Below are 163,930 nucleotides of genomic sequence, written 5' to 3'. Positions count from 1 at the left end.
ACAGGGTATAAAGTGTTGAAGAGATTAAACCTGTGAGCAATTCTTTTTTGAGGTTATGTTCTTGAGGTTCATTTTGAAAAATGTCCTTAGAACCAAATTGCATCAAGAGAATTCCTACAATGTTAGAGAGCCAATATCCGATAATTGAACAAGGTAGAAGCAATTTTGGAGAAAGAAAACTACATACATACCCAAAAGCATAAGCTATTGGCAGATTGAATAGTAGGTCATTCCACCAGCATAGCGGTGATAATAAATATCCTAGTACTACAAAAAATCCACCTCTAAGTTTTTTAAAAATGTTTTTTTTGAACTCTGCTGGAGTAGACTTTTGTAATTGCTCTAGTGCTGTGTCTCTTGTTCCATTCAACTCTTGACTAACGCTTTGGACGCTTTCCATAAAAACCCACTATTCCTATAGTCTTAAGGTAGTTTAATATATAAACTAAATCAACGTCTAGTACAGGAGTTATGATATTTTGGTTTTTTGATGCTGAAAGTTTTACCACTGCATAGTTTCAGCAAAATCGTCAAGAGCAAAATTGAGTTTAAATAAACTGCCACTTCACGATATCTGAATTTCTGCTAGAGACACATCAGGTAGTTCGCTTCTTGCAGAATCTAGGTTTTTCCTTGAATATCTGAGTAAGATAGAAAAATTGATACACAATTGAGGCAATCAACTTTATTTATTGCTCAATAAGTTTTTAAATCAAAATATATCTTTATAGATTATAGCACACCATAAGTTCCAATACCAATACTGCAATAGCCAGAGGCTTATTAGGTTGGTGTGAATGTTGAGTTGCAAAATTTTTATATTTTTGCATATAGCAGAAGCAGAAATTTTGACTAATAATAGCTACAATAAAAATGCTGAGATATTTTAATCGAAAAATGACAGATTTCACTCCAAACAGCACTTTTTTAATAGTAGGAATTGTTTTTATAACGATTGCTGTAATAGGTCAATCTAAATTAGCTTTTATTGAAATAAATCCTGGTTGTTTTGGGAGAATATTAGCTTTATTTATTGGTATTTCAAGCCTATTATATTCTTGGGGACTACTCAATTTTTCAACAGTAAATTTGGAATTATTAAGAACTTCTATGACAGACTTAATAAAACAGAGTATAAGTTCAATAAATGACATTTTACAAGGTTCGTAATAATTCAAAAAAATTAATTCATTTCTAACTCGATCTTAGAGGATGTTTTAAAAGTGGGAGGCTATTGATAAGAAAGCTCACAAAGTTGATGCTGAAATTTATCGATAACAGTACCTTGTGAGCGAATGACTAAAGCATACCGTAGCAATTTGATATGATGTCGATTATATAATAGCTAACTAGCTGTTTCCTTGTCTTTGCCAAAACTGTTGTAAAATCTCTCTTGGCTTTCTATCCCAGGTATCGATATGCTCGTATATCAAATTATCTTGATTGAGTTTATACGTTGAATAGCCATTAAAAAGCAACCCTGCTTTCCAGGGAACGCGCAACACTCCCCGCACCGTCCACTTTGCTAAAATCGTGTTTTCGGCTGACTGATAAACTTCATGTACATCAAAGTAAATATGAGTAAAAAATAGCCGCGCGTGAAATCGTAAAGTCCAAAATATAATGCGATAGTTAAATTTGTATTTGAATGTATTTACAGGGTCTTTAAAATAGATATCCTGTGTATAAATGTCATAGGAAATATCTTTTTCAAAAAGTGTCGGTAAATCTTCTTTTAAAGTATTAATTACCTTTTCCACTGGCAATTTATATTCCACGCGCCTTTTCCCTTAAAAAATCTTTTTTAACAAATTTTCCACTCCTAACCAAATAGAAGATGTCCTCTTGTGACTCACACCACCTGCACTCAAATCTGACAGAGTAGGAAATGATGCAGACTTAGCATAAGGCCCATTTCGCAAAACTTTAGCAAGGGCATTGTTATTCTCGCGCAAACCTTCGTAAAAAAAGAATACCTCTCCTTGAATGCCAAGTTGACGATTGTATTCAATTGTCTGCACCATATATTCTGCACTAATACAGTAAGAGCCAAGCTTCATCAGTATTCCCGGTGCTAACTTGGGCAGTGTTGTATCTGTAAACTGCTGGTTTACTAGTTTATCAACGATCGCACAGTAACTCCTAAAGTCACGGCGGTAAATCTGCGGCTGAATCATATCGACTATTCCCCGGTTCAGCCATGCGGGTGAGTCTTGCAGATATTCCTGGAATGCCCAATCATGGATATTAGGTGCGATCGCTACTAATAAATTAGGATTCACCACTTTCACTTCCCGGTAGAGACGCGCCAAAAATTCAGTGAGAATATCTGCACGCCACTGTAACCATTGCCTATCCTTGGGGTTCTCTGGCGGATTGCGATCAAATTCCTGGCGATAGCGGCTGACAGTTAACTCATCATAGCCACCTTCACACGGGAATGCAGGGAAGCGATCGTCTCCTTGAACCCCATCTACATCATAATTCTTTACAACTTCCAATACCAAGTTCAAGAAGAATTCCTGCACCTGTGAGTCGAGGGCATTCAACCACTCAAAGCCGTTTTTCTTCAATAAGTTGCCATTAAAATCACGCGCAGCCCATTCTGGTTTTTTCTGTAAAAGTACGCCACCATTTAAATTGTAAGAACTGGCAAAACCGTATTCAAACCAAGGAATGACTTTCAATCCGACTCGCCGCGCCTCAACTATCACCTCTTCTAAAGGGGTCGCGGCCTACAGACATCGGGTCAATTTCGACTCCAAATGTCTGCTGCATTATTTGACTGGGATACAGAGTTACCGCCTTATTCCAAACAACAGGAAACACCACATTAAATCCTGTCTCAGCCAGAAAATCCATCGCTTCAGCAATGCTTTCCTTTGACCTGAGAACTTGACTATCAGTAGTAGTCAACCAAATACCACGAGTTTCTATTATTGCCATTTCTTTGAAGAAGAATTCAGGAGTCACAATTCAGGAGTCAGAAGCAATTAGTGGGCCAAATTTTATTGTTTTGTAGGGGTTTTAAACCAGATTATTCGTCTGCCAATCGTACAGAATTAATTCTTAATTCTGACTCCTGACTTCTGAATTCTGTTTGATTGAAATTCTTGGCACTGCACCATCTAAACATTGACTAGCCGACGATACCGCGCCTGTATTATTGTGTAAATCCCATAGGCAACCAAACCTAGTGCCACAATACCTAAAAGCCATGCTCCATAAGGCTGTTGAGCTAGCGTCTGTAATACTTCATCTAAACCTTCGGCGGTAGCGGCGTTCGATTGCCTTGCAGCTTCAATTAAAAACCAACCAATAATGCAAAACACTATACCCCGTGCCGCTAAACCAAATCTGGAAATTCTCATTACCCATTGGGCTTGTGTGTTGCTTAACTCAGTTAAATTGAGTTCTTTACAAAATTTACCACTAAAAGCTTGATAAAACTGATAAAAACCTAGAGCAATTACAAACACTCCCACAGTTCCAACTAACCATTCACCAAAGGGTTGAGAAAGCAAACGTGCTGTCGAATCTTCAGTAGAATCACTACTATTTTTAGCGCTGCCTGTACCCATAACAATTTTCACCGCACTTAAGGCTAAACTTGCATAAATCAAGCCATTAACTGCGTAACCAATTCGCACTGCCAAACCTTTGGCATCGTTACCTTTATTTTCTGGGTCTTTAATTGCCTGTACAAAACGCCAGATTACGTATCCAATTAGCCCAATTGCAACTAAAGCCAGCAAAAACTTACCAAATGGCTGGTTGACGATTGTTTGGAGAGCGCCTTGGGTATCAGTTGTTTTACCACCCCTGCCAAAAGCCGCCTGTGCTGCCAGTAATCCAACTATACCGTAAACTACTCCCTTGGAAACATAGCCAAATCGTCCCAGTCGCTCAACCCACAATGAAGCATGGTTTGTCAACTGTTGTGTCATGGTAGTTGGAGATAATTATATCTACCTTTTACCAAGATTTACCCATGATTCACATCTATCCCAAGGCAAATTGTCTAATATTTTTGCAAAAAATCACTATCTTAATACTGTCTTTTAATAGATGTGAGACTGCTCAAAATAATATTACAGTCATGAAGTACAGTATTATTATTTAGTGTTTTTTAATGCTTAATTTGGATTAATTATGCCTTTAATAGAAACTTCTTGGACACACGAATATATAACTACCAATGGGGTAAAACTACACTACGTTACCCAAGGTGAAGGGCCCTTAATGTTGATGTTGCATGGGTTTCCTGAGTTTTGGTACTCTTGGCGGCATCAAATACCAGAATTTGCCCAAAATTTTAAAGTTGTCGCCGTTGACTTGCGTGGCTACAACGATAGTGATAAGCCAAATGAGCAATCAGCTTATGTCATGGATGAATTTATCAAAGATGTTGAGGGAGTAATTAGAGGATTAGGATACGAAAAGTGTGTATTAGTTGGGCATGATTGGGGTGGTGCGATCGCTTGGAATTTCGCATACACTCACCCCGAAATGTTAGAACAATTAATTATTCTTAACCTGCCTCATCCTGCCAAATTTGCTCAAGGGTTACGCACTCCCCAACAGTTGCTACGTAGCAACTACGTATTTTTCTTTCAACTACCGTGGATACCAGAATTACTTTTACAGTCTTCAGACTACCAAGCTATTGAAACAGCTTTTAAAAGTATGGCAGTTAACAAGAGTGCTTTCACCAAAGCGGATATTGACACTTATAAAAATGCTGCTGCAAAACGCGGTGCCCTCACAGCAATGTTGAACTACTACCGCAATATTTTTCAACAGAAAATGGTAAATCCAAATAGGAGCGTTCTGGAAGTGCCAACACTGATGATTTGGGGAGAAAATGACCCTGCACTTGGCAAGGAACTAACCTATGACACCACAGCTTATGTCAGGGATTTTCAAATCAAGTACATTCCTAATTGTGGCCATTGGGTGCAGCAAGAACAGCCAAAATTGGTTAATCAGTATATGCGAGAATTTCTGAAGACTTAAGCTAAACTATCAATTGATAAATAAAGTATAAATACTCATAAAATTAGCTATAGGGATAGCGCCAGCTTTTCATTTTTCAAGATTTAATAGTAATTTAAGAGGGGGCGTTTTTGAGGAATTATTCGGTAAAAATTGCCAAAAATTCCGAATTAATGGCATTTTTGACATTACTTTTATCTGGGTTTCAGATCGCAACTAACTTGTCAGGAGATAGATTGTCACAAGAGACATTGACCTCACGAAGTTTAGTGAGATAATAGAGTTGTGAGGGACAGAACGGACGCAACTTGATTATTAAGGGGGAAAATTTATGAAACTCCAGCTATTAGCGGCCATGGCCTTAGCAACACCCCTATTTTTCGCTAGCTCGGTTAGAGCCGAGAATCCACAAGATTTACAAAAGCTGCTTTCAACTGGGGAATGTGTTAAGTGCGAACTATCAGGAGCTAACCTCAGTGGCGCTCATTTAATTGGTGCTGACTTAAGAGGCTCGAAGCTTCAAGGAGCTAACCTTGTAGGAGCTAACCTCGAAGGTGCTGACTTAACTGGTGCAAACTTAGCAGGTGCTAACCTAACATCTGCTTATGTAACCAATGTGAATTTAAAGCAAGTTAATCTCAACGGAGTAAATTTTACTCGGGCTACGATTCACGATTCTAATGTGTATCAAGCATCAATGAACGATCTAAATCTTACTGATGCAGAAATATTTAACACTGGAATCGGGATTGGTGGTGAAGACGCTGAAATTCCTGATTGGAAATAGACTCAACTGAGTACACAAGTAGAAATCAATACAATATAGGTTTTGGCGGGTTTTAAATCAAATAAACTAGTTTTTTGCCAGAATTATCCTTAAAACCTGCCTCTACAAAAATATTAATCAAAATGAAATCCCCTTTGCGTTGTAATAACTTTACTATGGCAAAAGCAGAGGGGGTTTCTTTTTGCGATCGCACTGATATCCACACAAAAAAGTGCAATCAAAATCTGAAAATCTTTGTGATTTCCCATCAGATGCACAAAGAAGGTTTTCTCCCCAGATGCCCATTGATTTGGCTGACTTTTCACGGGATATGGAAAACCCCTCTCCCAACCTCTCCCCTACAAGGAGAGAGGCTTTGATTTCTCCCCCTTCCCTTGTAGGGAAGGGGGCTGGGGGGTTAGGTTTTCCGTTGGCTTTTCTACATGACGTGAAAACTCAGATTGATTTGGCACGGTTTTTGCACAAGAGTATTTTGACCTCTCCGTTGCTCACAAAATACCACTAAAGACTTATGCAAAAAGAGCGAAGACCGAGTAAGAAGAGTTTGCGATCGCTTGATTACTTAAATGTGTTTCTCGCAGATGTGCGCGATGGGGTTGGGCCATATCTGAGTATTTACCTGAAAGCCTCAGCAAATTGGAACCCGGCTCAAATTGGATTGGCGATGTCAGTTTCGACAATTGCCACAGTTATTGCTCAAACACCAGCTGGTGCATTGGTTGACAGGCTACGTCAAAAACGGATGTTGATTGTACTGGCGGCTGTGTTTGTTTCTATCGGCTCTATTGCTATGGGCTTGTTCCCCAATTTGCCTGTTGTCATCGGCTCTCAGATTATGATTGGGATTGCTGCGGCAATTTTCCCACCTGCGATTACTGCTATTACTCTGGGACTCGTAGGACATGAGAGATTAGATAGGCGGGTAGGTCGTAATGAAACATTTAACCATGCAGGAAATCTGCTAGCTGCTACTCTTGCTGGTTTAGCAGGTTACTTTATTGCACGCAAGGCAATATTTTTCTTGGTTGCAGCTATGGCTGTGGGCAGTATTATTTCAGTGAGGATGATTCGTGAAAGAGAGATCGATCACGAATTAGCGCGTGGAGATGGAGAAGAGGGTAAGGAGGAAGATAAAGAAGAACATCAACAGCACCATGAAGGCATATTGCAATTATTGAGCGCTCGCCAAATCTTATTCTTTAGTATTGCAGTAGTTTTGTTTCACTTTGCCAATGCTGCTATGTTACCGCTAGTTGGTCAAGAATTGGCACAGGGTAAAGGCACAAGTGACACAGTTTATATGTCTGCTTGTATCATTGTGGCTCAATTAGTAATGATTCCAGTGTCTAACTTGGCTGGGCGTTTTGCACATACAGCCCGAAAACCCATATTTTTGCTGGGCTTTGCCGTCTTACCGATTCGAGGAGTGCTGTATACGTTTTCAGGCAATCCCTATTTTCTCGTTTCTGTGCAAATTCTGGATGGTATTGCAGGCGGGATTTTTGGTGTGCTTTCGGTGTTAATGGTAGCTGATTTGACTAAAGGCACGGGACGCTTTAATGTTACCCAAGGAATGCTCAACACTGCTATTGGAATTGGTGCGGGTTTGAGCAACGTGCTGGCTGGATTTGTGGTTAAAAGTGCTGGTTACAATGTTGGTTTTTTGATTTTAGCAGCGATTGCAGTTGTAGCTTTGGCAGTTTTTTGGTTCTGTGTACCTGAAACAAAAACAGGAGTTAATAGAAAAGCATCACATCAAACCGCTTAGGGCAGTCATTAGTTATTGTCATTAGTCCAATAGAAACCACGCCCACTCTTTAACACAGCTTGAATTAGCCCCATGAAAGACAAAGTTTTTCCACCCACAAGGGGCGAGGTATGCACTAAAATCCAATGACTAATGACTAATGACCAATGACTACTTAATCAAAAGAATATAGCGAAATCATGATTGTTTTCAGATACATTATCATTGGACTGACTTATATCGGTTTGGGTTTAGGATATCTCCCTGGTTTGCGGATGAACCGAGCCAGTATTGCTTTAGTTGGTGCATCTTTGCTGATGGCATTTGGGGTATTAGACCTCAAAGAAGCATGGCAAGCGATCGACTATAAAACGCTGATTTTTTTGTTTGGCATGATGGTAATCAGCACAAACTTAGCTTACGCTGGTTTTTTCCAATTAATCCTTGATACAGTTACACACTTCACCCGCAGCCCTTTAGGTTTGCTAATTGTTTTAACTTTCGGCAGTGGAATTCTCTCCGCTTTTTTTCTGAATGATACTATTGCCCTAATTCTGACTCCTTTGGTTCTTGGTTTAACCCAAACTTTGAACCTCAATCCGATTCCTTACTTACTTGCTTTGGCGGGAGCAACTAATCTGGGTTCAGTAGCTACCTTAAGTGGCAATCCACAAAATATTCTGATTGGTTCCTTCTCTGGTATCAGCTATCTCGATTTTGCAAAAGCATTGACTCCCATCGCATTAGTAAGTTTGTTAATCCAAATTGGGTTACTGTGGTGGCTTTATCCTGATGTGCGTTCTACTAAGTCTTGTGCGAGTGCAACCCCCGTGCGTTACCGCATATTTAAACCGTTGCTTACTAAAAGCCTATTGATAACTGGAGGACTATTAATTGCATTCTTAATTGGGATACCCCCAGCCCAAGCAACACTTATAGCTGCTGGTTTACTGTTCATTACTAGGCGAATCAAACCGCAACGAGTTTTAAATAAAGTAGATTGGGATTTACTGGTGATGTTTTCTGGACTATTTGTTGTGACTGCTGGAGTAGAAAAATTAGGAATATTGAATTTATTTAGCGGTTTAGTTTATAATCCCTTGAGCATATTAGGAATTACTGCTTTGCTTTCAAATTTAGTTTCTAATGTTCCAGCAGTATTATTACTACAACATTTAATTCCCCATCCAGACACGAAAACCTGGTTACTATTAGCAGCAGGATCTACTTTAGCTGGTAATTTAACTTTGTTAGGTTCAGTTGCCAATTTAATTGTTGCTGAGGCTGTTGCAAAACTTGGTTATCAGTTGTCATTCTGGGAACATTTGCGTTTTGGTCTACCGTTAACTGTCGTGACTCTTATCTTGGCTTATTTTTGGATTTAGTCATTTGTCATTTGTCATTTGTCATTTGTCATTTGTCATTTGTCAACAATCAAACTTAAAATTTCAGGTTCAAAGGTGCAACTTCCAGACTCAAAGGTGCAACGTTCAGGCTCAAAGGTGCAACTTCCAGGTTCAAAGCCGCAACGTTTAGGTTCAAAGCCGCAATGTTCACCTTCAAAGCCGCAACGTTCCGGTTCAAAGCCGCAACGTTCCGGTTCAAAGCCGCAATGTTCACCTTCAAAGCCGCAATGTTCCGGTTTAAAGCCGCAATGTTCACCTTCAAAGCCGCAATGTTCCGGTTTAAAGCCGCAACGTTCACCTTCAAAGGCTCAACGTTTAGGTTTAAAGCCGCAATGTTCAGGTTCAAAGGCTCAACTTTGATATTTCAAGAGACTTCCTTGCTTCTTGCTCTTGCTTCCCATCTTTTTATCAGTACAACTTGCGCTGATGTGATGACTTTATTCCGGCAATTTTACGGTATTTTGTGACTGTTCTGCGAGTGATTGGCAGACAAAATTGAATTTTCAAAAGCTGGGCTAATTGCTCATCAGTATAAGGATTGGCGGATGATTCTTCTGCAATTAACTGTAATAGCATCTGTTGAATTTGTTGAGGAGTACGTCCGCCTACTCCTACAGGAACACATAATGAATGCAACGGAATTATCTGGCTGTGTTGATTGCAAACTAATATATACCGTCCCCGCACAATCCGGCTGACTGTAGAGTTACTAAGTCCTACCGATTGAGCTACTAATTGCTGAGGGGTAGACACTAAGTCTAATTTATCCCGACTCTGCAAAAAAGCTTGCTGACGCTCAACTAAAAATTTCCCAACTTTGAGCAGATTTTCCTGCCATTGTTGCAAAGCTGTGAGTAAATTTCTAGCTTTTTGTAATAATGCTTCTAATTGTTGGGTATCTCGCCTTGATTTTGGTGATTCCTGCAAAAGCTTAATGGCTTCGGAATTCAGACAAAAACGTTGTTTGACTTCATAAGCTAAAGAAATTTGCCAACTTCCAGCTATTAGCTCAACTTTTAAATCGGGGGTGACGATGGGAGCGTCGCAACAGCCGAAGTTTCTGGCGGGACGGGGTTCTAATTCTTGAATGTCATGAATAGCATTGGTGATTTTCTCGATGTCAACATTAATCTTTTGGTTCAGTTTTTGTAATAGTATTTGATAATTTTGCTTTGACTCGGAAGTATTGCCAATACAGTTTGCTATGTCTTCTAAATAATTTTTAACTAGTAAAAAAGCTAGGCTTTCAGGCTGGTCTTTAAGTTGTACTAACAGACATTCTTGTAGGGTTCGCGTACCAATTCCAGGTGGATCTAAACTTTGGAGAATAGGCACTACAGCCTCTAGTTCTTTTGCACTCCAGATACTACCATCTGCCCAAACTTCTGGAGTTTCTTGTAAGTAACCGGAGTTTGATAACCACCGAGTTAGATAGGTTAAGGCTTTACGTTGTCTTGATGGGATTGATAAAACTGATATTTGTCCGAGAAGATGCTCACTTAGGCTTAATTCCTGGGCGATGGGACTGTACCAATTAGGTTTAATATCGTCTAAAAGTACTTCGCTGTTATGGAAATCAGAATTTTCTATTATAAATGGATTGTGTTTACATTCTTCTCGAAGATGGTCGAATACTCGTTTACCATTCCACGGCAAAAAGCGAACTAAATACTGTAGAGTTGGGTAAATAACAGTTTGAGTTTCTAAGTGTGTTTCTAGTGTAGATGCTGAGTTTAAGGAATTCATTGGTTAGGAGTTAGGAGTTAGGAGTTAGGAGTTTTATCTCGTTCCGATGCTCTGCATGGGAATGCCCATCTATAGGCTCTGCCTATAGTCCAAGGAGGCGGAGCCTCGCCAAAGCCATTCCTTGGCTCTGCTAAGGAACGAGAAGTTGAAAGTTTTTGCTATAAATTCCATTGTTTCTTTTTTTGTTCAAAGCTTTCGACAGAAATTCCTAATGCTTTGTGGGGTTCTTGGGGATAAAGTGCTAAAGCATGGCGGATAAAGTTTATTTCTAACTGAGCGATCGCTTGTTCTAAGTTCAAATTCATCTGATATTTTTGATTAAAAATGAGATGCTCTGAAAGAATGGTTCTTCCTCCAGAAAAAACTGCTGCTCTCTCTAAAGTATTTTGGAGTTCTCGCACATTTCCTGGCCAAGCGTAATCTCTGAGCTTTTCTAGGGCGGTTGAGGTAATTGCTAAATTTTTAATTCCATTTCTGAGGGCAATAGAACTTAAAAAATGTTGGGTAAGTTGTTCTAAATCTTCGGGGCGATCGCGCAAAGGTGGCAGTTCAATTCGGACTACATTGAAGCGATAGTAAAGGTCTTCTCGAAACTGATTCAGGCGTACCAATTGTTCTAAATTTCGATTGGTGGCAGCTAAAATGCGGACATCTACAGTTTTGGTTTGGTTACTACCCAAGCGCTCGAAGGATTTATCTTGTAATACTCGCAACAATTTCCCTTGAATTATCTGGCTCAATTCTCCGACTTCATCCAGAAAAATTGTGCCGCCATTGGCTTGTTCAAAGCGACCAATTCGCAAGTGATTCGCTCCAGTGAAGGCTCCTTTTTCGTGACCAAATAATTCTGCTTCTAACAAGTGTTCTGGAAGGGCTGCACAGTTAACTTTTACCAAAGGGCCGCGACTGCGAGGGCTAGCATTATGCAGTGTGGAAGCGACCAACTCTTTGCCTGTACCTGATTCGCCGACAATCAAAACTGTGGTGTTTCCTTGGGCAAGTCTACCAATAAGTTTAAAAACTTCTGCCATTTTAGGCGATCGCCCCAACAGTTCTTCTGGTTGTCCGAGATTTTGAATATTTGCTTCACCAATTTGCTCGGCGGCTGCTTGGGAATGAGCTAAAGCTTTTTGCGCCAAGTTGACTAAATCTTCTAAATCGAAGGGTTTAGTTAAATAATCATAAGCTCCCAACTGCATAGCTTCAATGGCTGTACGACTTGTTCCATAAGCTGTCATTACAATTACTGGCAGTTCAAATAACGTTTTGCTACCTAAAGTTTTCAGAACAGCATTACCCTGAGTTTTGGGCATTTTCAAATCTAGAAATACCAAGTCAGGACGAGATGTGGTATTTTGTTGAATTATCTTCAGTCCTTGCTCTCCGTCTCCCGCTTCTATTACGTCGTGGCCTTCATCTTTTAAAATCTGTGCCATCGCTTGACGCAAGGCTTTTTCATCATCAATAATCAAAATTTTAGCCATCGTTATGATTCTTCGGTAAGTAAACGCTAAAAACGGTGCAACCCGGTTGAGATTTAAAATCAATATGCCCTCCGTGTCGGGTGACAATCTCGTGGCTAATTGCTAAACCTAAACCTGTTCCTTGGGGTTTTGTAGAATAAAAAGGATCGAAAATGCGATCGCGTTCTTCTGGTGCTAAACCTGCACCAGTGTCTTTTACCCAAGTCACTAAGTAGTTTTGCTCTTGGCTGACACCAACCTCAACTTCGCTTGCTGGTGGACTTGCTTGGATGGCATTTAAGATTAAGTTAACCATCACCTGTCCTAACTCCCGGTGGCGTAGTGGTACTTGGGGCAAAGGTTCAGCAGCAGAGCGATAAAAAAGTGTTACTCCCTGTTCTTCGGCTTTGAGACGTAATAGAGAAACTGATTCAAAAGCGATCGCTTCTAGGGAAGTTGTTACCATTTCTTCTTGCTGATTTTGGTCAAAATACAATAGCCGTCGCACCAACATCTCTAAACGGTCTACTTGTTCTAGTAAACTAGCGATCGGTAAAGTCGTAATTCCCTGCTTTTTTAATTGCCGCTCTGTATATTGCAAATTGAGGCGCATACTAGCTAAGGGATTGCGGACTTCATGAGCTACCCCCGCTACTAGTTGTCCCAGAGAAGCCAAGCGCTCAACTCGGTGCAAGCGCTGCTCTAACTCTTGGCGATGGTATTGCATACTATTAATTGCAGTTCCCAACAGTCCCATTTCTGCGGGTAGCGGCGGAATTAGCGAAGCTTTATCCTCTTCCATTGCTTTAATACTTTGCTGGAGTCGCTGCACTCCCCACTGAAGTTGTAAGGCAATATAAAAAGTCCAAACTCCTACAACTAAAATTCCTAAAACAACGAAAAGACTTAAAACTTTTTGATTGCTATCTTCTAGATGAGGCATACGTTTCATCGTCCACACCGCTCCCCACAGAGGTAGAGGGGTCAGCACGCAGTATCAAGATATCCAGACCGGGGTGCAATACTAATTCCTGGGGTAAACCTTGGCTTGTGGCTCTCCGAGTCAATTGCAAAATTGTGTCTCGCTCAACAGGAGGAATATCTTTTTTGGGGACAGGGCCCCCGTGGGTAGGATAGGCATAGCCTAAAAGCTGGTCTTGTTGCAGCAGATAAAATCCGCCTTCTACCCTTGGGAAAACAGTTAGGGCATCGTTTGAAAGTTCCGCCAACGGCTTACCTGGCTTTGGTGTTTGCCCAAGATTTGATTCCCAAAACAGCTTAATTAGTCTGGTGTTGGCAAAAGCTAATTCTCTCTGATTTCTGGCAACAACAGCACCTTCCAGACTTTCAAATAGTTGTACCACTAACCATAAAGCAGCTCCACTTAAACCTAAAAAAAGGATGCTGAGGATTGTTAGCTGTCGCCGGAGTGTCCAACGTTGAGATAACACAATAGGTTGCATGGAATAAGGGTTAGAACTTCTAGAAGTGCAAAAACTATGCCAAATTCCAGTTGCTCATTTAAGAAGGGAATAGGGAATAGGCAATAGGCAATAGGGAACAGGGAATAGTTTTTCCTATTTTCTGTCCGTGGAGGGAGTAAGAGACCCCTACAACTATCAAGTAGCTAGTTATGTGTTGGTTTTAAATCCCCATACATTACATTTTGTTCCCTGTTGCCCGTTCCCTGTTCGCTCTTTAATTTTCATCCTGCCTTACTAGCTAACGAGTGTCTTGTATCTATGGCACGAGTTTTGCACTCTTACAGTTCTAGTTAGGGATTAAATTGAATTAAAGTAGATGAATAACTCTAAAGTTCGCATTCCGAAAGAAATTGCTCCCGATGTTTTCGCTCTAGCGGCTCAGTTGTATGCCCAAGAAAATCAGGATTATTCTTTAGAAGAAATTATGCAGGCTGGAGCAGAAGTACAAATTCCTCCAGAGATGATTCAACAAGCAATACAGCAGATTCAAGCCAAGCAAATCCGAGAGCGCGATCGCCAACGCAAGTTAAAGTTAATTTTAACTAGTGGCGGCATTGGAGCCGCGATCGCACTTTTCGGTTTTTGGACATACAATACTTTTGCTAGTAATGCTACACCAAGCGGGCGATCGCTAGAAGCTAATTTCCCAAGTGCCAATTTAGCCAATCCTAATCCTCTAGATATTCCCCCAGCACCCCCGACACAATTACCCCCCACAGCCGGAACCACTTTCACTGGAGAGGTAAAACAGTATCTTCTCAACCCTGAAGGTAAGGTGGATGGGCTATTACTCAATAACGGGCTACAGGTGAAATTTCCTCCCCAGATGGCGGACAGTTTAGTGCGGATAATTACCCCAAACACGAAAGTGAGCATTTTTGGCGATCCTGGCTTTTCCACTCGCTTTGGACAGGAAGTGAGAGCCAAAAGCATCACCAATTCTCAAACTGGACAGACTTTAGTCGAACAACCTCCCACAACCGCCCCCCAACCACCCAGCTTGAGCAACTACAGTACCTTATCTGCACAGGGAACTCCTCAGAATTGGTTGGTGGGACATCGAGGAGAAATTAACGGAGTCATTATCTCTAATGGCACTATTGTCAAGTTCCCGCCCCATGTAGGCGAACAGCTAACCAGTATGGCGAACATCAAAAACACAATTCAAGCCAAAGGATTCGGCACTCGCAATCGTTACGGCCAGATTTTAGAAGCTACAGCATTGTCAGTTAATGGGCAATCTGTATCTTTGCAACCAAAAACCATCATCGATCCGTAATCAGCTAAAAAACATCTAATTTGCATAAGGGTAAAGGATGTATTCAAAACCTTTCCCCTTTACCCTTTCCCCTTTAACCGAACCGTATTGGTAGTAGTTTTGCTTGTGGATATTCAGGTGGCTAGCAAAAAAATGAGGGTATTGCTAACTTGTTAAGTTGCCAATACCCTCACGTAGATAAACTAAGTTTTTGTAGTAGCCTATAAGTTTAAGTTACTGCCTGAGCAACTGCTGCCGAAAGTGACTCATTTGCTGCTTGCTTCAACAATTCGGCTTTATCGGTCTGTTCCCAAGGCAAGTCTAAATCAGCCCGCCCAAAATGACCGTAAGCCGCGACGTCCTGATAAAAACGTCCGCCTCGTTCACTTGGTAAGTTCCGTAAGTTGAAGGTATGAATAATCCCTGCTGGACGGAGTTCAAAGTGCTTGTTGATTAATTCCAGTAAGGTTTCTTCATCCACTTTGCCAGTGCCAAAGGTATCTACTAGGATACTTGTAGGCCGCGCTACACCTATGGCATAAGATAGCTGGATTTCAACTTTTTCTGCCAACCCAGCGGCGACAATATTTTTCGCTACATAGCGAGCCGCATAAGCAGCAGAACGGTCTACTTTCGTGGGGTCTTTGCCAGAAAATGCGCCGCCACCATGTCGTGAATAGCCACCGTAGGTATCAACGATTATTTTTCGTCCTGTAAGACCAGAGTCTCCTTGAGGACCACCAACGACAAATTTGCCAGTGGGGTTGACTAAAAAACGTGTTTCCTGATTGGGTTTAACGTCAATGTCGCCAAAAACAGGTTCAACCACTGCTGACCAGAGGTCTTGTTTAATTTTGGCTTGTACCGCCGCCTCATCCGTAATTTCCCCAATACTGGCTGTATGCTGAGTGGAAATTAGAATCGTATCAATACCTACTGGGCGTCCATCTTCGTAAACCACAGTTACTTGGGTTTTACCGTCAGGACGCAGGTATGACAGTTCACCTGTTTTACGGACTGCTGCCAATCGGCGAGCAATACGGTGGGCGAGACTGATGGGCAATGGTGTCAGTTCTGGTGTTTCATTGCTGGCAAAACCGAACATTATACCTTGATCGCCCGCACCAATTTTATCGAATTGTTCATCACTATCTTGTTCGCGGGTTTCTTGGGCGGTGTTAACGCCTTGGGCAATATCGGGTGATTGTTCGTCTAAAGCCAGCAGAACGCTGGTACTGTTAGCAGAAAAGCCATTATCAGCGTTGGTATAACCAATTTCGGCAATTTTTTTCCGGGCGAGATTGACGAAATTTACATTGGCTTTGGTGGTTATTTCACCAGTGATTAGCACCAAACCAGTATTAACTACGACTTCAGCCGCGACACGACTGCTCGGATCTTGTGTCAATAGGGCATCTAGAATAGTATCAGAAATCTGATCGCAGATTTTATCTGGATGACCTTCGGTGACTGACTCAGAGGTAAATAAATATCGACGAGACAAAAGAAATTCCTCCATCAAGAGTTTTTTCGTTGACTAAATGTGGGTATTTAGTTCAACTACTAATTTCTGAAATCATAACAATATTTATACTTCAGTCGTTAGTATCTTCTTGATATTGATAAAAACCACTAACTATAAGGTAAATATCCGTAAGTAAGATAAATGTATGCTAATTACTTTTTATTTTAAATGTATTTAATAACACAAAAAAAGGAGCACCCGGAAGCGCCCCCACAAGCTTTGACACAAACACTGCTGCTTTAAACCTGAATCGCTAACTTTGCTTCCGTAGCTGTCAACCGCTCATAAGCAGCACGCATTTTCAAACCTGTAAGCACTTGGAAGAAACCAGTACCATTATTGGAACCTGGATACTCGCGGTGCTGGAGTAACAAGTGAGTCAATTCACCCTGATATTTGGTGGATGTATTGCTGAGATGGGTTTCGATATAAATGACTTCTTCCAAGTTGTCAAATTGACCATCCACCTCTAGTACTGAGACATAGCGACCGTAGTAAACATCTGAACCGTAGTATAGTTGCATACCAGGATAAGAACAGGTTAGCTTGCGTCCACAGGGAGTCCAATTGATTGTTGACCCTTCATCAAATAAGTAAGTTGGATCGAAGCCTTCCTTACCTTCCCGCTGGAGCATACGTACCCGCAAGACTCTACGTTCTGTATCATTTTTGATCAAGTTTGTGGGCAATACCTGGAGAACCACATCAGCAAATTCTCTTTGTGGTTCGATAAATTTATCAAAGTCAGGTTTGCGGGAATTGATTTGTGCTAACACATCTTCGTAGCGATGACCGCGTTCAGCCATATCTCGCTGGATTTTCCAGGCAATTTTGACCTCATCGCTAATGTCAAAATAAACACTGAAGTCGATTAGCGATCGCACCCGCTCATCATATAAAGGATGCAGCCCTTCAACAACTATAATATGATTCGGCTCTATCCGCTCTGGCGGATCGATCAAGCCGGTTTCGTGGTTGTAAATCGGCTTATCAATCGCTTGACCACTTTTGAGCGCTTTAATTTGCTCATACATCAGGTCAAAATTGTTTGCTCTGGGGTCTAGTGCCGTTATCCCCGTTTCTTTGCGCTGTTTGCGGTCCAGCGAGTGATAGTCATCCAAGCAGATGACTGTCATTAACTCTTCACCAAACAAATCGCTCAAACGACGCAAAAACGTAGATTTACCGCAACCAGAGTCTCCGGCTACTCCAATCAGTACCACGCGTTCCGGCTTACTTGTCATAAATCTCCTCTAAAATACTAAAGTTGTGTCAATAATTTTTCACACAGCAGATTTTGAAGCCAGGAGTTTACCCCTTTGGTTTATCCTGCGTTCTTGCTACCTAGCACATCTATAAGACACCAAGCAAGTAGACAACAAAGTAATTAAGTTGCTACTCGTCGGACTAGCCTGAATGTTGGTGCCGGTAAGTATTTAATCCTAGTGATATATTTGATTTTAACAGAAGGGGGTATCCCATACAAGCTTGCTCTCAAGAAGAATTAACGTGGTTACTCAATCATTTTTTTGTTAATTTAGTTGTTAATTTAAAAATGGGGATCGTTACTACCCATCAGTGTTGCACCTTTATCAGTCTGCTACTTGTGACTCTATAGAATCAAGAGTATAAGGTATAATTTATTATTGCCGCAAATTTTCTAATGTTCCTAAATTGTAATTATTACTCGACAATACTTAATCTACTCAAAGCAAAAATCTATCCAACGAATGAGGAAATAACTTGCATTACCCAAATTATTGGCTGTAAATTTATGAATATGCTCATATAGAAGCGTTGACGTTATGGCAAAGTACTGATGCAAGGTTGACAGATTTTTCACATCAAGTGAAACTAATTACAGTTGCTGAAATTATGATTGTCTATCTCGTGATATTTGTGGCTGGAGTTGTCCTAGTTATGTAATTGTCCATAGATAGGTAATGAAGATAGCTAACAACATTCCAGAAGAGTAGTAGATTTGGAGAAGTAAAACCAATCGGAAGAAAACCTTCCTTTCTTGACATTCTCCGATTTCAACCCCTGGAGTAAGCAAGCACAAGGGAAGCTTGTGGAGGGTTACTTCAAGCGGTAGCTTCTAGCGATCGAAGTAACCCTCCGAGAATATATACTATTGTCAGATTGTGAGTCGATCGTAGGGTACTAAGGTAAAAAGCTATCTCCCTAATGGGGGTGGTAGTTAACGAAAAAAAGATTAAATTGATTCATTATTAACATTCTCCACAAGACTTATCCTTTACCTTAGAAGGTGAACAGGTGTGTTTTTTGCTATGCCTGCATGTCTTTGGTGAGTGTACTTAGCAAGGCATTAATTTAATGATGCCGTTTTTCCTTCTTTCTCCAGTTTTGTGAAACGAAAATCCGGTAAACTAAAGCTGGCAAGGTAGGGGAATAGTTTTTTTTGAAAAACGGTTAAGTAAATTATCGGAGTGGTAGAACGAATGTACAATCAAGGTGCTGTTGAGGGTGCTGCCAACACAGAATTAGGTAGCCGCATCTTCCTTTATGAAGTAGTGGGTTTGCGTCAGAGTGAAGAAACCGACCAAACTAACTACCCAATTCGGAAAAGTGGCAGTGTGTTCATCAGAGTGCCTTACAACCGCATGAATCAAGAAATGCGACGTATCACTCGTCTAGGCGGCACAATTGTTAGCATCCAACCCGTAACTGCTCTAGAGCCAGTTAATGGTAAAGCCTCACTTGGGAATGCTACAAGCGTTGTCAGCGAGTTAGCAACATCTGGGGAAACTGCTGACAGTGAAGGGAATGGTAAAGCCACACCTGTAAATGCTGGTAGTGAAGCCAAAGGCCTCGCTAAATCATCAGCTGAAGAACAGCTCAAGAACAAGGACAAGAAAGGCAACACCATGACTCAAGCGAAAGCCAAAAAAGACCACGGTGACGTTCCTGTTAACACTTACCGTCCCAATGCTCCGTTTATTGGCAAAGTAATATCTAATGAACCCCTAGTCAAAGAAGGTGGTATTGGTATTGTTCAACACCTCAAATTTGACATTTCCGCCGGGGATTTGAAGTATATAGAAGGTCAAAGTATTGGGATTATTCCACCAGGATTAGACAAGAACGGCAAGCCAGAAAAACTTAGACTCTATTCCATCGCCTCAACTCGTCATGGCGATGATGTGGATGATAAGACAGTATCACTGTGCGTCCGCCAATTAGAATATAAGCACCCAGAAACTGGCGAAACAGTTTACGGTGTTTGTTCTACACACCTGTGTTTCCTAGAACCAGGAGCAGATGTAAAAATTACCGGGCCCGTGGGTAAGGAAATGTTGTTACCCGATGACCCTGATGCTAATGTCATCATGATGGCAACCGGAACAGGTATTGCCCCCATGCGAGCTTATCTGTGGCGTCAGTTTAAAGATGCGGAAAGAGCAGCTAACCCAGAATACCAATTTAAAGGATTCTCTTGGCTAATATTTGGTGTGCCGACAACTCCAAACCTTTTATATAAGGAAGAACTGGAAGAAATCGAACAAAAATATCCTGATAACTTCCGCCTGACTCCTGCCATTAGCCGCGAACAAAAAAATCCTCAAGGCGGTAGAATGTACATCCAAGACCGCGTAGCAGAACATGCTGATGAATTGTGGCAGTTGATTAAAAACGAAAAAACCCACACCTACATCTGCGGTTTGCGAGGTATGGAAGAAGGTATTGATGCAGCCTTAACTACTGCTGCTGCCAAAGAAGGCGTAACCTGGAGTGATTACCAGAAGCAACTTAAGAAAGCTCATCGCTGGCACGTAGAAACATACTAAATTAGTCATTAGTCATTTGTCATTAGCAAAGGACAAAGGACAAATGACAAAGGAAGCAGGATAATCAGTAGGTAGGGCAAACGCTCTACCTACAATTGTTATTGGTGAAATCGGGTGCAAAAATTGTGGGTGTGAAACTAGGAATACTGGGATTAGGCACTGTGGGAACGGGAACAGTGCAGTTGTTGCAAGATAGTGCTGGGCGTCACCCATTGTTGCAAGAGATAGAAATTTATCGGGTGGGAGTTCGATCGCTAGAGAAACCCCGTACAGTAGAATTGTCTACAGAAGTTTTAACTACAGATTTAGAATCAATTGTCAACGATCCGGCGGTAGATATAGTTGTCGAGGTGATGGGTGGGCTGGAGCCGGCGCGATCGCTCATTCTCAAAGCTTTAAGTAATGGCAAGCATGTAGTCACAGCCAATAAAGCAGCGATCGCCCGCTTCGGAGCAGAAATTTTCACAACTGCCAATCAAGCTGGCGTATACGTCATGCTAGAAGCTGCTGTGGGTGGTGGTATTCCAGTGATTCAACCTCTAAAGCAATCTTTAAGTGTTAACCGAATTCATACTGTAACGGGTATCGTTAACGGTACAACAAACTACATCCTGACGCGGATGCAAACAGAAGGCAGTAACTTTAATGATGTTTTAGCTGATGCCCAACGTTTGGGTTATGCTGAGGCTGACCCCACAGCCGATGTAGATGGCTTAGACGCAGCTGATAAAATTGCCATCCTGGCATCATTAGGTTTCGGAGGACGCATCAACCTCCAAGATGTTTATACTGAGGGGATTCGGCAAGTGAGCAAAACAGATATTGCCTACGCCGAAAAATTGGGATTTGTGATTAAATTGTTAGCGATCGCTAAACGTGATACTCACTCGTCCTCCCTCTCTGTCAGAGTTCATCCTACTTTAGTACCGCAAGCCCATCCTTTGGCTAGCATCAACGGCGTTTATAATGCGATTCTTGTCGAAGGAGAACCTATTGGGCAAGTAATGTTTTTTGGTCCCGGCGCTGGTGCTGGTGCAACCGCCAGTGCTGTCACGTCGGATATTTTGAATTTAGTTGCTGTCCTCAAAACTAATACAGCAGTTACAAATCCATTATTAACTTGTGGGCATCAGGAATACTGCCAAATTGCACCGATGGCAGAGTTGATAACTCGATTTTACGCCCGTTTCCTCACCAATGACCAACCCGGAGTTATCGGTAAATTGGGTACTTGCTTTGGCAACTATGGCGTTAGCTTAGAGTCAGTTGTCCAAACTGGCTTTCAAGGGGAACTAGCAGAGATTGTGGTTGTCACCCATGATGTGCCAGAAGGCAATTTTAGGCAAGCTTTGGCAGAAATTCAGAATTTATCAGCGATTGAAAGCATTCCTAGCTTACTGCGTGTACTTTGAGATTATTTGGGAGTGAAGCTAGTCAACTTGCTTTGCTCCAATTTTTAATTACCTTAAATGTCTCATTATGAATGGGATATTGGTGGTTGCTGTACTCCCATATTGCAATCAAGCGAGAAGCGCAATATTAAATTCGGGCAATTGTTTATTGAATTCGGGCGCCCTTGCAATTGATTGCCTGCTATCCAAGCTACATTTGTAGCCCCAAAATACTTATATTAATTTTCACATAAGAAAGCTTAAAGAACCGGAGCCTAGCTTTACAGAAATATTGTGATGTCTCAAGACAAGCTGCTTTGCGTCTACACTTGCTAAACTAATTTTAAATCTTGAATAAAAGTAGAGAAAAAACAACCATAGAATTATGGCTCAAATCTTAGTTGAAAATTTAGATCCTATTATTCTAGAAAAGCTAGAAACTCTTGCCAAACAACACGGTAGGGTCTTTGCAAGAAGAACTAAAGCAGATCCTACAACAAGCGACTGAAAAAGCGACACACTACCACACTGGCGGCGACATGGAAAGAACCAGAGAAGCTGTAGCACGCGCTCAAGTTAGATATACAGGAAAAATTTTTAGTGATAGTACTGAACTTATCCGCGAGGATAGAGAACGGTGAGTCAGTATGTTTTAGATGCTAGCATTGCTATCAAGTGGTTCATTCCTGAAGTCTACTCTGGTGCAGCTAGGCGTTTAGTAGGAAGTAATCATACTTTCTTAGTTCCAGATTTTTTCTTCCCAGAAGTGGGTAAACGTCTTGTGGAAACGAGTCCGTCGTGGTGAAGACACGGCTGAAAATGCAAGACAAATATTAGCAGATTTAAATGCAGTTCCTGTAGAGGTGTACATATCTCAACCTTTAATGCCACTTGCTTTAGATATTGCCCTTCAGACAGATCGTGCAGTGTATGACAGTTTATACTTAGCCCTTGCTATTACTCAACAATGCCAGATGGTAACAGCAGACGAAAAATTTTATAACGCACTGAAAACTAGTAGCTACGCAAGTAATCTTTTATGGGTGGAGAATATTTAAAAAGCTTTGATGTAGACTACCGCAGGCATCTCCCCTTCCACTGCTAAACTAAAAAACAACCCTTACTCCTGCAAAGGTAGCCTTAATTCATTTAGGCAAGGGGTTTTTTCTGAAAGGCTGGAAGTAGTGGGTGACGAGGGATTTGAACCCGCAACCAATAGATTAAGAGTCTACTGCTCTACCGTTGAGCTAGTCACCCGCACGAATAACCATCATAGCAAACTTCTAACAGATTTGCCAGTGCCGCACCCAAAAAACGAATTAAAGGGGAAATTTGACGGTGAAGGTGGTTTGACCCTGCTGCACTCTCTACATAAATTGAACCGCCTAAATGTCTGACCATTTTCTGCACTAATGCCAACTCCAGCCCCGTACCGCTATGTTTCCAAGGATCGTGTTTGGAAAGGTGATAGAAAGGTTCAAAAATCCGTGAGAGTTCATTGCTGGTAAGCTCTATTCCGGAATTGGTAATCTTAAGCTCGACTGCATCCCCTCTTAAGTGAGCAGACACTGCGATCGCTTCCCCGGCTGGAGTGTATTTGCAGGCATGGTTGAGCAGTTCGGTGACAATCCGCTCCAAATCAGTAATATCTGTCTCCAAAAGTGGCAGCGCCCGATCGACAGTCAGGTTTAACTGCTGTCGCTGGCAGTTGGTGAGGTCTCGAAAAGACTCGATAATGGGGTGAAGCCAACTTTGAAAGTCAATGGCAATCAAGGTTGGCGGATCGGGTTCGGCTTCGAGATATGTGAGTGTGAGTAAGTCGTTAATTAACTTGCTTTCTCGCCCACATTCGTTATGCAGAATTTGCAAGAGTTGCGGCACTATTTCTATTTCTGATATTTCTGCTGGTGTGAGGACACTTTCGAGAGTTTGGACTGCAAGGCTAATGCTGGTTATTGGTGTCCGCAGTTCTTGGGATAGGGTTCTGAGAAATTGGTTTTTGAGCCGATCGCTTTTTTCTAGTTCTTTTACCTGTGCCTGGTTTTGTTTGTAAAGCTGGGCTTGACGAATGGCGATCGCACATTCATTTGCTACCTGCTGCACTAGCTCAATTTCAAATTCGTCAAAAGCCTCTTGTGATGGTCTTGTCAACCAAATATTTCCTAAAATTCCTTGAGGATCGAAAATTGGACAAGCCATCTGGGACATAACTAGCAACTTGGGTTCCCATCCCGGTAAAATTTCCAAAAATTGCAATGGTTGTTTTTGCAACAGCGGCTGATAAACTTCCAGATAATCTGCAATCTGTTTAGTTAATCCTTGACATTGAGGCAAATTAATACTGTATTCGTAAGCAATAGTAACTAGAGTTTGACAAGTACTGTAGAGTTCAATTTGGCAACGTTCAAGGTTTAGTAATTTTGCTAATTCCTGGGTAAGTGTCTGCAATACTTGAGTTTGATCGAGACTGTCGCGGATTTGTTCTGTCATCCGTCGCACCAAGGCTTCAAAGTTTCGCACCTGCTGCAACTGATTGATGTGTTTCTGCTTCTGTAACTCCATCTTGGCTTTGAGATCCTGGAGTTGCTGATGCAGTTCTGCCTGTTGGACTGCAATGCCGATTTGAGTTGCCAACTGCTTGAGTAAATCAGTTTCCGTTTGCTGCCATTGACGCGATTGGTGGCAATGCTGGGCAATCAATAGCCCCCACATATCTTGCTCTTGGAAAATCGGCACGACGAGATTGGCTCCGATCTGCAAAGATGTCAGGAAATCTATATGGCAAGGATGCAAGTCGGCTGCATAAATATCTTCGACAACTTGAATGCAACCTTGTCCGTAGTGTTCTGGATGTTTGCCACTCAAGCAGGGATCGGTGATGTTTTTGCCTAATAGGGGATCGCTGGTAGCTACAGTTGATTCAGCAATGATTACTCCACTACCATCAGCCTCGAAACGATAAATCAACACGCGATCGCAATTCAAAAATTGCCGCAGTTCAATTGCTGTTTGATGCAGAATTGTCTCTAATTCTACTGATTGATGAATCCGTCCAGCGATCGCTTCTAAGAGTTGCTCTCGTTCACCCTGAAGTCCAACTGCTTGTTCTGCTTGCTTGGCAGAAGTAATATTGCTACTAGTACCAATCAATCGATAAACCTTGGAGTTAGCATCCTTTAGTGGCGTGAGAGTCGTACTCCACCAAGTGGGAACTCCCTGGAATTGCAAACATTGTTCGTAAGAAATAGTTGTGCCGAATCGCACGCAGTCCGCATAATGTTGACGCACCTTTGCAGCATCAATAGCAGAGAGAATATCCTCTGGTTTTTTGCCGCGAACATCGTCTGAGCGAATCCCTATCCACCGTTCATGAGTGGGATTAAGAGCCACATATCGAAAATCTCCATCCTCCAAAACATCAACTACAAATATTGATGCCTGTACAGAATCGTACATGCTTAGTAGAAACTGCTCGCTACTACTTTTTTCATCTACTTCTGTGCCAAAAAGAATTTGAGGTGGTGATAATTTTGTCAACTCCATAGTTGATTCCACTGGATTTAGATTCATGCGAGAGTCCCACTCTAGTATTACTGACTCTTCTAGGCGCTCTCTTGTCGTTACGCTTGTAGTAGATGCACTTTAGCGCCTATAGCAAAGTCTTGTCAGCTGTTGCTCATCGAAATTTTGCTCTTTCTCTACTTCTTGTCAGAAATCTAGGAAAGCTAATAAAAGTCAGCTTAACAAAATCCTGCTTTTTGAAGGTGAAAATACATTTGCAGGTGAGGGCAAACTTACTGCAATTTATTTTTAACAGTTTTTTAAGATTTTCGCATATATCTAAGTGTAAACCTAAGTATATATCAATTAAGTTGATAATTCTTAATAAAGATGCAAGCGATCGCGTCTGTGGCAACTTACAATCGCAATTTATGAGCATTCATTCCTGTGAGGACACCAACTAGCAGCCAAGTGATACCTAAGCCGATGACTTCGCCTAAAAATAACTGGCTTAAGTAGCGCCAGACGATCCCCACAGCAGAACCCACAGGGGACAGCAACCGCCCAACTTGCCGCAGAGACAAATATCCATCGCCAAGCTACAGGCTGGGGAATTGCTAACCATTGTGCCAATCCGATCCCCAAGCCGCCAAGGGCACCATAAACCGCCCCAGACAGGATTCTCAGGGGAAGAATCTGAGTGCTAGGTACAATCCAACCCACCGCACCAATACCGATCGCAGTGATAATACTCCAACCCAGCAGACTTGACAAAATCCACCTGATACAAAATATAGGTTGTTTAAGAAGACAACCTTGAGGAAGTGCGATCGCAAATCCGCCGATAGCAGCCTCTACCACCCCAACATCTGGCTTTTCGCCGACTTCAATTAAGAGTAAACTCAATAAAAATCCGCCAAAAGTAGCTAAAGTCCACAGCAATGTAAAGCCAAATCTAGTATTATTAGGCGCGAATGGCATCAAAGTTGCTTTGTTTGTAATAGTCTGACAGTTTTTGCATTAAACATCTCAAAAAAACCTTTGCGTCGCTGTTGGGGTGATTCCGGTACGATGTAACCCCACAGACTCTCCCAGTAGAAAAAGGAGATACCATCAAAATTGCGATCGCGTACTACCTGAACCTGTTCTCTAACTTGTGCCATTTTCACCGGATTACCTACCGTTCCTGTTGATATCCCAATACCTACAGGAATTAGACTTTGAGCCAATTTGATCGATGGAAGTTCTAGTTGAGCGATAAAAGACTTTTTGTCATTTCGATACACCTGCAAAATTAACTCATTAACTAAACCTTTTTTTACCCAATTTTCCCAATCTTGCAAATAGTATTTATAAGCAAAAGCTTGATAGTTAGGAGACAGAGATATTTTGAGTTTGGGCTTAACTGCCTTCACAGCTTGATAGATTTCTGCCATGAAATCAGTAATTTTATCTGCCCGCCACCGCATCCATTCTGGGTTAAAAGGGTCATTAGGGGGACTTTTGCCTTGATGTTCTTGCTGGTAGAGTTCAATAGTGAAGCGATCGTAACCGAACTGTACAGGCATCCCAAAATGATCGTCAAGTTGAATACCATCCACATCATAATCCCTGACTACTTCTAAAATTAACCCTTGGATAAACTCTTGTACTTGTGGATGTAAGGGATTCAGCCAAGCTTGTTTAGTGATTAAAAGATTGTCGATTTCTTCTGGTGGAACATCTTGAATAGAGTTTATACCTTCTTGTCCAATTGTCAACCAGTCAGGATAACGCCTTGCTAATTGTGAATAATGCGGCGTCATGAACCCGTATTCAAACCAAGGAATGACTCTCAAATCTTTATTTTTGGCAAGTGTGATTATTTTTGCTAAAACATCCTGTCCACCGTGCATGAAGTTAAGCAAAGGTTGAGTTTCTGAACCTGTAGTTATTTTGGCTACAGCACTTTTATAAAAAGTATGTCCTCGGTTCCAAACTACAGGATAAATCGTATTAAAGTTGAGAGTCGATAATTGATTTATAGCACGGTTAATACCCCAAGGGACAAATAGTACACCACTAGCAACATTAGTCAGCCAAACGCCGCGGATTTCTGTAGTTAAAGGACTGTTTTTTTGGGAATAAACTGGCAGTGAAGAGGGTAAAAAAACTGTTAAAGTGACTACTAATCCCAAACACAGCAAGTAAGCAACACAACGGCGAGCAACCCGATTCATTTGTAAGCGTGACCTAGTGCGATCGGAATATATATAACTACAAAATAAAGTTGTAATCCTCCGGATGATGTAAAGAAATGATGATTCAGAACTCAGAATTCAGAAGTCAGGAGTCAGGATAGTTGAAATAATACGGAGCCAGTTTTAGTTATGAATATACTTGACGATACCAAAACCTAATAAATTCTGACTCCCAACTTTTAACTCAATACGGTTCAAACCGCTACTTGTACAAAATCGTAGGTTTTTGAGACGCGATAAATCGCCGTCTCTACAAGTGTTTTGGTTTTATCTGAACTGTATTGACTCCTGACTCCTGTTAGCGGATAGCTAAGGTTTAGCCCATTCTGACTCCTTAATTCTTTCTTATTAAAATCTTTCCACACCTTCAAATTGTTTTAGTGTCGATGTATTTGCTGCTTCCCCACAAGTTCGTGGTGTGGGGAATATCTTTTCAGGATTTGCTAACCCTTTAGGATTAAAAACTTGCCGTACCCATTGCATGGTTTCTAAATCAACTTGGCTAAACATCTGTGGCATATAGCACCTTTTCTCTGCGCCGATGCCATGTTCGCCAGAAATACTACCACCAACTTGGACGCAAAGTTTGAGAATTTTTCCACCCATTTCTTCTACTTGTTCCAATGCACCAGACACAGAATTATCATAAAGAATTAGCGGATGAAGATTGCCATCGCCAGCATGAAATACATTAGCAACAGGATAACCGTATTGTTCACTTAATGTCTTAATTTCGTGCAGAACATAAGGCAACTGAGTTCGAGGAATAACACCATCTTGAACATAATAATCTGGGCTTAAATGTCCAGCTGCAGCAAAAGCAGCTTTGCGTCCTTTCCATAATTTCAACCGAGTTTCTGGGTCAGTAGCAGAAGTGACATTCCGCGCCCCATTCTTTTGACAAATTTCGGTAACTCGCTGTTTATTCCCTGCAACTTCAACTTCTAAACCGTCAATTTCTATTAGCAAAATAGCTGTAGCATCGCGGGGATAACAATTAGTTGCGACAACATCTTCAACTGCATTGATGCTGAAGTTATCCATCATTTCCATACCACCAGGAATAATGCCGGCGCTGATGATGTCAGAAACAGTTGCCCCGGCAGCTTCAATACTAGTAAAATCTGCCAACAGCACACAAATTGATTCTGCACTTTTGAGAATTCGCAAAGTAATTTCTGTGGCAATTCCTAAAGTACCTTCAGAACCAACAAAAATACCTGTTAAATCATAACCAGGCATTTCAGGAATTTGCCCGCCTAAATCGATAATTTCCCCCTCTGGCGTGACAATTTTTAATCCTAAAACGTGGTTAGTAGTAACACCGTATTTGAGACAATGTACGCCACCAGAATTTTCGGCAATATTGCCCCCAATAGAGCAAATAATTTGACTGGAAGGGTCAGGAGCATAGTAAAATCCAGCACCACTAACAGCTTGTGTTACCCAACTATTAATCACCCCAGGTTGTACAACAGTCCGTTGATTTTCTAAATCAATGCTGAGGATTTGCCGCATTAAAGAAGTGACAATTAAAACAGAATCTTCTAATGGTAAAGCACCACCAGATAGACCAGTGCCAGAGCCGCGTGCTATGAAGGGGATAGAGTATTGATTGCATATCTTCACAATTTGGGCAATTTGTTCTGTAGTTCTGGGTAAAACCACCACAGCCGGACGTTGGCGATAACCAGTTAAACCATCGCATTCATAGGTAATGAGTTCTTCGCGGCGTTGCACCACACCATTTTTGCCAAGGACAGCCTCGAATGCTTTGAGAATAGGTTTCCAGTTGCGTTGTTTTTTATCTTGGGTAAGCATAGTTTTTTCAAATTCAAGGTAGATATTGCAGGCTGGTTAGTATAGCTGTAATTACTATTGTTGCAAGAATAGCAGTCAAATGTGAGTAAAAGCGATCGCATAATTTAAGTACGGAAGGCGCGATGTCTTCTAAGGAGTACGTTGAATGATGGTAGAATTCAGATATTCTGTTAATTGTGGGGCTAGATTAACATAGAGTCAGACATTTAACAGGAGAGTGTGAAATGACTTACCAAGTTTTAGATTCCACCTCAAAATTAATTGCAAAGCTGCAAACCCTAGCACCAGAACAGCAGCAAGAGGTGCTAGATTTTGTCGAATTTCTCGCACAAAAATATGCTCAACCCCAACAAACAGACCAAAAGCGGGTACTAGGTTTAAACCAAGGTAAGATTTGGATAAGTGATGATTTTAATGAACCTTTACCTGATAAATTTTGGTTAGGTGAAAGTGAGGGATGAGACTATTATTAGACGCTCACGTAATTATTTGGTCAGCAGGAAACCCAGACAAACTATCGCAGAGAGTTAGAAATTTATTAATTGATACTAACAATTTTTGGGTAGTTAGTATGGCTAGTGTTTGGGAATTACAAATAAAATCTCAGCTTGGTAAGCTAAATTTAAGCTCGTCGCTTCTGAATTTCATCGAAACTCAACAGCGAGTGAATAATCTACAAATATTACCTATTGAATTGACTCATATCTATGCTTTGGAAGCTTTGCCAAGTCATCACCGCGATCCTTTCGACCGAATTTTAATCGCTCAGACAATAGTTGAAAAGATGCCTTTGTTAAGTATAGATGCTGTCTTTGATATATACCCAGTTCAAAGGATATGGGAGTAAAAACACAGATTCGATAGGCTGAGATTGCGATTGCACTCATCTTCAGTAATAATTTCAATAGATGAATGAATAAAAAAATTCTCACTAACTTGCGCGAATTATAAACTCATTTATCCGATGCCAAACCTTCTCTAATAAATTAGGATCGTCTGCATCAAACCATTCAATTTTTGGATATGCTCGAAACCAAGTACGTTGTCGCTTGGCAAATTGTCGCGTATGCAAAATTGTTAATTCTTTCGCTTGAAATAAGGAAATATCCCCAGCCAAATATTGCTTGATTTCTTGATAACCCAAAGTATTCAACAAAGACAAATCAGCGCCATATTTTTGACAAAGATACTCCACCTCAGCAACCAAACCATTTGCTATCATTTGCTCAGTACGCTGTTGAATACGAGCAAGCAACTTTTCAACATCGCAATCTAAACCAATTTGCAAAATCGGATAATTGGGCGGATTCTCCCCTTGCTGTTCTGAAATCGGATATCCAGTAACATAATATACTTCTAATGCTCTTAAAGTTCGTACTGAATCATTGCCATGAATTTTTTGTGCTGCAACTGGATCGACTTGTTGTAAAATTGCGTGGAGTTGTGGTTGTCCGAGAGATTCAAGCTGCGATCGCAATTCCATCTGTGGTGCAACTCTCGGAATTTTCATTCCTTGGACAATCGAACGTATATATAAACCAGTGCCACCAACTAGAAACAGTGGTGTAACACCAACAGAAGCAATTAAAGCTTGTGCTTGCTGCTGATAGTCTGATACTGTCATCATATCTGCTGGATTGCAGATATCTATTAAATAGTGCGGCACCAATTTTTGTTCAGCTACAGTCGGTTTAGCTGTCCCAATATCAAACTCACGGTAAACTTGACGAGAATCAGCACTCAGAATTACAGAACCCAAACGCATCGCCAAAGCCAAAGCTAAACCCGATTTACCCGTTGCCGTCGCTCCACAAATCACAATTAATTTAGTCATTTGTCATTTGTCATTTGTCATTTGTTATGGGGCATTAGGCATTGGGTATGGGGAAAGGGAAAGGGGTAAGGGGAAAAGGGGAAAGATTAAATTTATTCCTTTTCCCTTTAACCTTTAACCTTTTCCCCAGCCCCCCTGCCTCCCCTGCTCCCCCGGTTACTGAGCGCAGTCGTTGGCGTAGCCTCTCGTAGAGAAGTATGCCCCCCTGCCTCCCTTGGCTTTTTCCACGGTACTACAACCCCAGTATAAACTTCTCTTGAAAATGCCCTACAGACGCCAGCAAGGCTTTTGTGTTACAATTTTGGAGTGTTTTTCCTTTTATTTGCCTTTCGGCGATTTTAAACCCACACATCAGGAGAGTTTACATGACGAGCAGTTACAGTGCCGATCAGATTCAAGTTCTGGAAGGTCTGGAAGCCGTCCGCAAAAGACCAGGAATGTACATCGGTACCACTGGACCGCGAGGACTCCACCATTTAGTTTACGAGGTGGTGGACAATTCAATCGATGAGGCTTTGGCGGGTCATTGCACTCATATAGAAGTGGATATCAACGCTGATGGTTCGGTGACTGTAACAGATGATGGTCGCGGTATTCCCGTAGATACTCACTCGCGTACTGGGAAATCGGCATTGGAAACCGTAATGACGGTACTGCACGCCGGTGGTAAGTTTGGCGGTGGTGGTTACAAAGTTTCTGGAGGATTGCACGGGGTTGGTATTTCTGTTGTTAATGCCCTATCTGAAGTTGTAGAAGTTACGGTTTGGCGAGATAAAAAGGTTCATCTTCAGCGCTATGAACGTGGTGTCCCAGTTAGCGAGCTGCAAGTCAAGCCTTACAAAGAAGCTAGAACTGGAACTTCTGTTACTTTTAAGCCAGATATCCAAATATTCACTACGAGCATTGAGTTTGATTACATCACTTTATCAGGTCGCCTACGGGAATTGGCGTATCTGAATGCAGGTGTCAAAATTACTTTTACTGACCATCGTTTAGAACTACTAAAAAGCGATACAGCTAAGGTAGAAACCTACGAGTACAAGGGTGGCATTAAAGAGTACATTGCGTACATGAACCGCGAAAAGCAACCGCTGCATGAAGAAATTATCTATGTGCAGGGAGAACGCAACAACGTACAAGTAGAAGTTTCATTGCAATGGTGTACTGATGCTTATACGGATAATGTACTAGGTTTTGCTAACAATATTCGCACGGTAGATGGTGGTACGCACTTAGAAGGGTTAAAAGCAGTTCTGACTCGGACATTAAATGCGATCGCCCGCAAACGAAATAAAATTAAAGAAAATGAACCCAACCTCAGTGGCGAACACGTCCGCGAAGGTTTGACTGCGGTAATTTCGGTTAAAGTCCCCGATCCCGAATTTGAAGGACAAACTAAGACTAAACTCGGTAACACCGAAGTCCGGGGAATTGTCGATTCTTTGGTAGGAGAAGTCCTTACCGAGTATCTAGAATTTCATCCCAGCGTTGCTGATGCGATTTTAGATAAAGCTATCCAAGCTTTTAAAGCCGCAGAAGCCGCACGTCATGCACGGGAATTAGTCAGACGCAAATCTGTACTGGAATCTTCGCCATTACCCGGTAAATTGGCAGATTGTAGTTCTCGTGACCCTGGCGAATCTGAGATATTCATCGTAGAAGGGGACTCAGCCGGCGGGAGTGCAAAACAAGGACGCGATCGCCGTACTCAAGCTATCTTGCCTCTACGTGGTAAAATTCTCAACATTGAAAAAACCGACGACGCTAAAATTTATAAAAATAACGAAGTTCAAGCGTTAATTACAGCCCTCGGTTTAGGTGTCAAAGGTGATGAATTCGATTCCACCCAACTGCGCTATCACCGGATAGTCATCATGACTGATGCTGACGTAGATGGAGCGCACATTCGGACTTTGTTGTTAACATTTTTCTATCGATATCAACGATCGCTCATCGAACAAGGCTTTATTTATATTGCTTGTCCCCCACTGTATAAAGTAGAACGGGGACGTAATCATGAGTACTGCTATAGCGATCGCGAAAAAAATCAAGCGATCGCCAAATTTCCGGCTAACGCCAACTACACCATCCAACGCTTCAAAGGTTTGGGTGAAATGATGCCACAACAACTCTGGGACACCACCATGAACCCAGAAACTCGTAAAATGAAGCAAGTCGAAATTGAGGATGCCGCCGAAGCCGATCGCATCTTCACAATTTTAATGGGCGATCGGGTCGCACCCAGACGAGAATTTATCGAAACCTATGGCTCTAAACTCAACTTCACCGATCTAGATATCTAAGTACCAACAGTCCTAAATCATTCGTAAAAAACAAGATCCCCGATTTATTCGAGAAATCGGGGATCTTTAACTTTGAAATATTACTTGATATTCCTGCAACAGATTTTGCTAAAGACTTTATAGCCAAAATTATATAAAAACTACATCTTTTGGAGGATGACAAATTATGTAATTTATAAACTTGTTGTATTAATATTTTTACTACAAATTATGTCGTTAGATGAGTGACTATATCCACAAATTCATTAACTATTGTTAATAATTCCTTATTTAACTGGATTCTACACAAAGCTATGAGAGTGAGCAAAGGCATAGTAGGAACATTGTTCAATTTTATTGGCATCGGTAGCTTAGTTGCTCTATCTGCCTGCGCTCAACCTGTTGTAGAAACTCCTACAGCAACTGTCCCTTCAACAACTGTCTTGCCCGTCACGCCAACTCCTACTCCCACTATTGCCACCCAAAATTTAGCAGAATTAGCAAAGTCAGCAGCTAATCAAGGACAGTTTAAAACTCTCATTCAAGCAGTGCAAGCTGCCGGATTAACTGAACAATTGGTTACACCAGGCCCTTATACAGTATTTGCACCTACTGACGCTGCTTTCTCTGCTTTACCAAAAGCTACTCTAGACCAACTCTTACAACCAGCAAACAAACAACAATTAGTCAAGCTTCTGTCCTACCACGTCATACCTGGAGGAATTACCTCGCAGCAATTGACATCTGGAGAAGTTAAAACAGTTGAGGGTAGTCCGGTTAAAATCGCAGTCGATCGTGCCAGCAACTCAATCACAGTCAACAACGCTAAGGTGACTCAGCCAGACATCCCAGCTAGCAATGGCATCGTTCATATAGTCGATCGGGTACTTGTGCCACCTAATTTTCCTACAAGTCTAAATACTACCCCAACACTACGCTAGTTCTGCAAAGTTCATAGTCTCCAGTTTTCAATTTTGAAAGCCACTGTGATTTTAAATTAATCTCTAATAATCAATAAAAAAATTAAGTTGACTTGTCATACAAGCGATCGCTTTGCACTACAAAAAACTACAAATACTTCAATTTTTCGTTTGCAAAACCATATAATTTACCAATTGTCAATATTGTCGAAACAATCAATGCTCGATTGTTAGCAAAACTACCAACTTTATTGGAAAGTTAGTCCAGATAATACTCTTTGCTCTGACTCGCTGATTAATTTGAACCACTAGCTAGAAACACATTTGTTATGCTTTAAGGAAATAACTAAATATCATCTATCCAACAGCAATTAATAAGTATTTTGAGGATTTCTCATCATTAGATGACAGTAAATTACCGAAGCTAAAGTATTTAAAATTACATTTACTTTACGCAAAAAAATTTTTGTAACTAAATCATCAGGTAATCTGCTGGATTCTCTGTGTTCGAGGTAATAGCTGTTGGAAGTACACACCAGAAGGCTGAAAACTTGTTAATATCTTCATGTAGTGCTGTGGCGATCGCGATCTTCTTATATGTATCTAATGTACTTTTGCCTAAAAGTAAGATGAGATTGGCAAGTTCGCAGGACAAATTGTTTTTGAATTGATTAAAATATCCTTGTATACAATAAAAAAAGTTTGTCAAGTTTCATAGGGCTGAAATCACCACAGTGCGCTAACGTGTGAATAAGACCGAATTAGTAAACCTAAATCGATCTTCGATCGGGTCGATTTTGCCACCGCCTCAACTCCTCAGTTAAGGTAGGTAGTACGTAAAAGGTTAACTGCTTTCAGGCAAGCACCACCACGGTTGTTGTATTTACCCAAGGACAATACCCGTTTTAGTCTAAGGGATGCTTAATTTATGAAGGAAATGTAAAAATGGGTAGTTAAGACGAATAGTCTGAGTTAACGTATATTGCACTCTTTCTCAGTAATTAATGTTGTGTAAAATACATGAAATTCGGCATAAGCAAGCGTACTTACTTCGTAATGTAATAAGAGCGTCACTGCAATTCCGAAAAGTGGAGAAAAAATTCCAGGGTATAAATCCCGTTTTCAATGTCTTTTTGGTAAAAGTAGCTAAAAGTTGCTTAATGAATTCATGATTAATACACAAAAAGAGTGCAAATTCTGTGAAACAGGCTACAATCGGAAGAGTCTTTATACAAAAATCTGCCAACAGTATGAACTCATTTGTATAGAGTGGTAAATTTTTTGATAAAGGCGAGTCTTTCTTTTGACCAGTTAGTTGAAAGCAATATGTGATAGCAACACATATAACATTTACTAAAGTGAGCAAGTCACCTTTAGTAGTTGCTTAAACTAAAGTAAAAACCCTCCTACCGGAGGTCTAAAACCTCTGAAAATATCTCTGGCAAATCTGCCAAAAAGTTTATTTTCGGTTGGCAATTGGCTCGTTTAAAAGAGCAGTAAACACATCTTGAGTAATTGATTCTGCAAGGAGCATGAGGAACGCGGCATGAACCAGGCTAACAACGTACTCGAAAGCATATATCAGCCTGACCTAGAAATAATGAATCAGCCTGAGCTCGAGTTAGAAGAACTCTTAATAGACGATGAAGAGGACTTGCTGATCGTAGATGAAGGTGACGAGGAATTTTTAGAGCCTCAGTCTGATGAGGACGACGCAAAGTCTGGAAAAGCCGCTAAATCGCGTCGTCGGACACAAAGCAAGAAAAAGCATTACACAGAAGATTCAATTCGGCTTTACTTGCAAGAAATTGGTAGAATTCGTCTGTTGCGGGCAGATGAAGAAATTGAATTGGCGCGGAAAATAGCCGATTTGCTGGAATTAGAGAGAGTACGCGAAAGACTCTCGGAGCAATTAGATCGCGATCCTCGAGATAGTGAATGGGCAGAAGCAGTACAACTGCCACTACCAGCCTTTCGTTATCGCCTCCATGTTGGTCGTCGGGCGAAAGACAAGATGGTGCAATCTAACCTCCGTCTTGTAGTTTCAATTGCTAAGAAATACATGAATCGTGGTTTGTCGTTCCAGGACTTAATTCAGGAAGGCAGTCTCGGTTTGATTCGTGCCGCTGAAAAGTTTGACCACGAAAAAGGTTATAAGTTTTCTACATACGCTACATGGTGGATTCGTCAAGCAATTACCCGCGCGATCGCAGATCAATCCCGCACAATTCGGCTTCCAGTTCACCTTTACGAAACCATTTCTCGGATTAAGAAAACTACCAAGTTACTATCTCAAGAAATGGGTCGCAAACCCACTGAGGAAGAAATCGCTACTCGCATGGAAATGACCATTGAAAAGTTGCGGTTTATTGCGAAATCTGCCCAGTTACCAATTTCATTAGAAACGCCAATTGGTAAAGAAGAAGATTCTCGATTGGGCGATTTTATTGAATCCGATGGTGAGACACCAGAAGACCAAGTTTCCAAAAATCTTCTGCGCGAAGACCTTGAAAAAGTCCTCGACAGTCTTAGTCCCCGCGAACGTGATGTCCTCAGACTGCGTTATGGCTTGGATGATGGTCGGATGAAAACCCTTGAGGAAATCGGTCAGATTTTCAACGTCACCCGCGAACGGATTCGTCAAATTGAGGCGAAGGCACTCCGCAAGTTACGCCATCCAAATCGTAACAGCGTTCTCAAGGAATATATTCGGTAGTCAACTAGTCATTAGTCATTGGTCATTAGTGAATAAACAAATGACAAATGACAACTAACAAATGACAAAAAAATAAAAGCCTGGTAGTGAATTAGCACTCCAGGTTTTTTTATTTATAGGTCATCTTAAATATTAAAACTTATTATAGGATGCCCCAAAAATGTAGAAAGCCTTGACCAGAAAAAAGCTCAACCAAAACGGCTGCTAAAAAGCCAATCATTGCCAAGCGACCGTTCCAAATTTCTGCTTGTGGGGTAAAGCCCCAACGCCAAGCGTTGCGATCTTCAATTACGGGAGTAGTGACTTTTGTTGTGGTTGCATTTGTCATGGTTAGAACTCCAAATTCAATTTTTAATGTTTATTGCCTTATGTAAACTAATATAACAAATATTTTCATAAAGACAACATTTTTTATACTTTTGTTTCCATAGCTTGACATAAATAGAAATAGCTATTTATACAGACTAAAACATCAGCCTTCAGTAAGAGTTTCTGAGGTAAAAGAAATGTGATTCAGACTTTTAGCTTTATAAATAATTTTATACTGTTGAGATTATTTATCAATTAATTTAATTGAATCGCTTGATCTTAAATATATTTTGCCTTTTAAAATAGAAAAATTATTGATAATTTAAGTGACTACCAGACAATTTCCATTTCTTTTGCAGTCGAGACAAAACCAAGCTTCTCGTAGATATGTTTACCATCCTCAGTGGCGTGAAGCCAGAGGCGTTTTGCCTCAGTTGCTCTCACAAAGTTAATAACTTCTTTTAATAATGCTGTTGCAATTCCCTGTCCTCGCCACATCGGAATTGTATAAACGTTCAGAATGTAGCCTTCTAAGCCTGAGAAATTGCCGTTGTAAGGGGGGGTCGTTGAAAAAATACCAAGCCGCTAGTGGCGACAATTTGGTTATTCACTTCAGCTACCCAAGCTAAAAACTCACCCGTCGGTATTTTTTCGCCAAGATATTTTCGAGTTGCTTCTGCTAGGTTTGTGGTGTCATCACCTTTAATATCGCCAGCTTCCCGCAGGAGTTCGAGACGCAGTTGGATTAGTGCCTCTAAATCCTGCAAGTTGGCTTGTCGCAAGTTGAACATCACCCTAATTTACGATCGCACTTCCGCCACGGTGATGATTTTTTCATCGCGGTTGAGTTGGAGGATGCTTTCACCTTTGACATCCCTACCTAAGAGCGGCACTGTTTCTACAGGTATCCGCACGACCCGCTCCTTATTCGTTACTAAAGCTATTTCGCCAGATGCGTTGGCGTAGCCCGCCGAAGGCATCGCCATGACCATACCAGCTAAGTTGTCAGTTTTGCTAGCAAATTTCAGCGCTTGCGTGCCTAAATCACCGCGATTAGCCGCTCTTAACTGACTCGCAGCCATCCGCTTGGCATATCCTTCTTGAGTAACTAGCAGCAGTTGGTCATCTTTACCGACAGTGACACAGCCAACCATTTGCTGATTTCTCAATAGTCGAAATGCTTGTAAACCCATTGCTGTGCGTCCCATGACCGGCAATTGTTCATCATTAACTGCAAAGCGCAACATTCGCCCACCGGAACTAGCTAAAATCAGATGATCCCCTGGTTTTGCGAACTGGGTAAATGACAATTCATCATCGTCTTTTAGCTTCAAAATCGTGATGCCGCGCCGAGTCAGGTTAGTGAATTCTCCCAGAGACAGACGCTTAATTCTTCCCTGTTTCGTTAAGAGAATCATCTGTCTAGTTTCGAGATTTTCCGGCAGCAAAAAGCGGCTGACAACAGCTTCTTGAGTGCCTTGAGCAGTACTACTGAGCATAGTGATCAAAGGTTTTCCCCGTGGAGAACGCCCAGTAGTTAGAGGAATTTCTCCCACATTCACCGGATACACTTTGCCGCCACCAGTTAGTATTAGCAAGTCTTTCCCTGTGTCAGTCAACACAGTTTGGATAATGAAGTCATTATCGTGCAGACCATTTTCAGCTTTTGACTTTCTCGCAGATGGTTGGGTGCGGCGGACATAACCCCGTTGGGTAAATTCTAAAATCGCTTCCTCTACTGGTTCTGAAGATTTAAGTTCTTCCTCCTCTACCCCTTTGCTTCTGTGCCCCTCTGCCCCTCTGCCTTTCTGCTCCTCTACCTTATACTTTTGCTCCTCTGCAATTTTCGTTCGCCGGGGATCGCTGTACTTGCGCTTAAGCGATCGCAAATCTTTTTTCAGCGCCTTCAATAATTCGCGGCGATCGCTCAGTAATAGCTCCAATAAGCTAATTTGTTCGCTGATCTGCTCAAATTCCTGCTGCAAATTTTGCTGTTCTAAACTAGTGAGGCGACGCAACGGCATAGCGAGAATTGCATCTCCTTGTACCTCACTCAAATCCAGTCGGCTACAAAGGTTAATTTTTGCCGTACTCCCATCGGGAGCTTGGCGCAAAATTTGAATTACTTCATCTAAATTAGACAGCGCTTTCAGCAAACCTTCTACCAAATGCACGCGATTTTGGGCCTTACCCAACTCGTAATTGTAACGACGGTTCAGCGTCTCTTCTCGGAATCTCAAAAACTCCTGCAACAGTTGACGCAAACTTAACTGGCGGGGTTGTCCATCGACTATTGCCAGCAGAATCGCCCCAAAAGTCATTTGTAAAGCAGTTTGCTGATATAAATGCTGGAGAACTTCTTGGGGATTGGTATCGCGTTTGAGTTCAATTACCACCCGCATCCCTTCGCGATCGCTCTCATCCCGAAGATCGGAAATTCCTTGCAAGCGTCCTTGATTGACTAAGTCCGCTACCTTCTCAATCCAGGCAGCCTTATTCACTTGATAAGGCAATTCTGTAATGATAATTGCCGTCCGGCGCTTGCTTCCCCTAGCGGCGGGAATTTCCTCTACAGTTGCGACTCCCCGCAGCAGAATTCCACCTTTACCTGTGGTATATGCTTCCCGAATTCCCGTTTCACCAACTATTTCCCCACCAGTGGGAAAATCTGGCCCTGGAATTAGCTCAAATAATTTTTCATCTGGCAAATCTGGGTTGTCGATTAAAGCAATTAACCCATCAACAACTTCCCCCAAATTGTGGGGTGGTACATTTGTCGCCATTCCCACAGCAATACCAGAACAGCCATTAAGTAACAGAAACGGCAACTGAGCAGGTAACACTGTTGGTTCTTGCTGGGAATTATCAAAGTTACCGACAAATTCCACAGTTTCTTCACCAATTTCTGTCAGCATTCCCTCATGGCTGATCGGTGCGAGGCGCGTTTCTGTGTAGCGCATTGCTGCTGGCGGGTCATTATCGACGCTGCCAAAGTTACCATGTCCTGCCAGCAAGGGATAGCGGCTAGAAAAATCCTGCACCAGTCTGACTAAGGCATCGTAAACTGATTGGTCGCCGTGGGGATGGTATTTACCCAACACATCACCCACTACACGAGCACATTTTCGATAAGGTCTATCTGGTACCAAACCGAGTTCGTGCATTGCATACAAAATGCGCCGATGCACTGGTTTTAAGCCATCACGCACGTCTGGTAGCGCTCGCCCGACAATCACGCTCATGGCATATTCTAGATAAGACCGTTGCATCTCGGTATGCAGGGCTGTTGGAATTACCTGTCCCGTTGAGAGAAGGTTTAACTGTTTTGCCATGAGTTTTTTCCCTGAAATTTAACTACACAAAAGCCGATGGAACTCAACACTGCGGCAACCACAGCATAACGGATGAAATGAGATTCATAACAAAATTTTGATAGTCACAGAAGAAAAAGCAGTAGTATCATCCTTATGACGAAGATGCACATTGACTATTAAAAAGGATGCACACGAGTATAATCTACATAAACTTAGTAGCCATGATACTTACCGAAGAAAAATTTATAATTCGGGAGACAGAATTCAAAATGGATTTTGTGGGACTGGATAGAAAATTCAGGTTTAGAGCAAGCGATTTTAAACGCGCGTAAAGAAAAAATTCTTTCCATGACTCTTACCCCTGACTTGAGTGTTAGGGTATTCTGTATTTTGAATTCTGTCTTCTGACTTCTTTTCATCATGATTGCAAATCTTTAATTTTGTATTCTGGAATTCTTGAATCTCTTCACCTCTATAACTAAAATTCTCATGAAAACTGTTTTAATTGTCGAAGACGATCTAATTAATGCTCGTGTTTTTTCCAAAATTTTGTCCAAGCGTGGTGGCTTGGGCGTAAAACACACTGAGAATGTCGAAGAAGTCATCAAAATTGCCCAATTAGGAGAAGCCGACCTGATTTTGATGGATGTTTCTCTCTCCAGAAGTGTTTACCAAGGCAAGTCTGTTGATGGAATTAAGATTACACAAATGTTAAAATCCGATCCAAAAACAGCAAACTTACCTGTGATTCTGGTGACAGCACATGCTATGGAAGGCGATCGCGAGAACTTTCTCAAGCAAAGCGGTGCTGATGGCTACATTTCTAAGCCAGTTGTTGACCATCAACAGTTCGTTGACCAAATCATCGCACTTCTACCCACAGACTAACACTGAGAATTAACGACTTATTTTCAGGAATACTTGCTTGCCAATGTTTTTGGGCAACTAATTCCTGTATTTATCTAGTATAGATGTACTACGAAAAGGTACTGTTAGGCAAGTGGCAATAGGAGAGTTAAGAGTTATCAGTGAGGAGTGAGGAGTTGAAATATTTAACTTTTAACTCCTAACTCCTAACTTCTAACTCCTATTGAGTCGGCTGTTTTCTAGGCGTAGGCGCTGATGATGAGTTTTCTCGTTGCTGTATGGCTGCTTGAATACGTGGTAATTCTAGGAATTTTTTCGTATCAGACAGTAGACGATCGCCCCAGAGATTTTCTTTGAGGAAATTCAAATTAGCATAGCGCGAATCGATACGGAGTGCAGCTTCTCCCAAGGTTAGTCCTTGTTGGCGATCGCCTTTAGTATACAGTGCCACGGCTAAGGCCAATAAAGGTTCTGCGGCTTGTTTTTCAAGGGTTACAGCAGATTGCCATCGCTTAATCGCTTCGGAGATATTACCCTGTTCGTAGTTGATTAAGCCAATATTGTTGAGCGCGGGCCAGAATTTTTTATCTTGGGAGACGGCTTTATCGTACTGGGCGATCGCATCTGGCAATTTACCCAGCAAATAGTAAGCATTACCCAAATCAAATAAACCCTCTGGATCGTTGGGTTTTAACTTCAAACCATCTTGATAATTGACAACAGCAGCCTGGTAATTTTTCTGCTGAAAATTCGCTGAACCCAAAGCAAACAAAATATCACCATTTTTGGGGTTGAGAGATTGCGCTTTTTTCAGACTAGCGATCGCCCCATCAAATTCTTTGGATTGCAACTGCAATCCACCTAAGAGCAACCACACTTTATCATTCCCAGGAGCGAGTTGACTAGCCAGCCGCGCTCGTGGCAAAGCTAAATCAACCTGTTGAAACTGAGCTAGTTGAGCCGCCTCTTGTGCCAAGCTCAATCCCTGTTTTTCTAACTTTGTCGCATCTAGTTGCAGTGTATGGGGTATTAATGCCTGCGCGTTAGCGGCTTTTGGCATACTCCATAAACTACATACCATTAGAAAAGAAATCAAACGAACATGTTTAGGCACATTACCGCCTTTAAGCCACTAATCAAAGAATCTTTCAGCTAGCTTAAACGATCTGCGCTGTTGACGGTAGCAAAATCTTACAAAGAAAGGCAGAAGGCAGGAGGCAGGGGGAGCAGGGGAGCAGGGAGACAAGGGAGACAAGGGAGACAAGGAGATAAACAAAACTCCTAACTCCTAACTCCTAACTCCTAACTCAGCACTCAGCACTCAGCACTCCTAACGCCCCATACTCAATAATTGATGACTTTGGTCATACATCAGTCTGGAATTACTAATGACTTTGGTCATACATCAATTTTGATGTTTTGAATGATAATTATTATGTATGAATTTATACGATGAGGTAAATATTAAACACTTTGATATCAAAAAAAGCAACTGTCTAAGATTGCTTAATCCATAGATCGACAGAATAGAACTTTAATGTAAATAAGGAGTCAATTCTATGTTGAAACCAAACCGGATATCGATTGTATTAGCTGCTGCTGCCCTGATCGTTGTTCCTACTCTCTTGACTGCGCCTGCAAGTGCCCAGACGAAAGTCTACGTTGGTGGCGATCGCGATCGAGATTGGAACCGCGACGGCAGATCCAATTCTAGGGAAGTCAGAAACTCTAGAGACAGGGATAATTGGAACCGCGATCGCAGATCCTATCCTGTAGAAGTCAGAAACCCTAGAGATCGGGATAATTGGAATCGTGACAACCAATCCTATAGCAGAGTAGTCAGACTTGGTAATGGTGATATCAGATATCCCAATGGGCAAATTATTCCTGCTAGATCCGTAGTCAGACTGCGCGATCGAGGTTACTTCAGACTTCCTAACGGAGATATTCTGCTTCCCAATCAGGAAATTGTTCCTGCTGGGAGATTAGTAAGAGTGCATGATGATTACTTCAGACTTCCTAGTGGATTGGTACTGCAAATAAACCTTTAAAACCCTAAAAACTCCAAATCATTGTCAGTATTAGGCTACCAGGCTATAGTTTTAGCCGTGAATAAATAGCTCGGTAGCCGTTCCTTATAGACAAAATGATATGAAAATTGATACACCAAATACCGTAGATTCATCAGTTTTAGTTCCAGAGATAAAGAAAAAAAAGGTCAGACGTAATTGGCTCTCTTGGCTAATTGCTCTTTGCCTTTTGGGTGGAATTGGCTATGCCGTTTATTACCAAGTAACGGTTGCTCCTCGTCAAGAAGCCAGACGCAGAGTGCTGACAAGACCTGTAGAAAGGCAGAGTTTAACAATTACAGTTTCAGCGAACGGAACGGTGAAGCCTGAGCGGTCAATCAATCTCAGCCCGAAAAATTCTGGCATCTTGAAAAGCCTATTGGTAAAAGAAGGAGATATCGTCAAACAAGGACAGATTGTCGCTTACATGGATGATTCCAACCTTCGGGGACAACTTACCTCTGCACAAGGACAATTGGCACAAGCCGAGGCGAATTTGCAAAAAGCGATCGCAGGTAATCGTCCTCAAGATATTGCCCAATCACAGGGAGCATTAGACGAAGCCCAAGCGAATTTGCAAAAAGCGATCGCAGGTAATCGCTCTCAAGATATTGCCCAAGCACAGGCACGCTTGCAAAGCGCTCAAGCTGCCCTTCGCCAAGCCGAAGATGATTTTGCTCGCAATCAGCAACTTTACAATGCAGGCGGTATTTCCCTTCAGACTCTTAACCAAAACCGTGCCACTCGCGACAGTGCTCAAGCCAGTGTAAATGAAGCACAGCAAGCACTGGCTCTGCAAAAAGCCGGGTCGCGTCCAGAAGACATTGAGCAAGCACGAGCTGTGGTGAAGCAGAGACAGCAAGCTTTAGCACTCCTGAAAGCCGGAACGCGCCAAGAAGATATTAATGCCGCTCGTGCCCAGGTAACATCGGCTCGTGGTTCGCTGCAAAACATCCAAGCCGAAATCAATGACACGATTATTCGCGCACCCTTTGATGGTGTGGTGACAAAGAAATATGCCGATCCCGGTGCTTTCGTAACACCCACAACTGCCAGTAGTGAAGTAGCTTCTTCTTCTTCTTCTTCAATCTTGTCTCTAGCTTCCACAAATGAAGTTGTCGCCAATTTAGCGGAAACAAATATTTCCAAAATCAGCCTTGGTCAAAAAGTCTCGATTAAAGCAGATGCCTACCCAGGAAAAACCTTTGAAGGTAAAGTCAGCCAAATTGCTGCCCAAGCAATAGTAGAGCAAAACGTCACCAGTTTTGAAGTGAGAGTATCACTTTTAGACCCTCAAAGACTATTGCGGTCTGGGATGAATGCAGAAGTAGATTTTCAAGTCGGTCAAGTTCAAAATGTTTTAGTAGTGCCAACAGCCTCGGTGGTACGTCAAGAAAATGCTACAGGCGTGTTTGTGCAAGGAAAAAATAACAGACCTGTGTTCACTCGCATTGAGACTGGCGTCACTGCGAATAACTTTACCGAAGTTAAGTCTGGATTGACAGGAGACGAAAGAGTATTGCTCAGTTTCCCACCAGGATCGCGTCCGCAATCAACACCAAGAGGAGGAGTTTTCCCAGGTCTAGGTGGAGGTGGAGCCGGTGGTGGCGGCGGAAGAGGAGCAGGCGGCGGAAGTCGTTCAGGCGGCGGTTCTGGGGGTGGTCGTTCTCAAAGCGGTGGTTCCCCTTAAAGTTAGTTTTAAATAAAACATTATGTTTAAGATATTTAAGGGCTTTTATAAAGCGAAGAATACCCGCACAGTACCATTGCTGGAAATATTGACAATGGCGGCAGAGACTCTGTGGAGTAACAAATTACGCACAGGTCTAACTATGTTGGGCGTGATTATTGGGATTTCTTCAGTTATTGCCATTACTTCTGTCGGTCAGGGAGTGCAAAAAGGGGTTGAGCAACAGATACAAGCATTGGGTACAGATGTCATCCAAATTTTAGCTGGTGCGGCAAGAAGCGGAAATGTCCGTCAAGGAGTAGGTTCTAGCAGTACCTTAACCTGGGAAGATGCAAAGGCGATCGCTACACAAGCACCATCAGCACAGCTGGTTTCTGCTTATCTCCAACGGACTGCTCAAGTTGTCTATGCAGGACAGAACACCTCAACAACCATTTATGGCACTGATTTGAACTACCCAGAAGTCAGAAATACTCACCCCCAACAAGGGAGATATTTTACCCAAGAAGAACTAGATATTGCCGCACAGCTGGCGATTCTTGGCCCGACAGTTCAAAAAACACTCTTTGCACAAGGTGTAAATCCGATCGGTGAGAGAATTCGGATTCAGGGAGAGGCTTATGAAGTAATTGGGGTGATGGAACCTAAAGGCGCTCAGGGGCCGATGGATCGAGATGACCAGATTTTTATTCCTCTAACTAGTATGTCCAAGAGACTAGTTGGGAATAATGCCCTAGTAGGCGTTTCTGTAAGTGGAATTTTAGTTAAAGGCGCGAATCAGGAACAGTTAGAAGCCGCTCAGTTTCAAGTCACCAATCTTTTACGGCTGCGTCATAACATTTATCCGCCACAAGCTGATGATTTTCGGCTGACCAATCAAGCTGATATTGTTAGTACCTTCACTAGTATTGTGGGTTTATTTACAGTCATGGTGGTAGCGATCGCTGGAATTTCTCTAGTGGTTGGTGGTATTGGTATTGCTAACATTATGCTAGTTTCTGTAGTCGAGCGAACGCGAGAAATCGGAATTCGCAAAGCTGTAGGAGCAACCAATTCGGCAATACTTAATCAATTTTTAGCGGAAGCGATCGTGATTTCCATTGTCGGCGGAGGTATTGGGATGGCGACTGGCGTTTTATTAGCCTTTGTAGCTGCAAACAGTTTCAAATTTCCCTTTGTAATTTCTTTATTGTCGATCGTTGCTGGCTTTGCACTCTCGTTAACTGTTGGCTTAATCGCTGGGGTAATTCCAGCACGTAACGCCGCAAAATTAGATCCAATTACTGCTTTAAGAAGCGACTAAATAATTCGTAATTCGTAATTCCTAACTCCTAACTCCTAACTCCTAACTCCTAACTCTTATGCCAACAATGATTTGGATGGAATCCATTACTAAAACTTACCACTTGGGAGAAGTTAGCGTTCCCATACTCAAGGGAATTCAACTCTCTATTGAGGAAGGGGAATATGTCTCAATTATGGGTGCATCAGGTTCGGGTAAATCGACGCTGATGAATATTTTGGGATGTCTGGATCGTCCCACAACTGGAAATTATATTTTTGAAGGCAGAAACCTAACGACTTTTGATGATGATGAATTAGCCTATATCCGCAACCAAAGGATAGGTTTTGTGTTTCAACAATTTAACCTATTGGCGCGGGCGACAGCGTTAGAAAACGTGATGTTGCCAATGGTTTACGCTAACTTGCCCAAGCCAAAACGCCGAGAAAGGGCATTAGAAGCCTTAGAAAGGGTAGGATTAGGGGGACGTATAGCTAACCGTCCTAGTCAACTCTCTGGCGGACAACAACAACGAGTAGCGATCGCTCGTGCTTTGGTCAACCGACCCTGCATTAGTTTTGGCAGATGAGCCAACAGGAGCTTTAGATACTGAAACTTCCCATGAGGTGATGAATTTACTGACTGAACTTAATGACCAAGGGATCACAATTGTGATTGTCACTCATGAACCTGATATCGCTGCTCAAACCAGAAAGATTATTCGAGTTCAGGATGGTTTGATTGTCGGCTAATTTGTTAAGATTAACCTTCTGAGGAGGAATTTAAGATTTAAATCTCTTAGGTCAATCAGGATGAAAACTTTTAATTATATCCTCAAAAAACCTAATTAATGACTATTCTAGATTATGAATTTCAGCTTATTCTTCGTGCATTCTGCCTGGGTTGCTGTGGCGTTGGCGATTCTTCTTCCAAATGCAGTAAGTGCAGCAACTGAGCTAAAAGCACAGAATTCTTCAAGCTCTGTACAAGTTCCCGATCGCCTCAACCCCAATCCCAACCCTCTGCAATTTCCAACTAAACCGGAGGAAGTAAGGATTCAGGGAACTGTGCCAATCAGTTTGGCACAAGCTTTGGAACTCGCAAAACGCAATAATCGAGACTTACAGGTAGCTATATTACAGCTAGAACGCAGTCGTTCAGCGCTACGCGAGTCTCAAGCTGCTTTGTTTCCTACTCTTGGTATTAACAGTAGTGTGACTAATAATGGTAATGGTTTTAAGAGCAATTCGTCTCAAGCCAGCACTTCTTTTAATGGTTCAGCACAACTGAATTATAATCTCTATACTTCTGGGAACACACAAGCGGCTATCCGAGCCGCCGAAGAACAGCTACGGGTAGATGAATTAAATGTTGAAAGTCAGTCTTTGACAATTAGCTTGAATGCGACCACTCAATACTACGATTTGCAACAAGCAGATCAACTAGTCAGAATTAATCAGTCTGCTGTGATCAATGCCCAGGCAAGTTTGCGGGATACTCTAGCTAGAGAACAGGCTGGAGTGGGTACGCGGTTCGATGTGCTGCAAGCTCAGGTGAATTTAGCAAACGCCCAACAACAACTGACTAATGCGATCTCACAGCAGCAAATTGCCCGTCGTCAGCTTGCTACGTTGTTAAGTTTGTCGCAGTCAGTTGATATCACTGCCTCAGATCCCGTACAATTAGCGGGTCTTTGGTCGCAGACGGTAGAGCAAAGTATTGTCCAAGCGTTTCAAAATCGTCCAGAGTTGCAACAGTTTTTGGCACAACGTAATATTTCTGAGCAACAGCGACGACAGGCACTTTCACAGCTAGGGCCGCAAGTTAGTTTGGTAGGCAACTACAATCTGCTAGATCGGTATAATGATGGCGCGAGCATTACTGATGGCTATTCAGTAGGACTTCAAGGCAATCTAACTTTATTTGAAGGAGGAGCAGCAAGAGCAAGAGCGGCTCAGTCGAGAGCTAATATTGCGATCGCAGAGACTCAATTTGCTAGTCAGCGCGACCTAATTCGCTTTGATGTAGAACAGTACTATGCTCAATTGCAATCCAATTTAAATAATGTGCAGACTTCTAGTGTGGCTTTAAATCAAGCTAGGGAAGCTCTGAATTTAGCAAGGTTGAGGTTTCAAGCTGGTGTGGGTACTCAAACAGAGGTAATTGATGCTGAAAATGACCTGACAAGAGCAGAAGGTAATCGAGTTACAGCTATTTTGGATTACAATCGCGCTTTAGCTAATTTACAAAGATCGGTAACATCCAGAGCTTCGCGCTAAGACCAAATCATTAGATATCTGGTGAAATTAAATATGCGTTATCTAGAACCTTTGTAGAGACATGGCATAGCTACGTCTCTACATTCTTTTTTGCAATGTTTATGAAATAAATAGTCCTCTTGCAAAAGTAACTTTTGCACTCTTGGGGGAAAGGGACTCATGTTAAAGAGGAAAGGTTTAGGGAGCCTTTTCCCCTTACCCCTTACCCTTTCCCCGACTTCTGCAAGAAGTCTAATGTATAGCTGTAGTCAGATATGTTATACCAATTCAATTAATGATTGGAACATATTCTTGGGTAAAGACGCGATGAATCGCGTCTCTACAAATGGTCTATTTGTCGCATTCTTTTTTCCAATTGGTATTAGGACAGTGTTGATTGCTCAAAGCTTTAAACCAACTGGGTTTATACTCAGGACGAGCTAAACGCCGAGCTACCGCTAACAGCACTCAGCACTCTTAAGGTACAGTAATTACCGCTACTGGACAATGGGCTTTACTCAGAATTGCATCGACTCTATGACCGAAGAAAACGCGACCCGTAACCATGCGGATACTACTCCCTAAAATAATTAAGTCAACTTCCTCGGTTTGGGCAAACTTGAGGATTTCCTTTTCTGGACTGCTTCCTTGAAGAATATAAGTTTTGACATCAGCACCCAGATTGCGGCCCATTTCTGCTTGCTGTTCGAGCATATCGTGAGCAATTTCCTTGACTGGAGCTAGCGATCGCTGTTCGTAAAGAATATACTCAACCTGTGGCAAATTAATTACGTTAACGATCGTCACTAATGCCCCGGTTTGAGCCGCGATCGTACTTGCGATCTCTACAGCATTTTTACTATATTCTGTCCCCACCGTTGGCACCAAAATCTTTTTGAGCTGTTGTTGAGGAATTTTGCATATCTCGCCTTTCGGTTGGGGTAGATGCGACTTTACCACCATCGTTGCACAAGGTGCTTCTTGGACAACCCGATCGACAAGCAAATTGAACAATGCTTTCTGGGGGCGGATCTGTTCTGAAGCTCCCAATACAATCAAGTCATAGTTTTTGTTTGCTTCATTCAAAATTACCTCCGCTTTATTACGCCCCGACTCCGTTTTTGTTTGCAGGGTGGTATCAGCAGGTAGCTGCATTTCCTCAGTAACGGCAGTCAGAGCGAGGTCTGCGGCAGTATCTTTAACCTGGGTTGCCTCCATCCGGCGTGCTTTGCTTTGAGGTTGCTTATCACTCAGAGCATATAGAGATGTAACTTCTATCGAGTTTTGGTGAGCCATGTAACCGACTAGTTGTGCCGCCAGTTGGATGTTGGGGCCACCACTAGTCGGTATTAAAATACGGTGAATCTGCTTGATAAAGCTGCGGCTATCCTGTTCTTCTCGTTGCAAACGTCGAGCTTCCTCTTCACCCATAACCACCTTTGACAAACACCAGCGCAGCAGGGGTGGAGCCATTAGGGAAGTGACGATCGCTACCATGACAATAATCGAGTACATCTGTGGGTTCAGCACTCCCAAAGATAAACCAATGGTGGCAACAACAATTTCCATCGCCCCGCGAGCATTCATCCCGGAACCCATTGCCAAACCTTCCCAATGACTCAAGCCGCCCGCACGAGAACCAAGGTAAGCACCTGTAAATTTGCCAACACAGGCAACAACGAGAACAATCAAACCAAATAGCAACGTCTGTGGGACTAACAGAGCGAGCAAATTAACTTTCAAGCCAGCTGAAGCAAAGAAAATTGGTGCTAGAAAGCTTGCTGTGAAGACTTCTAACATGTGTCCAGCTTCATTGCTAAAGCGGCGGGATTGACCTGCTAGAATCCCCAGTACGAAAGCACCTAATGCTGCTTCTAGACCTAATGCGTGGGTAAGTGCTGCTGCCGAGAGCGAAAGAATCAGCACAACCGACATACTCGCGGCAATTCCACCAACATAGTCATCAACCCACCGCAATATCTGGTCTATGATGGTACGCCCAATTGTAAAGGCGATCGCTAAAAATAATATGGCCGCACTCACAGAATGGAATATTGTCCCAAAGTCAAATTTGCCGCTACTAGCTAAACCTGAAACCACAGAAAGTAAAATCCAGCCGATGGTGTCGTCAGTCATCCCAGCAGCTAAGGTGACTTGACCAATGTCACGGCGAATCAGGTTTAAGTCCATCAGCACCTTCGCAATCACTGGTACTGCTGAAATACTCATTGCTGTGGCGATAAATAGACTAAATACCAATCGCTTTTCTGGGTCGGCTAAAAAACTATCTGGCAATAGCCACCCTAATCCAAATCCGGTGATAAACGGGACAATAATTCCGCCCAGTGAAATCAACAGAGCCGTTTTACCTTTACGAAGAATCAGCTTGAGATCCGTCTCCAACCCAGTCACAATCAGCAAAAATAACACACCCAACCAAGAAATCACCGAAAGTAAATTAGACTGTTCTTGACTTTTGGGAAAGATGTCTGCCTGTAAATCTGGAAGGAGCAAACCAAATAGAGAAGGGCCCAGCAGCACACCCGCCAGTAATTCTCCAACAACAGGCGGGAGGTTAATCCGGCGCATCAACTCACCTAATCCCCGCGCTACGAGAAGCAATAGTGACAGTTGCACTAGCACCAACAGCAGCTCGTGATGACCAAGAGGTTTAATTAAACCGTCACCGGCTGCTTTCTGGGCAGCGAGTACAGGCACTAACATTAGGGACAGGTTTTGCATATAAGCGTCCACAGGTTGGATTACAAATTTTTAAAGAGGCTGTTCAAGTAAATCCTGAAAATGTTTACTTACACACCGGTCTAGAAGCTTAAACTGTGATTGTTATTATTAACCGCAAGATTATCATGTGCGATCGCCCTCATGTGTCAGTTCAGCAGCAAAGCTCATCAACTTATTTTCGAGCGCGAACAAAGAACTTTGTAGTGTCTATCCAAAGACCTCGATCGGTTGCTAGTTTCTCAATTTCTGTAGTGTATTCAACTTCCAACTGATTTAATTTTTCTGGTGATAATTTTGACAATAACGGATGACCTTTAAAATTTATATTAATTGCTGTCCAAGATAATTTGTTATCCCTAAGAGGGCGGTAACGTCCTGAGGGTTCAATCTTAATTTCAATATCTCTAAAACCTGCCTGATTGAGCAAACTTCGACATTTTTCTGGAGTCCCCAGTGGTTCAAGAATATGTGGTAATGATTCGCCCAAAACTCTAGCGCAGATCCTCTGCTGAAGAGATGCCATATAAGCAGTTTCCGGAGGACAGGTAAATGCTACATACCCTCCTGTTTTTAAGAAGCGATACCACTTTTGCAAAGTAGCAAGGATATCGGGAAAAAGTACAATCGCCTCACAGCAAAAGACAGCATCAAAACTGCGATCGCTAAAGTTTAAATATTCTGCATCCGCCTCAATCAACTCGATATTTTGTAATTTTGCTGCTGCAATTTTAAGTCTTGCTTGATGCAACATTCCAGGGGTCATGTCAATCCCAATCACGTAGCCCTCTGAACCAACTTTTTGGGCTGCGGGTATCGCAACTAAACCCGTTCCAGTCGCCACATCAAGGATTTTCTGTTCCGAATGTAGTGGAACAAATTCAAGTAAAATTTTGGCTTCTAAAGGATGGCGAGTACCTTCCTCATAGTCATAAGTCGTTCTACTACCATAAAATTCTTTTAATTGCTGCTTATAGCTATCCCGATCGGTCATAACCAAATGTCAAATTTTCTCCACTTTATAGTAACCCTTATTGCGATCTTGAGTTGCTCGCTGCTGAACCCAACCCTGACAGCACAAGCTGCGTCTTCATCTACCACTGTTTACGAACAGCGTTTTATCCATAGTCCAGATGGTATCGGCAAATACTACATGGGGCGCGAAATTGCCCAAGTTATGGGATACACTGGCGCTGGCTGGCTAGAACGTCCCAGCCGAGAGCGAGAAGAACAGCCAAGTAAGGTAGTCAGCCTCCTCAATCTCAAACCTAATGATGTGGTGGCGGATATTGGCGCTGGTACAGGTTACTTAAGCTTTCGCATCGCGCCGTTATTAACAACAGGTAAGGTGTTGGCTGTAGATGTGCAACCAGAAATGTTGGAAATTATTGAGTTATTCAAAAAAGAGAAAAATATCACCAATATTGAGCCTGTTTTAGCCACTTTTACTGACCCTAATTTACCATCTGAAAGCATCGATTTAGCCTTGATAGTGGATGCTTATCATGAACTTGAGTATCCCCAAGAAGTGATGCAAGGAATTGTGAAAGCACTTAAACCAGGTGGGAGGGTAGTGCTGGTTGAGTATCGCGGTGAAAATCCTTTTATTATGATTAAACGTCTGCACAAAATGACTCAAAAGCAAGTCCGTAAAGAAATGCAAGCTGTTGGTTTGGTTTGGCGGGAAACTAAAAACTTGTTACCTCAACAGCATTTAATGGTGTTTGAGAAACCCAACACTAATTCGTAATTCGTAATACTCGCCAAAGGCGAGAAGCAAGCTACGTAATTCGTAATTAAGGTTTCAAGCCATAATAAAGTAAAACTCCTTGCCAGAGCAGAAAATCATGGTCAATCTATCATTCAAGCAGCGAATTCCTCATTTAGAAAATGGCGATCGCCTCACTCGCTACGAATTTGAACGACGCTATCAAGCAATGCCCCGTCATCAAAAGGCAGAATTAATTGAAGGAGTTGTATACTTGGCTTCCCCATTACGCTTTGAAAGTCATGCCGAACCACATGGTCATCTTATCGGTTGGTTGTGGACTTACCAAATTGCCACTCTTGGTGTGAGATTGGGAATTGAGCCAACAGTCCGCTTAGATCGAGACAATGAACCGCAACCAGATGGAGTGTTATTAATCACACCAACATCCCAAGGACAATCTCGTTTGAGCGATGATGATTACATCGAAGGTGCACCAGAACTGGTAATAGAGATAGCAGCTAGCAGTGTTGCTATTGATTTACATGACAAGAAAAAAGTTTATGGTCGTAATGGAGTCAAAGAATATATTGTTTGGCAAATATTTGAAAACAAATTAGATTGGTTTAGCCTGCAACAAGGAGAGTATGTATCTTTAGAAGTGGATGCAGATGGAATTATCAAAAGTCAAGTATTTCCTGGTTTGTGGTTGTCAATGTCCGATTTAATTGCTGGCAATATGCAGCAAGTATTGGCTGTATTGCAGTTGGGATTAAATTCAGTAGAACATCAAATATTTGTGCAGCAGTTGTCTGATGAAGGAAGATAGTTAGTGAAAATACATCCATCTGAATAGTTAAAGAATCAGGGAAGCATTTGATGACTGTTTTGGCATCAGTCTATTTTTTGAGGAATGAGACTGGCGCTTTTAGTTGCACTATCCCAAACAATCCAGTTAAGAGAATTATCTAAATCATCGGGGCTATTTGAAACTTTGAAATATAGCTTTTCTTCACGTTTTCTTTCAATGGCAAAGTCGGCATTTTGAGCATAAGCGACTATAAAACCTTTGTCTCGCAAACAATACATCGCCCAGGCTTTCAATGATTGCTTGTATGGTTCGTGTGGAATTGGTGGTTTTACGATCGCATCTTCAATTACTTTAAATATTTCCGTGAGTTTCGCGGTCATAGTAGATACTTTTGTTATTACCCTTAAGTTAACTAGCTTCTGGATCGCAACGAATTTCAATCATAAAGCCATCTGGATCGTAAAAATACACTCCTCTACCAGTAGGGCGGGTGACAGGGCCATGTGCGATCGCTATTTTATTTTCCCCGATTACTGTCACCGCGCGATCGAATAACTGGGGATCGATGTCAAAGGCGAGATGGTATGCTCTGGTGAATGTCTTCTCTGGATTGGAATCTGGTGGTGATAACTCTGGTTCCCCAAATAAATCGAGAATCGTACCATCCGGGGTGATAAAGTTGGCTACTTTCCCAGATGCAACAAGTTCCACCAGGGTTGCGGGTACTTCGTCGCCTGTGAGTTCGTGCAAACCCAGGATTGTGCCATAAAAGTGGCGGGAAGCTTGCATATCCTGGACGTTGAGGGCAATGTGATGCACTTTACGCAGATTTCCTGGCCCAAGGACACTGTTCGCGGATTGGGTGCTAGATAGCATAGTAGAACCAAATCTCAATACTTTGATAGAAGCTGAACTTTTTACTTAAAGTTTAGTATTCATAATAAAAATCTATCATGGCATTTGATTATTCTTTAGACTTTAAAAATATTGATTTTCGCCAACATCCTGAACTCTATCGTGTTGGCAAGGGTGAGCAGGGTGTACTTTTGGTTGAACCATACAAATCAGAAATTCTTCCTTACTGGCGGTTCAAAACTCCTGATATTGCTAGAGAGTCGAGTGAAAAAATTTATGAGATGTTTCTTGATTATCTAGAACAAGATGATTTTGTTGGTGCGGATATGGCACGAAAGTTTATCCAAATGGGTTATACTCGCTCTCGCCGTTATGCTAATCATAAAAGCGGCAGAAAATATAAACAGAATTCGGATACTTCAGGTGATAAAAAAGAAATTCTTCCTTATGAAGTAGACGCAGTGAAAGCGGAATCAGCAGCTATATTTAAAGCTAAGTGGGTAGAAGCGAAGACAAATGAGAAATATCAAGAGCTTTTAGCCAAGCATAAACAGATGTATGAAAAAATCTGACCTTTGCAAATAAATATACTTGGTGAATGGATATCGCCGCTACATAAACAAAGTCCGTCTGCACGGACTCAGGAACTTGAAACCCAGGATCGGTAGCTTTTGTCTGTATAGCCGCGAATCCCATTCGCCAGGGCGAGTCTTTGAACTCCGTTAATGAGGCTTTGAACTCCTTTAATGAGTCTTTGAGGTTCTTTAATGAGTCTTTGAGGTTCTTTAATGAGTCTTTGAGGTTCTTTAATGAGGCTTTGAACTCCTTTAATGAGGCTTTGAACTCCTTTAATAAGGCTTTGAGCTTCATTAATGAGTCTTTGATACTCGTGAACGTGGTATTGTCGCTAATTAATTTAAGATTAACGCGATCGCATCTCAATACTACTCGGTTAAGGCTAAAAAATAGCAATGTGTAGGTTGGGTTGAGGAACGAAACCCAACATTTTCAGGGGTTTGTTGGGTTGAGCCAAGCGAAACCCAACCTACGAATATTCATTAACCGAGCAGTATTGGATCGTTTTTGTGGAGGTAAATAACCACGTTGGCTGAGGAATTCTTCAAGGGAATTTTCTACTATAGCGTTAGCAGATAAGGAAACTTCTTGATCGCCAATGTAAGCACTGAGAGCATTTGCGATCGCATCTGGCAGAGTAATATTGAAGGACTGCATAAGCTGGTTACATTGTTAGCGATTAATTTAAGATTAATGCGATCGCATCTCCCTTATCTTCATCGCATCTCCTCTCTAGGCAAGCCAACAAAAATCATTAAGATTAACGCGATCGCATTTCTCCTTATTCCTCCACCTCAAATTGACTACGGTCAAACAACCACCCTTCGCCGACAATCTCCTCTAGACGTTGATTGAGTCGGGGGAAAAAATATTCTGGCTCATTTAGCCTTTGTTGGACAAGCCAAGTATCAAAAGCTTCTTGCGTCTCAATTCCTTGGACACCTGCCGCACCTAATATCATCTTGAAACTACGTTCTTGGAGTTCCTCTAATTGGGGATAATCTCTACCTTGTTGCTTGCAAAATAAAATCGCCGTTGTTCCTAGCAAAGCTTCTAGTTCATCGCCTTGAAGTACTGCATTATATAAAGCACGAATTAACTCAATGGTATCTCCTAAAGGTGCTTGAATTCTCAGTATCAGCCAGATTGCTTGAGCTAAGTAAACCAAACCGTTACTTTCATCAGTTAAGCCTAAATAGCGCAGAACTGTAGCCATCTGCCCATAAGCCTTAACCTGTGCAAACAATTTAATTGCTTGCAGATTTAACTCTATTTGTCTAGGTATATTTCCAGTTTTACCAGCAACACAAGCTATATTCGCTAGATTCTCAGCTTGACCTAAAATATTGCCAACTTCCTTATTTATATTTAAAGATTGATTCAATAAAGATAGCCCTTGCTCAATATCTCCTTGATTGACAATTGCATTTGCCATATTGTTGAGTATAGTAGCTTTAAACTCGCCAATATGTTCTAAAATTTTCAAAGATTCCTGCCAAAAAGAAAGCGCTTGTTCTATATTTCCTTGACGAGCTATTACTTCCGCCATGTTATTAAGAGTAGCGGCTTTGCCAATGACATTACCAATGCGCTCATCTATTTTCAAGGATTCCTGCCAATAAGAAACTGCTGTTTTTGTGTCTCCCTGTTGGGCAATTAACCATGCCATGTTGCTTAGAATTATGGATTTTTCTTTCAAGTCATCCGTAGGGCAAAGGTCTAAAGCTTGCTGATAATTAGCAAAAGCGTCTTCTACTAAACCTAAATTGTATTTAGCACGGGCTATACTTCCCAATATGCGGTAGTCCCAAACAACTGCTAAGATTTGCTGGCATAGTTCTAGAGCTTCTAAAAAGCGAGAATTGTTGTCCCAATCAACAGCGACGATATCACCAACACGGATGGCAATCTCCCATTGTTCTGCCATCAGTCCTAATCGTATAATCTCAATTGCTTCGTCATCCGCGCAGGACTTATTTGTCTCCTCCCACCAAACTTGATAGACTTCCCTTACCGCTTTCTGTCGGGTTTTTTGCCACTCTTTCTCACTCAATACGTTTTCCAGCAAAGGTTCTAAAATTGTCGTTACCCGGTAATTAGCCGACTGGGTGGGGTGAGTGGTGGCAGATTCGACTAAGCTGAGGCTGGTTAGCTTTTGCAGAAAAGAGGTAGAGGGGGAAATGGCATTGATGATTTTAACAGTAACGGGCAAGTGAAACACACTCAACCGTGCGAGAAACTTTCGTTCTTCCAATTCCAAGCCATCCAGCAAAGTTTGTGCCAAGATATTTTCGCGGAATTTCTGCTCAGTCTCCTCCAAACGATTCAATAATTCATCCGTCGCTAATCCCGGCTGCTGAATCACCTCTAATAGCCACTTCAGCAACCGGGGATTACCATCAGCAATGTGAATAATTCGCTGAGTTCTTAACTGCTGCCTAACTTCTTTATCTAAGGGAAAGCAAATTTTATCAATATCACTGCTGCTCATCTGTTCCAGGCGTTCCAGGTGCAGGCGATGAGGTGGCAAGGTGTCTGATTTCAAATAGCGACAGGTGACAATCAGCCGACTTTCTCCCCCGTTTTCCTCCAACGCCGCACAAATCGCCCCTAAAATTTCGTAAGCATCTGCCGTCATCCGCAGCGAACCATCTTCAATATTAGCTGTGGGGATATTCTGCTCAAAATCATCCAGCACCAGCAGCAAAGGTTGGTTGTGTTCCTTTTCAATTGCCTCAAAAAAGTTTTGCAACCGCCCTTTCAGAGACACCTTTGGTTCATTCAAAAGTGCAGGCACATCTGCAAACCGCTCAAACTTATTAGAAAGCTTGTTCAGCAAACCCCATTCATCCAGAGGGCCAATCAACACAACTCGCGCAAAATTATCACGCTGCGTCTGCACCCGCGTACATAACCGCGCCGCCAGAGTACTTTTACCCAGTCCACCCATCCCGGCAATAAACACCCCGATTTGGTCGCTGGTTTCCCGTAATGCCCTGAGACACCGTTGCAAAGGTCGTCTGCGTCCGACAAACTCAAACCGACTGGCAACTTTAACTAGATTATTCTCATCGAGAAATTCTTGCTCTGGCGCTGTAAACGTCAGCTTTTCACGATTTCTTGTTCTCAGAGGTGTTACCAGTTCGGCAATAGGGCGCGTATCTCGATACATCCGCAACAGATGCCAGTCGGTGCATTCTTTCTCAATCATCTCTTGCTGCGCCGCTTTCACCGCTTCTTCAACAGTTGCCCCCGTCGCCAAAGCTTGAGAAAGTGCCTGTGCTGCTACAATACCCGTGCGGTCATACACCGGACGCGCCCAGCCTAAAACTATACCCGCCCCCGCCTTCACCAATGCCTGCGCCATCGAGGGTACTGTCCCCTTATTAGGAACCTGTCCCGTATGACAGCCAGAGAGAAAAGTTACCCGCGGCCAGCGTCCCCGAAAAGCTCTAGCTAAATCATTGACGGTAGTCAGTTGCATATTTCCCACCTCATCTTCAGTGATGAAGCAGGGGGTATTGTCTGCCAGCGTTACACCTTTTGGCAGCAAAGAGCCGTAATCTTTTTTGGTATAAATTATCCCGTGTCCCGTGAGGTGAAAGACATCAAAATAGTCTTCGGGGTAGGATTTTACCAAATTGGCTAACTCTGCAACCGAGCCACTTTCCTCAACAATCAACGCCAAAGGCTGATCTTTAGTTGCTTGCAAAATGTTCGCTTCTTCCTGCTCAAATCCTAGTGGCGGAACTCTGGGATCTTCAGGAGAAGTCGCCATAAACAGCAAGCGCAAGGGGCGATTTTGCACGCCAATGATTTGGGTTTGACGCTGCTGCACAGAACGCACTGGTAAAACGGAGATATTTTGACGTTGCAGTAAAAACCCAATACCATCATGCAGCAATTCCCAAGGCAGATGTGCCAATCCCAACGCCACCCGTTCTGTTTCTGGGTTCAACCCCTGCGCTTCGCTGGTTTTAATCAAATCTAGAAGAATCGTCTGCTCATCTGCCTCATCCAGCGCCCTTCTCAGCCATCCTTCTTTACCATCCAGTCATTGATAAAGTTGCCGTCCCAACTGGGTGAGATAGGGTATGCGATCTTGTTGTTGAGCATAGTAATTTTGCTCACACAAATCAATCAGCGTTGCCAATTCCGTTTTATCCAAGCGGCGTGAACCATAATCACAGTGCAGTTCAAAAGTTTGCTGTTGACTGAGGGCGAAGGTGAATAGGGGCATGGCTGACAGCAGTAGTTTGCACAGTAACCTTCACCGTATTATCACCTTTTTCCTGAAATTATCGCCGATATTCGTCGCCGCAATCGCCGATTAGCTGGTACAAATCGCGTGATTGGCGAGATACTGCATTGATGCGATCGCGATCGTCTTCATCTAAACTAAAACTAAATACTTTGGCGTTATCTTCTATATGTTCAGATACACCAAGTCTGGCACCAACTATCACACCGCCTACTGTTGGCCGATCTAAAATGTAACGCACTGCGATGTTAGAAATGCTTACCCCATGCTTATTAGCAATTTCCTTTAAGATAGCCAGCAACTCTTGAAATAATTGCCAACCACCCCAAGCATCGATCGTATTTTTATATTTTTTCAAACTAGCAGTGGACAAATCAAATCCTCGCGGTTCTGGTTTCCCCAAATAGTTTTCTGATAACAAACCGCCGCACAGTGTACCGTAAGTAAAAAGCTTTATATCATGCTGTTGACAAAACTGCACCATCTTAACTTCAGGACGGCGGTCAACTAGGGAAAATTGCACTTGGTTAGAAACAATTTTGATACCCGCTTCAGTAATAATCTTTAAGTTTTCTGTGTCAAAATTAGTTAAACCTAAATGCTTAATTTTACCCTCAGCCTGAAGCTCTGCCATGTATTTGAGGGCATCCAGGTAATTTTTATCCTGATATTCCCACCAATGAAATTGCATCAAATCTAACGATTGCACATTCATCCTTCTTAGGGAGATATCAATATTTTCCTCGACGAGTTTCTTGGTCATTTTCCCAGGACGAGGAACCCATTTTGTAAAAGCTTGTACCTGAGATAAAGCGTCTTTCCCACGAGTATCAATTAGTTGGCAACGAAACTCACCAATAAAGTCTTCCGCAGGGCCATAATGATCTGCTAAATCCCAAGTAGTAAAGCCTGCATCTACATATTTGAACATAGTCTCAATAGCGGCTTGGGGATTTATCTGTCCGTGTGCGCCGGAGACTTGCCACATCCCATTTAATATCCGGCAGATATTCAAATCGGGAGTAAATTGGAGACGACTAGCTGTGGGTAAGTTCATTTTCAAGTTTAGGAGGAGTGATAAGTGAGGAGTTAGGAGTTAGGAGTGAGGAGTTAGAAGTGAGGAGTGAGAGGAATGAAGAATTAGTGAGTTTGGAAGCATCTTATTACAACATTCTTAGCTTTTATGCCTTCTTAAGAACCATTTATAACAGCGATAATCAATAACTCTTAAATCTTAACTCTTAACTCCTAACTTTTGTACAGACGCGATTAATCGCGTCTCTACTTTCTAACGCCAGCCTTTTTCCGCTTGTTCGAGAACGTAAGCAGCAACGTCTTGAATTTGCTGTTCGCTGAGACGATCTTTGTAGGCTGACATATTATTTTTACCATTGGTAACTATAGATGTAACTGCCTCTATTGAATCCATACCATACTTTTTTAGGGCTGGCTTTTTGAGATTTTTACCACGCCTGATGATGTTGCTACCATTGATATGACAACCAGCACAATGAACGCTAAATATTTGTTCGCCGTTAACTGTGTCTGCTGCTTTAACAGGCAAAGTAAAAGTACTGATTAATAACAAAAATGTTACTAATATCAATGTAAGTATTTTCTTCAATTAATTTCTCCAGTGAACATATTAGTTGTAGGCAGAAGTATCAAAACCAATACTAGAGGGATTCAAAGTCAGTTGTAAATCCAGCAAAATTTGCACAATCTTCTTGAAAAGCTTCAGCATCGCTAACATCCTCAATTTTATAAGACATGATGCGCGTACCATTTGGCATTTTTTTGGAACCAATCAATTCACCTTGATATTTCGCTGCGATCGCTTTTAATTCAGTACCATAAATTTTCCAGGCATCATCCGAACAAGTAATATTTACTTGCCACATATTCTACTTCCAATTACTACCACTAAATACTCATCATCTCACAAATAGGCAATATCTTACACATCACCTCTTTAGGATTGCAATTTTATATCTAAAGGAAGTACCAAGCTAGTTTGGGTTACGCCATAATATGGATGTAGGAACATTTCTAGAAAATATTATCCCAATTAGTTAAATACTACGAGTTGAAAATGCCTAACAATATCAAACAACAAATTCAAGCCGACCTGCAACAAGCAAAAGAAACTGGACAATTAAGAACTGAGCGGATTCGAGAAATAGTAAAATCCGCAGTTTCTCAAGTAGCTTCTGAGTTTAAACAAGGTTCTACTGAAGTTCGTAGCATTGTGAAAGATGCTGTTTCTGCTGTAATTGAAAACTTCCAAGAAAAAGGCAGCGAACTCAAAGATGAAGTGACAGCTTCCATTGAAGGAGCGCTGGAAGGAATTAATAGCAAAAGACACGAAGACATTGCTAAAACTCAAACAGATATTAAGCGGCTACAGGCTCAATTGGATGGTGAAGAAGAACAACTCCAACAAGAGGTTGATGTAATTCTGGCAGAAATTGAAGAGACGGGTAAGGAAAAACCTGCAAGTACCAAAACTGCAATTGATTCTGCTATCAATGCGATTAAAGATAGTGAAGAAGTCGGGTTGTTAAAGAAACGTTACGCGCAACTGCAAGCGCAGCTAGCCATTGTCCGAGCTAATATGGCTGCACGCTATGGTGGGCGGAATATGGAAGTTCAAGATTATCTAGACGAGGCGAAACACTGGTATGATAAAGCTCGTCCCCAAGCAGAATCGATGGCTGTACAGGTAGAACAGAAGCGATCGCAACTAGAAGATAAACTAGGTGAAGCTGGTACATCTCTAGCCAGAAAAGAGCGGCAAATCAAACAAACTTTGAGAGAGTTACTTTTAACGGCGGCTGACTTATTCAAAGATAAGGAACCTGCTGCTAAAGAACGCGAGACTATTCATAAATAAGCTGTTTTAACGTTTAATTGACTTCTAAAAGCAGGGTAAGAAATTCTTACCCTACTTTTGTTGAAAAATTAAAATCCCTCACTTAAAATCCCTCTCCCAAGCTTGGGAGAGGGACTTGAAAAACTTTGAAATTACCTCTCCTTCTCCCAATTTGGGAGAAGGGGTTGGGAGAAGGGCTTTAATATTGCGTATTAGTAAATACGCCCTTCTCGATTAAGTTGTTCGTCATGCTTGGCTATAACCCAAATTGCATGAATACTACCGGGAAGCCAACCTAAAACTGTGAGCAAAATATTAATAATCAGTGTCGGGCCAACTCCAACTGTCAAGAAAACACCTAAAGGGGGAACTAACAAACCTAAAAGGAAACGAACTAATTTCATGATGTTACAACTGTGTGATTTTGTTTAATTACATTTGAGATGCCGAATTAGGAAATCCACCTTCGGAGATTTTATGTAGGTGAGAAACGTGATTTAACTGGCGTTTCTATTCGTTCTAAACTTATCTAGAAGAAGGTAATTCAGCTTGATTCTTTACATCACCACTGCTGGTTAAAAGGTTTCTTTCAACAAAGTAGTTGTTAATAAAGGTGTTAGCAAAAGTTAAAATTACTGGACCAAGCAGGAAACCAATAATTCCGCGAACTGCGAATCCAGGAACTAGCACTGCTGCTAACCAAAAACATAAACCGTTGACAACGAGCGAAAATGCTCCAAATGAGAGAAAGTTAAGTGGTAAAGAAAGAGCAGACAAAACTGGTTTAACCGAACCGTTAATTAGACCAATTACTACAGCAGCAATCAAAGCTGCGGGGAAATTAGCAATATTAACGCCTGGAACAACGATATCAACAATCAACAGGCTCAAAGCCGTAGCTAGCGCGGTTAAAAATGGAGTCAACATTGTTTTTACCTAATAACTAGAGATTTTTTTGCGACTTCTTATATCATCTTTGACTATTTGCTAGGGTTTCACCTCCCTTGCAAGATAGAATTTCTTTCTACCATTAGGCCTATCGTTGAGAAAAATATAGCGGTTTTAAATACATTTTATGGGCGCATCTGTACGCCTATACATTAGACTTCTTGGCATTTGTAGGGAATTGGGTTTGGGGGAAAGGGAAAAGGAATAAAAAAACCTTTCCCCTTTAACCTTTCCCCTTTTACCGCCTCTTGCAAAATTTACTTTTGCAAGAGGTCTATTAGACATAGGAGTAAAGACATAGCAGTACTACCTCTCTATAAGGATTGTGGATAACACATATTAATTTCTGAAGATGTCTAACATATCGCAATGTTTTGAAGGGTGCGTTAAACAAACTTAACACACCCTAGAAATTTAAGATTAATTTAATGTCACAAGGCAAAAATCACTCAGGTTTTCCCAACTCAGGCTTATAGTAAAGGGCTGATTTATATAAGACTTGTTCTTGATGGGTTTCTAAAGTGCAATCAGACAAAGGGTAAGTTACACAAGTAACAACATAACCAGCCTGTATTTCACTTGGACGCAGAAATTTTTGCTCGCTTTGATCGATTTCACCACTAATAAGTTTAGCAATACACGCAGAACATTCGCCTTGTTTACACCCAGATGGTAAGCGGATACCAGCTTCTTCCGCCATATCTAGAATATATTGATCGTCTGGTACTGGAATGGTGCGATCTAATCCAAGTGTAGGATTGATAAATCGAACTTGATAAACTGCCATCTGCTGTTTCTAATTATTGTTTAACTGCTTTCATCGACAAACTAATCCGCTTGAGTTTCTCGTTGATTTCTAATACCTGCACTTTCACTACTTGTCCAACTTTGACAATTTTGTTGGGATCGTCTACAAATCTATCAGCAAGTTGGGATATATGCACCAAGCCATCTTGATGTACGCCGATATCGACAAAAGCACCGAAATTGGCGACGTTGGTCACGATTCCCTCTAGTTCCATTCCCACCTTCAAGTCCCTGATTTCGTTAATCCCTTCTTTGAAGGTGGCATACTTAAACTCAGCACGAGGATCTCTACCTGGTTTTTCGAGTTCGTTGAGAATGTCGCGCAGTGTGGGTTCGCCGACGCTATCGGTAACGTATTTCTTCAGGTTGGTCTTTTTGAGTTTTTCGGCAATTTGTGTTACTTGATTTAATGGCACATTTAGATCGGATGCGATCGCTTCTACTACAGAATAACTCTCTGGATGCACTGCTGTATTATCCAAAGGGTTATCACCGCCGCGAATCCGCAGAAAACCCGCTGCTTGTTCAAAAGCTTTTGGTCCCAACTTCGGAACTTTCAACAGTTGTCGGCGATTTTTAAATGCTCCATGCTGGTTGCGATAGGCGACAATATTATTGGCTACTGTTGCCGTAATTCCAGAGACGGATGTCAGAAGTTCTTTGGAAGCGGTATTCAAGTCTACGCCGACGTAGTTGACGCAGCTTTCTACAGTGTCATCCAATTTCTTTTTCAACAACTTCTGATCGACATCGTGCTGATATTGTCCCACACCAATGGATTTGGGATCGATTTTCACTAGTTCTGCTAAGGGGTCTTGCAAACGCCGGCCGATGCTAATTGCGCCGCGCACGGTAACATCTAAATCGGGAAACTCTTCTAGCGCTACAGTACTTGCAGAATATATAGATGCGCCAGATTCATTCACCATCACCTTAACTGGTTTGCGTTCTATATTTTGCAATACTTGCGTGACAAACTCCTCTGTCTCGCGGGACGCTGTACCGTTACCGATGGCGATTAATTCAATCTTGTACTTTTCAATTAGATTTTTGACAGCTTGTGCTGCTTTAGCGCGTTGTTCAGCCGCTTGGTGGGGAAAAACCGCTTGGTACTCCAAAAATTTTCCCGTTTGGTCGAGGACAGCAACCTTACACCCAGTTCTAAATCCGGGGGTCTATCGCCAGGGTTGGTTTCATCCCTGCTGGTGCAGACAGCAGCAACTCCCGCAGATTAGTTTCAAATGTCTTAATTGATTCTATGTCTGCATAAACTTTTTTCTCAGCAATAACCTCTCCCATAAGAGAGACTTTCATCAAACGATTGAATGCATCCTTCAGCATCGCCTGATAAAAATCTCGAATTGTCCGGACTTTGGTTTTAATTTCTTTCGACTCAAGATAGTAAAGTACCGCATCCTCATCGAAAGCAATTTCAAAGCTTAATATTTTTTCAGTTTCACCCCGACACAACGCCAGCATATTGTGTGGTGCAATATTTTTTACCTTAATTTGATAGTTACGGTACATCTCAAATTTGGTTGTACCTTCAGGATAATCGTCTTTGATGCGGGAGACAAATACCCCTTCCTCTAAAAGATAATCGCGGATATATGCGCGTAACTCAGCTTTTTCAGCTACTTCTTCCGCCAAAATATCAGCAGCACCTTTGAGTGCTTCTTCTGCTGTTTTTACTCCCTGCGTTTGTGAAATATACTTAGCCGCTTCTGATTCTAAGGATGCAATTGCAGCATTTTTGATATTTAGCGACTTGATGAACTCTGCTAGTGGTTCGAGTCCTTTTTCTCTGGCGATAGTGGCGCGGGTGCGGCGCTTTGGGCGATAGGGTAGATATAAATCCTCAAGTTCGGTTTTTTGTAAGCAGGATGAGATTTTGGCTTTGAGTTCATCTGTAAGTTTACCTTGTTGGGCGATCGCACTTAAAATAACCGATTTTCGTTCTTCCAGTTCTGTTAAATAAGTATAGCGATCGGCCAGTTCGCGTAGTTGCACTTCATTCATCTCATCAGTGCGTTCTTTGCGGTAACGTGCAATAAAGGGAATTGTTGCACCCTCCGCCAAAAGTTCCAGCGCGTTTTGCACCTGATGGGATTTGAGGTTGATTTCAGTTGCCAGTATTTGAGGAATGTTCAGCATTAGGTGTCTAAAATGAAAATGCTACTTCTAAAGGTAATATGCTAGATCCTTATCCTGGCGCAAGTCCAAAGTTTTAAGCTAATTTACCAGATGATTCCTCGCAAAAGTGTAATTGGCGAAATAAACAAAACCCATACGCAAGTTTTATAACCCTTTCAATTTAGCTTGGCTGAGTCAGGAGAAGGACAAAAATAGCATCACCCACAGGAATTGTCTGTTACTAAACACCACGCAATTTCACGTAGCATCTTGTACCACATTTTAAATCTTGCTACGCACACACTCAAACACATAAAAAATAGTTGTCAAGCTTTTGGCGCTTCATCTATTGCAATAATTATTCCAATTGGCATAAAATCCAACCTTGCATAATCTTGATTTTCTATAATATTTATTTCGCTCGACTGTTGTAGCCAAAACCTGATTGGATGTAAGATTAACCACACTTCCAAAAAATTTGTTCTAAAAACACTACAACCTTTAGTTCAGAGGTTAGGAAAATGCTTTTGTTTTTCTTGATACCACTATGTACTGCTTTAGCTACAGGCTACTTGTTCAAAAACAGTACTGATGAAATAGCATATCTTGCAGGTGTATTCGCAGCGATTAGCTTGATCTTAAGTTTAATATTAGCACCTTGGCAGATTCAGTTTGGATTATTAATCATTGTCTTCGTCATTACCAACAGACTTTTGCAAAATAATGAGTCCAAACAATAGGAAAACAACCTAGAGAAACCTCTATCCAACCAAAAGAACTTAGCGTTGTTTTTCTTTATACCACTATGTCCTGTTTGAGCTACTACCTGCTTGTTCAAAAAGGGTACCAATGAAATTGCCTACTTTGCAGCGATTAGCTTGATTTTACTCAAGCATTAATATCTTGGCAGATTCAGTTTGGATTGTTAATCATAATTACCAACAGACTTTGATGAGGATAATCAGTCCAAATAATAAAAAAACCTCTACCCAGCACAGGAAAATTGGCAAACTACTAACTCTATTTGAAATATGTAAATTTAGATGAATATTTTCTGAATAGATAAAAAATAATTCAAACTCTCGATTATCATCTAAAAATTCAGCTTGTAGCTAGTGTAACTTATGTCACACTGTCAATGCCAGTAGTCTTGTTCGAGTTTCAATTTTCCTTGGGTCAACTCTTAGCTTTGCATTATCGAGTCTAATACTAACTCTTTACTTATACAATTTTAGTACCATAAATTACTTCATAAATGTACAAATTTCCCTGGCAAAAATTAAGAATAGCGGAAGATTTTTATTTTATGAAGTTTTTGTTTAATTGTATTTGTCAGTAGATAAATTTTTGATAAAGTATCACGATAAATTTGCAACATACCTTTCTCATGGTATTCTAGTAAGTAATTACATGTAACAATAAATTTGGAGGAAAAAGCCTATTTAAAAAATTACGCGGAAAAGTCAAGCAAAAATAATACTAGATGATGTAGAAATATCTCAAATTCAATGCAAACAATTTCAATTTCAAGTTAATTAGCCAACTCTAGTTTGCATTAGTTGTTTTGTAAAAAAGCTCCATTTGGACATCCAGTAAAATTCCCCATAAATCTGTAAAGCGTATTACTGTAGTGTAGATTGATTTATCTCTCTATTGATTTACGCAGCCAGTCAGACTTATATTACTTCTTGTGTTCCCATGCCCAAAAAGAGCACGTATACATACTCGATTTGAGTAAAAACCATTACTTTTATAAATCGGCTTAATTGCCAGCCGAGATTGCAGATATGTCTGTGAGCCGGGAGAAGTTTTATGATATGTCAGTACATTAATCCACTTTTTTGGAGCAAATAGAGAATATTTCTCAATCCAGCTAGGTTTTATAGCTTGAGAATATCAATAGTATCTTCAAAAGATTTCTACAGCAGGATACAACTGATAGAAAGTTAATGAATGGATTAATCAAAAATTATGGTAATCCATTTTGATTTAGGTGCATCTGTTGAATATGTGGGTGGAATCAAAGTTCAACATCAACGATGTCTACGATGGTCACTGAGCGACTTGCCTTGAGCGTTCGCGTAGCGTCTCGTAGAGAAGTCGAAAGGAGCCGAAGTGCTAGCTACACCTACGGCACACTGCAAATGTGTATGTATAGAGAAGTTGTGACAAACTTCTCAGATTTCTCTATGTCTGTATCCACTATTAGATTATCGCGATCGCGCTAAAAATAGTGTTAGAGCAAACCTGGGTAGCACAGAAAATATCTGTAATTTACAGTTAGGCAAACTCTAAATTGATTGTGCAAATTGTCAAGCAATAAACTGGTTTGGTTGGGAGTATAATCCAGTCAAACAATTAAGCGTGCTTTACTACCAATCATATCGAACGCTGCCATGATAGAGCAACTATCCTGGAATACTACATAATATTTAGTTTTTAATAGGGCATAAGCTTCAAGGATCGTTTTAATATCAGTCACTTCAACATAGCTTTCCTAATTTGTTGTCTATTTACTGAAGTGGAAATCGAATTGTAGAGAAGTGTTGCCGAGATATGAAACATTTAAAAAGACTGGTTTTTTACTATTTGGTTCATACCTACCATCTTGATGAAGGCAAAGTACTATGAAATCGATGTCTCAAAATTCAAACTTTAAAATAACCCCTTATATTATTTTATTTGTAAGTATTTTACTTAGTATTTCTGGACAATTGCTCATGAAAAATGCCATGATTTATACAAATGAGGGAGTATTTACTTGGGATTTTCTTCAAAAATTATCATTAGCTATTACTGTCTACTGTTTAGGAATAGTAAATTGGATATTGGCTCTGCGATCTGTAAAATTAAGTATTGCCTATCCACTGACGAGTTTAAATTATGTTGGGATACTTTTCGGCTCATATTACTTTTTTAATGAGGTGATTACGCTAACTCGAATAGTAGGAGTCATTACTATCTTCTTGGGTGTTCTTTTAGTAGTTAACCCCATAAAAAAACTCAAATTTAGATAATTACTTGAACAATTAAAAATGAGTATTTTTACTTGGCTAAATTTAATGCTTGTTGTTTTGTTTGGAACAACTGCTCAACTCTCACTCAAGTATGGACTTTACATCTCTAACTCTAATAAAGGAGAAAGCGGCTCTCTCAAAAATCTTTTATTATCTCGTTATTTTTTAATTTGGTTTATCTGCTATACATTTATGACTATATTGTGGCTTTATGTATTGCGGACAATTCCTTTAAGTCAAGCCTTTCCAGTTTTAGGATTAATGTATGCATTTGTACCCATTGCTTCTCACTATCTCTTAAAAGAAGAGGTTGTTTTTAGTCAATGGTTAGGGATTTCCGTTATTATAACTGGCGTAATTCTAGTTGTACATTAATCTTTTATGATTCAAATTATTAATATTAACAGTTTCCGAACATCATCTTCTAAAACATTTTCACAAAATCTAAATTTAATTTATGAATATAGGTATCGTTGGCGGAGGTATCACTGGGCTAGTATTAGCTCAACGTCTTTCACATCAAGGACATAAAGTCACTGTCTTTGATAGTAATAAGCAGCTTGGTGGACTTACTACCTATCATGATTACGGATTATTTACTTGGGATCGCTTTTATCACGTCATCCTACCTTCTGATACTCACTTAATAAATTTTATCAGAGATATTGGTCTTGGAGATAAACTGCGTTGGCATAGAAGTTTAACCGGCTTTTATGACAATAGAAAGTTTTATTCTATTAGTAACACTATAGAATTTCTGCGTTTTCCTCTATTTGGACTTATAGGTAAAATCAGATTAGCTTTTACTCTTCTATATGGTTCGCGCCTGAATAACTGGCGGCGCTTAGAGAAGATTTTAGTTGAAGATTGGCTATTGAAACTTGGTGGTAAAAACACATACGAAAAACTCTGGAAACCCTTGCTTTTATCCAAATTAGGAGAAAACTATAAGCGAATCTCAGCAGTTTTTATTTGGGCTTATATCAAACGACTATTTTCAGCGCGCGATTCTTCATTAAATAAAGAACAACTTGGTTATGTCTCCGGCGGTTATAAAACTGTTTTTGACCATATAGAAAAATTAATTTATGCGGCTGGAGGTCATATCCACAAAGGTGTTGCGGTTGAATATATCGCACCTCATCCCGGAGGTGGAATGTGGGTAGAATATCAGGGTAAAAAAGAGCATTTTGATAAAGTCATCTTTACTGGGCCAGTTAATATCTTGCAACAGGTTGCTGCGAGGGAACTGGTGAAAGTTGCAGACACTACTGAAACAGTAGAATACCTGGGTGTAATCTGCATGGTACTCATTACTCGTAAACCTCTAATTCCTTATTACGTAGTGAACATTGCCGATAAAAATATTCCTTTTACTGGAGTTATCGGTATGAGTAACTTAGTTTCTTTACAAGAAACAGCAGGGTATCACATGACATTCCTACCAAAATATATCCTTTCCACCGACCCGTTGTTAAAACAACCAGATGACGAATTACGTCCAATATTTTTCCAAGGTATACGTTTAATGTTCCCCGAACTCAAAGCAGATGACATTGTAGCGGCACATATTAATCGAGCGATTAAAGTACAGCCACTACAAGTTTTAAATTATTCCAGCCTTGTTCCCAAAGTGAGTACTGAAAACGATGATTTTTTCGTTGTCAATACCTCACAGCTGGTCAATGATAGCGTCAATAACAACGCAGTAGTTCGACAAGTCGATGAATTTCTCAAAAAATCACCATTACTCAATTATTGAAATTTGAGTAATCACATTTGAATTGAAAAATCACACGAGGTTTTTATGAGTCTTTTTGTTCTTTTACCCGCATATAACGAACAAGAATCAATTCGACCCTTGTTCAAAAAGTTTCAAACATTGCAGCAAATCTTTAATATAGAGATAGAACTGATTCTTGTCGATGATGGCAGTAGCGATCAAACTGCTCAGACTGCAATAGATGAATCTCAATCACTAGGTATATTACTAAAATTAGTCCAACATCCCAAAAATGCTGGTTTAGGTCAAGCAATTAAAACAGGTTTTACAACTTTCTTGGAAATTTCTAAAGAAGGTGATTTCTTAGCGGCGATGGATTGTGATAATACTCAACCACCAGAGCTATTAATAAAAATGTATGACACTATGATAGCTGGTAGCTATGATATTGCGATCGCATCTAGATATCGCAAAGGTTCTAAAGTCATAGGCTTATCAAAATTTAGAGAGTTGATGAGTTACGGAGCCAGCTGGCTTTTCAGAATCGCCGCCCGTGTACCAGGCGTAAAAGACTACACTTGTGGTTACAGACTGTATAACCGTACTTTCCTCAATAAACTGGATATGTATTATGGGGACAATCTATTCACTGAAAGTGGATTTGCTTGTATGATAGATTTACTGCTGAAAGCCAAAGCCCTCAAACCAAAAATCGTAGAAATTCCAATGGTTTTGAGATACGATGAAAAGCCGACTGCTAGCAAAATGAAAATTCTTAAAACTATTACTCGAACACTAAAACTCTTGTTTAAGAACCTAGCATCAACACAGCCAACTTCTAATTTAGGTCAGACTTTCAAACAGCAAGAAACAGTTAAAATTCCACTAAGAATGGCAAACCGTAAATAAACCTGAGAAGAAAAGTCTGGATTCTTTAGTTGAGAAAAGTGCCAGTAAATATATAAATAGAACTGTATTTTATCCTACGCTGATACAAAAGCGGAGCTTTCCTTGCTCCGCTTTTGTATTTTGATTTCTGAATTCTTCGTCAAATAGCTCCAAATTTCTAGTCTGTGAGCGGATTTGCCAAAGCGTTGTTAAAGGGGAGGGAAATCCACACGTTTTTCTAGCAACTGTGGCTTTTGCTCATTTGTTAGACTGAACACACCAGGATTTTTCAGTCAAATCTCTGAACTACACCAGCAGACGAGGCTACCCATGCTTACAAGTACGCTACTTCTCTCGAATCAACTTCCCACTCTCCAATATTCTTCCACACCAGAGCGTTTCGATGAAACCTGGGAAGCCCCCCTGGCTACCCTTCTGGGACTAGGACGCGCCGCTGGTGCTGACTTCATCGAATTATTTTTAGAGCGTCGCAACTATATTAGTTCTCTTGCAGAAGATGACGCTATCACGAGTATTTCACCCAGTCTGTCTACAGGCGCGGGAGTCAGAGTATTTCGCGGCAAAGCCGACTGCTACGTTAGCACTAATGACCTTTCGTTTTCCGGTTTGAAAGCAGCCTTAGAAAAAGGTCTTTCTATCTTGGGATTACAACTACCCACTGCTAAAGCTTTCATCCCCGAAATCAACCTAGAATTACTTAGAGATTACGCTACCAAAAGAGGTAAAGATGCATGGCTACCGATGTGTAGCTCCATCCGAGAAATGGGAGAAATCCTCCTAGATGGTACAGCCCACCTGAAGCAAAAAGCTAGCCACGTCCAATCGCGCCGTGCTAGCTATTTCCGGGATTGGCAAGAAGTTTTAATCGCCGCTAGTGACGGGACTTTTGCCCGTGATATTCGCCTTACCCAGTCAGTAGGATTTAACTTATTGTGTGCTGATGGTGCTAATCGTACCTCAATTGGCGATCGCGCGGGTAATACTAGTGATGCCAACTTCTTGAGAACTTGGGATTCTCAACAAGCCGCCGAGAAAATAGCAGAATCGGCTGGAAAAATGCTCTACGCAGATTACGTGGAGTCGGGTACTTATCCCATCATTATGGCCAATCACTTTGGCGGCGTCATCTTCCACGAAGCTTGCGGACACCTACTAGAAACCACTCAAATAGAACGCAATACCTCTCCCTTTGCTGACAAAAAAGGCGAAAAAATTGCCCACGAAAGTTTGACAGCTTGGGATGAAGGGCGCTCTGAAAATGCCTTCGGGACAATTGACATGGATGACGAAGGTATGCCGGCTCAAAGAACCCTCTTAATTGAAAAAGGCGTTCTGAAAAACTTCTTAGCAGATAGAACAGGTTCCTCGCGCACCGGACACCCCAGAACTGGAAGTGGACGCCGCCAAAATTATACCTATGCTGCTGCTAGCCGGATGCGTAATACTTATATTGATTCTGGCGAATATAGCATTGATGAATTATTTGCCTCTGTTGATAAAGGTATTTACTGTAAAAAGATGGGTGGTGGTAGCGTTGGTGCTACAGGTCAATTTAACTTTAGTGTTGATGAAGCTTATTTAATTGAAAATGGCAAAATCACCAAACCACTCAAAGGAGCAATTCTCATCGGTGAAGCTAAGGAAATTATGAATAAAATTTCCATGTGTTCTCAAGATTTGGAAATTGCACCAGGCTTTTGTGGCTCGGTCAGTGGCAGTATTTACACCACGGTAGGACAACCCCACATCAAGGTTGATTCTATTACTGTAGGGGGACGATAAGAATTTTAGATTTTAGATTTTGGATTTTGGATTGTGAATGAGCAGGTGTTTCAGGCTAGAACAAAGCAGTTGGCATTACGAGTTATTTGTCTAAAAATATAAGTCATAACATCCAAAATCCAAACTTTAATATCAAAAATGGAATCGTTTCCAATCCAAAATCAAAAATCAAAAATCCAAAATTGACTATGCCGAATATCAATGAGATTGCAAATTCTGCTAAGGATAATGCTGATAAACTTGGCATTAAAAAATTTGACATTTATGGCTCAACAGTAGATGACACTAGCGTGCAAGTAGATCAAGGTGAGCCAAAACAGGTCAAAGCTTCAAACCGCTCTGGTGTTACTGTTCGTGTTTGGAATGAAGATAATACAATGGGTGTGACCAGCACCACAGATGTAGACCCCAAGGGACTGGAATTAGCTTTGAAAACTGCCTACGAAGCCAGTTTCTTTGGTGTTAAAGAGAACGTTCCTGATTTTAGTCCAGAGGCTACTGTTCCGATTCCAAGTAAACCCCCGCATAAAGCACCTCAAGCACCTGTTGCTGAACTTATAGAAAAATTGTTGGTAGCTGAAAAAGAATTACTAGCAGCTCATCCAGCGATTAAAGGTGTACCTTATAATGGTTTGTCTCAAAGAGATATTGACAGATTTTATCTCAATAGCGACGGTGCAGTAAGAACTGAATCTCACTCTTTGGCATCTGTTTATCTTTATAGCAAAACTGAGGAAGATGGCAAAAAACCGCGCAGTGCAGGCGCTTTTAGAATCAACCAAAGTTTAGATAAACTAGATATTAATGGTTGTATAAAAGAAACTGCCGATAAAACTATCAGTCACTTGAATTATGAAAAAATCAAAACTGGTAAATATCGAGTTGTGTTTTCAGCGGAAGCTTTCTTAAGTCTGTTGGGCGCTTTTTCTAACTTATTCAATGCCCAAAGTATTTTAGACAATCAAAGTCTATCTACTCCTGATGATTTAGGTAAGGAAATTGCTTCTCCTCTACTTTCAGTTTATGATGATGCACTGCACCCAGCTAACGTAGGTGCCGAAACTTTTGATGGCGAAGGAACACCTACTCGTCAAATTTCGTTGATTGAAAATGGTATTTTCACAGGATTTCTCCATAGTGCTGGCACCGCTAAAAGGTTAAATGCCCAACCAACGGGTAATGCTAGCATTGGTGCAAAAGTCAGCGTTAGCCCCAATTTTTATCACGTATTTTCAACAGCAACTCCTGAGCAGGAGTTTAGCTTAGACACTGCTGAAAATGTGATTTTTATTGATGATTTACAAGCTCTCCATGCTGGAGTTAAATCCTTGCAAGGTTCCTTTTCTTTACCGTTTGATGGTTGGCTAGTTAATAAGGGTGTAAAAACGAGTATTGAGTCAGCAACTGTTGCTGGCGATTTCTTAGAACTCTTGAAGTCAATTATTTATGTAGAAAAAGAGCCAGAGTTAACGCCAGGGGGAGTTTGCCCGAAAATCTGGGTTAATGAACTATCGATTACTGGTGAGTAAAATTTAAAAAGTAGAGAGTTAAGAGTTTAACTCTTAACTCATCACTTTGAAATCATGACTCAGCATTAGTATTCACCACCAATGCTAATGGCAGTATTAAATACATCAGCACCGCTTAAATCAATACCAGCTAAAACAGCGCCATCTACGTCACTATTATATAAACGGGAATTACTCAAATTCACGTTGGTAAGATTGGCATTATTTAAGATGGTATCGCTGACAAATGCTTCTGTGAGATTAGCAGACTTTAAATTAGCTCCAGTTAAATCGGCACCTTCTAAGTTAGCACCTTCGAGATTAGCTCCTTTTAAATTTGCATTTCTCAAGTCAACACCTATTAGATGAGCACCTTTGAGGTTAGCTCCTACTAGATTGCATCCAGAACATTCTCTAGTTTCTAACAAGCGGCGGGGACAGGGGCGGAATTTTCTGCTTTGACGGGAATGGGAGCAGCTAAAGATAGCGTGCTGAGTAAGGCTGCTGCCGTCAAAAAAATTCGTTTCATAATTTACCTCGGACACTTCTAGAAGTCATTAAATCCCGATCTTCTACGATACCAGTGTGCCAAGATTAGAGAATTTTGTCCTCATACGAGCGGAGGAATACATGATTTCTATAAGATTATGTATTTTTCTGTAAGGTAGTCCAATAGGATTAAAATTTAAGGATTTTAAGTCATAACTTAGGCGTATAACATTGGTAACAAGTTAAAAACGAGCAAATTTTGTCAATATGCCCAAGTACAGAAATTAAACAAATCTAATAATGATAACCAAAAAAACTTGAGTTTATCCTGTTATTAGGACTTGCCGCTGCCTAATAAATACAACAGTGCCATCCGAACAGCGACACCGCTGGTAACTTGTGATTGAATGAGACTAAATTCTGGGTCATCCATCAATTCAGAACTAATTTCAACACCACGGTTGACTGGGCCTGGATGCAAAACTTTGACGTTTGGTTTACAAAGTTGCAGTTTTGTGCTTGTAATGCCAAACAGTTGGTGATATTCTCGCAAACTTGGCAGCAAATGAGCCGTCATCCGTTCCTTTTGCAGACGTAAAGTCATGACAAAATCTGCATTCTGTAAAGCTGGTTCTAGCTGCCAATGTAGAAATAGTTGGGGATTGGGGGAATAATTTCTGTCTTCTACTTCCTCCAAGATAAACTCGGCAAAGAATTTAGGTAAGAGGGTTGGCGGTGCTGCCAGATGTACTTCGGCACCACTAGCAATTAAACTCCAAATATTCGATCGCGCCACACGAGAATGGAGAATATCCCCAACAATCGCAATCTTTTTCCCCTTTAAAAGTTCCAGTCGGGGGCGGTCTGGGTCAATTAGAGTAGTTATGGTAAATAAATCTAGCAGTGCTTGGGAAGGATGTTCGTGTTGACCATCACCAGCATTGAGGACGCTAACTCGGACACCGAGACGATCCATTTCAGCCGCGATCGCATTTGGTACTCCTGCCTCTCGATGGCGGACTACCATAATATCAGTTCCCATCGCCAAATAGGTTTTTGCCGTGTCGAGAATTGTTTCTCCCTTGGTCATAGAAGATGTGGCGGCGGCGAAGTTCAGCGTATCCGCACTTAAGCGTTTCGCTGCAAGTTCAAAACTGCTGCGAGTCCGGGTAGACGATTCAAAAAATAAATTCGCCACCACCTGTCCCTGCAAAGTTGGCACTTTCTTTGTCCGCCGTGATAGCACTTCTTGAAAACTGGCAGCAGTTTGCAAAACTGTATCGTATTCGGTAGTAGTAAAGTCAGCCAGGGAAAGAATGTGATGACGATTCCAGGTTGTAGTAGGCATAGGATTTGGGGAGAAGGAGGGCAGGGGGGCAGGTGAGCAGGGGGGCAGAGGGGCAGGGGAGATGAGGGAGATAGAGGGACAAGGGGACAAGGGGGTAAACAAAACTCCTAAGTCTTAACTCCTAATACCAATTCAATTAATGATTGCGACACATCCTTGGGTAAAGACGCGACGCCAGTCGCTACAACGGGGGGAACCCCCGCAACGCGCTGGCTCATGAATCGCGTCTCTACAAAGGGTTTATTTGTCTCATTCTTTTTTCAAATTGGTATAACTCTTAACTCCTAACTCCTAACTCCTAACTCTTAACTCAGCACGGGCTAAACGCCCCGCTTCCGCTAACAGCACTCCTAATCCCCAATGCCCAATCCCTTCAAGTTGGTAAATGGAAAACGTTTAAAGCTAAAGAAATTAGGCTGAGGAATGTTAAAAATCCAATTGTATCTAGCATTGTAGTCACTAATGGCCCACTAACCAAGGCAGGATCGAGCTTCAGTCGTTTCAAAGCCATTGGTAGTAAAGTGCCGAGTGTAACAGCCACAATTGTATTAGTTGCCATTACCATTCCGGCAATAAAAGCCACCCATCGTTCTTGGGGTTGCGCCCAAATTAAAGAAAGCAGGATCATTGTTGTGGCTAAAGCAAGAGCTGTACCTAAACCAGCTAGAAGTTCCTTGCGAAGAATTTTTAAGGTATCTTTGGGTGTTACTTCTCCCACTCCCAAGCCACGAATTGTTACCGTTAATGATTGAATACCAACAGTACCACCAGTGTTAGAAAATATCGGCATGATCACTGCTAGAACTGGCACTGCGGCAATTACAGATTGAAAAGGGGCGATCGCACTGGCTGCACCAATATACAGAGCCATGATCCCCAATAGCCAAGGTAAGCGGTTGCGAATGGTGAGTAAGGGAGAAGATAAAGCAGCTTCATCACCACTCACACCCGCCAGTTTTTGGATATCTTCTGTGGCTTCTTCTTCCAAAATATCCATGACATCATCAATGGTGACAATGCCCACCAATCGGTCTTCTCGGTCAACCACGGGGATCGCGATTAAGTCGTAGCGCTGCATAATTCGCGCCACTTCTTCTTGGGGAGTTTCAGTTCTCACTTTGATGACGCGATCGCTAGCAATATCTTTAATGAAAACATCGGGAAAAGTAAACAGCAATTGCCGTAGAGAAACTACTCTCACCAGCGTCCGGTTGTCATCTGTGACGTAGGCGTAGTAAATCGTCTCCTTGTCTTCATCCTGACGGCGGATTTTGCTCAAGGCTTCACCTACAGTCAATCCTTGCCGCAACCGGACATATTCGGTTGTCATCACCCGCCCAGCCGTACCTTCTGGATAGCCGAGAATCGTTGCTGTTGCTTGCCTTTCTTCTGGACTGAGTTGTTGTAATAGCCGTTTGATTACCCCAGCCGGTAGTTCATCAAACAATTCTGCCCGTTCGTCGGGACTCATCGCTTCTACAAGTTGCACTACCTGGACATCATGCAGAGAATTAATTAGTTCTTCCTGCACCTCTGTGGGCAGATACTCAAATACATCAATTGCCTGAGCTTTGTTGAGTAAACGGAATGCGATCGCCCGTTGTTGTTCGGGCAATTGTGTAATGTAGTCTCCCACATCCACAGGTTGCAAGCGATTTAAATCCCATTTCAACTGGTTTAAATCGGTAGTATCAGTCAACAAATCACGAATATCTTCTGTGAGCATGATATATATCTCCTAAGTCTCCCCCGCGCTGGGAGACTTCCTCGCCACAGCTCAGAGGAGGTTGATACTGCCATCTTGTGGACTATGGTCCATAAAATTTCAACAAATCAATATCGATAGCTAAATTAAAGCATTGCTAGTCATCATCCTAACCCGGAACAGCGCTCTCCGGTAGATACAGAGAAAATTTTATATCTTTAGTAGCTTTATGTGCATTTTTGAGCTTGCTACCCTGATTTTTGAGGAATTATTCTCTAATCAGAGTAAGTTTTTCCACCGATCTAATCTGTGAAAACTGGCGATCGCGAATAAATAACCATACGGATGGCTAAAAAAAGGGGAGTTGTCTCTAAACAAGTCATCAGAAAACTTCTGCTCATTAACAAATGCTTGAGGTTCAGCGATCTAAATTGAGATACTCTTACTTGAGTGTCGTTAACTGATTACTAAATCATAAATAGCTTCTAGCTTGGCAGTTTGCTTGCGAATATCAAAATTTTCGCAAATAAACTCTCGTCCTTTTTTACCCATACTTTTAGCTAAAGCCCGATCGGACAAAAGAATATCTAATTTTTCCGCGAGAGAGCGATCGTCTTTTTCATCAACTAAAAAGCCAGTTTCTCCATCTAAAATAGCATCAGGGATAGCGCTATGCCAGGTAGAAGCTATTGGTAAACCAGAAGCGGCGGCTTCCAATATTGAAAGGGGTAAACCTTCGCTATCACCGTTTTTTGCTGTTTGACTGGGTAAAGAAAATATTTCTGCATTTCTCATAGTTTTTTGAATCACTTCATAAGGTTTTGCCCCCATAAAATTGACTCTATTACTAATACCAAGCTCCTCTGCTAAACTTTTAAAGTTTTCAGTCATTGTGCCACTTCCAATTTGAATAACTGACACATCTGGATGCTTATTGGCAATCCGGGCAAAGGCTTTTAATAGGGTATCAATTCCTTTTTTTTCAGTATGTCTGCCTACACATAAAATATATCTTTCACCTTTTGATTCACTGGCTGGGGCAAATTTTTCTAAATCTATCCCACTATTTAGTTTAATAATTTTATCTTCAGGATAACCATATTCAATCATCTTTTTATACAAAAAACTAGAAAAAGCGATAAATTTAGATGCTTTTTGTTTTAATTCTTCTTCATGCAAAAGAAATTGATAGAATGCTGGATTACCTGACAGCCACATAGATTGACGCGAAACGGTGATATCAAAACCGTAAAATGTAACGAGGAAAGGAATATTTAATTTTTCTGCCAATCGCATTGCGTAAATCCCATCTGGCCCAAAATGTCCGTGAATTAATTTTAGATTTTTTAGTTCAGCTTCTTTTCCAAACATATTTGGTGAAGCAGAAATTATATGAAATAATTGCTTAATCTTCCATTGGTCATTATTACTAATAGCAATATTGTCAAAAGGAATATCTGCTAATAGTTTACAAGTCAGAAATAACGGTTTGTATGTTTGTAAATTATGTGCTTGTTCTCCGATAAAAGTTTCTGATACTCTCGGATAAGCTCGACGATACATCCCAACTGTTTTCATTGTGTTACTCCTATTTAAGATTAAAATTTCTCTTTCTCAAAAACGATCAAAATGTTGGATAAAAAACTTTTAATTTATTTATATATTTACGCCCTTGATTCTATCTTCTGCTATTTTTGATAAAATATTAATTACCTAATTCATTCACAGCAATAACAAGTATTGCTTTTTCAACAAGTTAATATTAGTCTAAATCAGAGCTTCAATTATTTATGTTAATAAGTGAAATAATAAGTTTTTATGAAACTATTTTTTAGTAAATATCTTAAGGTTTAATAAAGCAAACTAGGATATTTATTTATGTCAAAAAACTGATTAATTTTTTATGACTTAAGCATTGACAAGGAAGGCACAATAGCAACTATGCTTTTCAAGGCTTCTAGGTAGATTTTTGCGATGCCTGCGGTAAATGCTGTCTACGCAACTAATAAAATATGCTTTGTAAAAGGCTGAAGTCTTGATGTACATGCACAAAATGATTTATTTGTAAAGTGCATAAACCCTATTTTTATCAAACTTGATTGAGTTGAGGATAGCCTCCCTTTCGTAGCTGCAATTATTTGCTGAATATTTAACACAAACACATCAATCTTAAAACATATCTACATTAAAATTATATTTATTTAAATAAATATTTTTGTTAAAAAATGATTTACTTTATACCAGCATAAGCATAACCTCAAAGTAGTGATTTAGTTTAGACTACCATAAGCTCATCCTTCGGAGTTAAGCGCTCTTGATTTTTTAACCTCATCCTAGTACTGAATAACTCTTGAGAGTTCCTCTTTCTAAGGACTTCTTGGGAGGAATTTTTCCACCCACGCAGAGATCGAGATTTCTACAGAAGATTTACGTTTCCCTATGCTCTACAGCATAGAATCCCATCTCAATGTCCCATTCTCCATAGCCCAAGTGCAAGAAACCCGCTCCTTTAAGGCGTCAAATTTTGCAAGTATTTCTAAACCCAACCATGAAAACATCTACCAAATTTCGAGTTAGTCTGGAGTCTTACCACATCTATACAAGTAGTATTTGACATCAAGCAACTTCATGCATAGTCACCTGGACTACGAATAATCAGAAATGGGTTAGCAGGTTTCACTTCATAGTCGCGGTAAGGTGTTTGAGCTTTAGCGATCGCTCTTGGGTGTGTCTAGTTTTCTCTATACTTAGATATATAAACAAAAATTTTATAAATGCTCTCTTAGGCAGTAAATTGCCAAAGTTTAACATTTCCATCACGATCTCCAGATATCAAATACTTATTACTGATAGCTAATGAACCGATCTCTGATTCGTGTTCACTTGGAAATTCTTGCAAAAGTTCTTTGCTTTCAGTAGTAGTGCTGTAAAAGATATCGTAATAAATTCTTTCCGCTTCATAACATCCTAAACGTTCGGCGATCGCGCGCTGAAATTAGCACTCGTTTATCTAATTTAAACTATCAACAAAAATAATTGATTATGCCTTAAAAAAATTATAATCTAAGTATAAAATATTACAGATACCAGGAAGAGTTTGAGTAAGTATCATATTTTAGTTCGGAATCACTAAAATTAAGTACCTAGAAACCTATTAACAGGAGATAATAATAAACTTACTACCCTCCGCTGTTCTTCCATCAACCATTACAGAGCTTGTTCTGACTTGGTTTAGGTAATTCAGTTCACAGTCATAGGGTCGAATTTTGCAAGTTGTTCTGAACCAAACCATGAAAACATCTACCAAATTGCTAACTCGCCTAGACTATTACTACCAGCAAATCAAAACAATCATCCTGACTCGGCAAAATCCGATTACGGGTTTACTACCTGCAAGCACAGCGATTACAGCCCACGGCGATTATACAGATGCCTGGGTGCGAGACAATGTTTACAGCATTTTGGCAGTTTGGGGTTTAGGGACTTGCATACCGCAAAATTGACGACGACAAAGGACGCACCTATGAACTAGAACACAGTGTCATCAAACTGATGCGTGGGTTGTTATTTGCGATGATGCGACAGGCTCATAAAGTAGAGACATTTAAACATACTCAGTCGCTACTAGATGGACTGCACGCCAAATACAATACCGCGACGGGTGACATTGTTGTTGGTGATGACGAATGGGGACATTTGCAACTTGATGCCACATCTATATTTTTGCTGATGTTGGCACAAATGACGGCTGCGGGATTGCCAATAATTTATACGATTGATGAAGTAAATTTCGTCCAAAATTTGGTTTACTACATTGGACGAGCTTACCGCACGCCAGATTACGGTATTTGGGAACGAGGGAATAAAATTAATCGGGGAAATGCTGAATTAAATGCCAGTTCTGTAGGTATGGCAAAAGCTGCTTTAGAAGCTATCAACGGACTGGATTTGTTTGGTGTGCGTGGTAGTCAAGCATCGGTAATTCATGTGCTACCAGATGAAATCGCCCGTGCCCGAATTACTCTAGAATCGCTATTACCCAGAGAATCTGGTTCCAAAGAAATTGATGCGGCGCTGTTAAGTATTATTAGTTATCCTGCCTTTGCAGTAGAAGATTTGGAGTTACGCGATCGCACCTTAAACGATATTATCAACAAACTTGCAGGTAAATACGGCTGCAAACGCTTTTTGCGCGATGGACACCAAACGGTTTTAGAAGATAATCAACGTTTGCACTACGAACCGTGGGAACTCAAGCAATTTGAGCATATTGAATGCGAATGGCCGTTATTTTTCACTTATTTAGTTCTAGACGGATTATTTCGCGGCGATCGAGAACAAGTTAAAAAATACCAAAATCTTTTAGAATCATTACTTATAGAACAAAATGCTTTGCGTTTATTGCCAGAACTTTATTATGTTTTGGCAGAAAACATAGAGGCAGAAAAATTAACACCTCAAACGCAACCACGTTTGCCCAATGAAAATATTCCCTTGGTGTGGGCGCAGAGTTTATATTTTCTTGGTGAAATGTTGAGTGAAGGTTTAATCGCAGTTGGTGATATCGATCCTTTAGGAAGACATTTGTGTGTGGGCAAACAGCGCGAAGCATTGGTACAAATTGCCTTGTTAGCAGAAGATGAAGATTTACAAACGAAACTAGAAGTTCACGGAATTGAAGCGCAAACGCCTACCCAAGTAGAACCAATTCAGGTGAGAAAAGCTGAAGAATTTTCAGCTATTTATACCCAAATTGGACGTAACGACAAACTTGGTTTAACTGGACGGCCAGTGCGGCGGCTGCGAAGTTTAACAACATCTAGAATCTTTCGGATTCGTGGTGAAACAATTGTATTTTTGCCTTCCTTTTCTGACTCTCAACAATTTTACTTAACTCTTGATTACCATTTTTTGCTGGATCAAATTAGAAGCGAACTAGCTTACATTCAAAAATATTGGAGCGATTTAGGGCGTCCGACTCTGACTTTAATGTTGACGCACACCATGTTAGAAGCAGGTTCGGAAGCATTACTAGAATTGATGCAAGAACTTAAAGATGGTATTTGTAACGGCGTGCGGGTGAAATTAGGGCGGCTAAATCAGCTAATGTTAACAGCCGGAATCCAAAGAATTGATTTTCTACCAAATGCAGAATTCTCGCGATCGCCAGTAAAAAATGCTAGCCCACATTGCTATTATTTAGCTTATCATCCTGAAAAAAACTGGCGCTTAGGACATACCCAAGAATTTCAAATGGAATACGAAACTAACTTGGGGTCATTGCTTTCTTATTTGCGTTCATCAGAGAATATCTACGAGCAAATCGAGTTATTGCAAACATTAACTCGCTTGCAGGGAATGAAATTTGATACAGGATATGGTGGCCCAGGATATCCTGTCACCGTAGGCGATTTACTAGATGAAGTTTACACCAAAGCTGGAGATTTAGGCATTTGGGCAGTAGTGCGTCGGGCTGCGGGATTACGGCAAATGGTTGATATCAGCCTATCAGATGCAGTAACGAGTATTTTGGTGCGGGGTAAGCAAATTGCTGTGGGTAAAGCTTACAGCGAAGCCTCCTTGATTAGCGTACCCATGTCTCACGATGAAATTGCCGATAAAATTAATCATTTTTGTCGTGAGGATATCCGCGATCGCGTCCTCACACAAGAAATTTTAATCTATGTTGGTATTTTAATTCGCTCAGAACCCGAACTATTCCAAGGACTACTAACCTTGAGAGTCGGCTATCTGATCTTATTAATCACCAGCGAACTAGCGCGGGAATTGCATGTCACTCAAGATGAAGCTTACGATCGCTTAATGCAACTTTCACCCTTTGAAGTTAAAGTACGCTTGCGTCAGGTATTAACTGGATATACTGGTATGAGTAACCTGTTGCGCCAGCAAGAATCGCTGCACGTCAAACAAAAAGAAAGTGATATTGCTTGGGTAGTGTCACCAGGAATCGCCGAAGGGATAGAAGTTCCGCCCGGTGGTTGGCGGCGGTTTCGCCAAGCCGAGGGTGCGACGGGGCGCGTACCAAAAGAATTTTTTAAACAAGTTTGGCTATTAATGCAACATTGCAAGGGTCTAGTAATTGGCGATAAACTAGAGCGCCGCAATCGTTTAGATAGTGAGATAATGCTGTCGGAAATGACAGCCGGGGAAAGGAATTTTGCGCTGTTAGTTGAGCATTTGCTGAATAAAATCGAAGCTCCAGAATACCGCCAAGTTAATATTGAAGCATTAATCGAATTAGGAGCGATCGCGGCTAATAATCCCAAGCTGCAAATTGAAGGATATATTGTGTTGGATGTATTAATCGGTCATGCAGTGCGATTGGCGTGGTTAGAGAATCATAGTCAACGTAGCGATCGCTATGATGAGGATAAGGCGAGTGCATGGCGATCGTTTTACAATACTTCTCCTAGAGATTGCGCTAGTTATATTTTGAAGGCGTTCAGGTTCTTGACGGAATTTGTGAAGGATTTTTAAACGCAGAGGAGCGCAAAGGGAAGCGCAGAGGAACGCAGAGGATGAGAGAGAATGAGTTGAGTGGGGTGATTATTGGGTGTGCGATGAGGGTGCATACTGCTTTGGGGCCTGGTTTATTGGAGTCGGCTTATGAGGAGTGCTTGGATTATGAGTTGAAGAAGGCTGGGTTAAGTGTTGGTAAACAAATTCCATTGCCCTTAGTTTATCAAGATGTGCAATTGGAATGTGTTTATCGATTAGATTTGATGGTCGAAAACCAAGTAATTGTAGAGATTAAATCTGTAGAGTCCTTCCACCCAATTCACTCCGTTCAACTCCTAACCTATCTCAAACTAGCAAATTGCAAACTAGGTCTTCTCCTTAACTTTAACGTCCTCCACCTCAAAGAAGGTATTAAACGCGTAGCTAACAACCTCTAACTCTCCCTGTCACTCTATCTCATCCTCTGCGATCCTCCGCGCTTCCCTTCGCGTTCCTTTGCGTTAAAAAAATATCCCCTACTTTAAGACGCCAAAAGCAGGGGTTTATTCAATTTTATTTTGTTGTTAAAACTACTTAACAGAAACAGCATCAACATCAATAGTGCTTCCACTAGAGCTAGAGGTAGAACCCTCAGTAGTATTAGGTACTTCAGTACCCACCTCACCCTTACGAGCTTTCCAGCCTTCAATCACTAGCCCAGACACCTCACCAACTAGCAGAGTCAAGAGGAAAACATCATCAATCTCTCCCACAACGGGTATAAAATCTGGGAGAACATCAAATGGGCTGACCAAATAAACCAACGTTCCTAAAATTACCCACCAACGGTATTTGGGGTTACGAAGTACACTGCGATACCAGGTATAAAGTGATTGGATTGAAAATTTCATATTTTGAACCTCCAGTTATCATTTATTTTGACAAATCATCCTAAAAACTCACGGTGCGAATAACCGTCCTAGTTAGTTGGGAAGATGCTACTAGTAATCTGTCAACAAAGACAAATACAGTATTTGGTGCTGATATCTGCTGCTCTAGCCATAAGAGATATGCCTATATACTGATTTTACTTTGCTAGAGATTTTATAAATTGCTCGGTATAGTCTTGAACTTCTGTGCAGATCCCAAAGAATAATCTTCTAATTTAAAATCAGCAAAAGGCTTCTTTTCTAACCTATTCCGTAGCGCCTCGTCAAGAATGACACTTGATGATTCTCTTTTCACACCAATAATTATCACACTTGTTTGATATGTCGTTAAATCCTGATTTGCCTGACAATCACTCCGTTGGAATTGACCCAAATTCAATAAGCGATCAATTTTGACACTTGGTGTATTAATAAATAATTTTTTAGCCAAAAGTTGTATTTGTTTAGAACGTTCTAAAGCCACACGTTCTTGAATTAATCTATCACCTTTACAAGAAGCTGTACCGACAGAGATAATCTCATTGGGAGCTTGCATTATATTTTCTATACCTTCTTGTTCTAAATTCAACTTTAAAAGGTCAACACTAATAATTTCATCATTGGATTTAATTTGAAAGTTGCTACCTAAAAGCCATTTATATTTTAGTGATAAAACCGCTATATTAAATTCAGCTATTCTTCCCTGACTATCCTTACCTTTTTGATAAGAAAAGTAATCTATATTACCTTTTTTTTCTGGATATTGTCTGTAATAAGATGTGTCAGGCAAATCTGATTTGCGTGTGGCTAAAGTAACTATACTAAGTAACCCTAATATTACTAATAGAACTGCAAAAAATGCTAATAACGGCACTTTTTCCGACTGCTTATTTGGAGATAATGAGTTGTGATTAATATCTACAGTTAAATGCTTAAAATTAGAAGATTCTAGGATATTACTATTTGTCGGAGTCGTGCCTGTTAATTGAGTTTCTATTTCTTCTAGGGAATGCAATATTTCTTGAGTACTGGCAGGACGTTTTTCTATATCTGATGCTGTTAGCCAATCAATTAAATTCAATAGTAAGGGTGAAATATGGGCCGCATGATTTTGCCAGTGCAACAAATTTTGCTGGATATCATACATCTCCAAAGGATGATATCCTGTCAGCAAAAATACAAAAGTGCGTCCCAAAGCAAAGAAATCTGACTGCGGTGCTGCTTGACCATTCATTTGTTCTGGGGCGCTGTAGCCAGATGACATAAGTGCTGTCATCTTGTCGCCATTGCTTAGTTGGTCTTGGTAGGTTTTCTTAATTTCACTGGCGGTGCCAAAATCAATCAGTACTAGATTCCCCCAATCCTTCTCAAGAGAGGGTCTAACCATAATATTAGATGGCTTAATATCTCGATGTAGGTACTGTTTGCTATGTACTACATCTAAAATTTCTATCAATTGTCTTAACCAGTCTATGGCTTGTTCTTGGGATATGGGGTTATTTTGCTGCTGTAGCCACTGTTCTAAGTTGTAGCCATCGATTTTTTCCATTGCAATGCAATGCAACACTAAACCATTTCGGGTTTGATACTGGAAGTAACTATCTTCTTTGGGAATTCCAGGATGCTTGAATTGTCCCAACACCGTTATTTCTTGCTGAAATAGTTCTACTGCTTGGGCGTCGCCTGATAAATCTTCTTTGAGTATTTTGAGAATTTTGGGGGTATCTTGTTCGTATGCCTCATAAACTTTACTAAAACCTGTTTTGTCACTCAACAGGCACGTCACCCGATAACGCCCTAGCAATTCTAGATGGGAACCACAACTTTGACAAAAGCGGTTTTGCTGATTATTCGGGTGATTTGGTTTAGGGCAAACGGGATTGATACAAAGGCTCATGACAGAAGAGTGGGGAGTAGGGAGTGGGGAAGCAGGGGAGCATACTTCGACTCATTTCGGCTACGCTCAATGACCAACGCTCAGTAACCGGGGGAGCAGGGAGATGAGGGAGTGAGGGAATGAGGGAGTTAGAGGACAAAGGGACAAGGAGATAAACAAAACTCCTAACTCCTAACTCTTAACTCTTAACTCCTAACTCCTAATTCAGCACTCCTAACGCCCTGTTTGTCCAATTCCCAATGCCTAATCCCCCTAGACATCGCTCCTATTAATTCTTCTGTTGCTGTATGACTAATCCCGTCTAATAATCATGAGATTTTTGATCTGTGTTCTGCCAAGAAAGCTGCCACAGTTTGGTTAAATGCCTCTGGTTGTGTCAAAAACGGCCAATGATTGCCGGGAACTTGGCAGATACGTAAGTTTTGAAGATAGGTTTTGTAGGGTTGAATTTGCCAATTTTGGCGGTTTAATCCTTGTTTTGGCTGAATGAATAGGGCAGGGATGTCAAGGGGAATTGTAAAACCGGGCACTTGCATGACTGCCTCAAAAATTCCGTCGCGGGCGGCTATAGTAAATTTGCTGCCCCAACTTCCATCGGGTTTTTGTTCTATTCCTGCTTGGAAGACTTGCTTTTGTAAAGAAGTCCATCCTTGATATTGCTTTAATTGCCGTGCTTGTTGTTCGGCTTCTTCTTGACTGGCAAAAGGCCCCATACTTTTAAGAAAAGGCAAGAAGCGATATAACATCGGGAAAGTTACCCTGAAAAGACTGGGCATTTTCCAGATAAAAATCGGATCGACGAGAATTATACTCCGTAAACGCTTTGGGTTTTGTCTTGCCCAGATGACGGCTAATTTACCTGTCCAAGAGTGACTTACAATATGGGCAAAAGTCCATCCAAGACTATCCATAAGCGCTTCAAGGTCTGCGATCGCACTTTCAAAGCTATAATCTATCTCTGGTTTACTACTTTGGCCATGTCCCCGCATATCTGGCGCAACTATGTGGTAATCCGCCGCCAAGTAATCTCCTAAACTAGACCACACCAAAGCATGATCGCCTAAGCCATGTAACAGCAGTAAAGGTTCTTGACCTTGATTCCATTCTAAATAAGAAAGTTGGATATCAGGCTTTGATAAAGTTTGACGTACAGGCATCATTGCACATCCAGGCTTAGATAGTTTTGCGTTTATATGGTACTGCGAAAGAAGATGGGGAGCAGGGGGGTAGAGGGGCAGAGGGGCAGCACTTCGACTACGCTCAGTGACCGAGGGGCAGGTGGTCACTGAGCGTAGCCGAAGTGGGAGCAGGGGAGCAGAGGAGCAGAGGAGGATAGATAATTAATGACAAATGACAAATGACCAATACCCAATGCCCCATGCCCAATTCAATTGTTATCATCTACCACTTTATGACTCTGAAGATTGTACCAATTGACACGAAATAATGAGGCTAATGAATGCCAAGATCGAGAAAAGGATGCCTCAAGGATATTAAAAGTACTATGCCAGAATTACACCAATCGATTGCCCAGCATTATCACGAACGGACTAAATACAACCCTGATACTCTCGCCTCTAAAAGCCAGCGGTTAGACTGGACTAAACAGCCAGTACCCTTTAAAGAGTACAAAATTGGCTCTACTTTTGATCTCAAACCCTATATCCAAGAAAAAGCAGAGGCTTATGCTAATAATCCAGATGCTAAATGGTGGCAAAGACTTTCACGGCTATTGTTTCGCAGTTATGGATTGACAGCGAGAATGCCTTCTATGGGTAGTGCAGTGTATTTACGCGCTGCTCCTAGTGCAGGTGGATTATACCCTGCTGAGGTGTATGTGGTTTCCCGTGGTACATCGTTTTTGCCGTCTGGTCTATATAATTACCAGTGTCGATCTCATTCTCTCATGCATTATTGGGAAAGTGATGTTTGGCAAACTCTGCAAGCAGCTTGTTTTTGGCATCCTTCTTTAGAAAATACCCAATTGGCAATTATTGTGACTGCGGTATTCTATCGTTCTGCGTGGCGCTATGAAGATCGGGCTTACCGTCGGATTTTTCTGGATACGGGACATCTGTTGGGTAATATCGAGTTAGCTGGTGCGGTTACTGATTATCGCCCCCATTTAATCGGCGGCTTTGTCGATGAATCGGTTAACGATCTGCTTTATATCGATCCGCAACAAGAAGGTGCGATCGCTGTCTTACCTCTGGCAGACTTGTTAGATATTAATCAAAATTTACCATTGGGATGTACTGCTTTACCTTCCGCTACTGAAACCAGTTATCCTCAAATCCCTGATGGCGAACTACTAACATATTTCCATCAACATACCCAGATCCAATCAGGTGTAACTGGTAATCTTAATCTACCAACTATTAAACAAGAAAAATCTTTAGAGGATAAATACAATTTTCCTTTCTGTTTAAAAATTCCCACCACCACCGCACCGATAAACTGGGGACAAAAACTATCAGAACTGGAAACCACTATGTATAAGCGACGCTCTACCCGCGCTTACAATGGTGATGATTTAAGCTTCGATGAATTGAAAAGTTTACTCGATTTCACTTACCAACCGCAAAATTACATCGACCAAAGCTTAGATATTTCTCCAGACTACTTCGATCTAAATTTAATCGAAACATTCATTGCTGTTTGCGGAGTCAAAGGACTGGAGGCGGGTTGTTACTATTACGCCCCCAAAGCCCAAGAATTACGCCAAATCCGGTTTAAAAACTTTCGGCGAGAGTTACATTTTCTCTGTTTGGGACAAGAATTAGGACGGGATGCGGCAGCGGTATTATTTCACACAGCCGATTTGAAAGCTGCGATCGCACAATATGGCGATCGCGTTTACCGTTACTTACACATGGATGCCGGTCATTTGGGACAACGCCTGAATTTAGCAGCAATGCACCTGAATGTAGGCGTCAGTGGTATCGGTGGATTCTTTGACGACCAAGTAAATGAAGTTTTAGGCATTCCTACTGGTGAAGCTGTTTTATATATCACTACATTGGGACGCCCAAGATAAAAATAATCCCAGAGACGCTAAGAATCTAGAAAGTTTCTTTCTCTGTCCTTTACGTCTCTGTGCAAGCTTACGGGGCTACAACTTGGGCTAGGATGCAAGATAAAAGAAGCCTCATCGCCCTTTGTCCTTGTTGGTAGTACTGGTGCTTGTTAGGACTTAGTATAAATAATTCGGCAACTAATTCGTAGGAATCTTTTATATCCATCCATATAATCCAATATAAAAACTGCTATGACGGCGAATAGTCCGTCCAGATTCTTTAATTCGACCGATATATTTTTGGATACCCATACATTTAATTTATGGTTGGGGTCTAAATACTCATCCATAACGTAATTCAGAATTGCGTCAGCGCCGGCGGCAAGCGAGTCTGCGTACCCCTACGGGGAAGCAAGCTACGCTTTTAGCGTCTCGTAGAGAGCGTCATTGTGAATGAGGATTTTGGTAAATCCGGGTAATTTAGATTTTAGTCAGTTTTTCCTGAATGAATGTCCTGTTTTGCCTCTCGACTAGCTGTAGATGTGATCAGAAACGGATTATTAGGGAGAATTCTTTGAGCATCGAAAACGACGGTCGCGGCAGTGGCAGGTAATGTTATGGCTTTTGTATTAGTTATAGATAGCGTCGGCGCAGCCCAACCTAGTCATCGCTATAGACTGGTGAAGCTCCGATATTAAGCTGGTGTTATGTTGAATGGGGCAAGAGTGATAAAAAAGGGTTAATGTCTCTTACCTGCTCCCAGATATAGCTCACCCACTTTCGGGTCATTCAACAATTCTTCACCAGGGCCGGAGATCGCATCACGTCCCGATTCTAATACATATCCACGATTAGCCATCTCTAAAGCTTTACGGGCATTTTGTTCTACTAATACGATCGCAGTACCTGCCTGATTAATGTGTTTAATCTGCTCAAACACTTGTGTCACCAAAATCGGCGACAAAGCAGCAGATGGCTCATCTAAAATCAGCAAACTAGGTTCCAACATCAAAGCCTTACCCATCGCTAGCATCTGGCGTTCTCCTCCAGAGAGAGTACCAGCACGTTGACGACGGCGATCGCTTAATCTCGGAAACATAGTAAATATTTTATCTTTAATTGGTTTCAGGGGAGTGTTAAGCACAAAAGCACCCATCTCCAAATTCTCTTCAACACTTAGAGAAGGGAAAACATTGGCGATTTGCGGTACGTAGCACATTCCTCGTTGGACAATTTGATTGGACTTTAGCCCCACGATATTTTCACCTTTGAAAGTAATTGTGCCTGTGTGGGGGATCAAAAGCCCAAAAATTGCTTTTGCCAAAGTAGATTTACCTGCACCGTTGGGGCCAATCACTGTCACCAATTCTCCTGGTGCAACCTGAAAATTCACACCTTGCAGGATATCTACATCTTTGATGTATCCAGCGCGAACATTTTGAACTTCTAATAAATAGTCATTAGTCATTGGTCACTTGTACTGAGCGAAGCCGAAGTATTTGTCATTGATCAATCGATTTTGGATTTTAAATTTTGGATTTTGGATTGACCCCCGACCACAACTTGTACTGAGCGTAGTCGAAGTAGGGTACGGGGCAAAATGATTTTAAATTTTGGATTTTGGATTTGTTCCGCTTGACTTCTCTACGAGACGCTACGCGAACGGACGGAGCATGAACCGGAATAATCTAAAATCTAAAATCTAAAATCTAAAATCTAAAATCTAAAATCTAAAATTGGCACGGTCAAGTCAAACATCATTATTGACTGTTGACTATGGACTATTACGGAGTTTTTTGCAACTCTGGTCGTTCTTCTGGAAGAATTGCCCCTTCTACAGGGCAAACTTGGAGACAGATACCACAGTCGATGCAAGTGGCAAAGTCAATCCAGTACCAATCTGTTCCCTTGGCATTTTTGCCTGGGCCATCATGAATACAAGCTACTGGACAAGCATCTACGCAGTCTGCAACACCTTCACAGACTTCTGTAACAATTGTATGCGGCATGTTCTCGATTCCCTCTCTTCTGTATCGGCTCTTTCTAGACTAGCAGGGGAGGGGAGAGCAGGGGAGCAGGGGGAGCAGGGGGAGCAGCACTTCTCTGCGAGACGCTCCGCGAACGACTACGCTCAGTGACCGAGGAGCAGGTGGTCACTGAGCGTAGCCGAAGTGGGAGCAGGGGAGACAAGGGGACAGGGGACAAGGGAGACAAGGGGAAATTCTTGAATCTCTCCCAAGTCTCCCCCCTCTTCCTTGTCTACCTTGTCTCTTCTCCATGCCCTGTTTGGCCCATGCCCAATGCCCAACTTAGTTAACGTAATGGTTCTATTTTTGGTGAACCATCAGCTTTGATCCAGGCAATTTGGGCAATGCGGCGATCGCTTGCATATTGGCGAATCGCTTCTGCATCTCTTCCTCCTAAGTCAATTTCTACTCGCACCAAATCAGTAGAATCTCGGAGTTTTTGCGCATAGACAAAGGCGGCGGCGTTAGCACTAGCTGTCTCTGGTGCTACCAACCAGTCAGTCGCTGGAGTTTCTTGTGGTAATTGCTGAGTAGACAACAAAACTTGGTATAAATCTTCGATACTTAGTCCAAAACCAATTCCGGGAATGTTTTCTCCTTGAGGATGATATAGCCCCAAAAGCTGGTCATAGCGACCACCGCGCCCTAAAACTCTGGCTTGGGATTCGGTATCGTTGACAACTTCAAATACAATACCAGTGTAGTAATCTATGGTTTGGATCAGGCTCAGATCGAGGATCAACGGAAATTTTTTCTCTGATTCTAGTAATTCTACTAGGGATTTGAGGTTATTCACTGCCTCTCGCTGTTCTTCATCTAAATCCAGACTACTAACTTTTTGCAACACATCTGTACTTGGCCCGCGCAAATCCATGATGATTTGGGCGCGATCGCGGAGTTTGTCACTTAGGGGTAAATTATCTATGGTGATGCGGTCAAGATGAGCGATCGCACTACGAACTCGATCCTGTAAATTAGCAGGAAAGGCACTCAGGAGCGATCGGGTAATTCCCGCTTCACCCAAAATTAAATGCCATCCCTGCAAACCCAATGCTGCCAAACAATCTGCTACTAACAGCAGGACTTCGGCATTCGCCAACAATCCGCCAGCACCTAACAATTCCACCCCAGCTTGATAAAACTCTTGCTGGCGATTATGCCTACTTTCCCAAGTGCGACGAAACACATTGGCGTTGTAATACAACCGTTGTGGATAAGTGACACCAGCCATCCGAGTGACAACAGTACGAGCAATAGATGCTGTTAATTCTGGACGTAGTCCTAATTCATCATCTTCACCATTTTGTTGTAGTTGAATCACCATCTGACGCTGGATTGCTTCCCCCGCCATCAGGGTATCCATCCGCTCTAAAGTCGAGGTGATAATCCTGTGATATCCCCAACGGTGAAACACCTGCTGTAACCGATCTTCAATCCAGCGTTTTTTCTCCACATCCAAGGGCAATAAATCCCTGGCTCCCGCTGCTGGTTGATACACCATTATTTTTTCTTCCCACCAAACAAACCACCGAACAAACCACTACCAGATTTATCTGGTTGCTTATCTCCATTATTGGGGGATGAAGTCACCTTCTGATCGCTAGGTTGTTGTCCTAAAGCCTTATCTATTTTAGGTTTCCATTGTAGAGCCGTTTCGTCACTGGGATCTAATTTTAGAGCGTTGTCAAAGTGGATTTTGGCCATTTTTAGCTGATTTTGCTTCAAATACACCATTGCAATTAAGCTATGACAGCGACTATTTTTCGGTTCTAGCTTCAGGGCCTCTTGCAACTCTACTTTGGCTGGGGCAAATTGGTTTTTGTCAATCAAAGATTGAGCGCGACGAATATACTGTTCTACAATCAAGTCTTCTTTTGGTGCTGCTGGTGCTGCTGGTGGTGGTGTATTTTTTGCTGTATTTGGTTGAGGTGTACCTGATTGAACTTTGGGTTGAACAGGTGGCGGCGCGGCGGATGCTTTACCCGCACTCCGCATTAAATACACTAAATTCAACTCACTAGCTTGGGCAATGACTTGCAGTGCTTGTTCTAAAGAATCATATTGAGTTTGGGCTAGTTTTGCGATCGCAGTTTTATAAAAATGATCGATATTAGCTGCCTCAACTAACTGTTTAGCCAAGTCGGTATTTAGAGTTACCGCAGTCGATTCTTGTACCAGACGCTTGCCAATTTGCGACAAAATTAGAATATATTCAGTGCGAGTGCGATCGCCAGAGAGTTTTTCGTAAGCCGGGTTAACCAGCTTTGATAACAATTCATTACCGAGATGTTTTTGAGCAGCCGTTTCAGTAAGACTACTGTCTGGGTGCAAACGACGGGCGACTTGGAGATAGCGTTTGCGAATTTCTTTGACATCCGCATCAACAGGAGCGCACAGCACTGCGTGATGATCTATGAAATCATATTTAAATAGTCCACGATCTATTTTGAAAGACATATAGAGTTTTACACCAAGGGAGCAGTTAGATTGCTTTTAGTGTACCCAAAGTCGTAGAGAAAGCCCCCATTTGTTACACCCAAGCTGACAGTGGCGGAACCCGTAAAAGTTCGTTACTGAGAGAGTCGTGAATATAACTATTTGTAGCAAGAATTCTACCTGACTCAATTTTGACAGCAGTACCATCGTAGGCGGTGATTTTGCCCCCGGCTTCTTGTACCAAAATTATCCCAGCAGCAATATCCCAAGGAGAAAGTCCCCGTTCCCAGTAACCATCGACACGTCCACAGGCAACATAAGCCAAATCGAGCGATGCCGAACCGCTACGTCTAACTCCTTGGGTAAGATGGGTAAGATGAGTAAATTCTGCGTAGTTGTTATCAGAGGTTTCGCGGCGATCGTAGGCAAATCCTGTTACTAGTAGGCTTTTACTCAGTTCAGATGTTAATGAAACCTTGATGGGCTGACGGTTACGCGTTGCCCCGAAGCCAGCAGCAGCACGGAATAGCTCGTTGTGGAATGGGTCATAAATTACACCAACTTGGGGAACACCATTAATTAACAGCCCGATGGAAACGGCGAAAAATGGGTATTGATGAGCGTAGTTGGTTGTGCCATCGAGAGGATCTATTGCCCAGAGGTACTCATTCTGTTGATTACCTAATTTCCCTGATTCTTCAGCGAGGATCGAATGCTGGGGAAAGTGGCAACGCAAAATTTCTAAAATTAACTCTTCTGAAGCTTTATCAGCAGCTGTGACTAAATCACCAGAGCGTCCTTTTTCAATAATTGCATCTTCTAACTTACCCAAGTAACCTTGCAAAATAGCACCAGCAGCCAAGGCCGCTTCTGTCGCAATATCTAGAAAAATTTGTAAATTTGTCATTTGTCATTTGTCACTTGTACTGAGCGTTCGCGTAGCGTCTCGAAGAGAAGCCGAAGTATTTGTCATTTGTCATTGGGTATGGGGAAAGGGAAAGGGGTAAGGGGAAAAGGGGAAAGATTAAATTTATTCCTTTTCCCTTTAACCTTTAACCTTTTCCCCAGCCCCCCTGCCTCCCCTGCTTCCCTGCTCCCCTGCTCCTCTGCCCCCTGCTTTCCCTGCTCCCTGCCCCCTGCTCCTCAAAGATTTTGGCGGCGAAACTCGGCGGGAGTGAGGCGCATGGGCTTTTCTGGGTTCCAGATTCCTTGCCCCATGAGTCTAGCCCATTGTTGGGCACGTTCTAAACGCAGGTCATACTTATGGTTAGGCGATCGCCCTACAAACATTGCATTTCCTTGTTTAACTAATTCTTCATTCAATAACACCTTATTTTTCCACACATAAGCTAGAGTTCGCCCGATTTTGTCTTTTGCTTCTAAATCAAACTCCAGCGTTACCGATTGTTCTACACCACCAATTAGATTCTCTAACTGTTCTTTTGCTGCTTCCCCCCAAGGGCGTTGTCGCAAATCTGGTGCATCAACACCCACTAACCGCACTTGGGAAATCAAATTTGGTTGTTCAGCCATGCCCAAAACTTCCAAACTTTGCCCACTAACTACCCGCGCTACTTTCACCTGGGCTTCATTGTTCGGCAGCTGGTTTTTACCTTGACAACTCACCAAGAGCAATAAGCAAGCCAAAATCGCTATTTTTCGCACCCACTCACCAAAATTTACAGGCATCAAAAATTCGGTGATTTTGAATTGTTTATCGAGACAGAATTCTGAATTCTGACTCCTGAATTCTGAATTGTTCTTCATTCCTCATCTAAGGGTAAACCTGCTTTAACTCTTCCCCTAGCAAAATAGCGTCCAAACTGGAGTTCGTAGACTTCATCTTCATCTTGCGTCTCTACTTCCAAGTCAGAACGGGGGTAACTCACACACAACAAGGCATAACCTTGCTTACGTAAATCTGGCGACAAGCCGATCGCTTCTGGTTGGTAAATTTCTCCTGATAACACTCTCACAGCACAAGCAGTGCAAGCCCCGTTGCGACAGGAAAACGGTAGTTCCACCCCTTGTTTTTCGCCAGTGTGCAGGATGTAGCGGTCTTCTGGCACTTGTAGGGTGTATGTTTTGTTAGTGGCGCGATCGCGAACTTTAATTGTGTATGTACGGGACATCTGGATTTGCGTTTTGGGATTAGGACTATCAAATTCAATCTAGAATATCTTTCTTTATCTTTGCATTTTCTGGGATTTTATAGTATGATCGGAACTTGTGACACCTGGAGAGGTGGCCGAGTGGTTTAAGGCGCAGACCTGGAAAGTCTGTTTAGGGAAACTTAACGGGGGTTCGAATCCCCCCCTCTCCGTTCTGAAACCCAGGGTGGTTTTATGTAACGAGAGAAAAACTAAAAATGGGTTTCAAAGCCTCTCTCCGCTTCGGGGAGAGGTTTGGAGAGGGGTCAAAATCTATGATTATACATGAGAAATCAAGACTTATGTATTTTTCTTTTTTCGTATGAAACCACCCTGCCCTCTCCGTTCTGAAACCTAGTCTAAATATATAGTTTGAACATAGCCAAATATATTTAAGACTAAAAAAATTAAATAAATATGATTTTCAAAAATCTTTGTAACATCAATGAATCATCTGTAGAGGCATACAGATGTACGCCCCTAAATATGTATTTCGTGAAATGGTATAACACCAAGAATATTAAATGTTAAGGCACCTCAATGGGAATCAAAGCATTTTCTGGCAAATAGTTGGAAAAACGTCCTTCATCTGCAAGCACCAAAATCAGACGCAGAGGATAATCTGGTGGAACTTGCAAGTCTGCCCACGGTACTGCCAACTCTAAACAACTATTTATTGCTACTTGAGCGCGACTGAAACGGGGATGCCATTGATGATTGTCTCCCGCTTCCCGGAACTGAATCGATTGCGTCAGCAAGTTAACTTCTAAAAGATGGTGGAAAAGGTAATTCAGTGGGGCTGCATCTGGTACATTTGCCAAGGGAACTGGGCTATTGACCATTGTTTTTTCTGGATAGAACCACAACAAATTCAATTCTGTTGGCAAATCCCGTCCTGGTGCAGCACCACTTTTAAAGTCTAGCCGTAAATAGAAATTTAAGTGATCGACCCCATACCAAAGTCGCTGGATGACACTACTATTGTGCATCGTCCCTCGCGCCCCGCCGATTTCTATGCGTCCAGCTTTGTCCCAATCTTGCTCATCACCCCTACCATCAATGACGGGATGAATAAATCCTTGTGGGGTGTGGTTTTTCTGTGCTTCGTGGATTTCTACTGGTTGCTTGAGATAGGGCGGTACAGGTTCATTTAATGCCTTGTAAATGCCAAACAGATGTTCTCGAAACAATCGGTCAAAGATGGCATCTTGATTTGAGGAGTGTCCTGCACCAAACCACCAGAACCAGTCGGAACCCTCTGCGGCATACAATGCTTCCCACGCTTCGGGGTTGTTTTCTTCCGTCGCTTCGGGATGATTTGCAAGCATAATTCTAGCTTCTGTCAAATAATCCCATGCACGATTTTTGGTGGGGTCGCCGATCCAAGTGGTAAAACTGCCATCTACCCAAGAACCGCTATGTAGTTGTCCTCCCGGAATGGTGGCTGTGGCTGGAAATTCTTCGAGAAATTCGGAGACAGTGACGAGTTTGAGGCGAGGTTCATCGCTCAAACTTTGATATAAAGCTTCTAGGAAAGGTTTGCCATCTTGGGGATAAAATTCCCAGCAATTTTCGCCGTCCAAAGCGATGGTAACTAGCCAAGGTTGTTCGCTATGACTATCTCTTTGCATTTTAGCGATCGCTTGCAAATGTCCTACTAAATCGGCGGCTGCCTTTTTTGCAGGCATTGCACCATAAGTAAAACCAATCAAGTCTGATAATCTATGGTCGCGAAATACAATTGATAAATCACCCTCGGCGGTTTGCAGGCGATAGGGTCGATACAACAATTCTGGTTGCTCTACATTCCCCGCTCCATCCCGATGAAAAAAGTGTTTCAGCGTCCACCCTAAGACGGCTTCATCTGAGCATATCCACTTAAACCCTTGGTTAATAATGTGTGGAAGTATCTGTGGACTTACGGACTGCTCCGAAGGCCACAAACCACGAGGTATCTGTCCAAAGCGCTCTTTATAAAAGTTCCAAGCTTTCCGCAAGTGGCGGGGAATATCTTCTTCCCACTGAAAGCGCTGCTTTGGTAGTGTCATATTGGGCACAGCTACCCGACCGGAGTTGGTATCAGCTAGCAAGGGTAAAATCGGGTGGGTGTAAGGCGTGGTGGTAACTTCTAGCTGTCCCGCCTCCTGCATTTTCCGATGTTGGGGGATAATTCGGCTAAGAATTTCTCGCTGTTTAGAATAAATGCGCTGGCGATCGCTTAAAGTAAAATTCCGACCCTTTTTTAACCAAGCAGCAATTTCCGGGTCATCCCAAAACAGCGGATCGATCCAAGTCAAATTGTGCCAAGCTAGCAAATCACCATAATCTGGCAATTCCCAATTTGCTAAACACCAAGCTTGCCCTTTTTCCTGCCTTTGCTGGTACAACTCGGCATAGCGGGGATGAGGATCGATCAGGGTATGGTGATTGGCATCAAAAAAGTGTTGGATAATAAATTCACGCTGTTGCTGGGTGAGTTGCTCATCCGGTGTCAAGCTGGCTGTGAGGTAAGGGTCAAAAGCAGTGCCAGCAATATAATCTTCGAGTTGCAATATCAACGATGGAACTAAATTCACCGTTTGGTGTAACTTAGGATACCGCTCTAAGAGCAATACCAAATCCAAATAATCTTTAGTTCCATGCAAGCGTACCCAAGGGAGACGGTACTGCTGACTGGGAGATAGCGAAACGCCGCTGCCAGGGGACTTGTACAGCGGCTGATGTTGATGCCAGATAAAAGCAATGTAGAGAGGATGGGACATAGAAATAGTTAGGAGTTAAGAATGAGGAGTTAGGAGTTAATTCAAAACTCATAACTCCTAACTCCTAACTCCTAACTTTTACACCACTTGTTCAATTTCTGCAATTTCGGGAATCATTTCCTTAAGGCGGCGCTCAATACCCATTCTCAGGGTCATTGCAGAACTGGGACAAGATCCACAAGCACCTTGCAGCCGCAGTTTGACAACGGGCCCATCAAGTTCTACGAGTTCCACGTTGCCGCCATCAGACATGAGATAAGGGCGCATTTCATCTAAGACTGTTTCAACGTTGTCAATTGTGAGTTCCATAGTTTAGACCTGCTAAGTTAGGGATGGGCATGGGGAATGGGGCATGGGGCATTGAATAATAAAGATCCCTCTAACCAATGCACCCTTACTCATTAACCATTATCCAAAGTTTTATTTTCCAGCTTTGTTAAATCGATCCTAAATCTAATTGCCGCTAGATTGTCAGGCGTCAGTTTTTTATGACTTTTGACTCAACCACTGCTGGTTTTAGCAACTCGATATTAGATTAGCTGAACAATTTCTCGTGCAAGCCCTCCTACTCTACTTTAGCTTTTAAAGTACTGAAGAGAACACAAACAGGTGAGGACAAGGAAGGTTTTTTCCAATACCCCTCAAGAGTGCTGAGTAATAAGTAATCTGACTTTTTCCGTTAAGTCTCTTTTGCAAGCTACCAACCCTCACAGAGGTCGTATTGACATTTGACACTATGTTCGGGTTTTGGTAAAAACTGTACTATTTACTAATGTCGTAAAGAACGATTCCATAACGAAAAGGCTTATGGTTAATAGCAAATACTCAAATGAGAGTAAGTGGATATTTGTAAGACAGGATAATAACGCACCTGACGGTGAAAAGCAAGACTACAATTATGGCACCTTAGAAGATTGTTTATGGCGTATGCGTCTATGTATAGCTGATCGGCTTAATGACGAAGCCATACGAGAACTAGGTTATACATTTGATGAAGTAAGTAGAGCAGAAATATGGTTTGAGGAGCAAAAAGATTTTTGGGCGAATACAGAGGATACTTCAAAAACGAGGCAATATGCGGCTGCAATGACAGAAAAGGCTAAACGAATTTTAGACTCTCTTCAAGCTAGAGTAAACGAGAAACTACAAAGGATCAAAACCCAGTGTCTAACAACAGGAATTGTTAGTAGTACAAATTGGTTTATTAAATATAACAGCAATGACAATGAGGGGTAAAAGTAGTAAGGATGACATGGAGCAGCTACGTAACGTCTGAAAGTCTTGCTGCAATAACCGATTATGACAGTCCTGAGTGCAGAAGGTGGGTTAAATAATAATTACTAAAAAACTTTAAAGTTTAAAACTCAAAACCCACTATTGCCAAGTATCTAAACTCAGTACTTAGCACTCAGCACTACTTGTTGAGTCGCTATCGTTAGACGAAACCATGACTGGTTGTTGATATAGTGGCACGGTGAATGTGACTGTTGAGCCAAGTCCTTCGCCCAGACTATAAAAATGTACCTCGCCGCCCATTGCCTCCACTAGCTTCTGGGATATTGCCAGTCCCAAACCTGTGCCGCCGTACTGGCGAGTGCGGGAGCCATCCACCTGAGAGAATAATTGAAACAATTTATCTTGTTTGTCTAAGGAAACACCAATACCAGTGTCTGCCACACGTACTCTCACCATGCCAGGAAATTGCTGCTCTTGAAAGTTCGCCTTTTTGAGTACTAAATCAGCGCTGACGGTAACGCCACCCTCATGGGTAAATTTGATGGCATTACCTACCAAATTGAGCATGACTTGTAACAACCGTTGGTAATTGCTTTGAACAATGATTTCATCGGAGGTAGCAGGCATTTGCATCTGAAAGCTGAGGTTTCTCATTTCGGCTTGGGGACGCATGAAACCTTCTACATGACTGAATAGCTCATCTAGCTTGACTGGAGCGTAAGCTAGCTCCATTTTCCCAGCTTCGATTTTGGCAATGTCCAAAATATCGTTGATGATATTCAGCAGATGTATCGATAAGTGATGAGCTTCTGCTAAAAACTGATTTTGTTCTTCTGGATCGTCTGCCATCCCTTCTAAAATCAGCTTCAAAAAGCCAATCATACCGTTGAGGGGGGTACGAATTTCATGAGATACATTAGCCAGAAACTCGCTTTTGAGGCGGGAAGCTTCTTCGGCTTTTTGACGCGCTATTTCTAATTCTTCATATAAAGTAGCATGAGCGATCGCAGTTCCCAATTGATCTGCTGCTTCTTTTGCTAGTTCTAATTCTGATTCTGTTAATGTGTAGCATTCATCCTGCCAATTCAAGGCAACCAATCCATTAGCTTGGTCTTGATAGCAAGTCGCAACTACTAAAGTTTTCTGCCGCCCAGACTCTTTGTATCCAGGCACTTCCATCGTAACTGGTTCTAGGGTTGCCAAGGCTTGAGCAAAGGCAGGCTCAGAAGCTATATCTATGTCTAAGCCAAGTATTGATTTGAGTTCTGGCTGGCGATACTCAGCTTTCACCTGCACTTTTGAGCTTGAGGGCTGATAAGGACAAATAATGCAGCGTTCTAGCCGCAGTGCTTTCCCTAAACTGTCAACTGTTTGTTGCCAAATAATATCTAAATCCAATGTCCGGCGAATATTTCTGGTAATGCGATTTACCAATTTTTGGTGCTGCTGCGATCGCAAAGCCAACTCTATTTGTGTGGGCGTTTTTGATGCCACACGCGCTTGTTTTTTGTTGAGTGTGGCTTGTACTAACCTTCCCATCACTAAAACGGTAGTAGCAGTGGTTCCCAAACTCGGCATAATCGGACTGATCGCTAAGTCCAACTCAAATAATTCCTGGTGGTAGCTAAACCAACATTGAAACCTTTCTGGCACCAAACTTGTCAAAATTCGGTGCAATCGTTCCAAATAATTAACCTTATCGACTGGGACAAAGGTTTGAGTCTGGTTCAGCTCGTCAACTATTTTTTCAGTATTTAACCCCAGGAGTTCGCTGTACTGCCAATAAAAGGTCAGATAGCGTCCTGCCCCATCTTGCGTATAAACTAACTCGGCTCCTAGAGTTGATAATGAGCCATCAGTCTTACTGGTAATAGATTCCAGATTTTGGGAAAATACATTTGACAATTGGGAATTGGCAGTAATAGTCATTAATTGAGTTGGATAGACAAAGGGTATCCGACCGTAATTTTACTAAAGCCGCTGAAATTTAAACATAAATTTTTACAGCTTTTTTGGGTTTGATGGGGTATTTTTTGGCGTTCTGAAAACCAGATTGGCAAACTTTACTTTTTTTAACTTGCATTGACAGTTAAATAATGGTAATGGCGTTAATCGTTCCATTCACCGCGAGGAGGAACAGGGGTACGCACAGGTGTACGCGTTAGTTCGTCATCTCTAAGGAGTTCACCCCGTAACCACTGGCGAATCGCCACCTCAATTACTTTACTTGGGTCATTGGTGAGATGCTGAATTTGCTCTAGTAACTCGGAGTCTAGGCGGACAGCAATTTCTACCTTATCGGCTGGTGTATTTTCCGCTTTGGTAGTTTTCTCTCTCATATTCATAGGTTTATATACTCTGAATTCTTTGAATTGGTTTGGTCTAAAGCTTTGTAAAGTAGTTATATTCATTTATTTGGGCTAATTCGCTGAAAAATTTTCAAGGGCACAGTTCAATAGTTCCCTGAAATAGCACCAAAGTAACAGTTTTAAGTTTTAAATCGCATTTTTCATATAACTGACTAGACAATGGCTCTAGAAATTTTGCCGCTCGATCGACAATTACGGGCAATTAGCAGTCGCAATTGCCCACGATCCCGACACGATCCCTAGATGTACTTATTTACATTTATTGTACGCTCCTAACTGTTGAATACTAGCAGCGACAAATAGACCTTCATAATATTCTTAAATGTCCACCTATTTAGATCAAAAGTTCAAGATGGGGTGAAGGGAGTGCTGAGTTAGGAGTGCGGAGTGCTGAGTAATGAGTAATGAGTAATGAGTAATGAGTTAAGGGTTATTTCCCCTCTTGCCCACTCGGCACTCGGAACTCAGCACTAAAAGCTAGCAGCGTCTTGGCTAAGAAAGCATTAAAATACATGAAGTAAATTGCCCTTTTAACTTTGGTTGCTGCTAAGGCAAAGATAGTATATGACTGACGTTCCCGCAGTTCGCATTCGCAATTTTTGTATTATTGCTCACATCGACCACGGGAAATCAACCCTCGCCGATCGCTTGCTACAAGCTACTGGCACTGTTGAAGACCGACAGATGAAGGAACAGTTTCTCGACAATATGGATTTGGAACGGGAGCGCGGCATTACGATTAAGCTGCAAGCTGCCCGGATGAACTACACAGCTAAAGATGGTCAGCAGTATGTGCTGAACTTGATTGATACTCCGGGACACGTGGATTTTTCTTATGAAGTCTCCCGCTCTCTTGTTGCTTGCGAAGGAGCGCTATTGGTAGTAGATGCGTCCCAAGGTGTGGAGGCGCAAACTTTGGCTAATGTATATTTAGCGTTAGAGAATAACCTGGAAATTATCCCGGTTTTGAATAAAATTGATTTGCCGGGGGCTGAACCAGAACGGGTAATTGGCGAAATTGAAGAAATCATCGGTCTAGATTGCAGTGGGGCGATTCTGGCTTCTGCCAAAGAAGGAATTGGGATTGATGAGATTTTAGAAGCAGTTGTTGAGCGGATACCGCCACCGCAAAATACGATAAATGAACGCCTACGAGCGTTAATTTTTGATAGCTATTACGACAGTTACCGAGGAGTAATTGTGTATTTCCGAGTGATGGATGGTACCGTAAAAAAAGGCGATCGCATCCATTTAATGGCATCAGGTAAAGAATTTGAAATTGATGAATTAGGTGTCCTTTCTCCGACGCAAAAGCAAGTTGATGAACTGCACGCTGGGGAAGTCGGCTATTTGGGAGCGGCAATTAAAGCTGTAGCTGATGCACGGGTAGGAGACACGATTACCCTCAGTAAGGCGAAAGCAGAGGCACCCTTACCAGGTTACGCAGAAGCGAACCCGATGGTTTTTTGTGGAATGTTCCCCATTGATGCCGATCAATTTGAAGATTTGCGGGAAGCCTTGGAAAAGCTGGAACTCAACGATGCAGCGCTGCATTACGAACCAGAAACTTCCAGCGCGATGGGGTTTGGTTTCCGTTGCGGGTTCTTGGGTTTGCTGCACATGGAAATTGTCCAAGAACGTCTAGAGCGAGAGTATAACCTGGATTTAATCATTACAGCCCCCTCGGTGGTTTATAAGGTGATTACTATCAAAGGTGAGGAACTGTACATCGATAATCCTAGCCGTTTACCTTCTCCCAACGATCGCGAAAAAATTGAAGAACCTTACGTGCAAGTAGAGATGATTACCCCGGAAACTTATGTTGGCACCTTGATGGAGTTGTCACAAAATCGTCGGGGCATCTTCAAAGATATGAAATATCTTGCCCAAGGACGAACTACACTTACTTATGAGCTACCTTTGGCGGAAGTTGTAACTGACTTTTTTGACCAGATGAAATCGCGATCGCGTGGTTACGCCAGTATGGAATATCACATCATTGGCTACCGTGAAAATCCTTTGGTGAAGTTGGATATCCTGATTAACGGCGATCCCGTCGATTCCTTGGCGATGATTGTGCATCGAGATAAAGCTTACAACGTCGGACGGGCAATGGCAGAAAAACTCAAGGAACTAATTCCCCGCCATCAATTCAAAGTGCCAATTCAGGCATCTATTGGCAGTAAAGTTATTGCCAGCGAACACATCCCGGCTTTGCGCAAAGATGTGTTAGCCAAATGCTACGGTGGTGACATCAGTCGAAAGAAAAAACTTTTGCAGAAGCAAGCAAAAGGTAAAAAACGGATGAAATCTGTAGGTACTGTAGATGTACCCCAGGAAGCCTTTATGGCAGTACTGCGCTTGGATCAAAGCTAATTTAAGAGTGTTTATCCAAAAACAAACGGTTTGGTTAAAGGGTAAAGGGGAAAGGGTAAAGGGGAAAGGTTTTGAATACATCCTTTACCCGCAAACCTATTCCCCAGACCACAAGGAAAGTGAAAAATTCCAGCATCTTTTCAGAAATAGTGGTAATTTGCTGTTGGTATATTTTCTAAGGTAGTGGTAAATATATAGTGATAGCAAAGACTGTAAACCCTTGCTATATAAGGACTGACAAGATAAAAATCACTACTTTTATACCACTACCCAAAATATCATGAGTCGCAAGCAGGCCCAAGAAAAACTCTCTGAGGCAGAGCGAAAATATCGCACTCTGGTAGAACAAATTCCGGGCGTTGTATATATCTCACCGATTAATACCACTGCAAATGAAGCTTATATTAGTCCGCAACTGCAACAATTATTGGGCATTGCTCCCGAAGATTGGAATCCTGGTTTATTCAATAGTTGGTTAGATTACACTCATCCAAACGATCGCGATCGCCTTTGGCAAGCTGTAAATACTACAATCGCTACCGGAGAGCCTTTGAGGATTGAGTATCGGATGATTAGGCGCGATGGCAGAATAATTTGGGTACGAAACCAAGCCAATCTCGTTTTTTGTGCCGATGGACAAACTCAGCTACTTCAGGGTTTAGTATTGGATATTAGCGATGTCTATGACGAGCTTTGTTTACGCAAACAAGCACAAGAGAGCGAAGAACTTTATCGTACCATCCTCGAAGACCAAACAGAATTGATTGCTAGAGGTTTACCAGATGGCACTTTTACCTTTATTAATGAAGCTTACTGTCGATTTTTTGGACTGGAGCGAGACACAATTATCGGTCAGCACTACAAACCTGTTGTGTTTGAGGAAGACCAAGAACGTGTTTTTAGTCTGGTAAATTCCATTAGCTTAGAAAATCCCGTTATCACAATTGAAAATCGCGTTGTAGCTTGCCAAGGAGTGCGGTGGACGCAGTGGATTGTTCGAGGGATATTTGATGATCGAGGTGCGATTGTAGAACTTCAATCTGTTGGACGAGATATTACCGATCGCAAACGGGTAGAACAAGCTTTAAGTGAAAATGAGCAAAAATTCCGGGCGATTTTCAATCAAACCATTCAGTTTATTGGATTGCTTCAGCCGAATGGAATTGTATTAGAAGCCAATCAAACAGCACTAGACTTTGCTGGGATTAATCGGGAAGAAGTAGTTGGCAAGCCTTTTTGGGAAGCAAAGTGGTGGACAATTTCTCTAAATACTCAAGAGCAATTAAAAACTGCGATCGCAGCTGCTGCTAATGGTGAATCGATTCGCTATGAAATTGACATTGTAGGTCGAGATGGTCAAGCGATCGCGATTGATTTCTCACTGCGTCCTATACTTGATGAAACTGGGCGTGTGACACTACTGATCTCAGAAGGACGAGATATTACTGAATATAAAGTCGCGCTTCAGGAACGCCGCAAAGCTGAAGAGGCATTGCGCTCCAGTCAAGACTTTCTGCAAAAGGTTGCTAATACCATACCCCATATTTTGTATTTGTTTGACCTCTTACAAGGAACAAGTATCTATCTTAATCAGAAAAGTCTGGCTATTTTAGGCTACTCTCCAGAGGAATTTTGTAACGCAGATCCGCAGTGGCTAATAAATTGCTTTCATCCAGACGATCGATACCTCTGCCATAACTTACCAACTCGCTTTGTCAACCTTAAAGACAATGAAGTACTTTCCACTGAATACCGATTCCGACACAAAAATGGAGAATGGCGTTGGCTAAATACACGAGAAGTCGTATTTACCAGAGATGCTAACGGTACTCCAACGCAGATTCTTGGCTCGGTAGAAGACATTAGCACTCGTAAAGAAGCCGAAGTGATGTTGCGACAGCAAGCAGAGGGAGAACGGTTAATTACTGAAGTAACTCAACAGATTCGACAATCACTGAATTTGGAAGAGGTTCTGAATACAACAGTAAATAGTATTCGCCAGTGTTTGGGTTCAGATTCCGTAGCTATCTACCAGTTACAATCTGACGGAAGTGGGAATTTTGCCGCAAAATCAGTGGGTGATGACTATCCTCAGAGATTAGAACTGACAATGCACCCATTTTCGCTCAAACGAGATTTTAGCGACTATTACCAGGGATTACCTAAAGTCTTCCATAATATTCAGGAATCTGATTTTTCAGCCGAGGTTTTTGAATTATTACAACTCTATCAAGTTAAAGCGGCTGTAATAGTGCCGATTTTGAATGAAGAGCATCTATGGGGTTTACTCATTGTTCACCAGTGTACCGCACCTCGTTATTGGCAAGCGTTTGAAGTGAATTTGTTGCAGCAATTGGCTAGTCAAGTAGCGATCGCTATTCATCAATCAGTACTTTACCAGCAAGTGCAAGCTGCCAATGAAGAATTACAAAGATTAGCTACCCTAGATGGCTTGACTCAAATAGCCAATCGCCGCCGATTTGATGAGTATCTTGAAGCTGAGTGGCAGCGACTCAAACGCGAGCAACTTTCACTGTCTTTAATTTTGTTAGATGTCGATTTTTTTAAACTCTACAATGATACTTATGGTCATTTAGGAGGGGATGATTGTTTGTGGCAATTAGCAAGTGCCCTCAAAAATATTCTTAAGCGTCCAGCCGATTTAGTTGCTCGTTACGGTGGAGAAGAATTTGCTATCATTCTGCCTAATACAGAGATTCAAGGAGCAATCTATGTAGCTCAAACTATTCGACAAGCAGTCCGCGACTTAGCCATTCCCCATGCTCAATCTCGCGTATGCGATCGTGTTACCGTTAGTCTAGGTGTTGTTAGCATTGTGCCAAATTCCGAAATTTCGCCGCCAGACTTGATTAATGCAGCAGACAAAGCACTTTATGTAGCCAAACAGCAAGGACGGGATCGAGTTCATGCAGTTTCCGTCGTTATCCCTTCTTGACAACTGAGTTGCCAGAGGCTCAATTGTTTTCATTACGAATTATTACTATATCTTGCTTTTTATCCTGAGCTTAAAGTCGATCGCCTTTAACAAAATCACTGTTAAAAAATCTAAAAATTCTAGTAAAAGTACTCACTACATTCGCCAGACTTGTATTTTTAGGTAAATGTAGTTTGTTAGATATTTATAAAGTGTTGGGGAGTCTAGTAGATGAAGATACTGGTACTGAGTTGGGAGTTTCCACCAAGGATTATTGGGGGAATTGCACGACATGTGGCGGAGTTGTACCCGGAACTGGTAAAGCTAGGACATGAAATTCACCTGATTACAGCTGAGTTTGGTCACGCATCGATGTATGAAGTAGTTGAAGGAGTAAAGATACATCGAGTGCCAGTGGCATATAGCAACGACTTTTTCCACTGGATAGTGAATCTCAACTTGAGTATGGGAGATCACGGTGGTAAATTGATTTTAGAAGAAGGGCCCTTTGATTTAATTCATGCCCATGATTGGTTAGTCGGAGATGCTGCGATCGCTCTCAAGCATAATTTTAAAATACCACTAATTGCCACAATTCATGCTACTGAATACGGACGCTATAACGGTATTCACACAGATACTCAAAGTTATATAAATGGCAAAGAAACTTTGCTCGCTTACAACGCTTGGCGGATTATTGTTTGTAGCGACTATATGCGCCAAGAAGTAGAACGAGCGCTACATAGTCCTTGGGACAAAATCGATGTCATTTATAACGGTATCCGAGCCGAAAAGAAACAGCATCATATCGATTTTCATGCTCTGGATTTTCGCCGCCAATTTGCCGCAGACGAAGAGAAAATAGTTTACTACCTCGGTCGTATGACTTACGAAAAAGGTATACCCATATTACTTAATGCCGCACCCAAAATCCTTTCAGAAATGGGAGGTAATGTGAAATTTGTAATCGTTGGTGGCGGCAATACTGACCATCTCAAGCGCCAAGCCTGGGATTTAGGAATTTGGCATCATTGCTATTTTACCGGTTTTCTCTCCGATGAATACTTAGATAAATTTCAAACTGTCGCTGACTGTGCGGTTTTTCCGAGTCTTTACGAACCCTTTGGGATTGTAGCTTTAGAAAGCTTTGCTTCTCGTGTACCTGTAGTAGTTTCTGATACTGGTGGTTTTCCAGAAGTGGTACAACATACCAAAACAGGCATTGTCACTTGGGTGAACAATCCCGATTCTTTAGCTTGGGGAATTTTGGAAGTGTTGAAAAATCCAGGTTATCGCCAATGGCTGGTGGATAACGCTTATGAGGATTTAGAGCGCCGCTTTAGCTGGCCAAAACTAGCCAAGCAAACTGAGCAAGTATATCAGCAAGTTGTGCAAGAGCGATCGCAAATACCGTGGTAAGATAGCTCCCCGATTTCTTCAAGAAGTTGGGGAGCTAAAATTTTATTTGAACTTGCATAAATCCTTAATCAACCTTTGATAAGTTTATAGCTGGTACTGCTGCAATTTCTGAAGTAGTGCAAATTTAATCTGGTTTTAGCTATTACAGCATAGTTCAAGTTGGTAAGGTACACAAGCTAAATCTGTTAGAGACCATTTATAAAGTAAATCTTTAGGAGGTTAGGCGACGCAGCATAATGCGAGTCATGACAGCATATATAGCAGCCTCACTCATTTCAGGAAGATATTCATAATCTTTGCTAAGGCGACGATATTGGTTAAACCAGGCAAATGTTCTTTCTACTACCCAACGCTTGGGTAAAACCTCAAATTGTTTTTCTTTGCGATGTATTACCTTAACTTGGGCTTGGATCATTAACCAAACTGCCAACCCAAATTTGTCACCGTCGTATCCAGAGTCAACCCACATGACTTTAACTTTTTCCAATAATTCTGGACGCTCCTCGACAAGTTCCATTAAGGCATAGGCTGCAAGAACCCTTTCACCGGCATTTCCTTCGCTCACAACGACTTTGACTAATAGTCCCCCCAGACTATCAACTATTGTTTGGCGCTTTCTTCCTTTGACTAGCTTGCCACCATCAAAGCCGTACACATCCCCCTTTTTTCAGTCGTTTTTACCGACTGGCTATCTGCTGCTATTGCACTTGGCTGTGCCAAACGACCCATTTTCTCTCTTAAGCGATCGCGCAATGTATGATTCAATTCTTCCCAAATCCCGCGTTTTTGCCATTTTCGGTAATAGCTGTAAACTGTCGAGCTTGGGGGGAAGTCTCCCGGAAGCATATCCCATTGACAACCCGTTTTTAAGTGATAATAGATGGCATTACATACTTCTCTCATATCAGTTATTCGAGGATGACCACCAGATTTAGCTGGTGGAATCAATGGTGCCAAAATTTCCCATTCTAAGTCACTAAGGTCGGTAGAATAAGCTTTTCGAGCCATCGCTTTATAAGTAGATACACTGTCTTTAAAGTATCCTACCTTTGCAATTATACTTGGCTAACCATCTTTAGATTTACTTTATAAACTTGGTAACAGAAAAGATTTACAGGCTTTAATTGATGCGGCACATCAAAACAACATTGCTGTAATTGTAGATGCCGTTTATGGTCACACTGGTGATAGTTTTCCCTACTCTTATGTTTACAGAAAACTAGGGTATCGTGATAATCCTTTTATGGGAAAATTTGCTAAAGATTTATTTGGCGAAAGTACAGACTATAATCGCAAGTTTACCCAAGACTTTTTCTATACAGTCAACTATCACTGGCTAGATGTTTATCATGTCGATGGTTTTCGCTATGACTGCGTACCCAATTACTGGGATGGTTCTACAGGAGTTGGTTACGCTAACTTAATTTTTAACACCTACAAAACAGTCAAAGAAAAGAGACAAGCTGGCGAGTATTGGCAGAGATTCTTTAACAATGACACAAACGATGACACGATCAATTTGATTCAGTGTGCTGAACAATTAGAAGGGCCAAAGGAAATTCTCGAACAAACTTATACCAACTCTACTTGGCAAAATGAAACTTTTGGTGCAGCTGAAAGTGTAGCTCATGGAAATAAAGGTGATTTAGCTAATCTTGGCTTTAAACTTGGTCTGGATGGCTATCCTTCAGAGATTACAAACAATGGTGACAAAATTGCTAAAACAGCACTGCAATATATAGAAAATCATGACCACCCCCGCTTTGTTTGTAACTTTGGTACGATCGCCCGCGATAATGATTTATTAAAAGAAGGTAATCGTGACTTATGGTATAAAGTCCAGCCTTACCTAATTGGGATTTTCACTGGTAAAGGGATTCCGCTACTGTGGCAAGGTCAGGAATTTGGTGAAAACTATTTCCTGCCAGAACAAGGTTTTGGTAGAGTGATGTTGCTTCGACCTGTACGATGGGATTATTTTTATGACCCCATTGGTAAGAGCGTACTTTCCTTAGTACGTAAGTTGATTAAACTGCGTAGTCAGCAACCGCAGTTTACCGAAGGCGACCATTTCTTTTACAACGATTATGACCGCTATCATTCCAAAAATGTGCTGCTATTCTCGCGTAAACATGGTAACAAGTTTAGCCTAGTAGCACTTAACTTTAGCGATCGCGATCGAGATGTACCCTTCTGGTTCCCAATTGCTGGCAATTATCAGGAAGAACTAAATGGTGAAAACAATTTAATCGGCGTTCCCAGTTATTCAGAATATTGGGTAACTATTCCCAGTAACTACGGAAGGATCTGGACAGTGACAACCAACACCTAATCTATTTTAGGTTTCATCTGGCCAGACTTAAACGCTACAAGCAATGTAGAGATTTTTGCACAGTAACGCAGAGAATTAGCGATCGCTCTGCGTTATTTTGCGTTAACAAACAGTACAAGACCTGTACGCTGGAAATTTTACCCGATCTAGTGCCACAGTTAAGCTAGTGCGCGTCTAAATTGCACATTTTTCGTTAAGACTGTCCTAAGTCAATTGGTTATTCACAACAACTGATAAATGACTAATGACAAAGGACAAATTTCACGAATAAATAAGCAATTAAAATACGTCACAGCCTAGCAATAATTGCAGTTTGCTCTACAAGTTTAGTATGACAAAGGCATTCCCAAGCATAGCAAGGCGCTTGAAAAGTACAGGAATCAAGTTGTTGAAGATGGGAACCTTCCTAATAACCCGTTTTATTGCAAGCTGGAAACGCTTCTTCCTGGGTGATACTGTTGATGTTCGCTCCTCCACTCCCTCCTTTGATGTCCGTCCCTCCTTAGCGGGCCCAGTCCTAAGTTTGGGTGGGGGAGGCCCCGATGTCGATGATGCTATCCAGTGGATGATTAACCAAGTTAGGGGAGGTAGTAACTCCAGCACTAAAGTTAATGTTGTAGTTCTCCGCACTAATGGTAATCACGATTACAATCGGCTAATTTATGCCATGAAGGGCGTAAATTTTGTGGAAACTCTTCTGGTTAGGGATAGACAAGAGGCAAACAAAGCTGAGATTTATGAAAAAATCCGAAATGCTGATGTAGTTTTCTTTGCTGGCGGGGATCAATGTCAATACATCCGCAACTGGAAAGATACCAAGCTTGAGGCTGCCGTTAAGTCAGTTTACCTTAAGGGAGGTGGAATTGGTGGCACTAGTGCAGGTGCAATGATCCAAAGTGATTGTGTCTATGATGCTTGCGCTTCTTCCGAAAAAGGCATTGAAACTAGAGACGCACTCGAAGATCCCTACCGAGACATTACTTTTACTTACAATTTTTTCAATTGGAGTAATTTGAAGGGAACTATCGTAGATACACATTTTGACAGGCGGGAAAGAATGGGTCGAATTATGACTTTCATTGCCCGTCAAATTAAGGATGGTGTATCTAGCAGTGTTTTAGGTATAGCGGTTAGTGAAAGTACATCGGTTCTTGTGGATAAAAACGGTTTGGTGAAAGTTATGGGTAGGGGTGCGGCATACTTTGTACTTGGCAATCATCTGCCAGAAGTATGCGAACCCCGAAAGCCTTTGACCTTTTCCAATTACAAAATTTGGAAAGTCCGCAGTGGCGACACCTTCAACTTAAGAAATAGACCAACTTCTGGATACTATCTCAGGAGTGTCAAAAGGGGACGGATTGATTCAAATCCCTATTGAGTGGGAGAGCTGATTCAGCTATTTCAAACAAGATTTGTGACGATGGTTAGCGAGAAAATTGTAAGTAAGGGTGACGATGAGATGAACATTGAAGCACTTAAATATTAGTAAAATAGTATTAGTAAAATAGTTCATTTTATCATCGGCACGCTGATAACAAAACAATCAATAAAACCTCTTACAAAAGTCTCTAACACCCCACCCTCAATACGGTTCGGATAAGCACTTTTCATATTTGTTGTGGTTTGGGAAAAGGGGAATGGGTTTGCGGGTAAAGGTTTGAATTCATCTTTTTCCTTTTCCCTTTTCTCTTTAACCGAACTGTATTGCCCCAAATCCTCCCCGATGTTTTGGGCAGGGGAGCGTTTTCCTTAGCAAATGCGGGGTAGAGTTCTTTATTTTTGATGCAAGATGTCTAATTTTTAATTGTTATAACCCTTAATTTTTACTATCTTCTAATTTTGAAAATAGCTTTCAGGAGCTTTTAGCTTACTTGGTCAGGAGGGTTAAATAAAAGTAATTTTAGAAAATAATTTGACAGAATCTGAGCTTCGGTTTTGCTCGGCTCAACTTAGCATATATAAGATTGTGAAAGCAATTTCGGGCAATATTAAGCGCTAATAGGTTGTTCAGATTCAATTAACTGATTATTCGGTACATCAAATCTAATAGTACTAGCTGCCCAGTCTTTGAAATCGGGTGCTAGCCAGACTAGCTTACGCAGAATTTCATCATTGACCCACAACACCAAGGGAAACTGAAACTGTTTCCGAAACTCATCTCGCATGATATTGGTACTAGTAATCAGTTGGTTAATTGCCACTACAGATTCTAAGCCTCGCACCATCAAAGCTTCGGGTTGAGTAGTACCAATTTCACTTTTAATAGCTGTGTATAATTTTTCGTCAGTAGGTGAGAGCAAAATTTCGTGGATATCTGCTGATGAAAATTCTGTTAGCAAATTCAGCACTTGCTCCTGCTTTTGAACACTGTTACAACAAGCTAATAACAGTGAAAACTGTCCACCAGAAACCATCATCGCCCTTGCCAGTCTCTTAGTAGCTGCTGTGCTGCTAACTGTGCCGTTTTCTGAATTGGTTAAGCCGATCATTAAAAACACCCTTCTTTTGATTTTCAAGCATATTCAGTAATTCTACCCTATTAATTTTTATTCAAAAGTGTTAATTGGGTAACTTTGATGACTTTTTTCTGTAATATTAAGCATTATATAACGAACAAGCAGATGGTGCATTATCTTATGTTCACAATTTAGAGATAATGTAAAGATAATATCAACACAAGGTCTGCAATAGGGGACATGCGAAGAATTAACAATTGCATTATCACTGGATTTTCATAGATTTTTGCATCTGCTAACAATTAAGTATTTTTTCAATTTATAGTAAAAAAGATACTCAGTAAAAGTCTAACAGTAAATGTTAGCAAGTGGCAAAACTTATAGCAGTTTTCAAATGCACCCCTACTTAAACATTAGGTTTTCCATATTACCCTTGTTTTGCGATCGCCCTATAACTTTGCTTCACGCTAACACCAGTTACCTACAGCAGTAAACCCCCCACAGTGAGAGTTAACCACGTCACAATCTCATTTCAACAAGCCATTTGGGGAAGGATATTGAGTGGGGAATAGTAAAATAGTCTCAACACAAGATGCAGAAATCTTGTGCATTAAAGCTAACTCATCCGTTTGATAGAACTGTAGATTGAAGATGTCGCTCCGTTAGTGGAGGACAGGAAATATTTAGCTTTCTAAGATCGATTTAGAACATCTGAACTATAACAACAAGTTTGGAATTTACTCAATTGCTCGATTTTTTGAAGTTGATAGCCTAATAACAAACGTATTGTAAATATTTATTTATTTTTTTGAAAACCAATTAGGAATATTACATCATGCTATTTAAAAATCGGAGGTTTGCGGGTCAAGTTTTGGCTAAAGAGTTAACTGCTTATGCTAACAACCCCAATGTTCTGGTATTAGGGCTACCAAGGGGTGGTGTACCCGTTGCTTTTGAAGTTGCCAAAACCTTAAATGCTCCTTTAGATGTTTTAGTGGTACGTAAATTGGGTGTGCCCGATCGAGAAGAACTAGCGATGGGAGCGATCGCTTCTGGTGGTGTGCGGATAGTCAATAAATATATTATTAACCTGGTGAAGATATCCGATGAAGTAATTGCCAGGGTAGCGCTACAAGAAGAACGGGAGTTAGAGCGGCGGGAACGCCTTTATCGCCAAAATCGCTCCTTAAAAGATTTGAAAGGACGTACAGTCATCTTGGTAGATGATGGTTTAGCAACGGGTGCAACGATGTGGGCTGCTGTGGTAACTGTGCGAAAACAGCAACCCGCTCAGATTGCGATTGCTGTGCCTGTGGCTGCACCTGAAACTTGCCAAGAGTTAGAAACTGAGGTTGACGAAATCGTTTGCATCTCCAGACCCAACCCTTTCCAGAGCGTTGGTCTTTGGTACGAAAGCTTTCCTCAAACGACCGATGAAGAAGTCTGTGACTTACTCGCAAAAGCGGCAAAGAACGGTGAAGAAAGGGAAAGGGGGAAAGGGGAAAGGGAAAGGGAACCAGTAACTTAAAAGCAGGGGTTTCAAATATGGACGCGGCTTACTTATCGCACTACGTGTCTTAAAAATCTTCTTTTTTTATTCTCCATATTTAAAAATAGGGGCTTCATAACCTGTTGGGGAAAAGAACATTAGTGTATTGCCTTTTCCCCTTCCCCTTTACCCTTTTCCCCAAACCCGATTCCGAGTTAAAAATGCTTTACCTGAGAAGTATTGTGGCGGTTCGGATTAGTGATGTTGGCGATCCAAAAACGTCGATCGAGTATACAAACTAGTTGATATGGTTAAATAATGCTGAGTTCATCTGAAACAGCACCCGATGTTTCACGAGCCATACTCAATAATCCCCAGGAATAAATATGTCTCTGATTGAAAACAAAGTGGTAATCATCACCGGAGCCAGCAGTGGGTTAGGCGAGGCAACTGCCAAGCGACTTGCTGCTAGTGGAGCCAAACTGATGCTGGCTGCCAGACGCGAAGATCGGCTCAAAGAATTGGTTGGAGCGATCGCTAAATCAGGAGGGACTGCAACCTATCAAGTAACGGATGTAGCAGATAGCGCCCAAGTGGAAGCTTTAGCCAAGGAAACTTTGAGTACATACAGCCGGATCGACGTGCTAATCAATAATGCCGGATTGATGCCGCTTTCTGCCCTCGACCAAGTAAAGGTAGAGGAGTGGGAGCGGATGATCGATATCAACATTAAAGGCGTTCTCTATGGAATTGCTGCCGTGTTGCCGATTATGCGTCAGCAAAAGTCTGGTCACGTCATTAACATATCATCAGTGGCCGGACATAAGGTGTTTCCGGGAGCAGCCGTCTACTGTGCCACCAAGTACGCAGTGCGGGCGATTTCTGAGGGGCTGCGGTTAGAGTCAAATGGTGAAATCCGTTCGACTAATATCTCACCAGGAGCCGTTGCCACCGAACTGGGTAACACGATTACTGATAAAGACGCAGCAGCGGGAATTAACCAACTTTATGAAATCGCCATTGATGCAGATGCCATTGCCCGTGCGATCGCATACGCCATTGAGCAACCCAGTGATGTTGATGTGAATGAAATCATCATCCGTCCGACACGTCAAGAACTTTAAATTTAGGCTTACAGAGCAAGCATTCGGCTCAGATAGCCAGATGATATCTTGAACGCGCGAGTGAGTATACAATCTGACTAAAAAAAACTCTGTGTACCTCTGCGCTTTCTTTCTTTAGCGTCGCTTTGCGTTTAAAAACGTAACTAGACTTCTTGGCATTTGTAGGGGAATTGGGTTTGGGGTAAAGGGGAAAGGAATGGAATTTCCTTTTACCCTTTAACATACACCCTTTTTCCAACCGGAAAGCAAAAGTCACTTTTGCAAAAGGTCTACTATTTTAGGCAAAGCTGTATAAATTGTCAGTGTCAGATTAATAAGTCCAGTTTTGCTTAGTCTGTAAACTGTAGTAGCGTGGCAAGCAAAAAAATTGTGCATTAACAAAGTCTTGTGGGATGGGCGTCTCGCCCGTCCGGTGCGGGCAAGATGCCCACACCACAAAAAAATTTATTGCAACAATTTAGCCTTGCCACGCCAGTAAGCTTTATCACTTATGCTTTCTAAATCTGTAATGGGCAAGAGTAGCTGTGCAGAAAACCCAAATCACCCAAGCATGGATTTCACCTCGGCAAAATCGGGGCAGCGCCTTCGATTGTGTCAAATAAACTGGTTCAATGCCACTAAAATCGAGTCCGACTTTTGCTTGCGATCGCACAAGCACATAATAAGGGCTTGAGCCTTTGTCAAAAGCGAGCTTTTTACCCTTTAGGTCGGTCAGCGTCTGAATCGGCGAATCTTCCGCTACTAGAATCTCTTGACCTTTGGAAGCGGTATAGGTCTTCACTATACATATTTATTTTGGTATTAATAAAACGTCGATACATGACAGATATATAATTGTTTCAACTTGGTTTTTGAGTAAATTAATATGAGTAATTTTGACCATTCTCAGCATCGAAAAGATTATCTGATTTTATTAGTAATTTGGGTAATAGCATTAGCTATAGATAGAGCTTGGTTTTTCATAGATGAATCGATTCCAGCCTACGATCAAAGCGCACATTTAGCTACAGCATTACGTCATTATGAAATTTTTCAAAACTTCAATATCTTTTCAGGAGATTGGTGGTTATCTCTGTGGCAATTAACTCCGAGTTATCGCGCTCCTTTTGTATATATTTGCACTGTTCCATTTTTGATGTTGTTTGGCCGTGGATATGACCAAGCAGGTTTGGTCAACTTATTGTATACTGCGATGATTATAGTTTCAGTATATCATTTAGGTAATTTTTTATTTAACAATCGAAAAATTAGCATAACTGCCAGTATATTTTGTGTATTATTTCCTATTTTAGGAATTAATCGGACAGATTATTTATTAGATTATGGTTTGACAGCAATTGTTATTGTAACTTTTACAGTCCTGACAATTTGGAAAGATAGTTATATTGGGTTTTTATCATGGGGGTTAACTATCCTTTTGGGCGTTGGAATAGGTTTACTTTTGTTGGCTAAACCTACAGGTTTTATTTTTATTTTAGTTCCTACTCTTTGGGTATTAATTAGTTTTATTAGAAAACGTAGATTTATCAAACTAATTCAAGCTTGCTTATCTTTGATAATAGCTTGGTTAATTTGTAGTTTTTGGTATGGCTTAAATTGGTTAACAATTATTACATCGGCATTAAATGCTAACCAAGTTGGAAAAAGGGAGGGCGATCCTTCTCCCACAACTATTGCTGGATGGCTATACTATCCACAAATGATTCCAGAAAGCGTTGGTTTACCAATATTATGTGCGAGTATTGGCATTTTATTGGTTTATCTGATTAAATATAAATTTACTACTAATTCAATTTCAACGAATCTCCATAAATCGGCTCGAATTTGGTTATTAGTTACCTTAGTAAGTAGCTATATAATTTGTTCTTTGGGCACAAATAAAGACATTAGATTTATTCTGCCATGCTTTCCAATAATTAGTTTAATATTGGCGGATTTATTTAATTTAATTGAGAATAGATATTTTGATAGGCTGAAATTAGCCACTTTAGTATTAAGTTGCATAGTTTTATTAAACAATTTGTTTCCATTGCCCTTAATTCAAGCATGGGGTGGTAGACATTTACCTAATAATGATGCTAAAGAATATCCTTTAGAAAAACTAATACAAAAAATAACCGAAACTAATTTATATTTAAGGTCGAATTTAGGGGTAATTCCTGTTTCTACACCACAGATAAATGAGTATAGTTTAAATTATTTTGGGGCATTAGCAGATTTTCGCGTATCTGGTAGAAAATTAACAACTAAATTATCTCAAATAGAGCAAGATTTACAATATTTTTGTTGGTATATTACTAGGGATAATGAACCATATAGACCTGGAGAAAGTGGAGAGACTAAAAGGAAATTAAAATCTTTAGTCGAATCTTCTACTGATTTGAAATTACAGGGTGATTGGATATTACCTCATGGAGATAAGATGCGATTATATAGTTGCAAAAATCCTCCTGTAACTGTTGAAAAAATCAATAATAGCGAGTCTGCAATTAGTTTAGAAAAAGTGGCGGTCTCTCAGCAATTAATTTTAGATAAAAACAACCCTGTAAATTATGAAATAACAGGTTCGTGGAATGATTTGCAAAATGGTATATTACTGTTAAAATGGCAAAATGCTCAATCATCCTGGTATCACGATCATGCCATTGGTTTAGGTAATTTATACTGTGGGATCAAATGTCATCCTGAAGGAACTTTCCGAGTGAAAGAAGCTTTAGCTACATTTATTCCGAAAACACTACCACTAGGAAAATATCAGCTATCAGCGCTCTATTTAGATAGAAGAAACAACAAAACCACATCTTTAAATATTCCAGATATTACTGTAAATGTGACAGATATAGGAACAGTAGAAAAATCGCCAGCTTTAGATTTAGTTACCCGAACTTCACAGCTAGCACAAGAGTTACAACAGGGTAAATTAAATAATATCTTTGCGCAGATAGGTCATTTCAATCAATACGATCCCACTCAGGATTATTTAAAACAAATTGATTTTGCTGCTAATTATTATCTGCAAACAGAGCCAAATAATTTAAATTGGCGTTACACTTTAGTCTTATCACAACTTTTACAGCGCCAAGTCCCAGAATTAATCCAAAATTTAAAAGAATTAACTAAATATGATGCTCAAAATCCTTACACATGGATTTATTTAGCTTTTGTTTATTTATATAATTTTCAACCTACACAAGCTGAACCAAAATTAGCGATCGCAGAACAATTAAAACCAGATATACCAGAATTAAAAACTTTAAAAACCGTAACAAATGTTATGAAATTTTTGCCACTACAACGGTTTGCTACCAAGGAATAAAAGAAATTCAGATAAAAAGCATTATTAGGATGCAAGTAGCTGTAGTTAAAAATTGACTATTATCAAGACATATAAATAACTTTAGTTGCTGATTGTAAAAATGTAAATAAATATTTACAATACAATAAAAAAAGTAAAATAATGTCAACGAATTTGATAGAAAAAACATATTAAATCTGTCCAAAAGTAGAGATAATTTTTAGAAGACGAAAACAATACAAACCATTTACTTGGATAAGGTTTGATGTCGAGAAACTGTTCCAACTTCAGGGGAGAATTCAGCACGTGAAGGCTCCGGTGTTATAAACCTGAAGAGTAAATAAAAGGGACTGGGCATGGAAAAGAGGCATCGGGGCAGGGTGCAAAAGGGAAAATTCTCCCTTGCTCCCTGCTCCCTTGCTTCTTCCCCAGTTCCCGATACATAGAGAAAAAGTTAAGCGCGAGGACATAGATTTAGTATGGCTAATAGCAGTGCAATCACCGCAGCACGACACTTGAGTGAAAAGTTACCTTCACCGCTCAAACGTTTAGCAGATTTGGCTTATAACTATTGGTGGAGTTGGAGTGGCGATCGCATCTCCCTATTCCAAAGCATCGATCCCCAAGAATGGGAACGCTGTGGGCATAATCCAGTCGCAATTTTAGAGTCGGCAACTTATGAGCGTTTGACGCAATTAGCAGAAGACCCATTTTATCTAAAGCAGATATCCGCCCTCGCGCGTGAGTTTGACCAATACATTAACCAGCAAGATACCTGGGTTAGTCGAGTTGCACCGCAAGTATCCAAACAGCATCCTATTGCTTACTTTTGCGCCGAATTTGGCATCCATGAATCTCTACCCGTCTACTCTGGTGGCTTAGGAATTCTCGCCGGGGATCACTTGAAATCATCATCAGATTTGGGTGTGCCGTTGGTTGGTGTTGGCTTGTTGTACCGCCAAGGTTATTTTCGGCAACGCTTGAACCGCCAAGGTTGGCAAGAAGATTATTATATTGACAACCCCTTTGGCCACATGCCCCTAGAGTTAATTAAAAATGAGCAAGGGGAATCGCTGACTATCGAGTTACAAGTTCGCCAACGAGTTGTAAAAGTGCAAATCTGGCGAGTGCAAGTTGGGCGAGTCACCTTATATTTATTAGATAGCGATCGCCACGATAACGATCCCATTGACCGTTGGTTGACGGGACACTTATACGGCGGTAACTTGGAAACCCGCATCGCCCAAGAAGTCGTTTTGGGAATTGGTGGTGTTCGCGCCCTACACGCCTTGGGAATTGAACCTTCTGTCTATCACCTCAATGAAGGACACGCTGCATTCTGCACCTTAGAAGTTGCGCGGGTAGAAATTGAGCGGACTGGTAAATCGTTCTACGACATCGAAGCCAAGGTACGGAACAGTTGTGTATTTACCACTCATACCCCCGTTCCTGCTGGTCATGATGTCTTCTCACCCGATTTAATCGATTCCTTCTTTGCCAGCTATTGGCCGCAATTGCGACTTTCTCGCGAACAATTTTTAGCATTGGGTGCAAGGCGATTGGGCGATCCTTGGGAACCCTTTGGGATGACCGTTTTAGCATTGCGGATGTCGCGTGCTTGTAATGGCGTAAGTGAATTGCACGGTCAAGTTTCCCGTAAAATGTGGACAGTTCTCTATCCGCAGCGATCCGAAGATAAAGTACCAATTGGTTACATTACCAATGGCGTTCATGCACCCACTTGGACTGCACCCTTGTTAGGTGACTTATATGAGGAATATTTGGGAGAAGATTGGAAAACTCGCGCCGTCGATCCCAAGATGTGGGCTAAAGTTGACGAGATTCCCGATGAGGAATTGTGGTCGCGGCATCTCATTCTCAAAGAAAGATTGATTGCCTTCACCCGTTATAAGGTAAAGAAATCACGGGAGTTGCGTGGCGAAAATTATGAACTCATTCAAGCAACAGAAAAATTACTCGATCCCAATGTCTTGACCATTGGATTTGCCAGACGCTTCAGCCCTTATAAACGCGGGGATCTGATTTTGCGCGATGCCCAACGCGCACTGAAGATTTTTGGTAATGCTCAACGTCCAGTACAAATTATCTTTGCAGGTAAAGCGCATCCAGCCGATGAAGAAGGTAAGCGGATTATCCAACGCTTGATGGAGTGGTGTCACAATTCTGGGATTATCAACCGAGTTGCCTTTATTGAAGATTACGACATTTACACTGGTCAAAAATTGGTGCAAGGTGTGGACGTTTGGTTAAATAATCCCCGTCGTCCTTTGGAAGCATCTGGTACAAGTGGACAAAAAGTCTGCTTCAACGGCGGTCTTAATTGCAGCGTTTTAGATGGCTGGTGGTGCGAAGGCTACCAAACAGGGCCCGATGGTAAAGGAATTAACGGTTGGGCAATTGGTGAAGATGCTCATACTAGCGATCAAGAATTGCAAGATGGGATTGATTCGCGATCGCTTTATCAGCTATTAGAAGAAGAAATCGTTCCTCTATACTATGACCAAGATGCTCAAGGCATTCCCCATCGTTGGGTGCAAATGATGAAAACGTCCATTAAGACGAATGCGCCGTTATTCAACACCGACAGGATGATTGCCGACTACGTTTCACAGGTGTATGTGCCAGAGATTTCTAAGAGTGTGGAACCGATTTTAGCTAAAGTACTGCTTTAGAGCATTTTTACTTTCCTGGTTAAATAGGGGGCGGGTTTTCTGCCCCTTTTTTTGCTCCTAGTATCGCTTGCGATAAGATCGAGAATAAATTCATGCTGTGTTTATGGCAACCCAACTCAGCCAAGCCAAATCACCAACAGAACTGGTAATCTCTTGGGAAGCCTTGCCCAAAGATTTTCAATTAGAGGATGAACCAGTGGAGAATACCGGTCAGCCACTTCTGGCTGGTGCTTTGCGTGAAAGCCTAGAAATCAGTGGATTCATCCAATCCCAGATGTTGATAGCTTCAAACTTTGGTCTTTGTGCGACAGTCAACGAGCAATTTATTGCCAAAGCACCAGACTGGGTTTATGTGCCATCGGTTAATCAAGTGGTGGCTAACCGCAAAAGTTATACACCCAATTTAGAAGGAGATATTCCGGCGATCGCGATCGAATTTTTATCCGATACTGACGGTGGAGAATATTCGGTCAAGCGAACTTATCCACCAGGAAAATGGTTTTTCTACGAGCAAATTTTGCAAATTCCCATCTACATAATTTTTGAACCTGATGGCGGTTTATTAGAATATTATCAACTGGAAAATAAACGCTATGAGTTAAAGCAACCTGACGAAAATGATCGTCATTGGATTGATGTAATGAGCTTATTTTTGGGAACTTGGCAAGGAACAAAAGAAGCGCGAACTGGTTATTGGTTGCGCTGGTGGGATCGAGATGGTAATTTATTACCGTGGGCTGTAGAACAGATTGAACAAGAACGCCAACGCGCAGAACAAGAACGCCAACGCGCAGAACAAGAACGCCAGCAAAAAGAACGACTAATTGCTTACTTACAATCTCAAGGTATTGACCCGAATAACTTGCCCCCGTTTGAGTAGAGGCAATTTCAAAGTCCCTCTCCCAAGCTTGGGAGAGAGATTTAGGGTCGGAAATCTGCGGCTTATAAATCGAAGAGGATTATTACAGAAATTCTAAATCATTTTATGAATTAATACTCATCACTCTGGAAATATCTTTTTTAGTTCAGAAATAATATCAGAGTGGCTTGTTTTCCATTCTTCCCATGCATTTTGAATAGCTTCTTTTTGTTCTTGAGTTAATTGCCAAGAAAGTGGAGGATTAATTTTACCACGAGGGAATTTAATGGGAATATGCATAATTTGTATTCCTTTTTGGCAAGATTTATCTTTTAAAAATTGCTGCACTTTTTCCGGCTCATCATGCTTGTAGCCGCATTTATACTTGTCTGTCAAAAGTTCTATATTTAATGTATTGCCTTCGTTTTGTGTATCACTACGAACATTTAATAAAGCGAGCAATGAACCAATAACTTCCATCTGCCATCCCGGAGCGCCTTTTTCTTTTTGGGGATTCTCATCATCAGGAAAAGCATTTATTTGGATTAAAACAACTTTTTTAATTTGGGAAGATTGCTCAGATTCTAATAGTTGATTCAGTAAATCTATGGTAGTACCAATACCAAAGTTGTCAAAGTAACCACCATCACCTATATGATAATTCCATCTAGTGTCTTGACTAGGACGACACACAGGAGATACATAAGGAAAAGTGGCAGATAATCTAGCGGCTGTCGTCACATCAATATCATATTCTGGATAAAGGGTATTAAAATCTATAGATTTGCAATCCTTGTGCGGACTAAAAGTCATTGGACTAACTAAAAAACGCCGTCCATCTTCAACTAAAGTTGCATTAAAAATGGGAATAGGAATAATTCCTTGGTCAATTTTGTCACTCCAGCTACCTAAACTTGCATTGGGATTTTTCATTTCCCCTTTCCAATCTATTTCGATAGCAGTACCACGGTCTTGCTCAGTTGTAGTATCTTTCTCTTTTGGTACGACAAAAGGTAAACCAACAAAACGAAGTAAATCTGGATAAGCAAATCCCCAGCCTGTAGCATCCAAACTATCTTCTGTAGCGCTTTGAAAAATCTGTTTTAATTGATTTTCTTCTGGATAACCCCGATCTCCAAATCTATCCAAATAAAACATTGTTCCGACAGAACCACCAGAAACTGAGCTTATCCAACCAATAGCTTTGGTAAATTTAGATCCAAGTTCTTGCTGTAAACCAGTCAAAACTTTAGCTGTCCATCCAGATGCTTGAATACCTCCACCACTAGCACAAACTACTACTAAAGTTTTATCTTCAGTTTGTTGATTTTTTAGACGTTGAGAGATAACATTTATCCACTTTTCTTTTGCTGGTTTTAGCCAGTTATTTTTTGAGTATATTTTGTAAAAATGGTCTACCTGAAAAATAGCATAAGAACCAGATGAAATTGCTAAAAATAATAGCAATGTAGGTATGCGAGACACATCAATAAAGTAAGAAATTCCTCCTATCCACACTACAATAACTGACAAAATGAGAGTAATATAAAAAAGAGCAGGAGCTTCAAACCTATTACTAATTGGGCGAGGTTTCAAGATAAAATAACCTAACCCATAAACAATTAATAGAAAAACTGAAAATACGGTGATTGCAGCAATCCCGTAAGATAAATTACCATCTACATCTACATAACCCCTTTGTATTCTTTCTGGTAAAAAATAAATTATTTTCAATAAAACCTGTTTTAAAAACTGATTATGTTCAAAAAAATACTTGTTAAAGTAATTGGTTATTAACAATAAAGCTCCTGCAATGATGCCAAATATAATTCCCCAACCTTCCCAGCTACGATCTGCTTCTTGTATTTCTTTTTTAGAAAGCTGAGTTGCCTTGATGGCAATTGGAAGACTTAAGATAATAGCGATTAAATATTGGAGAAATACTGGAATTACTTGCTGCTTAGGTACATCAAAACGAAGATGGGAATTATACAAGATGATATCGAAAACTTGGATCGTAGCGAGTCCTGCTAAAACTGCACCTCCAATAACTACAACTAACTGATTATTAGCGCGCAGTACAAATAAGTTTTTTAACATTGCTGATAAACCAGGATTCACTGAAATTGTTGGCAAGAATAACAGCAATAAACCAACAATTATAGGTACTCGCAAAAAGAAAATATATTGCAATACACTGTAAAAGTTTTGTAGCATTAAACTCAGGAATGCTAGTCCCAACCACAAGACAATGCCGTTAAAAACCTGTTGTCTTTTGTTCATAACAAATCTCTGTAAATATACAAAAATTTAATTGTTTTTGTTCATATTGGCTTATATCTTGCACCCAGCTTTCAGATAAATGAGATTGAAGAATTCAGGAGTAACAATTTAGGAGCAAAGCCGGAGACGCTCCGCCTTTGCTCACTCCGCTGAGAATCAAGACGCTTGTAGACTCCCTCTAGAAGCAAGATATAAGCTAATAAAGTTTGATACACAAGAAGATATCAAAATTCCGCAAAAGGGATTATGAAGTTATATTTATACCAATTCTCTAAAATCTGGCAACAGATTCAAACCCCGAAACCCAGATCGTACCTGACTTTCTTAATTACGAATTGGTATTAGTTAAGTATTAAAAAGTGCTAAATATATATTGATACCAGAGTCTAAAAAATATAAAACATAAGCAGATTTTATCACCCAAGGAAATAATACAGGTTGGAGCGATTATACTTTTGGGCTAATCGATAAGTATGAGTTAATTGCCTGGATTCATTCACGAAATATATAGCTTTCCAGGCTATTTACCTGATTTTAATCTTCAAGCATTTCCAACAATTGCGTCTCACTTAACTGCGTAATTCCCAAGGAAATTGCTTTGTCTAACTTGGAACCGGCATCTTCTCCTAACACTAAATAATCGGTTTTTTTACTCACTGAATCAGTTACTTTTCCCCCAGCTTTTTGAATCAAAGCCTTCGCTTCATCTCGCTTCAAGGTTGGCAATGTACCTGTAATTACAAAAGTTTTACCTGCAAATTTTTGATTACCATCCCCAACTATTTTTGTTTCCTCGGTGGCAGTTAATTGCAATCCTTCTGCTTGCAAGCGTTCTATCAACCTTTGGTTAGCATCAATCCGAAACCACTGGTACACAGATTGAGCAATTTCAGCACCAATACCATAAATGCCTTCAATATCTGATTGCTTTGCTGCTGCTAACTGCTCTACAGTAAAATATTTCTGAGTCAACAATTGAGCGTTGACACTGCCAACATGACGGATGCCTAAACCATACAATACCCTTGACCAAGGTTGATTTTTTGACTGAGCGATCGCATCCACTAATTTCTCTGCCGACTTTTTCCCCATCCTTTCCAATGCAGATAACTTCTCTGCTGTCAACTCATATAAATCGGCAACACAATCCACCAAACCTTTATCAACGAGTTGATATACCAGCTTTTCGCCCATGCCTTTAATATCCAAGGCATCACGACTTACCCAATGTTCAATGGAACCTTTAAGAATCGCCGCACAGGAAGCATTGACGCATCGAGTCACCGCCTCACCGGATTCTCGCACCACTAATTGACCGCAGACTGGACAATGGGTGGGCATAACGAAAGGTTCGGTGTCAGCAGGACGGAGTTCTTTGATTACCCTCAGCACTTCTGGAATGATTTCCCCAGCTTTGCGGACAATCACAGTATCGCCAATGCGGATATCTAATTGAGCAATGCGATCGCTATTATGTAAAGTGGCGCGGGAAACTGTTGTTCCCGCCAGTTGCACCGGGCGCATCTCTGCTAATGGCGTTAATGCCCCTGTTCGTCCCACATTTACAGCAATATTTTCTACACGGGTAGGTGCTTCTTCGGCGGGATACTTTAAGGCTACTGCCCATCGGGGAAATTTTTGCGTAAATCCTAGCTGTTCCTGAAGTTTAAAAGAATTCAGCTTTACTACTACCCCATCAGTCATGTAAGGTAAATTCAGCCGTTCCGTATCCCAGTATTCGTAATATTTTGCCACTTCTGCGATCGAAGCACAGAGTTTGTGTTTGGGGTTGACTCGAAAACCCATCTTTTCCAACAACTCCAACGCTTCCCATTGGGTATTAGCAATACTGGTATCATCCCTACCAGGAATGTGCAAGGTGTAGCCAAAGAAATCTAAGCGCCGTTTAGCCACTATGCGGGGATCTAATTGCCTGAGTGTACCAGCTGCGGCATTGCGGGGATTGGCAAATAATTGCTCGCTGGCTTTTTGCCTTTCTTCGTTGATTTGTTTAAATACTTCCAACGGCAAAAACGCCTCGCCTCGCACTTCCACCCTTTCGAGAATTTCTAACCCTTCAAAATTCAAACGTAAAGGAATAGAGCGAATTGTCCGTACATTTTGGGTAATATCTTCACCCGTTACCCCATCACCCCTAGTTGTCCCTCTAACTAGAATGCCATTTTGGTAAGTTAGAGCCAAAGCAGAACCATCAATTTTCAGTTCGCTGACATATTCCACTGAATCTATTTTCGGTACTTGTCGCCGCCAACGCTGATCCCATGCTTGCAACTCATCAATATTGAATGCATTCTCCAGACTATACAAGGGGATATTGTGCCGCACCGAGGTAAACTGTGTTGCCGGTCTCTCACCTACGCGCTGAGTCGGACTATCGGGTGCTGTCAATTCTGGATATTGAGTTTCTAGTTGCTGCAATTCTCGATATAGCTGGTCATAGATTGCATCCTCCATGATTGGAGCATCTAGGACGTAATAAGCATAGCTTGCTTGTTGCAATAACTGGCGCAATTCTTCTGTGCGCTTTACTTCCGGCTTAATCTGTGTCATAAAATTATAAAATATCTAAGACAAGGCTAACAAATCATACATTTGTACTATACAAAATTTTGGCTTTTGAGCCATATCCCCCGCTACCTAATACTTGCATAGGGCGATCGCATCGCAAACTTCAGTACTAAGCTTCCCCTGAGTACTAAGTATAATTTTACGGGTAAAAAATTTAGAGCGATCGCGAGTCAATAAATCGCTATATAAAAGAATGTAGAGACATAGCAATGCTACGGCTCTACAAAGGTAATAACGCATATTTAATTTCACAGAGTCCATTAGAAAACTGGGTTGAGTAGCTGTAAATAGGCGAAATTATCTTTAGGATGGGACATCACCAAACCTCTTGCAAAAGTTACTTTTGCAAGAGGGGGGAAAAGGGTTTTTATGAGCCGCTTTCCCCTGGTTGGTGAGCTTGTCGAACCATACCCCAAACCCAATTCCCCACAAATGCCAAGAAGTCTACCCAATACGGTTCGGATAAGCATTTTTCACAATCGAGTGTGGTCTGGGGAATGGGTTTGGAGGTATTGGGTAAAGGATGTATTCAAAACCAATACCTTTTCCCTTTTCCCTCGCCCCTTATCCCCAGAGGGGACCCCCACCTTCCCCTTTAACCGAAGCGTATTGGGGCAGCACCCACCCCACATTTTTATCCAATTACCTCAGCAGTCTTCTTCTTATCCAACTTGAGAATCAACACACCCAAAGGTGGTAAACACAAATCCAGAGAATAAGGACGACTGTGCAAAGACCAATCATCTGTCCATTTACCACCTAAGTTGCCCATATTGCTGCCGCCATACTGACGCGCATCACTATTGAACAACTCCGTATAAAATCCCTTTTGCGGTACACCGATGCGGTAGTGAGAATGGGGTTGCGGTGTAAAATTGCAAACTACGATCGCAAAATCATCAGAATCCTTGTCACGACGCATGAAGGCAACTACACTATGGCGGTTATCGCTACAGTCAATCCACTCAAACCCCGGTTGGGCAAAATCCTGGGTGTACAATACTGGTTCCGAACGGTAGAGATGGTTCAATTCCCGGAAAAACGTTCTTAACTGTTGGTGGGCTTCATGCTGTAATAAATGCCACTCCAAATCATTCCAATCATTCCACTCACTCCACTGCCCAAACTCCATGCTCATAAACATGGTTTTCTTGCCTGGGTGAGCAAACATATAGCTAAATAAACAACGCACATTAGCTAACTTCTGCCATGTATCTCCTGGCATTTTACCGATGATATTGCTCTTGCCATGCACCACTTCATCGTGGGACAGAGCCAGCATGAAGTTTTCGCTGTGGTTGTACCACATACTAAAGGTGATGTTATTTTGGTGGAACTGGCGGAACCACGGGTCCATGCTGAAGTAATCCAGCATATCGTGCATCCAGCCCATATTCCACTTCAAGTTAAAGCCCAGTCCGCCTGTATAGGTTGGCCAAGATACCATTGGCCAAGAAGTGGATTCTTCCGCAATTGAGAGAATACCGGGAAAATAGCTAAAGATAATGTGATTTACCTGACGCAGAAAATCTGCTGCTTCTAGGTTTTCTCTGCCACCGTACTGGTTGGGCAGCCATTCTCCTGGTTCGCGGCAATAGTCGTTGTAGAGCATTGAGGCAACAGCATCAACACGAATCCCGTCAATGTGGTACTTGTCGAACCAGAAGAGGGCATTTGCGGCGAGGAAATTACTAACTTCATGGCGACCGTAGTTAAACACCAAAGTACCCCATCCTTTATGTTCGCCTTTACGGGGGTCAGCGTGTTCGTACAGGTGGCTACCATCAAAGAAAGCTAAACCATGTCCATCTTTGGGGAAGTGACCGGGAACCCAATCTACAATTACCCCTATATCATTTTCGTGACATTTGTCAATGAAATACATGAAATCTTCGGGTCTGCCAAAACGCGAGGTAGGGGCATAGTACCCAGTTACTTGATAACCCCAAGAACCATCAAAGGGATGCTCCGCAATGGGCAGCATTTCTATGTGGGTGTATCCTAATTCTTTGACATAAGGAATGAGTCGGTCAGCCAGTTCCCGATAGGTAAGAAAACGTGCGCCCGGTTTTAATCCAGAAACGACAACTACTGGTTCAGTTTCACCATTGGGAAGTTTCGCTGGTTCTGCACTCGAAGCGTGTAACCAAGAGCCTAAATGTACTTCGTAGACTGAGATGGGCTGAGTTAGCGGGTCAGTACGACGCCGCTTTTCCATCCAGTTTTCATCACTCCAACTATAAGCATCTAAATCAGTGACAATGGATGCTGTTTTCGGGCGAACTTCTTGCTGGAAACCGTAGGGATCGGATTTTTCGTAAATGTGTCCTTCAAAATTTTTGATTTCATATTTGTAAGACTCTCCTACACCAATTTCAGGAATAAACAATTCCCAAACCCCGGTGGGGCCTTTACGCATCTGGTGTTTACGTCCATCCCAAAGGTTGAAGTCTCCCAACAATGAAACGTTGCGAGCGTTAGGCGCCCAAACTGCAAAATAAACGCCTTTAACGCCGCCTATTTCTGTAGGGTGCGCTCCCAGCTTTTCGTATATCCGGTGATGGTTGCCTTCACTAAACAAATGCAGGTCAAAATCTGTCAAGTTGGGAGAACGGAAAGCGTAAGGGTCATAGGTGACACGCTCATGTTCCCCTTCTTTAATCCGTAACTGGTAGTTTGCCAGTTCTGGAGTGTCAATCGTGCATTCAAAAAAGTGGGGATGATGCACTGGTTGCATTGGGTATTCCTTGCGTTGTTCGGGAAGAACCACCCATGCTGCACTTGCATTTGGTAGGTAGGCCCGTACAGCCCAGACAGTTTTGCCGTCTTGCTGTATAGGATGAGAACCTAGTATTTCAAAGGGATCGTTATGCTGATTCCAAACGATGCTGTTAACCTGCTCAGGGGCGATCGTGGTCATGGACATGAAGCTACCTAAGTGAAATAACGTGATTGACTAAATCTACTTTTTTAATATCTATATATATTCTTTACATTTATTTGCAATTTTGTCGCCACCGTTATCCTACATCAGAATGGAGTATTGAGCATGAGGCGTTGGGTATAGGGCATAGGGTATGGGGGATGAGGAAGCAGGTGGTCACTGAGCGTAGCCGAAGTGGGGGGACAGGATCGGAGGAACGGGGGAGAATAACTCTTGACAAATGACTAATGACTAATGACTAATGACGAATTTATCAAAAATTTAAAAATGGAAAAAACTGCAACAAGGTTTTACGTAAGCGAAGCAAGAAAATCTGTTCTCGAATTTTGGGGTCTAGTTTTGGTGGCGGGACTTGTTGCAGCTGGGCTTGCAATTGGATATACTCAGCAGCTGTTAGGGATTTTCCATCAATAGGCGATCGCGCTTCTATAATAATCTTTGTCCGTAATATTTCTTCTGGTGTATCCTCTGGTGGCGGTAATGCTATTGCTGCCGATCTCCAATAGTTACTTAAAAAAATCAAAGTAGCACTAATTACTATTAAGCTGAGTAATTTTATAGATTTTCTCGTTTTAACTCTCCTCATCTCCTGAACTACGTTCACAACGCAGGATGAAAATCTGTTTTTCTTATACCCAAATTTTCCCAATAAAAATCTGGCAATATCAAGGGAGATTACCAAGTCTTTCCTGATACGGAATAGACTACAGGAATGCTCAAGAGCAATTGCCAGCGATCGCGATAAATTTTTTTACCCTCTCACAACTCAGTAGTATAAGTAATTTAAAATGCCAAATGAGAGAAGTCTTTGCCTAACAAAATAGCTTAGATTAACTCAACTCCCTTGGACTGATAACAAGGTTTGAGCGGGCGGGACTTTCAGAAGGACACTTGGTAAAGGACATAAGCCTCTTTACCATACTGGTGCTGTTAGCGGTAGCAAGGCGTTTAGCCCGTGCTGAGTTTTGAAGTTGAGTACTCAGTACTTTTGCATTATAGCAAAAGCCCCGCCCCTCTCTGCGAGACGCTGCGCGAACGTGGGCGGTCTTTTAACTCAGCACTCGGAACTAGGAACTCAGCACTCTTTACCAGTGTCCTCTACTTCCTGCCCTACTTAGTTGAGATTTGAGCAGACTCTCGGCTTTGATCAACCAGCATAAAAATGAGGTTTTTTCGTCAATCCAATTAATTCGAGCGATATAGTGAGGAATGCTGTCACTAAGTAGTTCTGGGCGCTATTTAAACTAAAGTTTAAGATGCCTTATTTAGGTTTAGCGGGAGTAGTCGCTGCGGGAGTCGCTGCGGGAGTCGCTGCGGGAGTCGTTGCGGGAGTTGCTGCTGGGGTAGCGGCAGGAGTAGTCTTAACAGCAGGTGCATCAGTTGGTTCACCCGTAGCGGCTGGAGTAGCAGTACCAGCACCATCACCACCACCACCTTCACAGGCCCCAAGAATTGCAGCCAGACTTAACATTAAAGCAAAACCAAAGATTTTTGTTTTCATAACTCCTCTTTCACCAATTGTGGCTAGAACAATTTTTCGCCTGTTGAATACGATACCGTATTTATTGCTTTTTTTAAATTCTGCGAGATTACATACTTAAAAAAAACATTCCTTTGGGGTATTGTTTTTGGAATTACGTATCCTGATTAGTTTCTCTTAACTCAGGAGCAAAACGAAAAATACCAACTTATTTAGCAAACGGAGCTATGATAGCAAAAAATTTTATTTTTTTCACAGAGTATTGCATCTGGCTACCTGACGTTGCCATACTTTAGGTGCGATACCTAAAAGGTAAGCTGTCCAGTTTCTAATCGCTGATTGCAATTGCATATCTAAGGGATGCAAACATTGATACAGCTACCTATCAAAAAAGTTAAAAGGTATAGTCTGTTATGTGTGCTGGTTGCACAGAAGGTGATTTAAACCTTAGCAAAAAAGACAATCAATCTAAAAATGCAGTATTTTCCATCTAAAAAATTTAAAAATTTATGGTAGTTGCTCGTAAATCTACTGTTTCTACAAGGGGTAATTGGTTCCGGCGAGATTCTATCCTTTCTTTAGGAAGGCGACGTTCTGCGCCTATGGAGTCAGCAGCAGGGAGTGCTTCTACACCAGTATCGTCTTCAAGACAACAGCGTTCCTCGAAAAATTTAGCGGTTTCTCCCACAAATAAGGCAGTTATAGCTAAATCGGTGAAAGAGTTGGATAGACAACAATTACCACTCAACGAACAGTTGAATGCGAACCAAAAGAGTCCGGAGGAAGGTTTTCTTGGGCTTCCCACAATGCCTAATTCTGGAGCTGCACCTTTGTGGTTGTTGCGCTTGTATACCTTTCATCGTTATTCGTCAGTTGTGGCGTTCTTGTTAGTAGCATCGACACTTGCTGTTTATGGTTGGACAGTCTATTCTCAAGAGCTTTGGGGGTCAGTCATATCGGAGACTGCAAAACCTCCAACGTCACGAACGGCTGCTAACGACAACCAACGCGACGCTGAAAAATAAAATGGCTAATGAAGCAGAACAACCAACAGCAGGGCTGGTATCACCAACTCCTGAAGGGGTGATTTTCTTGCCTCCCGCATCTGGGAGTCCTAAATCAGCATCGCCTAACACAACGCCAAATTCTGAAACCCAAGCGCATACACTCTCGCCACTGGGATATTAATCTCTAAGAGTCATTTGTCATTTGTCATTAGTCATTAGGACTGAGACTTCTGGTTAATCACAAAAGGCAACAGACAAAGCGCAAAGTCGAGCCAGTCACTTGGGCGGGTTCCCCGACTTGTGCGTTAGCGATAGCGAAGCGTAAAGCCTTCTCTACGAGAGGCTGCGCCAACGGCATGGCTTCGCTTAGAGCAAGTCCTCGAGCGTCAGCGGTAGCGACGCAGGAGCGTCACTGTCGTTGAGCGGAGGTTTCCTTCGTTGGCGTAGCCCGCCGCAGGCATCAGACGCCACTTGCTTCAAGCCGGGAGACCCGTCCAACGCAGTGGCTTAACTTTGTAAGAGAGGACAAAGGACGAACCCAATGCAGAAGTCACCAAGCAGAACAAAATTCAGAAAGTTTCAAAATCCAGCATTCACAAGCCAACAAAAGGGTTATAAACGAGGGCTTTTGGGAAAATTAGCCTCTAGTATGCAAGACCAAACATCCAACACTAAGTCCCGACTGTTCATCGTTTGGGGCGTATTAATGGCATCAGGGTTGGGGTTGGCCATTAACTTGTATAATCTCCAAATTGTCAAGGGGCCAAAGTTAACTGAGTATGCACGCAACCAACAAATGGTGAATGTGCGACCTTTTATGCCCCGTCGCCCAGTGGTAGATCGCAATAGCGATCTGTTGGCTATTGACCGCCCTGTATATACTTTGTACGCTCACCCCAAGCTGTTTGATAAATCTAATGAAGAGATGGCAGAGCGACTTGCGCCAATTTTGGCAAAAGATACTGCTGAATTGGTGAAAACTTTTGAAAGCAAAAGAAGCGGAATTATACTTGCGCCAGCCTTACCAGAAGAAATTATCGATCGCGTCATTTCTTTGCGTTTAAATGGCTTGGAGTGGGCTCAAAAATACTCCCGATATTATCCGCCAGATGATTTGGTTGCTGATGTGGTGGGCTACGTGAACATTGACCGCCGCGGTCAAGCTGGTGTGGAATACTCTCAAGAGAAGTTGCTAGAACGTCCTGTGCAAACGGTACGGCTCAGTCGGTCGGGAAATGGGGACTTAATGCCCGATCGCGCGCCCGAAGGTTTTTTGCATTTTGACGATTTGCGATTACAACTGACTATCGATAGCCGTCTGCAACGAATTGCTCGGATTGCGCTTAAACAGCAGATGCAGAAGTTTGCCGCCAAACGTGGAGCGGTAATTGTCATGGATGCATTGGATGGTTCCTTACTGGCCCTAGTTTCTCAGCCTACTTATAATCCTAATGAATATGCTAAATCTGATATTTCACTATTTAAAAACTGGACAGTAGCGGATCTTTATGAACCGGGATCGACTTTTAAGCCTTTGAATGTGGCGATCGCTCTGGAAAATGGCATCATCAAACCAGATGATATGTTTAATGATTCTGGTTCGATTCGAGTCGCTAATTACACCATCAAAAATGCCATGAATAATGGTAATGGGCGAATCAGCATCGCTCAGATTTTGCAATATTCTAGCAATATTGGCATGGTGCAAATTATCCAACGTTTAAAGCCTTCAATTTATTACAACTGGTTAGAACGATTGGGATTAGGACAAAAAGTTGATACAGATTTACCTTTTGAAGTCGGCGGACGGCTCAAAAGTCAAGAAGAATTTATCGCTTCGCCAATTGAACCAGCTACTACTTCCTTTGGACAAGGCTTTTCTATGACACCCTTACAGCTAGTGCAAATGCACGGTGCTTTAGCTAATGGCGGTAAGTTAGTTACACCCCATGTAGTTCGCGGGTTGATTGATAGCAAAGGGCAGATGCATGATTCACCCACTCATACTATCCCCCGGCAAATTTTCTCAACTGCAACAACTCAAAAGGTTGTGGAAATGATGGAAACTGTTGTTACTCAAGGCAGCGGTAAGCCGGCGCAAATTCCGGGATATCGCATTGCTGGTAAAACTGGTACAGCCCAAAAAGCTAGTCCCAATGGCGGATACATCAAAGGGGCGAGAATGACCAGTTTCGTGGCTATTTTACCCGTGGAATCTCCTCGCTATGTAGTGTTTGCACTGGTGGATGAGCCAAAAGGAGAAAGTGCTTATGGTTCTACTGTCGCCGCGCCAATTGTGAAGTCGGTGATCGAAGCACTGATTCCTCTTGAGCAGATTCCGCCTAGTAAAGCGATCGAGCAACAGAAGGGAGTGCCGTAGGGAGTGGCAGGGGGAGCAGGGAGTGAGGGAGTGAGGGAGTTAGGGGACTAGGGGACTAGGGGACTAGGGGACTAGGGGACTAGGGGACTAGGGGGAATTATTGAACAACTCTCTCCCAAGTCTCCCCCCTCTTCCTTGTCTACCTTGTCTCTTCTCCATGCCCAATGCCCCTTACCTCTGAAACTTAATTTTTCTTTATAACCAGGGAAAGAGGTACAGAAAGCTACTGGTGTGGAAACTTAGATATTAGAGGTGAAAGTAATTTCTCACTTTTCCAAAGTACCGAAGATTCCATGCAAAGCAATTTAGTTATATTTCCTAAGACTGAGGCTGCGAAAAATAGCACGCAAACTAAAGAAAGGACAATTACCAAATACGACCGTGCCCAAAAGCAATTTATAGAACTGCTAGCAATGGAGGATTTGGATCGTCAACTGGATGCAAATCCTTCAATAGCTAGTGACTTTGAACAGGCGCTCTCTATGGCAATTGGGGCTGCTTATGGAAACGATCGCTCTGATGAACAGGCTCACCGTTTTCTCCAACGGATACTTTATCGAATTAATCGGCTAAAGCTTTTTTGGTACGACGATTTGCGGCATTATAACAATGAGCGATCGCTATATTTGCACTCTTGTCGCAACCAAATTGAAGCTGCTTGGCAACAGTGGGAACTAGCACAAATCAATGTGGCTGCACTACAACAACTTGATGTCAAACAAGCTTTAATTGAGCGCGCATCTGCTGATTTAAATCCGCCTTTGTCGGAGAATAGCCGCTACATTCGTGAAGAAATGACTGAAGCTGGTTATCGTCATTTGCTAGCGATCGGTTCCTTTGATGGTTTGGTGGAAGGTAGCCGTCTTTGCTACGTATTGGGTGGTGCTGCTAATGAAGTGCAGTGTACGCTGGTGCGAGTACTACTAGAAGAGTACGGCAATGGTCGTTTAGCCCGCAAGCACTCGACATTTTTTGCTCAAATGCTGGCTGAGTTTGGAATGAACACTGAACCAGAAGGATACTTCGATTTAGTGCCTTGGGAAGTCTTAGCTTGCGATAATCATAACTTTTTGACTACCGATCGCAAACGCTATTTTTTACGTTACAGTGGCGCGTTGACATATTTTGAAGTGGCTGGCCCTGCGACTTACAAAAACTATCTGGCGGCGGCGCAACGATTGGAACTATCAGAGGCGGCGATGGGTTATTGGGAACTACACATCAAGGAAGATGAACGCCACGGTCGTTGGATGTTAGATGATGTAGCTTTGCCTTTGGCAGAACGATATCCCAATGATGCGTGGGAACTGCTGCTTGGCTATGACCAAGAAAAACGAATGGGCGATCGCGCTGCTCGTGCTGTTGTGCGATTGATACGCGAAGCAGAATAAGCCGCCTTATTTGTATAAGCAATCTAAAAAATCAAAAATAGCAAGTTATTATTAGCCTTTTAATTTGACATCTTAAATCATTTTATTGCTAATTCACTTGCGCTTAGATTTCTTTAGCAATCCTTTGCTAAAGGAAAAGTTTTTTTGCCTGAATACAAGGTAACAAACAACCACCTATTACATTGATTATACCTTACACCTGGAAATTAAATCAAATGAAAGATATCTTTTTTTGTCCTGAAGAATCTAATTTCTACTCAAATTGTTTAGAAAGCTTTGTGATCAGAAATTGTAAAAATTCTGAATCTATTGTAGAGTTTGGTTCAGGAGATGGCAGCCCTGTAATTAATTCCTTATTGAGAAACAAATTTAATGGAGTCATCCAGGGATTTGAATTAAATACTTCTGCATGGAAAGTCGCAAATTCAACCATCGATGAATACAATCTTACTAATAAATACATTATCCACAACTCTTCTTTGTTTAATTCTTCTCAACCCGATGCTGAGTATCTTGTAGCCAATCCACCCTATCTACCCGCACCAGATAACGACATTTATATGCCGCTTCTGTTTGGGGGTGTAGATGGAGCCACAGTTACCAACGAGCTTTTATCGTTAGGTTATGAAAATGTATTGGTTTTAATATCTAGCTTTTCTAATCCAATCAATACATTGAACATAGCAAAACAAAATGGTTATTATGTTCAAAACTTCATGGTTTTACCTTTAAAGTTCGGCTACTATAGCTCTGACCCCAAAGTGAAGAAGCACATCGAAAAACTCCAAAAAAATCAGATGGCATTTTATTCTGGCGATTATTACTTTTTAGCTGGAGTTTTATTTAAAAAATCCCAGGAGTCTGTAATTGATTTATCTAATCAATTAGCTCAGGTGATGACTAGTTTGTGAAAATAAAGAACAACTTAAGTGATGCTATCCCTTGCTTAAAGTACAGATGTGTCTCGAAGCGTGGCTTAGAGACATATCCTTAAAGATTTTCAACCAGCATTTTTATAAATCCATATTCCCAAGTAATCATTTTGTCTGCCTGAAGTTATTGCATTAACTTCTTTGTTATATAGGACTCGTATTTGATTGCGTGAAAAAACTCAGTACACATTTATTCCTTCTTCCCTATTCCCTATTCCCTATTCCCTATTCCCTATTCCCTGTTCCCTATTCCCTAGCTTAAGTGCTGCAAATAAAATTACACCAGCGCCGAACGACAAAATAGGAACACCTGAAGTTGGTTCAGCTACAGAGACAGATGAGATTGGCGTCAAGAGGAAGGCGTGTAATTCACCATTAACTGCACCACGACCGACAATTTGTCCCTTATTATTAATGGCAGATGCCGCTGTTAAGGTAAAGCCACCCTCTGAGCCAGGAGCAATCAGGTTATTTAAGTCGTACATAGTGTTATCACTATAAAGAAAAGCCCGTAAACCATTGCCGTCTGCGGCAAAAAAGTTATTGTTAGTACCAGAAAACCCGACTACTTGACCTAAATTATTGATCCCCAAACCAGTACTAAACAAATCTGTAGGACGTAACCTACCGAGGTCTTGGAGTCCCGTGCTGGAACTATACAGAAAAGCACGAGTATCATTTACGCTAGTGAGTCCCGAACTACCAACTACTTGTCCTGAGTCATTAACATCGTTCGCTTGACTGTAGCTGTCACCTGGCAAAGTTCCTAAGTTAGTAGTTTGTCCGTTTTCATACAGAAAAGCTCTTCCTGAATTGAGAATACCTACTGCTTGTCCCAAGTTATTTAAACCGTAAGCAACTGTACTAGGAGTTCCTATGCTGGTTGCTATACCATCGCTGTACAAAAAAGGCCCAAGTCCGCTCGCTCCCCCTACTACTTGGGTGCGATTGTTAATTGCATAAGGAATAGCATCTTGAATTGGGAGGGGCTGGGTGAGGCCATTGCTGTACAGGAAAGGGTTATTTCCAGTAAAGCTATTATTATTACCCGAATTACCAACTACTTGCCCCAAGTTATTGATACCAGTCACTCCAAGTTGATTATCACCAGGCAACGGACTAATTGTTTTGAGTGAACCATTGCTGTAAAAAAAAGACCTACCCAAAGTATTAATGGCTACCTCACCTGAGTCATTAATATCTGTAGCGTAACTGTAGGCTTCTCCCGTAAGAGCGCCTAAGTCAGTTACTGAGTATAAAGATATCGCCAATGCCGACTTAGATACAGCAAGACTGATTGTGGTGAAGGTAATTGCTGCTATACAGGATTTCCACTTAAGTAAAACCATGTTACTTTGCCGTGATTTTGTATTACCCTACCAAATTACCACTGAAGAGTAGAGTAGCAAGCTGCCGTATCTGGGTAGTCGCTAAATACGCCATCAACACCTAAGCTGAAAAATAGTTCATATTCAGCTTGGGGATTTCCTTGAAAGTCCAATGGCAAAAAACAGTCTTCATTGCGGAAAGTCCAGACATGAACCAGCAAACCAGCCGCATGAGCATCTATGACTAAAGATGTAGGCGATTGCAATTTACCATTGTTGTCTCTAGGAACCAGTAAATTTTTATGAATTCCAATCCCTTGTGCATATTTGGCAATTTCTTCTAAACTTGATGCAGTAACTAAATCTGCATAAGTGCGAGCGCAACCACTAACGACAAAATCATGAGGTTTACCACTCTCATTCAGCAATTGCACTAGAGGTAAATCAGTCTTTGTGGATAAATCTTGTAAATTACCTACTTCAAAAGACTGAATGAAAATAGGTGCGTTAGCTCCCTGATAACCGTTGGCTGTTAAAGTTGCAAGTAGGGGTGCTTCTAGGGCTAACCCAATAGATTGAAAGTAAGTTGGGTGTTTAGTTTCTGGGTAAATACCAATCGTGCGATTAATTTCGGCACTTTTAACCTTGACTAAATCGATAATTTCTTGCAGTGTGGGGATTTCAAAAAGTCCATCATAGGTGGTATTTTGCGATCGCAGTTGGGGAATTCGCTCTTTAGCTCGTAGTGTTTTCAATTCTTTTAAGGTAAAGTCTTCAGTAAACCAGCCAGTTTTTGATTCGCCATCAATTATTTTAGTGGTTTGCAGGTGAGCAAATTCTGTATGAATTGCAACGTCGGTGGTTTCAGAAATTTCATTTTCGTGACGAGCAATTAAAATACCATCTTTAGTGGAAACTAAATCAGGTTCGATATAATCAGCCCCAAGTGCGATCGCTAATTCATAAGCAGCTAAAGTATGTTCTGGACGATAGCCGCTAGCACCTCGGTGTGCAATAATAATTGGAGATGTATCTTGCATTGTAGTCATTACTTTACCCACCTGAGTAGGACGATGCAAACAATTAAAGGTTTGTAGTGAGGGCTTCACTACTCAACCTACAATTATTTTTCCCTTAATTTTAAATAAGTTAAGACAAATAAAACCCTCTTTAGAGAGTTGTAATTTTTCATTGGTAATAAATAGTTTCAAGAGTCTTTAGATTTAATCATATATAGCAGAATTCAAAAGTAAAATAGCCTTTATGTCTAACTTTGAGACGAATAGTGTGTACTACAGTTAGCCGCAATCTGCTGTAGTTATATTGATTACCACTGAATGATTTCTTGGCTGAGAGTTTAATTATTCAACAAATATTAAATTATTCAAAACCCCAGAATTACTACACTAAATCGATGCAGTTTTAGTACTATTTAAAAAACTAATATTAAATAATAAGTATTGCTATTAAATAATAAATCTGTCATATTTAAGAATCTTATTGATTTCTGCTTAAATCCTATTGTGTTTAACACATCCGATAAGATTAGTATTTTTTTTCAAAAAACTTAGTACATATTGTTTTTTTTCGTATTTTTTACTTATGCAAGTAAATTCAGGAATCAAATTGGAATTATAGATAATTAATTTGTTTCATCGTTCACTAATAGGAATTAGACCATGAATAGTCTACAATCTGCTAAACCTCCAAAACTTGATAGTTGTAATAACCAAGCGATCCTCAATTACTTTGAGAATGCTTGGCAACTGGAAGATATATTATTGAAAAGTCTAGTTGGGGAAGAGACATTTTATCTCAATCCTGACCCTTTGAGAAATCCTCTAATTTTTTATCTGGGACATTCGGCTGTTTTCTACATCAATAAATTAATTCAGGTAGGGTTATTAGAAAAACGCCTCAATCCAGAGTATGAGATTTTGTTTGAAATTGGAGTAGATCCAGAAAAACCAGAAGAGTTGAATGCAGCGATCGCTCATCTGGAATGGCCGCAAGTTGCACAAACTTGGGAGTATCGAGAACAAGCATATTCTGTAATTTCTGAACTAATTAAAACCATCCCAATTACTTTGCCAATTCATCCCAATCATCCTCTTTGGGCTTTAATGATGGGGATTGAACACCAGCGTATTCACATTGAAACTTCTTCGATGTTAATTCGTCAACTACCAATTGAGAGAGTGAAACGTCCTCAAAATTGGCAATATGCTCCTTTTAATGGTTACACTCCTCAGAACGAAACGATCGAAGTTGCTGGTGGGGTAGTAAAACTTGGTAAAGCTTTAGATGATTCAACTTATGGATGGGATATTGATTATGGCGATCGCACTGTTGAAGTTGCACCCTTTTTCGCCAGCAAATATCTGATTACCAATGCCGATTTTATTTATTTTGTAAAAGCTGGTGGCTACAAAAATCAAGAATATTGGGATGAAGAATCTTGGAATTGGAAAACTCGATACGGTATTCAAAGTCCCAAATTTTGGTTACATGAAAATGGTAGCTACAAATATCGAGCTATGTTTGATGAAATCGACTTACCCCTAGATTGGCCTGTGGAAGTCAATCATTATGAAGCAATGGCTTATTGTCGTTGGCAAGGGAAAGATACTCGTTTAATGAGTGAAGCAGAATACCATTTAGCAACTTATGGTAATAGTTTATCAGATGATGTAGAAAATTATAATCTCAATTTCAAATTTGGCTCCCCTAGTCCTGTTGGGATGTTAGAAACAGCCAAAAGTTCTTCAGGATTGTATGATTTACGTGGGAATGTTTGGGAATGGTTAAATAATAACTTAAACCCGCTTCCAGGATATCAACCTCATTTTCTTTATGAAGATAATTCTGCGATCTTTTTTGATGATAAACATCAAATGATGTTAGGAGGATGTTGGATAACTAATGGTACAGAAGCTTTAAAATATTACCGCAACTGGTTCCGTCCCAATTTTTATCAGCACGCTGGTTTTCGGATTGTTCAAGATGTCAAAGATTAACAGAATATGCCTTAGTCAGATACTATAGCGGTTTGCAGTTGAGTCCAATACAGACCTAACCCCCAACCCCTTCCCTACTAGGGAAGGGGAGTAAGATTCAAAACCTCTATCCTCTTAGGAGAGAGGAATGGAAGTAAGGTCAAAACTGCGCTGCTTCTAAGCAATTGTGTATTTAAACTAGTGAAAGCACAACTTAAGTGCTTAAGCTTTTTTCAACCAGCTAAACATAGCCCGTAAATCTTTACCAACTTCCTCAATTTTGTGTTCAGCTTCTTTACGACGCATGGCGGTAAATCCTGGTTTACCAGATTGGTTTTCTAGAACAAATTCCCGTGCAAATTGTCCAGATTGAATTTCGCCCAGAATCTTCTGCATTTCAGCTTTGGTTTGTTCGGTAACAATCCGAGGCCCACGGGTATAATCGCCATATTCAGCCGTATTAGAAATGCTGTCGCGCATTTTAGCTAAACCGCCTTCCACAACCAAGTCAACAATCAGCTTGACTTCATGCAGACATTCAAAATAAGCCAATTCTGGTTGATAACCAGCTTCTACCAAAGTTTCAAATCCGGCTTTGATTAAAGCACTCAAACCACCGCACAATACGGCTTGTTCGCCAAATAAATCTGTTTCGGTTTCTTCACGGAAAGTAGTTTCCAGAACACCAGCACGAGTACCACCGATACCTTTAGCATAAGACATGGCGCGATCGCGTGCCTGACCACTGGCATCTTGATAAACTGCAAACAGCGCTGGTACGCCTTCCCCACCTTCATAAGTCCGCCGTACCAAATGCCCCGGCCCTTTTGGTGCAACCATCACCACATCGACGTTAGCCGGTGGTACAACTTGCCCAAAGTGAATATTGAAGCCGTGGGCAAAAGCTAAGACATTCCCTTCTTCTAGATTGGGTTCAATCTCGTTTTTGTAAATCGTTTTTTGGACTTCATCAGGTAACAAAATCATGATGAAATCAGCAGCATTGGCGGCATCGGCAACATTTTTCACAGTTAACCCAGCTGCTTCAGCTTTTGCAACTGACTTACTACCCGGATATAGTCCCACAATCACATTCAAACCACTATCTTTGAGATTGAGAGCGTGGGCATGACCTTGGGAACCATAGCCAATGATAGCAATAGTTTTTCCAGCCAAAAGGTCTAAATTGGCATCTTCGTCATAATACATCCGGGCCATAGAAGCATCTCCTGTCAGCAAGCATCATCATTTCTTGGCAGGCTTACGATTGTACCCCAAATTGAGTAACACAGATGAACTGTTAACGAGAAAAAGGCCAAGTTGATGAGCGATACTGCAATGGTGGCGATCGCCTGACCGACAAAGAATGGTCGATTATCCTCAACAAAACCATCAACTGTAACGGTGCTGAACTAGCACGAATGGTAGAAAAAGCGGCGCGTGCATATTTCATGTGGGGAAGGAAATTCATATTGGTTTTATTATTTCCTTACCCAAGAGTAGAGCATATACTCTTCACGCTTCAAGCCACCCTGATGTAAGAAAGGGCACTTAAGCAACGGCTCTAAAGTAAAGGCTGGCAATCACTTATGGTAAAAGTTTAGGGCTGCCAATACCTTGCAACTTACTTCTTGCGCGGGAGGAATGCGATTTTGTGTTATGTTTATGTTTATTACTGTTTAATAATATGATTGTTGCATATTGCTTAAACTAAATAGTTACTAATAGTTTAAGTAATTTTGTAAAACTATTAATCAAATAAAATATTACAGATAAAGTTATGATAGATTTTGATTGGAAAAGCTATATCAAGCAATGGAGTCGAAAGCATATTGAAGCACTTGATGAAATACAAAAATTAGAGTTACCACCAGAAGTTATTGAATCTGGTTACTTAGGTTACTCAGGAGCAGCCGATGACCAAATTGCTTCAACAGAAGCTCGATTAGGGGTAAGTTTACCCCCATCTTATCGAGATTTTATCAAAACTAGTAATGGGTTGTGTTCTACTTGGAAGTACGGCATAAAATTTTATTCAACAGAAGAAGTTGATTGGTTTGCTGCCAGAAATCAGGAATGGATAGATATTTGGACATCTGACATTGAAGAAACTCCATCTATACCAAATGAGCAATATTTCGTGTATGGAGAAGAGCAAGACTGTATTAATATTCGCAGTGAATATATGCAAACTGCCTTACAAATTAGTAGTGACTGTGATGGTTATATTTATTTATTAAATCCTCTGGTAATTACGCCCGATGGAGAGTGGGAAGCTTGGGATTTTGGTAATAAACTACCAGGGGCTTTTAGATATCGTTCCTTTCAGTAAATGATGATGTCTATATTAAAATAATTTAGACGTTACTAGAAAGCTATATTAGTTTAAACTAATTTCTTCTAATAAATCTGAAACAAATTGCCGAGTTTCATCATCTTGGCTAAGTTCTAAAATATCTCTTATAGTAGCAATAGCATTTAGATTACCCACACCAATTTTTACTAAAACATTAATTGTTTGCCAGAATACAGTAGGTTTTTTATCAACACTTTCTAAAAGTTCAATTAAAGTATTTATAGCATCTTCGTTTTCTATAGCAATTTGACTAATACTGTTAGTAGCTAAGTACCAGATATCGTCATCATTGTAAGTGCGTAATAAATGGAGTAGAGCGTTTATTGCATCTGAATTACTAATAGCAATTTTTCCTAAATCGCTGGCTATAGAGCGACATTCCTCTAAGTTTTTGCTTGTATATGCCAAGTTAATTAACGTATCAAGTACCTTCGGATTATCAGCACCTACCATTCTTAAACTACCGATAATATAGACGCGGGTTAGCCAGTCTTTTTTTGTATCAAGTAGTTCGATTAAAGCCGTAATAGCATCAGTATTACCTAATCCAACTGTTCTTAAACTATAAATTAATGATCTTAACATTTTTGCGTCTTGAGTATTACGTAATAAGCGAATGAGAGCATTAATAGCTTCTAAATTACCAACACTAACATTACCTAAATTACTAATAGCAGCCCGACGTTCATCTTCAGTTTGTCCATTCTCAGCTATTTGAATAATATTGCTGATACTAAGCTGATTATTAGGATGAATTTTTTCTAAAGTTTGAGCAATTGAATTCTTAATAATTTCATCTAAATTATGATCTTGTAAGATATTACTTAGTACATTAATAGCATCTACATTGCCAATAGCAGCTTTGCTTAAAATCCGAAGTATACGAATTTTTATATCATTGTTTGCTTGTTTTTGTAATAGATTAAGTAAGTCTTTAATAGTTTCTTGAGTACCGCTATCAATTTTACTTAAACTTTCAATAGCTTTCTGACAAGTGTACAAAACTTGACTATTATCTATTAAATAAATTAAAGTTTTACTTGCTTGTTGATTATCTTTACCAATCCGCCCCAGAATATAAGCTATAGCTTGACGAGTCACTTCATCTTTAGAACTTTGTGCCAAATTATCCAAAGCGGCAATAACCTGTTGATTGCTGGCAGCAATTTTCGCTAAACTTTGAGCTGCTATTCTTCGAGTAGGTATGCGTGATGTGCTTAATAGGCTAATCAAAGTTTGAATAACATCATGATTGCCATTGCCAATTTTACCTAAACTCTCAATTGCTATCCAACGTGTTGGTTCATCTGGTGTTGTACACACTAATTGAATTAAGGCAGTTATACTATCTGAATTATTATTACCAGTAAATCCAAGACCTTCAGCAGCTTGTTTAATAACTGTCTTATCCTGACTTGTGTATAATTGTTGAATTAAAAAATGTATATCATTTTGTTCTTGGTCGTTGCTCATTAAGGTTCTCAAATTATTTAAATAAGCGATATTTTAGCCTTTGCTATCAGCTACAGGCAAGTTATTAGCAAAAATAAGTCCTTCATTTTTTAAATCATATCTGAGGGCAAGCTACAAGCACCCTCGTCTTCAAGAATTACTGCTAGTTGATAAGACATAGCTTTCTAACTATCTTTAATACTTAAATTTAGTTTTCCCAATAACGGGTAAAGCACTCCCTTTGAAGTTGGCTTTCATGGCAAAGTAATTTTTATCACAACGGATGCGATCGAAGAAGGTATTCAGGAATATGCCTCAAGTATGTACGATCGCACAGGTGGTATAGAGATTGTGGTTTTGGATTGTATCAGCTTTGTGCGTTACTTTCTGCATTTGTTCCATAGGCTGCGATCGCAATTTTTATCAGCCTATCAACAGCTAGTGCTAACAGAACCAAACAGTGCCGTTAGCCAACCTTTAAAAGAAGCTTTTTTAGCATTGAGACAGGCTGCTGAAAGCGCCAGAGAATTTTGATCGACAAGATACAGTAGGGGATTCTGAATTGGTATAAAGGCAGATTTACAAGCAGCGATCGCAGATCCAACTTGTTTTCAAAATCAAACAATATAAAAATGACAAACTCTGTTACATAAATTGCAACAATACAGGCTTTGAGTTCTTATTCAGTAATACTAGGGTTAACTTCATCTATCTAGAGGTAGATTATGTATACTGCAACGAAATTACCGCGCACATCTGCTTTATTTATAAGTGCGTTATTGGGAGGGATGATTTTCACTAGTTGCGCCTCTTCCCAACAGACAGCAAGTAAGTCTGCACCTCAATCTGCACCTCAAATTGCAGCTAATGACGGAGTAAATCAATTAAGTGCCCGTGAAAACAATATTTCCCAAAAGGCGGAAGCTGCACCAATAGCGCGTTCTCGTCCCCAACTGATCAAAAAGGCAGCAATTTCTTTGACTGTCAACTCTGTAGATAAGACTGTTGATGCTGTTTCGCAAATTATCAATCAACAGCAAGGGGATTTAATCGGGTTGAAACAACAACAACCCAAAAACGACAACCCGCGTTACACAGCAACAATCCAATTGCGGATACCACAGGATCGGCTAGAACCTACTTTAGAGCAACTAGCTAAATTGGGCACTGTTAATAGTCGTAATATCACTGCCGAAGATGTAGGCGATCGCCTCGTAGATTTCCAAGCCAGATTAACTAATTTGCAAAAAACTGAAGCCAATTTGCAAAAAATTATGGATCGGGCTGGTTCTATTAGAGATGTGCTTAGTGTTTCTCAAGAACTGAGTAATGTCCGGCAAACCATAGAACAAATTGATGCCCAACTGAAAAACCTCAAAAATCAAGTTGCTTATTCCACGATTACGCTGAACCTAGAAGCAGCAGTTTCTAGTACCAGCCCTCAACCTGCCTTGGGTTTGCAAGTTAAGGAAACTTGGAATAACTCTACCCATTCTTTGAGTGCATTTTCCGTTGGCTTACTTAAACTGGGTATTTGGTTAATTGTTTACAGCCCCTATTTGTTAATTTTTGTTGCTCTTGTCTATGGCTTTAGGCGTTGGCGGCGAACTCATTCACCACGTTTGACACAAACACCAGAGTCAACTATTTCTGACTAAACTTGCATAAATTCTACATTTACCTGTGATAAATCTACATAGATAAACAAAAATTGAAAGATTTCAAACTCTTATTGTCTGTACCTTTCTCTTAAACAATTTTGTTTATCCTGTAGTCTCGATTACTTTAATACTTTTTCAAATGTAAAGAGCAATACAAAATATATGATGACAATTTTGATACAAATCTGTTAAGAATAGTTACAATAGTCGGCATACACGATAATATTTCTTATGGTAAATTCACTTGACAATAATCCACCCCATAAAGTAGTAATCGTTGGCGGTGGTTTTGGTGGACTTTATGCAGCAAAAACACTCGCCAAAGCGGCAGTAAACGTTACTCTGATTGATAAACGTAACTTTCATCTATTTCAACCCCTTTTATATCAAGTCGCCACAGGTGCGCTATCTCCGGCTGATATCTCCTCACCGTTGCGTTCTGTTCTCAGCAAGAGCAAGAATACAAAAGTGCTGCTGGGAGAGGTGAATAACATCGAGCCAGAAGCGCAAAAAGTGATTGTGGGTGACGAAGCAATACCTTACGATACGTTAATTGTCGCCACAGGTGCGAAGCATTCCTACTTTGGCAAAGACAACTGGGAAGAATTTGCTCCCGGCTTGAAAACTGTAGAAGATGCGATAGAAATGCGTAGCCGGATTTTTTCAGCCTTTGAAGCCGCAGAAAAAGAAACCGATCCAGAAAAACGCCGTGCTTTGTTAACTTTTGTAATTGTGGGTGGTGGCCCAACTGGTGTAGAGTTAGCTGGTGCGATCGCCGAATTAGCAAATCAAACTCTCAAAGATGATTTCCGCAACATCGACACCTCAGAAGCCAAGATTTTACTATTAGAAGGTTTAGAGCGGATTTTGCCACCCTTTGCACCAGAGTTATCACAAGAAGCGGAAGCATCTCTAAGGCGCTTGGGTGTGGTTGTGCAGACAAAAACATTAGTAACAAATATTGAAAATGATATTGTTACCCTCAAACAAGGCGATGAAGTTAAAGAAATTGCCTCAAAAACGGTATTATGGGCAGCAGGTGTAAAAGCTTCCGCAATGGGAAAAGTCCTCGCAGAACGCACGGGTGCAGAATGCGATCGCGCTGGACGGATTATCGTTGAACCTGACTTGAGTATTAAGGGACATCCGAATATTTTTGTAATTGGCGACTTAGCAAATTTTTCTCATCAAAATGGTAAACCGTTACCTGGTGTTGCACCTGTAGCTAAGCAAGAAGGTGAATATGTCGCAACATTAGTGCAACAGCGGCTTGTAGGTAACAATTTGCCACCCTTTGCTTATACCGATTATGGTAGTTTGGCAATGATTGGGCACAATTCTGCTGTGGTCGATTTCGGCTTTATCAAGCTGAAAGGTTTCTTTGCATGGCTGTTTTGGCTATTGATTCACATCTACTTCTTAATTGAATTTAACAACAAATTAGTAGTAATGATTCAGTGGGCATGGAACTATTTTACCCGTAATCGGGGAGCAAGATTGATTACAGGACAAGAATCAATCACGCAGTTCAAAATTGGCGATCGCAACATTTATTACGCATCAGCCGATAATAAACAGCCAGTAAATATCTAATTGGGAAGAGGTGACAGGTGACAGGTAACAGGTGATAGGGAATAATCTGTACCCTGTAACCTTTACCCTATTCCCTTCTTCACTCCCCATAACAAAGTTATCGCCCTCATCAATTAGCAGTAAGCTGTTTGAGGGCGTTTTTTCATAATCTAGATAATGGCAACTATTAACGACAATTACCTGAAGCTGAAAGCGGGTTATCTGTTTCCAGAAATTGCTCGGCGGGTGAATGCCTTTGCAGAAGCGAACAGTAATGCTAAAATCATCCGGCTGGGTATTGGTGATGTTACCGAACCTCTGCCGGAGGCTTGCCGCACAGCGATGATTAAAGCTGTGGAAGAAATGGGCGATCGCAATACTTTTAAAGGCTACGGGCCAGAGCAAGGCTACGCATGGTTGCGGGAGAAAATTGCTACTCATGATTTCCAAGCACGGGGAGCCGACATAGATGCTTCCGAAATCTTTATCTCCGACGGTTCCAAGTGCGATACAGGCAACATTCTAGAAATCTTCGGTCATAACAACACTATAGCCGTTACTGACCCAGTTTACCCTGTGTATGTAGACACTAACGTTATGGTGGGAAATACTGGGGATGCCAACGATAAAGGCGAATTTGAGGGTTTAGTTTATCTACCAATTACAGCTGATAACAACTTCACCGCCGAGATTCCGTCAAAGAAAGTCGATTTAATTTATCTCTGCTTTCCCAATAATCCCACTGGCGCAACTGCTACCAAGGAATATCTCAAAACATGGGTAGACTATGCCAAAGCTAATAACTCGATTATTTTCTTTGATGCAGCCTACGAAGCTTATATTACCGATCCGTCGATTCCGCACTCAATTTATGAAATTGAAGGTGCAAGAGAAGTTGCGATCGAATTTCGGTCTTTTTCCAAGAATGCAGGTTTTACAGGAACCCGTTGCGCGTTAACTGTAGTACCAAAGACACTCACAGCAAAAGCCGCCGATGGTTCCGATGTCGAACTGTGGAAACTGTGGAATCGCCGCCAGTCTACCAAATTTAACGGCGTTTCTTACATCGTCCAACGGGGAGCCGAAGCAGTTTACTCCGAAGAAGGACAGGCACAAATCAAGGGATTGGTGAGTTTCTATCTAGAAAATGCCAAAATTATCCGCGAAAAACTCACAGCCGCCGGATTATCAGTTTATGGTGGCGTGAATGCACCTTACGTTTGGGTAAAAACGCCTAATGGTTTATCCAGTTGGGAATTCTTTGATAAGCTGCTGCAAACTGTCAACGTTGTGGGGACACCTGGTTCTGGCTTTGGTGCTGCGGGTGAGGGTTACTTCCGCATATCGGCGTTTAACAGCCGAGAGAATGTGGAAGAGGCGATGAAGCGAATTGCTCAGAAGTTTAAAGTGTAGAGCGATCGCTTTTGTTAAACTCAATCTATTAATCTAAAGGTTACGGTGGGCTATATTATCCACCGCAACCTGATAAATTTTGAATTTTGAATTTTGAATTTTGAATTGGAGCGTTCGCCCTTGGCGTCTCGAAGAGAAGCGACGTGACTGCTGCTATTCCCGTTTTAAAAGCTGCTAGCCAGATGCAGTTAGCACCTGGTAGCACGGTGACAATTCCAGATGTTAATACCGTACTAATTTGTACTTTGCTATACTTTAATGTGTATAAAAATTAAGGCAATTATGGACAGGATCACAAGTGGATTTTTAAAGGCTTTTAGACAAGAACAGTCTCTTCCTGAAGACTTAGCACAATTTGAGCTTTTTGAACATTTTGTTAATTATTGTATAGTATCTAAAGAATATAATGATACCTTTTCACTTGAAGATATCCATGTTGGAGGTGGTACTGATAAAGCCTTAGATGGTATTGCAATTCTTGTTAATGGTAGTTTAATTAGCTCGAAAGAAGAGCTTGAAGATTTAGAAAAAAGAAATAGATATTTAGATGTTGAATTTATTTTAGTTCAATCAAAGACCAGTAGCACTTTTGATGCTGGTGATATTGCTAAATTTTTATTAGGCTCTCAAGACTTTTTTAGTGAAAATCCAGAACTACCTGAAAATGATAAGGTACGGGATAAATCAGAAATAATAGGACTGATATATAACCAAAGCAATCTTTTTAAAAATAGGAACCCCATATGTAAATTGTACTATGTTACAACTGGTAAATGGTTTGATGATCAGCATCTTAAGGGAACAATTGAGACTTTAAAGAAAAATATTGAAAATATGCAAATGTTTGAAAAAGTTTATTTCTATCCTATTGATGCTGACAATCTTCAAAATTTATATCGTTTAGCAAATAATAAAATATCAAGACAAATTAAGTTTGAAAAGCGTACTGCATTGCCTGAGATAGAAGATGTAAGAGAGGCGTATATTGGAATTTTACCAGCACGCGAGTATTTGAAGTTGATTACTGATGAATCTGATAATATTATCAGAGGGCTATTCTACGATAATGTACGAGATTTTTAGGGAAACAATGATGTCAATCAAGAAATAGAGGCAACGATAAAATCTGATGATCACAAATCGTTTGTACTTTACAACAACGGTATAACTATTGTTGCGGAAGATATCAATGTTGTTGGAGATCGGATTACTATTACAGATTATCAGATTGTTAATGGATGCCAAACTAGCTATGTTCTGTATCATAACCGAGAATCGATTGATGATTCTCTTTGTATACCAATCAAAGTAATTGCTCTAGCTCGTGACAGTAGATTAAAAAACAACATTATTAAAGCTAATAACAGACAGACACCAGTAAAACTTGAAGAGCTTGAATCATTAACTGATTTTCAGAAAAAACTTGAAGAGTATTACAAATCTTTACCAGAAGATAAACAACTACAGCAAATTTGAGGTTCATGAGGTACAGTAGCAGCAATTAGTAAACCAATTTTTTAGATGCTTTGGATCAACTAGTTTCAGCGCAATTTTAATTAAACCATCAACGACAGATGCACTCTTGGGAGAAAATTGTTTCAGAAAAGCTTTTAATTGTGACCACCAATGTTCAATTGGATTGAATTCAGGAGAATAAGGAGATAGATAAAGAACACTTGCTCCCACTCCTTCAATCAAAAGCTTAATCTCTTCGACTTTATGAGCAGGTAGATTATCCATTACAACGACTGCACCAACCCATAATTGCGGAAGTAAAAAATGTTCTACAAAAACTTTATATGCATCTCCATCCATTGAGCCGTTTAAAGTCATCACGGCTAAAACCTTCTTTAAGCTAATTCCTCCGATTACACTTATTTTTGCTCCCCGGTAATATGGTTTAAAATTATACGTTCTAGTACCGCGCTCGCTTCTTTGATGAGTTCTAGTTAAGCCAAGTAAAACACCCATTTCATCTATAAATACAAGGTCTTCTGGGTCTACTTGCTTTACTTTCTCCCAATACTCTATTCTCAGTTTTTGGACTCTTTCTGTTTTTCCTTGGCTGCACTTTCACTTTTTTTTCGCGTTAATTTTTGTTTTTGTAATGCACAACACATCACACTTGCACACACCCAAACGTTGTATTTTTCTCCAAAATATTCGCAATATTCCAATAAAGTTGCGTCTGGGTAAATTTGAACCATTTCGGCTAATTCGCTCACGAAATCATCTAACCTACCCTTCATGGCTCCACCTTGCTTTTTAGGTTCTAGATGTCCTTGCACTCTATGAAGTTGGATTAGCTTTTGCACATAGCTTTTTGCTACACCAAATTGCACAGCAACCTTTCTTATTGAAGTACCACCCTTTTCGTAAGTATTTACTATTTTTTCTCGTAAATCGATTGAGTATGCTTTCATTTTAAGTCTTGATACACCAATATTATGTGTACCTCATTTACCTCGAAAGTGCTGTAATTTATGAAAGAAGACCAAGACAATTTAATGGGATTGAAGGTATTGAAAAAATCAGAATAGTGGATATACCCTCTCAAATGAGATGTTTTGCATCTATGTTTCTTGAACAAGCTCATAATGCAGGTAGATACCATGCAAATTTGCAAGATGAAACTAGACAAAATATATTTTTATCTGATCATCATCCAATAGGGTATTACGTCAGCGCATATGCAAAATTTCGTTTAGATGCACTCTTTAGAAAGAAACACATAGACGCAAAATATAGTCCGTTTAAATACCATATGCTTAATATTCTTAGAATACAGGTATCAGGTAAGGATATGCCTAGCATAATATCGAATAAGTTTATTAAATATTGCGAAATAATGGAAATAACTTTGTCGGAGGACAATAAATGTAAAGAGGCTTTCTTGAATACTACTGCAATCATTGATAGTCAGGTAAATGGAAATTATGATCGTGCCGTTGCAAAAACTGTAACTCTTTCGAGAAATATAAAAAACTTTTTATTTTAAATTAAGTAAGAATTGATACTTTACATATTTCCCGATTAAAAGTGGGATTTTCCAGGTAAAGCGAAGCGCGATCGCCTTCACGTTGTGCTTGTCAACTTAGCATTTTAAGTAAGTTTGGCAGAATGACTTTCTGGCTCTGAATACATAACATTATTCCTGAGAACTATTTCCTCCTTCTTCCCCATCATCAGGTAAATCAATTTTTGGCTCAACTTTTGCTCGTCCATAATTAGCCAAAGTCACACCTTCTTCTAAAGATACAGCAAAGTATTTACTCAACCCAATACGCTGTGCAGAATAAATTCCAGAATGACCTGAAAATAAATAGCTCACTACACAGCCAATACCAATAAATACTCCCGATTCCAGACCAAATAATTCAATTCCCATTAAGGTTGATGCTATCGGTGTATTTGCTGCACCCGCAAATACACCCACAAATCCCATTCCTGCTAACAGTGGTGCAGGTAATGCTAAAAGTAACGACAAAGCATTACCTAAAGTCGCACCAATAAAAAACAAAGGTGTAACTTCCCCTCCTTTAAAACCTGCTCCTAAAGTTAAAGCAGTCAGACCCAATTTTGCTGCAAAATCCCAAGAAGGTAGTTGAGTAAAAAAAGAATCAACGATAGTAGGGATACCAAGCCCAATGTACTTAGTTGTACCACTCAAACCAACAATTGCTGCTATCATCGCACCGCCTATCAAAGGACGCATTGGAGGATAAGATATCTTAGTTTTAAATAAGTGACTAATTTGGTGAGTTAGTTTAGCAAAAAATATCGCGACAATTCCAAAAATTGCACCTGCAATAATAGCAGAAATCAATCCCCAAATTGTGAGCGTTGGTATAGAGGGAGCGTGTCGGTATGCTGTATGATGTAAACCCAATAGTAAGGTTACTTGATTTCCAACGATCGCAGCAATTAAAGAAGGAAAAAGAGCATCGTAATGAATTCTACCAATCGCTAAAACTTCTAGACCAAATACGGTTCCAGCTAAGGGAGTACCGAAAACTGAAGCGAATCCCCCACTGATACCTGCCGTTAACAAAATTCGCCGATTAGCCCCTTGAAAATGCAATATTTTAGTTAATTGGTCTGCCAAAGAAGCACCCATTTGTAATGCTGTACCTTCACGACCGGCTGAACCACCAAAAAAATGTGTCAGGTCTGTTCCTAGTAAAACAAGAGGAGCCATACGAAAAGGAATAATCTTTTTGGGGTTATGAATTTCTTCGAGTAAAAGGTTATTTCCTGCTTCTACAGTCCGACCAAATTGATGATAAATCCAACCACTCAAGAAGCCACCAAGAGGGAGCAAGGCGATAATCCACCGATGTGATTCTCGCCAATCAGTTGCCCATTCTAATGATGCTAAAAGAGCCGCCGAGGCCGTTCCAGCAAGAATGCCAACGACAAAGGAAATAGGCAACCACTTAATTAAGTGGGGTAAGGCAATAAATGGTTCAAACTGACGAAGGTGTTTCATACCATGACTCCTTGAGGTGCGATTTGTAGAGAGATACTTTCTACAGGGGAGTCAGGTAATGCATTTAGCCAAGCCCTACTCTCCCGCAGTTAGCAAGGAAAGTAGGAGCCATCAGCCTTCCAGTGATGAATTTTAGGACTGAAAAGGCGGTTTCGGCGAGCTCCATCGCCATTGATTTGATTTCAAATCAAGGATACCATTTTTGCTTTTCAATATTTGTTTTTTTGAGTAACTAACAATAATACAGCTGCCAATGCAAACAAGCTCCCAGCAATAAATGTCGCCTCTGCTCCTAGTGTTTGCCACAACCCACCAGCTAGCAAACTAGCAGGTAAAAGTGCTAATCCCAGTGCCAAGTTGAAGAATCCAAAAGCAGTGCCGCGCAGATTTGCAGGTATACTATTTGCTACTAGTGCTAACATCAGCCCTTTACTCATACCCAAATGCAGACCGTAAAGGGCAAACAATCCCCAGACTTGCCAAGATGTCTGCACGAAAGCGAAACCCAGATAGACTAAAGCGTATAGGAGAAATCCGCCCACCAGTAACCCAAATTTACCCATGCGATCGGAAAGTATTCCTAATGGGTAAGCGCTGAATGAGTAGGCGATGTTCATCACCATTAATGTCAATGGGATGAGTGAGGCAGAAATGCCTGTTTGTTCAGCTCGCAGTAATAAAAAAGCATTGCTAGAGTTACCTAAATTGAATAGTAATGCCACTATTACAATTACCCAGTATCCTTGACCCAAACTGCGTAAAGCTTCCCATTGCAGAGGGTTGCTTCGATTTCCTTGAGTTTCACTTGTTTGTGGTTCGCGCACTCCCACTGTTAATAAAGCGACTGCGAAGAATCCAGGAATGAGTGCTAGCCAAAAAATCAAGCGGAAGTTGTTTTCGGAAGCAGTCATCAGAGCAAATGCTGCCAAAGGCCCCAAAAATGCTCCGATAGTATCGAGGGATTGACGCAATCCATAAGCTGCACCGCGTACATCTGCATTAGTAGAATCGGCAACTAAGGCATCGCGGGGCGCTACCCGAATACCTTTACCAACGCGATCGCCAAATCGAGCTATTAACACCCCAGTTGGACTGGTAGCTACAGCAAATAGTGGTTTAACAAAGGTGGATAAGCCGTACCCAAACACCGCTAATCCTTTACGATGTCCGAGATAATCACTCAACGCTCCCGAAAAGATTTTTAAAACTGAAGCTGTTGCTTCTGCAATGCCTTCGATGATGCCCACAGTCAAAACATTCGCCCCTAAAACTGATACCAAAAATAAGGGCAATACAGAATTAATCATCTCAGAGCTAATATCTGTCAGCAAACTGACAAATCCCAATACCCAAACAGTGCCGGGAATTGTCTGGACAAATTTATTTTGTAGTTGCATATTTCCTGTTTAACTGACTGGCTTTTACTACATCAACTCTGTAATTCTTGAGAACCAATAAGTAAGCTTCCGACTTGATGATTCAGACTGATCCTTTTTCTGAAATGCAACAGTTGTTTCATAAGTAGACTAACAATAAAATCAATTTAATGCAACACCTGTTACAATCTATCTATGGACAGAAAGTGTTGGAACTTATTGGTGTACAAAGTACCCGCACAGCCTTCAACGCAACGGGTGTATGTTTGGCGTAAACTCAAGGGCTGGGGCGCACTTTATCTACAGCAGTCGGTGTGCGTGCTACCGCATAGAGAAGACTTGCAACAATATTTGGCAGAATTGAAAGCAGACATTACAGCAGGTGGTGGTGAAGCAGATTTATTGACTATTTGGATTGATGAACCCGAGCAAAACGCTATGTTGGTAAATCGTTTTCACCAACAGGCAGATCGAGAATATCAAGAGTTTTTGGGGCAATGTCGGGATTTGCATAGCGAATTGAGCGAGGAACGGAAAATAGGTAATCTCACCTTTGCAGAATTAGAAGAGAACGAGGCGGAATTAAATAAATTGCGTTCTTGGTTGTCAAAAATCCGCGATCGCGATTTGTTTGATGCCCCAAAATACTCACAAGCCACTGAAGCTTTGAAGGCGTGCGAATTAGATTTTCAGCTATTTTCCCAACAGATATATCAAGCACAAGGAATAGACTCAGAATCTTTATAAGTAAATGGATCTTAACTAATAGTTAGGCATAGCTCAATCTAAGCATTACACTCGTAATTCCTGCCTAGATAAGCAATTTATTCCTATAGATAGATGTGTTTTTACTATCTATAGATATTTATTCTATGACTAAAACTTAAGTAGGAAAACCGTACTTATCTGATAGGTTTTCTCTACCATATATCTAAGTTTAGCTGGATAAAATCAAAATGTAGCTGAAGTAATGCTGTTTTCTGAAAAATTTACACAGCATTAGCAGGAGAGCAAAAACATGACAAATCAATTGAAAACGGCTACTTTGCTTGCGGCATTAAGTGGTCTTTTGATTGCAATTAGTTACTGGGTAATTGGCGGTTCTAGTGGCTTGATTATCGGCATTGGCTTGGCAGCAGTCACAAATCTATTTTCTTGGTATCAATCAGATAAAATTGCCCTAGCAGTATACCAAGCGCAACCTGTGAGTGAAAGGGAAGCACCAGGACTTTATCGGATGGTGCAGAGATTGAGCGATCGCGCTAACATTCCCATGCCTAAAGTTTATATCGTTCCTAGCCCTGGTGCTAACGCCTTCGCTACAGGGCGCGATCCAGAACACGCTGCTGTAGCTGTCACTGAAGGTATTTTAAATATATTGCCAGAGGATGAACTCGAAGGTGTTATCGCCCACGAGCTAACCCATATTATTAATCGTGACACTCTCACTCAAGCTGTTGCTGCTACTGTGGCTGGTGCGATCTCATTCTTAGCTCAAATGGTTAGTTACAGCCTATGGTTTGGCGGTGGTTCGCGAGATGACAACAGAGGTGGAAATCCAATAGGAGTTTTATTAACAGTCATGCTTGCGCCACTGGCTGCGACAATTATTCAGCTAGGAATTTCGCGCACACGAGAATTTTCTGCTGATGCAGGTTCTGCTAGATTAACTGGTAATCCCCGTGCCTTAGCTAGGGCATTGCAACGCTTAGAAGCCTCAGCAAAGCAAATGCCTTTAAATGCTAATCCAGCTTATGAGCCGTTATTAATTATTAATTCCATTTCTGGACAGTTTCTAGGTAACTTATTCTCCAGTCATCCAGCTACAGAAATGCGAGTTGCAGCATTGCTGAAATTAGAGCAACAACTGCCAACAAAAGCTTATTAATTTGTCATTAGTCACTTGTACTGAGTTTCGGCTGCGCGGCAATCGAGCGACTTGTACTGAGCGTAGTCGAAGTAAGTCGAGATTCAACTACCGCGTAGTCGTTGGCGCAGCCTCTCGTAGAGAAGTATTAGTCATTAGTCATTTGTAAAATAAATCAATGGCTAATGACTATTAAGATAGGGTGCAATTTTTATTGGAGAGTAAACTTTGCAATTAAGGATCTTTTAAGTATGAATTCTAACAATATCGAATCTACTGAATCCATAGTAATTGTAAAAATAAGTTCTGAAACCGACAAATTAGTGGAAACCGAAATGGCTGGTGAAACTGATGAGGTGAAGCGTGAAACCAAAGCGTTAATTGAGGCGCTAAAAAGACGCGCTCAAGCTGAGGCTGATTCAGCCGCTACTCTCACCCGTGAAACCTATTTGAAAGTTGTGCGCCAAGCACGGGAATTAATTGAAGGAAGGAAACTGATGCAACGCGATCGCTTAGAAAACTCTTGGGCGGTAATTCAAGATGAAGCTGAGAGAAACTGGCACTTATTGATGAAAGACTTAGTAGACTTTAACTTTCGCTTGCAAAAGGCGGCTATTGCTGCTTGGGAAACTTTCAATAATCCTTACTCTCGTTAAAGAGGGTGCGATCGCAGAAAACTGAAGTGACTTATTTGGGTAATTAGAATACTAATTGAGTATTCAAAAATTATCTTTTTTGGGGAGATAAGGGAGAAAATACTACCTCTTCTCCCCTATCTGTTTTAAGCACATCGCAATTCGACGATTTTCTATTTTTTCTGCTTCAAGTGATAAAGTGCTAATAAGGAGTAAAAAGCACAAAATTGTTGTTGGTTAGTGACAAGCCAGGAGATAATTGTGCAAACTGTACCTGAGTATTGACACCTGCACTACCATCCTCATCAAAGAACAATCCACCTGTAGTCGAGTTATATATAAATCGCTGATTACTTGTGGTTGCAGATGCTCCGATTGTAAACTGATTTGTCTTAAGTACACCTAGTGAGAAATCGTGATTAGGAAAACCATAAATTGATATCTTAATTAGTTCATTAGTGGTGTCAAAGTCATATAGGCGCTCGACGCCTTCACTGAAAGTATTGAAAACAAAGGTATCAGTACCAGCGCCACCATAAACGCTATCATTACCACTGCTACCTATGAGGACATCATTACCATTACCACCTTTGAGGGTATCATTGCCACTAATACCGTTGAGGGTATCATTACCATTATTCCCCACAATCAAGTCATTAGAGTAGGAACCTGAAATATTTAATCCTTCAATATTTTGGTAGCTAACTATTCTCCTACCCGCTGTAATTTCTCCCTTGTTAGTAGTAGCATTAAATGTTGTTGTGATTCCTGTAGTAGCATTTCCAAAATCGACGGACAACAAATCGTCACCTTTACCACCATCTATTGTGTCTTTGCCATCATTGCCCGCATCAAGTGTATCGTTTCCATTACTCCCTACAATCAAGTCATTGTATTGTGTACCTTTGATATTTAATTCTTCGATATTCTTGTAGCTAATTAGTCTCGTGTCCTCCGTAATTGAACCAGTGTTAGTAGTAGGATTAAATATTGTTGTGATTCCTGTAGTAGTATTATTGAAATAGATAGTCAAGGAATCGTTACCTGTCCCCCCATCTATTGTGTCATTGCCACCATAGCCCGTATCGAGTGTATCATTTCCATTGCTCCCTACAATCAAGTCATCGTATTGTGTACCTGAGATATTTAATCCTTCGATATTCTTGTAGCTAATTAGCCTCGTGCCTTTTGTAATTGAGCCAATATTAGTAGTAGCATTGAAAGTCGTTGTGATTCCTTCACTAGGATCGTAGTAATTGTAATTGAAGTACAACAAATCGTCACCCTTACCCCCATCTATTGTGTCATTGCCACCAAATCCTGTAGAAAGCGTATCGTTGCCATTGCTTCCCACAATGAAGTCATTGTAGTCTGTACCTAAAATATTTAATCTTTCGATATTGTTGTAGCTAACGCGATTATTGCCCGCCGTAATTGCTCCAATGTTAGTAGTAGGATTAAATGTTGTTGTGATTCCTGTGGTAGCATTGCTGTACTCGACAGACAACAAATCGTCACCTTTACCGCCGTCTATCGTATCTTTGCCACCACTATCTATGGAGAGAGTATCGTTGCCATTGCTCCCCACAATGTTGTCATCGTAGGCTGTATCTAAGATATTTAATCTTTCAATATTCTGATAACTAACTTGATACTTGCCTGCTGTCATTGAGCCAATGTTAGTAGTGGCATTAAATGTTGTTGTGATTCCTCCAGTAGCATTGCTATAATCCACGGAGAGCAAATCGTCAGCCTGACCTCCATCTACCGTTTGAGTCACTAAATAAGAGCCGAAAGTATCTGGGGATGAGGTGCTTAGATACAAGGAATCATTGCCATCGCCACCAGAGAGTAAGTTATTGCCTGTTGAAATCTCAGCACGCAATGTATCATCACCAGTGCCACCGTTGAGGGTATTATTACCTGAGGAGGGATCGTAATTATCTCCACTGCTGGTTCCGAAGACAATGCCAGAGATGGAGAGTAAATCATTGCCATCGCCACCAAACAGTAGGTTGTTACCTGTTGAAATCTCAGCAAGCAAGGTATCATCACCAATGCCACCGTTGAGGGTGTTATTGCCTGAGGATCTAAAAATATATTCCAGTCTATAACCATCAACGCCAGAGGTGGAAAGATAATCATTGCCATCGTCTCCAGAGAGTAAGCTATTACTTTTTGGAGACTCAGCACGCAATGTATCGTCACCAGCGCCACCATTGAGGGTATTATTACCTGAAGAGCCAATAAAGCCGTGTCCCTCAGCAATAGCAAGCTCAGAGGCGTCAAGAAAATCATTGCCATCGCCGCCAGAGAATAAGTTATTGCCTTGTGAACCCCGAGCATACAATGTATCGTCACCAGCGCCACCATCGAGGGTGTTCTTGCCTGTTGAAGAGTCAACATTGAAAGTATCGTCACCAATACCACCAACAAGAAAGTTATTGCCAGTATCCTCAAGGAGGATGTCATTCCCTACGCCACCAATAAGAGTATCATTGCCTGCACCACCCCGCAGTAAATCATTGCCACTTTTGCCATCAATAAGATCGTCACCCCCCTGACCATTGATGACATCATCTGAGTTGTCAAAGCCGCTAACATTATTGTTCAGA

The 163,930-nt window shown here is 41.2% G+C and carries 130 protein-coding genes, 2 tRNA genes, 11 pseudogenes and 1 riboswitch (2 of these 144 cut by a window edge); of the genes and pseudogenes, 68 read left to right on the top strand and 75 right to left on the bottom strand.

Features of this window, described 5'->3' with window-relative positions; all coding sequences use genetic code 11:
* Positions 1–400, bottom strand: the 5' portion of a protein-coding gene (locus tag NSTCB13_RS24315) for a hypothetical protein (protein WP_448274074.1). Its footprint begins 62 nt before the window's first position; the window shows 400 of its 462 coding nt (coding positions 1–400); its start codon is at positions 398–400; its stop codon lies beyond the left edge, outside the window.
* A 497-nt stretch (positions 401–897) separates the two neighbouring features.
* Between NSTCB13_RS24315 and NSTCB13_RS24310 the strand changes: the two genes are divergently transcribed.
* Entirely contained in the window at positions 898–1,170 is a 273-nt protein-coding gene (locus NSTCB13_RS24310; RefSeq protein WP_445630397.1) for a hypothetical protein, read from the top strand.
* 179 nt (positions 1,171–1,349) lie between these two features.
* On the opposite strand, the gene NSTCB13_RS24305 is transcribed toward NSTCB13_RS24310, so the two are convergent.
* The 3 genes and pseudogenes from NSTCB13_RS24305 to NSTCB13_RS24295 all read right to left on the bottom strand — a co-directional run bounded on the left by NSTCB13_RS24305 (position 1,350) and on the right by NSTCB13_RS24295 (position 3,947).
* On the bottom strand, positions 1,350–1,778 hold the full coding sequence (locus NSTCB13_RS24305) for a DUF2358 domain-containing protein (RefSeq protein WP_445630398.1): 429 nt from the start codon (positions 1,776–1,778) through the stop codon (positions 1,350–1,352).
* 12 nt (positions 1,779–1,790) lie between these two features.
* Positions 1,791–2,946 (bottom strand): annotated as a pseudogene (locus NSTCB13_RS24300) (glycoside hydrolase family 10 protein).
* 182 nt (positions 2,947–3,128) lie between these two features.
* A complete protein-coding gene (locus NSTCB13_RS24295) occupies positions 3,129–3,947 on the bottom strand; it encodes a DUF1206 domain-containing protein (protein ID WP_445630400.1) in 819 nt (272 codons plus the stop codon).
* A gap of 205 nt (positions 3,948–4,152) precedes the next feature.
* Here NSTCB13_RS24295 and NSTCB13_RS24290 point away from each other — a divergent pair, with 205 nt between their 5' ends.
* From NSTCB13_RS24290 to NSTCB13_RS24270, 5 genes and pseudogenes are all read left to right on the top strand, one after another.
* Complete coding sequence (locus tag NSTCB13_RS24290) at positions 4,153–5,016, top strand: alpha/beta fold hydrolase (protein ID WP_448274073.1); 864 nt, start codon at positions 4,153–4,155, stop codon at positions 5,014–5,016.
* 310 nt (positions 5,017–5,326) lie between these two features.
* Positions 5,327–5,782: a pentapeptide repeat-containing protein gene (locus NSTCB13_RS24285; protein WP_094353507.1), complete on the top strand. Its 456-nt coding sequence runs from the start codon at positions 5,327–5,329 to the stop codon at positions 5,780–5,782.
* A 211-nt stretch (positions 5,783–5,993) separates the two neighbouring features.
* Positions 5,994–6,197: pseudogene (locus NSTCB13_RS24280) on the top strand (hypothetical protein); the annotation flags it as partial.
* 96 nt (positions 6,198–6,293) lie between these two features.
* Complete coding sequence (locus tag NSTCB13_RS24275) at positions 6,294–7,550, top strand: MFS transporter (protein WP_448274072.1); 1,257 nt, start codon at positions 6,294–6,296, stop codon at positions 7,548–7,550.
* A 179-nt stretch (positions 7,551–7,729) separates the two neighbouring features.
* Entirely contained in the window at positions 7,730–8,914 is a 1,185-nt protein-coding gene (locus tag NSTCB13_RS24270; RefSeq protein ID WP_448274071.1) for an anion transporter, read from the top strand.
* Between the two features lie 55 nt (positions 8,915–8,969).
* Here the strand turns inward: NSTCB13_RS24270 and NSTCB13_RS24265 are convergent, their stop codons facing one another.
* From NSTCB13_RS24265 to NSTCB13_RS24245, 5 genes are all read right to left on the bottom strand, one after another.
* On the bottom strand, positions 8,970–9,197 hold the full coding sequence (locus NSTCB13_RS24265) for a hypothetical protein (RefSeq protein ID WP_448274070.1): 228 nt from the start codon (positions 9,195–9,197) through the stop codon (positions 8,970–8,972).
* Positions 9,198–9,343: 146 nt separating this feature from the next.
* The gene (locus tag NSTCB13_RS24260; RefSeq protein WP_448274069.1) at positions 9,344–10,681 is read right to left on the bottom strand and encodes an RNA polymerase factor sigma-54; all 1,338 of its coding nucleotides are present in this window, start codon (positions 10,679–10,681) and stop codon (positions 9,344–9,346) included.
* Positions 10,682–10,839: 158 nt separating this feature from the next.
* Complete coding sequence (locus NSTCB13_RS24255; protein ID WP_445630408.1) at positions 10,840–12,165, bottom strand: sigma-54-dependent transcriptional regulator; 1,326 nt, start codon at positions 12,163–12,165, stop codon at positions 10,840–10,842.
* On the bottom strand, positions 12,158–13,096 hold the full coding sequence (locus NSTCB13_RS24250; protein WP_448274068.1) for a sensor histidine kinase: 939 nt from the start codon (positions 13,094–13,096) through the stop codon (positions 12,158–12,160). The genes NSTCB13_RS24255 and NSTCB13_RS24250 overlap by 8 nt, the downstream gene beginning before the upstream one ends.
* Positions 13,068–13,607 carry a hypothetical protein gene (locus NSTCB13_RS24245; RefSeq protein WP_448274067.1) on the bottom strand — a complete coding sequence of 180 codons (540 nt, stop codon included), beginning with the start codon at positions 13,605–13,607 and terminating at the stop codon, positions 13,068–13,070. Before NSTCB13_RS24245 ends, NSTCB13_RS24250 begins: the two co-directional genes overlap by 29 nt.
* A 337-nt stretch (positions 13,608–13,944) precedes the next feature.
* On the opposite strand from NSTCB13_RS24245, the gene NSTCB13_RS24240 reads away from it, so the two are divergent.
* Complete coding sequence (locus tag NSTCB13_RS24240) at positions 13,945–14,907, top strand: hypothetical protein (protein WP_445630410.1); 963 nt, start codon at positions 13,945–13,947, stop codon at positions 14,905–14,907.
* Between the two features lie 208 nt (positions 14,908–15,115).
* Here NSTCB13_RS24240 and metK read toward each other — a convergent pair whose 3' ends face one another.
* A complete protein-coding gene (gene metK / locus NSTCB13_RS24235; RefSeq protein WP_322688170.1) occupies positions 15,116–16,390 on the bottom strand; it encodes a methionine adenosyltransferase in 1,275 nt (424 codons plus the stop codon).
* Positions 16,391–16,650: 260 nt separating this feature from the next.
* Complete coding sequence (locus tag NSTCB13_RS24230) at positions 16,651–17,655, bottom strand: phosphoribulokinase (protein WP_445630411.1); 1,005 nt, start codon at positions 17,653–17,655, stop codon at positions 16,651–16,653.
* A 1,218-nt stretch (positions 17,656–18,873) separates the two neighbouring features.
* On the opposite strand from NSTCB13_RS24230, the gene petH reads away from it, so the two are divergent.
* The 5 genes from petH to NSTCB13_RS24205 all read left to right on the top strand — a co-directional run bounded on the left by petH (position 18,874) and on the right by NSTCB13_RS24205 (position 22,669).
* The gene (gene petH / locus NSTCB13_RS24225; RefSeq protein ID WP_445632047.1) at positions 18,874–20,220 is read left to right on the top strand and encodes a ferredoxin--NADP reductase; all 1,347 of its coding nucleotides are present in this window, start codon (positions 18,874–18,876) and stop codon (positions 20,218–20,220) included.
* A gap of 125 nt (positions 20,221–20,345) precedes the next feature.
* The gene (locus NSTCB13_RS24220) at positions 20,346–21,632 is read left to right on the top strand and encodes a homoserine dehydrogenase (protein WP_448268084.1); all 1,287 of its coding nucleotides are present in this window, start codon (positions 20,346–20,348) and stop codon (positions 21,630–21,632) included.
* 422 nt (positions 21,633–22,054) lie between these two features.
* The gene (locus NSTCB13_RS24215; RefSeq protein WP_448274066.1) at positions 22,055–22,252 is read left to right on the top strand and encodes a hypothetical protein; all 198 of its coding nucleotides are present in this window, start codon (positions 22,055–22,057) and stop codon (positions 22,250–22,252) included.
* Complete coding sequence (locus tag NSTCB13_RS24210) at positions 22,249–22,416, top strand: type II toxin-antitoxin system VapC family toxin (RefSeq protein ID WP_448274065.1); 168 nt, start codon at positions 22,249–22,251, stop codon at positions 22,414–22,416. The genes NSTCB13_RS24215 and NSTCB13_RS24210 overlap by 4 nt, the downstream gene beginning before the upstream one ends.
* Positions 22,391–22,669: a type II toxin-antitoxin system VapC family toxin gene (locus NSTCB13_RS24205; protein WP_448274064.1), complete on the top strand. Its 279-nt coding sequence runs from the start codon at positions 22,391–22,393 to the stop codon at positions 22,667–22,669. The genes NSTCB13_RS24210 and NSTCB13_RS24205 overlap by 26 nt, the downstream gene beginning before the upstream one ends.
* 127 nt (positions 22,670–22,796) lie before the next feature.
* Here the strand turns inward: NSTCB13_RS24205 and NSTCB13_RS24200 are convergent.
* The 5 genes and pseudogenes from NSTCB13_RS24200 to glcD all read right to left on the bottom strand — a co-directional run bounded on the left by NSTCB13_RS24200 (position 22,797) and on the right by glcD (position 29,173).
* Positions 22,797–22,868, bottom strand: a tRNA-Lys gene (locus NSTCB13_RS24200).
* A gap of 62 nt (positions 22,869–22,930) precedes the next feature.
* Positions 22,931–25,181, bottom strand: a pseudogene (locus NSTCB13_RS24195) (GAF domain-containing protein).
* Positions 25,182–25,541: 360 nt separating this feature from the next.
* Positions 25,542–26,093, bottom strand: coding sequence for a hypothetical protein (locus NSTCB13_RS24190; protein ID WP_448274063.1), 552 nt, complete (start codon positions 26,091–26,093; stop codon positions 25,542–25,544).
* Positions 26,093–27,331: a glycoside hydrolase family 10 protein gene (locus NSTCB13_RS24185; RefSeq protein WP_445630433.1), complete on the bottom strand. Its 1,239-nt coding sequence runs from the start codon at positions 27,329–27,331 to the stop codon at positions 26,093–26,095. Before NSTCB13_RS24185 ends, NSTCB13_RS24190 begins: the two co-directional genes overlap by 1 nt.
* 369 nt (positions 27,332–27,700) lie before the next feature.
* Complete coding sequence (gene glcD, locus NSTCB13_RS24180) at positions 27,701–29,173, bottom strand: glycolate oxidase subunit GlcD (protein ID WP_445630434.1); 1,473 nt, start codon at positions 29,171–29,173, stop codon at positions 27,701–27,703.
* Between the two features lie 224 nt (positions 29,174–29,397).
* On the opposite strand from glcD, the gene vapB reads away from it, so the two are divergent.
* Complete coding sequence (gene vapB / locus NSTCB13_RS24175; RefSeq protein WP_448268080.1) at positions 29,398–29,634, top strand: type II toxin-antitoxin system VapB family antitoxin; 237 nt, start codon at positions 29,398–29,400, stop codon at positions 29,632–29,634.
* On the top strand, positions 29,631–30,020 hold the full coding sequence (locus NSTCB13_RS24170; RefSeq protein ID WP_448274062.1) for a type II toxin-antitoxin system VapC family toxin: 390 nt from the start codon (positions 29,631–29,633) through the stop codon (positions 30,018–30,020). Before vapB ends, NSTCB13_RS24170 begins: the two co-directional genes overlap by 4 nt.
* Positions 30,021–30,104: 84 nt before the next feature.
* Here the strand turns inward: NSTCB13_RS24170 and miaA are convergent, their stop codons facing one another.
* Positions 30,105–31,007 (bottom strand): tRNA (adenosine(37)-N6)-dimethylallyltransferase MiaA, encoded by a 903-nt coding sequence (gene miaA / locus NSTCB13_RS24165; RefSeq protein WP_448274061.1) that lies wholly within the window; start codon positions 31,005–31,007, stop codon positions 30,105–30,107.
* A gap of 365 nt (positions 31,008–31,372) precedes the next feature.
* Here miaA and gyrB point away from each other — a divergent pair, with 365 nt between their 5' ends.
* Positions 31,373–33,310 carry a DNA topoisomerase (ATP-hydrolyzing) subunit B gene (gene gyrB, locus NSTCB13_RS24160; RefSeq protein WP_448274060.1) on the top strand — a complete coding sequence of 646 codons (1,938 nt, stop codon included), beginning with the start codon at positions 31,373–31,375 and terminating at the stop codon, positions 33,308–33,310.
* 293 nt (positions 33,311–33,603) lie between these two features.
* Positions 33,604–34,230 (top strand): fasciclin domain-containing protein, encoded by a 627-nt coding sequence (locus NSTCB13_RS24155; RefSeq protein WP_448274059.1) that lies wholly within the window; start codon positions 33,604–33,606, stop codon positions 34,228–34,230.
* Positions 34,231–34,681: 451 nt separating this feature from the next.
* On the opposite strand, the gene NSTCB13_RS24150 is transcribed toward NSTCB13_RS24155, so the two are convergent.
* Positions 34,682–34,864 (bottom strand): hypothetical protein, encoded by a 183-nt coding sequence (locus tag NSTCB13_RS24150; protein ID WP_448274058.1) that lies wholly within the window; start codon positions 34,862–34,864, stop codon positions 34,682–34,684.
* An 891-nt stretch (positions 34,865–35,755) separates the two neighbouring features.
* Between NSTCB13_RS24150 and rpoD the strand changes: the two genes are divergently transcribed.
* The gene (gene rpoD, locus NSTCB13_RS24145; RefSeq protein WP_322669476.1) at positions 35,756–36,925 is read left to right on the top strand and encodes an RNA polymerase sigma factor RpoD; all 1,170 of its coding nucleotides are present in this window, start codon (positions 35,756–35,758) and stop codon (positions 36,923–36,925) included.
* A gap of 142 nt (positions 36,926–37,067) precedes the next feature.
* On the opposite strand, the gene NSTCB13_RS24140 is transcribed toward rpoD, so the two are convergent.
* From NSTCB13_RS24140 to gyrA, 4 genes are all read right to left on the bottom strand, one after another.
* Positions 37,068–37,253, bottom strand: coding sequence for a chlorophyll a/b-binding protein (locus NSTCB13_RS24140; RefSeq protein ID WP_109009401.1), 186 nt, complete (start codon positions 37,251–37,253; stop codon positions 37,068–37,070).
* A 311-nt stretch (positions 37,254–37,564) separates the two neighbouring features.
* Positions 37,565–37,753 (bottom strand): GNAT family N-acetyltransferase, encoded by a 189-nt coding sequence (locus NSTCB13_RS24135; protein ID WP_448274213.1) that lies wholly within the window; start codon positions 37,751–37,753, stop codon positions 37,565–37,567.
* Between the two features lie 11 nt (positions 37,754–37,764).
* The gene (locus tag NSTCB13_RS24130; RefSeq protein ID WP_448274057.1) at positions 37,765–38,025 is read right to left on the bottom strand and encodes a hypothetical protein; all 261 of its coding nucleotides are present in this window, start codon (positions 38,023–38,025) and stop codon (positions 37,765–37,767) included.
* 9 nt (positions 38,026–38,034) lie between these two features.
* Positions 38,035–40,566 carry a DNA gyrase subunit A gene (gene gyrA / locus NSTCB13_RS24125; protein ID WP_448274056.1) on the bottom strand — a complete coding sequence of 844 codons (2,532 nt, stop codon included), beginning with the start codon at positions 40,564–40,566 and terminating at the stop codon, positions 38,035–38,037.
* 471 nt (positions 40,567–41,037) lie between these two features.
* Here gyrA and NSTCB13_RS24120 point away from each other — a divergent pair, with 471 nt between their 5' ends.
* Positions 41,038–41,436: a response regulator gene (locus NSTCB13_RS24120; RefSeq protein WP_448268075.1), complete on the top strand. Its 399-nt coding sequence runs from the start codon at positions 41,038–41,040 to the stop codon at positions 41,434–41,436.
* A gap of 199 nt (positions 41,437–41,635) precedes the next feature.
* On the opposite strand, the gene NSTCB13_RS24115 is transcribed toward NSTCB13_RS24120, so the two are convergent.
* On the bottom strand, positions 41,636–42,529 hold the full coding sequence (locus NSTCB13_RS24115) for a tetratricopeptide repeat protein (protein ID WP_448274055.1): 894 nt from the start codon (positions 42,527–42,529) through the stop codon (positions 41,636–41,638).
* Positions 42,530–42,974: 445 nt separating this feature from the next.
* Here NSTCB13_RS24115 and NSTCB13_RS24110 point away from each other — a divergent pair, with 445 nt between their 5' ends.
* From NSTCB13_RS24110 to NSTCB13_RS24090, 5 genes and pseudogenes are all read left to right on the top strand, one after another.
* A complete protein-coding gene (locus NSTCB13_RS24110; RefSeq protein WP_448274054.1) occupies positions 42,975–43,466 on the top strand; it encodes a hypothetical protein in 492 nt (163 codons plus the stop codon).
* A 100-nt stretch (positions 43,467–43,566) separates the two neighbouring features.
* Complete coding sequence (locus NSTCB13_RS24105) at positions 43,567–45,174, top strand: efflux RND transporter periplasmic adaptor subunit (RefSeq protein ID WP_448274053.1); 1,608 nt, start codon at positions 43,567–43,569, stop codon at positions 45,172–45,174.
* A gap of 22 nt (positions 45,175–45,196) precedes the next feature.
* Entirely contained in the window at positions 45,197–46,477 is a 1,281-nt protein-coding gene (locus tag NSTCB13_RS24100; RefSeq protein WP_448268071.1) for an ABC transporter permease, read from the top strand.
* Positions 46,478–46,535: 58 nt separating this feature from the next.
* Positions 46,536–47,208 (top strand): annotated as a pseudogene (locus NSTCB13_RS24095) (ABC transporter ATP-binding protein).
* A gap of 114 nt (positions 47,209–47,322) precedes the next feature.
* Positions 47,323–48,735, top strand: a complete 1,413-nt coding sequence (locus NSTCB13_RS24090; RefSeq protein WP_445630448.1) for a TolC family protein — start codon at positions 47,323–47,325, stop codon at positions 48,733–48,735.
* A gap of 456 nt (positions 48,736–49,191) precedes the next feature.
* On the opposite strand, the gene NSTCB13_RS24085 is transcribed toward NSTCB13_RS24090, so the two are convergent.
* Together NSTCB13_RS24085 and NSTCB13_RS24080 are read right to left on the bottom strand one after the other, a co-directional pair.
* Complete coding sequence (locus NSTCB13_RS24085; RefSeq protein ID WP_448274052.1) at positions 49,192–51,456, bottom strand: cation:proton antiporter domain-containing protein; 2,265 nt, start codon at positions 51,454–51,456, stop codon at positions 49,192–49,194.
* Between the two features lie 172 nt (positions 51,457–51,628).
* Complete coding sequence (locus NSTCB13_RS24080) at positions 51,629–52,447, bottom strand: class I SAM-dependent methyltransferase (RefSeq protein ID WP_448274051.1); 819 nt, start codon at positions 52,445–52,447, stop codon at positions 51,629–51,631.
* A 6-nt stretch (positions 52,448–52,453) separates the two neighbouring features.
* Between NSTCB13_RS24080 and NSTCB13_RS24075 the strand changes: the two genes are divergently transcribed.
* Both NSTCB13_RS24075 and NSTCB13_RS24070 read left to right on the top strand, forming a co-directional pair.
* On the top strand, positions 52,454–53,203 hold the full coding sequence (locus NSTCB13_RS24075; RefSeq protein WP_448274050.1) for a class I SAM-dependent methyltransferase: 750 nt from the start codon (positions 52,454–52,456) through the stop codon (positions 53,201–53,203).
* A gap of 97 nt (positions 53,204–53,300) precedes the next feature.
* Entirely contained in the window at positions 53,301–53,990 is a 690-nt protein-coding gene (locus tag NSTCB13_RS24070) for a Uma2 family endonuclease (RefSeq protein ID WP_448274049.1), read from the top strand.
* A gap of 65 nt (positions 53,991–54,055) precedes the next feature.
* Here the strand turns inward: NSTCB13_RS24070 and NSTCB13_RS24065 are convergent, their stop codons facing one another.
* Together NSTCB13_RS24065 and NSTCB13_RS24060 are read right to left on the bottom strand one after the other, a co-directional pair.
* Positions 54,056–54,352, bottom strand: a complete 297-nt coding sequence (locus NSTCB13_RS24065; protein ID WP_445630453.1) for a hypothetical protein — start codon at positions 54,350–54,352, stop codon at positions 54,056–54,058.
* A 28-nt stretch (positions 54,353–54,380) separates the two neighbouring features.
* Complete coding sequence (locus NSTCB13_RS24060) at positions 54,381–54,848, bottom strand: VOC family protein (RefSeq protein ID WP_448268067.1); 468 nt, start codon at positions 54,846–54,848, stop codon at positions 54,381–54,383.
* A 77-nt stretch (positions 54,849–54,925) separates the two neighbouring features.
* Here NSTCB13_RS24060 and NSTCB13_RS24055 point away from each other — a divergent pair, with 77 nt between their 5' ends.
* The gene (locus tag NSTCB13_RS24055; RefSeq protein ID WP_448274048.1) at positions 54,926–55,399 is read left to right on the top strand and encodes a DUF4385 domain-containing protein; all 474 of its coding nucleotides are present in this window, start codon (positions 54,926–54,928) and stop codon (positions 55,397–55,399) included.
* 436 nt (positions 55,400–55,835) lie between these two features.
* Here the strand turns inward: NSTCB13_RS24055 and NSTCB13_RS24050 are convergent, their stop codons facing one another.
* The 6 genes from NSTCB13_RS24050 to NSTCB13_RS24025 form a co-directional block, all read right to left on the bottom strand.
* The gene (locus NSTCB13_RS24050) at positions 55,836–56,060 is read right to left on the bottom strand and encodes a hypothetical protein (RefSeq protein ID WP_448274047.1); all 225 of its coding nucleotides are present in this window, start codon (positions 56,058–56,060) and stop codon (positions 55,836–55,838) included.
* Between the two features lie 124 nt (positions 56,061–56,184).
* Positions 56,185–59,388 carry a CHAT domain-containing protein gene (locus NSTCB13_RS24045; protein ID WP_448274046.1) on the bottom strand — a complete coding sequence of 1,068 codons (3,204 nt, stop codon included), beginning with the start codon at positions 59,386–59,388 and terminating at the stop codon, positions 56,185–56,187.
* Between the two features lie 69 nt (positions 59,389–59,457).
* Positions 59,458–59,643: a hypothetical protein gene (locus tag NSTCB13_RS24040; protein ID WP_448274045.1), complete on the bottom strand. Its 186-nt coding sequence runs from the start codon at positions 59,641–59,643 to the stop codon at positions 59,458–59,460.
* 58 nt (positions 59,644–59,701) lie between these two features.
* On the bottom strand, positions 59,702–60,721 hold the full coding sequence (locus NSTCB13_RS24035) for an aldo/keto reductase (protein WP_448274044.1): 1,020 nt from the start codon (positions 60,719–60,721) through the stop codon (positions 59,702–59,704).
* 231 nt (positions 60,722–60,952) lie between these two features.
* A complete protein-coding gene (gene petJ, locus NSTCB13_RS24030) occupies positions 60,953–61,288 on the bottom strand; it encodes a cytochrome c6 PetJ (protein WP_448274043.1) in 336 nt (111 codons plus the stop codon).
* 52 nt (positions 61,289–61,340) lie between these two features.
* Positions 61,341–61,565 carry a hypothetical protein gene (locus NSTCB13_RS24025; RefSeq protein ID WP_445630459.1) on the bottom strand — a complete coding sequence of 75 codons (225 nt, stop codon included), beginning with the start codon at positions 61,563–61,565 and terminating at the stop codon, positions 61,341–61,343.
* A 191-nt stretch (positions 61,566–61,756) separates the two neighbouring features.
* Between NSTCB13_RS24025 and NSTCB13_RS24020 the strand changes: the two genes are divergently transcribed.
* A complete protein-coding gene (locus NSTCB13_RS24020; protein WP_445630460.1) occupies positions 61,757–62,557 on the top strand; it encodes a histidine kinase in 801 nt (266 codons plus the stop codon).
* A gap of 191 nt (positions 62,558–62,748) precedes the next feature.
* Here NSTCB13_RS24020 and NSTCB13_RS24015 read toward each other — a convergent pair whose 3' ends face one another.
* From NSTCB13_RS24015 to NSTCB13_RS24000, 4 genes and pseudogenes are all read right to left on the bottom strand, one after another.
* The gene (locus tag NSTCB13_RS24015; protein ID WP_445630461.1) at positions 62,749–62,940 is read right to left on the bottom strand and encodes a YqaE/Pmp3 family membrane protein; all 192 of its coding nucleotides are present in this window, start codon (positions 62,938–62,940) and stop codon (positions 62,749–62,751) included.
* A gap of 121 nt (positions 62,941–63,061) precedes the next feature.
* The gene (locus tag NSTCB13_RS24010; RefSeq protein ID WP_445630462.1) at positions 63,062–63,463 is read right to left on the bottom strand and encodes a phage holin family protein; all 402 of its coding nucleotides are present in this window, start codon (positions 63,461–63,463) and stop codon (positions 63,062–63,064) included.
* Between the two features lie 466 nt (positions 63,464–63,929).
* Positions 63,930–64,271: a 2Fe-2S iron-sulfur cluster-binding protein gene (locus tag NSTCB13_RS24005; RefSeq protein ID WP_448274042.1), complete on the bottom strand. Its 342-nt coding sequence runs from the start codon at positions 64,269–64,271 to the stop codon at positions 63,930–63,932.
* Between the two features lie 13 nt (positions 64,272–64,284).
* Positions 64,285–66,445, bottom strand: a pseudogene (locus NSTCB13_RS24000) (Tex family protein).
* A gap of 500 nt (positions 66,446–66,945) precedes the next feature.
* Between NSTCB13_RS24000 and NSTCB13_RS23995 the strand changes: the two are divergent.
* From NSTCB13_RS23995 to NSTCB13_RS23960, 8 genes are all read left to right on the top strand, one after another.
* The gene (locus NSTCB13_RS23995) at positions 66,946–67,164 is read left to right on the top strand and encodes a hypothetical protein (protein ID WP_445630465.1); all 219 of its coding nucleotides are present in this window, start codon (positions 66,946–66,948) and stop codon (positions 67,162–67,164) included.
* Positions 67,165–68,463: 1,299 nt separating this feature from the next.
* Entirely contained in the window at positions 68,464–68,652 is a 189-nt protein-coding gene (locus NSTCB13_RS23990; RefSeq protein WP_448268059.1) for a hypothetical protein, read from the top strand.
* Between the two features lie 399 nt (positions 68,653–69,051).
* Positions 69,052–69,441 (top strand): EamA family transporter, encoded by a 390-nt coding sequence (locus NSTCB13_RS23985; RefSeq protein ID WP_448274041.1) that lies wholly within the window; start codon positions 69,052–69,054, stop codon positions 69,439–69,441.
* 18 nt (positions 69,442–69,459) lie between these two features.
* Positions 69,460–69,816 (top strand): EamA family transporter, encoded by a 357-nt coding sequence (locus tag NSTCB13_RS23980; protein ID WP_322682559.1) that lies wholly within the window; start codon positions 69,460–69,462, stop codon positions 69,814–69,816.
* 82 nt (positions 69,817–69,898) lie between these two features.
* Positions 69,899–71,203, top strand: coding sequence for an NAD(P)/FAD-dependent oxidoreductase (locus NSTCB13_RS23975; protein ID WP_448274040.1), 1,305 nt, complete (start codon positions 69,899–69,901; stop codon positions 71,201–71,203).
* Positions 71,204–71,248: 45 nt separating this feature from the next.
* Positions 71,249–72,073 (top strand): glycosyltransferase family 2 protein, encoded by an 825-nt coding sequence (locus NSTCB13_RS23970; RefSeq protein ID WP_448268056.1) that lies wholly within the window; start codon positions 71,249–71,251, stop codon positions 72,071–72,073.
* A gap of 309 nt (positions 72,074–72,382) precedes the next feature.
* Positions 72,383–73,855, top strand: a complete 1,473-nt coding sequence (locus NSTCB13_RS23965; protein ID WP_448268055.1) for a TldD/PmbA family protein — start codon at positions 72,383–72,385, stop codon at positions 73,853–73,855.
* Between the two features lie 188 nt (positions 73,856–74,043).
* Positions 74,044–75,384, top strand: coding sequence for a TldD/PmbA family protein (locus NSTCB13_RS23960; protein ID WP_448274039.1), 1,341 nt, complete (start codon positions 74,044–74,046; stop codon positions 75,382–75,384).
* A gap of 65 nt (positions 75,385–75,449) precedes the next feature.
* On the opposite strand, the pseudogene NSTCB13_RS23955 reads toward NSTCB13_RS23960, so the two are convergent.
* The 4 genes and pseudogenes from NSTCB13_RS23955 to NSTCB13_RS23940 all read right to left on the bottom strand — a co-directional run bounded on the left by NSTCB13_RS23955 (position 75,450) and on the right by NSTCB13_RS23940 (position 80,483).
* A pseudogene (locus NSTCB13_RS23955) lies at positions 75,450–75,892 on the bottom strand (pentapeptide repeat-containing protein).
* Between the two features lie 294 nt (positions 75,893–76,186).
* Positions 76,187–77,200: an aspartate carbamoyltransferase catalytic subunit gene (locus tag NSTCB13_RS23950; protein WP_448268054.1), complete on the bottom strand. Its 1,014-nt coding sequence runs from the start codon at positions 77,198–77,200 to the stop codon at positions 76,187–76,189.
* A gap of 373 nt (positions 77,201–77,573) precedes the next feature.
* Positions 77,574–78,926 carry a magnesium transporter gene (mgtE, locus tag NSTCB13_RS23945; RefSeq protein WP_448268053.1) on the bottom strand — a complete coding sequence of 451 codons (1,353 nt, stop codon included), beginning with the start codon at positions 78,924–78,926 and terminating at the stop codon, positions 77,574–77,576.
* 435 nt (positions 78,927–79,361) lie between these two features.
* Complete coding sequence (locus NSTCB13_RS23940; protein WP_448274038.1) at positions 79,362–80,483, bottom strand: glycosyltransferase; 1,122 nt, start codon at positions 80,481–80,483, stop codon at positions 79,362–79,364.
* Positions 80,484–82,195: 1,712 nt separating this feature from the next.
* Here NSTCB13_RS23940 and NSTCB13_RS23935 point away from each other — a divergent pair.
* Positions 82,196–85,403 (top strand): annotated as a pseudogene (locus NSTCB13_RS23935) (glycoside hydrolase family 15 protein).
* A 41-nt stretch (positions 85,404–85,444) separates the two neighbouring features.
* Entirely contained in the window at positions 85,445–85,822 is a 378-nt protein-coding gene (locus NSTCB13_RS23930) for a GxxExxY protein (protein WP_445630478.1), read from the top strand.
* A gap of 132 nt (positions 85,823–85,954) precedes the next feature.
* Here NSTCB13_RS23930 and NSTCB13_RS23925 read toward each other — a convergent pair whose 3' ends face one another.
* The 3 genes from NSTCB13_RS23925 to NSTCB13_RS23915 form a co-directional block, all read right to left on the bottom strand.
* On the bottom strand, positions 85,955–86,275 hold the full coding sequence (locus tag NSTCB13_RS23925; protein WP_445630479.1) for a YkvA family protein: 321 nt from the start codon (positions 86,273–86,275) through the stop codon (positions 85,955–85,957).
* Between the two features lie 193 nt (positions 86,276–86,468).
* The gene (locus NSTCB13_RS23920) at positions 86,469–88,190 is read right to left on the bottom strand and encodes a protein kinase domain-containing protein (RefSeq protein WP_448274037.1); all 1,722 of its coding nucleotides are present in this window, start codon (positions 88,188–88,190) and stop codon (positions 86,469–86,471) included.
* Positions 88,191–88,498: 308 nt separating this feature from the next.
* The gene (locus tag NSTCB13_RS23915; protein ID WP_445632048.1) at positions 88,499–89,347 is read right to left on the bottom strand and encodes an alpha/beta fold hydrolase; all 849 of its coding nucleotides are present in this window, start codon (positions 89,345–89,347) and stop codon (positions 88,499–88,501) included.
* A gap of 347 nt (positions 89,348–89,694) precedes the next feature.
* On the opposite strand from NSTCB13_RS23915, the gene NSTCB13_RS23910 reads away from it, so the two are divergent.
* Entirely contained in the window at positions 89,695–91,227 is a 1,533-nt protein-coding gene (locus NSTCB13_RS23910; RefSeq protein ID WP_448274212.1) for a SagB/ThcOx family dehydrogenase, read from the top strand.
* A gap of 67 nt (positions 91,228–91,294) precedes the next feature.
* On the opposite strand, the pseudogene NSTCB13_RS23905 reads toward NSTCB13_RS23910, so the two are convergent.
* From NSTCB13_RS23905 to NSTCB13_RS23870, 8 genes and pseudogenes are all read right to left on the bottom strand, one after another.
* Positions 91,295–91,527, bottom strand: a pseudogene (locus tag NSTCB13_RS23905) (IS4 family transposase); the annotation flags it as partial.
* Positions 91,528–91,945: 418 nt separating this feature from the next.
* A complete protein-coding gene (locus NSTCB13_RS23900) occupies positions 91,946–92,674 on the bottom strand; it encodes an ABC transporter ATP-binding protein (RefSeq protein WP_445630481.1) in 729 nt (242 codons plus the stop codon).
* A 316-nt stretch (positions 92,675–92,990) separates the two neighbouring features.
* Positions 92,991–93,215, bottom strand: a complete 225-nt coding sequence (locus NSTCB13_RS23895) for an indolepyruvate ferredoxin oxidoreductase subunit alpha (RefSeq protein ID WP_104907250.1) — start codon at positions 93,213–93,215, stop codon at positions 92,991–92,993.
* A gap of 304 nt (positions 93,216–93,519) precedes the next feature.
* Positions 93,520–94,734, bottom strand: a complete 1,215-nt coding sequence (locus NSTCB13_RS23890) for an ATP phosphoribosyltransferase regulatory subunit (protein WP_445630482.1) — start codon at positions 94,732–94,734, stop codon at positions 93,520–93,522.
* Entirely contained in the window at positions 94,734–95,690 is a 957-nt protein-coding gene (locus tag NSTCB13_RS23885; RefSeq protein WP_445630483.1) for a J domain-containing protein, read from the bottom strand. Before NSTCB13_RS23885 ends, NSTCB13_RS23890 begins: the two co-directional genes overlap by 1 nt.
* A 73-nt stretch (positions 95,691–95,763) precedes the next feature.
* The gene (locus NSTCB13_RS23880) at positions 95,764–96,576 is read right to left on the bottom strand and encodes an inositol monophosphatase family protein (protein WP_445630484.1); all 813 of its coding nucleotides are present in this window, start codon (positions 96,574–96,576) and stop codon (positions 95,764–95,766) included.
* A gap of 236 nt (positions 96,577–96,812) precedes the next feature.
* A complete protein-coding gene (locus NSTCB13_RS23875; protein WP_445632050.1) occupies positions 96,813–97,358 on the bottom strand; it encodes a thermonuclease family protein in 546 nt (181 codons plus the stop codon).
* 74 nt (positions 97,359–97,432) lie between these two features.
* Entirely contained in the window at positions 97,433–97,801 is a 369-nt protein-coding gene (locus NSTCB13_RS23870; RefSeq protein ID WP_445630485.1) for a 2Fe-2S iron-sulfur cluster-binding protein, read from the bottom strand.
* 106 nt (positions 97,802–97,907) lie between these two features.
* Here NSTCB13_RS23870 and NSTCB13_RS23865 point away from each other — a divergent pair.
* Positions 97,908–97,992, top strand: a tRNA-Ser gene (locus NSTCB13_RS23865).
* A 354-nt stretch (positions 97,993–98,346) separates the two neighbouring features.
* Here the strand turns inward: NSTCB13_RS23865 and NSTCB13_RS23860 are convergent.
* Positions 98,347–100,581: a glycoside hydrolase gene (locus tag NSTCB13_RS23860; RefSeq protein ID WP_445630486.1), complete on the bottom strand. Its 2,235-nt coding sequence runs from the start codon at positions 100,579–100,581 to the stop codon at positions 98,347–98,349.
* 78 nt (positions 100,582–100,659) lie between these two features.
* Positions 100,660–100,890 carry a NifU family protein gene (locus NSTCB13_RS23855; RefSeq protein WP_012408256.1) on the bottom strand — a complete coding sequence of 77 codons (231 nt, stop codon included), beginning with the start codon at positions 100,888–100,890 and terminating at the stop codon, positions 100,660–100,662.
* A 498-nt stretch (positions 100,891–101,388) separates the two neighbouring features.
* On the opposite strand from NSTCB13_RS23855, the gene NSTCB13_RS23850 reads away from it, so the two are divergent.
* Positions 101,389–101,817, top strand: a complete 429-nt coding sequence (locus NSTCB13_RS23850; protein WP_448274036.1) for a hypothetical protein — start codon at positions 101,389–101,391, stop codon at positions 101,815–101,817.
* A gap of 165 nt (positions 101,818–101,982) precedes the next feature.
* On the opposite strand, the gene NSTCB13_RS23845 is transcribed toward NSTCB13_RS23850, so the two are convergent.
* A complete protein-coding gene (locus tag NSTCB13_RS23845) occupies positions 101,983–103,746 on the bottom strand; it encodes a sensor histidine kinase (RefSeq protein WP_448274035.1) in 1,764 nt (587 codons plus the stop codon).
* A 179-nt stretch (positions 103,747–103,925) separates the two neighbouring features.
* Complete coding sequence (locus NSTCB13_RS23840; RefSeq protein ID WP_094353260.1) at positions 103,926–104,162, bottom strand: hypothetical protein; 237 nt, start codon at positions 104,160–104,162, stop codon at positions 103,926–103,928.
* Positions 104,163–104,750: 588 nt separating this feature from the next.
* Here NSTCB13_RS23840 and lepA point away from each other — a divergent pair.
* The 3 genes from lepA (at position 104,751) to NSTCB13_RS23825 (ending at position 110,916) form a co-directional block, all read left to right on the top strand.
* A complete protein-coding gene (gene lepA, locus NSTCB13_RS23835; protein ID WP_445630489.1) occupies positions 104,751–106,562 on the top strand; it encodes a translation elongation factor 4 in 1,812 nt (603 codons plus the stop codon).
* A 280-nt stretch (positions 106,563–106,842) separates the two neighbouring features.
* The gene (locus tag NSTCB13_RS23830) at positions 106,843–109,518 is read left to right on the top strand and encodes a PAS domain S-box protein (protein WP_448274034.1); all 2,676 of its coding nucleotides are present in this window, start codon (positions 106,843–106,845) and stop codon (positions 109,516–109,518) included.
* 210 nt (positions 109,519–109,728) lie between these two features.
* Positions 109,729–110,916, top strand: coding sequence for a glycosyltransferase family 4 protein (locus NSTCB13_RS23825; RefSeq protein WP_445630491.1), 1,188 nt, complete (start codon positions 109,729–109,731; stop codon positions 110,914–110,916).
* A 211-nt stretch (positions 110,917–111,127) separates the two neighbouring features.
* On the opposite strand, the gene NSTCB13_RS23820 is transcribed toward NSTCB13_RS23825, so the two are convergent.
* A protein-coding gene (locus NSTCB13_RS23820) for an IS5 family transposase (RefSeq protein WP_448274033.1) occupies positions 111,128–111,924 on the bottom strand; the annotation gives its coding sequence in 2 pieces (ribosomal slippage) (positions 111,128–111,585 and positions 111,585–111,924; 798 coding nt in all).
* 94 nt (positions 111,925–112,018) lie between these two features.
* Here NSTCB13_RS23820 and NSTCB13_RS23815 point away from each other — a divergent pair.
* From NSTCB13_RS23815 to NSTCB13_RS23805, 3 genes and pseudogenes are all read left to right on the top strand, one after another.
* A pseudogene (locus NSTCB13_RS23815) lies at positions 112,019–112,105 on the top strand (alpha-amylase family glycosyl hydrolase); the annotation flags it as partial.
* A 54-nt stretch (positions 112,106–112,159) separates the two neighbouring features.
* On the top strand, positions 112,160–113,248 hold the full coding sequence (locus tag NSTCB13_RS23810) for an alpha-amylase family glycosyl hydrolase (protein ID WP_448274032.1): 1,089 nt from the start codon (positions 112,160–112,162) through the stop codon (positions 113,246–113,248).
* Positions 113,249–113,579: 331 nt separating this feature from the next.
* On the top strand, positions 113,580–114,626 hold the full coding sequence (locus NSTCB13_RS23805) for a cyanophycinase (protein WP_322696019.1): 1,047 nt from the start codon (positions 113,580–113,582) through the stop codon (positions 114,624–114,626).
* Between the two features lie 131 nt (positions 114,627–114,757).
* Here NSTCB13_RS23805 and NSTCB13_RS23800 read toward each other — a convergent pair whose 3' ends face one another.
* Entirely contained in the window at positions 114,758–114,961 is a 204-nt protein-coding gene (locus NSTCB13_RS23800) for a hypothetical protein (protein ID WP_448274031.1), read from the bottom strand.
* A 275-nt stretch (positions 114,962–115,236) separates the two neighbouring features.
* Positions 115,237–115,737: a hypothetical protein gene (locus NSTCB13_RS23795; protein WP_445630493.1), complete on the bottom strand. Its 501-nt coding sequence runs from the start codon at positions 115,735–115,737 to the stop codon at positions 115,237–115,239.
* Positions 115,738–116,539: 802 nt separating this feature from the next.
* Here NSTCB13_RS23795 and NSTCB13_RS23790 point away from each other — a divergent pair.
* Both NSTCB13_RS23790 and NSTCB13_RS23785 read left to right on the top strand, forming a co-directional pair.
* Positions 116,540–117,232 carry a phosphoribosyltransferase gene (locus NSTCB13_RS23790; RefSeq protein WP_448274030.1) on the top strand — a complete coding sequence of 231 codons (693 nt, stop codon included), beginning with the start codon at positions 116,540–116,542 and terminating at the stop codon, positions 117,230–117,232.
* A gap of 347 nt (positions 117,233–117,579) precedes the next feature.
* Positions 117,580–118,317, top strand: coding sequence for an SDR family oxidoreductase (locus NSTCB13_RS23785; RefSeq protein ID WP_448274029.1), 738 nt, complete (start codon positions 117,580–117,582; stop codon positions 118,315–118,317).
* A gap of 484 nt (positions 118,318–118,801) precedes the next feature.
* Here the strand turns inward: NSTCB13_RS23785 and NSTCB13_RS23780 are convergent, their stop codons facing one another.
* Positions 118,802–119,098 carry an ABC transporter substrate-binding protein gene (locus NSTCB13_RS23780; protein ID WP_448274028.1) on the bottom strand — a complete coding sequence of 99 codons (297 nt, stop codon included), beginning with the start codon at positions 119,096–119,098 and terminating at the stop codon, positions 118,802–118,804.
* Positions 119,099–119,182: 84 nt separating this feature from the next.
* Here NSTCB13_RS23780 and NSTCB13_RS23775 point away from each other — a divergent pair, with 84 nt between their 5' ends.
* The 3 genes from NSTCB13_RS23775 (at position 119,183) to NSTCB13_RS23765 (ending at position 125,185) form a co-directional block, all read left to right on the top strand.
* On the top strand, positions 119,183–121,633 hold the full coding sequence (locus NSTCB13_RS23775; RefSeq protein WP_448274027.1) for a hypothetical protein: 2,451 nt from the start codon (positions 119,183–119,185) through the stop codon (positions 121,631–121,633).
* Between the two features lie 458 nt (positions 121,634–122,091).
* Positions 122,092–124,305, top strand: coding sequence for an alpha-glucan family phosphorylase (gene glgP, locus NSTCB13_RS23770; RefSeq protein ID WP_448274026.1), 2,214 nt, complete (start codon positions 122,092–122,094; stop codon positions 124,303–124,305).
* A gap of 103 nt (positions 124,306–124,408) precedes the next feature.
* Positions 124,409–125,185 carry a Uma2 family endonuclease gene (locus NSTCB13_RS23765; RefSeq protein ID WP_448274025.1) on the top strand — a complete coding sequence of 259 codons (777 nt, stop codon included), beginning with the start codon at positions 124,409–124,411 and terminating at the stop codon, positions 125,183–125,185.
* A gap of 120 nt (positions 125,186–125,305) precedes the next feature.
* Here NSTCB13_RS23765 and NSTCB13_RS23760 read toward each other — a convergent pair whose 3' ends face one another.
* The 5 genes from NSTCB13_RS23760 to NSTCB13_RS23740 form a co-directional block, all read right to left on the bottom strand.
* Complete coding sequence (locus NSTCB13_RS23760; protein WP_448274024.1) at positions 125,306–127,447, bottom strand: hypothetical protein; 2,142 nt, start codon at positions 127,445–127,447, stop codon at positions 125,306–125,308.
* Positions 127,448–127,981: 534 nt separating this feature from the next.
* The gene (ligA, locus tag NSTCB13_RS23755) at positions 127,982–130,018 is read right to left on the bottom strand and encodes an NAD-dependent DNA ligase LigA (RefSeq protein ID WP_448274023.1); all 2,037 of its coding nucleotides are present in this window, start codon (positions 130,016–130,018) and stop codon (positions 127,982–127,984) included.
* A gap of 652 nt (positions 130,019–130,670) precedes the next feature.
* Positions 130,671–132,962 carry a 1,4-alpha-glucan branching enzyme gene (gene glgB, locus NSTCB13_RS23750; RefSeq protein WP_448268034.1) on the bottom strand — a complete coding sequence of 764 codons (2,292 nt, stop codon included), beginning with the start codon at positions 132,960–132,962 and terminating at the stop codon, positions 130,671–130,673.
* Between the two features lie 271 nt (positions 132,963–133,233).
* Positions 133,234–133,566, bottom strand: a complete 333-nt coding sequence (locus NSTCB13_RS23745; protein ID WP_448274211.1) for a hypothetical protein — start codon at positions 133,564–133,566, stop codon at positions 133,234–133,236.
* Between the two features lie 675 nt (positions 133,567–134,241).
* Positions 134,242–134,481, bottom strand: coding sequence for a hypothetical protein (locus tag NSTCB13_RS23740; protein WP_445630505.1), 240 nt, complete (start codon positions 134,479–134,481; stop codon positions 134,242–134,244).
* Positions 134,482–134,969: 488 nt separating this feature from the next.
* On the opposite strand from NSTCB13_RS23740, the pseudogene NSTCB13_RS23735 reads away from it, so the two are divergent.
* The 4 genes and pseudogenes from NSTCB13_RS23735 (at position 134,970) to NSTCB13_RS23720 (ending at position 140,149) form a co-directional block, all read left to right on the top strand.
* Positions 134,970–135,648, top strand: a pseudogene (locus NSTCB13_RS23735) (hypothetical protein).
* A 360-nt stretch (positions 135,649–136,008) separates the two neighbouring features.
* Positions 136,009–137,847 carry a peptidoglycan D,D-transpeptidase FtsI family protein gene (locus tag NSTCB13_RS23730; protein WP_445630507.1) on the top strand — a complete coding sequence of 613 codons (1,839 nt, stop codon included), beginning with the start codon at positions 136,009–136,011 and terminating at the stop codon, positions 137,845–137,847.
* A gap of 293 nt (positions 137,848–138,140) precedes the next feature.
* Entirely contained in the window at positions 138,141–139,238 is a 1,098-nt protein-coding gene (locus NSTCB13_RS23725) for an iron-containing redox enzyme family protein (protein ID WP_448274022.1), read from the top strand.
* Positions 139,239–139,453: 215 nt separating this feature from the next.
* Entirely contained in the window at positions 139,454–140,149 is a 696-nt protein-coding gene (locus NSTCB13_RS23720) for an SAM-dependent methyltransferase (protein WP_448268030.1), read from the top strand.
* Positions 140,150–140,388: 239 nt separating this feature from the next.
* Here the strand turns inward: NSTCB13_RS23720 and NSTCB13_RS23715 are convergent, their stop codons facing one another.
* Both NSTCB13_RS23715 and NSTCB13_RS23710 read right to left on the bottom strand, forming a co-directional pair.
* Positions 140,389–141,519: a DUF3466 family protein gene (locus NSTCB13_RS23715; RefSeq protein WP_448274021.1), complete on the bottom strand. Its 1,131-nt coding sequence runs from the start codon at positions 141,517–141,519 to the stop codon at positions 140,389–140,391.
* Between the two features lie 35 nt (positions 141,520–141,554).
* Complete coding sequence (locus NSTCB13_RS23710; protein ID WP_448274020.1) at positions 141,555–142,547, bottom strand: glycerophosphodiester phosphodiesterase; 993 nt, start codon at positions 142,545–142,547, stop codon at positions 141,555–141,557.
* Positions 142,548–143,177: 630 nt separating this feature from the next.
* Between NSTCB13_RS23710 and ovoA the strand changes: the two genes are divergently transcribed.
* Complete coding sequence (gene ovoA / locus NSTCB13_RS23705) at positions 143,178–144,515, top strand: 5-histidylcysteine sulfoxide synthase (protein WP_448274019.1); 1,338 nt, start codon at positions 143,178–143,180, stop codon at positions 144,513–144,515.
* 201 nt (positions 144,516–144,716) lie between these two features.
* Here the strand turns inward: ovoA and ilvC are convergent, their stop codons facing one another.
* A complete protein-coding gene (ilvC, locus tag NSTCB13_RS23700) occupies positions 144,717–145,712 on the bottom strand; it encodes a ketol-acid reductoisomerase (protein WP_448274018.1) in 996 nt (331 codons plus the stop codon).
* Positions 145,713–145,794: 82 nt separating this feature from the next.
* Positions 145,795–145,965 (bottom strand): hypothetical protein, encoded by a 171-nt coding sequence (locus NSTCB13_RS23695; protein ID WP_448268025.1) that lies wholly within the window; start codon positions 145,963–145,965, stop codon positions 145,795–145,797.
* A 309-nt stretch (positions 145,966–146,274) separates the two neighbouring features.
* Here NSTCB13_RS23695 and NSTCB13_RS23690 point away from each other — a divergent pair, with 309 nt between their 5' ends.
* Positions 146,275–146,826, top strand: coding sequence for an SMI1/KNR4 family protein (locus NSTCB13_RS23690; RefSeq protein ID WP_448274017.1), 552 nt, complete (start codon positions 146,275–146,277; stop codon positions 146,824–146,826).
* A gap of 48 nt (positions 146,827–146,874) precedes the next feature.
* Here the strand turns inward: NSTCB13_RS23690 and NSTCB13_RS23685 are convergent, their stop codons facing one another.
* The gene (locus NSTCB13_RS23685) at positions 146,875–148,323 is read right to left on the bottom strand and encodes a HEAT repeat domain-containing protein (protein ID WP_448274016.1); all 1,449 of its coding nucleotides are present in this window, start codon (positions 148,321–148,323) and stop codon (positions 146,875–146,877) included.
* A gap of 300 nt (positions 148,324–148,623) precedes the next feature.
* On the opposite strand from NSTCB13_RS23685, the gene NSTCB13_RS23680 reads away from it, so the two are divergent.
* The 7 genes and pseudogenes from NSTCB13_RS23680 to NSTCB13_RS23650 form a co-directional block, all read left to right on the top strand.
* Positions 148,624–148,836 (top strand): hypothetical protein, encoded by a 213-nt coding sequence (locus NSTCB13_RS23680; protein ID WP_448274015.1) that lies wholly within the window; start codon positions 148,624–148,626, stop codon positions 148,834–148,836.
* A 191-nt stretch (positions 148,837–149,027) separates the two neighbouring features.
* Complete coding sequence (locus NSTCB13_RS23675) at positions 149,028–149,960, top strand: DUF4349 domain-containing protein (protein ID WP_448274014.1); 933 nt, start codon at positions 149,028–149,030, stop codon at positions 149,958–149,960.
* A gap of 234 nt (positions 149,961–150,194) precedes the next feature.
* Entirely contained in the window at positions 150,195–151,556 is a 1,362-nt protein-coding gene (locus NSTCB13_RS23670) for an NAD(P)/FAD-dependent oxidoreductase (protein WP_448274013.1), read from the top strand.
* 156 nt (positions 151,557–151,712) lie between these two features.
* Positions 151,713–152,948 (top strand): LL-diaminopimelate aminotransferase, encoded by a 1,236-nt coding sequence (locus NSTCB13_RS23665; RefSeq protein ID WP_448274012.1) that lies wholly within the window; start codon positions 151,713–151,715, stop codon positions 152,946–152,948.
* 143 nt (positions 152,949–153,091) lie between these two features.
* Positions 153,092–153,223, top strand: a complete 132-nt coding sequence (locus NSTCB13_RS23660; RefSeq protein WP_448274011.1) for a hypothetical protein — start codon at positions 153,092–153,094, stop codon at positions 153,221–153,223.
* Positions 153,224–153,230: 7 nt separating this feature from the next.
* Positions 153,231–154,031 (top strand): hypothetical protein, encoded by an 801-nt coding sequence (locus NSTCB13_RS23655; protein ID WP_448274010.1) that lies wholly within the window; start codon positions 153,231–153,233, stop codon positions 154,029–154,031.
* A gap of 18 nt (positions 154,032–154,049) precedes the next feature.
* Positions 154,050–154,424: pseudogene (locus NSTCB13_RS23650) on the top strand (AIPR family protein); the annotation flags it as partial.
* 3 nt (positions 154,425–154,427) lie between these two features.
* On the opposite strand, the gene NSTCB13_RS23645 reads toward NSTCB13_RS23650, so the two are convergent.
* Together NSTCB13_RS23645 and NSTCB13_RS23640 are read right to left on the bottom strand one after the other, a co-directional pair.
* Entirely contained in the window at positions 154,428–154,979 is a 552-nt protein-coding gene (locus tag NSTCB13_RS23645) for a transposase (RefSeq protein WP_445632092.1), read from the bottom strand.
* 2 nt (positions 154,980–154,981) lie between these two features.
* The gene (locus NSTCB13_RS23640) at positions 154,982–155,371 is read right to left on the bottom strand and encodes a helix-turn-helix domain-containing protein (protein WP_445628212.1); all 390 of its coding nucleotides are present in this window, start codon (positions 155,369–155,371) and stop codon (positions 154,982–154,984) included.
* Between the two features lie 26 nt (positions 155,372–155,397).
* Between NSTCB13_RS23640 and NSTCB13_RS23635 the strand changes: the two genes are divergently transcribed.
* Entirely contained in the window at positions 155,398–155,946 is a 549-nt protein-coding gene (locus tag NSTCB13_RS23635; RefSeq protein WP_448274009.1) for a hypothetical protein, read from the top strand.
* A 150-nt stretch (positions 155,947–156,096) separates the two neighbouring features.
* Here the strand turns inward: NSTCB13_RS23635 and NSTCB13_RS23630 are convergent, their stop codons facing one another.
* Positions 156,097–157,437: a voltage-gated chloride channel family protein gene (locus NSTCB13_RS23630; protein WP_448274008.1), complete on the bottom strand. Its 1,341-nt coding sequence runs from the start codon at positions 157,435–157,437 to the stop codon at positions 156,097–156,099.
* Between the two features lie 95 nt (positions 157,438–157,532).
* Positions 157,533–157,616: riboswitch (Fluoride riboswitch) on the bottom strand.
* Positions 157,617–157,646: 30 nt separating this feature from the next.
* A complete protein-coding gene (locus tag NSTCB13_RS23625) occupies positions 157,647–158,834 on the bottom strand; it encodes an MFS transporter (RefSeq protein WP_448274007.1) in 1,188 nt (395 codons plus the stop codon).
* Positions 158,835–159,035: 201 nt separating this feature from the next.
* Between NSTCB13_RS23625 and NSTCB13_RS23620 the strand changes: the two genes are divergently transcribed.
* From NSTCB13_RS23620 to NSTCB13_RS23610, 3 genes are all read left to right on the top strand, one after another.
* The gene (locus NSTCB13_RS23620; protein WP_445630523.1) at positions 159,036–159,560 is read left to right on the top strand and encodes a Chromate resistance protein ChrB; all 525 of its coding nucleotides are present in this window, start codon (positions 159,036–159,038) and stop codon (positions 159,558–159,560) included.
* A gap of 271 nt (positions 159,561–159,831) precedes the next feature.
* Positions 159,832–160,701: a zinc metalloprotease HtpX gene (locus NSTCB13_RS23615; protein WP_448268012.1), complete on the top strand. Its 870-nt coding sequence runs from the start codon at positions 159,832–159,834 to the stop codon at positions 160,699–160,701.
* Positions 160,702–160,931: 230 nt separating this feature from the next.
* Positions 160,932–161,336, top strand: coding sequence for a hypothetical protein (locus tag NSTCB13_RS23610; protein WP_448274006.1), 405 nt, complete (start codon positions 160,932–160,934; stop codon positions 161,334–161,336).
* 181 nt (positions 161,337–161,517) lie between these two features.
* Here the strand turns inward: NSTCB13_RS23610 and NSTCB13_RS23605 are convergent, their stop codons facing one another.
* On the bottom strand, positions 161,518–163,930 hold the 3' portion of the coding sequence (locus NSTCB13_RS23605) for a beta strand repeat-containing protein (RefSeq protein ID WP_448274005.1). It continues 1,571 nt past the right edge of the window; only the last 2,413 of its 3,984 coding nucleotides appear in the window; its start codon lies off the right edge, out of view; it ends in the stop codon at positions 161,518–161,520.

This window comes from Nostoc sp. DSM 114160 (assembly GCF_053470305.1).
Note: the sequence above shows the minus strand (reverse complement) of the source record. Positions and strands in the feature narration are given on the sequence as shown.

Bases quoted from the DNA above. Each gene is read 5' to 3' on its own strand.
- NSTCB13_RS24310 (WP_445630397.1), top strand. From the start codon at position 898: ATGACAGATTTCACTCCAAACAGCACTTTTTTAATAGTAGGAATTGTT.
- NSTCB13_RS24295 (WP_445630400.1), bottom strand. From the start codon at position 3,947: ATGACACAACAGTTGACAAACCATGCTTCATTGTGGGTTGAGCGACTG.
- NSTCB13_RS24290 (WP_448274073.1), top strand. From the start codon at position 4,153: ATGCCTTTAATAGAAACTTCTTGGACACACGAATATATAACTACCAAT.
- NSTCB13_RS24285 (WP_094353507.1), top strand. From the start codon at position 5,327: ATGAAACTCCAGCTATTAGCGGCCATGGCCTTAGCAACACCCCTATTT.
- NSTCB13_RS24275 (WP_448274072.1), top strand. From the start codon at position 6,294: ATGCAAAAAGAGCGAAGACCGAGTAAGAAGAGTTTGCGATCGCTTGAT.
- NSTCB13_RS24270 (WP_448274071.1), top strand. From the start codon at position 7,730: ATGATTGTTTTCAGATACATTATCATTGGACTGACTTATATCGGTTTG.
- NSTCB13_RS24260 (WP_448274069.1), bottom strand. From the start codon at position 10,681: ATGAATTCCTTAAACTCAGCATCTACACTAGAAACACACTTAGAAACT.
- NSTCB13_RS24255 (WP_445630408.1), bottom strand. From the start codon at position 12,165: ATGGCTAAAATTTTGATTATTGATGATGAAAAAGCCTTGCGTCAAGCG.
- NSTCB13_RS24250 (WP_448274068.1), bottom strand. From the start codon at position 13,096: ATGAAACGTATGCCTCATCTAGAAGATAGCAATCAAAAAGTTTTAAGT.
- NSTCB13_RS24245 (WP_448274067.1), bottom strand. From the start codon at position 13,607: ATGCAACCTATTGTGTTATCTCAACGTTGGACACTCCGGCGACAGCTA.
- NSTCB13_RS24240 (WP_445630410.1), top strand. From the start codon at position 13,945: ATGAATAACTCTAAAGTTCGCATTCCGAAAGAAATTGCTCCCGATGTT.
- NSTCB13_RS24230 (WP_445630411.1), bottom strand. From the start codon at position 17,655: ATGACAAGTAAGCCGGAACGCGTGGTACTGATTGGAGTAGCCGGAGAC.
- petH (WP_445632047.1), top strand. From the start codon at position 18,874: ATGTACAATCAAGGTGCTGTTGAGGGTGCTGCCAACACAGAATTAGGT.
- NSTCB13_RS24190 (WP_448274063.1), bottom strand. From the start codon at position 26,093: ATGCCATTCGCGCCTAATAATACTAGATTTGGCTTTACATTGCTGTGG.
- NSTCB13_RS24185 (WP_445630433.1), bottom strand. From the start codon at position 27,331: ATGAATCGGGTTGCTCGCCGTTGTGTTGCTTACTTGCTGTGTTTGGGA.
- glcD (WP_445630434.1), bottom strand. From the start codon at position 29,173: ATGCTTACCCAAGATAAAAAACAACGCAACTGGAAACCTATTCTCAAA.
- vapB (WP_448268080.1), top strand. From the start codon at position 29,398: ATGACTTACCAAGTTTTAGATTCCACCTCAAAATTAATTGCAAAGCTG.
- NSTCB13_RS24170 (WP_448274062.1), top strand. From the start codon at position 29,631: ATGAGACTATTATTAGACGCTCACGTAATTATTTGGTCAGCAGGAAAC.
- miaA (WP_448274061.1), bottom strand. From the start codon at position 31,007: ATGACTAAATTAATTGTGATTTGTGGAGCGACGGCAACGGGTAAATCG.
- gyrB (WP_448274060.1), top strand. From the start codon at position 31,373: ATGACGAGCAGTTACAGTGCCGATCAGATTCAAGTTCTGGAAGGTCTG.
- NSTCB13_RS24155 (WP_448274059.1), top strand. From the start codon at position 33,604: ATGAGAGTGAGCAAAGGCATAGTAGGAACATTGTTCAATTTTATTGGC.
- rpoD (WP_322669476.1), top strand. From the start codon at position 35,756: ATGAACCAGGCTAACAACGTACTCGAAAGCATATATCAGCCTGACCTA.
- NSTCB13_RS24140 (WP_109009401.1), bottom strand. From the start codon at position 37,253: ATGACAAATGCAACCACAACAAAAGTCACTACTCCCGTAATTGAAGAT.
- NSTCB13_RS24130 (WP_448274057.1), bottom strand. From the start codon at position 38,025: ATGTTCAACTTGCGACAAGCCAACTTGCAGGATTTAGAGGCACTAATC.
- gyrA (WP_448274056.1), bottom strand. From the start codon at position 40,566: ATGGCAAAACAGTTAAACCTTCTCTCAACGGGACAGGTAATTCCAACA.
- NSTCB13_RS24120 (WP_448268075.1), top strand. From the start codon at position 41,038: ATGAAAACTGTTTTAATTGTCGAAGACGATCTAATTAATGCTCGTGTT.
- NSTCB13_RS24110 (WP_448274054.1), top strand. From the start codon at position 42,975: ATGTTGAAACCAAACCGGATATCGATTGTATTAGCTGCTGCTGCCCTG.
- NSTCB13_RS24105 (WP_448274053.1), top strand. From the start codon at position 43,567: ATGAAAATTGATACACCAAATACCGTAGATTCATCAGTTTTAGTTCCA.
- NSTCB13_RS24100 (WP_448268071.1), top strand. From the start codon at position 45,197: ATGTTTAAGATATTTAAGGGCTTTTATAAAGCGAAGAATACCCGCACA.
- NSTCB13_RS24090 (WP_445630448.1), top strand. From the start codon at position 47,323: ATGAATTTCAGCTTATTCTTCGTGCATTCTGCCTGGGTTGCTGTGGCG.
- NSTCB13_RS24085 (WP_448274052.1), bottom strand. From the start codon at position 51,456: ATGCAAAACCTGTCCCTAATGTTAGTGCCTGTACTCGCTGCCCAGAAA.
- NSTCB13_RS24080 (WP_448274051.1), bottom strand. From the start codon at position 52,447: ATGACCGATCGGGATAGCTATAAGCAGCAATTAAAAGAATTTTATGGT.
- NSTCB13_RS24075 (WP_448274050.1), top strand. From the start codon at position 52,454: ATGTCAAATTTTCTCCACTTTATAGTAACCCTTATTGCGATCTTGAGT.
- NSTCB13_RS24070 (WP_448274049.1), top strand. From the start codon at position 53,301: ATGGTCAATCTATCATTCAAGCAGCGAATTCCTCATTTAGAAAATGGC.
- NSTCB13_RS24065 (WP_445630453.1), bottom strand. From the start codon at position 54,352: ATGACCGCGAAACTCACGGAAATATTTAAAGTAATTGAAGATGCGATC.
- NSTCB13_RS24060 (WP_448268067.1), bottom strand. From the start codon at position 54,848: ATGCTATCTAGCACCCAATCCGCGAACAGTGTCCTTGGGCCAGGAAAT.
- NSTCB13_RS24055 (WP_448274048.1), top strand. From the start codon at position 54,926: ATGGCATTTGATTATTCTTTAGACTTTAAAAATATTGATTTTCGCCAA.
- NSTCB13_RS24050 (WP_448274047.1), bottom strand. From the start codon at position 56,060: ATGCAGTCCTTCAATATTACTCTGCCAGATGCGATCGCAAATGCTCTC.
- NSTCB13_RS24040 (WP_448274045.1), bottom strand. From the start codon at position 59,643: ATGCCCCTATTCACCTTCGCCCTCAGTCAACAGCAAACTTTTGAACTG.
- NSTCB13_RS24035 (WP_448274044.1), bottom strand. From the start codon at position 60,721: ATGAACTTACCCACAGCTAGTCGTCTCCAATTTACTCCCGATTTGAAT.
- NSTCB13_RS24025 (WP_445630459.1), bottom strand. From the start codon at position 61,565: ATGTGGCAAGTAAATATTACTTGTTCGGATGATGCCTGGAAAATTTAT.
- NSTCB13_RS24020 (WP_445630460.1), top strand. From the start codon at position 61,757: ATGCCTAACAATATCAAACAACAAATTCAAGCCGACCTGCAACAAGCA.
- NSTCB13_RS24015 (WP_445630461.1), bottom strand. From the start codon at position 62,940: ATGAAATTAGTTCGTTTCCTTTTAGGTTTGTTAGTTCCCCCTTTAGGT.
- NSTCB13_RS24010 (WP_445630462.1), bottom strand. From the start codon at position 63,463: ATGTTGACTCCATTTTTAACCGCGCTAGCTACGGCTTTGAGCCTGTTG.
- NSTCB13_RS24005 (WP_448274042.1), bottom strand. From the start codon at position 64,271: ATGGCAGTTTATCAAGTTCGATTTATCAATCCTACACTTGGATTAGAT.
- NSTCB13_RS23995 (WP_445630465.1), top strand. From the start codon at position 66,946: ATGCTTTTGTTTTTCTTGATACCACTATGTACTGCTTTAGCTACAGGC.
- NSTCB13_RS23990 (WP_448268059.1), top strand. From the start codon at position 68,464: ATGTCTACGATGGTCACTGAGCGACTTGCCTTGAGCGTTCGCGTAGCG.
- NSTCB13_RS23985 (WP_448274041.1), top strand. From the start codon at position 69,052: ATGAAATCGATGTCTCAAAATTCAAACTTTAAAATAACCCCTTATATT.
- NSTCB13_RS23980 (WP_322682559.1), top strand. From the start codon at position 69,460: ATGAGTATTTTTACTTGGCTAAATTTAATGCTTGTTGTTTTGTTTGGA.
- NSTCB13_RS23975 (WP_448274040.1), top strand. From the start codon at position 69,899: ATGAATATAGGTATCGTTGGCGGAGGTATCACTGGGCTAGTATTAGCT.
- NSTCB13_RS23970 (WP_448268056.1), top strand. From the start codon at position 71,249: ATGAGTCTTTTTGTTCTTTTACCCGCATATAACGAACAAGAATCAATT.
- NSTCB13_RS23965 (WP_448268055.1), top strand. From the start codon at position 72,383: ATGCTTACAAGTACGCTACTTCTCTCGAATCAACTTCCCACTCTCCAA.
- NSTCB13_RS23960 (WP_448274039.1), top strand. From the start codon at position 74,044: ATGCCGAATATCAATGAGATTGCAAATTCTGCTAAGGATAATGCTGAT.
- NSTCB13_RS23950 (WP_448268054.1), bottom strand. From the start codon at position 77,200: ATGCCTACTACAACCTGGAATCGTCATCACATTCTTTCCCTGGCTGAC.
- mgtE (WP_448268053.1), bottom strand. From the start codon at position 78,926: ATGCTCACAGAAGATATTCGTGATTTGTTGACTGATACTACCGATTTA.
- NSTCB13_RS23940 (WP_448274038.1), bottom strand. From the start codon at position 80,483: ATGAAAACAGTTGGGATGTATCGTCGAGCTTATCCGAGAGTATCAGAA.
- NSTCB13_RS23930 (WP_445630478.1), top strand. From the start codon at position 85,445: ATGAGAGAGAATGAGTTGAGTGGGGTGATTATTGGGTGTGCGATGAGG.
- NSTCB13_RS23925 (WP_445630479.1), bottom strand. From the start codon at position 86,275: ATGAAATTTTCAATCCAATCACTTTATACCTGGTATCGCAGTGTACTT.
- NSTCB13_RS23920 (WP_448274037.1), bottom strand. From the start codon at position 88,190: ATGAGCCTTTGTATCAATCCCGTTTGCCCTAAACCAAATCACCCGAAT.
- NSTCB13_RS23915 (WP_445632048.1), bottom strand. From the start codon at position 89,347: ATGCCTGTACGTCAAACTTTATCAAAGCCTGATATCCAACTTTCTTAT.
- NSTCB13_RS23910 (WP_448274212.1), top strand. From the start codon at position 89,695: ATGCCAGAATTACACCAATCGATTGCCCAGCATTATCACGAACGGACT.
- NSTCB13_RS23900 (WP_445630481.1), bottom strand. From the start codon at position 92,674: ATGACTAATGACTATTTATTAGAAGTTCAAAATGTTCGCGCTGGATAC.
- NSTCB13_RS23895 (WP_104907250.1), bottom strand. From the start codon at position 93,215: ATGCCGCATACAATTGTTACAGAAGTCTGTGAAGGTGTTGCAGACTGC.
- NSTCB13_RS23890 (WP_445630482.1), bottom strand. From the start codon at position 94,734: ATGGTGTATCAACCAGCAGCGGGAGCCAGGGATTTATTGCCCTTGGAT.
- NSTCB13_RS23885 (WP_445630483.1), bottom strand. From the start codon at position 95,690: ATGTCTTTCAAAATAGATCGTGGACTATTTAAATATGATTTCATAGAT.
- NSTCB13_RS23880 (WP_445630484.1), bottom strand. From the start codon at position 96,576: ATGACAAATTTACAAATTTTTCTAGATATTGCGACAGAAGCGGCCTTG.
- NSTCB13_RS23875 (WP_445632050.1), bottom strand. From the start codon at position 97,358: ATGCCTGTAAATTTTGGTGAGTGGGTGCGAAAAATAGCGATTTTGGCT.
- NSTCB13_RS23870 (WP_445630485.1), bottom strand. From the start codon at position 97,801: ATGTCCCGTACATACACAATTAAAGTTCGCGATCGCGCCACTAACAAA.
- NSTCB13_RS23860 (WP_445630486.1), bottom strand. From the start codon at position 100,581: ATGTCCCATCCTCTCTACATTGCTTTTATCTGGCATCAACATCAGCCG.
- NSTCB13_RS23855 (WP_012408256.1), bottom strand. From the start codon at position 100,890: ATGGAACTCACAATTGACAACGTTGAAACAGTCTTAGATGAAATGCGC.
- NSTCB13_RS23850 (WP_448274036.1), top strand. From the start codon at position 101,389: ATGGTTAATAGCAAATACTCAAATGAGAGTAAGTGGATATTTGTAAGA.
- NSTCB13_RS23845 (WP_448274035.1), bottom strand. From the start codon at position 103,746: ATGACTATTACTGCCAATTCCCAATTGTCAAATGTATTTTCCCAAAAT.
- NSTCB13_RS23840 (WP_094353260.1), bottom strand. From the start codon at position 104,162: ATGAATATGAGAGAGAAAACTACCAAAGCGGAAAATACACCAGCCGAT.
- lepA (WP_445630489.1), top strand. From the start codon at position 104,751: ATGACTGACGTTCCCGCAGTTCGCATTCGCAATTTTTGTATTATTGCT.
- NSTCB13_RS23830 (WP_448274034.1), top strand. From the start codon at position 106,843: ATGAGTCGCAAGCAGGCCCAAGAAAAACTCTCTGAGGCAGAGCGAAAA.
- NSTCB13_RS23825 (WP_445630491.1), top strand. From the start codon at position 109,729: ATGAAGATACTGGTACTGAGTTGGGAGTTTCCACCAAGGATTATTGGG.
- NSTCB13_RS23810 (WP_448274032.1), top strand. From the start codon at position 112,160: ATGGGAAAATTTGCTAAAGATTTATTTGGCGAAAGTACAGACTATAAT.
- NSTCB13_RS23805 (WP_322696019.1), top strand. From the start codon at position 113,580: ATGACAAAGGCATTCCCAAGCATAGCAAGGCGCTTGAAAAGTACAGGA.
- NSTCB13_RS23795 (WP_445630493.1), bottom strand. From the start codon at position 115,737: ATGATCGGCTTAACCAATTCAGAAAACGGCACAGTTAGCAGCACAGCA.
- NSTCB13_RS23790 (WP_448274030.1), top strand. From the start codon at position 116,540: ATGCTATTTAAAAATCGGAGGTTTGCGGGTCAAGTTTTGGCTAAAGAG.
- NSTCB13_RS23785 (WP_448274029.1), top strand. From the start codon at position 117,580: ATGTCTCTGATTGAAAACAAAGTGGTAATCATCACCGGAGCCAGCAGT.
- NSTCB13_RS23775 (WP_448274027.1), top strand. From the start codon at position 119,183: ATGAGTAATTTTGACCATTCTCAGCATCGAAAAGATTATCTGATTTTA.
- glgP (WP_448274026.1), top strand. From the start codon at position 122,092: ATGGCTAATAGCAGTGCAATCACCGCAGCACGACACTTGAGTGAAAAG.
- NSTCB13_RS23765 (WP_448274025.1), top strand. From the start codon at position 124,409: ATGGCAACCCAACTCAGCCAAGCCAAATCACCAACAGAACTGGTAATC.
- NSTCB13_RS23760 (WP_448274024.1), bottom strand. From the start codon at position 127,447: ATGAACAAAAGACAACAGGTTTTTAACGGCATTGTCTTGTGGTTGGGA.
- ligA (WP_448274023.1), bottom strand. From the start codon at position 130,018: ATGACACAGATTAAGCCGGAAGTAAAGCGCACAGAAGAATTGCGCCAG.
- glgB (WP_448268034.1), bottom strand. From the start codon at position 132,962: ATGTCCATGACCACGATCGCCCCTGAGCAGGTTAACAGCATCGTTTGG.
- NSTCB13_RS23745 (WP_448274211.1), bottom strand. From the start codon at position 133,566: ATGAGGAGAGTTAAAACGAGAAAATCTATAAAATTACTCAGCTTAATA.
- NSTCB13_RS23740 (WP_445630505.1), bottom strand. From the start codon at position 134,481: ATGAAAACAAAAATCTTTGGTTTTGCTTTAATGTTAAGTCTGGCTGCA.
- NSTCB13_RS23730 (WP_445630507.1), top strand. From the start codon at position 136,009: ATGCAGAAGTCACCAAGCAGAACAAAATTCAGAAAGTTTCAAAATCCA.
- NSTCB13_RS23725 (WP_448274022.1), top strand. From the start codon at position 138,141: ATGCAAAGCAATTTAGTTATATTTCCTAAGACTGAGGCTGCGAAAAAT.
- NSTCB13_RS23720 (WP_448268030.1), top strand. From the start codon at position 139,454: ATGAAAGATATCTTTTTTTGTCCTGAAGAATCTAATTTCTACTCAAAT.
- NSTCB13_RS23715 (WP_448274021.1), bottom strand. From the start codon at position 141,519: ATGGTTTTACTTAAGTGGAAATCCTGTATAGCAGCAATTACCTTCACC.
- NSTCB13_RS23710 (WP_448274020.1), bottom strand. From the start codon at position 142,547: ATGACTACAATGCAAGATACATCTCCAATTATTATTGCACACCGAGGT.
- ovoA (WP_448274019.1), top strand. From the start codon at position 143,178: ATGAATAGTCTACAATCTGCTAAACCTCCAAAACTTGATAGTTGTAAT.
- ilvC (WP_448274018.1), bottom strand. From the start codon at position 145,712: ATGGCCCGGATGTATTATGACGAAGATGCCAATTTAGACCTTTTGGCT.
- NSTCB13_RS23695 (WP_448268025.1), bottom strand. From the start codon at position 145,965: ATGAATTTCCTTCCCCACATGAAATATGCACGCGCCGCTTTTTCTACC.
- NSTCB13_RS23690 (WP_448274017.1), top strand. From the start codon at position 146,275: ATGATAGATTTTGATTGGAAAAGCTATATCAAGCAATGGAGTCGAAAG.
- NSTCB13_RS23685 (WP_448274016.1), bottom strand. From the start codon at position 148,323: ATGAGCAACGACCAAGAACAAAATGATATACATTTTTTAATTCAACAA.
- NSTCB13_RS23680 (WP_448274015.1), top strand. From the start codon at position 148,624: ATGTACGATCGCACAGGTGGTATAGAGATTGTGGTTTTGGATTGTATC.
- NSTCB13_RS23675 (WP_448274014.1), top strand. From the start codon at position 149,028: ATGTATACTGCAACGAAATTACCGCGCACATCTGCTTTATTTATAAGT.
- NSTCB13_RS23670 (WP_448274013.1), top strand. From the start codon at position 150,195: ATGGTAAATTCACTTGACAATAATCCACCCCATAAAGTAGTAATCGTT.
- NSTCB13_RS23665 (WP_448274012.1), top strand. From the start codon at position 151,713: ATGGCAACTATTAACGACAATTACCTGAAGCTGAAAGCGGGTTATCTG.
- NSTCB13_RS23655 (WP_448274010.1), top strand. From the start codon at position 153,231: ATGGACAGGATCACAAGTGGATTTTTAAAGGCTTTTAGACAAGAACAG.
- NSTCB13_RS23640 (WP_445628212.1), bottom strand. From the start codon at position 155,371: ATGAAAGCATACTCAATCGATTTACGAGAAAAAATAGTAAATACTTAC.
- NSTCB13_RS23630 (WP_448274008.1), bottom strand. From the start codon at position 157,437: ATGAAACACCTTCGTCAGTTTGAACCATTTATTGCCTTACCCCACTTA.
- NSTCB13_RS23625 (WP_448274007.1), bottom strand. From the start codon at position 158,834: ATGCAACTACAAAATAAATTTGTCCAGACAATTCCCGGCACTGTTTGG.
- NSTCB13_RS23615 (WP_448268012.1), top strand. From the start codon at position 159,832: ATGACAAATCAATTGAAAACGGCTACTTTGCTTGCGGCATTAAGTGGT.
- NSTCB13_RS23610 (WP_448274006.1), top strand. From the start codon at position 160,932: ATGAATTCTAACAATATCGAATCTACTGAATCCATAGTAATTGTAAAA.